The 170,471-nt window shown below is 70.0% G+C and carries 148 protein-coding genes and 9 pseudogenes (1 of these 157 running past the window's edge); 71 read left to right on the top strand and 86 right to left on the bottom strand.

Translation table 11 applies throughout. The annotated features are described in order from the left end of the window. Positions 1 to 917: 917 nt before the first annotated feature. On the bottom strand, positions 918 to 3,311 hold the full coding sequence (locus NQZ70_RS13665; RefSeq protein ID WP_129574602.1) for a glycoside hydrolase family 9 protein: 2,394 nt from the start codon (positions 3,309 to 3,311) through the stop codon (positions 918 to 920). Positions 3,312 to 3,631: 320 nt separating this feature from the next. Then, a complete protein-coding gene (locus NQZ70_RS13660) occupies positions 3,632 to 5,221 on the bottom strand; it encodes an IS1182 family transposase (RefSeq protein WP_129572542.1) in 1,590 nt (529 codons plus the stop codon). A 163-nt stretch (positions 5,222 to 5,384) separates the two neighbouring features. On the opposite strand from NQZ70_RS13660, the gene NQZ70_RS13655 reads away from it, so the two are divergent. Further along, positions 5,385 to 5,651, top strand: coding sequence for a hypothetical protein (locus NQZ70_RS13655; RefSeq protein ID WP_129574601.1), 267 nt, complete (start codon positions 5,385 to 5,387; stop codon positions 5,649 to 5,651). Between the two features lie 159 nt (positions 5,652 to 5,810). Here NQZ70_RS13655 and NQZ70_RS13650 read toward each other — a convergent pair whose 3' ends face one another. Then, on the bottom strand, positions 5,811 to 7,025 hold the full coding sequence (locus NQZ70_RS13650; protein ID WP_129574600.1) for a metallophosphoesterase: 1,215 nt from the start codon (positions 7,023 to 7,025) through the stop codon (positions 5,811 to 5,813). Between the two features lie 344 nt (positions 7,026 to 7,369). Here NQZ70_RS13650 and NQZ70_RS13645 point away from each other — a divergent pair, with 344 nt between their 5' ends. After that, entirely contained in the window at positions 7,370 to 9,169 is a 1,800-nt protein-coding gene (locus NQZ70_RS13645; RefSeq protein ID WP_165373945.1) for a DUF885 family protein, read from the top strand. Between the two features lie 30 nt (positions 9,170 to 9,199). On the opposite strand, the gene NQZ70_RS13640 is transcribed toward NQZ70_RS13645, so the two are convergent. Beyond that, positions 9,200 to 10,444, bottom strand: coding sequence for a DUF4157 domain-containing protein (locus NQZ70_RS13640; protein WP_207217834.1), 1,245 nt, complete (start codon positions 10,442 to 10,444; stop codon positions 9,200 to 9,202). A 580-nt stretch (positions 10,445 to 11,024) separates the two neighbouring features. Between NQZ70_RS13640 and NQZ70_RS13635 the strand changes: the two genes are divergently transcribed. Together NQZ70_RS13635 and NQZ70_RS13630 are read left to right on the top strand one after the other, a co-directional pair. Beyond that, on the top strand, positions 11,025 to 11,306 hold the full coding sequence (locus NQZ70_RS13635) for a hypothetical protein (protein ID WP_129574598.1): 282 nt from the start codon (positions 11,025 to 11,027) through the stop codon (positions 11,304 to 11,306). Positions 11,307 to 11,331: 25 nt separating this feature from the next. Beyond that, positions 11,332 to 12,102 carry a hypothetical protein gene (locus NQZ70_RS13630; RefSeq protein WP_129574597.1) on the top strand — a complete coding sequence of 257 codons (771 nt, stop codon included), beginning with the start codon at positions 11,332 to 11,334 and terminating at the stop codon, positions 12,100 to 12,102. Positions 12,103 to 12,304: 202 nt separating this feature from the next. Here the strand turns inward: NQZ70_RS13630 and NQZ70_RS13625 are convergent, their stop codons facing one another. Beyond that, positions 12,305 to 14,683, bottom strand: coding sequence for a beta-L-arabinofuranosidase domain-containing protein (locus NQZ70_RS13625; RefSeq protein ID WP_129574596.1), 2,379 nt, complete (start codon positions 14,681 to 14,683; stop codon positions 12,305 to 12,307). A 119-nt stretch (positions 14,684 to 14,802) separates the two neighbouring features. Beyond that, positions 14,803 to 14,988 (bottom strand): hypothetical protein, encoded by a 186-nt coding sequence (locus NQZ70_RS13620; protein WP_237245287.1) that lies wholly within the window; start codon positions 14,986 to 14,988, stop codon positions 14,803 to 14,805. Positions 14,989 to 16,058: 1,070 nt separating this feature from the next. Here NQZ70_RS13620 and NQZ70_RS13615 point away from each other — a divergent pair. Continuing rightward, a complete protein-coding gene (locus tag NQZ70_RS13615; RefSeq protein ID WP_129574595.1) occupies positions 16,059 to 16,367 on the top strand; it encodes a hypothetical protein in 309 nt (102 codons plus the stop codon). A gap of 28 nt (positions 16,368 to 16,395) precedes the next feature. On the opposite strand, the gene NQZ70_RS13610 is transcribed toward NQZ70_RS13615, so the two are convergent. Further along, positions 16,396 to 17,289 carry a LysR family transcriptional regulator gene (locus NQZ70_RS13610; RefSeq protein WP_129574594.1) on the bottom strand — a complete coding sequence of 298 codons (894 nt, stop codon included), beginning with the start codon at positions 17,287 to 17,289 and terminating at the stop codon, positions 16,396 to 16,398. A 102-nt stretch (positions 17,290 to 17,391) separates the two neighbouring features. On the opposite strand from NQZ70_RS13610, the gene NQZ70_RS13605 reads away from it, so the two are divergent. The 3 genes from NQZ70_RS13605 to NQZ70_RS13595 all read left to right on the top strand — a co-directional run bounded on the left by NQZ70_RS13605 (position 17,392) and on the right by NQZ70_RS13595 (position 19,512). Continuing rightward, positions 17,392 to 18,261, top strand: coding sequence for an SDR family oxidoreductase (locus tag NQZ70_RS13605; protein WP_129581332.1), 870 nt, complete (start codon positions 17,392 to 17,394; stop codon positions 18,259 to 18,261). Positions 18,262 to 18,302: 41 nt separating this feature from the next. Beyond that, positions 18,303 to 18,776: an SRPBCC family protein gene (locus NQZ70_RS13600; protein WP_129574593.1), complete on the top strand. Its 474-nt coding sequence runs from the start codon at positions 18,303 to 18,305 to the stop codon at positions 18,774 to 18,776. A gap of 67 nt (positions 18,777 to 18,843) precedes the next feature. Then, positions 18,844 to 19,512 (top strand): NAD(P)-dependent oxidoreductase, encoded by a 669-nt coding sequence (locus tag NQZ70_RS13595; RefSeq protein WP_129574592.1) that lies wholly within the window; start codon positions 18,844 to 18,846, stop codon positions 19,510 to 19,512. A 122-nt stretch (positions 19,513 to 19,634) separates the two neighbouring features. On the opposite strand, the gene NQZ70_RS13590 is transcribed toward NQZ70_RS13595, so the two are convergent. Continuing rightward, positions 19,635 to 20,102: a DUF4260 domain-containing protein gene (locus tag NQZ70_RS13590; protein ID WP_129574591.1), complete on the bottom strand. Its 468-nt coding sequence runs from the start codon at positions 20,100 to 20,102 to the stop codon at positions 19,635 to 19,637. Between the two features lie 113 nt (positions 20,103 to 20,215). Between NQZ70_RS13590 and NQZ70_RS13585 the strand changes: the two genes are divergently transcribed. Next, complete coding sequence (locus NQZ70_RS13585; protein ID WP_165373944.1) at positions 20,216 to 21,178, top strand: LysR family transcriptional regulator; 963 nt, start codon at positions 20,216 to 20,218, stop codon at positions 21,176 to 21,178. Positions 21,179 to 21,216: 38 nt separating this feature from the next. Continuing rightward, positions 21,217 to 21,843, top strand: coding sequence for a hypothetical protein (locus tag NQZ70_RS13580; RefSeq protein ID WP_129574589.1), 627 nt, complete (start codon positions 21,217 to 21,219; stop codon positions 21,841 to 21,843). Between the two features lie 179 nt (positions 21,844 to 22,022). On the opposite strand, the gene NQZ70_RS13575 is transcribed toward NQZ70_RS13580, so the two are convergent. Further along, on the bottom strand, positions 22,023 to 23,081 hold the full coding sequence (locus tag NQZ70_RS13575; protein WP_165373943.1) for an SDR family oxidoreductase: 1,059 nt from the start codon (positions 23,079 to 23,081) through the stop codon (positions 22,023 to 22,025). Positions 23,082 to 23,141: 60 nt separating this feature from the next. On the opposite strand from NQZ70_RS13575, the gene NQZ70_RS13570 reads away from it, so the two are divergent. After that, the gene (locus NQZ70_RS13570; protein ID WP_165373942.1) at positions 23,142 to 24,104 is read left to right on the top strand and encodes a LysR family transcriptional regulator; all 963 of its coding nucleotides are present in this window, start codon (positions 23,142 to 23,144) and stop codon (positions 24,102 to 24,104) included. 50 nt (positions 24,105 to 24,154) lie between these two features. On the opposite strand, the gene NQZ70_RS13565 is transcribed toward NQZ70_RS13570, so the two are convergent. Continuing rightward, positions 24,155 to 24,301: a DUF4260 family protein gene (locus tag NQZ70_RS13565; RefSeq protein ID WP_237245285.1), complete on the bottom strand. Its 147-nt coding sequence runs from the start codon at positions 24,299 to 24,301 to the stop codon at positions 24,155 to 24,157. A 35-nt stretch (positions 24,302 to 24,336) separates the two neighbouring features. Here NQZ70_RS13565 and NQZ70_RS13560 point away from each other — a divergent pair, with 35 nt between their 5' ends. Then, positions 24,337 to 24,507: a hypothetical protein gene (locus NQZ70_RS13560; RefSeq protein ID WP_207217832.1), complete on the top strand. Its 171-nt coding sequence runs from the start codon at positions 24,337 to 24,339 to the stop codon at positions 24,505 to 24,507. Between the two features lie 41 nt (positions 24,508 to 24,548). Here the strand turns inward: NQZ70_RS13560 and NQZ70_RS13555 are convergent, their stop codons facing one another. The 6 genes and pseudogenes from NQZ70_RS13555 to istA form a co-directional block, all read right to left on the bottom strand. Next, entirely contained in the window at positions 24,549 to 25,484 is a 936-nt protein-coding gene (locus tag NQZ70_RS13555) for a hypothetical protein (RefSeq protein ID WP_129574586.1), read from the bottom strand. Further along, entirely contained in the window at positions 25,481 to 25,930 is a 450-nt protein-coding gene (locus NQZ70_RS13550) for a hypothetical protein (RefSeq protein ID WP_207217831.1), read from the bottom strand. The genes NQZ70_RS13555 and NQZ70_RS13550 overlap by 4 nt, the downstream gene beginning before the upstream one ends. Before the next feature lie 317 nt (positions 25,931 to 26,247). After that, positions 26,248 to 26,430, bottom strand: a pseudogene (locus NQZ70_RS13545) (ATP-binding protein); the annotation flags it as partial. Positions 26,431 to 26,454: 24 nt separating this feature from the next. Then, on the bottom strand, positions 26,455 to 28,572 hold the full coding sequence (locus NQZ70_RS13540; protein WP_129574328.1) for a recombinase family protein: 2,118 nt from the start codon (positions 28,570 to 28,572) through the stop codon (positions 26,455 to 26,457). A 213-nt stretch (positions 28,573 to 28,785) separates the two neighbouring features. Further along, positions 28,786 to 29,460: an IS21-like element helper ATPase IstB gene (istB, locus tag NQZ70_RS13535; RefSeq protein ID WP_269467624.1), complete on the bottom strand. Its 675-nt coding sequence runs from the start codon at positions 29,458 to 29,460 to the stop codon at positions 28,786 to 28,788. Beyond that, on the bottom strand, positions 29,457 to 30,695 hold the full coding sequence (istA, locus tag NQZ70_RS13530) for an IS21 family transposase (protein WP_129581331.1): 1,239 nt from the start codon (positions 30,693 to 30,695) through the stop codon (positions 29,457 to 29,459). Before istA ends, istB begins: the two co-directional genes overlap by 4 nt. 843 nt (positions 30,696 to 31,538) lie before the next feature. On the opposite strand from istA, the gene NQZ70_RS13525 reads away from it, so the two are divergent. Beyond that, positions 31,539 to 32,501 (top strand): ATPase, encoded by a 963-nt coding sequence (locus tag NQZ70_RS13525; protein WP_129574584.1) that lies wholly within the window; start codon positions 31,539 to 31,541, stop codon positions 32,499 to 32,501. A 353-nt stretch (positions 32,502 to 32,854) separates the two neighbouring features. On the opposite strand, the gene NQZ70_RS13520 is transcribed toward NQZ70_RS13525, so the two are convergent. The 7 genes from NQZ70_RS13520 to NQZ70_RS13490 form a co-directional block, all read right to left on the bottom strand. Next, a complete protein-coding gene (locus NQZ70_RS13520) occupies positions 32,855 to 33,280 on the bottom strand; it encodes a hypothetical protein (RefSeq protein WP_129574583.1) in 426 nt (141 codons plus the stop codon). A 271-nt stretch (positions 33,281 to 33,551) separates the two neighbouring features. Continuing rightward, positions 33,552 to 33,752, bottom strand: a complete 201-nt coding sequence (locus tag NQZ70_RS13515) for a hypothetical protein (protein WP_165373941.1) — start codon at positions 33,750 to 33,752, stop codon at positions 33,552 to 33,554. Positions 33,753 to 33,991: 239 nt separating this feature from the next. Next, entirely contained in the window at positions 33,992 to 34,228 is a 237-nt protein-coding gene (locus NQZ70_RS13510) for a DUF433 domain-containing protein (RefSeq protein ID WP_129574582.1), read from the bottom strand. Then, entirely contained in the window at positions 34,225 to 34,458 is a 234-nt protein-coding gene (locus NQZ70_RS13505) for an addiction module protein (protein WP_061626031.1), read from the bottom strand. Before NQZ70_RS13505 ends, NQZ70_RS13510 begins: the two co-directional genes overlap by 4 nt. A 641-nt stretch (positions 34,459 to 35,099) precedes the next feature. After that, positions 35,100 to 35,279 (bottom strand): hypothetical protein, encoded by a 180-nt coding sequence (locus NQZ70_RS13500; RefSeq protein WP_061626030.1) that lies wholly within the window; start codon positions 35,277 to 35,279, stop codon positions 35,100 to 35,102. A gap of 4 nt (positions 35,280 to 35,283) precedes the next feature. Continuing rightward, positions 35,284 to 35,754 carry a type II toxin-antitoxin system VapC family toxin gene (locus tag NQZ70_RS13495; protein ID WP_020464953.1) on the bottom strand — a complete coding sequence of 157 codons (471 nt, stop codon included), beginning with the start codon at positions 35,752 to 35,754 and terminating at the stop codon, positions 35,284 to 35,286. Between the two features lie 136 nt (positions 35,755 to 35,890). Beyond that, positions 35,891 to 36,031: a DUF433 domain-containing protein gene (locus NQZ70_RS13490; protein WP_129574581.1), complete on the bottom strand. Its 141-nt coding sequence runs from the start codon at positions 36,029 to 36,031 to the stop codon at positions 35,891 to 35,893. Positions 36,032 to 36,131: 100 nt separating this feature from the next. Between NQZ70_RS13490 and NQZ70_RS13485 the strand changes: the two genes are divergently transcribed. Beyond that, positions 36,132 to 36,545 carry an LIC_13387 family protein gene (locus NQZ70_RS13485; RefSeq protein WP_129574580.1) on the top strand — a complete coding sequence of 138 codons (414 nt, stop codon included), beginning with the start codon at positions 36,132 to 36,134 and terminating at the stop codon, positions 36,543 to 36,545. Between the two features lie 79 nt (positions 36,546 to 36,624). Here the strand turns inward: NQZ70_RS13485 and NQZ70_RS13480 are convergent, their stop codons facing one another. The 3 genes from NQZ70_RS13480 to NQZ70_RS13470 form a co-directional block, all read right to left on the bottom strand. After that, positions 36,625 to 37,329 carry an endonuclease/exonuclease/phosphatase family protein gene (locus tag NQZ70_RS13480; RefSeq protein ID WP_165373940.1) on the bottom strand — a complete coding sequence of 235 codons (705 nt, stop codon included), beginning with the start codon at positions 37,327 to 37,329 and terminating at the stop codon, positions 36,625 to 36,627. A 128-nt stretch (positions 37,330 to 37,457) separates the two neighbouring features. Then, complete coding sequence (locus tag NQZ70_RS13475; RefSeq protein WP_129574578.1) at positions 37,458 to 37,898, bottom strand: SRPBCC domain-containing protein; 441 nt, start codon at positions 37,896 to 37,898, stop codon at positions 37,458 to 37,460. Between the two features lie 123 nt (positions 37,899 to 38,021). Beyond that, the gene (locus NQZ70_RS13470; RefSeq protein ID WP_129574577.1) at positions 38,022 to 38,549 is read right to left on the bottom strand and encodes a CPCC family cysteine-rich protein; all 528 of its coding nucleotides are present in this window, start codon (positions 38,547 to 38,549) and stop codon (positions 38,022 to 38,024) included. Positions 38,550 to 39,228: 679 nt separating this feature from the next. On the opposite strand from NQZ70_RS13470, the gene NQZ70_RS13465 reads away from it, so the two are divergent. Continuing rightward, entirely contained in the window at positions 39,229 to 40,179 is a 951-nt protein-coding gene (locus tag NQZ70_RS13465) for an integron integrase (RefSeq protein ID WP_129574576.1), read from the top strand. Between the two features lie 365 nt (positions 40,180 to 40,544). On the opposite strand, the gene NQZ70_RS13460 is transcribed toward NQZ70_RS13465, so the two are convergent. Beyond that, positions 40,545 to 40,823, bottom strand: a complete 279-nt coding sequence (locus NQZ70_RS13460) for a helix-turn-helix domain-containing protein (RefSeq protein WP_129574575.1) — start codon at positions 40,821 to 40,823, stop codon at positions 40,545 to 40,547. 161 nt (positions 40,824 to 40,984) lie between these two features. Here NQZ70_RS13460 and NQZ70_RS13455 point away from each other — a divergent pair, with 161 nt between their 5' ends. Beyond that, complete coding sequence (locus NQZ70_RS13455; protein ID WP_129574574.1) at positions 40,985 to 41,647, top strand: RNA polymerase sigma factor; 663 nt, start codon at positions 40,985 to 40,987, stop codon at positions 41,645 to 41,647. Next, positions 41,644 to 42,270, top strand: coding sequence for a JAB domain-containing protein (locus NQZ70_RS13450; RefSeq protein WP_207217990.1), 627 nt, complete (start codon positions 41,644 to 41,646; stop codon positions 42,268 to 42,270). Before NQZ70_RS13455 ends, NQZ70_RS13450 begins: the two co-directional genes overlap by 4 nt. Positions 42,271 to 42,734: 464 nt before the next feature. Here the strand turns inward: NQZ70_RS13450 and NQZ70_RS13445 are convergent, their stop codons facing one another. Beyond that, positions 42,735 to 43,046 (bottom strand): type II toxin-antitoxin system RelE/ParE family toxin, encoded by a 312-nt coding sequence (locus NQZ70_RS13445; protein ID WP_129574572.1) that lies wholly within the window; start codon positions 43,044 to 43,046, stop codon positions 42,735 to 42,737. Further along, the gene (locus NQZ70_RS13440) at positions 43,043 to 43,285 is read right to left on the bottom strand and encodes an addiction module protein (protein WP_129574571.1); all 243 of its coding nucleotides are present in this window, start codon (positions 43,283 to 43,285) and stop codon (positions 43,043 to 43,045) included. The genes NQZ70_RS13445 and NQZ70_RS13440 overlap by 4 nt, the downstream gene beginning before the upstream one ends. A 338-nt stretch (positions 43,286 to 43,623) precedes the next feature. Here NQZ70_RS13440 and NQZ70_RS13435 point away from each other — a divergent pair. The 4 genes and pseudogenes from NQZ70_RS13435 to NQZ70_RS13420 form a co-directional block, all read left to right on the top strand. Continuing rightward, positions 43,624 to 43,860, top strand: a pseudogene (locus NQZ70_RS13435) (JAB domain-containing protein); the annotation flags it as partial. A gap of 188 nt (positions 43,861 to 44,048) precedes the next feature. Further along, positions 44,049 to 44,453, top strand: a complete 405-nt coding sequence (locus tag NQZ70_RS13430) for a hypothetical protein (RefSeq protein WP_129574570.1) — start codon at positions 44,049 to 44,051, stop codon at positions 44,451 to 44,453. Positions 44,454 to 44,487: 34 nt separating this feature from the next. Further along, the gene (locus tag NQZ70_RS13425; protein WP_129574569.1) at positions 44,488 to 44,910 is read left to right on the top strand and encodes an HNH endonuclease; all 423 of its coding nucleotides are present in this window, start codon (positions 44,488 to 44,490) and stop codon (positions 44,908 to 44,910) included. Positions 44,911 to 44,932: 22 nt separating this feature from the next. Next, positions 44,933 to 45,168 (top strand): annotated as a pseudogene (locus NQZ70_RS13420) (DNA repair protein); the annotation flags it as partial. A gap of 16 nt (positions 45,169 to 45,184) precedes the next feature. Here the strand turns inward: NQZ70_RS13420 and NQZ70_RS13415 are convergent. After that, positions 45,185 to 46,792: a hypothetical protein gene (locus NQZ70_RS13415; RefSeq protein ID WP_129574568.1), complete on the bottom strand. Its 1,608-nt coding sequence runs from the start codon at positions 46,790 to 46,792 to the stop codon at positions 45,185 to 45,187. A gap of 2 nt (positions 46,793 to 46,794) precedes the next feature. Further along, positions 46,795 to 50,691, bottom strand: coding sequence for an RHS repeat-associated core domain-containing protein (locus NQZ70_RS13410; protein ID WP_129574567.1), 3,897 nt, complete (start codon positions 50,689 to 50,691; stop codon positions 46,795 to 46,797). Positions 50,692 to 51,172: 481 nt separating this feature from the next. On the opposite strand from NQZ70_RS13410, the pseudogene NQZ70_RS53125 reads away from it, so the two are divergent. Continuing rightward, positions 51,173 to 51,503 (top strand): annotated as a pseudogene (locus NQZ70_RS53125) (JAB domain-containing protein); the annotation flags it as partial. Positions 51,504 to 52,038: 535 nt separating this feature from the next. Here the strand turns inward: NQZ70_RS53125 and NQZ70_RS13400 are convergent. Beyond that, positions 52,039 to 52,392, bottom strand: coding sequence for an HNH endonuclease (locus NQZ70_RS13400; protein WP_129574566.1), 354 nt, complete (start codon positions 52,390 to 52,392; stop codon positions 52,039 to 52,041). Next, positions 52,393 to 52,746 carry a hypothetical protein gene (locus tag NQZ70_RS13395; protein WP_129574565.1) on the bottom strand — a complete coding sequence of 118 codons (354 nt, stop codon included), beginning with the start codon at positions 52,744 to 52,746 and terminating at the stop codon, positions 52,393 to 52,395. A gap of 174 nt (positions 52,747 to 52,920) precedes the next feature. Here NQZ70_RS13395 and NQZ70_RS13390 point away from each other — a divergent pair, with 174 nt between their 5' ends. Beyond that, on the top strand, positions 52,921 to 53,145 hold the full coding sequence (locus tag NQZ70_RS13390; RefSeq protein WP_129574564.1) for an addiction module protein: 225 nt from the start codon (positions 52,921 to 52,923) through the stop codon (positions 53,143 to 53,145). 310 nt (positions 53,146 to 53,455) lie between these two features. Here NQZ70_RS13390 and NQZ70_RS13385 read toward each other — a convergent pair whose 3' ends face one another. The 4 genes from NQZ70_RS13385 to NQZ70_RS13370 are packed head-to-tail and all read right to left on the bottom strand — an operon-like array spanning position 53,456 to position 55,482. Beyond that, on the bottom strand, positions 53,456 to 54,148 hold the full coding sequence (locus tag NQZ70_RS13385) for a hypothetical protein (protein ID WP_129574563.1): 693 nt from the start codon (positions 54,146 to 54,148) through the stop codon (positions 53,456 to 53,458). Positions 54,149 to 54,162: 14 nt separating this feature from the next. Next, entirely contained in the window at positions 54,163 to 54,312 is a 150-nt protein-coding gene (locus tag NQZ70_RS13380) for a hypothetical protein (protein WP_165373937.1), read from the bottom strand. A 58-nt stretch (positions 54,313 to 54,370) separates the two neighbouring features. Beyond that, entirely contained in the window at positions 54,371 to 55,153 is a 783-nt protein-coding gene (locus tag NQZ70_RS13375; RefSeq protein ID WP_129574562.1) for a DUF6531 domain-containing protein, read from the bottom strand. After that, complete coding sequence (locus NQZ70_RS13370; RefSeq protein WP_129574561.1) at positions 55,150 to 55,482, bottom strand: hypothetical protein; 333 nt, start codon at positions 55,480 to 55,482, stop codon at positions 55,150 to 55,152. Before NQZ70_RS13370 ends, NQZ70_RS13375 begins: the two co-directional genes overlap by 4 nt. Positions 55,483 to 56,072: 590 nt before the next feature. On the opposite strand from NQZ70_RS13370, the pseudogene NQZ70_RS13365 reads away from it, so the two are divergent. Beyond that, positions 56,073 to 56,423 (top strand): annotated as a pseudogene (locus tag NQZ70_RS13365) (JAB domain-containing protein); the annotation flags it as partial. Between the two features lie 360 nt (positions 56,424 to 56,783). Here the strand turns inward: NQZ70_RS13365 and NQZ70_RS13360 are convergent. Both NQZ70_RS13360 and NQZ70_RS13355 read right to left on the bottom strand, forming a co-directional pair. Then, positions 56,784 to 57,608, bottom strand: a complete 825-nt coding sequence (locus tag NQZ70_RS13360; protein ID WP_129574559.1) for a hypothetical protein — start codon at positions 57,606 to 57,608, stop codon at positions 56,784 to 56,786. 14 nt (positions 57,609 to 57,622) lie between these two features. Continuing rightward, positions 57,623 to 58,003: a hypothetical protein gene (locus NQZ70_RS13355; protein ID WP_129574558.1), complete on the bottom strand. Its 381-nt coding sequence runs from the start codon at positions 58,001 to 58,003 to the stop codon at positions 57,623 to 57,625. Between the two features lie 113 nt (positions 58,004 to 58,116). On the opposite strand from NQZ70_RS13355, the gene NQZ70_RS13350 reads away from it, so the two are divergent. The 5 genes and pseudogenes from NQZ70_RS13350 to NQZ70_RS13330 all read left to right on the top strand — a co-directional run bounded on the left by NQZ70_RS13350 (position 58,117) and on the right by NQZ70_RS13330 (position 62,525). Beyond that, a protein-coding gene (locus NQZ70_RS13350; RefSeq protein WP_129572590.1) for an IS3 family transposase occupies positions 58,117 to 59,285 on the top strand; the annotation gives its coding sequence in 2 pieces (ribosomal slippage) (positions 58,117 to 58,369 and positions 58,369 to 59,285; 1,170 coding nt in all). A gap of 521 nt (positions 59,286 to 59,806) precedes the next feature. Beyond that, positions 59,807 to 60,205, top strand: a pseudogene (locus NQZ70_RS53335) (DNA repair protein); the annotation flags it as partial. A gap of 677 nt (positions 60,206 to 60,882) precedes the next feature. Continuing rightward, positions 60,883 to 61,134: a hypothetical protein gene (locus NQZ70_RS13340; protein ID WP_129574557.1), complete on the top strand. Its 252-nt coding sequence runs from the start codon at positions 60,883 to 60,885 to the stop codon at positions 61,132 to 61,134. Between the two features lie 4 nt (positions 61,135 to 61,138). Beyond that, a complete protein-coding gene (locus NQZ70_RS13335; protein ID WP_165373936.1) occupies positions 61,139 to 61,303 on the top strand; it encodes a hypothetical protein in 165 nt (54 codons plus the stop codon). Positions 61,304 to 61,655: 352 nt separating this feature from the next. Next, positions 61,656 to 62,525 carry a formate/nitrite transporter family protein gene (locus NQZ70_RS13330; protein ID WP_129574556.1) on the top strand — a complete coding sequence of 290 codons (870 nt, stop codon included), beginning with the start codon at positions 61,656 to 61,658 and terminating at the stop codon, positions 62,523 to 62,525. Between the two features lie 330 nt (positions 62,526 to 62,855). Here the strand turns inward: NQZ70_RS13330 and NQZ70_RS13325 are convergent, their stop codons facing one another. Next, the gene (locus tag NQZ70_RS13325; RefSeq protein ID WP_129574555.1) at positions 62,856 to 63,062 is read right to left on the bottom strand and encodes a hypothetical protein; all 207 of its coding nucleotides are present in this window, start codon (positions 63,060 to 63,062) and stop codon (positions 62,856 to 62,858) included. Positions 63,063 to 63,355: 293 nt separating this feature from the next. Between NQZ70_RS13325 and NQZ70_RS13320 the strand changes: the two genes are divergently transcribed. After that, positions 63,356 to 63,955 carry a hypothetical protein gene (locus tag NQZ70_RS13320; RefSeq protein WP_129574554.1) on the top strand — a complete coding sequence of 200 codons (600 nt, stop codon included), beginning with the start codon at positions 63,356 to 63,358 and terminating at the stop codon, positions 63,953 to 63,955. A gap of 33 nt (positions 63,956 to 63,988) precedes the next feature. Here the strand turns inward: NQZ70_RS13320 and NQZ70_RS13315 are convergent, their stop codons facing one another. After that, the gene (locus NQZ70_RS13315; protein WP_129574553.1) at positions 63,989 to 64,171 is read right to left on the bottom strand and encodes a hypothetical protein; all 183 of its coding nucleotides are present in this window, start codon (positions 64,169 to 64,171) and stop codon (positions 63,989 to 63,991) included. A 216-nt stretch (positions 64,172 to 64,387) separates the two neighbouring features. On the opposite strand from NQZ70_RS13315, the pseudogene NQZ70_RS13310 reads away from it, so the two are divergent. From NQZ70_RS13310 to NQZ70_RS13295, 4 genes and pseudogenes are all read left to right on the top strand, one after another. Beyond that, positions 64,388 to 64,608: pseudogene (locus NQZ70_RS13310) on the top strand (JAB domain-containing protein); the annotation flags it as partial. A 77-nt stretch (positions 64,609 to 64,685) separates the two neighbouring features. Beyond that, positions 64,686 to 64,964 carry a MoaD/ThiS family protein gene (locus NQZ70_RS13305; RefSeq protein ID WP_207217829.1) on the top strand — a complete coding sequence of 93 codons (279 nt, stop codon included), beginning with the start codon at positions 64,686 to 64,688 and terminating at the stop codon, positions 64,962 to 64,964. Between the two features lies 1 nt (position 64,965). Beyond that, positions 64,966 to 66,141, top strand: coding sequence for a hypothetical protein (locus NQZ70_RS13300; protein ID WP_129574552.1), 1,176 nt, complete (start codon positions 64,966 to 64,968; stop codon positions 66,139 to 66,141). A gap of 114 nt (positions 66,142 to 66,255) precedes the next feature. Beyond that, a complete protein-coding gene (locus NQZ70_RS13295) occupies positions 66,256 to 66,543 on the top strand; it encodes a hypothetical protein (RefSeq protein ID WP_207217828.1) in 288 nt (95 codons plus the stop codon). Between the two features lie 7 nt (positions 66,544 to 66,550). On the opposite strand, the gene NQZ70_RS13290 is transcribed toward NQZ70_RS13295, so the two are convergent. Genes NQZ70_RS13290 through NQZ70_RS13275 form a run of 4 tightly spaced genes read right to left on the bottom strand, consistent with a single transcriptional unit; the run spans position 66,551 to position 69,872 of the window. Further along, on the bottom strand, positions 66,551 to 68,527 hold the full coding sequence (locus NQZ70_RS13290; protein WP_237245282.1) for an ATP-dependent DNA helicase RecQ: 1,977 nt from the start codon (positions 68,525 to 68,527) through the stop codon (positions 66,551 to 66,553). A gap of 1 nt (position 68,528) precedes the next feature. Beyond that, a complete protein-coding gene (locus tag NQZ70_RS13285) occupies positions 68,529 to 68,837 on the bottom strand; it encodes a hypothetical protein (RefSeq protein WP_129574550.1) in 309 nt (102 codons plus the stop codon). After that, entirely contained in the window at positions 68,834 to 69,151 is a 318-nt protein-coding gene (locus NQZ70_RS13280; protein ID WP_129574549.1) for a DUF1330 domain-containing protein, read from the bottom strand. Before NQZ70_RS13280 ends, NQZ70_RS13285 begins: the two co-directional genes overlap by 4 nt. Further along, on the bottom strand, positions 69,141 to 69,872 hold the full coding sequence (locus NQZ70_RS13275; RefSeq protein WP_129574548.1) for an SDR family NAD(P)-dependent oxidoreductase: 732 nt from the start codon (positions 69,870 to 69,872) through the stop codon (positions 69,141 to 69,143). Before NQZ70_RS13275 ends, NQZ70_RS13280 begins: the two co-directional genes overlap by 11 nt. Positions 69,873 to 69,980: 108 nt before the next feature. Here NQZ70_RS13275 and NQZ70_RS13270 point away from each other — a divergent pair, with 108 nt between their 5' ends. Further along, positions 69,981 to 70,916, top strand: coding sequence for a LysR family transcriptional regulator (locus NQZ70_RS13270; protein ID WP_129574547.1), 936 nt, complete (start codon positions 69,981 to 69,983; stop codon positions 70,914 to 70,916). A gap of 24 nt (positions 70,917 to 70,940) precedes the next feature. Here the strand turns inward: NQZ70_RS13270 and NQZ70_RS13265 are convergent, their stop codons facing one another. Then, positions 70,941 to 72,197 carry a VCBS repeat-containing protein gene (locus NQZ70_RS13265; protein WP_129574546.1) on the bottom strand — a complete coding sequence of 419 codons (1,257 nt, stop codon included), beginning with the start codon at positions 72,195 to 72,197 and terminating at the stop codon, positions 70,941 to 70,943. Between the two features lie 108 nt (positions 72,198 to 72,305). Further along, positions 72,306 to 73,208 carry a LysR family transcriptional regulator gene (locus NQZ70_RS13260; RefSeq protein ID WP_129574545.1) on the bottom strand — a complete coding sequence of 301 codons (903 nt, stop codon included), beginning with the start codon at positions 73,206 to 73,208 and terminating at the stop codon, positions 72,306 to 72,308. Between the two features lie 143 nt (positions 73,209 to 73,351). Between NQZ70_RS13260 and NQZ70_RS13255 the strand changes: the two genes are divergently transcribed. Further along, complete coding sequence (locus NQZ70_RS13255; RefSeq protein ID WP_129574544.1) at positions 73,352 to 74,131, top strand: NAD(P)H-dependent oxidoreductase; 780 nt, start codon at positions 73,352 to 73,354, stop codon at positions 74,129 to 74,131. A 34-nt stretch (positions 74,132 to 74,165) separates the two neighbouring features. On the opposite strand, the gene NQZ70_RS13250 is transcribed toward NQZ70_RS13255, so the two are convergent. From NQZ70_RS13250 to NQZ70_RS13235, 4 genes are all read right to left on the bottom strand, one after another. Then, positions 74,166 to 75,239: a cyclase family protein gene (locus NQZ70_RS13250; RefSeq protein WP_129574543.1), complete on the bottom strand. Its 1,074-nt coding sequence runs from the start codon at positions 75,237 to 75,239 to the stop codon at positions 74,166 to 74,168. Positions 75,240 to 75,441: 202 nt separating this feature from the next. Beyond that, positions 75,442 to 76,725, bottom strand: a complete 1,284-nt coding sequence (locus NQZ70_RS13245; RefSeq protein ID WP_129574542.1) for a PAS domain-containing protein — start codon at positions 76,723 to 76,725, stop codon at positions 75,442 to 75,444. A 198-nt stretch (positions 76,726 to 76,923) separates the two neighbouring features. Then, positions 76,924 to 78,801 (bottom strand): hypothetical protein, encoded by a 1,878-nt coding sequence (locus tag NQZ70_RS13240; protein WP_129574541.1) that lies wholly within the window; start codon positions 78,799 to 78,801, stop codon positions 76,924 to 76,926. Further along, positions 78,801 to 79,691 carry a hypothetical protein gene (locus tag NQZ70_RS13235; protein ID WP_129574540.1) on the bottom strand — a complete coding sequence of 297 codons (891 nt, stop codon included), beginning with the start codon at positions 79,689 to 79,691 and terminating at the stop codon, positions 78,801 to 78,803. Before NQZ70_RS13235 ends, NQZ70_RS13240 begins: the two co-directional genes overlap by 1 nt. A 456-nt stretch (positions 79,692 to 80,147) precedes the next feature. Here NQZ70_RS13235 and NQZ70_RS13230 point away from each other — a divergent pair, with 456 nt between their 5' ends. From NQZ70_RS13230 to NQZ70_RS13210, 5 genes are all read left to right on the top strand, one after another. Further along, the gene (locus tag NQZ70_RS13230; protein ID WP_129574539.1) at positions 80,148 to 80,837 is read left to right on the top strand and encodes a hypothetical protein; all 690 of its coding nucleotides are present in this window, start codon (positions 80,148 to 80,150) and stop codon (positions 80,835 to 80,837) included. A gap of 449 nt (positions 80,838 to 81,286) precedes the next feature. After that, positions 81,287 to 82,240 carry a LysR family transcriptional regulator gene (locus tag NQZ70_RS13225; RefSeq protein WP_237245281.1) on the top strand — a complete coding sequence of 318 codons (954 nt, stop codon included), beginning with the start codon at positions 81,287 to 81,289 and terminating at the stop codon, positions 82,238 to 82,240. Between the two features lie 529 nt (positions 82,241 to 82,769). Further along, positions 82,770 to 84,068 carry a trypsin-like serine protease gene (locus NQZ70_RS13220; protein WP_129574537.1) on the top strand — a complete coding sequence of 433 codons (1,299 nt, stop codon included), beginning with the start codon at positions 82,770 to 82,772 and terminating at the stop codon, positions 84,066 to 84,068. 137 nt (positions 84,069 to 84,205) lie between these two features. Continuing rightward, complete coding sequence (locus tag NQZ70_RS13215; RefSeq protein ID WP_129574536.1) at positions 84,206 to 84,703, top strand: VOC family protein; 498 nt, start codon at positions 84,206 to 84,208, stop codon at positions 84,701 to 84,703. 797 nt (positions 84,704 to 85,500) lie between these two features. Continuing rightward, entirely contained in the window at positions 85,501 to 86,514 is a 1,014-nt protein-coding gene (locus tag NQZ70_RS13210) for an alpha/beta hydrolase (protein ID WP_237245280.1), read from the top strand. 195 nt (positions 86,515 to 86,709) lie between these two features. Here the strand turns inward: NQZ70_RS13210 and NQZ70_RS13205 are convergent, their stop codons facing one another. Beyond that, positions 86,710 to 89,241 (bottom strand): U32 family peptidase, encoded by a 2,532-nt coding sequence (locus NQZ70_RS13205; protein ID WP_129574535.1) that lies wholly within the window; start codon positions 89,239 to 89,241, stop codon positions 86,710 to 86,712. Positions 89,242 to 89,724: 483 nt separating this feature from the next. On the opposite strand from NQZ70_RS13205, the gene NQZ70_RS13200 reads away from it, so the two are divergent. Further along, positions 89,725 to 92,466 carry an MXAN_6577-like cysteine-rich protein gene (locus NQZ70_RS13200; protein WP_237245279.1) on the top strand — a complete coding sequence of 914 codons (2,742 nt, stop codon included), beginning with the start codon at positions 89,725 to 89,727 and terminating at the stop codon, positions 92,464 to 92,466. Between the two features lie 34 nt (positions 92,467 to 92,500). Further along, positions 92,501 to 93,436, top strand: a complete 936-nt coding sequence (locus NQZ70_RS13195; RefSeq protein ID WP_129574533.1) for an NAD(P)-dependent alcohol dehydrogenase — start codon at positions 92,501 to 92,503, stop codon at positions 93,434 to 93,436. A gap of 173 nt (positions 93,437 to 93,609) precedes the next feature. Here the strand turns inward: NQZ70_RS13195 and NQZ70_RS13190 are convergent, their stop codons facing one another. From NQZ70_RS13190 to NQZ70_RS13155, 8 genes are all read right to left on the bottom strand, one after another. Continuing rightward, positions 93,610 to 95,688 (bottom strand): sulfatase-like hydrolase/transferase, encoded by a 2,079-nt coding sequence (locus tag NQZ70_RS13190; RefSeq protein WP_129574532.1) that lies wholly within the window; start codon positions 95,686 to 95,688, stop codon positions 93,610 to 93,612. 270 nt (positions 95,689 to 95,958) lie between these two features. Beyond that, positions 95,959 to 97,116: a CehA/McbA family metallohydrolase gene (locus tag NQZ70_RS13185; protein WP_237245278.1), complete on the bottom strand. Its 1,158-nt coding sequence runs from the start codon at positions 97,114 to 97,116 to the stop codon at positions 95,959 to 95,961. A gap of 30 nt (positions 97,117 to 97,146) precedes the next feature. Continuing rightward, complete coding sequence (locus NQZ70_RS13180; protein WP_129574531.1) at positions 97,147 to 98,826, bottom strand: CHASE3 domain-containing protein; 1,680 nt, start codon at positions 98,824 to 98,826, stop codon at positions 97,147 to 97,149. Further along, a complete protein-coding gene (locus tag NQZ70_RS13175) occupies positions 98,805 to 99,800 on the bottom strand; it encodes a protein-glutamate O-methyltransferase CheR (protein WP_129574530.1) in 996 nt (331 codons plus the stop codon). The genes NQZ70_RS13180 and NQZ70_RS13175 overlap by 22 nt, the downstream gene beginning before the upstream one ends. Beyond that, positions 99,797 to 100,351: a chemotaxis protein CheW gene (locus tag NQZ70_RS13170; RefSeq protein ID WP_129574529.1), complete on the bottom strand. Its 555-nt coding sequence runs from the start codon at positions 100,349 to 100,351 to the stop codon at positions 99,797 to 99,799. The genes NQZ70_RS13175 and NQZ70_RS13170 overlap by 4 nt, the downstream gene beginning before the upstream one ends. A gap of 55 nt (positions 100,352 to 100,406) precedes the next feature. Further along, complete coding sequence (locus tag NQZ70_RS13165) at positions 100,407 to 102,095, bottom strand: chemotaxis protein CheA (RefSeq protein WP_129574528.1); 1,689 nt, start codon at positions 102,093 to 102,095, stop codon at positions 100,407 to 100,409. A 23-nt stretch (positions 102,096 to 102,118) separates the two neighbouring features. Then, positions 102,119 to 102,550, bottom strand: a complete 432-nt coding sequence (locus tag NQZ70_RS13160; RefSeq protein WP_237245277.1) for a chemotaxis protein CheD — start codon at positions 102,548 to 102,550, stop codon at positions 102,119 to 102,121. 178 nt (positions 102,551 to 102,728) lie between these two features. After that, a complete protein-coding gene (locus NQZ70_RS13155) occupies positions 102,729 to 103,097 on the bottom strand; it encodes a PleD family two-component system response regulator (protein WP_129574527.1) in 369 nt (122 codons plus the stop codon). A 567-nt stretch (positions 103,098 to 103,664) separates the two neighbouring features. Between NQZ70_RS13155 and NQZ70_RS13150 the strand changes: the two genes are divergently transcribed. Then, positions 103,665 to 106,943, top strand: coding sequence for a DNA methyltransferase (locus NQZ70_RS13150; protein WP_129574526.1), 3,279 nt, complete (start codon positions 103,665 to 103,667; stop codon positions 106,941 to 106,943). Here NQZ70_RS13150 and NQZ70_RS13145 read toward each other — a convergent pair whose 3' ends face one another. The 3 genes from NQZ70_RS13145 to NQZ70_RS13135 form a co-directional block, all read right to left on the bottom strand. Further along, entirely contained in the window at positions 106,944 to 107,915 is a 972-nt protein-coding gene (locus tag NQZ70_RS13145; protein ID WP_129581321.1) for a glycoside hydrolase family 43 protein, read from the bottom strand. It abuts the gene before it with no gap. A 105-nt stretch (positions 107,916 to 108,020) separates the two neighbouring features. Beyond that, complete coding sequence (locus tag NQZ70_RS13140) at positions 108,021 to 108,242, bottom strand: hypothetical protein (RefSeq protein WP_237245276.1); 222 nt, start codon at positions 108,240 to 108,242, stop codon at positions 108,021 to 108,023. A gap of 17 nt (positions 108,243 to 108,259) precedes the next feature. After that, entirely contained in the window at positions 108,260 to 108,418 is a 159-nt protein-coding gene (locus NQZ70_RS13135) for a hypothetical protein (RefSeq protein ID WP_237245275.1), read from the bottom strand. 599 nt (positions 108,419 to 109,017) lie between these two features. Here NQZ70_RS13135 and NQZ70_RS13130 point away from each other — a divergent pair. The 6 genes from NQZ70_RS13130 to NQZ70_RS13105 are packed head-to-tail and all read left to right on the top strand — an operon-like array spanning position 109,018 to position 115,968. Continuing rightward, positions 109,018 to 110,316 (top strand): phenylacetate--CoA ligase family protein, encoded by a 1,299-nt coding sequence (locus NQZ70_RS13130; protein ID WP_237245274.1) that lies wholly within the window; start codon positions 109,018 to 109,020, stop codon positions 110,314 to 110,316. A 32-nt stretch (positions 110,317 to 110,348) separates the two neighbouring features. Further along, positions 110,349 to 111,107: an amidohydrolase family protein gene (locus tag NQZ70_RS13125; RefSeq protein WP_129574524.1), complete on the top strand. Its 759-nt coding sequence runs from the start codon at positions 110,349 to 110,351 to the stop codon at positions 111,105 to 111,107. 15 nt (positions 111,108 to 111,122) lie between these two features. Further along, a complete protein-coding gene (locus tag NQZ70_RS13120; RefSeq protein WP_129574523.1) occupies positions 111,123 to 112,349 on the top strand; it encodes a phenylacetate--CoA ligase family protein in 1,227 nt (408 codons plus the stop codon). A 37-nt stretch (positions 112,350 to 112,386) separates the two neighbouring features. Further along, positions 112,387 to 113,664, top strand: a complete 1,278-nt coding sequence (locus NQZ70_RS13115) for a 3-dehydroquinate synthase II (RefSeq protein ID WP_237245273.1) — start codon at positions 112,387 to 112,389, stop codon at positions 113,662 to 113,664. Positions 113,665 to 113,707: 43 nt separating this feature from the next. Beyond that, positions 113,708 to 114,583 carry a class I fructose-bisphosphate aldolase gene (locus tag NQZ70_RS13110; RefSeq protein ID WP_129574522.1) on the top strand — a complete coding sequence of 292 codons (876 nt, stop codon included), beginning with the start codon at positions 113,708 to 113,710 and terminating at the stop codon, positions 114,581 to 114,583. Continuing rightward, positions 114,580 to 115,968, top strand: coding sequence for an aspartate kinase (locus NQZ70_RS13105; RefSeq protein ID WP_129574521.1), 1,389 nt, complete (start codon positions 114,580 to 114,582; stop codon positions 115,966 to 115,968). The genes NQZ70_RS13110 and NQZ70_RS13105 overlap by 4 nt, the downstream gene beginning before the upstream one ends. Positions 115,969 to 116,255: 287 nt before the next feature. Here the strand turns inward: NQZ70_RS13105 and NQZ70_RS13100 are convergent, their stop codons facing one another. After that, positions 116,256 to 117,215 (bottom strand): class I SAM-dependent methyltransferase, encoded by a 960-nt coding sequence (locus NQZ70_RS13100; protein WP_207217827.1) that lies wholly within the window; start codon positions 117,213 to 117,215, stop codon positions 116,256 to 116,258. 182 nt (positions 117,216 to 117,397) lie between these two features. Continuing rightward, the gene (locus tag NQZ70_RS13095) at positions 117,398 to 118,366 is read right to left on the bottom strand and encodes a Rieske (2Fe-2S) protein (RefSeq protein ID WP_165373935.1); all 969 of its coding nucleotides are present in this window, start codon (positions 118,364 to 118,366) and stop codon (positions 117,398 to 117,400) included. A gap of 933 nt (positions 118,367 to 119,299) precedes the next feature. Between NQZ70_RS13095 and NQZ70_RS13090 the strand changes: the two genes are divergently transcribed. Both NQZ70_RS13090 and NQZ70_RS13085 read left to right on the top strand, forming a co-directional pair. Beyond that, positions 119,300 to 120,436: a hypothetical protein gene (locus tag NQZ70_RS13090; protein WP_207217826.1), complete on the top strand. Its 1,137-nt coding sequence runs from the start codon at positions 119,300 to 119,302 to the stop codon at positions 120,434 to 120,436. Between the two features lie 59 nt (positions 120,437 to 120,495). After that, positions 120,496 to 121,653 carry a hypothetical protein gene (locus tag NQZ70_RS13085; RefSeq protein WP_129574517.1) on the top strand — a complete coding sequence of 386 codons (1,158 nt, stop codon included), beginning with the start codon at positions 120,496 to 120,498 and terminating at the stop codon, positions 121,651 to 121,653. A 55-nt stretch (positions 121,654 to 121,708) separates the two neighbouring features. On the opposite strand, the gene NQZ70_RS13080 is transcribed toward NQZ70_RS13085, so the two are convergent. From NQZ70_RS13080 to NQZ70_RS13040, 9 genes are all read right to left on the bottom strand, one after another. Continuing rightward, entirely contained in the window at positions 121,709 to 122,932 is a 1,224-nt protein-coding gene (locus NQZ70_RS13080) for a TCR/Tet family MFS transporter (protein ID WP_129574516.1), read from the bottom strand. 224 nt (positions 122,933 to 123,156) lie between these two features. After that, positions 123,157 to 123,822 carry a hypothetical protein gene (locus NQZ70_RS13075; protein ID WP_129574515.1) on the bottom strand — a complete coding sequence of 222 codons (666 nt, stop codon included), beginning with the start codon at positions 123,820 to 123,822 and terminating at the stop codon, positions 123,157 to 123,159. 432 nt (positions 123,823 to 124,254) lie between these two features. Then, complete coding sequence (locus tag NQZ70_RS13070) at positions 124,255 to 125,973, bottom strand: ABC transporter substrate-binding protein (protein ID WP_129574514.1); 1,719 nt, start codon at positions 125,971 to 125,973, stop codon at positions 124,255 to 124,257. Beyond that, positions 125,966 to 126,640 carry an SCO family protein gene (locus NQZ70_RS13065; protein WP_129574513.1) on the bottom strand — a complete coding sequence of 225 codons (675 nt, stop codon included), beginning with the start codon at positions 126,638 to 126,640 and terminating at the stop codon, positions 125,966 to 125,968. The genes NQZ70_RS13070 and NQZ70_RS13065 overlap by 8 nt, the downstream gene beginning before the upstream one ends. 7 nt (positions 126,641 to 126,647) lie before the next feature. After that, positions 126,648 to 127,346, bottom strand: coding sequence for an SCO family protein (locus NQZ70_RS13060; RefSeq protein WP_129574512.1), 699 nt, complete (start codon positions 127,344 to 127,346; stop codon positions 126,648 to 126,650). Then, positions 127,343 to 129,466 (bottom strand): YncE family protein, encoded by a 2,124-nt coding sequence (locus NQZ70_RS13055; protein ID WP_129574511.1) that lies wholly within the window; start codon positions 129,464 to 129,466, stop codon positions 127,343 to 127,345. Before NQZ70_RS13055 ends, NQZ70_RS13060 begins: the two co-directional genes overlap by 4 nt. A 17-nt stretch (positions 129,467 to 129,483) precedes the next feature. After that, positions 129,484 to 134,178 carry a copper oxidase gene (locus tag NQZ70_RS13050; RefSeq protein ID WP_237245272.1) on the bottom strand — a complete coding sequence of 1,565 codons (4,695 nt, stop codon included), beginning with the start codon at positions 134,176 to 134,178 and terminating at the stop codon, positions 129,484 to 129,486. Between the two features lie 432 nt (positions 134,179 to 134,610). Further along, complete coding sequence (locus tag NQZ70_RS13045; RefSeq protein ID WP_129574510.1) at positions 134,611 to 135,051, bottom strand: DUF3574 domain-containing protein; 441 nt, start codon at positions 135,049 to 135,051, stop codon at positions 134,611 to 134,613. Positions 135,052 to 135,129: 78 nt separating this feature from the next. Further along, positions 135,130 to 135,501, bottom strand: coding sequence for a multidrug efflux SMR transporter (locus NQZ70_RS13040; RefSeq protein WP_129574509.1), 372 nt, complete (start codon positions 135,499 to 135,501; stop codon positions 135,130 to 135,132). Between the two features lie 184 nt (positions 135,502 to 135,685). Between NQZ70_RS13040 and NQZ70_RS13035 the strand changes: the two genes are divergently transcribed. The 3 genes from NQZ70_RS13035 to NQZ70_RS13025 are packed head-to-tail and all read left to right on the top strand — an operon-like array spanning position 135,686 to position 138,479. Continuing rightward, entirely contained in the window at positions 135,686 to 136,783 is a 1,098-nt protein-coding gene (locus NQZ70_RS13035; protein ID WP_129574508.1) for a type III polyketide synthase, read from the top strand. Then, the gene (locus NQZ70_RS13030) at positions 136,777 to 137,370 is read left to right on the top strand and encodes an isoprenylcysteine carboxyl methyltransferase family protein (protein WP_129574507.1); all 594 of its coding nucleotides are present in this window, start codon (positions 136,777 to 136,779) and stop codon (positions 137,368 to 137,370) included. Before NQZ70_RS13035 ends, NQZ70_RS13030 begins: the two co-directional genes overlap by 7 nt. Then, positions 137,367 to 138,479 (top strand): NAD(P)/FAD-dependent oxidoreductase, encoded by a 1,113-nt coding sequence (locus NQZ70_RS13025; protein WP_129574506.1) that lies wholly within the window; start codon positions 137,367 to 137,369, stop codon positions 138,477 to 138,479. Before NQZ70_RS13030 ends, NQZ70_RS13025 begins: the two co-directional genes overlap by 4 nt. Positions 138,480 to 138,569: 90 nt before the next feature. Here the strand turns inward: NQZ70_RS13025 and NQZ70_RS13020 are convergent, their stop codons facing one another. Both NQZ70_RS13020 and NQZ70_RS13015 read right to left on the bottom strand, forming a co-directional pair. After that, positions 138,570 to 139,262, bottom strand: coding sequence for an HNH endonuclease (locus NQZ70_RS13020; protein WP_129574505.1), 693 nt, complete (start codon positions 139,260 to 139,262; stop codon positions 138,570 to 138,572). Then, positions 139,259 to 140,464: an AAA family ATPase gene (locus NQZ70_RS13015; protein ID WP_129574504.1), complete on the bottom strand. Its 1,206-nt coding sequence runs from the start codon at positions 140,462 to 140,464 to the stop codon at positions 139,259 to 139,261. The genes NQZ70_RS13020 and NQZ70_RS13015 overlap by 4 nt, the downstream gene beginning before the upstream one ends. 219 nt (positions 140,465 to 140,683) lie before the next feature. Between NQZ70_RS13015 and NQZ70_RS13010 the strand changes: the two genes are divergently transcribed. Both NQZ70_RS13010 and NQZ70_RS13005 read left to right on the top strand, forming a co-directional pair. After that, positions 140,684 to 142,273, top strand: a complete 1,590-nt coding sequence (locus tag NQZ70_RS13010) for an IS1182 family transposase (RefSeq protein ID WP_129572542.1) — start codon at positions 140,684 to 140,686, stop codon at positions 142,271 to 142,273. A 347-nt stretch (positions 142,274 to 142,620) separates the two neighbouring features. Then, positions 142,621 to 143,616 (top strand): hypothetical protein, encoded by a 996-nt coding sequence (locus NQZ70_RS13005; protein ID WP_165373934.1) that lies wholly within the window; start codon positions 142,621 to 142,623, stop codon positions 143,614 to 143,616. A 45-nt stretch (positions 143,617 to 143,661) separates the two neighbouring features. Here NQZ70_RS13005 and NQZ70_RS13000 read toward each other — a convergent pair whose 3' ends face one another. Genes NQZ70_RS13000 through NQZ70_RS12990 form a run of 3 tightly spaced genes read right to left on the bottom strand, consistent with a single transcriptional unit; the run spans position 143,662 to position 147,005 of the window. Beyond that, positions 143,662 to 146,268 carry a VIT domain-containing protein gene (locus NQZ70_RS13000; RefSeq protein ID WP_129574503.1) on the bottom strand — a complete coding sequence of 869 codons (2,607 nt, stop codon included), beginning with the start codon at positions 146,266 to 146,268 and terminating at the stop codon, positions 143,662 to 143,664. Continuing rightward, a complete protein-coding gene (locus NQZ70_RS12995) occupies positions 146,265 to 146,744 on the bottom strand; it encodes a helix-turn-helix domain-containing protein (protein ID WP_129574502.1) in 480 nt (159 codons plus the stop codon). Before NQZ70_RS12995 ends, NQZ70_RS13000 begins: the two co-directional genes overlap by 4 nt. Before the next feature lie 6 nt (positions 146,745 to 146,750). After that, positions 146,751 to 147,005: a hypothetical protein gene (locus NQZ70_RS12990; RefSeq protein ID WP_129574501.1), complete on the bottom strand. Its 255-nt coding sequence runs from the start codon at positions 147,003 to 147,005 to the stop codon at positions 146,751 to 146,753. A gap of 42 nt (positions 147,006 to 147,047) precedes the next feature. On the opposite strand from NQZ70_RS12990, the gene NQZ70_RS12985 reads away from it, so the two are divergent. From NQZ70_RS12985 to NQZ70_RS12975, 3 genes are all read left to right on the top strand, one after another. Beyond that, entirely contained in the window at positions 147,048 to 148,553 is a 1,506-nt protein-coding gene (locus NQZ70_RS12985) for a lysyl oxidase family protein (RefSeq protein WP_165373933.1), read from the top strand. Between the two features lie 215 nt (positions 148,554 to 148,768). Further along, positions 148,769 to 151,303: a TonB-dependent receptor domain-containing protein gene (locus tag NQZ70_RS12980; protein ID WP_129574499.1), complete on the top strand. Its 2,535-nt coding sequence runs from the start codon at positions 148,769 to 148,771 to the stop codon at positions 151,301 to 151,303. A gap of 168 nt (positions 151,304 to 151,471) precedes the next feature. Then, positions 151,472 to 152,866, top strand: a complete 1,395-nt coding sequence (locus tag NQZ70_RS12975) for a phospholipase D family protein (RefSeq protein WP_129574498.1) — start codon at positions 151,472 to 151,474, stop codon at positions 152,864 to 152,866. 236 nt (positions 152,867 to 153,102) lie between these two features. On the opposite strand, the gene NQZ70_RS12970 is transcribed toward NQZ70_RS12975, so the two are convergent. The 5 genes and pseudogenes from NQZ70_RS12970 to NQZ70_RS12950 form a co-directional block, all read right to left on the bottom strand. Next, positions 153,103 to 154,131, bottom strand: a complete 1,029-nt coding sequence (locus NQZ70_RS12970; protein ID WP_207217822.1) for a hypothetical protein — start codon at positions 154,129 to 154,131, stop codon at positions 153,103 to 153,105. Between the two features lie 314 nt (positions 154,132 to 154,445). Next, positions 154,446 to 154,943, bottom strand: a complete 498-nt coding sequence (locus NQZ70_RS12965; RefSeq protein ID WP_237245645.1) for an IS3 family transposase — start codon at positions 154,941 to 154,943, stop codon at positions 154,446 to 154,448. Further along, complete coding sequence (locus NQZ70_RS12960) at positions 154,910 to 155,167, bottom strand: hypothetical protein (protein ID WP_237245734.1); 258 nt, start codon at positions 155,165 to 155,167, stop codon at positions 154,910 to 154,912. The genes NQZ70_RS12965 and NQZ70_RS12960 overlap by 34 nt, the downstream gene beginning before the upstream one ends. 43 nt (positions 155,168 to 155,210) lie before the next feature. Further along, positions 155,211 to 156,450 (bottom strand): annotated as a pseudogene (locus tag NQZ70_RS12955) (IS110 family transposase). Between the two features lie 130 nt (positions 156,451 to 156,580). Continuing rightward, entirely contained in the window at positions 156,581 to 157,360 is a 780-nt protein-coding gene (locus NQZ70_RS12950) for a transposase (RefSeq protein ID WP_129574495.1), read from the bottom strand. Positions 157,361 to 157,898: 538 nt separating this feature from the next. Between NQZ70_RS12950 and NQZ70_RS12945 the strand changes: the two genes are divergently transcribed. Both NQZ70_RS12945 and NQZ70_RS12940 read left to right on the top strand, forming a co-directional pair. Further along, a complete protein-coding gene (locus tag NQZ70_RS12945) occupies positions 157,899 to 158,123 on the top strand; it encodes a hypothetical protein (RefSeq protein WP_129574494.1) in 225 nt (74 codons plus the stop codon). Positions 158,124 to 158,331: 208 nt separating this feature from the next. Then, positions 158,332 to 158,712, top strand: a complete 381-nt coding sequence (locus tag NQZ70_RS12940; protein ID WP_207217821.1) for a nucleotidyl transferase AbiEii/AbiGii toxin family protein — start codon at positions 158,332 to 158,334, stop codon at positions 158,710 to 158,712. A 411-nt stretch (positions 158,713 to 159,123) separates the two neighbouring features. On the opposite strand, the pseudogene NQZ70_RS53330 reads toward NQZ70_RS12940, so the two are convergent. Continuing rightward, positions 159,124 to 159,240, bottom strand: a pseudogene (locus tag NQZ70_RS53330) (addiction module protein); the annotation flags it as partial. A 113-nt stretch (positions 159,241 to 159,353) separates the two neighbouring features. Here NQZ70_RS53330 and NQZ70_RS12935 point away from each other — a divergent pair. The 8 genes from NQZ70_RS12935 (at position 159,354) to NQZ70_RS53325 (ending at position 167,050) form a co-directional block, all read left to right on the top strand. Then, positions 159,354 to 159,767 carry a helix-turn-helix domain-containing protein gene (locus NQZ70_RS12935; protein WP_129572567.1) on the top strand — a complete coding sequence of 138 codons (414 nt, stop codon included), beginning with the start codon at positions 159,354 to 159,356 and terminating at the stop codon, positions 159,765 to 159,767. Beyond that, positions 159,764 to 160,108: an IS66 family insertion sequence element accessory protein TnpB gene (gene tnpB, locus NQZ70_RS12930; protein WP_165373740.1), complete on the top strand. Its 345-nt coding sequence runs from the start codon at positions 159,764 to 159,766 to the stop codon at positions 160,106 to 160,108. Before NQZ70_RS12935 ends, tnpB (NQZ70_RS12930) begins: the two co-directional genes overlap by 4 nt. 256 nt (positions 160,109 to 160,364) lie before the next feature. Beyond that, complete coding sequence (gene tnpC, locus NQZ70_RS12925) at positions 160,365 to 162,407, top strand: IS66 family transposase (RefSeq protein ID WP_165373741.1); 2,043 nt, start codon at positions 160,365 to 160,367, stop codon at positions 162,405 to 162,407. Positions 162,408 to 163,614: 1,207 nt separating this feature from the next. Next, positions 163,615 to 163,935, top strand: coding sequence for a hypothetical protein (locus tag NQZ70_RS12920; protein WP_129574492.1), 321 nt, complete (start codon positions 163,615 to 163,617; stop codon positions 163,933 to 163,935). A gap of 21 nt (positions 163,936 to 163,956) precedes the next feature. Next, complete coding sequence (gene tnpA, locus NQZ70_RS12915; RefSeq protein WP_129572539.1) at positions 163,957 to 164,298, top strand: IS66 family insertion sequence element accessory protein TnpA; 342 nt, start codon at positions 163,957 to 163,959, stop codon at positions 164,296 to 164,298. Further along, positions 164,295 to 164,666, top strand: coding sequence for an IS66 family insertion sequence element accessory protein TnpB (gene tnpB / locus NQZ70_RS12910; RefSeq protein ID WP_129572538.1), 372 nt, complete (start codon positions 164,295 to 164,297; stop codon positions 164,664 to 164,666). Before tnpA ends, tnpB (NQZ70_RS12910) begins: the two co-directional genes overlap by 4 nt. Before the next feature lie 126 nt (positions 164,667 to 164,792). Next, on the top strand, positions 164,793 to 166,388 hold the full coding sequence (tnpC, locus tag NQZ70_RS12905) for an IS66 family transposase (protein ID WP_237245644.1): 1,596 nt from the start codon (positions 164,793 to 164,795) through the stop codon (positions 166,386 to 166,388). A gap of 479 nt (positions 166,389 to 166,867) precedes the next feature. Further along, on the top strand, positions 166,868 to 167,050 hold the full coding sequence (locus NQZ70_RS53325) for a sigma factor-like helix-turn-helix DNA-binding protein (RefSeq protein WP_408022417.1): 183 nt from the start codon (positions 166,868 to 166,870) through the stop codon (positions 167,048 to 167,050). Positions 167,051 to 167,126: 76 nt separating this feature from the next. On the opposite strand, the gene NQZ70_RS12895 is transcribed toward NQZ70_RS53325, so the two are convergent. Beyond that, positions 167,127 to 168,644, bottom strand: coding sequence for an SIR2 family protein (locus NQZ70_RS12895; protein ID WP_129574491.1), 1,518 nt, complete (start codon positions 168,642 to 168,644; stop codon positions 167,127 to 167,129). A gap of 703 nt (positions 168,645 to 169,347) precedes the next feature. Between NQZ70_RS12895 and NQZ70_RS12890 the strand changes: the two genes are divergently transcribed. Then, positions 169,348 to 170,471: the 5' portion of an SIR2 family protein gene (locus NQZ70_RS12890; RefSeq protein WP_129574490.1), read on the top strand. The gene runs 304 nt beyond the window's last position; 1,124 of the gene's 1,428 nt are visible here — the first part of the coding sequence; it begins with the start codon at positions 169,348 to 169,350; the stop codon falls past the right edge of the window.

The raw sequence follows: 170,471 nt of genomic DNA, 5'->3' as shown, positions 1-170,471 counted from the left end.
CAAGGTTCGCTCGCCGGGCGAGCTGCTTGCCTTTCCACACGAACACCGATCTTCGACCAGGAGCCCGATCGCTCCGGCGACCTCCCTTGCGGGACGCGCCGCAGCAATGTTCACCTCGACGAGGATCCGTTCATCGAACGGCCAAGAGAGGCACGAGCTTTCGCTCGCCGACTCTCCGCGTCCGCCGATGCGCGGGGGGCCCTTTCTAGGGCCCCTTCGCGGGGTTGTCAACCCCCTCTTTCGATTTCTCTTTCGAGAGAGGCTGACTTCGAGAGACCTACCGCTCAGGTCGAGCAGTTTGGAAGGCTGCCAGCGGTCGCGGCTCCAGGATCTCCAGAGACCACCAGACGCGGCGTTCCTGCCTTCCGGCTCTGCCGAACCGCGAGAGCTCAATCTAGAGTCTCGTCGCGAGGCCGTCAACCTTCTTCGTGAAGATTGGCGGGACGGCCAGGCCTGTTACCACCCACGAGCTGTGCTCCAGCTCGGGAGAGCTGGACTGGGCTCGTCGGCTCGCCTCGCCGATTCGCGAGGGCGCACCCTATACCCGGGCCGCTCCCCTGTCAACGCTGTCGCGTCTGGTCCCCGTTTGCCCCCGTTTCGGAGCGGGAAGGCGCGCGAAAGAGCAACCGAGCGACCTGAAGAGCAGCCGGCTTGTTCTGTTCACCGGCCTCTTCAGGCTCTCAGCACCGCCGCGCGGCAGCGCCGCAGCGCGCCTCTCTCGGCGGCTCCGACCTTGTAACGCTTGACACGAGCGTGTCAACGACGGTGGTACGCCCGGCCGCTGGAGGCGCGGCGGAGCGACCGGCCTGGTCCGGTGCTGGCCCTCGGACGGCCTCGGCGTGGCGACGCGGCGCGGCGCGGCGGCGGGGCCGGGGCGCTCGCCTCCGGCCCGCGGGCCGCGCGCTCCCCCGCCCCGGCTACTTCCCGGCCTTCTCGTCGAGGAACGCGGTCACCCAGGCGAACGGCGCGTTCCAGTTGATCGTGATCTCGTTGACGCTCCAGGCCTCGATGTGGTCGACGAAGCACCGCTGCGCGACGCACCCCTTGAGGCCGGCGCTCTGGACGTGGGGGTCCTGGAGCGAGGAGTTCGGGCCGCCGGACACGGCGCCGGGCGGCGCCTTCGGGTACTTGCTGTTCGCCTGGTGGGCCCAGAACCGGTGGTGCGGGTTCTCGAGCGGCTTGTCGCCGTAGCCGGTCACGTACGACTGCCCGAGCGGGTTGCGCCCGAGCAGGTAGTCCATGCCGAGCGCCACCCCGTCGAGGTACTTGGGCTGCTTGGTGAAGTCGTGGGCGAGCGCGACCACGAGCATGTTGTTGAGCACGAAGGAGTTCGAGCCCCACTCGTACTTGCCGGCGGGCGTCCGCTGGACGAGCGTCCGGTAGCCCTCCTTCTCGGCGACCGCGAGGTACTGGTCGGCGGCCTTCGCGATGCGGCCGCGGATCTGCTGCTGCCACGCCGCGTCGACGTTGCCGGGCACGATCGCCATCGAGATCTGGCCGAGCGCGTCCGTCACCTTCCAGTTCATCGACGAGGCCACCCCGTCGACCTCCGTCGGGAACCGCGCGTTGAGCGGCGAGGCCTGGAGGTGCTGCTTGTACTCCGGCTTCCCGGTGGTGACGAAGAGCTCGGCCGCGGCCCAGTAGAAGTCGTCCTTGACGTCGGTGTCGTCGTACGGCCCGCCGCCCTTGTCGCCGCCGGGCGGCGCGTAGACGGCCGGGTTCTGCTTCGCCGCCGCCCACGCGCGCTCGGCGGCCTTGAGGCACCTCGCCGAGAACGCCGCGTCCACCGTCTTCCAGACGCGCGCGCACTGCGCCCCGACGGCAGCGACGTTGAGCGTCGCCGCCGTGCTCGGCTTGTGGAGCGAGCGCGTCATCTTGTCCTCGTGCGGCGCGAGGCCGAGGCCCGTCCACGCGTCGTCGTGCATCTTGTGGTGCACCATGCCGGCGAGCGGCTTGCCTTCGGGCACCTGCATCCCCAGCAGGAACTCGAGCTCCCAGCGCGCCTCGTCGAGGATGTCGGGCACGCCGTTCTTGCCCTCGGGGATGCTCAGCTTGCCGTCGCCGAAATCGGCGCTCGAGCTGCCGAGGTGCTTCGTCCGCTCGTACCAGTTGAGCAGCGTCCACACCGAGATGCCGCCGTTGACGACGTACTTGCCGTGATCGCCGGCGTCGTACCAGCCGCGGGACGCGTCGAGCGCATAGTCGCAGCCGCTGCCCTTGAGGCAGCGCGTGCTCTTGTCCTGGAGGTGCCCGGCCGGGCGCGCCAGCTCGGGCTTGCCGGCATAAGGCATCTTGATCTCGATGCCGCTCCGGTTGTGGTAGAAATACGCGAGCGCGTCGTACTTGAGCTTCTGGTAGATGTCGGCGCCGATGTCGAACGGGTAGCTCTTCTCCTCGCCGACCTTGAGCACGTAGCCCTGGCCCGGCGCCTTGTGCGCGGTGAAATCGACGAGGTGGACGTGATCGCCGGAGGCGGCGTCCTTCCCGAAGACCTTGGTCTGGCCGTGCGCGACCGGCTTGCCCGAGCCGTCGAGCAGCTCCCACGCGAGCGGCGCGGTCGCCGCGTTGCTCACGCTCGCGATCTTGATCGCGCCCGGCAGATACCCGACCTGGTTCACGGCGACCTTCGGCGCCGCCGCCGCCGCGTCGCCCGCGGGCGCAGCGGCCCTGAACTCCGGGTCGTCGAGGCGGATGTCGTCGATGCAGACCTCGAACGGCTCCTTGGCCGAGGCCATCGCGCCGCCGATGTGGAAGGCGAGCTCCGCCGTGGCGTCGTCGGCCTTCGCCATCGAGAACTTGCCGGAGAAGGTCTTGGGCTCGGTCCCGAGCTCGACGGTGTCGTACCAGTACTCGTCGTAAGGCGGCCCCGACATGCCGACCTTCGGGCGCGCCTTCGTGGGCGCGGACGCCCAGGCCTTGTACTGGATCGTGTAGCTGTGCCCCTTCTGGATCACCATCTCCCGGTGGCGAAACTGGGCGTCCCAGTTGTTCGACCCCTTGTTCGTCACCGTCACGCAATAAGCGCCGTTCTTCACCTCGGCGCTGCCCGCGCCCGGCGCGGTGAACGAGGTGGTCCAGGGCAGGCTCTTGTTGTCGTCGAAGTCGGAGGCCTTGAGCAGGTTTGTCTGCGCGGGCCCGGCGCTCGCCGCGGCGCCCGTGTCAGCGCCGGGGGCGGCGCCGGCGGAAGGGGCCTCCGCGGAAGGGCCCTGCGCGGTCGCGCATCCAGCGCTCGCCGCGAGCGCGCCGAGCACGAGCGCGGACGCCCGCCCCGCTCGGCGGAGGATCCACGGCTTGAGATGGGAGTCGTTCATAAGTCCTCGGTTCACGGATAGGGGCAATCAGCGGTTAAAAAGCGGCAATTACGTCCATCTTGTCAAGCGCAATCCTCGCCCGCGCGTCGAAATGGCGGGCCGCGCCGCCCTGCGGATCCCCGGCCGGCTCCCCCGCGGCTCGACCACGACGGAGCTGCGCTGGAGGCACACGGGAGCCGCGCCGGAGGTCGCGAGCGCTCCGGAGGCCGGGCCGGCGCGCGCTCCATCCTCGTGCTCCGGCGCCGGTCGATCGCGCTGGTACCCCCGGCGCGGCCGCACTAGAGCGCCGAACATGTTGAAAACCATCTAATTCCAATGGTTTACGCCGCCTCCTGCATCAGCCGCTGGGCCGCTTCGAGGTTTTGGATCGCCGCTGCGCGGCGGAGGTCGAACAGGTTTCTCCTGGCGCCGATGTAGCGCGCGCTGTGTCCTTTCCGCGCTGCGATGTGGGCGAGCGCATGCTCCACAGCTGTCCGCTGCCGGAGCACCTCGCGCCCCGGCCCGGTCTGCTGCAGCTTCCGGAACTTGCGCTGCAGGGCTTCGTCCTTGGCGATCGATACCGTCCGACCTCGTCCGGAAGCGGCCTGGGTGCACTTAGCTCGCAGAGGGCACGCGCCGCACTCCTCAGGATCAAACTCGACCGTGTCGCCCGGTTCGAATACCTCGACCTGTCCTGCCGGACACGTGATCGTCTTGGCGCGCAGGTCGATCTTGAAGTCGCGCTTGCTGAACAAACCGGGGCTGCGAGCCCGCTGGCCCCAAGGTTTCGAGAACACCTGGCCGCCCGCGCGGAGCACGTCGTCAACGACCGGGCTGTTCACGTAGGCGCGATCGATGTGAAGCTCGACCAGACGTAGCCCCTGATGCTGGACGTCCTCGGCGAGCGGCGCGGCGCCCTCTTCTTCAGGCCGATTCGCTGGTGTGACGGCGCAGGCGACGATGACGGGAAGGTCAAGGTCGCGTGCGATGTGTTCCTTGTAGCCGTCGAACCGCTTCGAGCGGCTTTTGCGGCCGTGGCGCATCTCGACATCCTCAATGGAGACACGGCGGTCGGGCGCAACGCCTTGCCGGATGCGAATCGTGCCATCCTCGGCTGTTTCCAGGTCCTGGTTTCGAACCTGTGTGAGCGCATCAAGATAGGTGCGAAGTGGCTGCTCGACGACGTCGTCCAGATGCCGGTCCACCCACTGCTGCAGCGACGAGACCTGCCGCTCCAGGATCTGGACCGCCGCCGCTTTCTGCTTCGGGTCGCTCCAGTCGAGGTCGAGCCCGGCCTTGATGCTGGGCGCCAGAAGCAGCGGGATGCCCGCCTTGCGGCAGATCTCCTCGGCAGGACGCCCGGTGATCTTCGACACGACGCCGACGATGCTGCGCGCAGCATGGCCGAGCAGGTTGATCGTGTCCTCAACCCGCCCGGCCCCCGCTAAAGGGCGGCTGTCGATGGCCACGCGCAGCGCTTTGGACACCGCACGCCTCTCGCCCTCCGTCATCGCGCCGGACCGAACGAGCGCCACGGTCCGCTCCAGCAGCACTCGGTCCATCTCGTGCGCTACCATCCGCTCCCGGAACGCCTGCAGCGCGCCCTGCGAGAACGGAGGCGTGGCCGCACCCAGACAGCCGAGCACCATCTGCCAGCGCAGGTCGACGACGGACAGCTCCACCGCCTCGGCATCGGATGCGCCGACGTAGCCCTGGAGCAGCGTGACCATGCACATCAGCGCCGGCGGATGCGGCGGCTCGCCTGCCCCCGTCATCCGGTACATGCCCTCCAGCTGCTCCTGGAACGTCTCATCAAACAGCTCGTGCCGGTGCAGCCTGAGAAAGCCGAACAGGGCTCTCACGCGTGTCAGCCGCTTCATCAGCGACTGCTCCTGCCGCGACAGCTCCACCGGCGGCGACCATCGTTCCATCCGTGAACCTCCGGCCGCGGACGAGATCATGGCCCGGCGAGACGGTCGAGCCTTCCATCGAAGCGCCGGGGATTGTCACAAAATCAACCTGATCGGTGCTCTAGGCTCTGCGGCGCCTCGTCGCGTCCGGATCGCGACCGAGCACCCTAAACGAGGAGACGACATGGCAAAGCACAGCTTCTCAGTCCCCTTCCCCGGTTCCGCTCAAGAGATCGTCGCGAAGGCCAAGACAGCGATCGAGAAGGCCGGTGGCCAGTTCAACGGCAACGAGGGCAACGGCACGTTCTCGGTGCCCACGCCGGCGGGGACGGTGAAGGGATCCTATGCCATCGCCGCCCAGAGCTTCTCGGTCGACATCACGGACAAGCCGTTCATCGTCCCCGGCAGCGCCATCGAGTCCCAGGTGCGCAAGTTCCTCGAAAAGGCCTGATCGGCCGCCCGCGCGCTCCGCGGTCGCCGCGCGAGGCGCGGAGTCGATCGCCGCGCCGCCTCGGCGCATCGGGCCTCCTCCGCGAAGCATCCAATCTGGAACGCGCCCCCTCGGGGCGCGGGGGAGCCGGCGCCGGCCCCGCGGGCGGGAGCGCGCCTGTCACGCGCCGTCGCCGGCGAGGTGCACCTTGAGCACGCTCTCCTCGGCGGGGACGCCGAGCCGGAGGGGGAAGCCGTAGTGCCCTGTCCCGCGGTGCACGTAGAGCCGGTCCGGGCCGCGGGCCCAGAGGCCGTGATCGGGCATGTTCACGAAGAGCCGTAGGGCCGTCCAGGAGCCGCCGAGGCTGACCAGGCCGAGCTGCCCGCCGTGGGTGTGGCCGGAGAGCACGAGATCGCCCTCGCCCTCGCCGAGGAGGCGGAACGCGCCCGGGTCGTGGAGCAGGACGAGCCGGAGCGCCCCGGGCGCGCGCGGGTGCCGGGCGCAGACCTCGGCCATGCGCTCCGCGCGATCGCGGTAGTGGAAGTCCATCCCGAGCACCTGGACCGGCCCCGCGGCCGTCTCGACGAGCGCCGCCTCGTCGACGAGCAGGCGCACCCCGGCCCGGGCGAGCGCGGTCGCGACGAGGCGGGGCGACTCGTGATCGTGGTTGCCGTGGCACGCGAACACGCGGCCCTCCAGGGCGCGGAGCGGGGACAGCGCCTCGGCGAGGTGCTCCGCGGTGTCCTGCGACTCCATGGTTAGGAAGTCGCCGGTGAGCACGACGAGATCCGGATCGCGGGCGACCGCGCGCTCGCAGATGCCGCGGAGCCGCGCGACGGACATGAACGGACCGAGGTGAGGGTCGGTGATCTGGACGATGCGGAGCGGGCGGCGCGCGGAGGGCGCGCCCTCGCGCGAGAGCGGGTGGCGCTTCAGCCCCTCGACGCGCGCGCGGTCGACCACGAGCTCGACCTCCTCGCGGCGGGCGGTGAGCGACTGGAGGATGCCGACGCCGGCGAGGGCGAAGGGCGCCCAGAGGCCGTACGGCGTCGCCCCGAGGCCGCTCGCGATGGCCCACGGGAACGACAGGAAGATCGCCGCCACGAAGTAGGACGCCGGGATGCTCACGAGCGCCCGGTAGGCGAGCGGGCGCATCCGCGGGCGCGAGAGCAGGAGGAAATGCAGGTAAACCGCGCCCTGGAGGTACGCGAACGCCGGCGCGAGCGGGCCGACGTGGCGGAAGAGCGCGCACGAGATCAGCGTGTGGATGCCGAGCAGCACGCCGACGAACCGGGCGTAGAGCCGGCCGCGACGGCGCCGCGCCGCCACGGCGACGAGGAGCCAGGCCAGGAGGGAGGCCACCCAGAACAGGACGACGGGGGTGAGGAACTTCAATCGACGGCTCCAGGCGACTCGGGCGCGCAGAGCCACCGCGGTCTGCCCTGCCCGGTCGGACGGGCGAGTTTCCCGCGTCCGGCGCGCCCGCGCCAGGCGTCCGGGTCCGGTCGTGCGACGGGCGAGCTTACCCCCTCGGGGCCGGCGGCGTTGCGGCACAGGCCCCCGGCTGGTACGGAGGCGCGATGCGCCGCAGGGAGCGCCGCCACGACCCGGCTGCGATCGAGTGACGGACCCCCCGAGATAACTGGCATTCCCCAGGCAATCGTGCGCGCGCCCTGACGGGAAAAGGCATCATCGCACCCGCGCCGGAGGGCTCCTTGTTGTTCCATTCATCACGGACCGTGCTGCTGTCGCTGGCGCTCTTCGCCCTGAGCCCGCTCGCGTGCAGCCCGCCCCCGTCGCCGGCGACGCCAGGGCGCACCGGAGCCGAAAGCTGCGCCGCCGCGGCGGCGCAGCTCGCGGCGCTCGCCGGCGAGCACTGGGACGGCCGGCTCGCGGCCGAGCCCGTCGAGGCGACGTTCCTCGGCTTCCACAGCCACGACGATCGCCTCCCCGACGTCACCGAGGCCGGCCGCGCGCGCGAGATCGCGCGCCTCGAGGCGCTGCTCGGGCGGGTGTGCGCGATCGACCCGGCGTCCCTCGCGCTCCCCGATCGCGTCACGCACGGGATGCTGGTGCATGAGATCGAGAGCGACCTCGCACGGCGCGAGTGTGACCTCTCGGCGTGGGCGGTCGACCAGCTCGGGGGACCTCAGGTCGAGCTCTTCCAGCTCGCGCGGGTCCAGACGGTGCGCACGGTGGAGGAGGGCCGCGCCCTCGTCGCGCGCTGGAGCGAGATCGGCGCGCACATGGACGCGCGCACCGACCGGCTCCGGCGAGCGCTCCAGCAGGGCAAGGTGGCCCCGCGCGCCACGGTGGAGCGCGTGATCGCCCAGCTCGACGAGCTGCTCGCGAAGCCCTCCGGCGCGTGGGCGCTCATGAGCCCCCGCGACGCCGCGCACCCCGACTGGCCGGACGCGGAGCAGAGATCGTTCGCGGCGGCGGTGGAGCAGGCGGTCGAGGGCGGCGCCCGCCCGGCCTTCTCGCGCTACCGGGAGGCGCTCGCCCGCGAGATCCTGCCGCGCGCCAGGGACGACGCGCGCGCGGGCCTGTCCCACGTGCCCGGCGGCGAGGCGTGCTACGCGCGCCTCATCAAGGCGAGCACATCGCTCGCGCTCTCGGCGGACGAGGTCCACGCGATCGGCCTCGAGCAGGTCGCGCGCATCCGGGACGAGATGAAGGCGCTCGGCGCGAAGGCGCTCGGCACCTCCGATTTCGCGGAGATCCAGCGCCGCCTCCGCGAGGACAAGGCGCTCACCTTCTCCACGCGCGACGAGGTCGAGGCGGCGGCGTCGGCGGCGGTCGCGCGGGCCAGGGCCGCGATCCCTGCCTGGATCGGCGCGCTGCCCCGGACCCCGCTCGACGTGAGGCGCATGGAGGCGTTCGAGGAGAAGCACTCCCCGCCCGCCCTCTACCGCGATCCCGCGCAGGACGGGAGCCGCCCCGGGACGTACTACGTCAACACGTATGCCCCCGAGACGCGCCGTCGCTTCGAGTCCGAGGTCGTCGCGTTCCACGAGGCGATCCCTGGCCACCACATCCAGGTCGCGCTGGCGCAAGAGCTCGGCGAGGTGCCCACGTTTCGCAAGCACGCGAACGTCATGGCGTTCACGGAGGGCTGGGGGCTCTACAGCGAGCGGCTGGCGGACGAGATGGGGCTCTACTCCAGCGATCTCGATCGGCTCGGGATGCTGAGCGCCGACGCCTGGCGCGCGTGCCGGCTCGTGGTCGACACGGGCATCCACGCGAAGGGCTGGAGCCGCGCGCAGGCCGTGACCTACATGATGGCGAACACGATCGTCGACGAGGGCGTCGTCGTGAACGAGGTCGATCGCTACATCGGCTGGCCCGCGCAGGCGCTCGCGTACAAGGTCGGCCAGCTCGAGATCCAGCGGCTGCGCGAGGACGCCGAGCGCAAGCTCGGGCCCCGGTTCGACATCAAGGGGTTCCACGACGCGCTGCTCGGGGCGGGCGCGGTCACCCTGCCGATCCTCGGCGACCAGATCGCGCGCTGGGTCGCGTCGCGCGCACGCCTCCCCTGAGCACTCGCCACCTCGACCGGCGTCCGGCGCTCACGCGGTTCTCACGACCACCGGGTAGGGGCCGGGCGCAACGTCGTCTTCGTCCACGTACATGCGATTGAACGCGCCGCTATATTCGTCGAGCTCAGCCTCGGACCACGCCTCGTCGAACGCATCCTGGTCTGCGTACTGCTTGTCGATCAGCTCCTTTGCTGTGCGAGCCAACGTGGGAGGCACACCCCACGCAACGAGCATTCCCTGGGTGATTTGCGTCGCGGGAAGATAATCACCGCCGGCAGCCTGGTTCGGGTCGGCCTGCTGCAGGGTGACGGTGCCGCCAAGCGAGGTCCAGGTGTTATTGGACCATTCCCCCCGCTCGGCCTTGATGGTCTTGGGGATACCGTCAGGGTACGTGGTGTCGTAGGTGAGGTGCACGTCGACATAGGTCCAGATGCCGTTCGAGGCGCTGTGCTTTGCGGCGTCCTCCAAGCCGCGCCATCCTGCGTTCAGGTTCAAGGTCTGGGTGGTCGGTACCAGGTTCAAGCGATCGTTGCCGGGACCCCCGAGCTTGGCGTTGATGATGTGGAAGCGAACCCATTGACCTTTCAGCTTGCCGAACTTTCTCTTCAGCCAATTCCAGCCGGGTGGATCGACGCTCGGTGTCCCGCCGTCGCTCGGATTCCGCATCACCGCGATGACCCGCTCGGGGACGGTCGCAGCGTTATGTGCGGTAGTCTTTTTGGTGTCCCAGTGGGTGCCGTCGGCGGTCGGGGTCGCGCTGGCATAAGTGCCTTGCGGCTTTCGCTGGATGGGGCCCGCGATGCTCCCGCCGGCGTGACCCCACGCAGCCGCCTCCCACGGACTGGCGGCCTCTCCCCGCGCTGCCAGCGCCCCCAGCCTATCTGCCTCGGCCTCCAGGGCCGGCTGGTCATTGACCCCGCGCCCCATGAGCTGCGTCGTCGCCCGCACGCGCCCCTGCTTCTGCTGCACCACGTGCCACGCCTCGTGCGGCACGTGCCGCTCCTGCCCGGGGGCCACGTGGATCTCCGGCCCCAGGGTGTACGCGAGCGCATCCAGCTCCGCGGGGCTCGTGGAGTTGTAGTGGACCCGGACGTCATCCATCGGCAGACCGGAGAGGTGCTCGATACCGGCCTTGAGCGGGTCGGGCAGCCCGGTGCGGTTCGGCGCCGGAGCCGCCTCGACACGCCTCGGCGCCGCGCCGCCGGCGGCGAGTTGCGCCACCTCTCGCGCCGTTCGCCGCTGCAGCGCGATGCCTGCGGCCTCCTTGGCGGTCATCCGCCCCGAGACAGAGGAGTCCCTCTCCTCGCCCGATGCCAGGCGGGGCCTGCGCCCGAAGAGCTGGTGCGCGCCCCCCTCGCCGCGCCTCGGCGTCGGCGCGGTCGACTGGGCCTTCTCTTCTTTCCCACGAAACCCTGAGGCCATGCGCATCCCCCCCGCGCTCGACCACGCAACGACCGCGCCGCCGCGGATCCTCGGCAGCGGCAGGGCTCGGGCTCGACGCCGTGTCGCAGCGTGCGACATGATACGTTGCGCTCTGCAACATCCGTCGCGCGCAGCGTCGGAGGATCTCCGCGTTTTCTATCCTGCTCGGCACCACGAGGCAGCCATTGGGATGTCACGTGCCGCGAGATGACCTGCACACGGTCGCCATGGTGCCCAATCCGTGATCGAGGCGCAGCGCCGTTACGCCCCAAGGGCGCTCGAGACGCCGGCGGTGCCCGCGACGAGCACGGGCTGCCCCACCTCGATGGCCCTCTCCCGAGAGCGACCCCTCAGGTGGCCTCGCCCGGCCAGGGCGACGCCCGTGCGCGCGAGGCGCGCCGACGGGAGCCGCGCCGGGGTATAGTCGCCGCCTATGCTCGATCGTCAGCAGGTGCTGCGCCAGACGCGGGCCCGGCTGCACCCGGAGCGCATCGCCCGGCGGGAGGACGCGCTCGCGCGAGCGCGCACGCTGATCGAGGGCTCCCTCGGGCAGTTCGACGAGGCCGGCCTCCGGCGGCTGCTCCAGCTCTTCAACGCCGACCACGTCGACGGCCGCGACGTGAACAATCGCTTCGCCACCGGCCTGATCGGCAACAACGCGAACCTGCTGGTCGCCGCGCTCGACGGCGTCAACGCGGCGGTGCCATCGTTATGAGCGCCCCAGGGACCTCGATCCGTACGTGCTCGCCCTCTCGCAGTGGCACGCCAACGCGCGCCTGCGCGACCACGTGTTCGACGCGCAGGACTCCCTCGGCTACCGCGAGCGCCTCGCGCAGATCTTCAGGCCCTACACCACGTGGGTCGATTCCTGCCGGTGGCACGTTCGCGACCGCCGGAGGCTCGGCCTCCTGCCGGGCGACAGCGCGTACTCGCTGTCGCTCCACGGCCTCGAGCTCGGCGTCACCGGCCTCAACTCGGCCTTCCTGCAGCTCACCGGCGGCGACTACCAGGAGCGCTTCGCCGTGGACCCGCGCCAGCTCCACGCCGTCTGCGACGAGTACGCCCCCGAGTGGTTGCAGCGCCACCACATCAACCTGCTGCTCACCCACCACCCGCCCGAGTGGCTCCACCCGCAGGCACGCCAGGAGTTCCGCCAGGAGGTCGATCCGGCCGGTCGCTTCGCCGCCCACTTCTTCGGCCACATGCACGAGGGCACCGCCACCTCGACCGCCCACGGCGGCGGCCACGCGCGTCACGCCCTGCAGGGCGCTTCCCTCTTCGGTCTCGAGGAGCACGACGGCCCCGGCGGCCGCGGCGTGACCCGCCTCCATGGCTTCAGCGCCGGCCGCTTCGAGCTGCTCCCCGGCGCGGCGCAGGCCCGCGTGCGCGTCTTTCCCCGGCGCATGTTCACGAGCGCCAGCGGGCGCAGGATCGACCGTGACGTCTCCGCCTACCACCTCGATGAGCGCGGCTCGTTCGCCTACGAGGTCCCGACCGCCCGCCGCGCATGACGCCCTTCACGCTGTTGCCGCCGGGCAAGGGCGGCAACAGCGGGGACCAGGAGGGCAAGAGGATCTCGGGCGAGGACGGCGTCGACGCCGCGCTTCCAAACGACACTCGCCACCTCTGTACAAATGAGCTGGTCGAGCGTCGAACCATGTTCATGCTTCCCGAGCGGCGAAAAGTTACTCGGGCGCAGGCAGATGTGGAGGCTTATCGCGCACCGAAGGTCCGCGACCCCTGTGGAGCCTCACGACGTCTCCCCCGGCGCCACGCGACCAGGCCAAGGCCGAACAGCGCGGCGAATGGCCAGCGTTCCGACGAAGCACGACTGAGCGTGCAGGAGCAACCCGCACTGCCCTGGTCCGTGGTGCCATCATCCGCGCCCCCCGAGCCACCGGAGCCGCCCTCGGACGCGCCGCCAGTGGATCCGTTGCCAGGCGACCCGCTACCAGTCGACCCGCTGCCTGTCGATCCGCTGCCTGTCGATCCGCTGCCTGTCGATCCGCTGTCAGCCGATCCGCTGCCAGTCGTTCCGCCGCTTTCCGAAGACGAGACGCTATCGCACAGCTTGCCAGTTCCAGGAGGGGGCGAGCACACGCCGTCGTCTGGGATGTTTTCACCCGACGTCCCAGTGAGACGGAAGTAGATGCCGTACCTATCTTCGTATCGCTGATAGTGCGGAGTGAACTTCAACGTGTTATTGGAGTCCGTGTTCCGCAGCGTGAATTCCACCGTACCCGGGGTTTGAACCAGGTTGTTCTCGATGTCGGCGATCCACTCGTTGATCGTGATACCGTTGTTGATGCCGATGGTGTCTTTGATGACGACACCAGGGGGGATAGTAGCCTTCTCGGATGCCCACTGGGGCTCCGACAGCATCCTCTCCGTCCCGAGACCAGCGCTCAAGACGACCGGTCCGTAGACGAACGCCACCGCATTGGGGTTGTCGGGAAGTCTCGACACCTTCACCTCCATCGGCAGCGTGAGCTCCACCTTGTCTCCGGGCTTCCAGGCGCGATTTACCGTAAGATAGCCGTTCGCCTCCGTTGCGTCGCATGCCTGACCGTTGACCGTGATCGTCACGGGCTGACACCGAGCAACCCAGGAGGGCTTTCTGAAGTTGATCGTGACCGCATCGGCCGGGGCAGCGGCAATCTCGAAAAGCGCCTTGTCGGAAACAGGAAAATTGGAGGTCTGCTTCAACGACAGCCCCCGCGCGGACCAATTCAACGTCGAGCTGAGGAACATGTTGACGTACAGATCCGTGTCGTCATGGAAGTACAAGCTGTCATTGAGCTTGGTGTAGTTCTCCATGCCGGTTCCGTTGCAACACCAGAAAGTGTCCTCCGGTTTGCCGAACAGCTTGAAGTACCCTGTCCCCATCGGTTTGAAGTAGGTCGTCATTCCGTTCGTCGGATTGACGGCAGACATGATCTCGTTGATATGGGTCTGCTCGTAGTAGTCGGCATACTTGACGTCCCCCGTGGCTTTGAAGAGCCCCCTCGACAGCTTCAGCATGTTGTACGAGTTGCACGTCTCGTTGTTCACGTTGTCCCTTTGCGCGTCCAGCTGTCTGGGCTCGTGAAAATGCTCGAGCTGGCTATTCCCACCGGTGACATACGTGTGATCCCTCAACACGATGGTCCAGAACTTTTCTGCCGCGGTGTAGTAGAAGTTCTCCGTTTGGCCCAGCGTCCGATAGCGGTTCAGGGCGCCGATGAACTTGGGGATTTGCGTATTGGCATGCTTGCCTGGCAGGACGTTGTTGCCTTGAGAAATCGGAGTGAAGAGCGAGTCCTCGTCGAAAATGTGGGCTGCCGCCAGGTGATTGGCCTTGTTCGTCAGCCTGTACAGATCGTACAGGCAGTCGTTCATGCCGCCGTACTCAACGCCCAGGACCTTCCTTCGAAGGTCCGCATTCCAGGTTGAGCTGCGATTGTAGGCCCAGTCCCCCAACCTGCTCGCGATCTCGAGGGCCGTTGCATTTCCTTCGAACTCGTAGACGTCGATGAGGCCTGCGATGATCTTGTGCATCGTGTACCATGGCGCCCAGCTGGAGCCGCTGGCCTTCCCCTCGATGACGTCGAAATGCGTCTCCGGCGACGCGAACAGGTATCCTTTGGGACTCGCGTCTTGGAATGATTTCAACTGGCCGATCGTGTAGTCGATCTTCTGCGCGATGGCGGCGCTCTGCCCCGCGTCGGAGCTACTGAGTTGTTTGTACGCTCGCGCCATGGCGGACAGATAGTGGCCTATCGTGTGCCCGCGCAGAAGGCTCCAGCCGCCCTCCCACCCACCGTAGAGATTGAGGCCCGGCGAATTCCCAGGGTCCTTTCCTTGCGACACCGCCTTGAAGCCCGCCAGAAGTCGGTTGGGATCGAGGCTCATGATGTACGCGATCTCTTTCGAAGAGATGTTCTGGTAGTACGCGTCGGTCACGCTCACCTCGTCCAGCGCGAACTCCTGCAGCTTCTCGACGGGGTCAGCGGCGGACGCCGCCCCTGGAGCGAGGGCTCCGAGCAGAAGCGAAACAGCCAACGCGGCGGCGCCCGAGAGCGAGCGCCGGGACTGCAGGATTCTCTTACTCATGACAGTTCCCTTCAGATCTCGAATGCGTTGTATCTAGGAAATTCGAGACGAGACTACGCCGCGCCAAACAGCGACGAGGCCTCCTCTCTATTCACTTGTCGACCGTCGCGCCATCGCGCTCAAGCACTGCCCAGACCGCTCTTCGACGTTGGCAAATCGACCATGTGATCGATGCCGATGGGCTGCATGCTGACGAGGAACGCCGCGCCGCGGGCGAAGAACATGCCCGCGAGCGTCACCAGGAGCGGGGGCAGAGAAAACCGATGGATCAGGTGCCCCGTCATCGCGCCGAACGAGACAGACACCGCGAGGCGTTGTGACCCGGCCACGAGGCCAGCACCGCCGCATCTTTGAAGGAATCATCTCCGGTGAACAGCAATCGATATTTCACGACAGCCGCCGAACGAGCGCGGTATGCCGTGTTCTCTGGTGGAGCCCCCTCGGCCCGATGCCCATCCCCATCGTTCAGCGATCGCTTCCGCGACGACCGAGCGAGCAGAGCCGATGCGAAAAAAAAAATCGATCAGACGACGAAGGCCTCGGTACGCGTGGCGACCCGAGCAATGCGCAGCAACAAGGACACCCGTGGACGACAATGTTAACGTTAACATTACCGCTGTCAATTCCAATCGACAGGTTTGTAAGTATCTCGATCCCGAGGGTTCACGAGGCTGGCGGGCTCCTCCGCAGCGCCGCGGCAAGAGGGGCGGGCGCCTTGCCGCGCTCGTCGCCGGCCCCGTCGACGAGCTCGAAGCCGATCAGCGCATCGGCGGCTGGCGCGCGACGCGGCGCGTGGCGACCGCATCGCCAGCACGAGGTCGCGCCGCCGCGCGCCGGCGGTGGCGGCGCTGCAATGCCTGCGTGACCGCGGCCCGATGCTCGCGCCATCCTGACGCGGCGCACCAAAAATTAACGCGACGCGCCGGGAGGTGACCTGTCTGCCATCGGGGCGTGAGGGCGGTCGCCGGCGGCCGTTCCGAATTGACATTCGATTTGTTAACGCTAACATTTCTCTCCGAGGCACCGCTTCAGCGCTGTTCGAGACCAGGGTCGTCATGCTGAGGCACGAGCAGCGGGAGGCCCGATCGAGCCCGTTTTTTCGTTTCCTATCAGCGGGGAGCGGGTGGAGGCGTTCATGAACGCGGGGGGCGCAAAGTATGGTTGGATCCTGTCGCGCGCGAGGGCGGCGCAGCGACCCCCCCGCACCACGCGGTAGCTCCCCTCGCCCCGCAGCCCGCGCGCGACCTCCGCCGGCGCCACCTCCCCGGCGAGCAGCCGCCCGTACGCCTCCACCACCCGCCGCGGTCTCGCAGGCGACCTCGAGCGCCGTCTGGATGAGCGTTCGATTCGCTTCGCCGCCCACATCTTCGGCCACATGCACGAGGGCACCGCCACCTCCACCGCCCACGGCGGCGGCCAGGCGCGTCACGCCCTGCAGGGCGCCTCCCTCTTCGGTCTCGAGGAGCACGACGGCCCCGGCGGCCGAGCCGTGACCCGCCTCCACGGCTTCAGCGCCGGCCGCTTCGAGCTGCTCCCCGGCGCCGCGCAGGCCCGCGTGCGCGTCTTTCCCCGGCGCATGTTCACGAGCGCCGGCGGGCGGCGGATCGACCGTGACGTCTCCGCCTACCACCTCGATGAGCGCGGATCGTTCGCCTACGAGGTCCCGATCGCCCGCCGCACATGACGCCTCGCCCGCGGCGGGATTAGCCGCCTCATGCCCCGATAAAGGCCGCCAGCTCGTCAGGCTTTCCCATGGGAAAGGCTTCCTTCAAATGGTCGAGGAAGGCGGAGACACGAGCGCTCAGCAGCCGCCGGGACGGATAGAGCGTCCACAGGGCGATGTCTGGGCCGTCCACATCGCCCCAATGCACCAGAGCTCCAGCGGCCAGATCGTGACTTACGAGTGAAATGGGGAGGCGTCCGGCGCCGACGCCCGCTCGGACAGCATCGCGGACCATGATGAGCGACGACAGGCGCAGGACTGGATCGACCACGATGCGGGTCCTTCCAGCTGGCGCCGTGACATCCCAGGCTGCAGTCCGGTCGCCTGCCCCCCGCACGACAGCCGGAACAGCGAGGTTGTCCGCCGGTCGAGCGAGGCCCGGGCTCGCGACGACGACCAGCCGATCGCGCAGCAAGATTCGTCCGACAAGGCTCTCATCCGGATCCGGATTGACCCGGATTACCAGGTCATAACCTTCCTCTACCATGTCGACGGTCCGATCTTCCGTCGTGACCTCGAGCCGGACCTCCGGATATTTCAGCGCGAACCCGGCCGCAATCTTACCCATCGCGATCTGCGAGAAGAGCAAAGGCGCGCTGATTCGCAGCTTGCCTCGCGGCCGGCCCCCACCCGAGGCGATCGCCGCCGCAGTCTCGTCGAGCTCGGTGAGCAATGCCCCCGTTCGCTCGAAGAGCGCCCGTCCTTCCTCGGTGAGCTTCAGTGTGCGCCCCCCGCGCTCGAAGAGACGCAGGTCGAGGGCGGCCTCCAGCTCCGCGACCCGGCGGGACAGGGTCGCCTTCGGGCGCCCCGCGGCGCGTGCGGCTCGTCCGAAGCCTCCGTGCCGGGCGACGAGGCTGAAATCGGCGAGAGCAAGCAGATCCATGCGTTCCACCAGCGAGACGGTCTGTCCCAAGTTAACGTCTATCGGCACGAATGTGAACCACTAATTTACAGGGTGTCTTTCGACCCAAGCGGAGCGATCCCCATGACCATCCTCATTACCGGCGCGACCGGCACAGTCGGCCGCCAAGTCGTCGAACAGCTCGCGAAGCGCGGCGCCGACGTGCGCGCGCTCGTCCGCGATCCCGCCAAAGCGAACTTCCCGGCGGGCGTCGCCGTCGCGCAGGGCGACCTGCTCGACGTCGACTCGCTGCGGAGCGCCTTCTCGGGCGTCTCCACGCTCTTCCTGCTCAACGCCGTGGTGCCTGACGAGCTCACCCAGGCCCTGATCGCCCTCAACGTCGCCCGCGAGGCCGGCGTCGAGCGGATCGTGTACCTGTCGGTGATCCACAGCGACCGCTACGTGAACGTGCCGCACTTCGCGGGCAAGTTCGCCGTCGAGCGCATGATCGAGCAGATGGGCCTCCGCGCCACCATCCTGCGTCCCGCGTACTTCATGAACAACGATCTCACGATCAAGGACGTGGTGACCGGATACGGCGTCTACCCGATGCCGATCGGCGGCAAGGGGCTCGCCATGGTCGACGCGCGCGACATCGGCGAGATCGCGGCCATCGAGCTGATCCGCCGCGAGCAGGCCGCCGCCCCGCTTCCCCTCGACCGGATCAACCTCGTCGGTCCCGACACGCTGACCGGCGCGGATGCCGCGGCCATCTGGACGGAGGTCCTGGGGCGCCCGATCGCCTATCCTGGCGATGACACCGCCGGGTTCGAGCGGAACCTCCGGCAGCTCATGCCGAGCTGGATGGCCTTCGACATGCGCCTGATGAGCGAGCGCTTCCTCAGCGAGGGCATGGTCCCCGAGGTCGGCGATGTGGCACGTCTCACCACGCTCCTGGGACGCCCCCTGCGCTCCTACCGCGATTTCGCCGCCGAGATCGCGACCTCGGCCTGACGGCCGAGCGAACCTCAACGCTCACGACAAGGAACATCATCATGATCTATTCGACCGCCACCGTCCCGGTGAACCCGGAAGGCGAGACCGAGCTGACCCGCGCGCAGGCATGGGAGGGCCTGGTCCTCAAGGCCCGCGACGCCCGCCTGTTCCTCCCGCCCGGCCTCTGCACCCGTTGCGACGTCGTCGAGGAGAGCGGTTCTCACATCGTGCGTGAAGCCACGATCGCGGGCGACGACCTCCGCGAGATCATCACGTTCGAGCCGCAGAGCAAGGTCACTTTCTTCCAGGCCACCGGTCCCCGCGAGGGCGCGATCATCAACGAGCTGTTCGAGGACGCCGACGGCGCGCTCCAGCTCCGCTTCTACTGCTACCTCGGCCTGCGCGGCAAAGCGCCGAACGGCCCCGAGGAGCAGGCCGAGCAGGCGTGGATGAACGGCGATAAGGGCTACAAGACCGCCTTGCTGTCGACGCTGAAGCGCACCCGCGAGCTGCTCGCGGAGGGCCGGCTCTGATCGCCGCGAGGGACATGAACGACGGGGCTGCCTCTCAGGAGGCGTCCCGCTCTCCGAGGTAGCTACCATGCAAGACTCCGTGACCGACGACACCCGGACTGCCGAGCCGAAGATACTGGTCCTGGGAGCGACCGGCGCCACCGGCCGCCTGATCGTCGGCCAGGCCGTGGCGCGAGGGTACGATGTCACCGTGCTGGTGCGTTCTGCCGAGAAGGCGAGTGACCTCAAGGGGGCGAAGCTCATCGTCGGAGACGCCCGCGACGAGAGGGTCCTGCGCCAAGCGCTCAAAGGCCGGGACGCCGTGGTCAGCGCGCTCGGCACGCCCGCTAGCCCATTCCGCGAGGTGACCCTCCTGTCGTCCGCGACGCGCGCGCTCGTGAGCGCCATGAAGAGCGAGCAAGTCTCACGCCTGGTCTGCATCACAGGGATTGGCGCCGGAGACAGCGCTGGGCACGGCGGCTTTCTCTTCGACAAGCTGATTTTCCCGCTCCTCTTGCGCAAGGTGTACGCCGACAAGGACCGGCAGGAGACTCTCGTCAGAGACAGCGGGCTCGACTGGGTTCTCGTTCGCCCTTCCGTCCTCAACGACAAGCAAAGCCGCAACACGATCCGCGCGCTCACGGATCTCTCCAGCTTCCACGGCGGAACCATATCGCGAGGAGATGTCGCGAGCTTCGTCTTGGACCAGGTGCGCGACGACACCTGGGTGCATCGTTCTCCGTTGATCACCTGGTGAGAGCAACTCAGCGCGCTCAGACCTGTGGTTCGGCGCTCGGCGTCGTGCGTCGGCCTCGCGACCGTTGAAACCATCGTTGCTTGAGAGAGCGCGAGAGCATCGCTCCAGGCAGCGCACGCCGCTCACGCCGCGCGCTTCGAGCCCACGCGGCCGAGGTGCGTGTCGCCGAACGCCGTCCCGTACTTGAGCCCATAGCCCAGCATCCGATCGAAGCCGATGTGCCCGACCCAGATCGCCGCGCCGAGCAGCAGCGCCGGCGAGCCGAGCGCGACCGACGCGCCCGCGAGCAGCGCCGGAGCCAGATGGCTGTGCCCCGCGTTGTAGGCCACCGCGCCCGCTCGCGGGCCCGCGAGGTAGCCGAGCAGCGACAGGTCGGGCAGGAAGAACAGCGCCGCGAACCATCCCCAGCTCCCGCCCAGGTGCGCGTAGGCGAGCAGCGATGCTCCGAGCACGAGCGCGCCCTCGAGGCGCAGGAGCGCGCGCGGCATGCCCTTGGCCCCGCCCGCCGAGACCTCGCAGGCGGGCTGCGGCGCGGGGCGGCGGGTGGAGGGAGCAAGGTCGAGCGCAGGGAGCGTCGCGGCGGTGGTCATGGTCGTTCTCCTCGTCGTGCGTACCGGCGCGGGTGCCGGCGACGTGGAGAGCATGGTCGCCGCGGGTGCTCATGAACATTGTACAAATGCGTCCATCCGCTCATCATCTTTTGATGAGCCCAGCCGAGCCCTCGTGGGACCTGTACGGCGCCTTCCTCGCCGTCATGCGCACCGGCAGCCTCTCCGCCGCCGCGCGCGCCCTCGACGTCGCGCAGCCCACCGTGCGCCGCCAGATCGAGCAGCTCGAGGCGCAGCTCGGCGTCGTGCTCTTCACCCGCGCGCCGAACGGCCTGGTGCCGACCGAGCTCGCGCTCGCCACGCTGCCCTACGCCGAGTCCATCGCCGCGAGCGCGCGCGCCCTCGTGCGCGCCGTGTCGAGCCCCACCGACGCCGACCGCGGCACCGTGCGCGTCACGTGCAGCGAGGTCGTCGGCGCCGAGGTGCTTCCCCCGATGCTCGCCGCGCTCCGCGTCGCTCATCCCCGCCTTCAGATCGAGCTCGTCGCCACGAATCGCACCGAGGATCTCCTGCGCCGCGACGCCGATGTCGCCGTGCGCATGGCGGAGCCGACGCAGGCCGGCCTGGTGAGGCGCTGCGCCGGGCGCGTCGAGCTCGGCCTCTTCGCCACCAAGGCGTACCTCGCCGCGCGCGCTGCCCCGACGTCGCTCGCGGGGCTCGTGCCGGACCACGCCCTCATCGGCGCCGACCGCTCCCGCGCCATCATCGACGGGCTCGCCGCCGCCGGGCTCGTCACCACGCCGCGCGATTATGCGTTCCGCAGCGACAGCGACATCGCGAAGCTCGCCGCGGTGCGCGCCGGCCTCGGCATCGGGGTGTGCCAGCTCCCGCTCAGCCGGCGGCCGGTGCCGCTCGTGCGCGTGCTGCCCGCGCTCACCTTCCACCTGGACGTCTGGGTCGTCATGCACGAGGATCTGCGCGCCGTGCGCCGCGTCCGCCTCGTCTTCGAGCACCTCGTCGCGCAGCTCGGTGCCTACGCGACCCAGGCACACGAAACACGGCCGGCGGCGGCGAAGGCCCGGCCGCCGGGCACGCGGCGAAGGCCCAGCTCGGGCTGAGCGGCGAGGACCCCTTCATCCAGAGGATCGGGACCGGCATGGATCGCAGCACCTACCTCCGTCAGGATTTGTGGCGGGGCTTTTACTTCGAGCTGGCGATCGAGATCGGGCCAGCAGGAGATGACAGTCGTGCCAAGCGCGCGCTCGAAACGCTGTGGCAACACCCAGCGCTGCGCGGACCATGGGAGCGCAAAGACGACTTCGGCTCTGATCCGATCGTGCCTGTGCTTCACCAGTCGCCTCTCGTGGGGTGCTTGAGGTTCAACGATGTCGAGCTCGGCTGCATGTCGTGGTTCATCCGGGAAGAAGCTGGCTCCGATTGGCTTGACCTCTCGATTCCCACCGGGATGCTCGAGGCTGCATATGGGGCTTCGTACCCTCTCGATGCGCAGACGGATCCCTGGCTCGTGCGACTGGAGCGTCTCCTCGCGACGATCGGTGCGCGTATCTTCGAGGTGGAGCCCTTCCAGCTAGGTCTCCTGGGGGAAGAGGCGTCTGGTGCGAGCAGCGCGTCCGAGCTGACCGTCGAGGAGTGTGAGCGGGGCGGGCTCTTGGTCCCGCTGCAGCTCTGGGAGTCATGTGGAGCCAGGCGGGCTCCGGAGCTGATTGCGCCCGGTCTGGCGTTCGTACCGTCCTTCGGCCCGCACATCACGTACGGCGGCTGACCAGCGCTTGCGGCGGACGATCTTGCGCTCGCCGCTGAAGCGTCGGTAGCTCGGGCTCACAGCGCGAACCCCTGCAGGAACCCGCTGGCAATCGGTCAACGGCGAACATGGTCCTCGGCTCCGCCGTCCTGCGCAGTCGCGGCGTCGTCTCGCGCGCCCTTTGCGGTTGCTGCGCAACGCTATCTCCCGAGTGCGGCGCCGAAGCGCGTCGCCGCGAGGTAGTCGCACCAGCGCTCGACGCTCGTCCGGATCGGCGGCATCGCCAGCCCGATCGCGCGGGCGTGGGCGTCGGCCGCTCGGGTGTCATAGGCATCCTCGGCGAGGAACGACAGGCTCTCTCGCGGCACTCCGGTGAGCGCCTCCGGCAGCAGGCGTACCAGGCCGACGGGCAGCACCCACCTCGGGGGGCGGCGCTCCAGGTGGGCGGCGATGCCGCGGACCAGCACGGGCAGCCGCGGCGTCGCCTGATCGAGGACGCAGAGGTCCTGTTCCGCGGTCTCGGGGCGCTCGGGCACGCTCGCCAGGAAGCGCGCCAGGTAGTCGACGGTCACCAGCGGCAGGAAGGTGCGCTCGCTGCCGACCAGGGCCGGCAAGCGGCCCTGCCAGAGCCGCTCGACGGTCTCGCCGAGGCCGGTGAGCTGCGTTGTCTCGCCGGTGCGCGAGTCGCCGATGACGCTGCTCGGATGCACGGCCGTCCAGCGCAGCCCGCGCTCGGCCGCGAAGCGGCGCACGGCGAGATACGACTCGTGCTTCGACGCCTCGTAGGCGCCGAACCGGCGGTAGAGCCGGCCCCGCGCGCGCTCGGTCAGCGCGCTCTCCGCGCCCGGCCGGGTGCTCGCGTGCAGCATGCGGTAGCCGCCGAGATAGACGAAGCGCCGCAGGCGGGGCCGCGAGAGCGCCCACCCGGCCGCGTGCAGCGAGCCCTCGACATTGCAGCGCCGCGCCTCCTGCACGCCGAGCCCGAAGGCGAAGCGCGCCGCCAGATGATAGACATCGCGCACCTGCTCGAAGCCGTCCGCCAGGCCGAGCGACGCCGCTTCCACATCGCCCTCGACCACCAGGAGCCGCCGCGAATCGCCGCCGTGCGCGTCGACGAACGCGGAGAGCGCTGCGGCCCGCTGCCGCGCGCGGCGCACCGGCGCCGCCACGACCTTGGTCCGGGTCAGCTCGGCCAGCAGCCAGCGCCCGATGAACCCCGTACCCCCCGTCACCAGAACCTCGACGTCGCTCACGTTCATAGGCCGCCCAGCATGCGTCGCTGGACCCATGATGAAAATTGGATGTATCTCATACCAGGTATGAGCGAGATCGATGTCCGCAGCATCAACCTGAACCTCCTTCCCGCCCTCGAGGCGCTGCTCATCGAGGGCAGCGTCAGCGCTGCGGCGCGCCGCGCCCACGTCAGCCAGTCGGCGATGAGCCACTCCCTGGCGCGCCTGCGCGAGCTCTTCGGCGATCCCCTGCTCACCCCCCTCGGCCGCGGCCTCGCCCCCACGCCGCGCGCCCTCCAGCTCCGGGCGGCCCTGCCCGCCGCCTTCGAGCATCTCCGCCGCGCCCTCGCTTCCCCCGAGCCCTTCGATCCGCGCACCTCGGCGCGCACCTTCCGTATCGCCACCGTCGACCACTTCGAGCTCACGACCCTCCCCGATGTGCTCGACCACCTGGGCAAACACGCCCCCTTCGTACGCCTGGAGATCGAGCGCTTCTCCCCCGATACCGTCCCCGCGCTGGTCCTCGGCGACGTCGATCTGGCCCTGATCGGCGCCTCCCAGCCCGTGCCCGCGGCTGGTCTCCGCCGCGCGCCGTTCTACGAGGAGCCCTTCGCCGTCGTGGTCCGCAAACGCCACCCGGCGATCACGCGCCGCCTCGACCTCGAGACCTACGTCTCCCTCGGCCACGTCCTCGTCAGCGTCGAGGGCCGCCGCGACGGCGCCGTCGACCGCGCCCTGGCCCGCCTCGGCAAGAGCAGGCGCGTTGCCCTGCGCGTGCCTCACTTCATGGCCGCGCCCCTCGCCGTTCGCAGCTCCGACCTCATCTGCACGATCGCGAGCAGCGTCGCCCAGCGCGCCCGCGAGCTGTTCGGGCTGCGGGTCGTCGCGCCCCCCTTCGAGCTGCCCGCCGCGCAGGTCGTGGCCCTGTGGTCGCAGCGCCACGACGACGACCCGGCGCAGCGCTGGTTCCGGGATCTCTTCTTCTCAGGCCGTGCCCTCTCGCCGCACCTGCGGGCCCTGGTCCGCCGGGGCGCGGGGGAGCCCGGCTGACGGTCTGGCGCAAAGAGCGCGAGAGCATCGCTTCATGCAGCGCACGCCGCTCACGCCGCGCGCTTCGAGCCCACGCGGCCGAGGTGCGTGTCGCCGAACGCCGTCGCGTACTTGAGCTCATAGCCCAGCATCCGATCGAAGCCGATGTGCCCGCCCCGGATCGCCGCGCCGAGCAGCAGCGCCGCGCGATGATGCATTCCGCAGCGACAGCGACATCGCGAAGCTCGCCGCGGTGCGCGCCGGCCTCGGCATCGGGGTCTGCCAGCTCCCGCTCAGCCGGCGGCCGGTGCCGCTCGTGCGCGCGCTGCCCGCGCTCGCCTTCCACCTGGACGTCTGGGTCGTCATGCACGAGGATCTGCGCGCCGCGCGCCGCGTCCGCCTCGTCTTCACGTACGGCGGCTGACCAGCGCTTGCGGCGGACGAGGTTCTACGGAGGAGGCAGAATCACTCGTCCTTGATGCCGACGCACGCGCCGTCGACGCACGCGGGGCGCCCGGTCATGGTTTGCTCGCTGCTGCATTGGTGCTCCGCCGGGAGGCAGTCCGGGCAGGTCTCCTCGGCCGCGAGGCGCAGCGTCTCGTAGGTCGTGCCGATGGCGTTGCCGGCGATGGGGACCGCACAGCTGGGGCCACAGCGCGTCCACAGCAGGGTGAACGTACAATCCAGGTCCGTCTGGCAGGCGCGCGCCAGCGCGAGCGTCGCGGCTCGCTCGGGCTCGAAGGCGTCGCGCTGCTCGAAGCAAGCTGCAGACTGCGTGATGCACTCGGCGCAGCACCCGGCGCCGGTGTAGACCAGCTCCTGCCCTTCCGGACAGGCGCTGGGACACACGACGTCGGCGCACGGGCCGACCGGCACCGGCGGCGGCTCGGCGCACACCGGGCAGCAAGCACCTGCCGCCGAGCGCGGCTCTTGGCCGTCCGGGCACGCGAGCGGGGCGCATTGGCGCAAGTCGCACTCGCCGCTGACGGGCGAAAGCTCGGCTTCGCACGCCAGGGTCGAGGACCGACTGCCACCTTTGCGGCCGACATAGCAGCTCAGTTTGTACGTGTCCTCGGCGTCCGCCTGCTTTATCGCGGTGCATCCGCGCTCGAAGCCGTCTGCCTCATCGGCCCGCAGGCTGAACCCCGAGCTCAAGCCGCTCCTGCTGTACCCTGAGCGAGGCAAGCCCGTCTGGTCCCCGCTCACGCTGACCGAGCACGACGCATCCTCCAGCTTGATGGTGACGACGCCCGCAGGACCACAATCGCCGGTCACATTGACGGTGATGCTCTCGGCGTCGTTCAAAACGCACGTCGGAATGTCCCCGCCGTGCGCCACCAGCGAGGCGCCCGTCGCGATCAGCGCCACCAGCTCGAGCTTCTGAGCTACCCACCTCTTCATCGTTTTCTCCCCTGATTGTTCGACCACCAGCACGCGAGCAGCACCATCGGCAACGCCAGCAGGTCGGTCGGATCCACGCGATTGGCTGGTGACCGCAGCGCCACGAGCGAGCCGAGCGCGGCGCAAAAGCCGTCGAGCACGGCCGACGCCGCTGCGCTCGTCTTCACCAGCGTGAATACAAGCGCCGTCGTGACGGCCCCGAGCGCCACCCGCCGCGCTCGCGACCAGCGCGTGACGCGAGCGAGCAGCGCCGCCACGAACAGCGGCAAGAAGAAGCAGGCGGCAAAGTCGCTGAGCTTGCCGGCGAGCACGACCGGCGCCCGCCCCTTGAGCCAGAAGTTGTTGAACGTGAACAGCGCGACGGCCGCCAGCGGCGCCCACGCCAAGAACTCGGGCGCGCGCCGCCCTTCCTGAAGGGTCCCTTCCATGTCGACCTCGGTTCCCACCCTGGCAAGCTTCGCTCGCGAGCCTGGCAAGCTGCGGACCAGCGGACTTTCCGCGGAATTTTCGGTGTGCGGCGTCCGATACGGCCTGACAGCTGCGCCCTACCTGCGTGAACGCGCCACCGGTGACGGTGACGTGTGCCTGCGGCCCCGAATCGCCCCGGCTCGCGCGCGTCGCACCCTGCCCGAAGGCGCTCCGGCCCGCCGTCTCCTTGCCCCGTCTCGCGCGCGCCGCGCCCTGCCCGAAGGCGCTTGTCAAGCGACAGTAACTTTTGACCCCCTGACGACACTAAAACTGACCCCCTCCCTGCGCCTCTGGATCACCTGGCCGGCGCGGCGTTCCCGCCGAGCAGCCCCGCCTTCTTTTTCTGCTTCAGCCTGTAGCTGTCTCCCGAGATCATCAGGGTGTGGCTGTGGTGGAGCAGACGGTCGAGGATGGCGGCGGCGAGGACGTCGTCCCCGAACACCGTGCCCCACTGCGTCACCACCTGGTTTGTCGTGATCGACCACGCATGATGCATCTCCTGTCACGTTTTCTTCGAGGGCTTCCTCGCCTGGTGCATGAGGTTCTTGCGGCGGAGTTGGCGCAGCCGCCGCAGCTCGGCCTTATCGGCGATCACCGCCCGCTGGCCGTCGATCCAGCGCGTTTGCACCAGCCCGCGGTTGACCCACCCGTACATCGTCACGACGGGCATCTTCAGCTCGCGAGCCAGATCTGCAAGCCACCAAGCGTTCTCTGCGTCCCTGGGGGGCGGCTTGGGGCCGCGAGGCACGTTACCGTAACGATGCAGCAGCATCCGCACGAGGCGCTCGTTGAAGTGGTTGTGCTGCGTCGGGGTGATCCAGCCGTCAGCATTGAGTTGCTCGGCGATGCGCCCTGCGGTGAAGCCTTTGCGGCGCAAGTCGTGGATCGTAGCCATGAGCGCGTCCTTGTCGCCCGTCTGGACAAGCTTGTGGACGGGGCGGCGGAGGCGTTGGTGCGTCAGACGGCCACCGGCCCAATGCACCACGAGATCCGTCCACGAGCTCTCGCGGTTGGCCGAGATATCGACATGGTCGATGAGGAGCCGCAACACCGTCCTGCGATCCGCGGGCGTCGTGGTGGGCGCGTTCCAGAGCGCCGGCAGGTCGGTCGCCAAGGCGCGGATGGCAGCGACGTCGTCGGGCGTCAGGGCCTGCGGCATCTGCTTCGAGTGCCGCTCGTACGACTCGCGCAGGTCGCGCTCCGCGCGGAGAGCGTCCTCCCAGGCGCGCTCGAGAGTGCGGGCGACGAGTCGATTCTCGGGCTCGACGCTCTTGAACTGGCGCGCGGCGCGCTCCGCCTCGTAGCGTGCCCGTTCGAGTCGCTGCTGCCAGAGAGCCTCCTGCTGGGCGCGCTGCTGCTCGAGATCGGCGCGGACCCGAAGGCTAATCTCCAATGCGGCCGGAGCCAGCGCCGCGATCGCCAATGCCGTAACAGCCTGATCGATGCAGCTACCCGAGATATTGATGCAGAGACGGCTGCCATGGTGGGCCGCCTCCTGACCGCAGACGTAATGCGGATAGATTCGGCCCTTGTATTTAGCGTACCGGACGAACATGCCCAGGTTGCAGCGACCGCACCTGATGAGCCCTTGAAGCAAGGCACTCCCGCTGCGTACCGCACCCGTGCTGTTTGACTTTCGGTTGGCCTTCAAGCGAGCCTGGTTACGCTCAAATTGCTCCCATGTGATGTAGGCGGGAAAGCGATCGCGGACGCAGGCTTGCCAGTCCTCCGGCTCGACCAGCGGTGTGCGCCCCGTGGCCGGGCGCCCGGGTTGTTGTCGCCGTGGATCCGTCTGTCGCCGTCCGTACACATACGCACCTGCGTAGATGGGATTGCGGAGCATGTTGATGACCATACCGCGGTGGGGACGGTGCCACTCGAGAGCTCCGCGGTCGCCTCCAGAGCGACGGCGCACGCCTATCTGAAGTCCCTGCTCGACCAGGGAACGGAGCACTCCGTGCGCGGTCCCGAGGCGGTCAAATTGCTCGAAGACGAAGCGCACGACCGCCTGGACCGACTCATCCGGATCGAGGACGACCTCGCCGGATGCCTGCAGGAGGTAGCCCGATGGCACCGGCTTGCTCAGTTCTCCACGGCGCGCCTTCTGCCGCTTGCCCTGGAGCAGCCGCTGCCGCAGGATGTGTAGCTCCGCTTCGGACATCGTCCCCTTCAGCCCCAGGAGCAGGCGATCGTTGTAGAGCGACGGGTCATAGAGTCCGTCCAGGTCGGCAATCAGGGTGCCGAAGCGAGCGCACAGCTCGAGCAATTGGTGCCAGTCCTTGTTCGAGCGCGCGAGCCGAGACATCTCCACACCCAAGATGATTCCAACGTGGTCGAGCGCGACCTCGGCCAAGAGCCGCTGGAAGTCCTGCCGCCCTGCCGCCGACGCCCCAGAGGTCCCGAGATCCTCGTCGAGCACCAGGATGCGCCCCGATTCCCAGCCGAGCTCGCGCGCCATGGTTTCGAGGCTGTATTGTAGGCGGGTCGACTCCTGGTGGTGCTGGACCTGATGCAGTGAGGACTGCCGGATGTACACGACCGCGAGGCGTTCAAGGTGGCGACCTCCGATCTTCGTCGGGCGCTCCTCGATTCGCACGTTCGGCGCCGCCGACGTCTTCATCGGCCGCCTCCTCGCGCGCCGCCAGGTGGCGGCTTATCATCAGACTCAGAACGCTTACGAGTTGTGTCTGACGCTCGGGCGTCAGTACCGTCCACAGATGATCCGCCGTGGTCCTCTGCGCGGACATGGGGCACCGTTCGTCCTGGATCGCGCCGCTCTTGCGGGGCTCCGTCGCACCGCATGTGCAGCCAGCGTGCCAGCGCCAGCAATGCCTCAGCGGCGACGATCGGCTGAGTGGGGTTCGAATCCTCTGTGACTCTCGCTGTACTGGGCTTGGTTGATCGTGATCATGGTGCTGCTCTTCTCGTATCTCCTGGCCACGAGCTGGAAGAACAGATGGGCGCTCTGCCGCTCGAAGGGCAGGTAGCCCAGCTCATCGACCACCAGCAACTTCGGCTTCGTGTAGAGCAGCAGCTTCTCCGCGAGCTGTCCCTCGGCTTCCGCCTTCGACAGCGCCGCCAGCAGCGCGGTCGCGCTCGTGAAGAGCACCGAGTGCCCCGCCTCGACCGCGGCCCGCCCCAGCGCGATGGCCAGATGCGTCTTGCCCACCCCGGGCGGGCCGAACACCAGCACGTTCTCGGCCTCGGCGATGAAGCGCCCGGTGGCGAGCTCGCGGACGAGCTTCTGGTCGATCGAGGGCTGGAACTTGAAGTCGAAGTCCTCGAGGGTCTTGATCGCGGGGAAGTGCGCGATCTGGATCCCCATCGCCACCCGCTTGCGCTGCTTGGACCCGATCTCCTCGCAGAGCATCTTGTCCAGGAAATCGAGGTAGGTCGGCTCGGTCCTGGCCGCCTCGGACAGTAGGGCGTCGAGCCGCTCGGCGATGGATCGCATCCTGAGCCGGCTCAGGCTCTCGACGACGCGTGCATGCACCAGCTCGCGGCTCACGAGGCCACCCCCTCGATGACGGCTGCGTAGTCCGACAGGCTTCGGCCCATGGCCTCCAGGGCGCTCAGGGGCGCCTCTGGCGGCGTCGGCGCGGCGGGCCTGCGCCACAGCCCGTCGAAGTGGCTGGGGTCGGTGACGCGAGCATGGGGCTCGAACGAGCGCTCATGCCGCGCCACCAGCTCCGTTCCTCGGTAGATGCGGACCTCGCGCTCGCCGACGACGACCTCCACGGTGTCGCGCACAAGCTGGTGCGGGACGCTGTAGCGGACCGTGTCGACGTCGACGAGGGCGTCGTCGGCCACGCGTCGGCGAAGCCGCTGCTCTCGGACCGGCAGGGGCCGTGACGGCAACGGCCGGAGCGCGTGCCGCTCATCGCGCTCGAAGCGCACAAGCGGCGCCTCGTGCGTCGTGCCATGGATGCGGTGGTCGGCCTCGGCCATCCACCGGACCAGGTGGGCTTCGAGCGCGGCGAAGGACTCGAACTCGCGCCCGGCCAGCCCGTTGCGCTTGACGTACTTGACGCCCGACTCCGTCTTGCCCTTGGTGCGCGCCCGGTAGGGCCCGCAGGCGCGCGGGGTGACGTCCCAGTCCCGGCAGAAGGCGAGATAAGCCGGGTGGAACGTCACGGAGCCTGTCTCGCGCTCGCGGCCGAGCACCAGCGAGCGCGCATTGTCCCCGAGCATGGTGCGAGGCACGCCGCCGAAGTGCCGGAAGGCTTCTGCGATGCCTTCGCGCCAGTCATCCTGTCGCTCGCTCAGAAAAGCCTTGACGAAGAGCCTCCGTGAGTGACTCAATACGGCGACCAGCAGGTGCACCCGCACGAACGTGCCGGCGATGCGGACCTGCTTCTGACCGAAGTCGATCTGCATCTGATAGCCAGGGTCGGTCTCGAACCGCACGCTGGCCACGTCGGCAGCCCTCTGCCCACGGCGAAGATCGGCAACGACGCGCTGCACGGTCCTCGGGCTCACCGTGATGCCACGGCTGACAAGCTCGCCTGCGACGACCACGGCGTTGCCCTCCGCCAAGCCGGTGAACAGCTGCTTGGCCTCAGCGCGGCCATCCTCGTCCAAGCAGCGACCACGAGGGCGCACCTGCACCTCGGCGGCAGCTCCACCGCGCAAATAACGGCGGACCGTATTGCGAGCCACGCCGAGCTCCGCGGCGATCCGTTTGGAGCCCCACCCTCGGGCCGTAAGCTCGCGAATCTGCCGGATAACGTCCGGCTCGATCATCTCTTGCACCTCCGAACCGAGAGGTGCCACGTCCAAGTCCCTGATTTCCATGCCGTTTCCTCCGCTCTGGCGCGAGGGAGGGGGGTCAGTTTTACTGTCGCGCGGGGGTCATTTTTACTGACGCTCTACAGCGCTCCGGCCCCCCTCTCGCTCGCCTATCGGACGATATAGCGCTACCGCGGCACGCCTGCGCAGCCCCGCCGCCCCTCCTGCGCAGCCCCGCCGGCCCTCCTGCGCAGCCCCGCCGGCCCTCCTGCGCAGCCCATTGGCCCTCCTGGACAAGCCCCGGCGACCTTCTGCGCAGCGCCGTCGGCCGGCCTGCGCAGCCCATCGGCCCTCCTGGACAAGCCCCGGCGCCCTCCTGCGCGGCCCCGGTGGGTCTCCTGCGCAGCCCCGCAGGCTCTCCTGCGCGGACTGGGCGCCCTCCTGCGCACCCCCAGTTGGTGTCCTGCGCTACACTGGCCCCCGTCCTGCGCGGCCCTCGCGACCCTCCTGCGCGCCCCCGCTGGGGTCCTTCGTCATCATCGTCGGGTTCCTGCGCAGGCCCGATCGGTCTCCTGCGCAGCCCCGGCGTCGTCTCGCGAGCCTTTTGTGGTTGCAGCGCAACTCTTTTTCTTTCGTGCACCACCTCCGCGGCCCGCTGCCCGCGGCGCCAGGCACGCCGCCCCCCTCGATTCGATGCGCGGCACCCCGCCTCTCCCAGCCTCGGCCCGAGCGCCTCCTTCGGGGCGCGACCGACTCGTGCTCTCCTCTGGCCAATGCCTTGTTCGCCGATACCCTCGCCGATCTTCCAGCCCCTCATTCCGAGGGGCGCTGGCCCCGACAAGGAGGCGTATTTTTACCATGGCAAAGGCATCCACCACCACGTTGTCCAGGACCGACAAGGTTGCAACGAAGCGCGCGTCGCGCGAGACACGGGGCGCGCCTCGCTCCTCGACCGGCGCAGCAGCGTACACGCTGAGCGCCGCCCGCGAGGCCGAGCTCCTGCGAGAGGCCGAGTCGCTGGGCGACAACACCATGATTTTCCCCGGCAAGCTCGCCCGGCGCGTCATCTGGTCGAGCCGCATCCAGCTCGCCGCCGAGCGCGACGCGGCCGATCTCGTCCGCACCCCCTTCCCCGAGGACGAGCCCGCGCTGACACGCGAGGAGATCCGCGCGCTCCGCGACAAGATCGAGCTCCTGCGCGTCACGCAATCGCGCTGGCAAGCCGTGCAGCAGCGCCAGGAGCAGGCCGTCGCGATGTTCAAGGGGCCGGCCGCCGAGGCCGCCCTGCACCGGCAAACGCTCCTCCGCTTCTTCGATCTCCGCTTCAAGAAGAGCCCCGAGGGGCAAAAGCGGCTCATGGCGATCCGCGCGGGCAGCGGCGACGCGGATCTGGTCCAGGACGTCTCCGACCTGCTCTTGCTCTGCTCCGAGCACGCGGAGGCGCTTCGCAAGGCGCCTCGCGGCGAGGCCGACGCGGCGGCCCGGCTCCGCGAGCTCTCGCCCGAGCTCGCGCGCATGCTCGCCGACAAGACGTTCTCTCCCGAGGCGCAGCGCTCGCGCAAGCTCCGCGACGCCGCCTACACGCTCGTCGTGCACGCCGAGCGGAGGCTGCGCGCCGCCGCGGAGTACTGGTATGCCGGCACGGACAAGATGAAGGATTATGCGCCCTTCCCCGTCTCCCGCGGCGCCGCGTCCACCGGAGATGAAGAGGAAAAGGAGGAAGGCGAGGCCGCCGCGGAGAACGGCGCGCCGGAAGGCGACGCGTCGGAGGTGGGCGCGACGGAAGACGGCGCGCCGGGCGAGGGCGAAGACGAGGGGTGATCGCCTCAGGCCGCGGCGGGCGCGTCAAGGAGGGGGGCGCCTGGCGCGTCGCGAGGGGTCGAGGCTCCCCAGCCAGCGCGCCGGCCCGGCCGGGCGCCACGCGGGGACGCTCGGGCGGGGCCGACGGCTGCGGTGGTCGAGGCGGCAAGGGGGCGAGAACGGCTCGCCGAGCGTCGGCATCGTCGCGCAGCACGCCAGGGTGACCGTGCGCGACAGCGAGCGCGACAGCGAGATCGAGACGTCCGACGGCGGCCCGGGCGGCGACGGAGGCGAGCCCCAGCGAGGCGGACGAGGCGTGACCGCCCAGCCAGGGGCATCGTGACCGTCCGCGCGGCGCCGGTCACCTATTCCCATCAGGGGCCTGGCTGCGGCGCGGCCTGGCACGTGCCGGCCACGCACGCGAGCTGCGGCGGTGGCGGGCACGGGGAGCACTGGAGGTTCCGGCACGCGGGGGGGCTACGGGCGTTGAGCTCACGGAAGAAGTCTCCGCTGCCGTCGTAGATCATCAGGTTGGACGCACTCGCGACCGCCCTCGACGAGATCGTGCCGCAAGAGCAGCAGCGGTCGCCCGCGGCCACGATCACGCAGTCCGACGCGGCAGCGCAGGTCGCCGGGCCGGGCGGCAGGGGCGACCCCGTCGGCCCGCCGGCGACGGTCGCCGTCGATGCCGCAGTCGGCGTCACGGCGGCTTCGGGCGGCTGCGCCGCGCCCCGCGGGGGCCCACCCGGAGGGTGTGCGTCGCCGCACGCGGCCAGCAGCAGCGCGGCGATCGCGATCACGAGACGACCAGCTCCTCGGCTCAAGCTCGTATGCATTCCGGGGGAACGGTCGAACCTCCTGCCCCCTTACAGTGCTTCACTGGGCACGTGCGGGCGGACCGCCTAGGGCAGGACGCTGACAGCAGCCCCCGTGTCGAGCAGGCCCAACGCTTGCACGCTGCGCCCTCCCACCAGCGTCAGCGGGAGCATCGGCGCAAGGCTTCCGGCGACATGCTCAGAGGCGCGCGCCAGGAAGGGGAACTGCTGACCCGTAACGGACACGTTGCGGTTCCTATTCGGTGCGCAAGGTCTGGAGGAGCGTCTCGGCCGCCTCAAACGCTTGGTCGGGCGACCACACGGAGTAAGACTGGCCCGCCCGGAGCGCAGGCGGCTCCTCCGCCTCCGCCAGCTCCTGTGCGAGGAACTGGATCAGCTTGAGCTTGTCAGCACGCGGCAAAGACTGGATATCCGGGAGCAACTCCACGAGCGACATGACGCGTCACCTCAATTGGTTCTCAGCGATGAACTCGTCGCCCAGCCCGGGGCGCCTCTCGTCGTACCGGCTGGCCGCCGCACGAAACTCAGCGCGCGCTTCAGGATGAAGCTCGACCCGCACGCCGGTCCTCGAGCTCCTTCAGGATCTCCGCTCGCGCCGTGCCCCAGCCGTCGTGGCCGAGCTGCACAAGCGCCTCGACCAGGGAAGTCGGCAGATCTCGTCCAGGTTGATGCGCATCAGAACCCGACGACCTTGGGCGCCGGTAGATCTTCGCGGACGGAATCCGCGGCGAACGCGATCACGGCGCGCACGTCGTCCGCGGTCAGGGTCGGGTAGTCGCTGAGGATGCCATCGATCGAGTCGCCGTCCGACAGGCTGGCGAGCAGCGTGCGGAGCATGACCCGCGTCCCCTTGATGACCGGCTCGCCCCCGCAGACGAGAGGATCTCGCACGATGCGATTGCGGTGGTTCATGACGTGAGCTCCAGGATACGGCGCCGGGCTTCCGGCCAGGGGACCGGCGTGACGACCCCGGCGTCGACGTCGGCGAGACGTTGCTGGATCTCCTCGGCCCACGCAGCCTCGACCTCCTCGGTCGTCTGCTCGGGCTCGTCGAGGCTCTGGATCAGCGCGGCCGCCACGGCCGCTCGGTCCTCCGCCGACAGACGCAGCGCTGCGACCAGGACATCCTCGACGTCGCTCATGGTGCAGGGAGCTTACCGCAGGCTCGGCCGGGTCACGAGCGGGACCCGCCTCGATGCGGGGCCTGGGCCGCGGGTCCTGGGCGAGGATCCGTGGCTCGCGGCGGCCCCGGCCCTTGGGCCGCTGCCGGCGACGCCCGGCCTGCAGGCTACGCAGAGCGGAGCCTGGCTCCTTCCCGACCAGACGGCGCTCGTACCTGAGGTGGAAGCGTTCCTCGCCGCCGGCGAGCCGCCCGCCTACGTCGGCTTCGGTACCATGCCTGTGGACCCGCAGACCGGCCGCAGGGTCGTCGAGGCCGTGCGGGCTGCGAGGCGCCGTGTCGCGCTGTTTCAGGGGTGGGCCAAGCTCGGTCGGGTCGACGACGCCGCCGACGCCGACCCCGACGCCGACCCCTGGCAACAACGGACGGCGAGGACGCGGGGACGTGGCCGACGTGGGCTGCACGGACGGGAGCTACGGGAGCTACGGCGCGCGAGGCCCCGTCGGCGCCCCCGGCCACGGCATCGGGCGCATCGGCGAGGCCGGCTGGGAAGCGGACTGGGCCGGGGCACGCCGGGCCAGGGCGGCGGCGGAGGCGGCGGCCGCAGGGGCGGGCTCGGCGTGTGCGGCGCGGCGTCCAAGGGGGGCGCCGGGCATCGCCTCGTCACGAGGCTTTGCGAACGACCGTTACCTCGCGCGGTGGCAGCCGTACGACTTTCCGCCCGCTATTGGCCTCACGCGCCTTGAGCGCCTCGGCGAGCTTATCAACATCATAGTCGTGCTCCTTGGCGATGGCGTCGCGGGTAGCACGGACCTCGTCGATGATGGAATCGGAATAGCGCATGATGTTACTCCTCCACGAGCTCCAGAGGCGTGCAGATAACCGGAGGCTCGAAGCCACCGGCTCGGCAGATCTCCTCGATCTTAGGGCGCATCGTGGCGTTGGCGATGTGCGCGCAGTTCCAGGTGAGCAGGTAGCGCATGCCGTGCGCCGCGGAGAGCGCGATATGAACTGCATCGCCGGCTGCCTTGGACGGGAGGGCGGCGGCGTGAAGGAGCTGCCGGGCGAGACCGACAGCCTCCGGCGTGAGCTCCAGCAGCGGCAGGTCGCCGAGCGCCTGGAGCCGCAGCGCTGCCGCGCCGGGGTCGCCCGCCGAAGCTTCGTCGACCACGAGCTGCGAGATGTACAAGTCGTAGGCGTCGCGCCCTGCCCACCACTCGCCGGTCACCTCTTGATGCGCCGCTCGCACCAGATCGCGGCTCGGCCTGGCAGTCAGGTAGCTGACGATGCTGGTTTCCACATCGACGCTCGGTTTCATGCACAGGCCTCGGAGATGAAGCTCGTGGATCGTACAGGCCCGCGGCAGACCAGGCAACGCTCATTCGGCCACCCCAACCGACGAGCGAGCAGGCGGTCTGCATCGCCGCGAGGACAGCGGCATCATGAGATTGCGTTCAGGCGCCGCCCTCGCCCGCGGTGAGGATGTGCTCGATCGAGTCGCCGTCCGACAGGCTGGCGAGCAGCGTGCTGAGCGTGACCCGCGTCCCCTTGATGACCGGCGCGCCCCCGCAGAGGAGAGGATCTCGGGAGCCCATTCGGTGCCGTATTGAAATCTCCAGGGCCGTGCTCCAGATCCAAACGGCAGCATGTGGAGCGCACCCGCCAGGGACCGGCGGCAAAGAAACGAGGGCTGTCATGAGTAGCCGTGCACAGGTGCTGTTTCAGATGGGCGCGTGGGCGTGGGTCGTCACCGGGATCGGGCACCTCGCGATCACTGCGCTGCTGCTCGGTCGCCCCGCGCCGCCCGCCGCGGAGACCGCGGTCCTGGACGCGATGCGGGCGCACCGGATGTCCATGATGGGGCTGTCGCGCGACCTGCTCGGCCTCTTCAGGGGGTTCAGCGTGGCCATGGGCCTGGCGCTCGCGCTGCACGGCGCCGTCTGCGTGCTCGCCGCGCCCGCCCTCGCCGCGCTCCCTGCTGTCGTGGCGCTGAACGCGGCGGTGTCGCTGGCGCTGCTGGCCATCGCCGTCCGCGCGTTTCCGCCGCCGCCGATCGTGACCATGCTGGTCGCGACGGCGTGCTTCGGCGCGGCGCTCGTGGTGCGCTGAGCGTGAACGTCAACTCGGCTGAACCCACTGGTCTGCCGCCGCGCGAAGCGCGGCCAGCAGCAGTGGCGCATTGGGTAGCTCAATCCAGTTCCAGGAACATCGCGGAGTGGTCCGAAACTCTGCGGATTCGCACCTCATGCGAGTAGGAGACGCAACGAACTGTCTTGGCCAACTGAGGTGATCCAAAAGCATGGTCGATTCGGAAGCCATTTCCGACGCCGCTGAACCAAGAGAACTCACGGGCTTCTGGATTCCTCTCCCTCCACAAGTCCACCCACCCCTGCTCCAGTAATCCGGCGAACCGGTCAGCGCAAAAGAAGGTCGCCCCGTGTTCGTCGAGATGATGGAGACCGGTGTTGAAGTCTCCGAAGAGTAGCGCCCGCCTGTTGAGGAGTTCGGTTCTGCCGAGGAGCCAGTCGAACAGCGGCGCCTTGCTCCTCTTGTTCGGGAAGTATAGGCCGCAAACGACCAGGTCATCGAACTCGGCGGTGACCAAGCGGTGCCCATAGCCTGGTGGGACTCCTTCTGCCGACCGCACTTGGAAGGGAAATCGCGCGGCGACGAGGACGGAGTTTTGTCGGTGGTTTGAAACCGATGATGCTTGATGGACGAGTCCAAGCTCACGAAGACCTGCCTGAAGCTTGTCCCCCGCCGAGCCCGTTCGGAACTCGGTGAGGACGGCAATGTCTGGAGCGCGTCCAAAGACCAACATCTTCAGGTCATCGAGAAGTTGCGGCACCCTCCTCCCGCCACCATGTCGCAGATTCCACGTGGCTAGCCTCACACAGCTCTTCCTAGTAGTCTGCCTAACGCTCAGCATCAGCGGCGGCGCGCAGCGCCGTCCGCTGCATGCTATTGTTATGCATCGCACAGTTTGCCGAAGCGACAATCATCGAATTGGCTATGAGAACATCAGGCTTTCGATTCGGACTCGACGATCTCTTTGATGGTCGAGAGAACACCCGGCCAAAACTCGTCGGAACGCGCTCGCTTGGCTTCGGTCGGAATGTTGTCCTCGGTCACGGAAAGGAGGACCCCAGTGCCCTCAGGAGCGATTCGGAACGTCCAGTTTCGGTAGTTCTCTGGGAGATCGGGCAACCCCTCAAGATCGCTCCAGTGGCTATATTGCAGCATCTTCTCGGGACTGCATCGCAGTATGGTTCCTTTCTCGCGATAGGCGTTCCCGCGGAACTCCCCTGTGAACGTAATGGGGCTTCCTTCAGCCCAGTCGGAATCAACCTTCGCGCCGAAGAAGTATCTCTTGGCAGCGGCCGCACTCACGAGCGCGCCCCATACTGCCGTACTGGACGCCTTGATGGCGACTGAAGCACTTGAAACGTGTTCTCTTTCCATTCTCGATTCTCCCTCTACGTGGACGCATAACGACTTGGCGCTCACCCGCGGGGTGCCGTGCCGGGCGCAGCCCGGCACAGGTGCACCGTCGGTGTGCAGCGCCTTGTTGGGCGGCACAGGCTTTCATCTGGGTCTCCGGGCGTACGCGCGCCGTTCCCCCTCTGGAAGAACGTAGGAGCGGCTTGCATCGTCACAGGCACCGAACGACCCGAAATTCGCGCGCGCTGCACGAAGCGTAATGTGGTTGGGCCCAGAAACGGTGTCGAGGTCATCGGCCTCGAGACCGTCATCCTCCCAAAAGCAAACTGGACAAATATCGTATTCGGCGCGCCGAGGAAGCGTGATGTAATCGCAGCAGGGGCACGCCTGCAGCGCTCCGACCTGTGCTTCCAGGAGAGCCTCGTGACGAATTACGTCGCGTCCGATCGCCGTCGGGCGCCAACCCGCTCGCAGGCCGTCCAGAATTGCGGCGCGAACAAGCCGGGGACTGATCGTGGTACCGTGTTTGACCCAGCTTACAAGCCTCTGCGCGGGCGCCTCGGCATGTTCAACGACGATCGCGAGACCGGGCTCGTCGTTGGGCGCGACCGTCCAGCGGTAGGCAACGCCCTCAACCACAATAGATCGCGTACCTTTACGACGAAGCGTCATACCCGTTTCCAAGTGCCAGCAGATACGCCTCAACCACCACCTTCACGTCGCGCGCCTGCCCGCGGACCGAGGCTCGCGAGCCACTCGGTAGCATGTTTCCGGCTCGGAAATTCCTTGCGCTTCTCGCCTGTGCAAACGACGCCCGCAGGGTCCGGGCCATCCAAGACGATGACGAAACGGCCTCCCGACGGGAGGATTCGCGGCGTGCATCCTGCATCGATTCGATCGCGCACAAGAGTCTGGTCGACAGCCATGGTCCCACTCCGGGCAGAAAGCCGACGCTCGCCCGCCCAACATCGCAATCATCTGTGCTGCGCGACATATCTTCGCATTTTTGCATGTAGGCTGCGAACCGCGGTGCCCGATCACCGTGTTCTCGCGGATGAGTCGCGGCACCCCGCAGCATATCTAGATATCCCCGCGGATAGGTCGCGATCTTCCGCAGGCTATCTGCGCATCTCCGGAGATAGGCCGCCGCTACACAACTACGTATCGCCGTTGATGGGCTTCGGACGGCGACGGTGTGCCGAGAAGCAAGATGCGTGCCTGTGATTGATTGCCTCGGGCGACTGATGTGCGGCCCAAATATCCGCTGGCCGCCGCAACTCGCGCCCGCCCTGCGCCGATAAGGGTCACTGCGGGTCCGACGAACCGGCCCCAACCAATCGGAACCACCCCCATGACCCTCATCGAAGCCGTGCGCGCCACCATCCGGCGCCTGCATTACTCGCCGCGTACCGAAGAGGCGTATGTCCACTGGATCCGGGCATTTATTCGCTTTCATCACGGCGAGCCCCCACGGCAGATGGGCGCGGAAGAGGTCACGGCCTTCCTCAACGATGTTGCGGTCGCGCGCCGCAGCGCGGCGTCCACGCAGAACCAAGCGCTGTGCGCGCTCCTCTTCCTTTACAAGCGGGTCCTCGACCTGCAGATACCCCGGCTCGAAGCGCTCGAGCGTGCCCGCCGGCCGGAGCACCTCCCCACGGTCCTCTCGCGAAAGGACGCTCTCACCTTGCTCGAGCACCTGATCCCACCTTTTCGACTCATCGGCGAGCTCCTCTACGGAAGCGGCCTCCGCCTCCTCGAAGCGCTTTCGATTCGCGTCAAAGACGTCGACCTTGATCGACGGCAAATCATGGTGCGCCGCGGGAAAGGACAGCACGACCGGCCGGCCTTGCTCCCCGCTCGGGCGCGCGACGAGCTGCAGGCCCAGCTCGACGCCGTGGCGCAACGGCACAAGAAGGAACTCGCGGCTGGCCGCGGCGAGGTCGACCTGCCCCACGCTCTGCGAGCGAAGATGCCAGGAGCAGCCACGAGCCTCCCCTGGCAGTACCTCTTCCCCGCCTCTCGCCCTTGCACCGATCCAGCGACGGGTCGACAGGTCCTCTACCACCTGCACGAATCGGCGGTGCAAAGGGCCGTGAACAATGCCGGACGGGCGTCGGGGCTCACCAAGCGCGCGACATGCCATACCCTCCGCCACAGCTTCGCGACCCACCTGCTCGAGGCGGGCACCGACATCCGGACGATCCAGACATTGCTCGGCCACAAGGATGTGCGGACCACGATGATCTACACCCACATCGTCGACCGCGGCCCTCTCGGCGTAATCAGTCCTCTCGACCGCTGACCGCCGCTTCCGCGTGGAGCGCCTTGAACTCCGCCCCCACCCCCTCGTGCCGCCCCCATGCATCGTGGAAAGGTAGCCTAGCCGACGGCTGGCCCACCTTGTCAAGGAGGCCAGCGCAGGACCGAGCGGGCTCTCCAACGGACGAAGGCGCGAGCGGTTCCTCGATGCCCTACCCCTCCGAAGCGAAGAAGTGGCCCTGCAATGGCCCGGCCAGTCATCGGCTGGGGCCCTCAAGCTGCTACGGCCTGTAGAGTTCGCCGCGGCGCGGTGCAGCGTCTGCGCAAAGCATGCGCCAGTTCTGCGTCACGGTGAGGAGCACCGGCGATAGCCGTAGGCGGTCGACTGCGGGCAGCGAGGGATGGCCGTCAAGGGCCGGCGGGACGCTTGCGCGGCCTCCCGCGCGTCGTCTCCGGCATCTCGGCTGGCCGGAACAGTGCTGCTGGTGTCACGCCGAGGGCGTTGGCGATCGCCACAAGCGCCGCGACGCTGACGTTGGTCTTGGCGCGTTCGAGGCGATGGAGAAGGCCAGGGCTCACGTCCGCCGCTGCCGCCAGCTCGTCTTGGGTCAGCCCTCGCCTGACCCGAAGCCGCTGGACGTTCGCCGCGATGTACCGAAAAATCGTATCAGTCTCGATGGGTTCCATCGCCACGGGCTGAACCTGGGCAGGCCAAAAGTAGTCGTGGATTGCGACTTTCCTTGACTCGGATCGTGCCTCGCACGTACCCTGAACAAAACAAAAAGTGCCCCCGCGACGGCTGGCACCGTCCGGAGGCGTGGCCGAACCCCGCGTTCACGAGGTCCGACATGGAAACCGTACGTCTACGCCCTGACCAGGGCCAAGAGATCGATCCGCCCTCCCGTCGCCGTCCCCGTCCCGCTGCTCTCAACGGGCTCGCCCGCCCGCCCCAACCCCTCCGTCAGCAGCCCCCGCCCCCCTCCGTCTACCTCGACCCCACCGCGCTCCTCGAACAGCGCCCGCTCATCCGCCGCACCCTCCGCGCCCGCGGCGTTCTCCCCGCCGATCTCGACGACCTCACCCAGGACACCCTCCTCGGCGCCTGGCGCAGCCTGCGCGCCGGCCGCTTCCGCCCGTCCCCCGCGCTTCCTCCCGCCGACGCCCTCCGCCGCTGGCTCGCCGGCATCGCCTCGCGGCAGGCCTCGCACTACCGCGACAAGGCCCACCGCCGCCACGAGCTCCCCGCGGTCGACCCTGACCGCCTCGCCGCCTTCGCCGCCCCCTCTCCCGAGGCCCGCCTCGTCGCCCGCGGCCTCCTCCGCGCCTTCCACCATCTCCGCCCCGAGCTGCGCGAGATCCTGTCGCTCGCCGCCACCGGCCTTTCCTCGCTCGAGATCGCCGCCTCCCTCTCGCTCCCGCGCCCCACGGTCGCCACCCGCCTCCGCCTCGCGCGCCGCCTCTTCGCCCGCGCCCTCACCCGCTCTCGGAGGTGGCCCCGATGCCCCCGATGAGCCGCGCCCCCGTCGACGCCCCCGCCGAGACGGCGGCCGAGCTGCCGACCGCGACCGAGGCCGCCCTCCTCGAGATGGTGCTCGGCCTGCCCGGCGTCGGCCCGCGCCTCCTCGGCACGGCCGCTCTCCCCTCGCTCGGCCGCCTCTCGCCCGCGGCGCTCGCCGAGCGCACCCAGATCGCCCTCTTCGACGCGACCCGGCTCGCCGCCGCCTTCGAGCTCGGCCGCCGCACCCACGCCGCCCGCGCGCGCCGGGGCGCGCTCCTCACCGACGCCGCCCGCGTGGCGCGCTACTTCGGCCCGAGGCTCGCCTCCCTCGTCCACGAGGAGCTCTGGATCGCGGCGCTCGATACCCACGGCCGCGTCCGCGAGACGCGCCTGCTCGCCCGCGGTTCCGACGACGCCCTCTACGTCGGCCGCTCCACCGTCCTGCGCACGGCGCTGGACATGGCCGCCCACAGCTTCGTCCTGGCCCACAACCACCCCAGCGGCGACCCCACGCCGACCCGCGAGGACGAAGCGATGACCCTGAAGCTGCGCCACCTCGGCTCGGAGCTGCACGTCCCGCTCACCGCCCACGTCATCGTCACGCCCAGCGGCCGCTACGCCGCCGTCCACGAGTAGGCCCTCGCGGGGCGCAGCGCCCCTGCGCCCATGCGGCAGCGCGCAGCGCCCCTGCGCATCGGGCCGAAAGCCTCCAGCGCACCGCCCCCGCCCGCATCTGCGTCGCCTCCGGCAGCCGCACGACGCGCTGGAGCACGCGGAGTCACCGGCTGTGGCTTGGTTTCCCCCAACCTCGGTCGGATCACGGCGCCTCGAGCGTGACGTCCTTCAGGTGGAGCGTGCCGGCGTCCTCCGCGAGCAGCGCCGCCACGTGGTCCAGGATGCCCCAACCCCGGGAAGCGCCGCTCTGCGCAGTCGCGCTGCCTGCTCGGGCCTCCGCGCGGCGAGAGCGCCACGCCCAGCATGTCGGCCACCTCGCGGGGGAGCGGCGGCCTGGCCGGCCTGGTGCTGCTCGACCTCGTAAGGGTGCTGCGAGCGCGCCGCACCCGCCGGCACCAGGGCCAGGTTAGCCCGTTGTACCTTCGTCATCGAACGCGTTTCTTCCAAACAGGCGGGCTACGCCGCTGATGGAGTACGGCGAGGATGACCGCCGCCCGCTCGTTTCCTTCACCACGGAGCAGGAAGTAGACCGCATAGGGGAACCGCTTGAGCAGCGCGCGCCGGACACCACCCCGACCGACATCGGGGAACTGCGACGGGAGGTCGCTGATCCGGCGTACGATGTGCCGTAGCTCATCGACGAACTGTCCGCCCAGCCCGTCCTCCTCGCCCTCGTACCAGTCCGCCGCCTCCCGGATGTCCAGCTCGGCAGACGGGAGAACGAGGAGCCGGCTCATCGACGCGTTGCGAGGCGCGTACGGAGGTCGGCCTCGACCTGTTCCCAGGAGCGGCCAGCATTCGGTGCGGCCTCGAGCTCGGCGAGCCGGCGATCGAGCTCGGCCTTGTGCCACTCGGGTACCGGCACCTCGTCTTCCCTCGCCGCGATCCGCTCCCAGAGCGCCTGGACGTACTCGATCTGCTCGTGCACGGTGAGGTCGTCGAAGCCGGGCGGCGGGCCCTGGATGGCTCGGTGCATGAGCCGCAAGATACCACGAGGTACCGCGACGGCGCAGCACACGGCCCTCGCGGTCGAGAACGAGCGGCGCCGACGGCGAACCACGCACTACCGCGCCGTCCGGCCGAGCCGGGGCCGGTGACCCCAAGCGCCCGCCTGTCAACGTCGGCCGTCGCCGTCGTCGCGGCAACTCCTCGCCGATGGGGAAAGGCGCCTCTGGACCGAGGAAGCGACGCTCCGGGACGCAGAGCTCGACGCAGATCCGTCCCGGGGGCGACCGGCCGAGGACGTCTTTCGTGACGCCCGCGCGCGGCTCCGGTGACGCTTCCGGTCATCTTTCACGATCTGGCTGAGGTCGAGCCCGCGGTTCCGACGACGCCCTCTACATCGGCCGCTCCACCGTCCTGCGCACGGCGCTGGACATGGCCGCCCACAGCTTCGTCCTGGCCCACAACCACCCGAGCGGCGACCCGACGCCGACCCGCGAGGACGAAGCGATGACCCTGGAGCTGCGCCACCTCGCCTCGGAGCTGCACGTCCCGCTCACGGCCCACGTCATCGTCACCCCCAGCGGTCGCCACGCCGCCGTCCACGAGCAGGCCCTCGCCGGGCGCAGCGCCCCGCCCCCGCGCATCCAGCCGAAAGCCTCCCGCGCACCGCCCCGGCCGGCAGCCCCGCCGCGCGTTCGCTCTCGTCATCGCGGCTGGCCGGGGAGGAGCCGGGGTGCGCCTCGTGCTAGGCTCGACGGCGAAGCGGGCTCGCCTCCCGCGTCCACCCCAGCGCGATGTCGACCGCCACCGTCACCCTCGCTCTCCCCGAAGCGCTCTACCAGCGACTGAAGGGGACTGCGCTCGCGACCCGACAGCCGCTCGAAGCCGTGATGCTGCGGGCGCTGAGCCTCGGCAGCCCTCCCGCCTGGGACGACGCGCCCCCGGAGTTCCAGGTCGACCTCGCCTGCCTGGACAAGATGGACGACCAGGCGCTCTGGCAGATCGCGAAGAGCCACAGGTCCGAAGCAGAGCTCGCGCGCTACGACGAGCTGCTCGACCGGAACACCCAGGGGCTCCTCACGCCGGCGGAGCGCATCGAGCTCGAGCGGCTTCGCCACGAGAGCGACCTGTTCATGCTCCGCAAGGCGCACGCTGCGGCGCTCCTGCGATGGCGCGGGCACGCCGTCGCGTCTCCGTAGCGCGCGCCCTCCACGAGCTGGAAGACGGACTGCGGTGTCAACCTACGTCTCCGAACTGCTCCGCTCTCGTATCGAGGAGGCCGATCGGCGCCGCTGTCAATACTGCCTGACAAGCGAGGCCAATAGCGGAATTCCCCTGACTTACGATCACATCACGCCGGTCTCGAAGGGCGGGCCGACCTCGTTCGAGAACGTATGCCTCGCATGCCGCCCATGCAACGAGTTCAAGGCAGGCGCCACGGAGTCGGTCGACCCGCTGACGGGAGAAGTCGTGCCGCTCTTCAATCCGCGCCTCCATCGCTGGAGCGATCACTTCACGTGGAGCGTCGACGCAACCAGGGTAGAGGGTGTGACGCCGTCCGGTAGAGCAACGGTCATCGCGCTCCGGATGAACCGCCCGACGATCGTCGCCGCACGTCGGCGCTGGGCCGAGGTGGGCTGGCACCCGCCAGCGTAGCGCTGGCTATCCCTTCATCGAGATGGTGCTCGGCCTGCCCGGCGTCGGGCCGCGCCTCCTCGGCACTGCCGCTCTCCCCTCGCTCGGCCGCCTCTCGCCCGCCGCCCTCGCCGAGCGCAGCGCACCCAGATCGCCCTCTTCGACGCGACCCGGCTCGCCGCCGCCTTCGAGCTCGGCCACCGCACCCACGCCGCCCGCGCGCGCCGGGGCGCGCTCCTCACCGATGCCGCCCGCGTGGCGCGGTTCCCCCGACCTCGGTCGGGTACCTGCGGTTTCAGTGATCGGAGATGACCACCCCTGCATGGGCGCATGCGGCGAGCTCCTCGTCGGTCGGGAAGGACTCGGTGTCCTGCAGGACGCGCACAGGGCGGCCCGCGGCGGCAAGCGGGCGCAGGAGCTCGCAGAAGCGCTTGGTCGAGGTGGCGATGAGCTGGAAGTAGGGGTCGAGTCCCAGGACCGCCTTGCGGTGCCGCAGCATGAAGCCGGGGCCGGCATGATAGGTGTGCCCGAAGGTGTCGAGCTTTCGCTCGACCGCGCCGTGCAATCCCTTGAGCACGCGCTCGGCGCCTTCGCGCTGGAGGAACCCGCCCATGCTGGCCTCGGTGCGCCAGCGCTGGAGCTTCCAGTCGAGCGCGAGGCGTAGCAAGGCCGACTCGATGTCGTCGCCGCCGGGCTCGAGGTCGTCGCCGAGGCTCCCTGTCACATAACAGCGCCCCTCCTCGTCGATGCAAAGCCAGCGCATCTTGTCGACCTTGCCTACCTGGCGCACCGGCTTGCCCTGGATCTCCCTGATCCGCTGGTCGCCCGCAACGGTCTCCGCGACGTACCCAGGCGCGATGAGGGGCGCCACGCCGAGCAGACTCCACGGCGCGAAGTCATCTTCCGCGATGACGCCGCCGTGGTCCCGCTCCACCGCGGAGAGGACGGGCCAGAGGTCGTCGCCGAAGAGCCTGCGCAGGTCCTCCTCGGAACGCCGGAAGCGATCCAGGCGGTGGATACGCCGGGCGAACAGGTATTCCTGCAGCTCGGGGATCGGAGCAAACAGCTCGGTCGCCGGGCGCGTGCGCTGGACGAGGAGCTCGCCGTCCTCCCACTCCGCTCGCTCGGTGGCGACGTCCCCGTAATGGAGGGCCTGCACGATCCGCCGCCCTTCGGCGATTTGAATGGATATCTCCGCGATGTAGGCCGCCTGGTGGAGCTGGGCGCCCCTGGGCACGCGCTGGAGATCCTCGACGAGCATCGCCTCGGCGCGGCCGTCGTGCAGGCCAAGCTCCGCGCCGGCAGCGCGGGCAGCCGCGAGCAGCGCGGGCAGGTCCTCGAAGCGGCGGGCGGCGGCGCGATCCCGGACGATGAACCAGCGGTCGTCCGACCAACACGTGTCGTGCGGCGCCGATGCGGCGCCATTCTCCGCGGCGCGGAGCCTGTTCGCGAGCTTCCTGGCCTCGTCCCCAGCGCGCCAGTGGATCGAGAAGCCAACCAGGGCGGGCGTGGGACAGAGCTCGGCGGCGAGGCGTTCCAGGAACGCGCGCAGATCGCTGCAGAGGCGCTTCTCGTACCGGCCGAGGTACACAGCGCCCTCTCGCTGCGTCAGGAGCACGCGCCGGCCCGAAGCGTGCCTTGCGATCACCAGGTCGGGCGGGCCCGAGCGGTGGCGGCGGAAGCTGCAGTCGAACTCGGCGAGGGCGCCGAAGTCGTAGTCGCCGAGGAGGGGCAGGCCTCGGTCCTGAGTCAGCGCGAGGAGCAGGTCCGCCGCCTCGGTCCAGCGGGGCGGGCAGCCGGGCGGCGCGAGCTTCGCGAGCGTGCGGCGGTCACAGGCGCGGCGGATGGGCGCGCGTTTGGCCAGCGCGCAGAGGGCCTCGGAGAATCCCTGGACAGCGCTCATGGTTATGTGACCCTCTGGAACCGATCGCCCACCACCCTCCAGGTGCCCACGTTCTGGATGCCTCCCGGGCGGTTCGGTCGTGTGAGGCGGTTACTTGGGTTATCGTGATAGGTGGGGTTCTGCGGGTTCATGGCCCCGCCGACCTCGCTCGGGCGCGGCGGCTTGCGGCCCGCCATGGTCCACAGCCGAGGGATGAGCTGGGAGCAGTTGGGGCAAGCCGGGATGTTGCTGGTCCCGGTCTCGGACTCCATGCCCTGCACCTCGCCGAGCGCTGCGCGAAGGTTGCGCCGCCACCCGGGCTGACCCGGCGTGCATGACCTGCCGGTCCGCTGCTCCCACTCCCGGAGGTGGTCGCTCAGCACGTGGGGCTCGGCGCACTGCTCCGCAGGCTGCGGCTCCATCGGGTGCCGGGCCGGCTGCCGCGGCAATGCCCTCTCGACGGCCGGATGGAGCCGGCTCGGGCTGCCGCCGCTGCTCCTCGTGATCGGATCCCCGACCGTGCGCGCGAGTGTGCAGCGAACGAGCGCGTCGATGTCGACGTGCTCGACCGGCATGTTGTCGACATAGGCGTAGGGCTTGAGGCTGCCCTCGATGCGCAGCGGCTCCGGGCTCAGGTAGCAGCCCGTCTCGGGATCGTAATAGCGATTCCGGTTGTAATGGAGCCCGGTCTCCTCGTCTGCGTACTGGCCCGGGAACCGGAGCGGGGTCCTGGGCTCGCCGTCGACCCGCCCGTACAGGGTAGGGGCGAGGGTCTCTAGCAGGGCCCCATCGTTCGCAACGAGCGCCTCGGGCGCGCCGTTCGGGCCTTCGACGTAGTACAGCAGCTCCGGCGGTTGCCCGACCCTGGTCTCGCGCTGTGCCAGTGGCAGCACCGTCCCTGGCAGCACGACATAGGTCCGCTCCTGGACGATGGGATCGCCCGCCGCGCGCGCAGTCTCATGGATCTCGCGCACGAGGGCGTCGCCGTACCAGGCGTAGCGGGTCACGCTCTCGACGCGTCCGGCGCGCTCGACGCGCTTCTCGGTCCGCCGCGCGAACGGATCGTACGCGAAACGGACCGTCCGCCCGTCGGGTAGGCGCACGGCCATGAGCTGGTCGTCGTCGCCCCAGATGAACGACCACGCTTTCCCGTCGGGCGCCCGCTTGTGCGACACGCGTCCCAGCGCATCGTAGGCGTACTCGACCTCGCCCCGCCGGACGAGGCGGCCTCCGGAAGCGTACTCGCGTGGGGCGGTTGGCTCGTAGAGATCGCCGCTCGCGCCGTAGCCGTACGACTCGGCGACCGCGTGCCGCGCTCCCTGAACACGACGCTTCTCGGCGACACGCCCATTCGCGTCGCGCCGGAGCTCGACGCGGACGCCGCTCGCGTCGTCGACGGCCGCGAGCAGGCTGGCCGGCGAGTAGTGGTAGCTACGCGCAAAGGTCTCGCCGAGGGGAATCTGGCCGACCCACGCCGGCTCGCCCGGCCCGACGCGCGGCGTTGCCCTGGGGCTCAGGACCTGCACGCGGGCGAGCATGCCGTCGGGCGTGAAGCCCTGAACGATGCGTCCGCCGCCGGGCAATACCTGTTCGAGGACGCGGCCAGTGGGGTCATATTGGAGCTGTATCGGCGCGATGTCGCCGTGGTGGATCCGTACCGGGCGGCCGGCGACGTCGCGCTCAATCGCGATCGCGCCGAACGGGCCCTCCGCGCGTACGGCCTTACCCATGACGTCGTACGCGGTTTCGACCGTGGTGGTGACGCCATGGTCGACGAGGCGCTCGCGCAAGATCCGGCCGCGGGCATCGTAGGTGTACTCGCAGGCGCTATCGCCGCTCTCGACGCGTACGATGCGGCCGAGCGCATCGTACTCGATCCGCTCGACGAGCCCATCGGAGAAGCTGCGCCCGACGAGGCGGCCGCAGGGGTCGTAATTGAGCTCCGTCAGACGCGCGTCCTCACGGATGGCCAGGATTTGTCCCATGGCGTCGAGCCGGTAGGAGATGGCGCGGCCGTCGAAGGTGCGCTCGCCAACGATGCGGCCCTCGGTGTCGCGCTCATAGACGTGTTCTTCACCTACTTCGTTGATGATGCGTGCGAGAGCCTGCTCGCGGTCGTAGCGATAACGGACGATCTGACCATCGGTGCGCACGACCTCCGTAACCACGCCGATGCCTCCCCAGCGGAGCAGGGTGGCACGGCCATCGGCGTCCAGGATGCGCGAGACGTTGCCGTCTGCGTCGTACTCGTAGACGACCTCAGCGCCCCCGGGGGTGCGCATGCCGCGGGTGCGACCGCAGGCGTCGTAGGTGAAGAACGTCTGAAGCCCGCGCTCGTCGGTGAAGCCCACCACGCGGCCCAGGTAGTCGTACCTGATGTGGCGTGTGGCGCCGTGCGGCTCGACGACGGAGGTCCGGTTGGCGAGGGTGTCGTACTCCATGCGGGTAACGCCGCCGTTCGGCAAGGTGGCAGCGACGAGGAGGCCGCGGGGGTCGTAAGCGAAGGCGACGACTAGCCCGAGCTCGTCATGCACGGAGAGCACGTCGCCCCAGGCGTCGCGCTCATACCGGGCGACGCCACCCAGCGCGTCCCGCATCTCCACGACGTCTCCGCGCTCGTCGTGCACGTAATCCGTCACCGCTCCGGTGGGATCGACGGATCGCAGCAGGCGGCCTTCGCTGTCCCGCTCGGCGCGTGTGACGTGGCCAAGCGCGTCGATGTACTGGGTGGGCTCGCCCGCGTCGTCGTACGTGTAGCTGTGTACGCCCCGTGACCAGGTGACCAGCGTGGGCAGGTCGAGCGCGTTGCCGTGTACGCGCCGGATGCCGCGCGAGGTGACGACTTCCGTGCTGTCGGGGCCGTACTCGAGGCGCACGTGGAGGAAGCCCTTGGCCCGCGTGGTGTGATCGGCGAGAAACTCGGGGATGGAGGCGTCGAGTCCGTCATTGCCTTCGCGGTGACACCAGCTCTCGTAGCATCGGCCTTCCTGGTCGTAGCGGAACTCGGCGACCAGCCCACCGGGCTCGGCACGCCGGAGGAGGCGGTGGTCGACGTCGTACTCGTAGCGCGTCGGCTGGCCCTCGCCGTCGACGGCCGCGACCAGGTCGCCTCGGTCGTTGTACAGGTACGTGCGGAAGGAGACGCGGCGGCCCTGGGCCTTCGCGTTCTTGACCTCGAAAGCGGCGAGGTGTCCGTCCGGGTGCCTGCGCACGGTGACCACCCTTCCCACGCTGTCGAGGACGGTCGCGAGCTTGCCGCATTCGTAATGGAGGCTGATCGCGTTGCCGCGCCGGTCGACGATGCGCGACAGCTTCCACCGCGAGCCCTCGACCTCGCCGAAGAGGTACGCGAGCCCATTTCGATCGATCACGTAGCCCCAGGGGTGTCGGGTGAGCTTGCCGCAGGGCAGGCGCACCGATGCCCCCTCGGCTGGGCGCGGCGTCTCTGTCGGGTTCGCTCCCGGCTCGATCACGAGGATCGAGCGGCGGCGCTCGTCGATCGTCCAGGCGAGCGCGTGGGTCCAGCCGAAGCCCAGGCCGAGATCCTCGTGGGCCAGGGAGCTGCTGTAGCTGCGGGTGATGATGAGCGGGATGGTGCCGGGCAGCGCGAGGTCGACCGCTGCCGTGGTGTAGACGCGCCCGGTGATCGGGTCGACGGGGTCCCCCGCCTGGGTGCCGCGGCCGCCGTGGCTCGGGTTCGGGCATCCGCCACCGCTGCCCTGCCCACAGGAGCCCGCGTCCTTGCCGCCGCCGCTCGCGCCGCTGCCGCCATTCCCGCCGCCGGCACCCTGTTTGCCGCCGCGTCCGCGACCGCCTCGCCCGTTGCCGCCGCCGCCACCACCACCTCCTCCCATGATCCAGGTGCCGGGGTTCATGCCTGGAATGGCGGGGATGTTGGGCACGGGAGCGGTGCGAGCCACGGCTCCATCTGTCGCCGAGCGGGTGCAGGTGTCAACCCGGTCTGGTCCGACCGGATCCTCTCCGCAGCTGGATCGTCGCCGGGCTTATGCGTCGCGGGACCGTGGGGGGGGTTCGGGCGTTCGGATCGTGTCACGGCGTCGCGTGAGCGCAGCCCGTGTCGCTGGACGCGGCGAACGCGGCGGCTAGCCCGACCCGAGTCGCCCCAACCTGGGTCGGGCTTCCGTCCGCGCCGGTCGCGCTACGCGACAGCGACCGGCTCGGCCGTGGTCGGCTCGGCGTCGACCGGCTCTGCCAGCTGATGCTTGCGGGCGCCGCCCTGGCGGAAGGTCCCGAGGAACATACTGGAACGGGCATCGTCGGAGCCTGCGGGATCAACCCCGGAGCATGGCTCGGCCAACGTCCAGCACGGATTCAGCAACATCGTGAACGGCCAGGCGTTCATCTGCGCGCGCCGGGAGGGCCCCCGCACGAGGCGTCCCCTCGGCCCGCGTGGCGCGGTACTTCGGCCCGAGGCCGGCGTCCCTGGTCCACGATCGACGCCCACGGCCGCGTCCGCGAGGCGCGCCTGCTCGCCCGCGGTGGCGCCGACGCTCTCTACATCGACCGCGCGACCGTCCTGCGCACGGCGCTGGACATGGCCGCCCACAGCTTCGTCCTGGCCCATAACCACCCCAGCGGCGACCCGATGCCGACCCGCGAGGACGAAGCGATGAACCTGGAGCTACGCCATCTCTCCGCGGAACTGCACGTCCCGCTCACGGCCCACGTCATCGTCACCCCCAGCGGCCGCTACGCCGCCGTCCACGAGTAGGCCCTCGCGGGGCGCAGCGCCCCGCCCCGTCGCCGGCGCGCAGCGACCCTGCGGCGAGGCGTCCCGCCCCCGCGCATCCAGCCGCCTGCCTCCCGCGCACCGCCCCAGCCGGCAGCCCCGCCGCGCGTTCGCTCTCGTCATCGCGGCTGGCCGGGAAGGAGCCGGGGGTGCTCCTCGTGCTAGGCTCGACGGCGAAGCGGGCTCGCCTCCGTCCACCCCAGCGCGATGTCGACCGCCACCGTCACCCTCGCTCTCCCCGGATGGAGCGGGCACGCGGTCGCTTCTCCGTAGCGCGCGCCCTCCACGAGATAGTTCCGACGACGCCCTCTACGTCGGCCGCTCCACCGTGCTGCGCATGGCGCCGGATTCAGCGTTCGCTTCCACCAAGCAAAGCGGCCACGGCTGCCCGAAGACGCGTAATCTCTCCTTGGAGCGCCTCGTTTTCGCGCCGCAGACGCGCCTCCGCCTCCCGTGAACGCGAGAGATCGGATCTCTGCGCCTGAAGGACGTGGAGCAGATGGCGCCTCTCGATGAGCTACGGGCGGTTGAGGTGCAGTCGCTGGATGTGAAACCAGCCACGAGGCGTGAGCCCGATGAGCCGGCCGTGGACCGTCTCCTCGACGTGCGCGCCGAAATCGTCACGCTGAGGGCGAAGGAGCCGCAAGCTCTCAGGTGCATCGTGTGCGGGCGCATAGTCGCCCTTGAACCGGTTGCACGCGGTGCAAGCGTAGACGAGGTTCTCGATGTCATCGGACCCACCCGCTGCCAGCGGGTGGAAGTGATCAACCTCCAGCTCGCCCCCCACGGACGTTTCGGAAACGCCGCAGTAACCACATCGGCCACCGAAGGCGACCCGGACGATGGCGCGCGTTTCCGTCGAGACGGCCATTCACGCGGCGTGCAGCGGGCCGCCGGCGATGCGGGCAAATCCGTCGAGGATGGAGGCGCGGCGCCGGTCGAACTCCTCGAGGAACCTGCGCGTGTCGGCCACGAGGGCCTGTTGCTGGGCCATGAGCTGGGCCAGCTGTTCGTTCTCGCTCTCGACCCGAGCCAGCTCGGCCGCCACGGCTCCGGCCTCGGCACGCAGCCGAGCCATTTCCGGGGCAAGCAGCGCCGCCTCCTCCGCCTCGATCCGCGCCATGAGCGCCGCTAGCTCCGCCTGCTCGGGCTCCGTAAACGTGCCGGAGAGCTCCTTGCCACGGAGATGGTCGAGCTTGCTCTGGTCATCCTTGGTCCAGCTCATGACAGCCACCCTAGCCATACCAGGCCAGGAGCACCGGGGCAACGGCCGGCCTCTCCTACCTTGCACGAGAGCATGGTCGTTGAGCATGACAGCTCGTCGCCGTCGTCGCGGCATCTCCTCGCCGCTGGGGAAGCGCGCCCGGGCAGCCTCCGAGCCGCGCGGTACAATCCCCCCGTGAACCTTCCCGAGCTGGAAACCGAAGCCCTGAAGCTGCCCGTCGCGGAGCGCGCGCGTCTCGCAGAGACGCTTCTGGAAAGCCTGGATGAGCTCTCCGAGGAGGAGCACAGGCGCCTCTGGACCGAGGAAGCGACGCGCCGGGACGCAGCGCTTGACGCAGATCCATCCCGGGGGCGACCGGCCGAGGACGTCTTTCGTGAGGCCCGCGCGCGGCTCCGGTGACGCTCCCGGTCATCGTTCACGACCTGGCTGAGGTCGAGCTGAACGAGGCCGCCGCGTACGACGCTCGGGCACGTCCTGGCCTTGGTGACGCCTTCGTCGCCGAGGTCCAAGGCGCAGTCGATGCCCTGGCTACGTCACCGCTCACGGGGAGAGCCGTGGAGAGCGATGTCCGCCGGTGGCTCGTGCGGCGGTTTCCCTACGATGTACTGTGCCCGCACCCAGATCGTGCTGTTCGACGCGACTCGGCTCGCCGCCTCCTTCGAGCTCGGCCGCCGCTACCACGCCGACCGCGTTGACGATGTCGTTTTCATCACGTGCTCTCCCACGCCACCGAATCCAGGACGTCGCCCTCTTCGTCACGCCCCTGACCACGCAAGAACCCGGTGGCTGCTGCGACGAGGGCTCGATGTTCGTCCTCCGACAGGAGCGGTGCGACGGCCTCGCGCCAGAACCTCGCGAACGTGTGCGCCTGCACGAGCTCCTGTACCGTGTCCATGGGGTCGATCTCGTCCTCAAGGTACCCCCTCTCATGGAGGACCCGATGGTCGAACTCGGACAGCTCGGCCGGGTCGAGGGACGGCACTCCCTCGCTCGCGCGCTCGGCCTCGTCGAACGCGCGCCACAGCGCCTCCCGCGCGCCATCGGCGAGCCCTAACAGACCCTCTGCGCGCGGCTGTACGCGCACGACGGACATCCATGTCAGCCAGTAGCCGGCACGGCCGACCACCGACGTCACCCAGCCGAGCAGCGCGCCCGCGAACTCCGGATCGCGCGCGCGCAGGCACCCAAGCGCGGCGACGGTGACCCGATACGGGGCCTCGCGCGTGTTGACGGACCAGTCACGGTCCGCCGTGCATGACCGCAGCGCCGCCTGGAATTGCTCCTTGCTCGTCACGCGCAGGCCCATCTTCTCGTAATGCGGCCGTACGCAGTCGAGCGACAGGAGGAAGAACGCACGCTCGATGCTCCCACCTTCGCGCTCGATCCTCGCTTCGTCGATCATGGCGTACCCCCTCCTCACGACCCGCCGCCGCCGGTGGGCGGCGGGGGCGTCGTCGGCCCCACCCAGTCCGACGCGGCGGGGGGCGGCTTGGTAGACCAGGGGCGCGCGTCGGGCCGCAGCGGCGGCATCGCCGTGCCGGCGGCGACGCCGCGGGCCATGTCCACGCAGACCCCTCGTCCCGGCAGGAGGTCGACGTGAATCGTTGTCCCGAGCTTGACACGTTCATAGGTGCTCGTACATCGCGGCGCGCACGACCCTCCCGGAGGCGCACACGATGTCGAGCGCCGCGATCCGCCCCTCGCGCGTTGTCAGGACACGAATTGTCCGGCCAACGGAGTCAACGATGCGCGAGAGCGATTTCCCCCCGTAGTGGAGCTGGATCCGGTTCCCGGCGCGGTCCAGGGCCGCCGCGAGGCGGAAGCGCCGGCGCGCCGGGTCGCCGAGGTCCGGCTCGAAGATTCGCCGCGTGCCGTCGGGCACGTCGAGCGCGAACCCCTCCTCGTGTCGGTGGAGCACCCATCCGTGCGGTCCGATGACGCCCGTGTCCCGCTCGACGACGCCGAAGGACACGTCAAGACCATCGTCCGTCCAGACCTTCGCGCCGCCGCCGCGGCGTAGCTCCACCTCCCAAGCGAAGCTGTGTATCCAGCCGTGGCCGAGGCCGATGTCCCGCTCCCGGCTGGTCGTGGAATACGAGCGCGCGAACTCGAGCGGTAAGGGCCCTGGCAGATCGAGATCCACGACGGGCGCGGTGAACACGCGGCCGGTGATCACGTCGATGGGATCTCCATGCGACGCCGCGCCGCTGCTGCTCCCGCCGTGGTGCTGGGGGCATCCGCCACCGTCCTTCCCGGGGGAACCGCAGGCGCTCTTGCCACCGCCGCCGGCGCCGCTGCCTCCGTTCTTTCCGTCGGAGCCTTGGCTGTTCTTCGACCCGTTGCCGCCGCGCGCCCCGCTCCCGCCGCCTCCGCCGCCTCCGCCCATCACGAAGACGCCAAGGTTCATGCCGGGGATGGCAGGGATGTTCGGGACCGGGGCGGTACGGGCCATACGCCGAGGATACGCCAGCGGACCGGGCGTGCGGAGCGGCTACGGCGGGAAGCGCTGGAGGAACCCGGGGCGGGTTGCTGGTCGCGCTTCGCGACGGCGGCGGGGTCGGCGGCGACCGGCTCGGCGGCGGCCGGCCCGGCGGGCTGCGGCTTGCTGGCGCCGCCCTGGCGGAAGGCGCCGAGGAAGTCGAGGAGCATCTTCCAGCGGGCCGGCAGATCGCGGTCGTCTTCCTTCACGGCGTTGACCCGCCGGGCGCGCCTCTCGAGCATCTTCATCGCGATCATCGACCTGCAGCCGTTGCTCGAACAGGCTGCGGTAGACGGCCTGCGCGACCGCCTCGCGCGCGGCGAGGTACTTCTGCTCGGCCTGCGCCTCGAGCAGCCCTCGGGGGTGACGTCCGGCAGGTTGAGCGCGACGGCGTCCTCGGCGAGCAGCGCCGCTACGTCGTCCAGCGTCCGTGGCGAGCAGCGCCGCCACGTCGTCCAGGATGCCCGCATAGCCGGGCAGCGCCTTGCGCAGCCGCGCGCTCTGCTCGGCGCCTCCGCGGCGGCGAGAGCGTCACGCCAAGCATGTCGGCTACCTCGCGGGGGTCGCCGGCCTGGTACTGCTCGGCTTCGTGGTGGGGCTCGTGCTCTTCTTCGTCGTCGTTCGGGGAGCCATGGACTCCCCCTGGCGGGCTCAAGGTCGACGATGGCCGTTCCAGCATGGAATGATGGGTCGGCCATCATTCCATGCTGGAACGGCCATCGTCGAAGCCTGCGGCGTCAACGCCGGAGCATCGCTCGGTCAACCTCCAGCATGGGTTCAGCAACATCGCCAACGGCCAGGCGTTGACATGCGCCGCCGGGGGAGAGCCCCCGCAGAAGGACTCCCCTCGGCCCGCGTGGCGCGAACCCTCGGCCCGAGGCTCGCTTCCCTGGTCCACGAGGAGCTCTGGATCGCCGCGCTCGACGCCCACGGCCGCGTCCGCGAGACGCGCCTGCTCGCCCGCGGTTCCGACGACGCCCTCTACGTCGGCCGCTCCACCGTCCTGCGCAGGGCGCTGGACATGGCCGCCCACAGCTTCGTCCTCGCCCATAACCATCCCAGCGGCGACCCCACGCCGACCCGCGAGGACGAAGCGATGACCCTGGAGCTGCGCCACGTCGGCTCGGAGCTGCAAGTCCCGCTCACCGCCCACGTCATCGTCACCCCCAGCGGCCGCTACGCCGCCGTCCACGAGTAGGCCCTCGCCACGCGCAGCGCCCCGCCCCCGCGCATCCAGCCGAAAGCCTCCCGCGCACCGCCCCGGCCGGCAGCCCCGCCGCGCATTCGCTCTCGTCGTCGCGGCTGGCCGGGGAGGAGCCCGGGTGCTCCTCGTACCAGGGGCTCCTCACGCCGGCGGAGCGCATCGAGCTCGAGCGGCTTCGCCACGAGAGCGACCTGTTCATGCTCCGCAAGGCAAGGCGCACGCTGCGGCGCTCCTGCGATGGCGCGGGCACGCCGTCGCGTCTCCGTAGCGCGCGCCCTCCACGCATCGTCACCGCACGCCGGCGCTGGGCCGAGGTGGGCTGGCACCCGCCCGCGCAGCGCCGGCTCGTAGAGCCTACGCGTCTCGTGGGCTGGGAGAGCGGAGGTAAAAAGGGTTTACGTCCTCATCGAGCGCTTCAAGCTCCTCCGAGCTCGACATGTGATTGAGTTGCATGAGGACCGCCCGCGCGGCAATTTGCAACCCGAGGGGCGGTGCTTCGGTGCCGTCCCATGCCTCGCAGAGCGCTCGGAAGCTCTCCAGGCGCTCGAGCAGCGCTCGCCACCATGCGCGCATCTCCGGGTGACTCCGGCGAACAGGCCGGAAGGTCGCGAGCAAGCTGTCGATGTGCGCGAGCGCCGGGCGCCGCAGATCCGCGGGAGGGATCTTCGCGACCATCTTGGGCGAAGCGAGATAGCCGCACCACACGATGGCTGCCGCGAAGGTGATCGTATCGGGCATCGCTGCCAGCTCCGCCGCGGTCGGCGGCAGGCCCGGGTCGGGGTCTTCCGGCCCAGGCGGCGCTTCAGGCGGTGCGCCTTCCCAGCCGTCCCACCCTCCGGGCGGCTCCGGGACCGCGAACACAGCGAGCATGTCACGCGCGGCACGCTGGATTTCGGCCGGGATCTCCGCCGATGGCGACCAGCCCTGGCATGACGCGAGGAGTCTCTCCACCTGTGGCGCTACGTCCAGCGGCCGCCCACCGGCGCTGAGCCCTGGTTCGGGGCCCTGGCCGATGACGGTCAGGAGCTCGCTCAGGAGCTCCAGGACGTGCTCGCGCGGCGGCATCGCGCCGGCTTTGCGCGCTGCGCGCGACGACGCGAGCAAGCCTGCCAGGTTCAGGGCTCTTGAGACAACGTGCGCCACCCGGGCAGCGCGCTTCGAGGCGTCATCAGCGTCCATGGCGAGTCCCTCGATCACTTCGGCCGACAGAGCTGAATCCAGGGGACCATGCTGCTTCCGATGGCGGGCTTCAGTGTGATGGCAGCGCCGACAACGTCAGCAGCGTCGTAGCAGGTATAAGTGCACCATCCATCGACAATCAGATTGCCAAGGTTCCAGACGTCGGGGCACGTCCTGCAACGACCATCGCCGCAGTCGTTCAGCACGCATATCTTGGCGAAGGAGCACCTCACGCTCGACTGACATCGAAGCGGCGGGTCCATACACTCGACCTTGATCGGGTCCCCGGTGGAAAGCAAGGTCGGGTCGATGGATGCGACCCATTCTTCGGCCAGCTGCCAGGCCAGCTCTGTGTTTTGATGAATGAACTGTTCAAGCGCCTGCTGGTCAACCACGGCTGGATCGATGAACTGTGACTCGGTGAGGCCAGAGAGCGCGTAGGCTGCATAAGCAGCCCTTGGTCCTCCCCCGCTTCCGTCGACACCCCCGACGGCACCAGGAGGCAGGGATGGGACGGAGAAAGAGGAGGGCGTTCACGCCCGAGTTCAAGGCGGAGGCGGTACGGCTGGCGAAGGCGAGCGACCGGAGCATCGGCCAGGTGGCGAAGGACCTCGACCTGACCGAGACGGCGCTGCGCGACTGGATCAAGCGCGCGGACACCGACGCGGGCCACGGCCCGCCGGGGGCGCTGACGACGCCGGAGCGTGAGGAACTGCAGCGGCTGCGCCGCGACGTGAAGCGGCTGGAGATGGAGCGCGAGATCTTAAAAAAAGCGGCGGCCTTCTTCGCGAAGGAAAACGAGTGAGGTTCGAGTTCATCGACGCGGAGAAGGCGCACTACCCGGTGCTGGTACTGTGCGCGGTGCTGCTCGTCTCGCGCAGCGGCTACTACGGGTGGGCCAAGCGCTCGGAGTCCGCGCGGGCCAAGTCCGACGCTCAACTGAGCGCACAGATCAGGGCCGTGCACCACAAGAGCCGTGGCCGCTACGGCAGTCCGCGCATCCACGCGGAACTTCGTGCTCGCGGCATGCGTGTCGGCAAGAAACGGGTCGAGCGGCTGATGCGAGCTCAACGACTCGCGGCTCGGAGGAAGCGGCGCTTCCGCCGCACCACCAACTCGCGGCACAACGGCCCGATCGCCCCGAATGTGATCGAGCGGCAATTCGATGCTCGAGCGCCCAACCAGGTCTGGGTGACGGACGTGACGTACATTCCCACCGGCGAGGGCTGGCTGTACTTGGCCGTGATCCTGGACCTGTTCTCGCGCCGCGTGGTCGGCTGGGCCGCGAGCGCGTTCAACGATCGCGCCCTGGCGCTCACCGCGCTCGCGTTCGCCTTGGGAACGCGGCGGCCGGCGCCTGGGCTGGTGCACCACTCGGATCGTGGCAGCCCCTACGCCAGCGACGACTACCGGCTCGTGCTCGGGACCCACGGGCTCATCCCGAGCATGAGCCGCGCCGGCGACTGCTGGGACAACGCCGTGGCCGAGAGCTTCTTCGCGACGCTGAAGGCGGAGCTGGTCGAGCACGAGCGCTACCCGACGCGAGCGGCCGCCATCGCATCGATCGGAGACTACATCGAGAACTTCTACAACCTGAAACGACGGCACTCACGGCTCGCCTACATGAGCCCGATCGAGTTCGAATTGAAGACCTACGTGACCGCGCGCGCGGCATAGTGAGACTGTCCGCGGAACCGGGGGAGGACCACCTTGCATTCACCAGGGCAAGTTCCCCTGGGTCTGCGCTGTATGCCGCATCGATCGCAGCCTCCTCTTCCGGAGTAAACGTCATGCCATCCTCTACGCCATCGTCCATCGGCGCGGGCTGCGCCTCGTCTGGCGCCGGCTGCGTCTCGTCAGGCGTGGGCCAGTTGTCCTCCCTTTCCCCGCCTTTCCCGATCCGGATCGTGCATGCCGGTATCATGATCGCGCTGACGGTGCCGAAGACAAGGAGAGCTCCGAGCCTGCCTGGAAGATTGCTCTTCGACATGAGTTGCCCCCGCGCCCTGATGCTAGGCGACGGTGGAATGTCTTTCTACGCGGAAAGTACGATGGAAAACCGCTCGGGGTTCCCCCAGCCGGCCGTAGGGGTATGCCGCAACCAGCTCTGGGCGGCCCGCTGCTCGCAGCCGGCTCGCGGCGCGCCGCCTCTTCGCCCGCGCCCTCACCCGCTCTCGGAGGTGGCCCCGATGCCCCCGATGAGCCGCGCCCCCGTCGACGCCCCCGCCGAGACGGCGGCCGAGCTGCCGACCGCGACCGAGGCCACCCTCCTCGAGATGGTGCTCGGCCTCCCCGGCGTCGGCCCGCGCATCCTCGGCACGCCGCTCTCCCCTCCCTCGGTCGCCTCTCGCCCGCGGCGCTCGCTCGCCGAGCGCACCCAGATCGCCCTCTTCGACGCGACCCGGCTCGCCGCCGCCTTCGAGCTCGGCCGCCGCTACCACGCCGCCCGCGCGCGCCGAGGCGCGCTCCACACCGACGCCGCCCGCGTGGCGCGTCACTTCGGCCCGAGGCTCGCCTCCCTGGTCCACGAGGAGCTCTGGATCGCGGCGCTCGACACCCACGGCCGCGTCCGTGAAACGCGCCTGCTCGCCCGCGGTGATGGCGCACGAGAAAGGCGCTCGCGAGGTCGGGCGGTGGGAGCCACCCAGCCGCTGCGACGTCCAAGGCGGGAGGACTGCGACGAGCGTACGCGCTCAGGGCGACGACAGCCGGCCGGCCTCGGGAGCGTTGCTCGCTCGCTATCGTCGGGGATCACCGCCGTGGTACAGTGGGTCAGGAGCCCGACGCCGATGCAGGATCGCCAAGCCGAACGAACAGCGGCTGAACCCTCCGACGCCGAGAAGAGCTGGGATCAGCGGATCCTCGAAAGAGTCCCCTCTGGCGTCGATGCATCGCTCATCGCCGAGAACCTGCGCTTGACTCCCACCGAGAGAGTCGAGCGGATGCGGAAGGCACTGGAGTTCATCGAGGAGGCGAAGGCAGCCCATGGCCACCGATTTTCGGCGCGTCGTTGAAGCGTTCATCGGTGAGCATGTCGATTTCGTGATTATCGGCGGGCTCGCGGGTAATCCAAGGCCGACTTCGAGCGACCCGTGCGCTCCTGCACGGCAGGAGGATGGGAGGTCGGCTCCGCTGGGTCTGGCAAGGAGCTCGGCTGTCGGCCGGGAGCGAACGTGGGGCGAGGGAGGGCCCCCTGCCGGAACGACACCCTGCCTCGCGAGGGACCGCCACCGAGCCCTTCCCGTGCGAGCGGTTTCTGCTAGACTCATGCTGTATGTCGATGGTCGACACCTCGCCGCAAGCGGACGCGCGCTACCATGAGCTGCTCCGGCGCATGCCTCCGGAAAAGCGGCTCGAGGCTGCGATGCGGCCGAGCCAGGCGGTCCGTGAGCTCGCCCTCGCGAGCATCCGCGCTCGCCACCCGGGAGCGGACGACCAGGAGCTTCGCGTTCGCCTTACGGTGAGGCTGTACGGGCACGACTGCGCGCGCCGGCTGTTCGGTCACGTGCCGGCCGACGCCACGTGACGTCATGAGCAGCTCGTCCAAGCAATGGCGTGACATCGTCGAGGTGCTTCGAGTCAGCGGAGCCGAAATCAACGAGCAATATCTCAGCATGTGGGCTGAGAAGCTTCGCGTCGATGACCTTCTCACTCGCGCGCAAGCTGAGACCGCTGCGAAGCTCGGCTCGCAATAGCTTGCTTGAGAGATGGGCTCTCCGGCCCCGCGCCCCCCGCGCGGTGCCCCTACGCGCGTCCGGTGCGGCTCGAGACCTCAGCAGCCGGCGCCTCGCTCGACCGCCTGCGCCGCCCTCAAGCTCGCCTCTCGATAAATCACACTTCGATCATCGACGGAAACATCGCCGAAACGCAGCCACGTCTACACTCCGCGGCACGTCGTAGAAGCTCGATCGCCCCGGCACACGCCAGGGCGATCCGTGCGCGCTGCCGCCAGGCCGCGCCGGCCAGCGCGGCGCGGCCAGCCAGGGGCGGGCGCGCCAAGCTCGAGTCCTCTCGCCAGTCACGTCTTCACGGAGGAAAGCCAAGCTTATGTCCTATTTGGCGCCGACAGAATTTGTCACCAAGATGGTCGACGCGGGCGAATCCAAGGTCTTCATGTCGACCCGGGACACGTTGATCCGAGCCTACATGGCCGGCGCGCTGCTCGCGCTCGCCGCCGTCTTCGCGGTGATGGTCACCCAGCAGACGGGCTATCCGATCATCGGCGCGATGCTGTTCCCGGTCGGCTTCTGCATGCTGTACCTGCTGGGCTTCGATCTGCTCACGGGTGTGTTCGTGCTGTCGCCGCTGGCGCTGATCGATCGCCGCAAGGGCGTCACCCTGGGCGGCGTCCTGCGCAACTGGGGCCTGGTCTTCACAGGCAACTTCGCCGGCGCCGTCACCGTCGCCGTGATGATGGCGGTCGTCTTCACCTTCGGCTTCTCCACGGAGCCCAGCGCCGTCGGCAAGGCCATCTCCGGCATCGGCGAGGCGCGCACGCTCGGCTACAAGGAGTATGGCGCCGCCGGCATGCTGACGCTCTTCGTGCGCGGCGTGCTCTGCAACTGGATGGTATCGACCGGCGTGGTCGGCGCGATGATCTCCAACACCGTCGGCGGCAAGGTGACGGCGATGTGGATGCCCATCATGCTGTTCTTCGCGATGACGTTCGAGCACTCCGTGGTGAACATGTTCCTGTTCCCGTCGGCCATGCTCATGGGCGGCAAATTCTCGATCATGGACTACATCGTGTGGAACGAGATCCCGACCGTCGTCGGCAACATGCTGGGCGGCATCACCTTCACGGGCCTCACCCTGTACGCCACCCACCTCAAGACCGCCCCCAAGCTCGTCCCCGCCGCCAGGGAGCGCGAGCTCCCCGCCGAGCCGCTCCGCGCCTCCGCCAGCTCCGCCTCCTGACGCGCCCGCGAGCAAGCGGCCCTCGCGCTCGGGGCCATCGCGGTGCGCACCGGCGGCGGCACGGGCTACACGCTGCGCATCCCGCACCGCGCCGAGCACGACGACGGCGCGAAGCTCGAGATCGAGAGCGGCAACGAGCCGCCGCCGCAGATCTGCTTTCGCTCGTACGCGCTACCAGCGCCGCTTCCTCGAGCTGACCCCGAAGCCGGCCAAGGCCGCGTAGATCCGCTTCCGCCCTCTCCGGATCGAACAGCAGCCCGAGCGTGGCGCCCGGCGCGACGAACAGCACCGGGGCGACCAGCGAACGTGTCGGGTTCTTCTGCGCGAACGTCAGGACTCCACCGCGAGCAGCGCGCCGCAGCGACCGGCCCGGTCGTCGGTGGTCGCCGCCGAGCTCGGCTGCAGCCGCCCACCCGGAGCAGAGCCGGCGGCCTTGGCGAGCGCCTGGTTGAAGGCCGCGTATTCGGCCCAGAGCTCCTTCTGCGCGGCCGCGGCGAGGGCGGGTTCGTCATGGTGGATCAGCATCATGAATCGCATGTCGTTGGCTCCTCCGGCGCACCATCTGCGCCTCATCGTGTATCGCGTCGGCCTCCGATCGTGCGACATGATCACACCTTGTCGGCAGAATCTCGTCTGCGTCCGCAACAGAGATCCCGGCACACGGAAGGGCGCATGTATCCCACCGTATTTCGTCTTTCCGCTGCGTATCGACGGTTGTCCGATCGCTGGTTGATCACTCGAAGCGGGCCCCCTTGACCTGGCGTGCGCCGCCGCGTAACCATCGCCTCCGGTGGCTCCCGAGTGGAGCGTGGGTTCTCCAGGAGATGGTCATGCAAATATATTACTTGATCCCGCTCGTGTTGATAGCGGCTGGTTTCGCGTACTCGATGTACGTCCGCAAGAAGGTCATGGCCGAGGCCGCCAACATGACCCCGGAGCAGATCGAGCAACGATTCAGCGACCTGTACGCTCCGCATTACGAGCTCCAGCCCGGCGAGCGCATCATCGGCAACTGGAGCGGAGTCGAGTACCAGGCGCCCACCGGCACGGCCCGCCGCGTCGCCGGCGGAGTCCTCAACGCCGCATCTGCCGCCGTGATCGGCGTCTCCACCTACGTTCCCAACGTCCACGTCGGCCTCACCAACACGGGCCGCGTCCTCGTCTCTCGCGAGTACAGCGACTTCGGCAAACGCGGCAACTACAGGCACCACGCCGCCCTCGATCAGGGCACCCGCGCCTTCAACCAAGACGCGACGTATCCCGGCCAAGACATCGGCTCCCGCCCCGGCAACCCCTTCAACCCTCTCGTGAGCCTCGAGTTCATCCAGCTCCGTTCGCCGAGCGGCGACATCTACGAAGCTTGGCTGTCCCCGCAGGGCAGCCGCCACGGCCAGCACGGGTTCTGCTCGATCTTGCAGTCGCTCGGTTGAGCGCAGCGAGCGGGGCGACGCTGACCAGACCACTCATCCCGTTTCACCTGGCCGGCCCCACTCGACTTCGTCGGTCCAGTTGACCCCAATCAGCCAGCGCTTGAGCGTCGGCCACCGCTCGATCAGCGACTCGTTCGTGCGCTCCAGCACCGCCCGCGCCAGCTTCGCCTGGTGCACGCTCCTCCGCGCGAGCAGCTTGCGCCGCCGATCACGCATCTCTCACAGGTTGGCCGCCGTGAACTGGAGCTTCCGCAGGCAGCGATCGACGATCGCGATCGATGCGAGAGCGCCGATCGCTCGGCGCCCTCGGGTAGTGCGCTTGGGGCCGGGGTAACGCGCTTGAGGCCGGGGTAAGAGGGATGTGGACGGTGGTGGCTACCGCCGCCACGAGCTCCCCACGGTCGACCCTCATCGCCTCTCCGCCCTCGCCGCCGCCAGGCGTGGTACTTCGGCCCGAGCCTGGCGTCCCTGGTCCACGAGGAGCTCTGGATCGCGGCGCTCGATATCCACGGCTGCGTCCGCGAGACGCGCCTGCTCGCCCGCGGTTCCGGCGACGCCCTCTACGTCGGCCGCTCCACCGTCCTGCGCACGGCGCTGGACATGGCCGCCCACGGCTCCGTCCTGGCCCATACCACCCCAGCGGCGACCCGACGTCGAAGGCGCCTTCTACGGCCCAGTCGCCGTGAAACCAATTGACGCGCGACAGCGCCGGGGGTACGGCAAGCCCACCATGCCGTCTGTCCACCTGACGCGCCATCTCTACACCTTCTTCCCGCACCTCGAAGGTCAAACCATCGTCGTCGCGGCGTCGACAGCGGGTGAGGTCGTCGCGGCGCTGGAGAGGCTCGCGCCCGGCATCGGCTTCTACATCTGCGACGAGCGCGGCCGCTTGCGGACGCACGTCAACATCTTCGTCGGCAAGCAGATGATCCGCGACCGTAAGGGGCTCACGGACGCAGTCGCTGCCGACGACGAGGTCCACATTCTGCAAGCATTGAGCGGAGGATGAGATGGCAAGTCGTATCCTGTTAGGCACGCGCAAAGGTACGTTTGTCGTCGAGAAGCAGAGCGGCTCGTGGAAGCCGCGCCTCGCGGGCCATGCCGGCGGCGGCGTCAACTATGTCGCGCGCGACCCCTATACGGGCAAGCTATGGGCGCTGCTCGGCTTCGGCCATTGGGGAGCCAAGCTGTCCGTCTCCACCGACGAGGGCGAGACCTGGAATGACAACCCCGCCCAGATCAAGTACCCCGAGGGCGCTCGCTACATCGGCCAGGACATGTACGAAGACGCAGGCAGCGAGTTCGGTGCCGGCTTCAAGCTCGTCACGCGCCCGGCCACGGTGCAGAAGCTCTGGATCATCGGCTTCGGCCCCGGCGGCGCGGTCTACGTGGGCACCATCCCTGGTGGCTTGTTCGTCAGCCGCGACGGCGGCGGCTCCTTCGAGCTCAACCGGCCGCTCTGGAACCACGAGTCACGCGGCGGCGATCTCTTCACCGGCGAGGGCAGAGGCGAGACGAAATGGTTCGGCACGCCGGCCTCCGAGGGGGGCGATTTCGCCCCGGGCATCCACTCCGTCGTGGTGGACCCGCGCAACCCGAAGCGAATGCTCGTGGCCGTGTCCACGGCCGGCGTCATCGAAACCGAGGACGGCGGAGAGAGCTGGCGACCGCGCAACAAGGGCATGCTGCTCGATCACACGCCCGAGCCAGACGCCGAGTGGGGCCACGATACGCATTACATCGAGCAATGCGAGGGCGATCCCGACCATGTCTGGCAGCAGAATCACGTGGGTATCTACTACAGCAGCGACGGCGCGAAGAGCTGGCGCAAGGTGAGCCGCCCAGAACAAGGCGTGCACTTCGGCTTCCCCATCACCGCGGACGCGAAGGACGGACGCACGGCGTGGGTCGTGCCCGGAAAGTCGGACATGCAGCGAATGACCGTCGACGGCGCGCTCTTCGTGGCCCGCACGACGGACGGCGGTGAGACCTGGGCGCAGCTCCGCCGCGGTCTGCCCCAGGAGCAGGCCTACGACGTCATCTACCGCCACGCGCTCGCCAACAAGGACGGCGCCGTGGCTTTCGGCACCACCACGGGCAACCTCTACGTGAGCGATGACGGCGGAGAGGGGTGGACGGCGGTCGCCAACAACCTGCCGCCCATCTATTCAGTACGCTTCGCCTGACAGGTTGGTTGCTCGGGGGAAGCGAAACGGTCTACCCTCGTTCCGCGACAGCATTCGGCGCGCGCTCCGGCGCCGGTGACGAGCGAGGCGATCCGCTGGCCGGAAGGCTGCAGCGTGTGCGCGAGGCCGGCGACTCGCGGCATCGAGGCGAAGGCGCACGACGGCCAAACCGGGACCAACGTGGCCGTCGCCGCGGCCGGGCTCGCGCTCGGAGGCATCGCGGTGCGCACCGGCGGCGGCACGAGCTACACGCTGCGCATCCCGCACTGCGCCGAGCACGACGACGGCGCGACGCTCGAGATCAAGAGCGGCAACGAGCCGCCGCTGCCGATCCGCTTTCGCTCGTACGCCTACCAGCGCCGCTTCCGCCAGCTGAACCCGAAGCCGGCGAAGGCCGCGTAGATCCGCTTCAGCCCTTCACGTTCGCGCCGGCGAGGACGGGGAGCCCGGCGCACCAGTCGAGCACCTCGGAGAACCGGCGAGCGACCAGGACGCCGAAGAGCGAATGGCGCGCGAGCTTGGCCTGGGTGGTCGCCGGGCTCGAGAGGCCGCAGAGGAAGCGCGCCGCCTGGCGAGGGTGACCCAGGGCGCCCCCGTGCGCCGCGCGCAGCGCCGTGAACGCGGTGACGTCGAGCCCCGCCGGCATCTGCGGCGCGCGCGGCGGCTCCGGCAGCCTCAGGGCGACCCGGGTGCGGCAGAAGGTGCAACGCCCGCACGCGGCGTCGAGGCGCTCGCCGAAGTACTCGGCCAGCGCGGCGGCGTGACAGCGCTCCGCGGTGAACAGCTCGATCACCTGCCGCACGCGCGCGATCTCCGCCTCCTCGCGCCTCGCGAACCGCGCGAGGAGCTCGCCGACGAGGGCGGGCGCGTCGTCCGGCGGCGCGACGCGCACGAAGCGGTGCCGCAGGTCCGACGCCTTCAGCTCCGCGAGCCCCTGCCGCTCGAGGTACTCGAGCGCGCGCACCACCCGCTCGCGCGGCTGGTCCAGCGCGGCGGCGGCGGCGGCCGGATCGATCGCATACAGGACTCGCCCCCTCTTCGCATGGCCGAAGAGCGCTTCGAGGAACCGCGCCGGCTCGCCCTTCACCGTCGCGACGACCTCCTCGAGCTTGCGGTGGAGCCGCACCTCGTAGCCGGCGTAGAACGGCGTGAGCTGCCGGACCGCGCCCATCAGCTCGAGGTAGGTCAGCGCGGTGCGGAGCACGAGCGGCCGGACGTCGTGGCGCGCCGACAGCGCGTGCAGGCCGATCTCCACCTGGGGCGCGTCGAGCACGGCGCCGACCACCCCGTGGAGCGCCTCCGCGGTCGGCGTATCGCCATAGGCGAAGTTCTCGAGGACCGGCAGATCGTCGCCGCACACGAAGAGCTCGACCGCCGAGGGCGCCTGATCCCTGCCCGCGCGACCGATCTCCTGGCTATAACTCTCCAGGCTCTTCGGGAGATTGTAATGGTCGACATAACGCACGTCGGCCTTGTCGATCCCCATCCCGAACGCGATGGTGGCGACCACGACGCCGCGGTCGCTCTGCATCCAGTCGTCCTGCACGCGCGCGCGCTCCGCCGCGTCCATCCCGGCGTGGTAGGCGCGCGCCGGCAGCCCCGCCGACGCGATCTGCTCGGCCACGTGCTCGGCGGTCTTCTGGAGCGTGACGTAGACGATGGTGGAGCCGGGCGGCCGGGATCTCAGGCGCTCGATCAGGATCCGGTCGCGCGCGGGCGCGCTCACCGCCGTCGCGCGGATCTCGAGGTTCGGCCGGTAGAAGCCGGTGACGACCGCGTGCTCCTCGCGGATGCCGAACGTGGCGCAGACGTCGCGCACGACCCCGGGCGTCGCGGTGGCCGTCAGCGCGAGCACGCGCGGCACGCCGAGCGCCCGGGCGGTGTCCGCGAGCCTCAAGTAGTCGGGGCGGAAGTTGTGCCCCCATTCCGAGATGCAGTGGGCCTCGTCCACCGCGAACAGGGCGATCTTGAGCTCTTTCAGCAGCGCCATGAAGCGCTCGCTCACGAACCGCTCGGGGGCGACATAGAGCAGCTTCGTCTTGCCCGAGCGCAGGTCCCTATGCGCCTCCGCCGCCTCGTCGGCCGACAGCGACGAGTCGAGCCGGACCGCGGCGATGCCGCGCGCCGTGAGGAAATCGATCTGATCCTTCATCAGCGCGATCAGCGGAGAGATGACGATCGTGACCCCGTCGAGGAGCAGCGCGGGGAGCTGATAGCAGAGCGATTTGCCGCCGCCGGTCGGGAAGACCGCGAGCGCGCTGTGGCCCGAGAGCAGGGCATCCATGACCGCGCGCTGGCCTGGGCGGAGATCGCGGAACCCGAACCGCGCCTCGAGCACGTCGAGCAGATCCGGGCGGGGGAGCGTCGGCTGGTCCAAGGGGCGCATCCTACACATCCTTCGCGCCGAGGGGGGTCCTGCCCCGCTTCCGTGGGCACCCCCGGAGGCACCGGCTCCTGAGCGGCCCCGCCGTGCGAGCTCGTCGAGGGTCGTCGAGGTGCAGCGCCGCCGCGCCGGCGCCGAGCTCCTCGAACACGACGAGATCGATGCCGTCGGCCCAGAGATCGAATACCTCGGGCAGCGCCTGGAGGCGCCGGGCTCCCGGCGGCGCGATGGATCGACGCGGCGCACCTCCGTAGGCTCGCCCGGCGCCGGTGGCGCGACGCTCAGCGCCCTCGCCTCGCGACGCGCGGCTCACGCCGCCGTCGCTTCGAACTCGCCGAGGATGAAGGTCGCCGCGACCGCCGGCTCGAAGAGCTCGGCGCGCACGGCGCGGTACCGCGCGTCGGCGAAGAACCGCTCGCGCGCCGCGCGGTCGGGGAACAGGAGGGTGAAGACGCGGTTGATGCCCGCTTCCCCCTTCAGCACCCGCGCCACGACGAAATCGTGGCCGAAGGCGCCGCCGTGGGACGACAGGATCGGCGTCATGCCGGCGCGGTAGCGGGCGTAGGACGCCTCGTCCGCGATCTGGAGCCCCACCAGGAGCACGTGCTGTCGGCCGTCAGCGCCCATGAGAGTAGCCTCCATCGACGTCGAGCGTCGTGCCTGTCACGAAGCCGGCCCTGGCCAGGAACAGCGCCGCTTCCGTCGTGTCCCGCACCTCGCCGACGCGCTGCAGCGGGTGGATCGAGGCCAGCGAATCCGCACCTTCGCCGATGAGCGGCGTGCGGATGACGCCGGGCGCCAGCGTGTTCACGCGGATGTTGTGGCCGGCGAGCTCGGCGGCCAGCGAGACGGTGAGCGCGTGGACGCCGCCTTTGCTGGCCATGGCGGCCGAGGCCGGCATCCGCGCCATGGCCTGCTGGACGAGCACCGTGCCGACATTGATGATCGAGCCCCCGCCGCCCTCGATCATCAGCGGCACCGCCGCCTGCGTCATCAGGAACGTCCCCTTCACGTTGGTGGCGAAGAACCGCTCCAGGTCGTCCTCCGTGCTCTCGAGGAACGGCTTCACGCCGAAGATCCCGGCGTTGTTGATCAGCACGTCGACGCCGCCGAAGCGCTCGCGCGCGGCGGCGGCGACGGCCCGCGCCGTGGCCCGATCGCCCACGTCGCCCGGCACGGCCACGACGCGCGCGCCGCCGTCGAGGCTCCGCCACGCCCGCTCGAGCTTCTCCGGGTCGCGCCCGTTCACGACGACGCTCGATCCCTCGGCCAGGAAGCGCCGCGCGAGGTCGAGGCCGATACCGCTGCTGGCGCCTGTGATGATGACGCGATCGATTCTGGTGGACATGGAGTGTCGCTCCTTTCGCGTCGACAACCTAGGACCGCCCCTCGAACCAAGAAAGTGGTATGTTTCTATGGTCTCCATAACTCCAGGTTCTGATCCTGCGGGGCCGCCATGACCTACGATCAGCTCGTCGCCTTCCTCGCCGTCGCGGGCGAGGGCACGTTCAGCGCCGCCTCCGCGCGGCTGCACAAGTCCCAGCCGGCCGTGAGCAAGCTGGTGCGCAACCTCGAGCGCGAGCTGGGGGTCGAGCTGTTCGATCGTCGGGAGTACCGCGCCACGCTCACCGACGCCGGCCGCCTGTTCCACGAGCGCGCCGCGGCCGTCATCGAGGGCACCGAGGCGCTGCGCAGCTTCGGCATGCGCCTCTCGGGCAAGGCGGAGCCGATCGTGCGGCTCGCCGTCGACGCGGTGACGCCGCTCGGCCCCATCATGGACATCTTCCGGCGAGCGCAGGCGCGTCATCCCCTGGTGCGCATCGAGCTCGGCACCGAGCGGCTGGCGGGCACCGCCGACGCGCTGCGCGAGGACCGCGCCGATCTCGCCGTCGCCACGAAGCTCGGGATCGACGCGTCCGCGGTGGAGATCGCGCGCTTCTGCGGCGTGCGGGTGATCCCGGTGGCGCGCTTCGATCACCCCCTGGCGACCTGCGGCGCGCCGATCCCGCCCGCGCTGCTGCGGGCGCACGCGCAGATCATCCTGCGCGACAGCGCCAGGGGGAGCGCCTCGCCGCCCCTGAACGTGCTGGGGGGCGGCCTGCGCTGGACGGTCACCGACGTCGCCGCGAAGAAGGAGATCCTCCTCGCGGGCATGGGCTGGGGCGGGCTGCCCGAGCACGTGGCCGCCGGCGCGCTGGCGACGGGCGAGCTCGTGGCGCTGCAGGTCCCCGAGTTCGAGGCCGACACCATGGAGCTGTTCGTGATACGCCGCCGAGACCGCCCGCACGGCGTCGTCGCGCAGGCGCTCTGGGAGGAGCTGCGGCGCTGCGGCCCCGGCGCAGGGGCGCCGGCGGCGGCGGGAAAGGCCCCGCGCCGCCGGAGGAAGGCTTGAGGGTCTATCACCGTGATCGGTGTCCTAGCGTTGTAGGAAGACGAAAGCGCCCTTCTTGTTCGAGATGACGATGTCCGGCCGACCGTCTCCGTTACCGTCCGCGACCGTGAGCTGGGTGCCTACCCCCGAATCGTCGTCGATGAGAACGGGCTGGAAGTCGATGCGTTCCGCCGCTCGCGCCTGCTCGAACCAGTAGAGCCGGGCCGGCGCGTCGAAGTCCGGCATGCCGGCAGGCACATGACCCCAAAAGCGCTCGCCGCTCACGAGGTCCTGGAGCCGGTCACCGTCGATGTCGGCGTGAGCGAGCGCGTGCGGCTCGTGCATGAACACGCTCGACGCGGCATCGGGCGAGGTCCCCGGAACGACGACGTGCTCCACGAACGCGGTGCCGGCCACGTTTGGAACCTGCTCGAACCAGGAGAGCCCGTAGCCGTGAGCGGCCAGCGTGGTCGCTATGTCCGCGTCCCCGTCGCCGTCCACGTCGATCACCAGCATCTGCGCTCCCCCGGCACCGAACGGCTGCTCGACGCGCGTGAACGGCAAGCCGTCGGGCGACTCCGGGCTCCGCGTGAAGTAGCCGCTCGCCTCGACCAAGTCGATTGCGCCGTCCCCGTTGACGTCGCCTGCACCGAGGCCGTGCGTGAACGCGCCGTACCCCCGATTCTCGGTGAGCGCCCGGAAGACCCACGGCTCGGTCGGGTCCACGCCGGGCGACGACGTTCCGAGCACGCCCCCCGACATATGAACGAGCTCGGGCACGCCGTCGCCGGTGATGTCGGCGAACAGGGGCGACTCGTTGTCGATCGGCCACGGCAGCGTGTCGTGACGAGCCCAGAGCGCGTCGCCGTCGCGCGGGTTCTGGTACCAAGCCGCGGGCGCCCCCGGAAAGCCGACGACGAGGACGTCGGTGAAGCCGTCGTGGTCGAAGTCGTAGGGGAACTCGAAAAAGCAATCCGAGTAGCCGTGCGGATCGAAGGCTTCCCTCGGCCATACGGGATGGCTCGTGCCATACCCCGGACCCTCGTACCAATCCGGGCCCGCGATGACATCCGTCACCCCGTCGCGATTGAAGTCCGCAAAGCTCGCCCCCTCGCAGTAGAACTCGCGGTGCAGCGTGATCTTCACGAAGCGCGCGTCGAGGGCGGCCTCACGCGGGAGCGGTGGGGGCGCGGTGACGGTGCCCGCGGGCGGCGCGTCGGTGCCCGCGTCGACGGGCGCGCGCGAGGATTCGGCCGCGCAGGCGATCATCAAGGCGAGCGGTGTGCAGCACAATAACCCCATTCCCGAAGCCATCTCCGAGCGCTTAGCACGTCGTGGCCTCCTCGAGAACGTGCTCGCCGCACGCAACGCCGGCGACGGGTCGGACGAGCCGAATTGGCGCCGCTCGCGTCAAACGCCCGCCGCGAACGATCGCACCCGGTCCCGGAACCAGGTGAGCGCCGGGTGCCTGGCCGTCCTGTCGTGCCAGACCATGGCGATCGCAAAGCCAGGTACCGGGACCGGGGGCGTGAGGATCTGGAGCCGGCCGGCGCGGTCGCGCGCGATGCGCTCGGGGACGAGCGCCGCCATGTCCGAGCGCGCCACGATCTCCGGCACCATCAGGAACGACGGCACGGACAGGACCACGCGCCGCTCGCGCCCGTGCGCGGCGAGCGCGGCGTCGGTCGCGCCCGCGAAGCCGCCGCCGCGCGGGCTCACCACCACATGGTCGAGCGCGCAGAGCTGGTCGAGGCTGATGGCGCGCGACACAAGCGGGTGCTTGCGGCGGACGATGACGACATAGCGCTCGTCGAGCACCTTCCTGCTTCGCAGGCGCTCGGGCGCGGTCTCGGGCGTCATGAAGGCGAGGTCCACCTCGCCGCGCTCCGCCTGATCCGCGAGCTGGGCGCCGTCGAGCGCCCGCCACGCGAGCCGCACCCCCGGCGCCTCGCGCCGGAGCTGGAACGCGAGCGGCATCAGCAGCGCATACTGCACATAATCGGACGCGGCGACCGCGACCGTGAGCGCGGCGGTCTCCGGGTCGAAGCCGGCGCCGGCGGCGAGCACGGCGCGCACGCCCTCCAGCGCCTCGTGCAGCGGGGCTTGCAGCTCCAGCGCGCGCCGCGTGGGCGTCATGCCGCGCTGCGCGGGGAGCAGCAGCGGATCGCCGACGATCTCGCGCAGCCGCTGGAGCTGGGCGGACAGCGCCGGCTGGCTGAGGTTGAGCCGCCTGGCGGCCCTCGTCACGTTGCGCTCGGCGAGCAGCACGTCGAGCGCGACGAGCAGGTTCAGGTCGAGGCGGCTGGTATCCACCGAAGCGATAGCAGCACAGAAGAACCGCGATTTCAATGATGCCTGGGAGAGGCGTAGTGTTCGATGCGTCGACCCGGCCGCGCCCGGGAGGCCCGGGGCCCCACCGCGCGCGCCGACGAACACGCCCTCGGAAAGGACATGCCATGAACATCCTCATCGTCTACGCGCATCCCGAGCCGCGCTCGTTGAACGGCGCGCTCCGCGACCGGATGGTCGCGACGCTCACCGCCGCCGGGCACGAGGTGCTCGTCTCCGATCTCTATGCGCAACGCTGGAAGGCGGCGCTCGACGGCGCCGATTTCCCGGCCGAGCCCGGAGGCGCCCGCCTGCGCCTCATCGACGCCTCCCACCGCGCGTTCGCCGAAGGGACGCAGACACCGGACGTGGTCGAGGAGCAGCGGCGCCTCCTCTGGGCGGACGCCGTTATCCTCCAGTTCCCGCTCTGGTGGTTCTCCATGCCGGCGATCCTGAAGGGCTGGGTCGAGCGCGTGTTCGCGCACGGCTTCGCCTACGGCGTCGGCGAGCACTCGGACCGGCGCTGGGGCGACCGCTACGGCGAGGGCGTGTTCGCCGGCAAGCGCGCCATGCTCGTGCTCACCGCCGGCGGCTGGGCCGACCACTACGCGGAGCGCGGCATCAACGGGCCGATCGACGACCTGCTGTTCCCGATCCAGCACGGGATCCTCTTCTACCCCGGCTTCTCGGTGCTGGATCCGTTCGTCGTCTACCGCGCCGAGCGGGTGGACGAGGCGCGCTTCCAAACGATCGCGGCCGACCTCGACCGCCGCCTCGCGGGGCTGTTCACCGAGCGGCCGATCGCCTACCGGCCGCAGAACCACGGCGACTATGAGATCCCGTCGATGAGGCTGAAGGACGGGCTCGGCGGGACGGGACAGCAGGGCTTGCGGCTGCACCGGGCCTGAGCAGGCCCGGCCTGGCTCCCGCGCGCCGCTCCGCTCACCGGATCGCGAGCGGAATCCCGGGCGAGCCGGACGCGCCCCGGAGGGGCAGCGGGCTGTAGACGTAGAAGAACTCGTACGGGCTCTTGTGGCCGTGCGGCCGCTCCTGGAGCTCTTCGGCCAGATCCGCGGCAAGCTCCGAGAGCACCATCGCCTCCTGCATGAAGATTCCGCTCTTCACCAGCAGGTGATGGTGCACCGGGAAGACCACCCCCGGCGCGACCGGAGGCTTCGGCGGGGTGACCTCGATGCCGAAGTTGTCCGACCCGACGCAGGCGATCCCCTTCGAGGAGAGCCACTTCGCGACCTCGAGCCCGATCCCCGGCTGGGCCATCCCCACGCCCGGCTGCGTGTAATACCCCTCGGTGCCGAGCTCCCAGTTCTCCTCCCAGCCCGTGAAGATCAGCACGACATCGCCGACGCCGATGTCGCCCGCGTCCATCTTCTGCGCGCGCAGCGTCTTCATCACCATGGCCAGCGTGATCTCCTGGCCCCACGCGAGCGTCTGCCCGCCGTTCGCGTGGCGCTTGACGTCGAGGAGCACGCCGCGCGTGACGAGGGGCTTCACGTTCTCGACGCCGAGGTGCGCGAGCCCGTCTTCGGTCATGACCTCGGCGCCCGTGAACTGGTTGTAGAACAGCGCGTCGGCGGGGTCCGAGCTCCCGGGCGGGATGTAGCCGAAGTGCCCAAGCGCGTCGAACTGCGTCCCCATCTGGCCGAACTCCCCGTGCATCACCTCGGAGTTCGTGACCTGCTGCGCTATCAGCGACATCGGCCCGGCCTCCAGGGAGAGCCCCTGGTTGCCGGGGAACGTCGCCATACCCGGCTCGTAGACGTGGCCGAGGCGATAGACCTTGCCCTTCTTGATCAGGCGCTTCCCATCGAGGACCTTGTCGGGCGTCTGCGTGTTGGAGGCGCCCGCCTCGTCGTCAGGGCCCCACGGCGAGGGGCCAGGCACCGGATCATACCCAACCAGCGTCGGCACGCCGCGAGCCAGCGCCGCGCCTCCGATAAGGCTGACGGCCATGGTCGCCACGATCGCGCCCCGTAACGGCATCACTCCAGGCTTCATCGACAACCTCCTGGGCTACATCGCACGTTGTACCGACAGCGCCCCGCGCTCCCATCACGGGCGCGGACGCGCGTCCTCCACATCGTACACCGTCAGGGGCGCTGGAGAACCGCTCTTCTGCGGTGCGCGCGCGCTCCGCCGGCGCCGTGGAGGCTTTGCGCGCACGCGCGACCACCCGGCCTCACGGTGGGAGCGCGCTCGGTCAGGAGCGGCGCCGGGCGCGGAGCGCGTAGGCGATGCCGCTCTCCAGGGTCCCTTTTGTCACGATGCCGCTCAGATCCGCGCCCGCCATCGTGAGCGTCTGCGCGATCTGCGGCTTGATCCCGGTGAGCACGACCCGGGTGCCGAGCAGCCCCGCGGCCCGGGCCGCGCCGACGAGCGACTGCGCCACGTGCGCGTCGACGCCCTTCACCCCGGTGATGTCGAGGATCGCGATCCTGGCCTTCCGGGCGGCGATCCCTTCGAGCAGCGTCGTCAGGATCTGCTCGGCGCGCGCGGGGTCGACGGTCCCGACGATCGGCATCGCGACGACGCCGCGCGCCAGGGGCAAGAGCGGCGTGATGAGCTCCTGGATCGTCGCCTGCTGCATCTCGATGAGCCGCCGCTGCATCTCCGCGCGCTCGGCCTCGGCCTGCTTGGTCCGGCTGATATCCACCGACACCGTCCCGACCGCGTAGAGCTTCCCCTCGGCGTCGCGGATGGGGAACTTCGTCGACAGGTAGTTGCGCGGACCGTCCGGATAGACGAGCACGTGCTCGGAGGCGCCCGGCTGCCCCGCGGCTGCGATCTCGTCATTGGCCTTTCGTATCGAGGCGGACGCCGCCGGCGGGAGGAGGTCGTAGACGACCTTTCCGAGCAGCTCCTCGCGGCTCATCCCGTAATAGGACTCGATCTCGCGGTTCACGAGGAGGAGCCGGCCCTCGACGTCCACCGCGACCATCATCGACGGTGTGTATTCGAGGAACGCATGGAGCAGGCTCTCGCTCCTCTCGAGCATCTGCTCCGTATGCTTGTGCGCGGTGATGTCGTGCGCCGACCCCAGCATCCGGCGCCCCGATCCCTCCGGATCGCGGCCGAGCGCGACGCCTCGCTCGAGGAACCAGCGAAAGCCCCCGTCACGGCCGCGCGCGCGGTACTCCACCGTCGCCTGCTCCCCGCTCTCCGAGGCGGCCACGCGAGCCCGGTACCCCTCGATACGGCCGATATCGTCCGGATGGAACATCGAGGACAGGCCGTCGCCGCGGAGCGGGCCCGCCGCCGCGCCGATGTTCCCTCCGGCGAGCTCGGCGAGCTCCCGGTTCCAGTAGACGTACCGCCGCTCCTCGAGATCGAGGACGTAAACGAGGCTGGGCAGCGCGTCGACCAAGCGCCCCGGGAAGCCGCGGTCGGCCTCCAGCTCGGCGTTGCGGGCGCGCAGGCGCTGCACTTCCCTCCGCAACGCATCCAGCTCCGCCTCCAGCGCCACGGTCTTCTGCTGCTCGCTCATCGCCTCCCGGGGGATTTTATCCCAGATCCGTACTGCGATGGATCACAATTTTCCTCGAAGCACAGAGTTTCGCGAGCAGCGCTGGCGCGCACGGCGCACAGTCTGGGGAAATTCAATCGTTGCTGAGACATCGATCCCATCGATCACATCAATCACATCGATTCCCAGCTGCGCGACCTGCCCGGGGCTGGCAGAGCCTCATTTCGGATCGAGGAAGTCGCACGCGGTGAGGTTGCGCCCGTGGGTCCAGCGAAAGCTCGCCATCCATCCGTCGAGCACGCCGCGCGCATAGGGATCGCCGTAGGCCTGGATGAACACGATCGACCCCGTACCGGCGCAGATGGGGATGAGCACGAGCCGGAGCTCCACCCACGTACCGCTGACCCGCCACGTCCGCTCGATACCCGCGCCGAGCGCCGTCGCCACCGGGCCGCCGCCGAGCGCCTCGACGCGCATGGAGAGCGCGGCGACCTCGCGGGCGAACGACTCCTGCACCTCGCCGAAGGTCTTCTCGTTCTCGACGTCGCTGGTGATGCGCGTGGACACCGACATTCCGCCGCGCACCAGCGTGTCGGGCCGCTCGATCACGAAGTCGACATCGCCGCCCAGGCGGCCGAGCATCCCCGGCGGCACGCGGCCGACGAGGTCGAGCCATTCGTTGCGGTACACGTCGCCGTCGAGGCGGCCCGGCTCCGGCTCGGGGAGGCGGACGCGCGGCGGGATCGGGAGATCGGCGAGCGGCGTGGGGACCGGCTCCGGTCCGGCGAGCGTGAAGAGGTGCGACGCGAGCGCGGCCTCGGCGCGCTCGGGAACGCCGCGCACGAAGGCGACGAGCTTGCCCCGACGGCGGACGGCGATGTTGGCGCCGATGGTGTAGTCGCCGCGCTCGAGGCCGAGCGCGTTCTCCCGCCAGCAGGCCGCGCTCCGGCCGAGCGTGGCCTCGATCTCCTCCGCGTCCTTCTCGGTGTCCCACGCGCTGATCCACGCCGTCGCGAGGCGCCGATCCGGCCCGACGAACACGCCGAAGCGATCGCCCGCCCAGCCCGCGGCCGCGCGCTCGGCGACGTCCGGGTCGACGCAGCGCTCGAGGAGGACGCGCGTGCTGAGCTCTCCGAGCGTGTCGGCGGTGGACAGCGCGTACCCCGGCGGCGGCCTCGGATCGGCGAACGGCCGCGGGGGCTCGCCCGCGAGGTATTTCTCGGGGTGCAGCACCTGCTCGGTGCTGCGCGGGAAGCGCGTGTACATCTTGTCGACGAGCGGGAACCCGCCGGCGCGGTACACGTCGGTGACCAGCAGCATCCCGTCGCGGTAGGGGAACTCGAGGCGCTTGCGCGTCAGGTCGAGCGCCCTGTCGAGCTTGGTGCTCGCCTCGCCGCGCGTGACGCTCGCGAGCGGGACGCGCTTCGTCACCTCCACGATCCGCCGCAGCGTGCGCCCCACCGGCGCGCCGGCCTCGGCGCCGAGCCACGCGCCCATGGCCACCATCGCGTCGCCCTCGATGAGCGCGAGCTGCGCGATGGCCTCGTCCGCGCTCGTCGCCTCGGGCGGGCGGGAAAAGCGCTGCGCCTGGAGCGCGTGCTGCACCTCGTGCGCGAGCACCGCGCGCTGCTCGAGCAGCTCGTCCTCGGACGCGAGGGGCACGTCGGGGATGAAGACCTTGTCGGTCGCGCGGCTGTAGAAGCCGACGACCTGCTCCTCCAGCACCTCGTCGACGGTGGAGAGCCCGCCGCGCTCTCCAGGCTGCGGGAGGAAGTCGAAGCCGAGCAGAAACGCGGCCTCGGAGCTGAGCGCGTCGCCCGGCGAGGGCTCCGCGTCGCGGCCGCCGAGCAGGCGCTCCACGAAGCGCGCGCGGTCGAGCCGCTCGACGGCGACCGGCCTCCGCGGCGCGAGCTGCCGCGCGGCGCTCACCGCGCGCACGACGTCCTCGATGGCGCCGTCGTCGAGCGTGAACGTCCTCCGCGGCGCCGACGCCGCGCGCTGCTCGGGCCCGCGCGGGGGGCCCGCGGGCGTCGCGCCGTGGCTGCAGCCCGCGCCGAGCGCGAGCGCGAGGAGCCCGCGGAGCCGGCGCGGGCGCATCAGAACTCGCCCAGCCAGTAGCGCGGCTCGACCCGCGCCGCCTTGCCGGCCGGCCTCGCGTCGCGCTGCTCGAGCGAGACCGACGTGCCCGACGTCGCCATGAGCACGATGCCGCCGATGAGCCCCACGCCGCCGCCGATGGCCATGCCGAGGCCCGGGGTCGAGATCCCGCTGTCCTCCGAGCCGGAGTCGTCGATGGATGAGCTCGTGGAGCTCACGAGCAGGAAGGTGCCTCCCAGGACCGCGGCGGTGGTGCCCAGGATGGTCAGCCAGAACCCGGCGGTGTGGCGCCCGTAGCTGCCGGGATCGACGTGGAGCGTGACGTCGCCCGTCATCTGCGCGAGCGTGAACGGCTCCGGCGGCGGCATGTCCTCCGGAGAGAGCGAGAACTTGCGCCCGTCGCTGCCGTCGATCACCTTGTCGCACGGCGAGACGCAGACGGGCCGGATCTTCTTGACGGCAAAGCCGTAGCCGCCGTAGGCGCCGTACGTCGTGGAGGCTTCCTCGAGCACCCGCACGGGCGTCGGGCTGTCGACATGCAGCCGCACCACGCCGGGCGCGCCGAGCGTCGGCTCAGGGGCCGGGACCGGCTGCGGCGGCGGTGCGGCGCCGTAGCCCGGCCCCGCAGCGCCGGGCTGCGCGGCGCTCTTCGGCGCGAACTTTCCGCGCTCCACGTCCGACACCTGGGACCAGGGGATGACGCGCACCTCCTTCTCGCCCAGCTCGATGATCTTCACGCTCTCCCCGGGCTCGGACGCGACGACGGTGCCCCGGACCGTGCCGCCGTTCTTGAGCGTGACTTCGTCCTCTCCGTCGGCAGCGCGGGCGCTCGCGCTGAGCAGCAGCGAAACAGCGGTCAACGTCGCGATGATCGGGAACCGATGGCGCATGAAGGCTCCTGTAGCGTAGGTCACGCAAAGGTCGCCGAATCCAGGATCCACCGTCAAGGGCGAAGGCGCGTCACGAACGTGCGCAGCGCGCGCGGCGCTCGCCGGCGCCGGCTGACGTGCGCGCGGACCGCACCCCGCGGACCGCGGGCGCGCGACACGGCGCCTTCCCTATGCAGGGCACTCCGCGCCGCTGGCACAGGAGCCGTAGTCACTCCCTATCGGGGCTATCGTGATCGCCATGAATCTCTCCGGAAGCGCCGATATCCAGCTCGTGCCGATGACCAGACGTGGACGGCGTTGCCCCAGTCGGCGCGCGCATCATAAAGATGCAGCTCGACGCGAACAGCGCGATGCTGCGTTGTTCCACGCTTCGAACGCGGCCGTTCCAGATCGCCGCCTGGCATCGCTCCGGGTGACGCGGCATGCTCCGGACGTGATTAATGATGTGGAGGCAGGATGAAGAAAAGGGAACTTGGCCATCAAATTGGTATCGTGGTCTGCGCGGGCGCCGCGCTCGGCCTCTCCTCGGCTTGCTCGATGGAAGGCGCGTCGGACGAGCCGCTCGAAGCGCTGGAGTCGCACGCGTCCGCGATCGTCGGCGACGAGGTCGTGCTCTACGAGCACTCGGACTTCTCCGGCGTCTCGCAGGGCTTCGGGGTCGGCCGCTACAACGTCGAGGACCTGACGATCATCGGCAACGACCGCACGAGCTCGATCAGGGTCCCCGCCGGGCTCCGGGCCACGGTCTTCTTCAACGCCAACTTCGAGGAGGGGGCGCACGTGTTCACCTCGGACACGGACCTCGTGGCCGCGGGCACGAACGGCGTGTCCGTGAGCGCGAACGACATCATCTCGAGCATCGTCGTCTCGCACGCCTCGGACCCGCAGCTGGACGTGGTGACCTTCTACGAGAACGCCAACTTCTCGGGCCAATCGTTCGTGTATAGCGTCGGCGGCAACTTCCTTTTCAACGGCCCATGGGACTTTCGGATCAGCTCCGTCCGCGTCCCCCCCGGCTTCAAGCTGACGCTCTACGACGGGTACTTCTGGACTTCGCCGGAGTCGCGCGTCCTCACGGCGGACGCGAACCTCGCTCCCCACGGCTTCGACGACAAGGCCCGAAGCTTCATCATCGAGCGCTTGTAGGCCAGCGCCAAGCTGCTGCCGCCCCCGCACGAGAACAACGCCCGGATGGCGGAGTGCGACAGCTTCTCCGCGTAGGCGTGGCCTCGCCGATTGCGGATGCGCGTCTCGACGCCCACGGCCCATTGTGAGTTGTCGACGTTGGACGCGCAACGCCACTTGCCCTGGATCACGTAGCGCGCTGGCTGCATCCGCCGAAAGAAGCCGGCGCGATGGAAGAATTGGCTCGCTGGCGCGATCGGATCGGTCCACTCGACACCATTTTCCGGATGGCCTCCGCTGGGGGCCATGAGCCACGTGTAGGGGGGCGGGGCCCAATGGCGCACGAGCTGCGCCTCCCGGATCGCCGGCGAGACCGGCGTCGTCGATGGCGGCCCACCGCGCGGATCGCTGTGAGGAGCGGCGCCACGCCGGCCCCGCCACGCTTAGGATCACGTCCGGAGTGTGCGAAGATGCCCGCGGCGGCGCCAGATGGCGTCCCGGAAAGGCCGCGTTCGAGGAGTGGTGCATTGAGGGAGCCCGATGATCTGTCAGGTCTGTCGATGTTCGTGCGCATCGTCGAGGAAGGCTCGCTCAGCGCAGCCGGCCGGGCGCTCGGCCTGCCCAAGGCGACCATCAGCCGCAACCTCGCGCTGCTCGAGAAGCGGCTCGGCGCGCCGCTCTTGATCCGCTCCACGCGCGCGCTCAGCCTGACGGATGCGGGCAGGCGCTTCTTCGACAGGGTCCAGCCCATCGTTCGAGACGCGCAGCAGGCGACCGCCGAGGTCAAGCGCCGCCATGCGGTCCCCTCCGGGCTGCTGCGCGTCACGGCGTCCGTCGCCTACGGCCAGGCGGCGATCGCGCCCCGCGTGTTCTCGTTCATGAGGCGTTATCCGGCGGTCCGCGTCGACCTGCACCTCGATGATGGGCGCGTCAACCTGGTCAACGACGGCTACGACCTGGCCGTCCGCATGGGGCCGATCGAGGACAGCGCGCTGATCAGCCACAAGCTGGCCGACATCGCGATGGTCATCGTCGCCTCGCCGAGCTGGCTGGAGCAGCACGGCGTGCCCCGGAGGCCCGCCGATCTCGCCCGGCACGCCGCCGTCGTCACGCGGCCCAACATCAGCCAGTGGAAGGTCGGCGGGGAGACCGTGCGCGTCCCCTGGCGCATGAGCACCAGCAACATGATCGTCACGCGGGACGCCGCGAGGGCCGGGCTGGGCATCGCTTTCGTACCCGAGTTCCTCGCGTCGCGCGACCTGGAGCGAGGATCGCTGGTACGCCTGCTCCCCGACGTCGAGCTGCCGGTGATGCAAGCGACCGCCCTGTATACCCGGGCCGCCCGCCAATCGGTCGCGCTGCGCACCTTGCTGGACGACCTCCTGGCCAGCCGGCCCATCGAGGTCGATGCCGCGCCGTCTTGACCCATTTCGCGACGGCCACGACCCGATGAGCGGATCACGACGACTCGGGGACGTACAAGGAAGGTCGGATCTGGATACCGCGATCGCCACGAATCTCGCCGGAATCACCCAACTCCAGCGTATGCCGACGGCCAGGCCGTGGCTGGCGCCGACCCATGCGGCGCGCCCATCATAAAGATGCAGCTCGATGCGAACAGCGGGATGCCGCCTCGTTCCACGCCTCGAACGCGGCCGTTCCAGATCGCCGCCTGGCATCGCTCCGGGTAACAAGGCATACTCTGGACGTGATTCTTGAGCGGTCGCGGGCGGATTTCGTACGCCCGCCTCCGGGCTTCCCGCTCCGGTGGTCCCTCCACCGCATTCGGCCCGGTGCGTCGTCGCTGAGCCGGGCATGCCGTCATCACTGGGCCTGTCGCGCTGATCGCTGACGAACGCTGGCTTGACCTCGACGGCGCTGGCAGCCGCCCGGCGGAGGCGGACTCCCTCGGAGCGAACGATCGTCTGAACAGAACCATGATGTAGAGGCAGAATGAAGAAGAGAGAACTTGGTCATCAGCTTTGTCTCGCGATGTGCGCGGGCGCCGCGCTCGGCCTCTCCACGGGCTGCTCGTTTGGAGGCGCGTCGGACGAGCCGCTCGAGGCGCTCGAGTCGCAGTCGTCCGAGATCGTCGGCGGCGAGGTCGCCGAGGCGAGCCCCTGGGCCGTCCAGGTCTTCGACGTGCGCGGGAGCACCGGCGACTTCTTCCAGTGCACCGGCACCCTCGTCGCGCCGCGCTGGGTGCTCACCGCGCAGCACTGCATCGCGGACGAGGGCGAGACGTCGGCGGTGCGCGTCGGCAGCAACACGTACCTCGCGGGCCAGCGCATCACGGTCGACGCCGTCGAGGTGCCCTCGGCCGTCGCCGACATCGTGCTGCTCCACCTGACCGAGGCCGCCAGCGGCCCGGTCGTCCAGCTGGCCGAGGCGACGTCGGTCGCGATCGGCAGCGACGCGACGGCTTACGGCTGGGGGAGCGAGGGCACGCCGCTGGTGATGGCGCCGTCGCTCAAGAAGGCGAGCATCCACATCGACAGCCGGTACTCCGACGAGGAGCTCCTGGCGACCGGCGTGACGGGCTCGGGCTGGAACGGCGACTCCGGCGGCCCGTGGTTCGTCGACGGGCGTCAGGTCGCCGTGTTCTCGGGCGTGAACGGGCAGGGCGGCACGAACCTGCACGCGAGGCAGCTCGGCGTCGACGTCGCGCGCCACCGCGCGTGGATCGACGCCACGATCGCCGGCGGCCCCACCGTCCACCCCAGCGGCCAGGTGGTGCTCTACGATCTCTCGAACTTCTCCGGCATCTCGCAGGGCTTCGGGATCGGCCGCCACGAGCTCTCGAATACGACGATCATCGGAGATGACCGCGCGAGCGCCATCAGGGTCCCCGCCGGGCTCCGGGTCACGGCCTTCATGCACCCCGACGCCGGGGGCGAGGCGCGCGTCTTCACCTCGGACACGGATCTCGTGGCCGCGGGCTTCGACAACACCATCTCGAGCATCGTCGTCGCGCACGCCACGGACCCGCAGCTGGACGTGGTCACCTTGTACGAGAACGCCAACTTCTCGGGCGCCTCGGTCGTGTACGGCATCGGCAACTCCCTCTTTTACAGCACCCCATGGGACCAGAGGGTCAGCTCCGTCCGCGTCCCCTCCGGCTTCAGCCTGACGCTCTACGACGGGCTCTGGCGATACTCGGCCGAGTCGCGCGTCTTCACGACGGACGTGACGAACCTCGCCACCCACAACTTCGACAACAAGACCCGGAGCTTCCTCATCGAGCGCTTGTAGGAGCGAGCGCGCGGAGCGGCCAGCGCGCCTCACCCCGGGCGCGCCGTCGCGCGCGCGGCCGAAGGCAGCCATGCCTTCGCCGCGGCGCGCGCGGCGGCATGCCCCCCGGCGGTCGGTTCTGGGCTACCGTGTTCGCCATGAACCTCGCCGGAATCGCCCATATCCAGCTCTCGGTCACCGACTTCCCGCGCAGCCGCGCGTTCTACCGCGCGCTGTGCGAGCACTTCGAGATGCAGTGCCAGTACGACGACCCGGGCAGCGAGGGCGAGCGGCCCATGCTGTATTACATCGGCGGAAAGACCGGCGTGCTGATCCGCCCCGTGAACCCGGAGCACGCGGGCGCCCGCTTTCACCAGTACAAGCCCGGCCTGCACCACCTGTGCTTCCGCGCCCGCAGCCGCGAGGACATCGACGCGTTCCACCGGTTCTTCGAGGGCACGCTGGCCGCGCTCGGCGGCACGCTCGTGCACGCGCCCGAGGAGGGCGCGTGGGCGTCCGGCTACTACTCGATCCTGTTCGAGGATCCGGACGGCATCCGGCTCGAGATCAACCACGTCCCCGGCAAGGGCAACCTGTCCGAGGGCGTCACGCTGCCGCTGCCTCCCGTCCGGGGAGGCGTGCCCGAGCAGGCGTGACGAGGCCCGCGACCTCGCTCCCCTCCCCCGCTCACGCCTGCAGCACCCGCAGCGATCCCCGCACGACTCCATAGCTGCCCTCGACCCGCTGACCGCACCCGCAGCCCGCGGGCCCGTGGCACGGCGCCTTCTCCGTGCAGGGCCCGAGGCCGGAGCTCCCTCACCAGCTCCGTTCCCCGCTCGACGCGGACCTCGCGCGCGCCGGCCGTCGTCGCGCGTCAGTTTTCGATTGACGCCCGCCATGTGAACGTTCACAAAAGCTGGGTTCGGCTTGGATGACATCAGGGCACGCTCCACGTGCGGAACGTCTGGCAACCACCTAGGCTCGATCGCCAGCCCCGCGAGCGAATGAGGCCATTCGCCCACGGGGTCAACCTACTCGGCGGCTGCCCGGAATGACGGCGTACGCGTGACGGCGATGAAGAGATCACGGATCATGTTCGTGCGCGCCGCTCCTGCGGCAGCAGTTTCGAAGCTGGCGCGGAGTTCCGGAGTCAGAAGAACGAGTCATCAAAGAACCGGATCGCCGAGGGCCTCCTGTCCATCAAGTACTGCGCTCGATAACAGCCGAGCTGACCGCGGTATGCAAGGTGGCGAGGATACTGCGGGCTCGGCGGGACCGGCGCGAGCTGCCCGGTAGGGGTGGTGAAGGGTTTATGGACCCCTACCGTAATTTTTCGATACGTGACACGGCCGGACATGGAGGGTAATGTATCCATATGAAGTCCATCAGTGCTTTCACGGGTGTGCGCCTTGCGTCGCTGTCGCTGATGTCATCGATAGCGATAGCAGTTTGTATGGCCATCGCGGCGTGCGGCGACCAGGCGAGCGGTCAAGGCGGCTCAGAGCAAGGCAGCGCCGGTTCGGCCGGCGCGGGCGGCGATCTCGGCGTTACCACCGGGAGCGGCGCGGGGAGCGGAAACGGCTCGGGGAGTGGCGGCGGCGCAGGAGGGATGAGCGGCGGCGCAGGAGGGATGGGCGGCGGCGCAGGAGGGATGGGCGGCGGCGCAGGAGGGATGAGCGGCGAGGCAGGAGGCGGCGGCGCAGGAGGGATGGGCGGTCCCACCCTGCCGCCGATCGCCGATTACTCGGACGAGGGCCCCTTCGATACAGTCGTGGAGCGGAACGTGGGGCCGAACGGAGCCTATACGGTGTTTAGGCCCGAACCCTTGGGTACGGACGGCTTCTTGCACGCTCCGATCATTTTCGGCCCCGGCATCGGCCAGCAGGTGGCGGTGCACACGACCATGCTGACGAACTTTGCTTCTCACGGTTTCGTGGTCGTCGGGTCCCCCGTCCTCAATGGCGGCCCCGGCGACGAGGGCAATCGCAAGAAGATGGAGGATGGTCTCAACTGGATCCTGGAGCAGAACGACGCGCCAGGCAAATACCAGGGCAAGCTCTACGTCGATCACGCGGTCTCGATGGGCTTCTCGGTCGGCGGCACCTCGGCCGTGCAACTCGGCGGTCACGAGGCGGTGGCCACTGTCGTCTCGATCCACGGCCACAGGGCCTCGGCCGACCTCCACGGCACGATGCTGCAGACGACTGGCACCCGGGATACTGTCGGCATGCCCCTCCAGCAGGCCACCTACGACATGTCCGAAGTGCCGACATTCCTGGCAACGCTGACGGGCGCGCCTCATCAATACATCGAGAGCGACGGCGGCGGCGAAGAGCGGCCCGCGATCGTCGCGTGGATGCGCTACTGGATCTACAACGACATGGGCGCGCGAGACTATTTCTTCGGCGATGATTGCGTGTTGTGCGAGCAGCCTTGGGAGAATCCCCAGCGCAAGAACTGGGAATGACCTCGCGTTGAAGGTGCTGGAGCGCCCGCTCCCCTCCGCGCCCCCGGCCCGGCTCCGGCCCGACCTTCGATCAGGGCTGCGACCTCGCTCACGCTGGCGCTGGCAACGTCGGCTCCGCCGACCCTCGAGGGCATCAAGCGTCCGCTGCCCGCGCGCGTCCCGGGGGGGCGCCATTCAAGTCACCCCCTCCCCCGCTCACGCCTGCAGCACCCGCAGCGACCCCCTCACCACTCCATAGCTGCCCTCGACCCGCAGCCCGCGCGCGACCTCCGCGGGCGCCACCTCCCCGGCGAGCAGCCGCCGGTACGCCTCCACCACCCGCCGCGCCCCCTCCGCGTCCTCGCGCACGAGCTCGATCCGGAACCGCCGCACGCCGCCCTTCGCGAGCTTCGGCACGAGGTGCGCCGCGCTCTGGGGCGCCGCGTGAAACACCGTGTTCCGACACCCCACGTCCGCCTCGAGCGGATGATCCATCCCCGCCCGATCCCGCAGCGACAGCGCGTGCTCCTCGCACGGCCGGCCGCAGGTGCGATGATCCTTCCCCTCCGAGAGCGCGGCCGCGATCACGCAGTGCTCCATGTGGAACAGCGGCATCGGGTGGTGCACCACCACCTCGGCGAACGGCGCGAACGGCGAGTCGAGCAGCGCCACGAGCTGCGCGGCGTCGAGGTCGAACGACGGCGTGAACGCGGCGAGCCCGCGCGAGAGGACCTCGCGCGCGGCCAGCTTGTTCGTGACGTTCAGGGAGAAATCGCCGATCCGCGGCACGCCCGCCGGGACATCGAGCAGCGCGCCGAGGCTGCGGACCAGGATCGCCGCCGGCCCGAGCGAGAGGAGGTACCGGTCGATCTTCTCCTCGCCCGGCTTGCGGATCCGCGGCGGCGCGACCGCCACCCAGGCCCCCGCCGCGACGAGCTCGCGCGCCGCGGCCCCGAGGCCGACCATCTCCAGGAAATCGAGGTAGACGCCGCTCGCGCCGGCGTCGAGCGCGGCGCGCGCCTGGAGCGCGTTGCGGCACAGCACGAACAGGCCGGGCGGCGGCGGCTCGAGCGCCGGGGGGACGGCGCCGGCGAGCAGCCCCTCGGCCGGCGGCGGAGCGCACGCGTGCGGGCGGTGCGACGCCTCGAGGAGCGCCGCGACGAGCGCCCGGCGGGCGCGGTTCAGCGCCGACGGCGACACGAGCGCCGGCCCGTCGAGCGACAGCGCGACGCCGCGCAGGACGAACGGCGTGTCGCCCAGCCGATCGAGCTGCCGGCGCAGCGTGGCCTCGTCGAGCGGCGACCGATCCGCGCGGCCGAGCGGGGCGTCGACCTCGACGGCGGCCGACGCGCCGCCCTCGGCCGCCGCCGAGAGCCGCGGGCGCTCGCCGAGGCGGCCCTCCAGGCGGACGTCGATCGCCACGCGGCGCGGGGCGCGCTCGAGGGCCTCGCGGACCGCGCGCGCGCCGGCAGGGTCGCTCGTGCGGAAGACCCGGCGCCCGCGCAGCGTCCGCGCGCCGCGCAGCACGTCGTCGGGCAGGCGCCGGTCCGGGCCGAGCCACACCTCGACGTCGCCGCCCGCCGGCGCGCGCTCGACCTCGCGGCCTTCGGCCCACAGGCCCCAGATGCGGCCGCCGATCTCGCCCTCGCCGGCGAACCCGCCCTCCACGAGGATCCCCTCGCCGCGCGCGAGCGGCCGGGCGGCGCGCACGACCACGACCTCGTGGCCGCGCCGGCGCGCGGCGCCGCGCGCCTCGCCGACCTCGATGCCGCGGTGATCGCAGGTGCGGCCGTCGACGAGGCGCTGGTGGTCGACGCCGCGCAGGAAGCCGGGCCCCGAGCCGCGCGAGAACGCCTGGAGCGCCGCCTCCCGGTCGAGCGCGCCGGGGCCGGCCCCCTCGCCGAGCGCGGCGTCGATGGCGGCGCGGTACAGCCGCGCGGTGGCGCCCACGTACTCGGGGCCCTTGAGGCGCCCCTCGATCTTCACCGAGGCGACGCCGAGCGCGACGAGGTCCGGGATGACGTCGGTGGCGTCGAGGTCCTCCGGCGAGAGGAGGTAGGCCGCGTCGCCGAGGTCGCGGAGCGCGCCGTCGACGACGAGGCGGTACGGCAGGCGGCAGGCCTGGGCGCAGGCGCCGCGGTTGGCGCTGCGGCCGCCGATGGCCTCGCTCGTCAGGCACTGCCCCGAGTAGGCGATGCAGAGCGCCCCGTGCACGAAGACCTCGAGCTCGACGTCGGTCGCCCGGCGGATGGCGGCGATGTCGTCGAGCGAGAGCTCCCGCGCCAGGATGACCCGCGCGGCGCCGAGCGATCGCGCGAGCTCGACGCCGGCCGCGTCGGTGCAGGTCATCTGCGTGGAGGCGTGCATCGGGAGCCCGGGCGCGAGCGCGCGCACGAGGCGCATCACGCCGAGGTCCTGCACGATGACCGCGTCGACGCCGGCCGCGGCGCACGCCTCGATCGCGCCGCGGACCGCCGGGAGCTCGTCGTCGAACACGAGCGTGTTCAGGGTGACGTAGCCCTTCACGCCGTGGGCGTGGAGGAAGCGCATCGTCTCCGCGAGCTCCGCCGCGTCGAAGTTCGCGGCGCGGGCGCGGGCGTTGAAGGGCGAGGCCGCCGCCGCGCCGCTGCCCGCGGCGCCCCCCCGGAGGCCGAAGTAGACGGCATCGGCCCCGCCGCGCACGGCGGCTTCCAGGGCGGCGCGATCGCCGGCCGGGGCGAGGACTTCAGGGCGCGCAGGCCGCATCATCCGCGCCGTTCTAGCAAGGGGTGGCGCGGTTGTCCCCCTCTCGCGCGAGCGACCGCCCGATGAGCCGGCTCGCCGGCGCGCGCCGGCGGGCCGCGCTCCGGCCGGCTGCGCGTGCCGCGACCTCCGCGCGACGTCGGCGGCACGATCGCGTGTCCGCGATGCCCCGCGAGCGCCTGCGCCGCTGCGCTCGCGGCGACGGCGAAGCAGCGAGCAGGAAAGCGCCTTTTCCGGCGGGCTCCGCGCGCCGGAGCGCCTTGACCTGCCTTCCCGAGGTGGGGCACGATCGGCTAGCAGCCCACCCGACCGATATGTCATCCGATCCTCGCCGGCCGGCGCGGCGAGGCCCCGGCGGCAGGGTCGGATGCGCGGAGCGACGACAGCCATCAACCACCAGCGCGGAACTCGGGAGCTGAACGTCGGAGAGGCGCTTGCATTTCCCGCCCGCCCATGCGCCAGGGCGGCGCATGCCGCAGAGGGATGCCGATGAACAGAGACGGATTTCGCTTCGGGTACGCGCTCTCGCCGGCCGTGCTCTGGCTGCCAGCCGCGCTCCTCGCGGCGACCTCCGCGTGCGCCGGCGACGTGAGCCCGCCGGCGGCGCTCTGCGATCCCCCCTATTCGGCCTGCGACGGGGTCTGCGTGGCGCTGCGGTCCGACCGCGCGAACTGCGGCGCGTGCGGCGTGGCGTGCTCGGCCGATGAGGCCTGCGTGGCCGGCGCGTGCGAGGTCCGGGGCGGCGAGGGCGGCGGCGGCGAGGGCGGCGGCTCCGCGGGCGTGGGCGGCAGCGGGCCGGAGTGCGGCGGCGACCGCACCATGCAGCGCTGCGACGGGGAATGCGTCGACACGCGCACCGACCCGCGCCATTGCGGCCAATGCGGCTCGGCCTGCGAGCCGGGCCGGGCGTGCGTCGGCGCCCTGTGCCGGCGGACCTGCCTGGAGGGCCTCACCGAATGCGCCGGCGCCTGCGTCGACCTCACCGCGGATCCGCTGCATTGCGGCCAGTGCGGTCGCGCCTGTGACCCCGGGAGCCCGTGCGAGGGCGGCGCCTGCGGGTGCAGCGCCGAGGCGTCCCGGGACATCGGCTCCGAAGTCCCCCAGCGGGTGAGCGGCACCACGGTCGGCGCCGACGACAGCCGCTCGCTGAGCTGCGCGGGGTCGGGCGCGGCCGATCAGACGTTCCTGTTCACCGCGCCGCGCGCGGGGACCTACCTGTTCGACACCTTCGAGGCCTCGCACGACACCGCGCTCGGGGCGCTGCGGGCGGACACGTGCGCCGAGCTGGCCTGCAACGACGACGCGGGGAGCCGCCAGTCGCAGATCGCCGTCGATCTCTCCGCGGGCGAGCCCATCCTCGTGGTGGTGAGCGGCGCGGAGGGCGACTTCACGCTGCGCGTGGCCGAGCCGGGGCCGGTCCAGTGCACGCCGACCGCGCTCGAGCCGGTCGTCCCGCAGACGGTGGTGGGCTCGACGGTGGGGCTCGAGGACTCGGTGTCCGCCACCTGCGACTACACCTCGAGCCTGGACGCCACCTACACCTTCACGGCCCCCGAGACGGGCCTGTACGCCTTCAGCGCGCGCTCCGCCGTGTCCGAGCTGCTCGTGGAGGTCCTCGCCGGCGGCACGTGCACCGGCGATTCGCTCGACTGCAAGTTCGGCCTCGGCGAGGCGACCGCGGTCGCGGAGATCGAGGCCGGGCAGACGGTGCTCGTCGCCGTGGCGAGCCCGGTCACCGCCATGCGCGAGTTCACGCTGGACGTGTTCGAGGCCCCGGCGTGCCCGGGGGTGAATCTCGGCTCGACGGTCCCGCAGACGGTGACCGGGAACAACGAGGAGCTCCCCGACGTGCGCGCGGCGTGCTTCTCGTCCACGAGCGGCGGCGAGGCGACCTTCGGCTTCACCGCGCCGCGCGACGGCCTGTACCTGTTCGACGCGACGGGCTCGAGCTTCCCCGTCCTCCTGGAGGTGCGCCGCGACGGGTGCGCGGGCGAGGTCGTCACGTGCCTCGACGGCACGTTCCAGCCCGCGCGGGCCGCGGTCCCGCTCGCGGCCGGCGACACCGCGGCCATCATCCTCGACAGCTATGGAGATGCGGGCGACTACGCGCTCGAGATCACCGAGGTCGCGTGCCCCATCATCGATCTCGGCTCGACGCCGCAGACGGTGACCGGCACGACCGCCGACTTCAGCGATGTCCTCGCGCCCGAATGCGGCTACTTCGGGGGCCCCGAGGCGACCTACCTGTTCACCGCCCCGGCCGACGCTCTCTACACCTTCGACACGGAGGGCTCGACCTTCGATACGATCCTCGACGTGCGGGACGGCTCGTGCTCCGGCCGCTCGCTCAAGTGCAACGACAACGCCGATCCCACGGGGGCCCTCACCCACTCGCGGCTGAGCGTGCTCCTCACCGCCGGTCAGTCGGTGGTCGTGTCCGTGGACAGCTACGAGGCGAGCGGGGAGTACACGCTGAACGTCACCCAGCGGGACGCGCCGCCCTGCCCGCTCTTCGATCTCGGCGACTCGGTCCCTCAGACGGTCACGGGCAACAACGAGGGCTATGCCGATATCCTGACGCCCGAGTGCGGCGCCGGCCCCGGCGGCGAGGCGACGTACGCCTTCACCGCGCCAGCGGACGGATATTACGACATCGACACCGCCGGCTCCACGGTCGAGACGGTCCTGTCCGTGCGCGACGGCGGGTGCCGGGGCGACGAGATCGCCTGCGAGAGCGACGGGCGGAGCTCGCGCGCTTTCGTGTGGCTCGACGCCGGCCAGACGGTCCTGATCAGCGTGGAGGCGAGCGGTGAGGGCGGCGACTTCACGCTCAACGTGAGCCGGTTCGACGCCCCCGGCACGTGCGCGGCGCCCGTCGCGCTGGAGCCCTCCGTCCCCCTGAGCACGGCGGGGACGACCGCGGAGGGCCGCAACGTCGCGGAGTCGAGCTGCGGCGGCGAGGACGCGCCCGACGCGGCCTATTCGTTCACCGCGCCGGAGGCGGGGACCTACACGATCGACACCTACGGCTCCGAGTTCGACACGGTCCTCGCCGTCTTCGACGGGAGCTGCGAGGGCGAGGAGCTCGCCTGCAACGACGACGTGGTGCTCGACGACTGGTTCGACGCCGCGTCGGAGCTCACGGTGTCGCTCGAAGCAGGGCAGACCGTCGTCATCGTGGTCGACGGCTACTTGGAGTCCGGCCATTTCGAGCTCAACATCCACCGTTGATCCGCGCTGCGCCGCGCGACCGGGCTGCGTTGGCATGAAGGCCGCGATCTGTCCGAGCTACGGCCCTCCCGAGGTCCTCTTCATCGGCGATGTCCCGAAGCCCACTCCAAAAGCCGACGAGATCCTCGTCAAGGTCCGCGCCTCCTCTGTCAACTCGAGCGACTGGTTCATTCGCAGCGGCCTTCCCACGGCACCCTTCTACATGCGGTGGATGATGAAGGTCGCGCTCGGCTTTCGAGGACCCCGCCGTCGCATCCTCGGGCTCATCGTCGTCGGGGAAGTCGCCGAGGTCGGGAAGGCCGTGACCCGATTCCGTGCCGGCGACCGAATCTGGGCATTTACCAGGCTCCGCTTTGGTGCCTATGCCCAGTTTACCTGTCTCCGCGAGTCGAGCGCCGCAGCGCTCTCCCCGCGAAACCTCGCCGATGAAGAGGCCGCCGCCATTCCCTACGGCGGCCTGCTGGCGCTCCACTGCCTCCGCCGCGCGGCGCTCGAGCCGGGCCACGCTATCGTGATCTACGGGGCTTCGGGCGGCGTAGGGACTTCGGCCGTCCAGCTCGCGCGCCACATGGGGGCCGAAGTCACGGCGGTGTGTGGCGCGGCCAATGCGGAGCTCGTCCGCTCTCTCGGCGCGGCGCACGTGATGGACTACACGACGGAGACGTCACCTCCCGAAGGAGCTCGCTACCATGCCGTGCTCGACGCGGTCGGTAAGCGAAAGACCTCGCCGCTCCGCTCCGCGTGCGAGGACGCGCTCGCCCCCGGTGGCCGTTCGATCTCGGTCGATGATGGGACACCGGAGTTCGTGGCGCGCGATCTCGAGGAGCTGGGCGAGCTCGTCGACAACGGGTTCCTGCGGCCCGTCATCGATCGGCGCTATCCACTCGATCAGATCGCCGAAGCCCACCGGTACGTCGAGCAAGATCACAAGAAAGGCGCCGTCGTCATCACCGTCGCGCACGACGACTGAGCGGGGCTACGCAGGGCATCCGGCCCTTTCGCCTGCGGCAGGCCTGGGAGGCGCGCGCTCCGCACGGACGCTCGAACGCTATCCTCTCACGCGCGATCGGTTGGCGATCAGGGGGTCGGCATAGATCCCGCGGATCTTCGACGGAGGCGCCGCCTCCCGGTGCGCCGCGGCGCTCACCTCCTCGCCGACTCCAGCTCGGCCTCTGCGGCCAGGAACACCGGGGATCGCAGGAGCGCGCCCATCAGCTGCAGCGCCTCGCGGGGGTGAGCCGCGGAGACGTCCACCTCGTCCGGATCCGGCGCGCTCAGATCGTACAGCTCGGGGGCGCCCCACTCGAACGGCAAGACGAGCTTGTAGCGCCCATCGAGGATGCCCACGCGCGCGATCTGCTGGTCCGACACCGCCGTCGCGAGCAAGGGCAGCCGGCGCGGGGGCGGCTCGGGATCGAGGAGACCGAGCAGATCCTCGCCGTGGTATCCGTTCATGGGCGGATCGGGGGTGAGCAGCCGGGCGATGGTCGGCGCCACGTCGATGAGCGAGACGCGCTCCTCGACGACCATGGGTGGGATGCCCGGGACGCGCAGGACCAGCGGCACCCGCAAGAGCGACTCCCACAGGAAGGTCGAGTGCGGCCAGAACCCGCGGTAACCGAGCGCCTCGCCGTGGTCCGACACGAAGAGCACGAGGGTGCGGTCGGCGAGATCGAGCTCCTCCAGGCCGCGGAGCAGCCGCCCGAGGTGCTCGTCCAGGCTCCGCGCCACCACCCGGTAGCGCCAGTTCCATCGGCCCTCGGCGGGCACGTGGTAGCGCTCGGCGGCGCCCTCGACGTACGTGCCGTCGAGCTCGTGCCAGTTGTGGACATCGAAGTTGAAGAGCCACGCGAAGAACCGCTGCGAGCCGCGCTGGGCGAGCCAGGACAGGACTTGGTCCACCATCGGCCCCGCCGTCGGCTGGTCGGCGCCGTAGCCCCAGACCCCCCCGCGGGCGTGGTCGGGCAGGCGATACGTCTCATCGAACGCGAACGTCGGCAGGAGCAGGGAGATGAAGTCGGCCGCCGAGGCGGGGATGAACAGGGTGGTGGGGATCTCCAGGCGCTTGGCCAGGTCCAGCAGGCTGCCCGGGCTGCGCGCCAGGCCGTCGTAGCTGCCGCCGAGCAGCCCGGGCAGCGCGCGCAGCGTGTCGGAGCCCGTCGAGTACGCGCGCTCGAATCGGACCGCCTGGCGCGACAGCGCGGCGGCGTTCGGCATCACCTCCTCGTCGTAGGCGACGTCGCCGCGGAGGCTGTCCACGTAGAAGACGAGGACGTTGAAGTCGGCCGCGAGCGCGCGCCCCCCCGAGCCGGTCGCGCCCGCGCCCGGCCGATCGCTCCAGCCCGCATCCCAGCGGGGGTCGCGCGTCGGCTGGTCGACGTCGTACCGCTCGCGCAGCGCCTCCACACGGCTGGCGCGCATCCCGGCGACATCCTCGCCGCGCAGGATGGCCTGCGCCAGCTCGATGCGGCGCAGCATCCTCCCGACGTAGACGGGGTCTCGGCCCGTGTGCGCCAGCGCCTCCTGATGCCAGCCTCGCAGCCTGGGCGACGACGCGAGGAAGAGCACCCACACCGCGGCGGCCACGGCGGTCGCCCGGATCGCGGCCCGCGCCCGCGCGCGCCGCGCGGCGAGCGTCAGCCCGGAGAAGCAGGCGCACCCGAGCAGCGCCGCCCCGCAAAGCTCGAGGGCCGTGTGCACGCGCCTGTAGATGGCCACGAGCACGGTGAGGTCCACGATCACGAGCGCGCCCCCGAGGATCGCGAGCGCGGCCGCCGTCGCCGTCGCCACTCCGGAGCCGCCCGCGCGCCCGGCGTCCGCCCCGCGCAGGGCGCGGCTGTGGACGAGCGCGACCGTGGACGCGGCCAGGCCGACGGCGGTCAGCGCGAGGTAGGGGCCGAGGGTACCCAGCGCGCCGGCGTGCGCGAGGCGCCCGGAGAACACCCAGAAGGTGGTGCTCGAGAGCGCCGCGACCGCGATCGACCCGTAGGCCGCCGCCCGCGCGACCTCGGCGGCCCGCGGCGCCCGCCGCTCGAGCGGCGTCGCGAGCAGGCGCACGAGGGTGACGAGCGCCCAGGCGGCCAGCCCCAGGCCCGCGCCGACGGCGACGTAGAGGCCCACGGCGGCCCTGAGGTGCCCAGCCAGCGCGACGCTGGCAATGTCGTGGCGCACGGCGGTATCGGCCGCCACGGCGCCGAGCCCGACCGCGACGCCCGCGGACACGCACCGCGCGAGCTCGTCGCCCGATCGCCCGCGCCGCGCGGGAAGCCGGGCGAGCCGCAGAATCCAGCGCAGGGCGGCGTGTAGTGATGTCCGAGGCACGCCGTCGCGAGCCTAGGAAACGGCGCCGGGTTCATCAAGCGGGCTTCGCCTCCTCGGGCGGCGCGCGCTCCCCCTGCTCTGCACGGTGCCGCCCGGTCGCCCGGCGGTCGCGCGCGCCGCGCTGCGCTGTTCGGCGCTCGGCGCGCTCCCTGTGGCCGCCGCGCGCCGAGGTCAGCGCGCGACCCAGTAAGCCTGCGTCCAGGCGCGGGACCCGTCCGGCGCCGTCAGGCGCGCGCGCACGTACTGTTCGGGGCCGCGGAGCCGATAGCTCGCGCGGTAGGCCGCGCCTGACATCTCGGCCTCGGCCGTCGCCGGCGCGGCCTCGAGCAGCACGCCCCACCGATCGATGAACTCGACCATCACGTCGGGGGGCTCGACCCAGAGCGTGAACGTGTCCGACGTGACGGCGAGGCGCGTGAGCCTGGGCCCCGACGAGGCGTAGAGCCGACCCGCGCCCAGGGCAGCGCAGATCGCCGCCTGCGACGTCTCCTCGGCGAACACCTCGACCCACCCGGTGCCAGGTCCCACCTGAGGCACCTGCTTGTCCGCGCCGGCGAGCGAGTGCATGTCGTCGACCGCGACCGCGGCGATGGGCTGGCCAGACGACAGCGCCTGCTCCCACTTCTCTTCCGCGGAGGTGTGGGTGGCGTCGCCGTCGCTCCGCACGTGCGGATGACCGCTGAATATCTCGACGAGCTGGGCGCCCTCGGCGTCCGCGATGTCTTCGGCCTCGATGGCCCAGTGGAAGTTCGGGTGATTCACGAGCGCCACGCCCCCCTGCGCCAGGATCTCCGACGTCGCCCAGGCGAGCGCGGCCCGCGCGGTGCGGAAGGTCCCGCCGCCGATCCGCCGCTTCGTGCAGAGCGCGTTGACGTGCACCGGCTGCCCCGCGGCGGCCATCGTCACCTCCTCGCCGGGGATGACCAGGAAATCCTGCACCTGTGAGGCAGGAGGGCGCGTCACGTCGAGGTAGTTGTTGTGATCCGTCAGCGCGAGGAACTGGTAGCCGTGGTCGCGATACCAGGCGAACACGAGCTGCGCCGGGCTGTCACCGTCGGAACGGGCGGAGTGCGCATGGAGGTTGCCGCGCTGGAAGACGCTGACGTCCAGCTGCTCGACGAAGCGCGGCGACCGCGAGGGCAAGGGCTCCCGCGAGATGTCGAGCGCTCCCGTCGGAGCCACGTCCTGGCTCGTCCCCGCGCGCCCGAGCACCGCCGCGAGCGCGGCCGCGACCGTCGCCACCGCGGCCCATCGCGCGCATCGCTGCGCCATGGCGGGCTTCACCACCACGTCGGCCATCCTCGGCGTCGGGTCGGAGCCGCGCGACATTGGGCCTCATTGTAGCACGGGTCGTGCAGGCTAGAACGGAACGAAGTCGTGATCGCCCGAGGCGTGCGGGGCGCGCCCGTTGCTCGATGCGCCGCCGCTCGGGCGGCCCTTCTGCGGCGGCCTCCACAGCGCCTTGATGCCGTGGCGGTCCGGGAGACGCCCCGGCGCCGCAGGCCTGTGGCCCAGGTCGCCGTCGCCCTCCTGCGAGAGCCGGAACGACGCCATCACGTTCTGGAGCTGCTCTGCCTGCGCCGAGAGCTCGGCGGCCGTGCTGGCGAGCTCCTCGGCGATCGCCGCGTTGCGCTGCGTGGCCTGCTCTATCAGCTCCACCGCCCCGCTGATCTGGCCCACGCCGTTCGACTGCTCCTTGGAGGCCACGGCGACGCCCTGCACCAGCTCCGCGGTCTCCCGGATCGACGGGACGAGCTCCGCGATGAGCTGTCCCGAGCGCTCCGCGACCAGGATGCTCGACGCGGCGAACGAACCGATCTCCTTCGCCGCGTCCCGGCTTCGCTCGGCGAGCCGCCGCACCTCCGTGGCGACCACGGCGAAGCCCTTGCCGTGCTCGCCCGCGCGAGCCGCCTCGATCGCGGCGTTCAGGGCGAGCAGGTTCGTCTGGTACGCGATCTCCTCGATGATCACGATCCGCTGGGTGATCGCCTTCATCGCCTCGACCGTCTCCCGGACCGCCTGACCGCTCTGCTCCGCGTCCCTCGTCCTCCGGTGCGCCGTCTCCTCGACCTGCTTGCAGTTGGCGGCGTTCTTCGCGATCGTGCCGCTCAGCTGCTGCAGGCTGGTCATCGTCTCCTCCACGGACGCCGCCTGCTCGCTGGTGCCCTGCGACAGGCTCTGCGCTGTCGCCGAGAGCTGCACCGAGACCGAGGAGACCGAGACCGCGCCGCTCCGGACCTCGCCGATGAGGCCCGCCAGGCGCTCGGACATGGCCTTCACGGCGCCGAGCATCTGGCCGAACTCGTCGGAGCTCTTCACCGTGACGTCGCCCGTGAAGTCGCCGCCGGCGATGCGCTGGTGGAGCGACACCGCCTGGTTGAGCGGCAGCAGGACCATCCTGCTGAAGACGATGGCGAGCACGACGGCGACGACGAGCGCGAGCAGACCTCCTATCTGCAGCGTCACGTACATCGTCGCGACGAGCGCGTTCGTCGCCGCCTGCCGCTGGCCGAGGAGGGCGATCTCCTCGTCGTCGATCTCCTTGAGCGTCGCGCGCATCTGGTCCATGAGGCCCTTCCCGCGCCCCTGCCTGACGTCCTCGGCGGCGCGATCCGCCGGCACCTTCGCCTCGTCTGCGCTGCGGCGGTGCCGGATGGCCGGCTCCAGCACGGAGGAGAGCCACTCGTCGTGTTCCTTGTCGACCTTGTCGAGGCGCAGCTGCTGGCGCGGATTGTCCTTGGTGAGCTCCCGGGCACGGCTCAGGCCCTTCTCGAACCGGTCGCGCCCGCTGCGGTACGGCTCCAGGAAGGACTCCACCCCGGTGATGATGAAGCCGCGCCCCCCTGTCTCGGTGTCGAGCAGCGACTCCGTCATATCGCTCACCACGAGCATCACCTCGTAGGTGTGCTGGTCCCATGAGCGGGCCTCGTCGAGCTCCGCGAACCTCTTGTAGGCGATGCCCGCCAGTCCGACGACGATGACGACCATGGCGGCGAAGCCGAGGTAGAGCTTCCGGCCTACTCCGATATGCGCAAGCATGATGCATGCTCCGGGCTAGATGTGGTGCGGCTCCCGTCGAGCCCCGCCGGGGGCTGGAGCCGATAAACGGATGGCGCGACGCATCGCACGCGGTGGTCCGCCCCGTGGAGGCCCTCGGCGTGTCCGAGAAACAGGTATCCTCCAGGCGCGAGGCTGGCGATGAGCCTCGCCACGATCGACGCCTTCGTCGCGGCGTCGAAGTAGATGAGGACGTTCCGGCAGAAGATCAGATCGAACAGACCGAATCGCTTGGGTGCCGCGTCGAGCAGGTTGAAACGACGGAAGGTGATGAGCCTGCGCAGCTCCGGCCGGGCCTTCATGAGGCCCGCGCTCGCGCCCGTCCCGCGGAGCATATACGTGCGCAGGCGCTCCTCCGGGATCTCGGAGGCCCGCTCGAGCGGCCACACCGCGCGTTGCGCCTGATCGAGCGCGCGGACGGACAGGTCGGTCGCGAGGATGCAGATCCCCGGAGCGCTCGCCGACGCGGCGCCTGCCCATGGCGGCGCCTCTCCCGCCGCGGCGCCGCGATCCGGGGAGGGCAGGCTGTCGAGCAGCGTCATCGCGATCGAGTAGGGCTCTTCCCCGGTCGAGCAGGCTGCGCTCCAGGCGCGCAGCGGACGGCCGCCGCGCCCCGAGGGCGCTCCGTGGTCCGCGCTCTCGTGCCACGCCGGGAGGATCTCGCGCTCGAGGAGCTCGAACTGCTCGCGCTCCCGGAAGAAGTGCGTCTCGTTCGTGCAGATGCAGTCGAGCATGTGCACGAGCTCTCCGTCGTCGCCCGCCGCGGTCACACGGCGGTAGTACTCGCCGAAGCTGCGGAGCCCGAGCGCGCGGAGCCGGGGCCCGAGGCGGCAGAGCAGGAGCGGCTTCTTCTGCGGGCCCAGCGCGATGCCCGAGAGGCGCTTGACGAGCTTCTGGAACAGCGCGAACTCCTCGTCGCTGAGGGTGCGCGGGCTCAGCTCGGCGAGCGAGATCATCGCGTGTCCCCTTCACCGGCCGGCGCGCCGTGGCTGCCCGGGAGCGCGGGCGGGGCCCCCGCGGCCGAGGGGCTGAGCGTCGTCGAGGCCAGGAGCTCCGCCGGCGAGAGGATGCGGTCGATGTTGAGCAGCAGCACGAGCTTCTCACCCACCTTCGCCAGCCCCAGCAGCTGCTCCGCGCGCACCTGCATGCCGAACGCCGGCGCGGGCTCGATCTCGTCCTCGGAGAGCGTGAGCACATCGCCCACGCCGTCGATGAGCAGGCCGAGGCGGGTGTTCTCGCCGTCGAGCTCGGTCTCGACGATGAGGACGCAGGTCCACCGGCTCACCCTCGTCGGCGGCAGCCCGAGCTTCACCGCGAGATCCACGACCGGCACGACGCGGCCCCGGAGGTTCATGACGCCGACGATGCACGCCGGCATCATCGGGACCCGCGACGTGACGCTGCGCTCGACGATCTCCCGCGCCCGGAGGATGTTCACCGCGTACTCGTCCCCCGCGATGATGAAGGAGATGTATTGCGACACGGGGCTCGACGCGTCCGAGATCATGACGCCTCCATGGAGAGAGATGGGGAACGCGCGCGCTGCGCGCCGGGGCGCCGGCTCATCCCGGGCTGCCTCCGGCGGCCGATGGCGCTGACCTGCGCTCGTCGAGGGCGTCGGCCGGGACCGCGTCCCTGACGACGCCGCCGAGCAGCGCGTCGACGTCGAGGATCATCGCCACGCTGCCGTCGCCGAGGATGGTCGAGCCGGAGATGCCCGGAACGCGGCGAAAGAGCTGGCCGAGCGGCTTGACCACCGTGCGCCCCTCGCCGTCGAGGGAGTCGACCACGAGGCCAGCCTCGAAGCCGTCGAGCGCGACGATGACGACGCGCTCGTCGGGCGGGGGAGATCCGCCGAGCCCGAAGAGCGCCCGGAGGCGGACGCACGGCAGCGCGCGCCCACGCCGGACCATGAGCCCCTGGACGCCGCCGTGCGCGAGCGAGCCGCGGGGCAGATCGCAGCAGGCGAGCACCGCGCGGAGCGGGATCACGTACCGCTCGTCGCCGATCCCGACCGAGAGCCCTTCGATGGTGGCCAGGGTGAGCGGGAGCTGGATCAGCAGCGACGTGCCGTGCCCTTCGCGGCTCTCGATCCGGATCGTGCCCTGGATCGACTCCACGCGGCGCCGCACGACGTCCATGCCCATGCCGCGCCCCGCGAGGTGGGACGACTCCGTCGCCGTGGAGAACCCGGGCTCGAACACGAGGCCGAAGAGCTCATGATCGGGGAGCGCGTCGGGCGCGGGGTGCCTCCCCATCGCCCGGACCCGGGCGGCGATGCGCTCGCGGCGCATGCCGGCGCCGTCGTCGGAGATCCGGAGCGCGATGCCGCCCCGCTCGTGCGCGGCGTGCAGGGTGATCGTGCCGCAGGGGTCCTTGCCCGCGGCGCGCCGCGCCTCGGGCGCCTCGATGCCGTGGCAGATGGCATTGCGCAGGAGGTGCGTGAGGGCGTCCCGGAACCGCTCGACCACGGCCGTGTCCACCTCGACGTCGCCGTGCACGACGACGAGGCGCGCCAGCCTGCCGTGCGCGTGGGCGAGGTCGCGCACCGTGCGCTCGTAGTGCCGGAACCAGGGGCCGACCGGCACCATGCGCGCGGCGCGCACCGCCTCCTCCAGCTCCCTGCAGAGCCGATCTTGCTCCTCCATCTCGTCGCGCAGCGCAGCGCCGGCCTCCCCGCGCACCGCGCGGAGCGTCCGCACGATCCTGTTCCGGCCGAGGGTGAGCTCTCCGATGAGATCCGCCATCCGATCCAGCTTCTCGACGGCGACACGGATGCTCTTGATGCTGGTCGCTCCCTCCGCGTCGTCCTCGGTCGCGCGGCGCGCGCTCGTCGCCCACGCGCCCTGCGGCTCTGCTGGCCCTCCGCGCCGCGCCTCCTGGAGGCGCGCGATGACCTCCTGGTGAGAGGTGCTGCGCTCGACCTGCCCCCGCTCGACCTCGGCGACGAGCCGGCGGGCGGCGTCCACCGTCTCGAGCAGCAGCGAGACCACAGGCGTCGTGAGAGGGAGATCTCCGCGGCAGAGCGCCTCGATGACGTCCTCCGCGGCGTGCCCGAGATCGCTGAGGCCGCCGAGGCCCACCGAGCCGGCGCTCCCCTTGAGCGTATGGGTGGCGCGGAAGACGCGCTGGAGCACGTCGTAGACGTCGCGTCCGGTCTCGAGCTGCAGCAGCGCGCGCTCGATCTCGTCGAGGATCTCGTGCGCCTCTGCCACGAACGTGTGGAGCAGCTCGTCGCGCTCGCTATCCATGCGGCTCACAGGGGCCATGCGGCTCACAGAGGCTGGATGGAGATGGCGCCGTCGTGGGTCCGGAAGACGATCTTGCGCCCTCGGTTGCCGCCGGTGTCCAGCTGGGCGATGCGTATCCCCTCCGCGCGTAGGAACGCGAGCCCGGCATCGACGTTCTGGGCGCCGAGGTGGGTGCCGCGCTCCCGGAACGCGGAGATGAGGCAGGCGCCCCCGACGACGCGCGCTTGCAGCGCGCGGCTGGTGGCCCCGAGCTCCATGAGCTGCTCGAGCAGATGCTGGCATGCGATATCGGCGAAGCGGACCGAGGCCACCGCCGGACTCGGACATTCCGGAAGCACGTAATGGTTCATCCCGCCGACGCCGGTGGTGGCGTCCCAGAGGCAGATCGCCACACATGATCCAACGATGGTGGTCACCGAGGTCGGCTCGGACGAGGCGAACAGCTGGCCCGGCATGACGTGGAGCGACCTGGTCGGCAGCGAGCGCCAGCTGGGCGGTCCGACAGATAAGGACCGTGGCGTGGGGTCGGACGGCCTGGCCCTGTCCTCTCCACCACCATCGTCGTGCGCAGGCCCGGCTCGATCGCCGCTGAGAGGCGCGCGATGTCCGTCCTCGGATGCCCTGGCCGCTGTGTCAGTCGCCAAGGCAGTTCCTTACCTTTTCCAGCAGCTCCATGGTGTCGATGGGCTTCGTGACGAAATCGGAGCAGCCGCACAGGAACCCCTGTTCCATGTGCGCGACGTCGCTCCGACTGGTGACGAGCAGGATCGGCGTGCTGCGCGTCGCCTCATCCTCTCGCAGCCGCCGGCAGGCGTCGAATCCGTTCATGTGCGGCATGACGACGTCGAGGAGAATGAGATCGGGTCGCTGCTCCATGGCCACGGCGACCCCCTGACCGCCGTCGTTCGCCGTGATGATGTCGTAGTGCTCGCGCAGCGCCATCTGCTCGATGCGCAGGATGGTTTGAGAATCGTCGACCAGCAGAATCTTCTTCCGCGACACCGTTTCACCCCCTCCACCCGACGCAGCGAACACGGCCGCGACCGTACCCTCACCCGTGGCAGGCTAGACGCCCTCCTCGTCCACCTACGTACAGGGCGTTTCCTCCTGGGCCAAATCACCTTACCACGGGAGTGCGCGAAACCTCACGTAGAAATTTGCGGCACGTACACACTTCCTCTCCCTCGGCACCGCTCCCTGTCGGACACGGCCGTTTGCCGGCGCACCCGGAGCGTCGGTGAGGTCGAGAGGGCACGACTCCGGCGGCTCGCAGGCGGGCAGGCGCTGACGCTGGGATGGTCGCGCCTCCTGCGGCGATGGCTCGATGCGCCCCGGGGAGTGCGGTCACTCCGCAGATCGTCCTCCCCTGTAGACAATGTTCCCAAGGGTGGTGCCCCGAACGCACGCACCGATCGAGGGGGCTGCTTCACGCTGCCGGGGAGATGCGACCTCGAGGCTGACCAGCGCCGGACGCCGTCCGCTTTCGGCCGCGCCGCGCGGGTTGCGCGGCTCGTCCGGCAGAACCTGCAGCGGATCGCCGAGCGCTCGCGTACACTCCCGGCGCTCGGCATGGATCAGCCCGCCCACGGGGACAGCAGGGCGCAGCAGGCAGACGTCGCGGGCGCGCTCGCGGATCGGGCCTTCGGCGCGCTCGGCGTCCTGCTCCGCGGCTTCGAGGAGGCGGCCGAGCGCGACGGGTCCGACGCGCTCGCGGGCGCCCTCGCCCGCGGCCCGGAGCACCTCTACGGTGGGCTCCTCACCGCGCTCCTCCGGCTCGTGTTCCTGCTCCACGCCGAGGCGCGCGGGCTCCTGCCGGTCGATGACCCGCGCTACGCGGCGCACCTCGGCGTGCACTCGCTGTTCCGGGAGCTCGCCGCGGAGCACGCCGCGCGCCCGGCCGCGATGCGGCGGCGCTCCGGCGCGTGGGCGCGGCTCGTCGCGCTGTTCCGCGCCGTCTTTGACGGGCTCAGCCGCCCCGAGCTGACCCTGCCGGCGCGGCGCGGCCAGCTCTTCGACCCCGAGCGTTACCCGTTCCTGGAGCGGGCGGGGGCCGGCGCGCCGCCTTTGGACGACGCCGCGGTGCACGCGGTGCTCGAGCGGCTCCTCGTCCTGGACGGGCGGCCGCTGTCGTACCGGGCGCTCGACGTCGAGCAGCTCGGCGGCCTCTACGAGGCGCTCATGGGCTATCGGGTCGAGCGCGCCGCCGGGCCGACGGTGTGCCTCCGGCCCGAGCGGGTCTGGGTGGGCGCGGCCGACGCGCTCGCGCAGCCGAGGGCGCGGCGGGCGGCGTGGCTCGCCGAGCGGGCGGGGCTCTCGCGGCGCGAGGCGAAGCGGTTCGGCGAGGCGCTCGCCGCCGCCAGGACGGAGGCCGAGCTCCTCGCGGCGCTCGGGCCGCTGCGCGCCAGGGACACCGAGGTGCTCGCGGCGGGGCGGCTCTTCCTCCAGCCGGGCGCCGAGCGGCGGCGGACGAGCTCCCATTACACCCCGAGGAGCCTGTCCGCGCCCATCGTCGCCCGGACGCTCGAGCCCCTGCTCCGGCAGCTGGGCGAGGAGCCGCCGTCGGCGCGGCTCCTCGGGCTCGCGATCTGCGACCCGGCGATGGGGTCGGGCGCCTTTCTCCTGGAGGCGTGCCGGTACCTGGCCGACCAGGTGGTGGCCGCCTGGGCCCGCGAGGCGGCGGCCGGCGACGCGGCCGCGGCGGAGCGGCTCGCCCGGGGGCGCGAGGACGCCGTGGGCGAGGCGCGGCGGCGCGTGGCGCGGCGCTGCCTGTACGGCGCCGACAAGAACCCCTTCGCCGTGGGCCTCGCGAGGCTGTCGCTCTGGCTCGTGACGCGCGCGCGGGACGAGCCGTTCACGTTCGTCGATCACGCCCTCCGGCACGGCGACTCGCTGGTCGGGCTCGATCTCGACCAGCTGCGCGGCTTCCACTGGAAGCCCGCCGCGCCGGCGCCGCCGCTCTGCGACGCGATCGACGCCGCGCTGGCGCGGGCGCTCGCGCTGCGGCGAGCGCTCGCCGCGGCGCCGGCGGGCGGGGACGGCGGCGCCGCGGGCGGGCGGGAGCGGCTCGCGCGGGAGGCGGACGAGGCGATCGGCCGGGCGCGGCTCCTCGGCGACCTCGTGGTGGGGGCGTTCTTCGCGCACGAGAAGGACCGGGACCGCCTGAGGGAGCGCGACCGGCGGGCGCGGCTCGCGATCGCGTGGCTGCGCGGCGGGGGGCCGCCCCCGGAGGAGCTCCTCGCCATGCAGCGGGCGCTCCGGGAGGGCGCGCCGGGCGGGACGCCGCCGCTGCCGGCGTTCCACTGGCCGCTGGAGTTCCCGGAGGTGTTCCAGGAGGCGCGCCCGGGCGGGCCGCCGGGCGGCGATCGCGCGCCGGGGCCGGCCCGGCTCGACGCGTTCGTGGGGAACCCGCCGTTCCTCGGGGGAAAGCGGATCTCGACGGATCACGGGGACGTCTACGCCGCGTGGCTCGAGCAGCTGCACGGCGCCACGAAGAACACCGATCTCGCCGCCCACTTCTTCCGCCGCGCGGCCGCGCTGCTCGGGGGCCGCGGCACGGTGGGGCTCATCGCCACGAACACGATCGCCCAGGGCGACACCCGGCGATCCGGCCTGAAGCCGCTCGTCGAGGCGGGGCGGGCGGTCATCTACCACGCGGTGCGCAGCGTCCCGTGGCCCGGGGACGCGGCCGTCCACGTCGCCGTCGTCCACCTCGCCGTGGGCATGTCGCCGGCCGACGGGGTGCCGCCGCCCCGGCTCGACGGCGTCCCTGTCCGCCACATCAACTCCCACCTTCGCGCGATGCCCGAGCGGCCCGATCCGAGGCCGCTCCAGGCCAGCCGGGATCTCTGCTTCATCGGCTGCTTCCTCCGCGGCGACGGCTTCGTCCTCACCGACGGCGAGGCGCGGTCGCTCTCCGCGGGCGACCCGGCGGCCGGCGAGGTGCTCCGCCCCTTCCTCGGCGGCGAGGAGGTCAACTCGTCGCCTTCGCACAGCCCGCACCGCCACGTCATCGACTTCGGCGAGCGCGGGCTCGAGGACGCGGCGCGGTGGCCGGCGCTCCTGTCGATCGTGCGGAGTCGGGTCAAGCCGGCGCGGGATCGCCTGAAGCTCACCGGGATCGACGCGGGCCACCGGGCGCGATGGTGGCAGTTCGCCAACCCGCGGCCGGAGCTCCGGCGCAGGGTCGCGCCGCTCGCGCGGTGCCTCGTCGCGGCGCGGGTGACGAAGCACCTGTGCTTCGCGTTCCAGCCAGCGGGGCGGACGTTCTCGGACCAGCTGTGCGTGTTCCCCATCGACGACCACGCGCGCTTCGCGGTCCTCCAGTCGCGAGCGCACGAGTCGTGGGCGCGCCTGCTCTCCTCGACGATGGGAGAGGGCCTGCGGTACGCGCCGTCGGACTGCGTGGAGACGTTCCCCTTCCCTCGCCCGGAGCACCTCGCGGCGGGCGGGCCCCTCGAGGCCGCCGGCGAGCGCCTTTACGCGGCGCGCGCCCGGCTGATGGTCGAGCTGGGAGAGGGCCTGACGGCGATGTACAACCTCCTCAAGGACCCTGCCTGCGCGCGGCCGGGCGTCGTCGAGCTCCGCCGGCTCCACGAGGAGATGGACCGCGCCGTGCTCGCCGCGTACGGATTCGACGACATCGAGGTCCCGCCGTACGCCGCGCCGGTCACGCCCGGCGAGCGGAGCGCGGCGGGCGCCTTCGAAGATCGGGTGATCGACCGGCTCTTCGCGCTGAACGAGGCGCGGGCCGACGAGGAGGAGCGGCGGCGCGGAGAGGCCGAGCGGCGCGGCCCGGGGCCCGGCAAGCGGCCGCGGGCGGCGGGGCAGAAGGCCCCCGATGGCGGGTAGTTACACGCGGCCGTCGATCGTCACGATCGAGCCGTCCGGCCGATGGGTGAGCTCCGCGACCTTCAGGTTGCGCAGGTTCGTCTTGCCGCCGGAGAGCTCGCAGTCGTGATAGAAGAGCCACCACTTGCCGCCGAAATTCACGATGGAGTGGTGCGTCGTCCACCCCAGCACGGGGGTGAGCACGACGCCCTGGTAGGTGAAGGGGCCGTACGGGTTGTCGCCCGTGGCGTACACGAGGAGGTGCGTGTCGCCGGTGGAGTACGACAGATAGTATTTGCCGGCGTGCTTGTGCACCCACGGCGCCTCGAAGAAGCGGCGCGCGTGGTCCGTTTGCAGGAGGGGCTCGCCCTTCTTGTCCAGGATGCGGATCTCGCGCGGCGTCTCGCCGTACTGGAGCATGTCGTCGCCGAGGCGCGCCACGCGCGGGCCGATGGCGGGCTTCGCCTCCGTGGGCTCGGGCGGCACGGTCGGGTCGTACTTCCCGCTCTGCCAGCGTTGCAGCTGCCCGCCCCAGATGCCGCCGAAGTACATGTAGTGCGCGCCGTCGTCGTCCTGGAACGTGGAGCAGTCGATGCTGTAGCTGCCCCTCATGGGCTCAGGCTCCGGCTTGAACGGCCCCCCCGGCCGCTCGCTGGTGGCCACCCCGATGCGGAAGACGCCGCTCCGGTCCTTGACCGGGAAGTACAGATAGTAAGTGCCGTCCTTGTACGCCGCGTCGCCGGACCACAGCTGTCCCCCCGCCCAGGGAATGTCCTTGATGTCGAGCGCCACCCCGTGGTCCGTCACCTCGCCGGGGATGCTCGCCATGGAGAGGACGTGGTAGTCCCGCATATCGAAGTGATCCCCGTTGTCGTTCTCGGGGATGCCGCTCTCGACGTCGTGCGACGGGTAGATGTACACGCGGCCCTCGAAGACGTGGGCGCGCGGGTCCGCGGTGTAGATGTGGGAGACTAGAGGCTTCGCTCGCGACATGCTGCTCCGTGGGGGTGTCAGCTCGGCCCGCAACCGCGCGTCGTCCTCCGAGGACGAGATCAGCGGCGCGGCGTCGAGCGACATCGCTCGGCCTCTACCATCGCGTCAAAAATTCCGCCAGGGATCATCGACCCGGCGCCCGCCCGCGCCCGGCGCCGCCAGGCCTCGCGACAGGTAGGCCCGGACCTCCTCGGCGAGGCGCGCGGGCGGCGCGATACCGTCGACGCGCGTCCAGCGCCCCTCGGCCGCGCGGCCGATGAGCGTGACCGGGGTGTGCTGCTCCGCGATAGGCGCGCGCCCGCCCAGCGCGTCGAGCGCCCGGCCCACGCGCGCGCGGTCGCCGGTCAGGCCCCCCCACCCCGGCCGCCGGCGGGGCCTGTCCGCATCGACGTTCCGCCGCTCCGGCGTGTCCGTGGCAGCTCCACCGAGCTGGAGACGAGCCGCACGTCGCGCTCCGGCGCGTCGCCGAGCTCGGCCTGGAGGCGGCCGAAGATGGCCGTCATCGGCGGAGCAGAGCGCGGCGCAGGTGGTGCGATCCGCGGCGGACGCCGACAGGGCCGCGTGGGACACAACGTACAATGACGAGCTCTGGCGATCGATCGTCGGGGCTCGTCTGCGCTGGCCCCCGCGCGCGCCGCGGAGGAGCGGCGACACGAGCGGGCTCCGCCGCTGCACCCCTGACGAGCCGCCTCTCGCGTTGCCCGGCGCCGGGATAGGCGGGAAAGACGGCGCGTCAGGCAGGACGCTCCTTGCGCGCTCGAGGACGCCTTTAGCTCGAAAACGCCTTTAACAGACGTGAAGACCCGCGCACGAGAGGCGGCGCAGCATCGCCCTGGGCGCAACGATATCAATGATCAGAAAACCAGCAAAGCAGACAACAACCAAATATTTCGCACTGTAAACAAATCCACACAAAACATAAACTCATGGCGCGGGCCGAAGCCACATGTCAGGAATTCGGCCAATCGGGGGATCGCGCGCCGCGCGCGCTTTGGTCGGAAGCGGGGAGACAATTCGCGCTTTACCAGAGCGGCGAGGGGTCCACCCCCGGGAAAGAGGTGCCGCGAACATGAGCTCTCTTCTCGAACAAAGATTGTTGTCCATGACGACGCCGCCTGCGATCTCTCGCTATCTTTCCGGGGCAGATCAGGCGGACAGCCTCTCAGCTGACACCCTGGCGCGATACCACGCCGAGTCGCTCAGGACGATCGTCCAGCGAGCCTACCGCAAGTCATCGTTCTACCGGACCAAGATGGGCGAGGCGGGGATCGCGCCCGGCGACATCCAGAAGGCGTCTGACCTGGCCAAGCTCCCGTTCCTGACGAAGGACGAGCTCCGAGGGCACCCCTTCCGCCTCTTGACGTGCGACCGGAGGGACATCGCGCTCATCCAGGTCTCCACCGGGACGACCGGCGGCGAAGAGATCTACATGGCATACACGTGGAACGACTACCTGCTTTACGATCTGGCGCCCCGGTACTCCAGGCTGTTTCCCGTCGGCCCCGGCGACATCTGCCTGAACGCGCTCCCGTACGAGATGAGCACCGCGGGGCTCGCCTTTCACAAGACGTTCATGGATGGCTACCAGGCCACCGTCGTCCCGGCCGGCAAGGGCGGGGCCTATTCGACGCCGCAGAAGACGGTCAAGACGATGAAGGACCTCAGCCCGAGCATCGTCGTCACGAGCCCCTCCTGGGCCATCGCGCTGGCCGAGGAGGCCCAGAGGAGCTCGTTCGATCTGACCAGCCTGCGCCTGAAGAAGATGTGGCTCACGGGAGAGGGGTGCTCCCCCGCCCTCCGCCAGCGCATCCAGAAGATCTGGGGCACCACCGCCAATTTCTTCTACGGGTCGCTCGAGTGTGGTGCGCTCGGGATCGAGTGCGATCACCACGACGGCTATCACGTGCCAGCGGCGCACGTCATCATGGAGATCGTCGACCCCAAGACGGGCCGCGTCCTCGATCCGGGCGAGACGGGCGAGATCGTCGTAACAGCGCTGCTCCGCTACGACAGCCCGATCCTCCGCTTCCGGACCGGAGACCTCGGCTGCCTGAACCCGGCCCCGTGCCCGTGCGGGGTCGCGATGCCCCGGTTCCACATGAAGGGCCGCGCCTTCGATCAGATGCGGTTCCGTGGCAAGGAGATCTCGCCCATCCACCTGGAAGAGCACTTGATGCGGATGCCGGAGGTCGGGAACTGGTTCCAGTTCGTCGTGCCGGCTTCGGACCAGGGGCGCATCAAGATCCGCTGCGAGCTCGCGAGCGGCGTGGAGCCCGGCGCGCCGCTGGCCGAGGCGCTCGCCACCAGGATGCAAGCCGCGACCTCCCTGCCCATCGAGTTCGAGTTCGTGGATGAGCTCCCGCGCACCGGCGTCAAGGCGGTGCGGGTCGTCCGGGAGTGACAGACAACCAGGTTAGAGATGGAGGCTATCCGATGATCATCGATGCGCACGCGCACGTCTCTCCGACCAGCTACGGCTCCGCCGAGAACTACCTGGAGCAGCTCGCGCAGGGCGGCATCCAGAGGGGCATCGTCTGCCCCGGCGGGATGCTGGATGTTCGGCAGTTCAACGCGTATATCACCGGCAAGAACAAGCCGGACGCGGTCCCGAAGAACGACTACGTCGCCGAGTCCGTGAAGGCGAACCCCGCGCTGCGCGGGCTCGCCTGCGTCGACCCGTGCGATCCGAAGGCCGTGGATGTCGCGGAGCGGTATCTCGACAAGGGGCTCCGCGGGCTGATGGTCACGCCGCTGGTGCACAGGTTCTCGTTCTGCGATGACGTCATGAGCCCTCTGGCCCGCCTCTGCGGCGAGCGTGAGGTGCCCATCTATTCGCATGTAGCGTTCAGGCCGGGGGCGAACACGTCCGACTACGTGGAGCTCGCGCGGCGCTTCCCGAGGACGAACTTCATCCTGGAGCACATGGGGGCCGGTCACGTCGACAACGACGCATCGACCGCCGCCGCCAAGCTGGACAACCTGTTCCTGGAGACCTCTCTCAGCAGCTATCTGCAGATCCTCCTGTCGGTGCAGCAGGCCGGGGCGAGCAAGGTGATCTTCGGCTCCGAATACCCGCTGTCCCACCCGGCCGCAGAGGTCCAGAAGGTGCTCCTCTTGCCGATCCCCTCTGGCGAGCGCGAGAAGATCCTGGGCGGCAACATCCGCGAGCTGCTCCATCTGGCGAGCGCCTGAGCGAGGGAGAGGACCATGGTACTTCCGGATCGACTGGCGGCCGTCAATCAGGTGCTGGCGCACGCGCGGAGCTCCGACTTCCATCGGCAGCGCCTCCCCAGCGCCCCGCTCCGGACGTGGGAGGAGTGGGGGAGGATCCCGCTGATGACGAAGGGCGATATGCTCCAGCGGTCGCCGCACGGCGTGGCGTGCGTCCCGAACCGCGAGCTGCTCCAGTACCACGAGTCCTCCGCGACGACTGGCGCTCCAGTGTCGGTGTGGTACAGCAGCCGGGACCTCGCGGAGATCCGGGAGCGGTTCGCCCGGTGGGGGGTCGGGTTCACGGACGAGGATCGGGTGCTCATCCGGTTCCCTTATGCGCTCTCCACCATCGGGCCCTTCGTCCAGATGGCGGTCCAGCAAAAGGGCGCGTGCGCGATCGCCGCCGACAGCCGCACCACGATCACCCCGCTCCCGCGCGTGGTGGATCTGATGCGGAGGCTCGACGTCACCGTCCTCGCCACGATCTCGCTCTCGGCGGTGATGATCGCCGAGGCGGCCGAGATGACGGGCCTCGATCCGCGCCGAGATTTCCCCCGGCTACGCGCCGTCTGCTGCGCCGGAGAGCCCCTCAGCCCGCACCGGCGGAGGCTCGTCGAGGAGATCTGGGGAGTCCCCGTGTACGACAACTTCGGGATGACCGAGACGGGGCCCCAGGCGATGGATTGCGCGGAGCGCAGGCTGCACCCGTGGCAGGACTGCTTTCTCATGGAGGTCCTCGACGACCGGCTGGAGAGGAGCGTGGCGCCGGGGGAGATAGGGCAGCTCGTCGTCACGTCGCTCACGCGGCGGGCCACTCCGATGGTCCGGTACGTGACGGGGGACAGGGTGAGGTGCGTCGGGGAGCCCTGCGCGTGCGGTGAGAGCACGACGCTCGAGATCCGCGGCCGTGCGGACGACACCCTGTGGGTCGGCGGCAAGCCGTTCGATCTCTGGGAGCTCGACGCCATCGTCTCCAGGCTGCCCAGCCGCCGGTTCTGGAGGGCCTCGCCGCGAGGTGACGGGCTCCACTTCATCGTGGAGCGCGAGCGGGAGGAGGACCGCATCGAGCCGGGCCTCCTCGATGAGCTATCGCGGGCGCACGGCGCCCGCGTGGGGGTGGAGCTGGTCTCCAAGGGGACGCTCTATGACAGGAGCGAACCGGTCTCGTTCGGGATGATGGGCAAACCGGTCTATGTGAGCAAATCCGTCGCGCGCACGTGAGCGCGATACGTACCAGAAGCGAAGGGGAGGATCGATCATGAGCATGGCACCTACGAGCAACGGCAGCGGCGTCACCGCCAACGGCAACAACAAGAGCATCGCTGTCACCATGGAGAAGCGCGAGCGCATCCGGCTCGAGCGCGTCGAGGGAGATCGCAACCGGATGGCGGAGTCCGACGCCCTCGTCGTCTGGTTCGACTCGGCGAAGATCGCGACGCCGAGCGACTGCGACGGCATGATCGAGCGGGTCGTCAACCTCGCCTATACCGGCGTCGTCCTCTACCCGGAGAACCTGCATGCGCTCTCGCCTGCCGTCCCGTCGCGCATGCTCAAGGTCCTTCACGCCGAGCGCGCCGAGGATCTGGCGCGCCTCGCGCCGCTGCCGGGCGGCGGTAAGGACGTGGTGATCGCCAGCCCGGACGTGGAGCTCCTCGGGAAGGCCGCGGAGATGGGGCACAAGACCTGCTTCCGCGCCTACGTGGACGACGGTGAGAGCCTGCACAAGTCCATCGCGGAGGGGCAGCGCCACGCCTACCTGATGATCCGCTTCCGCGACCCCACCAACATCCCCCTCGAGCTCGTGATCGCCACGCTGCAGGCCACGAAGACGGTGCTCATCAAGGAGATCAACTCTCCCGCCGACGTCGACGACGCCATCGTCACGCTGGGAGTGATGGAGGTCGGAGCGGACGGGGTGATGTTCTCGCCGCGCTCCCACGAGGCGCTGAGCGAGTTCGTCTCGCGGCTCGGCCGGCTGGAGCGCGCGGCGGTGAAGCTCGAGGTCGCCACGATCGTGAAGTGCACCCCAATCGGCATGGGCGAGCGGAGCTGCATCGACACCACCACGCTCTTCTCGCCCACCGAGGGCATCATCGTGGGGTCGACCTCGCAGGGCGGGATCCTGTGCTGCCCCGAGGTCTTCTTCCTGCCTTACATGGAGCTCAGGCCCTTCCGGGTCAACGCGGGCGCCGTCCACAGCTACGTCTACAACTTCGGAAACCGCACGGACTACATGAGCGAGCTCAGGGCGGGCTCCCCCGTGATGATCGTCGACCGCACCGGCACCGCGCGCCGGGCGAGCGTCGGGCGCATGAAGACGGAGGTCCGGCCGCTGCGCCTCATCGAGGCGGAGTTCCAGACGGGCGAGCGCATCAACGTCATCATGCAGGACGACTGGCACGTGCGCATCTTCTCGGAGGACGCAAAGCCGCTCAACATCACCGAGCTCCGGCAAGGCGACAAGGTGCTCGGACACCCGGCCAAGCCCGGCCGCCACGTGGGCATCAAGGTCGACGAGCACATCATCGAAACGTGAGCGCTCCAGCGAGCGCGATGTCAATACCCGAGAGGCTTGCGCCATGAATGGATTTCCCAAGAAGATTCGTTGGTCTCGATTCCTGGATCGGCGGTGCGGCCGCGGCATCATCGTCCCCATCGATCACGGGCTCACGATCGGGCCGGTGGAAGGGCTGGACAGCATCGCGCAGGTGGCGCGCTGGATAGGGCACCCCGGGATCACGGGCATCATCGCCCACAAGGGCATGGTGGAGCGGCTCGCGAGCCACGGGCTGCTCCGGGGCGCGGGCGTCATGATCCACCTCAACGGCATGACGTCGCTCGCCCCGAATCCGAACACAAAGGAGCGGCTGACGTCCGTGGAGGCCGCGCTGAGGCTCGGCGCGGACGCGGTCTCGCTGCAGCTCAACTTCGACGGGACCAATGACGCCCACAACCTGAGCCAGCTGGGCGAAGTCGTGGACGAGGCCCAGCGCTGCGGGGTGCCCGTGCTCACCATGCTCTATGACAAGGTCCCGTCCGAGGGAGACCAGCAGCGGCTGACGCGGCTGCGCCACCTGATGCGCGCGTGCGTGGAGCTCGGGACGGACGCCCTCAAGCTCGAGGCGCCCACCCAGTTCTCGCACATGAGCCAGCTGCTCGCGGGCGTCGTGGAGCACACCGCCGTGTTCGTCGCGGGCGGGGCGGTGCGCTCGGAGGACGAGGTGCTCCAGCTGGCCCAGGAGGTGGTGGCCCGCGGCGCGACCGGGCTGTGCGTCGGGCGCAACATCTTCCAACGCGAGTCGGCGTCCGCCGTCCTGACCCAGCTGCAGAGGGTGGTCCTCGGCGGCGGCGAGGCGCCGCCGTCCGAGCCCCCCCGGTCGTCCGCGCGCGCCGGCGCCAACGGCTCCGGTGCTCACGGCAAGCAGCCGCACGCCGCAGGGGGGGCAGCGAAGTGAGACCTTCATCCGATCGGCTTCCGAGCAGCGGCGTCCAGCGCCCGCTGCTCGTCAAGAAGTTCGGAGGGACGTCGGTGGCGAGCATCGAGCGGATGCGCAACGTCGCGCGCATCTCGCTCGAGAGCCAGCGCGCGGGCAACGACGTGGTGGTGGTGGTCAGCGCCATGAGCGGGGAGACAGACCGCCTCTTGTCGCTGGCGCAAGGGGTCCTCCCGCTCCCGGACGGCCGGGAGCTCGACGTCCTCGTCTCGACGGGAGAGCAAGTGTCGGTCGCGTTGACCGCCCTCGCCATCCACGCCGAGGGGGGACAGGCCTGCTCGTTCCTGGGGCATCAGCTGCCCGTGCTCACGGACAGCGCCTTCACCAAGGCGCGGATCCAGGCGGTGAACGACGGCCCGATCCGGAGGGCGCTCAAGCGCGGGCAGATCGCGGTGGTGGCCGGGTTCCAGGGCGTCGACGGCTCGCAGAACATCACCACCCTGGGCCGCGGCGGCTCCGACACCACGGCGGTGGCGCTGGCGGCGGCGCTCGGCGCGCACGTCTGCGAGATCTATACCGACGTGGACGGCATCTACACGGCCGACCCCCGCATCTGCCCGGCCGGCCGGAAGCTGCAGTCCGTTCCTTATGAAGAGATGCTCGAGCTCGCGTCCCTCGGGGCGAAGGTCCTGCAGGTGCGCAGCGTGGAGATAGCCATGAAGTACCAGGTTCCAGTACATCTACGCAGCTCGTTCACGGACGAAGAAGGGACATGGGTGGTCGAGCGCGAGCGCGCGCTCGAGGGCAAGGCGCTGATGGGCCTGGCCTGCGCTGCGGATCAGGTGCGGGTCGAGCTCGTCGGCGTGGCGTGCCGCCCCGAGCTCATCGCGGAGGTGACAGGCATCCTGGCAGAGCTGAACGTCTGCGTGGACATGCTCTGCCACCCCACCGGCGTCCCCGAGGAGCCGCGCGTGGACGTCGCCTTCACGCTGCCCGCGGTGGAGCTGCGCCGCGCCCGGAGATTCCTGGAGCAGTTCGTCGCGAGCGCGGGGAAAGGCGAGCTGCGGGTGTCGGGCAGCCTGGCCAAGGTGTCGCTGGTGGGCATCGGCATCCGTTCGCATCCGGGGATCGCCGCCCACCTGTGCCGCAGCCTGGTCCAGCACGGCATCGCGGTGTCGGGCCTGACCGTGAACGAGCTGCGGATCAGCTGCCTCGTGGAGGAGCGCGCGGCGGAGCAGGCCATCAACGTCCTGCATGAGGCGTTCGGGCTCGCGCCGACGAAGGAGCTCCCCAGGGCGCTCGGCCCGGAGGCGGCCCAACCGCCCTCCACCGCGAGCAGGTCCCGCCTGGGCGCGGCGCGCGGGCTCAACGGCAAGCACGCCGGCACCGACACGTCGGACCAGTAAGCGAGACCGAGCCCGCGTCCCGCTCAGCTGATCTCCAGGGAGCGTCACGCCGATGCCCGGCGCATCGAGGAGCACGGTCACCGGGATGAATGCGACCTGGGCGCCGGGCTCTCGGCTCATCGGGCGCGCCCGCCGCGCGACGTCTCCAGCGTCGATTCGAGCTCGCGAAGCCTCACGCTCGGTGAAGGCCAACACGGTCTCCGGGGCACGCTCGAGGCCGCACTGCGCGGGCGCGCCCTCATCGCGGCGGGACTGGCGTCGTCCCCCGCGCACGCCCACGGCTCACGTCACGTCGCGAAGATCAGCGTCGCGGGCGTCTGCGTCGGCTCGATCACCACGTCCTTGAAGCCCGCCTGCTCCAGCCAGCTCCGGTAGTCGGCACGGCGCCACGCCCCGCCGGAAGCTGTGTAGAGGAGCATCTTGGCATGGAACATCAACGCGAGCGGGCTCCCCGTCCGATCGTCGTTGAGGATCAGGTCGCTGACGACGAGCGTGCCTCCCGGACGCAGCGCCGCGCGCAGCTTGCGGAACGTAGCCACGTTGCTCTCCGGAGAGTCATGGTGCGCGACGTGAGAGAAGATCGCGATATCGAACCTCGCCTCACCGAAGCTCGTCTCGTGGAGGTTGCCGTCGATCGTCTTGAAGCGGTCCGCGACGCCGAACCGCGCGACGAACGCCCGCGCCACGCGGTTCACGTTGGCCCAGTCCACCTGCGTCGCCGTGGCCTCGCGGTTCGCGCCGAGCAGCACGGCGGAATAGATGCCTGAGCCTCCGCCCACGTCCAGGATGGCGAGCGGCCCCCGGCGGGCGGCGTCGAGCCGCTCGACCACCCGCCGCGCGAGAGGAGCAGACGTCGGCGCGATCGCCGTGACGAGCTCCTCCCAGAACGGATGGTCCGGTGTCTCGACCCGCTCCGTTGTCGGAGGAATACCCGTCTTCACCGCCTCCGGCAGCTTCGACCACAGGCGCATGCCGTCCGCGATCGTCCTCCCGATCCCGACGAGCGACATCGGCTTTCCGTCGACGAGATGCTGGGACGCCGCGGCGGAGTTCGCGTATCGCCCGTCGTTCACCGTGAGCAGCCCGAGGCCAACCAGCCCGTCCAGGAGCGCCTGCGCGCCGCGCATGGAGAGGCCCGCCGCCTCGGCGATCGACTCCACGGTTTGCATGCCCCGGTCGATGTGCGTGAAGAGGCTGTGCGTCGTCCCGGCGGCAAGCAGCGCCGACGCCCAGTAACCGTTTGCCAACTGAAAGATTGCATTCTCAGGAGAAAGACGAGCACCATCGGTATCCATGGATAGCCCTCCCAGATCAAGCGCCGGTGAATCCAGCGACAATCGGCCGCTCTACATTGCCTGAGCAGCGGCGCCCACGGCTGCGCGAGCCGCGGGCGGCCTCCCACGCCCCGCGCGGCGCGGACGGGTGAAGCTCAGCAGGCCTCGATGAAGCTCGCGCGCGGAAACTCGCGCACGTACTTCAGGTACCTGGCCAGGTGCTTGTCGGCAGCGACCAGCACGCCCTGCCGGAAGCGCATCGTGGTGAGGACCCTGTCGTCCTCCTCCAGCAGCCTCGCGGTGTACGCGGCGATCGCGTCCAGCTTCCGCTCGAGGGCGGCGCGGTCCTCCTCGGACCGCGGGTGCGTGTTGCGCAGGCCGACCACCGAGAAGACCATGGTCTCGCCGGGCCGGAGCGGCGTCCCGCTGAACAGCGTGCCCGTCTCGTGGCCGCTGTCGTCGCGGTAGAGCGAGAACGTGTTCGTGCCCGTGACGAGGCCGTGCCGCTTCTTGTGCTGCTCGGTGATGGTGTATTCTATGCTGTACTCCTTCACGTCGATCCTGTCGGGCTCCGTGATCGCGATGCCGTGGAGCGCGCCGAGGTGCTGAAAGTCGAGCCCGTTGGACACCGGCAGCCACGGCTCGTAGGACACGATGCCGTTCATCTGGGTCCGATAGACCATATCGGCCTCCTTCATCCTGGGGATGTACGGCAGCTCGAAGAGCGGCTTCTCGCCGGTGAACGCCCAGACGAGCCCCCACGCCTCGGCGCTGGGGTACGTGAAGATCCTGGCCCCGGGCGGGATCTTCCCCTCCGTGGGGATCCAGACGCATGTCCCCGTCGCGTCGAAGCTCCAGTGGTGGAACGCGCACCGGACCTGCCCGTCGCAGAGATCACCGACGGACAGATCGGCGCCCAGGTGCGGGCAGTAAGCGCTCTGGACGACGGGCTTACCCGAAGGGTCGCGGTAAAGGACGACGCGGCCCCCGAGGAAGTCCCGGCCGATCAGCGCCCCGACGCCCAGCTCGCTCGACATGGCCAGCGGATACCAGCCCTGATGATAGACGTGCTCCTCACCGCGGGCATGCCCGCGCCTGTTCAGATTCGCGCTGATGATGGTCATTCGTCCTCCCCCTGCAGGGACAGGCGCGCTCGTCACCGCCAGCGCGCGCCCGCGATCGCTGGCAGCCCGAGCGCGCGGCACCTGTCCTCGATTCCCCGGAAACAACCCGACCAGCGACGTCGACGTAATAACTGGTGAACGCCGCTCCCGCAAGACATTCATGACGGCTATCGGGCAAGCACGACGAGCTCGCAGAGAATGTCCCGCACGGGCAGATCGGCATATCGCTCGACTTACCGGCCTGGACGCGCAACAGGATGCAGGCTGGCGGGTGCGGCGCGCACGCCTGCGACGTGAAGGCGATCGCGCCGCAAAGAGAAAGGTCTTGCAGCCCCGCATTGCGTTGCTAAACCGGCATATCGACATGACATGAAACACCCGTGGAGCGCGCTCGCCTGAAGGCGCTCGGCTGATCTCCGCGCAGCACGGCGCCTTCCGGACGCCGCGCCTCGCGACCCGGCCATCATGCGCCGGTGCCGGGAGGGCGCCGTCGACGCAGCGTCGCTCCGCCGCTCTCGCGACGAGACAGACGCTCATCCTCCGATCCGACGGACAGGAGCGCGCCAGGTACGCCGCGCGGCGCCGGACGAGCGACGCTGCGCGGCGCTCGCGCGGCGCTCGCGCGGCTGTCCAGGCCGGAGACGCGATCCCGCGCCGGCGCGCGGCGCCGCCTCCGACTTGGCCCCGACAGCTCCTGGACGCGCGTCGCGCGTACATCACGCCGCGGACACAGGCAACTTCCCTAGAGCCGCTCTGGCACGACGACTCTTCGCATGAGAAGTGAGCACATGGCATGCGACAGCACGTCGCGGCCCGCTACAGCGCCCCGAGCTGCGCGCGTCCTGCGTTCGCTCCTGCCCGCTGTCCCCTCCGGACGAGCGCGGCTCCACGGCTCGGATGCACGAGATCATGTCTTCGAGAAAGGTTGCGATTATGAATCGTTTCATAAGCCGAATCGTCCTGATGGTACTCGTCCTCGGGCTCCTCATCGGCGTCTCTGCCCGGGCTCCGGCCATGCCGCACGCGAGCCCGTTCGGCCTGCGGGGCGTGATTCAGCCCTTTCTCTTGGCGTTGCATCGATACGATCATCACGCGATCGTCTTCCTCGCCGATCACCCCGACTACCGGGCCATAGAGGCCATGATAACCTATCGGGCAGACCGACCGCCGCTCATCCGAGCGTTCATCACCCTGCACGACGGGACCCAGATCGATCACTCCAGCGACCCCGAGTTCGTGCGCGATCGGGCCGCGATCCTCACGGATCGGCAGATAATCTACCGGCCCATCCGCTTCGAGGTGAGCGAGGTCGGTGGCGTTCCCAGGGAAGAGGCCCAATTCATCTCCTACCGGGGTGAGAATATCCACCTTGTGGTCGAGGGGAGCGCCCCGCCGTCGCCGGCGCTAGGTGGGTTGATCAATCCCGGGGGCGACGCAGGCGACCTGGCTATCCTGTGGGCGGATGCCAGCTCGCTCGCCAGCGACGCGAGCGTGCTGACCATCGACGAGGCGCCCGTCGCGCTCAGCAGCCCGGTGCCCGGCGTCTACACGGCGGGCCTCCATATCGGCGTCTTCTATGACGGACACCTCGAGCTGCGGCCGATCAGGACGCCGAGCCGCATCGCCGTGGGCGAGTCCTGGCTCTACCGGGATAACCTCAGGAACTGGCATGTCTACGAGATCGTCGCCGTCGCCGGGGATCAGCTCACCCTGCGCAAGACCACCACGTCGCCTGCCTTGACGGAGGAGATCCTGGAGGCGGAGGTCGTGCATGGCCGGATCGAGCTGCGCTCGGTCCGGGCCACGGGGCTCCCGGGCGATGAGGAGCCGATCCCCCCGGCCCCCACGGGCCTCACCCTGGATCTATCCACCCCGGGCAGCTTCTCGATATCCCTCGACGAGCACGAGGACCTCGTGACAGGCACGGCCTCCCGAACGGAGCACCCCGCACGGACGGTATGGACCCTCCAGCCCGTCGAGCCGCCCTGGATGGCGAACCTGGTCGTGACGGCCACCGTGACCCTGAGGCGGAATATCTACTCGATCGACGGCGAAGCCAGCGAGCCCTGACCTGAGCATGGGATCTCTTGGTGAACCACGAGAAGTGCCTTCGAGAAAGGGTGCGATGTATGGCTTCCTCCAGAAACCGAACCATCCTGCTGATGCTCGCCCTCGGGCTGCTCATCGGTGTTCCTGCCTGGGCTCCGGTCCTGATCTCCACACGTCCGGTCGACCCGCTGGAGCTCGTTCAGCCGTTCCTCATCACCTACGATCGGCATGAGCACCACGTGGTCGCCTTCCTCGCCGATCACCCCGACTACAGCGCCATCGAGGCGATGGTCACCCTGCGCCGCGGCCAGCCGCCGCTGATCCGGGTGAACATCAGCCTGCGCGGCGGCTCCCAGATCGATCACTTCAACGACGCGGAGCTCGCCCGCGACTGGGCGGGGTTCTTCACTGGCCGGCAGACGGTGGTTCGCCCTATCCATTTCGAGGCCAGGACGGTCCACGGGCTCCCGAGGGTGCGGCTGCGTCTCACGTCCTACCGCGGCGAGGACATCGACCTCTACTTCGAGGGGGCCGCGCCGCCGAGCCCCGAGCTGGGCGGGTTCATCAATCCTGGCGGCAGCTCGCAGAGCGCCTCCCTGCCCGTCATGTGGGCCAACGAGAGCTCTGCTCCCAGCGACGCGACGGCGCTGACCATCGACGATGTGCCCTTCACGCTCGGCGGCCCGGCGCCGGGGGTTCCGGGGGGCTTCTATACGAGAGACTTCCGCATCGGCGTCTTCCGCGCCGGCCACCTCGAGCTCGAGCTGCTCAGCGCCCCGAGCCGCCTCGAAGCAGGGGAATACTGGGTGTACCAGGATCAGCTCGGGAATTTGCACCTCTACGAGATCCTCACCGTGGAAGGGGATGCGCTCACGATCCGCAAGACCACGACATCGCCCGCCTTGACCGAGGAGGTCGTGACCGCCGCGCGGGTGGGAGGGCGGCTCGAGCTCCGCTCGGTCCGGGCCACGGGTCGTCGGGGTTATGAAGTTTCGGCGCCTCCCGCGCCCCCCGCGGGGCTCACGCTCGACCTGTCCACCGCAGGCCGATTCTCGGTGTCGTTCGACGAGCACGCCGACCTCGTGACGGGCACGCCCTCTCGAGACGAGCACGCCCCCACGGAGGTTCGGACGCTCGAGCCCGTCGAGCCGTCCTGGGCCACGAGCCGCCAGGTGACCGCGGCGGCGACCCGACGCAGGGACGCCTATCTCATCGACAACGAGATCGGCCAGCGCTGATCCGCTCGACGCGCCGACGCTGCCCGGTCGCCCTTATGACGGGGAGCGGCCGCGCTCACGCCACGACAGGAGGCCTGCGCGCGGACAGCCGGAGCGCGAGCAGGAGCCCGGCGGCGTTGATGCAGGCGCCGACGAAGAACGGCGCGCCGGGAACGTGGAAGTCGGCCGTGGCCGGGGAGAAGCGCGCGAGCAGGCCGGTGCCGAGCAGCGGACCGGCGATGGCGGTCAGGCTCGCCAGGCTGGCCAGCGCGCCCTGAAGCTCGCCCTGCCCGGAGGGGCCCACCTCGCGGGAGATGAGGGCCTGCGTGGCCGGCACGGCCATGCCCCCGAGCGCGCTCGGCAAGATGAGCGCGACCATGGCCAGCCCGCTCTCGGCCAGGCCGAAGCCCACGCAGCTCACGGCGGCGGCCGCGAGCCCGAGCACCAGGCAGCGGCGCTCGCCGAGGCGCGGCATCAGGAGGCGGACCAGCCCTCCCTGCACGAGGGCCATGCCGACGCCCGCCACCGCGAGCGATATGCCGATATCGAACGGCCGCCAGCCGAAGCGCTGCTCCGTGAACAGCGCCCATACGCCCTGCACGACCTGCTGCGCCAGGTAGCTGCACACCAGCGCGCCCGTGAGCCCGAGGACGACGGGAGACCGCCCGAGGCTCGCGAGCGACGCGAGCGGGTTGGCGCGGCGCAGGGAGAAGGGACGGCGGCGCTCGCGCGGGAGCGACTCGGGGAGCACGAGCGCTCCGTAGGCGAAATTGAGCAGGTTGAGCCCGGCCGCGACGGCGAACGGCAGGCGCAGGTGCACGTTGCCGAGGAGCCCGCCGAGCGCCGGTCCGATGATGAAGCCGAGCCCGAACGCGGCGCCGATGAGGCCGAAGCCCTGCGCGCGCCGGCCCGGCGGCGTGACGTCGACCATGTACGCGCTCGCCGCCGAGAAGCTCGCGCCGGTGATCCCCGCGACGACCCGCCCGAAATAGAGCCAGCCGAGCCCCGGCGCGACCGCAAGGAGCGCGTAGTTGAGCGCGGCGCCGAGCAGAGAGCTCAAGATCACGACGCGCCGGCCGAAGCGGTCGCTCAGCCCGCCGAGGACGGGCGCGAAGACGAACTGCATCGCCGAATACACGGCGACGAAGGCGCCGTAATACCGCGACGCGGCGCCGAGATCGCTCCCGAAGAAGCTGCTCACGAGCTTGGGCAGCACCGGGAGCATCACGCCGACGCCCAGCGTGTCGAGCAGGAGGGTGATCAGGATGAAAGCGACGCTGGCGTTGCGGTCTCGGCTCATGGGGTGTGCTCGCAGCGACGCCGAGGACCGCGTCCTCGGCCTTGTCTCGAGGAGAAAAAAGAGACCTCGGCCCCGGAGGGAGCCCGCCAGGGCGCCGGGGGCGTCCAGGAGCTCACCGTCGCTCTACCGACGTCGCGGCGTCGCCGCCGGGACGCTCCTCGCCGTCCGCAGGGCCGCGGCGAGGCGCCGGTCACCGCGCAAGACAGGAGATCTGGGCGGCAGCGCTAGAAGCCGCCCGGATAGTCGGCCTCCGTCGGGTACCTGAAGGTGCCGCGCATGAAGCCGTTCGGGCACGTGTCGGTGCGCAGATCGATGTAGTGCTTGTCCGGCTCATACTTGACCTGTGTGGCCAGGGCTTTCAGGCTCATGGTGGCGGCCTCCGTCATGCTGTATCCGAAGCCTATCCGCCCGTCGCCTGCGGCGTCGGCGATGAAGGTCCCCGGCGGCTCCCCGACCGCCGGCCCGTCCGTCGCCTCGGAGAGCGAGCCGACGAGCATCGGCGGCTCGGTGGGGCTGGCCTCGCCAGGCGTCCCCTTGCGGATGTCCCCCTTCGTGAACGTGAGCCTCATGTTCGGCAGCACGTGGAGATCGTTGAGGGTGACCAATTGGGCGAAGTTACGCCTCGAGGTGTCCGTGATGAACCGGAAGGTGGCTTTGCCCGTGGGCGGCGTCGCCCCTGGCCAGGTGGCCAGACATTCATCAGGCATCGTGAGCTCCGCCTTGAGCTCGCTCGTCCTGCGCGCGGCGCCCTCCGCCGTGCCGACGAGCTCCTCGCCTTCTTCCAGCTGCTCCGGTCGCTCCGCGGCACACCCGCTCATCGTCGCGGAGATGCCGATACCCACCAGCGCGGCGAGCATATCGATACGAACGCTGTCCATGAAACCGCTCATGATGTTCCTCCTGACCGGTCAGAGACGGAACCGACGAGGGGCAATCTGCCCCGACTCGACCTCTCCCCCGCTCCCAACCCGGCTCACAGGAGCTCGCTGCCCGGACACGGGCGCGAGGCCGCGGGCGGACGACCAGTGAAGACCGGAAGCCAGCCGGAGGCTCGCGCCCCGTCTGATGACCGGGCCGCGGACTCCCCGTGAGTTGAGCTCAACGCCCCCCTTGTCGTCCCCGTGTCGTGAGCCCGTTCGGCTCGCCTCCGGGCTGCTGCCCGACCGGCGGCAGACAAAGGTCTAGTCTCGTGTACCGTGAAGTCAAGATAACGAAGAGGAGCTCACCGCATCTACCGCCGGAGCGGATGCCCCTTCGCGGCTCGTCGATCCACCACACCATCACGAGCCGTCCATGTGCCTGGAGCTGTCGCGGGACGGGCGTTATGGGACGACATCGATCCACCCGGACGCGCGCACAGCGTCGCCCGACGCCGGGTCCAGGTGGACGAGGCTCGCTCCGAGCACGCCTGTCCGCCGGTTCCGGGCGAAGGTCACGGGCGGAGCCGGGCCTGCGTCGAAGTCGCGCAGCCGCTCGAGCGCCGCGATCAACCCCTCCCGCGTGGCGTGGGCGCCGGTGCGCTTCAGCGCCTCGATCAGGATCCGCGCCGCGACATAGGCGCTCGCCTGTGCCCCGAGCGGCCCCGGCGCCACGCCGGCCCGGCGCAGGAAGGCCCGCAGCGCGTCGCCCGACGCCCGCGCTCGCTCGCCGAGCGGGCCGGAGTACAGGAACAGGACGCGGCCGGAGAGGAGGCGCGGGAGGGACCCGGCGTGGTCGGCGATCGATCCCAGCGGGGCGTAGAGCGGCGCGGCGGAGCCGGCGGCGTCCAGCGCCGCCCGGGCGCTCGCGAGGTCCGCGCCGGAGCCCCAGAAGAGGATCGCCTGCGCCCCGTGCGCCTGCGCTGCGTCGGCGACGTCGCGCGGGGAGAGGCGGCCGGGATCGAAGGACAGCGCTGGCGGCGCGGGGAGGTCGCGGCTCGCGGCCTCGGCGCGCGCCCCCGACGCCCATGCCTCGCCGGCGCGGTCGCGGGTGTGCACGATCAGGGCGGCGGCCGCCGCGCTCGGTGGAGCGTTGGCGAGGTGTTTGATCGCCACGCGGGCCAGCACGTCAGGCCCCGGTAGCACCTGGAACACCACGCCGCCGTCGCGCGCCGCGCCGGCCCCCGCGGCGTCCCGCGCTGGGTCAGGGGGTCCGCCGCCCAACCCGGGTGCGCCCCCCAACCCGGGTCCGCCGCCCAACCCGGGTCCGCCGCCCAACCCGGGTGCGCCGGCCGTCGGCCCCACGAGCGGCGCCCGCTCCTCCTCCAGTCGCGCCTTCAGCGCCGGATCCCCGCTCCAGACGCTCCCCACGAGCGCCAGCACGCCCCGGTCCAGCAGGCGCGCCGTCGCCCCGCCCTCGCCCGCCGGCCCAGCGCTGTCCTCCACGCGGAGCGCGAGCCGCCGCCGGTAGATCCCGCCCTGAGCGTTGACGTCGGCGAACGCCGCCGCGAGCACGTCGCGCACGGCGGCGCCCACCGCCGCGTCCGGCCCCGTCAGCGGCAGCGCCGCGCCCAGCGCCACCGAGTCCGCCGTGACGCCCGCGTCCAGATCGCGCCCGACGCAGCCCAAATACGCAATGAGATCCGATAGATCCGCGTCCGTCAGCCGGAACCGCGGCATCGCCGGATTCAGCCGCCGGCCCGCGGGCCCACGCCCCTCGCGGATCGCGGCCGCGAGCGCCCGCGCGGTGGTGGCGCCCCGCTCGCGGCCGGTCCCGGCGAGCCGCTCGGGCGTGAGCGCCGGCGCCGCGATGCCCCCCTCGTTCGTCCCCTGCCCGCTCGGACCGTGGCAGCCGGCGCAGGCCGCATCGCGGCCCGACAGCGTGACGGTCCCGTCGGCGATCGCCCCCTCGATGACGCGGCCGTCCGCGGTCGCGCCTCGCTGGTAGATGCGCTTGCCGCGCAGCGCGGACGGCGCGAGCTCGGCGCACGACGCCTCTTGTTCGCCACGCGCGCGGGGCGCGGGCGCGCGCTCGTCGCGGCCGCGCGCCTGCAGCGCGAGCGCGCAGAGCCCGATCGCCGACGCCGAGGCCAGCACGGTGAACCGCCGCCGCGGCTCACCCATCGTCCGCGCTCCCCGCCGGCCCCCGTGGAAGGAAGGCCCGCACCTCCTCCGCCAGGCGTCGCGGCGGCGCGATGCCGTCGATGCGCGTCCAGCGCCCCTCCGCCTCGCGGCCGATGAGCGAGATCGGCGTGTGCCGCTCCTTGATCGGCGCGCGCCCCCCGAGCGCACCCAGCACCCGGTTCACGCGCTCGCGGCTGCCCGTCAGGAAGACCCAGCCCCGCCGCCGGCCGAACCTCTCGGCGTATTCCTTCAGCCGCTCCGGCGTGTCCATCGCCGGATCCAGCGAGATGGAGACGAGCCGCACGTCCCGCTCCAGCGCGTCGCCGAGCTCGTCCTGGAGCCGGCTGAAGATGGCCGTCATCGGCGAGCAGATCGTGGTGCAGGTGGTGAAGATGAAGTTGACCACGAGCACGCGGCCCTTCGAGAGCTCGCGGAGGCGGACGGGCGCGCCGTCCTGATCGACGAGCTCCTCGTCGGGCACCACGACCCCCTGCGCCGGCGCCGAGCGCACCACCGCCGCGCCGTCCACGGTCGGGGGCGGCGGCGCCGCGGTGGCCTCCCCGGCGCGCTCGTCGCCGGCGCGCTCGCCCCGGCGGCCGCACGAGGCGGCCGCGAGCGCGCCGGCGAGGAGCAGGGCCTTCGACGCATGCAGCGAGAGAACGCTCATATCCACCTCACTCCGGATCGTTGATGTGCTGGGCGAGATGCGCGAGGACCTCCGGCCGCTCGGTGGCGAGCGTCTTCAGCCAGGAGCCGGTCGACGTGTCGCCGACGAGCAGCGTCATCGTGTGCTCGTCCGGTCTTCGCACCTGGCCGCCGAGGCGCCCCAGCACCGCGGCGACGTTCGCGGCGGTGCCGGTCAGGAAATACCAGCCTTCGCCCACGTTGAACTTCGCCGCATACTGCTTCAGCACGGCCGGCGTGTCGTTCTCCGGGTCGACCGTGATCGTCAGGATGGTCACCCGCTCTCCGCGGGCCCGGAGCAGCGCCTGCACGCGCGCGAGGTTCGCCGTCATCGTGGGGCAGGCCCCCTTGCACGAGGTGAAGGCGAAGTTGATGAGCACCTTCCGGCCCCGCAGCAATCCCTCGTAGAAGCGGTGCGCGCGGCCGTGCTGATCGACGAGCTCGACGTTGGTGAAGTACTTCTCCGCGGCGGCGTCGTCCTCCCGGGACACGCCCCCGACCCTCATCCGCTCGGGGCGAGGTGCCTTGTCCTGCGCGGGCGCCGACCGAGGTGCCTTGTCCTGCGCGGGCGCCGACCGAGGTGCCTTGTCCTGCGCGGGCGCCGACCGAGGTGCCTTGTCCTGCGCGGGCGCGAGGCCCGCGAGCGAGAGCGCGAGGGCGCCCGCGACGACGGCCGCGCCGGGCCTCATCGCGCACCTCCCGCGGGAGCGCCGCCGCCCACGCCGCGCGCGGACACGCGCAGCGGGACGAAGGGGAGCGCGCCGAAGGGCACGCCGCGCTGCGGCGCGGCGGCGAGGAAGCGGTACTGGCCCGACGCGGGCGGGGTGAACGCGACCGAGAAGATGCCGTCTCCCTCCGGCCGCGGCGCGCCGCTCCACCGATACCCAGCTGGGAACCGAACGATCATGATCTCCATCTCCTTCGCGTCGAGAGCAGCGGCCGTATCCTTCGCGGTCGCCCTGAAGCGGAGCGTCGCCGGCTCGCCCGCCGAAAGCTGCAGGTCGGGCCCGAAGAGCGGCGAGAGCGCGATGCCCGGCGCTGGCCCCTCACCGCAGCCTCCCTGGTCGGCGTAGCCCCCGCCCTCGGCGCAGCGCGCGGGCGCCACCGTGGCCTCGAGGCACACCGCCGCGCGGGGTCGGTCGAGGAGGAGCTCGACGTCGTAAAGCCCCTCGGCGCCGAGCCGCACCGTCGTCGCGTACACGCCCTTCCGCACCTCCTTGAGCGCTCGATCCTCGACGAGGATCGAGCTCGGCTCGCGGCCGTAGGTCGAGAAGGTGCCGATCGGCGCCATCATGCCCTCCACGTAGAAGTAGAGGGCCTTGTCCGCCGGGCTCGCGATGAGGGCGCCGTTGCCCTCGGGCATCGGGACGATGGGCGCGGCGAGCCCGCTCGGCCCCGTCGCTGGACCTCGGCCCGCGGCGGCCGGCGCGTCCTGGCCGACCGCGACGTGGACGACCGGCGGGGCCGCGGGGCCGCCGAGGCCCGCCCGATCGATGAGCGAGATCTTCCCCGCGCCGAGGTTGCGGACGTAGGCGAAGGCGCCGGTGAAGGTCACCGCGTCCGGCGCCGCGAACCCGGTGAGCGCGTGCGCCACCGCGCCCGTCGAGGCGTCGAGGATGGCGACCTCGTCCGCGGCCGGGTTGAGCGCGAACGCGAAGCGCCCGCCCGGCTCGAACTGCAGCGCGCCGAGCCCCGGCTTCAGGGCGACGCGCCCGGCGACGGCGCGGCGCGCGGCGTCGAGGATCACGACCTCGCCGCGCGCGCCGTTCGCGACGTAGACCACCCCCGCCTCGTCGCTCGCCGCGATCGACACGGCCCCTTCGCCGACGGGGATCGCTCCGAGCGGCTCCAGCGCGGCGACGTCCACCACGGTCACCGCGTCGCCGCGCTGGCTCGTGATCCAGGCGGCGCGACCGCCGCCGGTGAAGGTGATCTCGTGGTGGCCCGGGCCCACCTGCAGCGTCTTCATCACGTCGGTCGAGCGCGCGTCGATCACGCTCACGGTGCCGTCGCCGTCGTTGCCCACCCAGACCGTACGCCCGTCGGGCGCGACCGCGACGCGGGCCGGGTCCTGGCCGACAGGGACGTTCGACCGGACGAACCCCCGCCGCGTATCCACGACGGCGAGGCCTCGGCCGCCCCGGAGCGAGACATAGAGGGTGTCGCGGTCGGGGTGGAGGGCGAGCGCGACGCCGGGGCCCGCGAGGCTGACGATGCTCCGGAGCTTCGTCCTGCCGAGGGCGACCTGCGGGTTGATGGCCGACAGGGTGCTGTCCTGGTTGAGCGTCCAGAGGAGATAGGCGTTCATGTCCACCTCCGGGCGCGCCGACAGGAGGCCCCCCATGAAGCGCTTGATCCTCTCCCGGCAGCCCGCCTCGTCCGGCGCAGCGCCCGCCGCGCTCGCGGCGGCCCCGCCGGGCAGGCCATCGGCTGCCCCGGCGTCCCCGGCGCGCCTCGACATCCACCCGAGCGGCGAGAGGCCGCCCAGCGGCGCGCCGGTCTTCGCGTCGGTGATCGTGAACTCGGCCACCACGTCGGCGAACGCCGCCGCCGCGGTCGACTCCGCGGCGGCGGCCGCGCCGCGGCCCCTCTCGATCGGGCGCAGGGCGAACGCGATGGAGAGCCCATCGCGCTCGACCCGGCTCGCCTGCAGGGCAGGCGCCTCCGGCTGCGCAGGCGCAGGCGCCGCGCTGTCTCCCTGCGAGACCGCGACGGACGCCCTTCGCCCGCAGCCGAGCGCCAGACAGACGCCGAGACAGGCCAGCGAGAGGCAGAGCCCGTGCGCGCGAGGGAAGGTCCGTCTCATCATCGATCTCCTGCTTTCGCTCACTCCGTGACGCGAACGATGCCCCAGAGCCCGCCGGCGAGCTGGAAGCTCGCCTGATCGAGGTACAGGCGGTCACCGGGGACCTCGTGCAACCCTCCTGCCCGGAAGAAGGGGTTCACGTTCCAGGCGGTCATGGGGCCGATGCCGCTCTGCGCGGCGATCGCGAAGGACGCCGGGTTCGGGCCCATGACCCGGGAGGACGAGCCCTGCGCCCACGGGTTGTGCGCCCACTCCGCGCCCCAGAGGCCGAACGAGTGCTGGCGCCGGTGCCCCGAGGGCTGCAGCACGCGGACGCGAAGGGTGTCGTAGCGCCCCACCGTGAAGAGCGGCGTCGCTGGATCGCCGTGCTCCATCGAGCTGAAGATGCCGCTGATATCGAGGTCCGGCAGCTCGCCGATCCGCCGCTCCGGGCGCACCCCGAGGCGCGCCCACAGCGGCTCGGCGAGGTAGTTGAAGGCCTTGTGGCCGGTGCCGTCCGCGTCGGTCTCGCCCACGATGTTCCGGAGCGCGGTGCCGCAGTTCAGGGGCGCGTCCGCGCACTGGAACCGCGGATCGTCGGAGTGCAGGGCCACCTCGTCCTGATAGAAGAGCACGACCTCGCGGAACCACCGCTCGGCGCCGGCCTGGTCCGGGTACGACACGAACAACGACGCCCGCGTGTTCGGCTTCGGATACCAGGTGGCGTTCGCGGGCTCGACGATCAGCGCGCCGATCGCGCCGTGCATGCCGTGGTTCACCACGTCCGCCATGTCCTTCAGGTTGATCGCGCCGAGCTCCACGGGTCGCCACGTGACCTCGCCGAGGGGCGAGACGGAGACGTCGCCCGCGTACCACGTGTATGTCCGCCGCCCGCCCGGCGCGACCGTCTGATCGGGGTTCTGGCCGACGTTGGCGCCGTCGCTCGCGTTCACGTCGTAGGTCACGAGCTGCGGGTGCAGCGAGACGCGGTTCGAGGTCTTCACCTGGTTGACGTTGAAGCCCTCGACGATGGGAGGGTTGTAGTTCCAGTGAGGCGTCTTCGGCGGATTGTCGGGCAGGTCGTTGACGAGCGTGACCTTGACGCACTCGCCGGCGGCCGCGCGCAGGATGAGCGGCTCCGGCGCGAGGTTGCCCGCCCGGATGCCGCTCAGGTCGGCCTCGTGGACGAACAGGATGGCGTCGGGATCGTAGAGCCCGTATTCCTTGTTGTAGGTGAGGCGATCGCCGGGCAGGTTGCCTGCCGCGGCGATCGCATGAACGACGTACTGCCTCACCTTCGCGTTCGGCGGACACGCCGTGAGCGGAGAGCTCGGGAGGCTCCGCGATGGAGCGCGCGGGAGCGGCAGGAGGTCGGGGACCGGCTCGCCGTGGACGCGCATGAGCCCCCACATCCCTTCCCACAGGTCGTCCGTCGTGGCGCTCTGGTACAGGTAGTCGGCGCCGCCTGCGCTGTTCTTCACGAACAGGGGATTCTCGACGAGCTCGATATCCATCGCCTCCGAGACGCCGATCGGCTGCCCGTTCGAGAAGCCGCTGTCCGGATCCGAGCCGTCTCGGAGCCACTTCTTCCCGTGCAGGGAGAAGATGTGCTGCTCCGACTGCGCGCCCTGCGTGAGGCGGATCACCGCGCGGTCGCCCTGGTAGGCGCGGAGCAGCGGCGTGAAGGGATCGCCGTGCACCTTCGAGCTGAAGACGTTGTGCATCTCCCCGGCGTCGCCGTCCTTCGGGGTGGCCGCGCCCGTCGCGCAATCGCGGTCCGCTATGCGCATCGGGATGGGCTCGTGCCGGTAATTGATGAGCCCCGCCCCGGGATCGCGCCAGGAGACGGGCTCGCGGAAGAGCCCTCCGTGGGCGATCGCCTGCGGCAGCGGCGCCGCGACCGTGGCCGGCGAGTTCACCGGACGGCCGCACTCGTCGTAGACGATGGCATAGTCGGCGAAGCTCAGGTTGTACTCGCGGAACGGCGTCCGCTTGTCCCCGGGCGGAAACAGGATGTCGGCGCGGTAGCTCGTCGGCCCGCCGTCCGAACGCGCGCCGAAGAGATCCCCCGTCGTGGGGTCGCGCCAGGTCGATCCGGCGGGCTCGACCACGAGGGCTGCGTACAGGCCATGGTGCTGGTGGGAAGAGGCGGAGAAGTGATCGTGGGTAAAGGCCGTGCCGAGGGGGCGCTCCTTGCCCGACGCGGTCACGACCGGATCGGCCCACCAGCGCTGCGTCGTGGTCTGCGCCCCGAGCGGCGCGCCGGCGAGGTGCGGGTGCCGCGTCGCCGCGAGCGTCACGCGCGCGCCCGACTCGAGCACCGTGCCGTCGGCGGCCAGCGCGCCGCCGAGGGCGTTGGCCGCGCTGATGCGCGCCACGACCTCCTGCGCGGCGAACGTCCCATCCTCGTAATTGAACCCGTTGGCCCCTCCGTCCGACGAGGTGATATCGTACTTCACGAGATGGATGTGCTGACCGAGGATGTCGGTGGGTATGAACATCTGGAAATCGTCCTCCTGGAGCGCGTCCGGGATGGCGTTCGTGGCGTGGAAGACGACGCACTCGCCGGAGCCGGCGCGGATGAAGAGCGGCTCCGGCGGCCTCGTGCCTCCGACCGTGGCCTCGTAGTCCTTCTCGAGGACGATCATGCGCGCTTGGGGATCGTGCCAGCCGGCGCGGTTCACCGTGGCGTCGATCTGGACGTAGGCCGCGCGGTAGGTGCGCACCGGCGCGCCGGGCGGGCAGGGATCGGCGTAGGGCGCGCCGGCTGCAGGGGGCTGGCCGTTCACGAGGAAGAGCGCCGGCTCGCCGCCAGGGGTGAAGGCCGGATAGCCCTTGACCGGGAGGCCGTAGCGCGCCGTGGTCGAGACGGCGCCCGGGAACCACCCTGCGTGGAACTCGGCGGCTGCGACCTCCGCCTCGGTGCCGTCGGGCGGCAGGAGCTTCACGTTGGCGCGGTGGATCTGCACATCGAAGGTGCCGCGGACACCGCGCTCGTCGCCGTCCGGCGGGACGCTCGTGATGAGGTGGCGCGGCAGCCCGCCGTCATGCTCGATGTCGCGCGGCGGCTGCGGCGGCCGGTGCCCGGCCAGCCCGGCGACATAGTAGGGATAACCGGGCATGGCTTTGCGCACCACCTTGCGTCCGTCGGGCAGCGAGACCGACGTCGGCTCGTAGGTCGGCATCGGCGCCATCGCCAGCTCCGGGATGGGCACGACCGCGGGCGTGGGCGTCCCGATCGCGAGCTCACCGTCGGGCAGGTTCCGGTCTGGCGTGCCCGCCTCGAAGACATCGTGGTTGCGCCAGAGCCCCCACATCCCTTGCACGAAGTGGGGATACAGGTGGCAGTGGTAGATGGCGTCTCCCGCGGTGAGGTTGCGGTTGCCGCCCCCGCCGTAGCTCATGTCGTAGGTGAAGGCCGCCCTGGGGCCGATGGTCTGGGAGTCGATGTAAGCGCTGTCGTCGTTGTTCGGCGAGCGCAGCCACTGGTGGCCGTGGGCGTGGAAGACGTGCGTCTCGGTCGGGCCAGCGTGCAGGTTTCGGATGCGGACAGGGTCGCCGACGTAGGAGTGGGAGACGTTGGCGGGGTCGTCCGGGTAGAGGGCGCGAACCGCGTTGCCTTCCTCGTCTCGCTCGATATTCAGCGCCGGGTCTCCGTTCGCCCATGAGCTCAGGAAGAACTCCTCGAACTTGCACTCCGCGCAGCCTCTGGTGGGGCCGATCTTCCTCCGGTTGGCGAGGGCGGCCCCGCCGAGGCTGGCCGCGCCGTAGTTGATGCCGAAGCCGCTGCGCACGCTGTGGTATATCGGGTCTCTCTGGAGCTCAGGGAAGGCCTGGACGGAGCCCAGATCGTCGTGGAACATCACGGTGAACTCGCGGAAGTAACCGTGGCTGGCGGACGTCCCGGCCCGGACCTCGGTCTCGTCGAAGCCGGTGATGATCGCGTTGAGATCGCCGTGCACGATCTCGCCTCCATCGTTGATCATCCGCAGGATCGGCTCGCCCGACGCGTCGCGCGCGTCGTAGTCGATGAGCGGCGTGCCGTCCGGGTTCCGGGGCCCGACCGAGGCGGCCTCGAGCTCTTCGGCCGTGATCTGGGAGCGGTACGCGACGGCGCCCTTCGGCTCGACGATGACGGCGCCGAACAGCGACTGGGCGATCTGCCGCAGCGGCCTCCCGGTGCCGTCGGCGCCGGCCATGGCGCCACCGCTGTGCATGAGGAACGCGCCCTCGCGGCCGCCGACGAGCTCGTAGGTGCGCGTCTCGCCTGGCGCCGCCAGCGAGCTCTCGTTCTGCCCGACGTTCCCTCCGAGCGCGGCGATGTTCTGGATCTGGAGCCCGACCACGTGGATGGACGCGTCACGCGTCGTCGGGGAGAGGGCCGGGAGCGCCGCGCCGCTCGGCGTCAGCCAGTTCGTGAACGAGATGACGAGCTTGTCGCCCGCATTCATGCGCAGGACGAGCGGCCTCGGGCGCTTGCCTGGCCGCAGCGCGGCGTTGCCCGGGCCGACGGGCCTCGACGGGTCGGCGGCCTCGACGTCCCTCCGGAGCGCGTAGACCATCCCCCCCGGGTTGAACGCGTCATAGCGATCATAGACAATCAGCTGGTCTATCGCGACGACGTCGGCGTGAACGGTCCTCCCCGAAGCTGTCGCATACGACGCGTCGACGACCGCCTGCTCGCCTTGCTCCACCTCCTCGTCGACGAACGGAGCGTCCTGGTCCGCGCATCCCATGGCGACGCTCATCGCTGCGGCCAACTTGAGCCCTCGCAAACGCCTCATCAACACGTAAACCTCCCTATTCCAAATCGAACTAGAGGGGATCGCCCGCGTCGAACGTGCACCGTCCCGGCGCCGCGAGTGGGTTGCAGCATGCCCGAGATGAAACACGGTATGATGCGTCGCGATGTGCTGAGCCCACCAGCACCGTGCTGGTTTGACCCCACGACTTTGCTCGGTCAAGAATTTTCCCAGCTTACGGGATTGCACAAGATCCAAGCCGTGTTCCAGGCGAACACGAGTGTGCCCGACATACGCGTTCTGCGCTCGCCGCCGCCGGAGCGCCCGGCGAGCGACGGGAGAAGACAACGCATCTACCGGGCGATGCAGTCCGGAGGCGGAGCGCCGTCGTGCGGGCGCGGCGGGAGGCGCGCGGGCGGTCCGCCGTCAGAAATCGACGCAGACGGGCTCGTCGATCCGCAGCACGGACTCCTGATCGAAGCGCGCCTTGTAGTCCTCGCGGATGGCCTCGATGCTGTCCGAGGCGGCCTGGCTGCCGTCGTGGAGGAGCATGATCAGCCGGCTGTCCTCGCGGATCAGCTCCTCCGTCGTCGCGAGGTACTGGCCGTCGACGTCGAACTGCGTCAGCCCGTCGCGGAAGCGCGGGGTCACCACCGTGTCGACGAACTCCTGCCACTCCTCCTGCGTGACGTCGGGCTCGTCGAACCGATCCATCCCGAAGAAGAGCTCGGTGCGGATCATCGGCGCCCCGCTGTCGCAGGTCGCCTCGCGCGCCGGCGCTTGGCTGTCGTCCGCCGCGGCGCTGCCGCAGCCGGCGGCCGCGAGGAGCACGGCGAGGAGGGCGCGCGGGATCGATCGGTCGGGCATGGATGCTTCCTCCGCGGTGGGGGCGTTCGGTCGCACGATGGCGTGCGACCCGCACGCTATCACAGCCGCCGCGGCGGATTAGCTGAGGTTGTACGCGACCATCGCGATGCCCGCCGCGATGAGGACGATGCCGCCGATCTGCACCGCCGTGAGGGTCTCGCGCAGGTAGTAGACGGAGAAGACCGAGATGATCAGGAAGCCGCCCGAGGACATGATCGGATAGGCGACCGACAGGTTGATGCGCTTCAGCGCCAGCACGTAGAACAGGATGTTCGACGCGAAGAGCACGAGCCCGAGCACGAGGTGATAGTTCGTCGCGAGCGCGAGCCCCTTCTGGACGAGCGACAGGCCCTCCATCGGGGGGACGCGCCGCGCGGCGAGCTTCATGAGGATGTTCGCGGTCGCGTTGAAGACGAGGGCGATGATGAGGAAGAGGTAACCTTGAGCCATGTCTCGTGTGCGGCGCGCGCCGGCGGCGCGCCATTCCCGGGAGACGTCTGGCGCAGCGGGCTGCATGGATCAACCGTGAAGCGCGGGAGCCTTCGACGCGCGAGGTTCGGTGAGCTTCAGGCGGCTCCTGACGGCGAAATCGACGTGGTCGGTCGCCTGCCTCGGTGCGAGACTGCCGCCCGCCATGAGCTCCGAACGCCTCGAGGCGCCGTTCGCGCCGACGATCGCCGCGGTGGGGACGGCGCTGCCGCCCCACTACGCAACGCAGGACGAGACGTGCGCGGGGCTGCGCCGGCTCTGGGCGGGCAAGGGCGACGCGCTCGCGCTCGTCGAGCGGGTCCGGCGGTCGATCGAGGTGCGGGGGCGGCACCTCGCGCTGCCGATCGACGCCTACTACGCGCCCTCGACGTTCGCCGCGCAGAACGGCCGGTGGAGCGCGTGCGCGATGGAGCTCGGCGAGCGCGCCTGTCGCGCCGCGCTCGATCGGGCGGGCCTCGGGCCCGAGGACGTCGATCACATCATGTTCGTCTCGGTCACCGGCATCTCGGCGCCCAGCCTCGACGCGCGGCTCGTCAACCGGCTCGGCTTCCGGCGCGACATCAAGCGCACGCCCGTCTTCGGCCTCGGGTGCGTGGCCGGCGTGGCCGGCGTCGGGCGCGTCACCGACACGCTGCGCGCCTTCCCGGGGCAGACGTCGCTGCTCCTGTCCGTCGAGCTCTGCTCGCTCACGCTGCAGCGCGACGACACCTCGGCGGCGAACGTCATCGCCGCGCAGCTCTTCGCCGACGGCGCCGCCGCCGTCGTGGCGCGCGGCGCGCAGGCGGCCCGCAAGAGCGGCCGGCCCGGCGGCGCCGCGGTGCTCGACGCGCAGGCCGTCTTCTACCCGGAGACCGAGCACATCATGGGGTGGGACGTCGTGGACACCGGCTTCCGGGTCGTCCTCTCCGCCGGCGTCCCGGCGCTCGTGCGCGAGCACGTGCGGCGCGACGTCGACGCGTTCCTCGCGCGGCACCGCCTGTCGCGGGGCGACGTCCGCCACTGGATCGTCCACACCGGCGGGCCGAAGGTGCTCGAGGCCATCACCGAGACGCTCGAGCTGTCCGAGGACGCGCTCGCCCGCTCGTGGCGCTCGCTGCGCGAGATCGGCAACGTCTCCTCCGCCTCGGTGCTGTTCGTGCTGCGCGACGTCCTCGACGAGGCGAGCGCCCGGCCCGGCGACTACGGCGTGATGATGGCCTTCGGCCCCGGCTTCTGCTCGGAGATCGCGCTGCTGCGATGGTGACCTCGGCCCAGCTCTACCTCGCCTTCCTCGGCGCCGTGTCGATCGAGCGGCTGGCCGAGCTCGTCATCTCGCGCCGCAACGCGCGGCGCGCCTTCGCCAAGGGCGGCGTCGAGGTCGGCCAGGCGCACTTCCGGGCGATGGCGCTGATGCACACCGCCTTCCTCGCGGCGTGCGCGCTCGAGGTCGCGCTGCTCGACCGGCCGTTCCCGGGGCTCGTCGGGCTCGCGGCGCTCGCGGCCGCGCTGCTCGCGCAGGCGATGCGGTACTGGGTCATCGCCACGCTGGGCGAGCAGTGGAACGTCCGGATCATCGTCGTGCCCGGCGCGGCGCCGGTCTCCGGCGGCCCGTACCGCTACCTGCGCCACCCGAACTACGCCGCCGTGATCGTCGAGATGGTCGCGATCCCGATGATCCACGGCGCGTGGCTGACCGCGCTCGTCTTCAGCGCCCTCAACGCGCTCGTGCTCTCGGTGCGCATCCGCGCCGAGGAGGCGGCGCTCGGGCCCTCGTACGCGGCGGAGATGGGCGGCCTGCCCCGGCTCGTGCCGGGCCGCCGCCCCGCGCCGGAGCGCCCCTCGGCGCCGTGAGCGCGCGGTCCGACATCGCCGACATCGCCGTGGTCGGCGGGGGGCCGGCGGGCCTCGCCGTCGCCATCGGCTGCGCGCGGCGGGGGCACGACGTGCTCGTCCTGGATCAGGCCGCGTGGCCGATCGACAAGGCGTGCGGCGAGGGCGTGATGCCCGAGGGCTGCCGCGCGCTCGAGGAGCTCGGCGTCCTGTCCGAGCTCGATCCCGCCGAGCGTGCGCCGATCGAGGGCATCCGGTACCTGCGGCCGGACGGGCTGCGCGTCGAGGCGCCGCTGCCGGCGCCCGGGGGGCTCGGCGTGCGCCGCACCGCGCTGTCCGCGGCCCTCTCGGCGCGGGCGCGCGCGGCCGGCGCGCGGCTCGCGGCGGGCGAGCCGCTGGTCGCGGTCGAGCGGACGCGCGCCGGCGCGCGGCTCGTCACGCGGCGGCGCGCCGTCGAGGCGCGGTACGTGGTCGGCGCCGACGGGCTCGGCTCGCGCGTGCGCCGCGCGCTCGGCTGGGACGCGCCGCCCGCGGGGCCGCGCCGGCTCGGCCTGCGCCAGCATTTCCGGTGCGCGCCGTGGTCGTCGTTCGTCGAGGTACACCTCGGCGACGGGGTCGAGGCGTACGTGACGCCCGCGGGCGCGCAGCGCGTCGGCGTCGCGTTCCTGTGGGACGGCGACCGCCTCGAGGGGCGCGCGTCGACCGAGCGCCTCGTGCGCCGCTTTCCGGCGCTGGCCGAGCGGGTCGCGGGCGCGCCGGTCGACTCGACGGCGCGGGGCAGCGGCCCGCTCGAGCGCGCGTCGTCGCGGCTCCACGACGACCGCTTCGTGCTGGTCGGCGACGCGGCGGGCTACATCGACGCCATTACCGGCGAGGGGATCTCGCTCGCGCTCGTCGGCGCGGCCGCGCTGTCGACCGCGCTCGACGCGGCCCTGCGCGGCGGCGGCGCGGCCCCGCTCGCGGCCTATGCCCGCGTGTTCCGGCAGGCCTTCCTGCGCTACGCGGTGGCGACGCGCGCGGTGCTCTTCATCGCGCGGCGCCCGCGCCTCCGGGACGGGCTCCTGTCCGCGCTCGCGCTCGCGCCGGGGCTCTTCCGGCACGCGGTCGGCGCGGTGCTGCGCCCGCGCTGAGTCCGGCCCATGCCTTGTCGGATCAGGGCCGCTCGGAGAGGCTCCCGCTGCCTCGGTGCACCAGCGCGAGGAACTTCCATTCGGGACACTTCAGTCGAAGAGCGCGCGTACGAGATCGAGGGAGGCGAAGACGCTGCGCACGAGCATGGCGTAAGGAGCGCGCCTACTGACGAGCGCCTGCACGCGGCGTCGCTGCTCGTCGAGGACGGCTGGATCCGCCGTAGGGCTCGCAGACACGCTCACCAGCCGGTAGACTTCCATGTTCACGGAGCTGACGTGCTCGAGGATCGCGCGCCGTAGAGCATTGACCTTGTGAATCGCGGAGCTGCGGGTGCCGTTGTGGATCCGATCGAGCTCCTCCGCCGTATTCACGGCGGCCAGGTCGTTCGGGTCAGCGGCCCGGAACACAATATCGACAGTCCCGGATTTACGCAGCGAGACTGATACCACCCCGTCGATACGCTGGAGGATTCGAAGCTCGACACCTTGCCCTGGGTCGAGCAGCCCGCCATTTGGATAGCTCTTGCGCCGGCGCTGGTTGCAGTCGAACGTCGCGCATGTCGGAAAGAGGTTGTCCCACGCGCATATCAGGTGTGCAAACCGTTCGTCTGCTCTCGGACGGCGATGGTCTACCTCGAAGGTCCCGAGAGCTACTGGAGTCTCGCAGAGATAGCACTTACCGAGGAACACACAGTGTAACGCTTCCAGCACGTCAGCGCCCGTGTGGCTCTTACCCTCGCGGAGGCTCGCCGGCGCCTCGGTAGGACGCTCGACGTCGATCATCGTGTCTGCTCCGCAGCCGACAGGCCCCGCGTTCCGAGCTGCTCCTTCGCCATCCACACCTCGACCGCAAGCGTGGGCGAGCGTGCCGAGAGAAGAGCTGCGAGATCGACGAACACGCGCTCCTCTTCCGGTGTTCGAGGCGAGCGGCGGGCGAGCTCCCGCAGGCGGAGCAGCTTTTCCGTCGAATCGAGATCGATCTCGCTGGAGATGCCAAAATGCTCTGTCATCAACGCACCATAACGAACACCGCGAAAACCGTCACTGAGCGCCTGTTCGCGCTTCTTGAGATCGTAGACCACCGCGTTCGGAATACTGGCAATCACGGCGGGAGAGTGGGTAGCAACCAGGAACTGAAAGCGAGGGAATAGATCCGTCAAGAAAGGAAGTATTTGTTCCTGTAGACTCAGGTGCAGGTGCGTCTCGATCTCGTCAACGATCACGATGCCGTCAGGCTCGAGCGTGAAGTCGTTGCGGCTCTGCTGGGCGGCGTCCACTCGGATCAGCAGCTCGGCCAGGAGGGCCAGAACTGCCGCGTGCCCATCTGCGAGCGTATTGAAACCGAAGACGTATCCATCGCTTTTCCGAAAATGAAAGCTGTACGCACGCCGGTCGAATTCGATGGTAAGACCTTCATCCTCCATCAACTGGCGCAGCCGGCGTTCGAAGCTCTCGAACCACCTGCTGATGCGCGATGCCGTTTCATGATCGCCTTCCTCAGCGGCGTACGCCATGTCGGTGCGCTTATTGACAAGGAACTGGAGAAACTTGTTCGCCACATGCTGTTCAGGCCGCAAATCCGCAGGTTTCCACCGCATCCTCCTTGGGCCTGGGACCTCGTGACGTTGCAGGCGGCGCGTAGCTGCGAGATATACGGCTATGATATCGCCACGCTGGAACATCTTGCCGAGCTCGTCGGCGTCGCAACTCCAGGTCAGTTCATTAGGAGCGCTCCCGATCAGCGGGAGCGAGAGCTGCTGTCCCTGAGGAGGGACCAGACCGGCTGAAACATCGTTCCGAATCGCTTCAAGCACGCCGCTCTTTCCGGAGCCGTTCGGTCCCGTAAGGATGAGATGACGGAACTTAGGCCGTCTCGCGGAAGCAGGTCCGCCCGCGTCGTCCGCGGGGAGCGGCACAGACAAATCGATGTCCAGCTGCCGGACGTTGCGGCACTGCTCGACATGGATGCGCGTGATGTAGGCCATCGGGAGGCAGCCTAGCACCCGGCCGGATCCGGAGAAATCCGTGCCGCACCGGCTGCATGTGGAGGCTGGAGGTGCCGCGAGCGAGCAAGCGCCGCGCAGCACCGCGAGGACTTTGCTAGAGCACCGATCAGGTTGATTTTGTGACAATCCCCGGCGCTTCGATGGAAGGCTCGACCGTCTCGCCGGGCCATGATCTCGTCCGCGGCCGGAGGTTCACGGATGGAACGATGGTCGCCGCCGGTGGAGCTGTCGCGGCAGGAGCAGTCGCTGATGAAGCGGCTGACACGCGTGAGAGCCCTGTTCGGCTTTCTCAGGCTGCACCGGCACGAGCTGTTTGATGAGACGTTCCAGGAGCAGCTGGAGGGCATGTACCGGATGACGGGGGCAGGCGAGCCGCCGCATCCGCCGGCGCTGATGTGCATGGTCACGCTGCTCCAGGGCTACGTCGGCGCATCCGATGCCGAGGCGGTGGAGCTGTCCGTCGTCGACCTGCGCTGGCAGATGGTGCTCGGCTGTCTGGGTGCGGCCACGCCTCCGTTCTCGCAGGGCGCGCTGCAGGCGTTCCGGGAGCGGATGGTAGCGCACGAGATGGACCGAGTGCTGCTGGAGCGGACCGTGGCGCTCGTTCGGTCCGGCGCGATGACGGAGGGCGAGAGGCGTGCGGTGTCCAAAGCGCTGCGCGTGGCCATCGACAGCCGCCCTTTAGCGGGGGCCGGGCGGGTTGAGGACACGATCAACCTGCTCGGCCATGCTGCGCGCAGCATCGTCGGCGTCGTGTCGAAGATCACCGGGCGTCCTGCCGAGGAGATCTGCCGCAAGGCGGGCATCCCGCTGCTTCTGGCGCCCAGCATCAAGGCCGGGCTCGACCTCGACTGGAGCGACCCGAAGCAGAAAGCGGCGGCGGTCCAGATCCTGGAGCGGCAGGTCTCGTCGCTGCAGCAGTGGGTGGACCGGCATCTGGACGACGTCGTCGAGCAGCCACTTCGCACCTATCTTGATGCGCTCACACAGGTTCGAAACCAGGACCTGGAAACAGCCGAGGATGGCACGATTCGCATCCGGCAAGGCGTTGCGCCCGACCGCCGTGTCTCCATTGAGGATGTCGAGATGCGCCACGGCCGCAAAAGCCGCTCGAAGCGGTTCGACGGCTACAAGGAACACATCGCACGCGACCTTGACCTTCCCGTCATCGTCGCCTGCGCCGTCACACCAGCGAATCGGCCTGAAGAAGAGGGCGCCGCGCCGCTCGCCGAGGACGTCCAGCATCAGGGGCTACGTCTGGTCGAGCTTCACATCGATCGCGCCTACGTGAACAGCCCGGTCGTTGACGACGTGCTCCGCGCGGGCGGCCAGGTGTTCTCGAAACCTTGGGGCCAGCGGGCTCGCAGCCCCGGTTTGTTCAGCAAGCGCGACTTCAAGATCGACCTGCGCGCCAAGACGATCACGTGTCCGGCAGGACAGGTCGAGGTATTCGAACCGGGCGACACGGTCGAGTTTGATCCTGAGGAGTGCGGCGCGTGCCCTCTGCGAGCTAAGTGCACCCAGGCCGCTTCCGGACGAGGTCGGACGGTATCGATCGCCAAGGACGAAGCCCTGCAGCGCAAGTTCCGGAAGCTGCAGCAGACCGGGCCGGGGCGCGAGGTGCTCCGGCAGCGGACAGCTGTGGAGCATGCGCTCGCCCACATCGCAGCGCGGAAAGGACACAGCGCGCGCTACATCGGCGCCAGGAGAAACCTGTTCGACCTCCGCCGCGCAGCGGCGATCCAAAACCTCGAAGCGGCCCAGCGGCTGATGCAGGAGGCGGCGTAAACCATTGGAATTAGATGGTTTTCAACATGTTCGGCGCTCTAGGGGCTGCGCGCCTGCGCTCCGTGCTGCCGGTGTGCAGCCCGCTGCGGGCGAGCCGCTGCCTCGGACCGAGCGGGCGGAGCGGGGCCCACGGATCATCACGAGGGCGGCACGTCATGGACGCGCGGCTCGGCGGGGCGCCGCCGCCCTCGGTGCCGCACCGAGCTGGAGCGCGCCCGCACGTTCGGTGCACACCTTGCCCGGCGCGCGCCTTGTGGGACCAGGACCGCTCGGATAGGCTCCCGCCGCTCAGCGCACCGGCGCGAGGAGGATGGATCCGGATGATCCGGCGAAAAGGAGCCTGCCAAGTGCAATTGCCTGCTTTGGGTATCGCAGCGGTGAGCGCGGAGGGGAGCGCCTGGGTCGCCCGTCCCCTCCTCTTCCGGGCCGGCGGCATCGGACGCCGCCTCGTCGCGCTGCTCGCGCCCGCGCTCCTCGTCGGGTGCGGTTACACCGAGTTCGAGATGCAGGCCCAGCTCGACCGGTCCGAGCGCCTCCAGCGCGAGCTGCAGACCAGCCAGCAGCGCGTCCGCCAGCTGGAGCAGGACGTCGCGCGCGGGGGCGCCGCGGCGCCGCCGCGGGAAGATCCGCTCTCCGCGGAGGGCATCGATCTCGGCACCGGGCCGGGCGCTGGGGCGCATCGCGGCGAGGCGGCCGGGGCTCGCCCGCCGTCCGATCGCGACAATGGCGTCCTAAGGGCGTTCCTCCCGGTCGCCGCCGGGGACGTCACGGTCGCGCCGCGCGACGGCCGCGTGGTGATCTCGATCCCGACCCGGGTGCTGTTCAAGGGGAACCGCGACGCGCTCTCCCCGGCGGGCGAGAAGATCCTGCGGGACGTCGCCGCGATCATCCGCAGCCATGAGCCGCTCAAGGGCCTCGACTACAAGGTCGTCGGCCACACGGCGGGCGGCGCGCCGGGCGTCGCGCCGGGCGTGGCGTGGCGCAACGGCTGGGACGTGACGGTCGCCCAGGCGCGCGCCGTGCTGCTCTTCCTCGCGCAGCCCAAGGAGGCTGGGCTGCCCGTCGCGCGCTTGAGCCTGGCGAGCTTCGCCGACCTGCCGCCTGCCGACGCGGGCGGCGGCGCCCCGGCGCAGGCGCCGGAGCCGCGCCTGGAGATCGTGGTGGAGGGGACGGCGCAGATCGCCGAGAGCCCGGCCGGCGAGGCCCGGCCCGCCGGCGAGGCGCCTCGCCCGGCCGGCGAGGCCCACCCCGCCGGCGAGGCCCGCCCCGCCGGCGAGGCCCGCCCCGCCGGCGAGGCCCGTCCGGGCGCCGGCGTGAAGGGCGGGGACGACACGTATCCCTGAGACCGAGCCGCGCGCGGCCGAGGGCATGCGGCCGCGGCGAGCCCCTCATGCGCCGCGCAGCACCTCGACCCTCCTCCTGAGCGCCCCGGCGTCGCCGAGCTCGCCCAGCACCGCGCGCACCGCCTCCGGCGCGGCGGCCGCCACCGCGTCGTGGACCCGCGCCCGCAGCCGCCGCCCGCTCGCGGCGAGGTACGCGGCCGCGAGCGCCGCGGCGACCTCGCCATCGGCGCCGCCGCGCTGGAGGAGCGACCCGGCCAGCGCGCAGAGCGCCTCGATCGCCTTGGCCACCTGCGCGCCGTAGATCGGGTGGGCCGAGTCGACGCCCTGCTCACTGCACGCCGCCAGACACCGCGCCGTGCTGGTGAGCCGGCCGAGATCGGTCGGCTCTCCGCGCTCCCAGAGCCCGGACGCGAGCTGCTCCTCGAACATGCGCCCGAGGCCGGCGCCCTGGGGCTCGGTCCCTCCGGGAGCAGCGCCCGGCGCCGGCGCGGGGGGCGCGCCCGGCCCGGACCCGTGCTGCTGCCCCGCGGGTCCGCACCGCGCCACCGCGCCGGCAGGGGCCGCGGCGCTCGGCTGGAAGAGCTGCTTCGCGCGCGACAGCAGGCCGCGGGCGGCCGGCGCCGAGCTGCCCTCTGCAGCCCTGGGCGCCGGCGCCGACATCGCCACGGGCGCGGGCGCCGAGGCCCTGGCCTTCATGAAGGGGCTGGCCTTCATGGAGGGAGGCATCATCATCGGACCGCCCATCGCGGCGAACGCGGCGGCCGGCGCCGCCGGGCCGCGGCGGCTCATACCCCACCCCGCCGGAGCGCTCACCGGCACCGGCCTCGCCTCGGGCTGCCCGTGGGCCCGCCGGTCCCCCGTGCGCCGCTCGATCACCACGAACGACGCGTGCTTCGAGGCGACCCGGTGCCGGACCGCGAGGTCCACGATGCGCTTCCGCATCGCCTCCGCGCGCTTGCCCGACATCCCGCGCTCCGACGCCTCGAGCTCCCGCACGCGCGCGCCCGCCCACAGCGCCTCGAGCCCGGGCCGCGACGCCTCCGCCTCGAGCTCGACCGGCACCGCGAGGTGGAAGCGCTCCCCGCCCAGGCTCCCGCGCAGCTCCACGCGCCCCACCCCCGGTCGCTCGTAGCGGCCGTAGAGCACCCACGGCTCGCCGTCGACCAGCGCCGGGAGCTCGGCCGGCGAGAGCTCGCCGACGTCGACGCCCTCGAAGCGCGCCTCGAGCCCGGTCACCCGGATCGCCGTCGCCCGCGCGAACTGCGCCGTCACCTTCTCGTCGATGCGCTCGCCCGGGTGGATGAGCTCCGCGGCCCCCTGCGTCCGGCGCGCGAGATCGTTCACGAGCAGATCGCTCACGTTCGTCCCGATCCCGAACGTGTAGACCCGCACCCCCTCGCTCTGCTCGGCGACCCGGTCGACGATCTCGGCCTCGTTGCCCACCTGGCCGTCGGTCAGCAGCACGACCACGCGGTCCCGATCCTTCAGGACCACGCGGTCCCGCCCCTTGTCGCGGAGCATGCCCGCGGCCGCGAGCAGCGGTTGCAGCATCTCGGTGCCGCCGGACGCCACGAGGCCCTCGACGAACGCGTCCGCGGCCTCGAGGGTCCGCTGCGTGAACGGGGCGAGCGACGGCTCCATCGCCCGGAACGTGTTGGAGAAGGCGATCACCCCGAACCGGTCCCCCTCGGCGAGGTGGCGGAGGCACAGCCGGAGCGCGCGCTTCGCCTGGTCGATCGACTCGCCCTGCATCGAGCCCGACACGTCGACCACGAACACGACGTCGCGCCGGGCGGGCGACCGCTTCGCGTCGAACAGATCCGGCACGACGGTGAGCGCGAAGGTCCCCTCCTTGCCGGCGGCCCGGTCGCAGACGATCCCCGCCTGAACGCCCGGCGCGCCCGTGGCGATGAGCACGATGTCCCGATCGAGCGCGGCCTCGTCGCCCCGGAGCGACACGCGCTGCCGCCCCCCTCCCTCGCGGCGCACGGCGAGCGCGTGCGAGGGGCTCTCGATCGCGACGTCGCGCCCCAGATCGAAGACGATATCCACGGTGATGCCGTAGTCGACCCGCGCGATCTCGGGCGAGATGCGGTCGGCGTCGGGCACCTGATCGGTGGGCTCGTGGGCGCCGTGCGCGGTCCGCTCGCCCCCGGCCTTGCCGGGGATGTAGCGGGGCGCGACAAGGGTCGGGATCATGAGCCGCAGCGCCCCCTCGTCGGCCTGGAGCGGCTGCACGAACGCGACCTCGACGACCGTCTCCTCCCCGGGCAGGAGGTTGCCCACGCTGGCCGTGAACACGTTGCGGCGCTCCTCGTCGAGCAGCGCCGCGCCGTGGCCGGCGGCGACCGCCTCGTCGTAGGCCTGGAACGCCTCCTCGCGCTCCTTGACCTCCCCCTCGAGCCTCCGGCCGGCGCACTCCATGGCGAAGCCCGCGATGCTCGCCTCGCTCGGCAGCGGGAAGGTGTAGATCGCCTCGATCGGCCGGCGCTCCTCGTTCCTGTAGCGCTGCCGCACCACGAGCCGCGCCGCGCCGCCGAAGACCTCCCCCGAGAGGGAGACGCCGAGCAGCGGGACCGGGTGCCCCTCGGAGGAGCGTAGACACGAGCGCGGCGTCGCCGCCGGAAGCGAGGGATCGATGGACGGGATCATCGCGAGCCTTTCGGGGCAAGGGTTGCGTAACGAGACTCGATATCGAGGGCGATGCGCCGCGATCGCTCCGGCGCGTCGCTCCGCACGTGGAGCTCGACGCCGTCGGCGATCTCGACCCGCTCCCAGCGCTCGCCGCGCGGCGCTCCGGCGGCGGGCGTCGACGCCGCGGCCGCCTCCGCCGGACCGGCGCAGCCGCCCGCCTTGGTGGGGGGCGGCGCCCCCGCGGCGATGCGCTCGATCTCCTCCAGGCCGGCGCCCGCGAGGCGCGCCTGGATCTCCTCGAGCGGCAGGTGCGCCTGCTGGAGGACCTTGATGGCGCGGAGCCGGACGAGGTGCTCGCGCCCGTAGGAGGTGTCCTTCCCGCGGAACTCGGGCGCCGGCAGGAGGCCGCGCTGCACGTAATACCGCACCGTGCGCGGCGCCACGCCCGCCTCGCCCGCGAGCTCGTCGAGCTTGTACGTCATCACGACGAGCATCCTGATTCACGACACTTCTACTGTCAAGTAGACACCCACGACCGCCGCGCGCCTCGGGCCGAAGGGCGCGCCGCCGGTGTGGACCGGGGCGCCGGTCTCCGCCGCAAAGCTGCTCCCGTGGGCGGCCCAGGGAGGATCGGTGAGCTGCGCGTCGTACTCGCCGACGGCGTCGGTCGATGGACGGCGTCGGAAACGTGTGATGTCCTGACACATTCGGCGCACCTCGGCCTTCACGTGAAGGACCTGGTGCGGTGAGGGCATCAAGCGTTTCGTGTTGGAGAGATGAGGAGGTCCGCGGCTCACATGAAGCTTTCGAAATTCGCGCTCTTTGGGATGATCGCTCTCGCCGGGTGTTCAGCAGGAGAGGGAGGAACGCAGGACGAGGACACGGGGCAGATCGAGCTGAACCTGATCGGCGCTGCGGCGTCGGGCAACGTGTACCGTCTGCGCGACGGGATCGTGATGGTCCAGGGCCCTCAGAACACGATCTTCTTCAACACCGAGGACGACCCGAACCGCTTTCGCCTGAGCGCGGACGTCCCGGCGGGCAGTTATTACACGTTCCTTCAGGAGGGCTGGCGGCTCGAGCGCCTGAACCTGGACAACACGATCGAGCCGGTGGAGGCGCAGTTCCTCTCGCCGAACCCCCAGTGGTTCAACGTCTACGCCGACCAGAACACGCTGGTCCCGCTGCGCTTCCGGGTCGGCGGGGACGACGTGGTGCTCGACCGGGGCTCGTTCGACATCGTGATCGAGGTCGAGGAGGCGCCCTCCGCGTCGACGCTGTGCACCGACGACAGCCAGTGCGGGCCGGGCGAGACGTGCTGCGTGGCGGGCTTCGTCGGCACCTGCACGCAGCTCGGGGCGGGCGAGTCGTGCCCGCTGCCCGACCTGACCGTCTCCGCGGACGTGGCGCGGTTCAGCCTGAGCATCGGCCACGAGAGCTTCCCGGCGGACAGCTGCGCGATCGTGGAGGGCTGCGTGGGCGGGGCGGGCGACCGCCGCCTGATGCGCTTCTCGACCGAGACGCCGAACGTCGGCGAGGCGGACATGATCCTCGGCGATCCGACGGCCGTCGACGGCTTCGAGTACTCGGCGTGCCACGGCCACTACCATTTCGAGGGGTATGCCCGGTACGAGCTCCTCGACGGGACCGGCGCGGTCGTCGCGACCGGCCACAAGCAGGCGTTCTGCCTGCTCGACAGCTCGCCGGTGGGCATCCCGGGGGCGCCGTCGACGCCGCGCTTCCACTGCGGCTTCCAGGGCATCCAGCGCGGCTGGAGCGACGTCTACAGCTCCGGCCTCGACTGCCAGTGGGTCGACATCACCGGCGTGAGCCCGGGCGACTATCTCCTCCGCATCACGATCAACGCCGATCGCACGCTGCCGGAGAGCGATTACGGCAACAACACGATCGAGGTCCCCGTGAGCATCCCGGAGGACGGCCCGACGGTGCCCGGGGATCCGCTCTCGGCCTGCTCCAACCCGGTGGGCGGCGAGCAGCGCGACTGCGGCTGGTCGATCGCGCCCGGCTACGAGGCCGTGGCGTGCGACCCGAACACGGTGATCACCGTGGGCTGCGGCTGCCCTGGCGGCACCTGCATGAACGATCCGATGATGCGGGTGTGCGACGGCGCCTCGGCGTGCACCGCCGCGGCGGCCCTGTCCTCGGTGGATGACGCGTGCGGCTACTGCCCGCAGACGCAGTTCGTCTGCCCGGAGAGCGGCGTCTACACGGTGCTCGTCGCCTCGTACGACGCGATGGCCCCGTTCACCTGCGACGTCTCCGCCACCGTCGCGACCCCGTAATCCGCGGCCTCGCGCCCGGTCCATCTCCTCCTCACGGTCCGCCCGCGCGCGTGCTACGAGAGCGCCGCGCGGGCGGCGGCGCGCTCGCGGGGCGGCGGAGGGCCGTCCCACAGGGCGCGCCCCGCGTCGGGCCGCAGGAGACGCGATGCGCCCTATTCGAGACAGCGATCCGGCGAAGGGGAAGTGAGCGTGTCGTTCGGCGTAGACCGTGGTTGATGTCGGCGGCTGCCCTCTTCGATATCCATGGCGTGGCGATGAGCTTTCTCCGGAGATCCACGGCGGCCGCGGCGCTGCTCGCGAGCGCGCTCGCGCCGAGCCTCGCCGCTGCCGCGCCCGACGCGCCGCTGCCCCATGCGAAGCCGCCGGCCGAGCCGTCCGCCGCGGCGCCGCCGGCTGGGCGCGAGGCGCCGCCGGCTGGGCGCGAGGCGCCGCCGGCCGGGCGCGAGGCGCCGCCGGCTGGGCGCGAGGCGCCGCCGGCCGAGTCGCCACGGGATGCACCGCCGCCGGACGCGCTTGTCCCGCCGACGCCGCTCACGCCGCTCGGCGCCGACTACCCTGCTGGCGCGCACGGCGACGCGCTGGTCCGCCTCGTCCTCACCGTCAACGCGGATGGGACGGTCCGCTCCGCGGTCGCCGAGGGGGGACAGGAGCCGTTCGCCTCGGCCGCCGTCGCGGCCGCGACGTCGTTCCGCTTCGCGCCGGCCACCCGGAACGGCGCGCCGGTCGCCGCGAAGATCCGCGTCGAGGTCCGCTTCACCGAGGCCGCGCCGCCCGCGCCGCCGGACGCGTCCGCGCCTGCAGCGGCGCCTCCGCCCACGCCCGGCGGCGGACCGGCCCGGGCGCCCGAGCCGCCGCCGGGCGCGCCGCGATCGCTCGAGGTCACCGTGCATGGGGAGCAGCAGGCGCCCGGCGTCTCCAGCTTGAGCCGCGGCGAGGTCAGGATCGTCCCCGGCGCGTTCGGCGACCCCTTCCGCGCGATCGAGATGCTCCCCGGGGTAACCCCGCTCGTCACGGGTCTACCGTTCTTCTACGTCCGCGGCTCGCCGCCGGGCAACGTCGGTTATTTCCTCGATGGCGTCCGCGTCCCCTACCTCTATCACCTCGGGCTCGGGCCCTCCGTGGTCCATCCCGGCATCGTCGATCGCGTCGACCTTTATCCGGGCGGCTATCCCGCGCGTCACGGTCGGTACGCGGGCGGGATCGTCGCTGGCGAGACGACGCCGCCGCTCCCGTACTGGCACGGTGAGGGCATGCTCCGGCTCGTCGACGTGGGCGGGCTCGTCGAGGGTCCGTTCGCCGGCGGCCGCGGGGTCGCGCTCGTGGGCGGCCGCTACTCCTACACGGCGCTGCTCCTCTCGCTGGCCGCGCCCGAGGCGGCGCTCGACTACTGGGATTATCAGGCCCGCCTGTCGTACGAGGTCGCCCCGCAAGGTCGGGTGAGCCTCTTCGCGTTCGGCGCGCACGACTACCTCGGAGACGAATCGGCCGGCGAGACGACGACCCTCTTCGACACGACATTTCACCGGATCGATCTCCGGTACGACCATGCCTATGGCCAGGGCAGCGCGCTGCGCGGCGCGGTGACGCTCGGCCACGACGAGACGGGGATCGAGGGCGGCCAGAAGGCGCTGACGCGGAGCATCGGCGCGCGCCTCACGCTCGCTCACCGGCTGCGCGACGAGACCGTGATCCGGGCTGGCATCGACGCCGTGGTCGACGACAACGAGCTCGACCTCGGGACCGACGTCGGCGACTCCCCGGGCGGCGTCGCGCCGGACGATGACGATGATGACGTCTCCGTCGGCGATCTCCTGTTGAGCCGCGTCGACTTCACGGCGGGCGGTTACATCGAAGCCGACATTGCGATCACCCCGCGCCTGCGCATCACCCCGGGGCTCCGGCTCGATCTCTACCATTCGGACGGCGCGGTCGCGCTCGGCGTCGATCCGCGGCTCTCGGCGCGGCTCTCTCTGGGGCGCGGCGTCACGTTCGTGCAGGCGCACGGCCTCGCGTCCCAGCTGCCGAGCTTCGTCGTTCCGATCCCTGGCGTCCGCCCGCGCCTCGACGACGGGCTCCAGCGGAGCTTCCAGTCGAGCGCCGGCCTCGAGTTCGCGCTGCCGGCGGACATCGACGCGACGGTCTCGGTGTTCCACAACGCGTTCTTCAACATGACCGACGCGCTCGGCGCCGCCGGCTTCCAGTCGATCGACAAAGCCTTCACGCTCCGCGCGCTCGGCGCCGCGACCGGCGTGGAGCTGTCCGCGCATCGGCGGCTCACGAAGCGCATCGGAGGATTCGCGTCGTACACGCTGTCCCGCTCCACGCGGAGCATCGGCCGCAGCCGGCAGGTGACCTCGGTCGATCGGACCCACGTGGCGAACGCCGCGTTGACCTACGATTTCGGCCGCGGCTACAGGGCTGGCGGGCGCTTCGTGTTCTACTCCGGGCTCCCCCAGCGCGTCGGCGGCGTGGCGCTCCCGCCGGGCAGCGGCGTCCCCGGCGGGTTTGGGTCGGCTGCGGGCGCGGAGCCCCGGTGGGAGCGGCTGCCGCCGTTCTTCCGCCTCGATGTCCGCCTGGAGAAGCGCTGGTCGATCGGGAAGTCGGGCTGGCTGGCGGTGGTGCTCGACGTGCTCAACGCGACGATGTCGAAGGAGAACATGCCGCGGATGTGCGATGGGTTCGGGCCGTGCGAGCCGACGGAGTTCGGGCCGGTCACGGTGCCGAGCCTCGGGCTGGAGGGCGGGTTTTGAAGGCGTGGGGCGAGGTGAGCTTGAAGGGTGCGCCCGGCGGCGGGCGTGTCGGCGGGGCGCGATGCGCCGGCGACCGCACCTCAAGGTCCATGAGGCCGGTCTCTGGCACCCGGCTCATCTACAGCCGGTCTTGCCGCCGCGGGCGCGTTCGATGATCATTTCATCGCCATGCAGACCATTCTGGGCAAGATCAACGGCACGTTTCTCGTGAACCTGCTCACCCAGTCGTACCCGGTCTCGAAGTCGATCCGAGCCGCGGTCGCGTACGCCGAGCTGCACGAGCCGCTGATCGATCACCTTCGCCGGCATCCCGAGGTTCGCCTGAAATTCTATGGACGGATGGATGAGACCGGCGCCGTCGCGGTCCAGCTCCTAGACTGGTTCCTCAAGAAGGCTCCTCCGACGGTCGAGTGTTTCCTGGTGAACGGCGCCTACCACCCCAAGGTCATCTGGTGGCACGGGTACGGAGCGTACATCGGCTCGGCCAATCTCACGCGTAACGGGTGGGAGAAGAACATCGAGGCCGGCCTCTTTCTCACAGAGGATGAGTTGGAAGACTGCGGAGTCGCCGAGCAGCTCGACAACCTGTTCGAGGAGCTGGACCGGATCTCGCTCCGTTTGACTAACGAGCTGTACGCGAAGCTCGATGATATCGAGAAGGAACGCCGCCGCATCCGGCTGCACATCGACAGCCTCAAGCGAAAGTACGACGATATACTGGGCAAGGAGAAGCCATACGCCGGGCAGACGTTCGTGTTCCGGCCCAGCGAGCGCCCGTCGAAAGCACGTCAGGAGTTCGTGGATGAGTGGCGTGAGACGCTTCAGCTCATGCGGACGCTGTGCCGTGACTTCGATACCATGAAGAAGAGGCCCGTCTGGGTGCCCGCGACGGCGAACCCCACGGTCCACTTCGACCAGTTCCTGCACGGCTACTACTACCACATCGTACTAAAGTCGTTTGACGAGGGCGACAGCGGCGCGAAGGTCGGGTGGCTCTACGAACGCCATAAGGCGTCCCCGGAGCGGGCGCTCGCCACTGCGGCTGACTGGTGGGCCAGCCTCAGCGAGCCTCCCTCGAAGGGCGCCTATGATAAGGCATACTTCATCCGCGAGCGTGCGCCTCGCATGCAAGAGCTACTCACGAGAGCCACGCTCGAAAGCATGACCGAGGAGACGTTCGTGGAGGCCATGATCAACGTATACGCCTTCCGCGACCATGCCCGTCGTATCGAGAACTCAACCTACGGGCTCCCAGCCGATCACCATGAATCTGAGGATGAACGGGTCGAGCGATTTGCGAAGTGGATCTGGACCAGGCACTCCGACACCGGCAAGAGCGTCGTCGATCTCCTCCGGTTCGTCATCTACGCTAGCGATCCCGTCGACGCCGTGGATCGACTGTGGATCGCGACAAGAGATAAACGGTGGAGGCTTCCGCGCCTTGGCAAGAGCTCCCTCGGCGAGGTTCTCGGTTGGGCCAGGCCTAACGACTATCCGCCTCGCAACGACCGCACCAACAAGGCTCTCCGAGCGCTCGGCTACGACGTACAGGTCTTCAAGTAGGTGAGCGCCTCTCCGGATCCGTCGGCACAAGCGGCTTTCGTAGAAGCTGGGCACGCCACCGTTCGACAGCCAGCGCGAGCGTCCCGACCCTCGGTGCTGCTCATCCTAAAGGCGCCCGTGACGAGCAGCGCTTCGAAGCGCGCGAGGTCTACCAGCCGACCGTATGGCGAATTTGTGCGGCATACCGCCTGCCCGCCGCAGCGGCTCGCGACGAGGACGATAGGGCAGTGCCCTCGTCAGGCCCCCTCAACAAGGGTGAGCGGGACGATGACCGAGAACCCTTTCGTCTTCTTGAACGACATCCGATGCACGAAGTTCGTCATGGCATTGGATGGGTCGAGCCTGTCCAAGTTCAGCCGCTCGAACGTGGGGCGGACGAAGTTGACGCCGAGGATCGTCATCGGCCCCTTGTGCCCGGTGCTAACGTCGAGGAGCTCCGTCGAGACATTCACGACGACCCGCTCAACTGGTAGCAGCGCGAAGATCTCACGGGCCACGCGCAATGCACAGCTACATACGTGATCCTGGTAGAGCTCCCAGTAGCGCCCAGCAGGTATGGTCTTCACGGAGAGCTTGCCTGCCGCGGTCAGCCGCCGCTCCTCGGTGGGAACGATCTCCTGGTCGCGCACGGCACAGGTGACGACAATCCCGCCCGGCTGAACCTCGTCGAGCGATACGACGATCCCGAGCTCGCTCAGCTCGTCGAAGGGCGCAAGGTAATCCAGCACTGCCCTGTAGGCTTCGAGATCGTGCGAGAGGACGCCGTGGGCCACGCGGCTGTACCACTGCCACTGGGCCATGGCCTGCTGGTGCTGCTGTAACGCCATGTGATGCTCGGCCTGGTCTCCCTGTCGCGCCCGCTCGATGTCCTCGGTCAGCGCTTGTCTTCGCCTGACCTCCTGCTTGAACAGCTTCTCTGTGAGCGACGGCTCGTAGGTCTGGAGCGCATGCTGTGCCGCCGCTTCTTGGCGCCCGCTGAACACAGGCGGCTGCGGCGGCGCTGCCGCAGCGATCTGTCGCCAATCCCAAGGATTCCAGCACTCTTTGTGGACGGAGACGATGACCTGGAGGTAGTTCTCAAAGAGCGCCACTTCATAGGCCGCCCGTTGTTGCTCTTGCATCCGCTCGGCTGCCGCCATCTGGGCCATCAGTTCGCGACGACGACGGAGCGCGTCGCGCTCCGTACGGCGCCTGGCAGCGGCTTCGGCCCTCTCGATACGACGCGCGGTCGCCACGGTGCTTCGAACGAATCCACGCCAGCCCATGATGGATAGCAGGCTACAACGAACTGGATTCGGCGGTCAACCTGTACGATGACCTACACGGTGGAACCAGCTACGCCGCGTTGGTCTAGCCGCGCCAAGGCTTCGCTCTTCCCGAACCGCTGTCGGCGAGCGCGACCCGACCACGGTTGTGGGCTGAGCGTCAGGGGGAGCTCCCAGCCGACGAACAGGAACCTCCGGCTGACCCGGCTCAACACCGAAAGGGGAGATGCGGTGTCCTCCCCCTGCGCCGAGCGCTGAGACCATTAGCACATGCCCAGAGGGTTGGTCCTCCCCCGCTTCCGCGGACAGTGCCACTATCCCGCGAACGCGGTCACGTAGGTCCTCAATTCGAGCTCGATCGGGCTCATGTAGCAGTCGCCGGCGCGGCTCATGCTCGGGATGAGCCCATGCGCTCCGAGCACCGCACGGTAGTCGTCGCTGGCGTAGGGACTACCGCGGTCCGAGTGGTGCACCAGCCCAGTCGCCGGTCGGCGTGCAGCCAAGGCGAGCGTCAGCGCGGCGAGCGCCAGAGCGCGGTCGTTGATCGCGTTCGCGGCCCAGCCGACCACGCGTCGCGAGAACAGGTCGAGGATCACGGCCAGGTATAGCCAGCCCTCGCCGGTTGGGACGTACGTCACGTCCGTCACCCAGACTTCGTTGGGGGCTTGGGCATCGAACTGCCGCTCGATCACGTTCGGCGCGATCGGGCCCTTGTGCCGCGAGTCGGTGGTGCGGCGGAAGCGCCGCTTCCTGCGTGCCGCGAGGCGTTGAGCGCGCATCAGCCGTGCGATCCGCTTCTTGCCGACACGTATGCCGCGAGCACGCAGCTCTGCGTGAACGCGCGGACTGCCGTACCTTCCCGGCTCTTGTGGTGCACGGCCCGGATCTGCACGCCAAGTTGCGCATCGGCCTTGGCCCGCGCCGACTCCGATCGCTTGGCCCATCCGTAGTAGCCGCTGCGCGAGACCAGCAGCACCGCGCACAATACCAGCACCGGGTAGTGCGCCTTCTCCGCGTCGATGAACTCGAACCTCACTCGTTTTCCTTCGCGAAGAAGGCCGCCGCTTTACCTAGAAAGCCTACGCTCCGGGCTGGGCACGAGGCTGGGGCAGCTCGTACCCCAGCTCGGCCAGGCGCCGGAGGTGGTACTTGGTGAGCTTGGCCGCATTGGCGCGGTCGAAATAGTCTGGCCCGAGATCCCGGTACTCCACGCCGTCGCGCAGAACGTAAAACGCGATGACCAGGATGCTGTGCGCCACCGCGGTCGCCGCTCGTTTGGGCCCACGGCGGCGCGCGATCCGGCGGTACTGCGCGCCGAGGTACGTCTTGCGTGATCGTGAGGCAGCCCACGCCGACTCCAGCAGCGTGGTGCGCAGCCGGTTGTTGCCGGTGCCGGTCGCGCCACTGCGTCGTTTCCCCGCGCTCTCGTTGTTGCCTGGGCACATCCGCGCCCAGGAGGCGAGGTGACCTGCGGTCGGGAAGCGCGTCATGTCGAGCCCGATCTCCGACAGCAGGACCTCGGCCGTCCGTTGCGCGACGCCGGGGATGGTCCGGAGCCGTTGCAGCGGCTCGCGGTGCGCTTGGCACAGGTCGACGACCCTGGCGTCGCATGCGGCGATCAGCTCGGCGAGATGGTCGATCTGCTTCAAGAGCTGCTCCAGCAAGAACGCGTGATGGCTCGAGAATCCACCGCGCAGCGCCTCGGCAAGCTGCTCGGCCTTGGGGATGAGCCGGCCCCGGGCGAGCGCCGCAAGCTTCTTCGGATCGCGCTCGCCGACGATGAGCGCCGCGAGCATCGCGCGGCCGGACACGCTAAGCACGTCGGAGACGACGTTGCTCAGCTTGATGTTGGCGGTCTCCAGCAGCTTGCCCACGCGGTTGGCCAGGGTGGCCTTGTCACGGATCAGGCATCTTGCGATGCCGTGTGATGTCCCGCAGCTCCCGGATCGGGGCGGGCGGGATGAAGCTCGCCCGGATGAGTCCGTGCGCGAGCAGGTCGGCGATCCACTCGCAGTCCTTGACGTCGGTCTTCCGGCCCGGGACGGCCTTGATGTGCCGCGCGTTGGCGAGCAGCACCTCGAAGCTGCCCTCGAGCAGGTTGAAGACCGGCTTCCAGTAGACGCTCGTCGACTCCATCGCCACGTGCGTGCAGCCCTGCTCGGTGAGCCACTGGTGTAGCTCGAGGAGTTCGGCCGTGGTCGCGCCGAACGAACGCACCGTCGTCTTTGCGCGGCCTCGGGGCTCCTGGATCCGGACGCATGCAACGACGGTCTCCTTGTGCACGTCGAGCCCGCAGCAGCGGGCGTACAGGACCTCCATCTTGACCTCCAGCGCGAAAGGCGCCGGGGAGCGTCGCGAAGGGCGATTTTACCTGGCGTGCTCGCTCCTTGCGGAGACGGCAACAATTCGGGGTGCCTGATGCGACGCTCGGGTCCGTTTTTTTTCGGGCTCACGACACCAGTAAGCGTCGACCTTGGCCCGACGCGATCCGCGCCCGCAGTCTACCGGCTTTCATGCTTCGCGGGTGCGCCCCTGCGCATGCCCGTTTTTTTAAGATCTCGCGCTCCATCTCCAGCCGCTTCACGTCGCGGCGCAGCCGCTGCAGTTCCTCACGCTCCGGCGTCGTCAGCGCCCCCGGCGGGCCGTGGCCCGCGTCGGTGTCCGCGCGCTTGATCCAGTCGCGCAGCGCCGTCTCGGTCAGGTCGAGGTCCTTCGCCACCTGGCCGATGCTCCGGTCGCTCGCCTTCGCCAGCCGTACCGCCTCCGCCTTGAACTCGGGCGTGAACGCCCTCCTCTTTCTCCGTCCCATCCCTGCCTCCTGGTGCCGTCGGGGGTGTCGACGGAAGCGGGGGAGGACCACTCCTCGGAAACCGCGTGAATTCGGACAGGCCGACCTCAGGATTCCCTGGCTGCGCGGGGCGCGAGCCGGCGAGGCCCCGCCGGTCACGTGGGGGTAGGTCAACGCGGCCGAGCGCAGTGGCGTAGGCAGCCCGGTCGGGTGCTGCTTGTTCGGCGCGCTGCTCGCCGTGGCCACGAACAGACGCGCGCCGCCCGCCGCCTCGGCCGCGTAGTCCACGAGCGACCCGAGCGGCGCCGCGAGCGCGTGCGCGCGGTCGATCCACGCCGTCGTGTAGGTCGCGTCCGCGAGCACCACGGCCGCGACCTCGGCCCGATTGCGCGGGTCGGCGAGCAGGCGCTTGACGATGTGCCCCGGCCGAGAAGGCCGCAAGCACGAGCGGACCCGCCGGCAGCCCGAGCGCGCGCCGGCAGCCCGGAAGGCGCCTCCAGTCGCCGTCGAGCCAGCTGTCCGCGATCTGGCTGCACGAGGGCGACCCGTCGCCCGCGCACGTCCGGTGCACCATGGGCACGCCCGCAAGCTCCGCGCCCTAGACCTGCACTGCGCTCACGGATCCGAGGCACGCGACGGCAATCGGCCGCGGCCGCACAAGCACACGGCGAGGGATGCGAGCACCACCCGCCGCGCCGAGAGGCGCGCATCGCAGATCGCGCATCTCGCCTTCTCGCCGGATACGTGTGGCACCGGCAGAGCGCGAGCACCTCGCGGAAAACATGCTTTCCCGCACAGCGCGTCCGTCGCCCTGCGCCCCCGTCGAGGTCCGGCCTCTCGCTCGGAGATCGGTACACTTTGTCCGTGAACTCTTCCTTCCAGCCTTCCACGGCCTCTACTCACGGTCTTGGGGCGCAGAGTGCGGCACGGCGTACGCCGCCCGCTCGCCTGCGCCCCGGGAACGGGGTAGGCTTGGCAAGTGGCTGCCACAGACCCGACGCGATTGGCGGAGAACCTACGCCTGGCCTTCGACCTGCACGACGCAGGCGTGGCACTGATGCGGCAGAATCTCAGGCGCCGGCTGCCCGAGGCGAACGAGGAGGACATCGACGAGCGCCTTGCCGACTGGCTGATGGAGCGTCCCGGCGCCGAGTTTGGCGATGCAGAGGGGCGGCCGGTTCCCTGGCCGCGACGTGCCCCGTGAGCACACTTCAGGACGCCCTCGGCCGCGTGGTCGTGGACTTGGAGGGGCTCAACAGACGACTCGCGCTCGTGGGAGGCCTTGCGGTGTGTCCGTGCGGGCGGAGCCGCGGTTCACAAGGGATGTTGATCTCGCCGTGGTGGTCACCGACGATGACGACGCGGAGGCGCTCTCGCGCGAGCTGCAGGCGCTGGGCTAGCAGGTGCTCGCTGTGGTCGAGCAGACGGCACAGGGACACCTGGCGACGGTTCGGCTCCAGACGCCGAGCCGTCCTCCACGGGGCGTGGTGGCCGACCTGCTGTTCGCCTCCTCGGGCATCGGGGCCGAGATCGTCGGTGCTGCCGAGCGTATCCAGATCTTTCCAGACGTCACGGTCCCCGTGGCACAAATCGGGCACCTGCTCGCGTTGAAGGTGCTGGCCCGTGATGATCGTCGCCGCCCTCAGGATCTCGTGGACATCCGGACCCTCTTGGCGATCGCGCGGGATACGGACATCGCGATGGCGCGATCCGCCGTTGAGCTCATCGAGCAAAGGGGGTTCGCGCGGGGCCGGGATCTTCGCCGGCTGCTGGAGCAGGAGCTGACCGCCTGACGGGCAGTGCACTGGATCAGATGGTGAGGTCGCGCGCTACCGCCCGCTGAATTGAAATTCAACCCGGAGCCTGTCGAGAGCCCTCCGGCTGAATTGAAATTCAACCCGGAGCCTGTCGAGAGCCCTCCGGCTGAATTGAAATTCAACCCGGAGCCTGTCGAGAGCCCTCCGGCTGAATTGAAATTCAACCCGGAGCCTGTCGAAACCTGTCGCCCTGACAGCGCGGCGCGGCCTGACAGCGCCTCGCCCGCCGCCGATGGCCCGCCGACGCAGCGGGCAGCGCGGGCATGAGGGCTGCGAGCACCGGAGCCTCGAAGCGATCGGCGACGCACCGATCGCACGCCTCGTACCAGAGGAACGCCTTGCACGTCTCGCTCTCTGCTTCGTTCACGAGGACGATGGGACGGCGCGTTATCTCAGCCGCGCGAAGATGCGGCGCCGTGCCTCCTCCCAGGGGATGGGCTGGGAGCGCCCCGCCCGGATGTCGTCGAGGCGCCTCCGGGCCTCCTCGACCCACGCGCGCTCGACCTCTTCCCGCGTAGCCGCTCCGCTGACCGCGTCTTTCCCCTGGCCAGATTCGGTTGCACGCTACGCGACGCCAGATGAGGGCCGTGCCCTCGCCGAGCGAAGAGGAGCGAGCGATGCCAGGAAGCAGGGAGCTGGTACAGCTGCGTGCAGAGCTGTCGAGGTATCGAGAGCAGAAGAGCCGTGGGAAATTCCCGAGCGAGCTGCGGGAGCGAGCCGAGGCCTACGCCAAGGCGCGCTCCCGCTCGGGGGCAACACCGACCGAGATCGCCACGGAGCTCGGTGTCCACAAGATGACTGCCGACCGATGGGTGGCTGACGGTGAGCGCGCAGACGAGGGTGCGTCGCCAAGAGCCCCCAAGGCGGCTCAGCAGATTCCGTTCCTACCCGTCGTGGTGCGCCCGGAGCGCCGCGAGGCGCCGCCTTTGCGGCTCAACGTCGCGTTTGCCGACGGGACGCGGATGCAGGTATGTGGGATAGGCGCGCGCGAGCTCGTGGAAGCACTCGAAGCGTTGCGGAGGGGACGGTGACCCCCGCGACTATAGCCGTCTATCTGGCGGTCGGTCCAGTGGACTTGCGTGGTGCGTTCGACCGGCTCGCCGCGATCACCCGGCAAGTGCTGTGCCTGGACCCGGCCAGCGGCGCGCTGTTCTTGTTCCTCAACAGGAGGCGTAACCGGCTCAAAGCCCTTTGGTGGGATCGCAATGGATACACGATCTTGTATAAGCGTCTCTCGAAGGGTGCATTTGCTCTGCCTTCGTTCACCGAGGCCGACGGCAGGTGTATCGAGCTGTCAGCACAGGACTTCGCGCAGCTGCTCGCCGGTCTGCCTGTAGAAGAGCTGGCAAGCCGCCGCCGGCTGGTCCACTGAGGCGTCTGCGCCGGCGCTCGTTCACCGCGCTGCCGGCGCCAGCGCGGCCCGATGGCGGCCGGCGCAGCCGGATGCGGAGATGGAGCAGGGCGCGCGCTGCATCGCGCCCGAAGACCTCGCGAGAGCGCGCCGCCGATGGCGCACCATGGCGGCCCTGCATTCCCGCCTTCGACGAGAAATTCTCATCGAAAACAGCGAATTTTCGCTGCATAAGGTACTTGTCAAGAGCAAGCGCAGGGGGCATCCATGGCGCGCCTTGACCTCGACGACACGCCCCGGTGAGACCGCGCTGCCGCAGTCGACGGAGGCAGAGCGCCTTGACGGCGCGGCGCTCGTGCTCGGCTATCTCCAGGCCAGGGGACAAGGACAGGGGAGCCCCGCCGGCCCCGCGTCGGTGGTCGACGCGCTGCTCCGGCGGGTGCAGGAGCTCGAGGCGAGGCTGGCCGAGCTCTCGACGGCGGAGCAGCAGGCCCAAGAGCTCGCTCGCACCGTCGCGTCGCTCAAGGCGTACAATCAACAGCTGCAGGAGACGATTCGGACCCTGGAGATCGGATTCCGGCGCCACGTCTCCGAGCAGGTCTCGCCTGACCAGCTGCGGCTTTCGCTGGCCGGAGAGCCAGATGCCTGTCCGGCTCCGACTTCGTCGCAGGCCGAGAGCGTCGACGCCGCGCCCGAAGTGGACCCGGGCGAGGCCAGCGGCCCGCCGCCGGGCTCCGCGAGCCCACCGGAGCACGCGGGGACGGCAGAATCCTCCTCCGGCTCCGATCCCGGAGGTGGCAAGCCAGTCAAGCGCCACGAGCACGGGCGCCGCCGCATCGGTGTCATTCCGAGGGTGATCATCGAGTCGCTGCCGCAGGAGGTGCTGCTCAAAGGCCTCGAGCGCTTCGAGCGTGTGGGCGCCGAAGACAGCTCGAGCATCGGCTACCGGCGTGGCGGCCTCCTCGAGCTCGTCACGCGTCGCCTCAAGTACGTGGCCAAGGCGGAGGCACCGGCGGCGAGCAGCGCAGCTGAAGAGGCGCCGGCTCCTTCGCCAGCCGCCGGGCCGGCCTTGAATCACGAGCGCGGCGAGCCGCTCGTCGTGCGGGAGCACGAGCTCCTGGGGATCCCCGCGGACACGTCCTTCAAGCAAAGCCCCTTCGTCGACGGCGTCCTTGTACGCTACACGCCCGAGTCGGACGCTGCGGAGGACAGCGGACCGGTGAAGATCGCGTCGCTGCCGGAGCGCCCGATCGACAGGTGCCTTGCCGATCCGAGCCTCTTGGCCCACCTGTTCGTCCACAAGCTCGACTACCACACGCCCTACTACCGGCAAGAGGTGGAGTCGGATCGCCACGGCTTCCGCATCGGCCGCGGCAACATGACCCGCTGGCAGTACGATTGTGGTGGCATCGCGATGCGCATCGCCGATGCTATCTGGAGCGACGCGCTCTCGAGGTCGTGGTTCGCCATGGATGCGACGGGCACCGCCATCCGGGCCAAGGACAAGCACCGCTATGGGCATGTCTTCGTCCTGGTCGCGCCGGGCGATGGGGTGCTGTTCCGCTATACACCGACGTACGACGGGCCCACCGTCGCGAAGCTCTTCGGCGGCTACCAGGGGACGCTCGTCGCCGACGCCTCGGCCAACCACAACGTGCTGTTCGGGCCGGGCAAGGCGCGTGAGGCCGGCTGCTGGAGCCATGCACGAAGGCGCTTCTTCAAGGCGTTCAAGGCCGGGGCGGGCAAGGAGGCGGCGTTCGCGCTCCAGACCCTCCAGGCGCTCTTCCGCGTCGAGCAGGAATGCGCCCTGTGCAGCCCGGACGAGCGCCTCGAGATCCGGCAGCGCAAGTCCGCACCGCTGATTGAGAAGCTCTTCGCCTGGGTCGAGGCGCAGCGGCAGGTCGTCCCCGAGCATTCGCCGTTGCGCGAAGGGCTGGTCTATCTGCACAACCAGAGGGAGGCGCTCTGCGAGTTCCTCTCCAACGGGGAGATCCCCATCCACAACAATGCCTCCGAGAGGGCTCTGCGCCGCGTCGTCAAGGGACGGCGCAACTGGCTCTTCCACGGCAGCGACGAGCACGCTGTCCGGTCTTGTGCCATCACGTCGCTCATCGCGACTTGCCAGATGCACGGGTTCGACCCCGAGCTCTACTTGCAGGAGATCCTGACCGTGGCTCCGAGCTATCCGCTCAGTCGCATCCTCGACCTGAGTCCCAAGAACTGGGTCGCGACGCGACAACGCCTCATCGCCGAAGGGCGGCTCAAGTACCTGGACCTGGCTCGGATCACCGGCTCGCGGCTCGCCTTCCGCGACCGCTGATCGCGCCGCGTCGCCCGCATCCGCCGCGCCCACAGCGCTCGTCGCGTCCGGAGCGGTCGAGGCCGGCGCGCGTCCTTTCCGCGCCGAGGTGCGTCGGCTCGTCGAGCCGGTGCTGTCGTCGCTTCGCCCGGCCGCCGTCGAGCTCGTCGTGGCGGGGCGCCTCCGGGTCGCTTCGCTTCGGCGCTGCTTGTCCGCGCCTCGGGTCGGCCGCCGTCCGCCCTCCTGCTCCGCGGACGGCTGGGCGGCGCTCTTGCGGCGCCCCACGCCTGCGGGCTCGGCTGCTCCCGCGCGCTCTTCCTGGCCGGCCGCGCGACGCGGGCGCCCCTTCGCGCGGGCGGGGACGTCCTCGCGGCCTTGCCACGCGACATGCGGCGCGGACAGCTTCAGCACCGCCGTCATCAGGCTCGGGACTTCGACGCCTGCGTCCCCGCTCCGTCGCTCCGTCATCGCACCGCGACTCTACGCACGGGGCCGCCTTCCACAAGCTCGCTTCAGAACGCGCTCTGCGGAGCGGCTACCTTCCCGCGACTCGTCGCCCACGCTTTCCAGGAGCCGCAGGGCAAAGACGCGCAGTTCGCTCTCGGGAAGCTTCATCGCCTGATCGAGGAGTTCCTCGGTCGGGAGGCCGTCCGGGACGAGGGCGGCGGCTCGGGCGAGACCACCTAATCCCGCGAAATCATTCGCACCCCCGGCAAGAATTGAACTTGCGACCTTCGGTTTAGGAAGGCCAAGCATTTCTGAGGAGATTCAAGAAGTTAACCGGCTTCGTGGGCTGATCTTGGGCTTATCTCGGCGCGGTGTAGAGGCACTCGAGGCGATCGCCGCCGGCGGGCCGGGCGCGTGGCGCGTCGTGCAAGAGCTGCTCGTCGACCTGATCCGGATGGGCGAGGCGTTGGGGGACGCCAACGCGACTGAGGGCGAGCAGGTTACGTCTGTTCGAAAATGAACAGCTCGACTTGAGCCAGGTTGAGATCTCGTAATGGCACTGTACAGTTGGCCAAAGTAGTGCAGCCCGCGGGTGCGCCAACACCCCGGGCTGCGTGGCCGAACCCCGCGCTAACGAGGTCCGACAAGTGGAACGTGTATCTCGACGCCCCGAACGGGGCCAAGGAACCCGTCTGCCTGCTGATCGCCCGTCGCCTCCAGCCGAGGGCGACGGGTCGCCCGCGCCCGGCTGCGCGTACCCGCCGAACCGCGGGAGGAGTGGGTGAAGAAGCGGCGGAGGGGGGCCAAACGGCCGCCCGCCGCACCGACAACACCGCCGACCGAGGTCAAGCCGGAGGCGATCCTCGCCGAGAGCAGGAGGCTACGCGCCTTCCTGGCGCGGTGCGGGGTGCCCGCTTGCGACCTCGACGACGTGCTGCAGGAGTGCCTCATCGGCGCCGTGGTGGCGGCGCGCGAGGGCCGGTACAGGCCAGCGCCCTCGTCGGCCCAGGCGAGCGCGCTCCAGCGGTGGCTCATGGGCATCGCGGTCCACCGTACGCGTTCTGCGGACCCCATCCTGTCTTCGAGCCTCTGCGCCGCTTAGAAACCGGCGCTGGAGGTGTCGATGGACGAGAGCACACGCACCTGGCGCGACCGCGTGGCGCGCTGGCACAAGAGCGGGCACTCCGCCCGCGTGTTCGCGGAGCAGGAGGGGGTCAACGCCGGCACGCTGTACTCCTGGAGCCGCCGGCTGGGCATGAAGCGGAGCGAGTACCGGCAGCGCTCGGAGAAGGCGGCGCTGCCCGCGCTGCTGCCCGTGGTCGTCGCCCCGGCAGGAGCCAGGACGCCCTCGTCGAGCGCGGCGCTGGAGATCGTCTTTCCGGATGGTGCGGTCATCCGAGTCCCGCCGTCGTTTGACGAGGACACGCTGGCACGCGTTGTTCGTGCGCTCGGGGGGGCACGATGATCCCGGGCCGCGTCGCAATCTACGTGGCCACCGAGCCGCTCGACTTGCGCCGGTCCTTCGATGGTCTTGCTGCCGTCGTGCGCGAGGTGCTGCGGCAGGACCCGCTCTCCGGAGCGTTGTTCCTCTTTTTCAACCGGGCAGCCGACCGTGTGAAGGCCCTGTGGTGGGACCGCAGCGGATACTGCCTTCTCTACAAAAGGCTGGAGCGCGGGACGTTTCGCGCTCCGCGTGCGGTCACGCCGGGAGCCACGAGCGTCGTCATCGACGCGGCGGAGCTGGCGAAGATCCTCGAAGGCATCGCCCTTCCACCTTCGAAGCTGCGGCGAGAGGTTCGCCTCGCCGCGGCTTCATCGCCTCCGGCCCCCTGATCGGACACGACAGCCTCGCGCTCTCACGCGCAGCGCCCATCGCCGCATTCCCGCCAGAGCCCATCATTTTCCTGCAACAACCCCTTCAAAAAGCGGCGATCCACAAGGTATCACCGCGTCGTGAGCATGTCGGTCGAAGAGCAGATCCACGAGCTGAAGGACAAGCTCGCGCGCGCCGCCCACGAGCGGGACGAGTACCGTAAGCTCTACGAGCTCGCCAGTATCGAGCTGGAGCGGCTTCGCCGACACATCTTCGGCCAGAAGGCCGAGCACGTCGACCCCGGGCAGATGCAGCTCGCCTTCGACGCGATCCTACAGATGCTCGCGGGCGCAGGTGCGCCGCCCGACGCGGGCCCAGCCAGCTCGCCGCAGGGCGGTGGCGCAGCACCAAGCGGCTCATCCGGAGGCGGCGACAAGGGGCGCATCGTCCGCCCGCACGGACGGCAAAAGCTGCCCGAGCATCTGCCGGTCGAGCGCATCGAGCTGTTGCCGCCGGAGGTGCAGGATGAGCGCGCAACCGCACTTGTCCGCATCGGCGAGGAGGTGTCGGAGACGCTGGAGTGGCGGCCCGCGAGCTTCGTACGGCTGCAGATCGTCAGGCCGAAGTTCGCGGTCAAGGGCGAGCCCGAGCAAGGCATCACCATCGCAGACGTTCCCGACAGCCCTATCCCACGCTGTCTCGCCGGCCCGGGCTTGCTCGCCCACGTGCTCGTGAGCAAGTACGCCGACCACCTGCCGCTTCACCGGCTGGAGAAGATGTTCGAGCGGTGGGGCCTTCACCTCTCGCGCTCGACGCTGTGCGGCTGGGTCGCCTCGTGCGCCGACAAGCTCAAGCTCATCGTCGCGGCCATGGCCGACGACGCCCTGAGCGCGCATTGCATCGCCATCGATGCCACGGGCGTGCTCGTTCAGGCGAAGGACAAGTGCCGGCGGGGCCACTTCTGGGTCCTGGTGGCGGACCGAGATCACGTCCTGTTCCGCTTCACGCCGCACCACAATCAGGGTGGTCCCAAAGCGTTCCTGCGCGGCTACAAGGGCTATGTCCAGGCGGACGCATCGAATGTGTACGATTTGCTCTTCCGCACCGAGCAGGTGACCGAGGTCGGTTGCTGGGCTCATTGCCGCAGGCACTTCTTCGAGGCGATGAGCTCCGACCGGGAGCGGGCGACGACGGCCATCGGCTTCATTCACCAGCTCTACACCATCGACAAGGCGACCAAGGAACAGCCTCCGAGCCGTCGAACGGAGCAGCGTCGGAAGGCCGCCGAGCCCGTGCTCGATGCGTTCCGCGGGTGGCTGCAGGCGCAGGACCTGCTCGTGCTGCCGAAGAGCCCCATCGCCATCGCCGTCGGCTACGCGCTCAACCAGTGGGCCGCGCTCACCCGCTTCCTCGACGATGGTCGGCTCCGTCTGGACAACAACCGGAGCGAGCTCGAGCTTCGCAGAGAGGCCGTCGGCAGAAAGAACTGGATTTTCGTCGGCAGCAACGACGGCGCCGAGTGGAACGCCACCATCGTCTCGCTCATCGCCTCCTGTGCGCTGCACGGCATCGAGCCCTGGGCTTACTTGCGCGACGTGCTCATCCTGCTGCCCACTTGGCCGCCCGAGCGTTTCATTGAGCTCGCTCCCAAGTCCTGGAAGCAGACCCTCGAGCACGCCGATGCTCGGCAGCGGCTCGCGGCCAGTCCGTGGCCCCGCGCGCCGGCTGCGACGCCCAGCTGATCGCGGCTCCCCCTCGTCGGCCACCGCCGCCTCCTTGCCGGCCGCCGGGCGTGCTGCTCGCCGGCCTGGGCGTGCTGGCGCGACCTCGTCGACGACGCTCGCCCTGTCGGCGCGTGGCGTCCGGCACCTTCTCGGCAACGCCGGCTCCGGAGCAGCATCGGCCGCTCTCGGCTTCGTCGTGCGCCGGCGGACGACCACGCTGGCCGCGGCGCCGGGGGCCATCGGGCCTTCCGCTCGCTGCCGGTCACCGCCACGCTTTTCCGTAGGCCGCTCTCGCTCTCGCATCGCACCGCGAATCTACGGCGCCTGCCCGCACCCCGCGAGAATGGGGTCTACAGCACGGATACGTCCACCAGGCCGCGAAGTACCACGAGAAGGCGTACCGCCGCAGGGAGTTCGCCGTCGCGGATCCGCTGCCGCTCGTCACGGGCGAGGAGCCTTCCCCTCACGGCCCCGTCGAGGCTCGCTCCGTTCTGGAGGTGCTGCGACTGGTGGACCCCCGGGAGCGCGCGGTGCTCGTCCTCGTCGGGACCGGCGAGGACGTGACGGAGGTTGCCCGCGTCCTGCGGGTGCCCGTCGGCACCGCCTTCACCCGGCTTCGCCGTGGCCGCAGGCGCCTCGCCGCCATGCTGGCGCGCTGGCCCCCGAGACGTCGCTCGTAACCGCGCGCCAATCGCCGCGATCTCTATCTCCACACCCAGTGCCTTGCGCTCCGGGGCAGAGAGCTGACCAGGAGGATCATCGACTCCGGCGCAACATGACGCGCCTGAGTTTAGACATCTCTCTTGTCATCTCCCCCTCCCAACCCTCGGGCAAGTCGAGCGTCAACACAATCTTCACAGTGGACCCTACTGGAAGCTCTCTAGCGACCATCCTCTGAACTGCACTCCGCAGCTCTTCGCTCCACGACTCAAAACACGCCGCGAGCCTGTTCGCCGCACTTCGACTTAACGCTACAATTCTCGACAGTTCCGGCTGATTTGACAAGCGACGCCACTGAACATCCCACTCAATAACTTTTCTATACTCACCCGCCACCCGCTTAGCCACGTATGCAATCTTCTCGGGATCGCCCGGAACCCCTGGGGGCCCCATCGCCTCCTCGAAAGCGGTACCAAATAGGACAGAAATATTCGCTGGGATGCGCCGAGCCGTGTCATACTGGTCCTGAATCCACTGCAAAACATCAATACCTTCGAGCCTCAAAGGCGGCCCTTCAGCAAACCCGAACCTCATATCACTGCGCTTCTCAAAGAGAGCCCGAAACTCATCATCAATCACTTTACTAAGAAGGCGAATCTCCCATAAATCCGGCCGCTCAATCGCGATCCTCTGTGCATCAACACCAAATCCGATCAAATTGGAGCCTCTTAACTCCGGAGCTCCTGCAGATCCCGCCACCAAACCTCTTGAATCCGCTACCAAGCAGCCGTGGAGCCAAGCGAGCAAGCACGTCAAATTCTGGTGCCGACCATCCGGGTTTGGATACGGCATCAGGCGAACTCCGGCCGACTCCAACTGCCGACGCTGATACGGGCCGACTGCATCCGAAGCAACAAGCGCGAAGTGCTTAGCAGGCTGAGAATCAGCGAATGCACGAACGCGCATCAGCAGCAAATTAAATTCATCGTCTGCCAGATCATACCCAACAAACAGCACCAACTGCGCACGAAGCATTGCCGCAAAAACATCACGAAACTTGTGATCTTCGTAGGCTACGCGGTTATAATCTCCACGAGTAAGCACCCACGTCGAATGATCCCAGAGCGTACCGTGAAGCTTAAGGATGTACTTGCTTCGCTGTAGAAGGTCACCCGTAACAGTGTACACAACAGGCCACTGACCCATCAAAGCACGCTCGAGCACATGATCAATGTTCGTTGTAACTATAGCTCGAGCCCATGGAGACAGACAATTGATTAACCTGGCCACCTCAGGAACGTCGACACCTCTGTCATCAATTTGACCCTCGACAAAAGCGCAAAAACCAGAATCACCAAGGAGATGCTTTGCAGCCGACAGAGCATCAACAAAATGATTCCTCGACGCAAGCTCTTCAACTTCAGAAAGGTCTCCGATTTTCGCACCACGCGCCTTGGCATACTCAACAACGCGACCAACCAGCTGCTTGCGCGACGGCAGGCCAGCAGCGACCGGAATGCCAGGTCCAACGAACAAAACAACACCGCCTGCTGCGAAACTCTCTCGGAGCTCAGCAAGAACGGGATCCTGTGGTGAGAGCGGGAGGGCACCCATGCACCTCGGATTCTACTCTCTGACCGCGGCGCAGTCGATGAACAGCCGACGCCTAGCGGCGGGAGCGGGCGCTCCGGTGCGCCGCGACGGCGCCGCGCTGCGCGCGTTCGACCTGGGGCTCGTCGTTCCGGACCTCAGCGCGGACCGACACGTGGAGGTGGCGCGTGTGCGGGTTCGTCCCGTCGTACGTTGCGGGGCGCGCGGATCGCGCTCCGCTCAAATTTTAGAAGTTCCGCCGAGCGGCTTCTTCGTGGAAGTGTGCATCGCAACCACCTCCTCGCAGGATGCAGACAGGGCTGGGCCGCGATCCGACCCCGCCGGCCCGGACGCGATCCAAGTTGGTGGGTCCCTGACACCTGGGGGCGCCGAGCTGCGCCCGCTCGACCCGGGAGCGCCGAGCTACGCCCGCTCGACCTAGGGGCGCCGAGCTACGCCCGCTCGACCCGGGGGCGCCGAGCTGCGCCCGCTCGACCCGGGGGCGCCGAGCTGCGCCCGCTCGACCCGGGGGCGCCGAGCTGCGCCCGCTCGACCCGGGGGCGCCGAGCTGCGCCCGCTCGACCTGGGGGCGCCGAGCTGCGCCCGCTCGACCTGGGGGCGCCGAGCTGCGCCCGCTCGACCCGGGGGGCGCCGAGCTACGCCCGCTCGACCCGGGGGCGCCGAGCTGCGCCCGCTCGACCTGGAGGGTGTGGTACTCTGTGCCGTGATGACCACGAGACGTCTGCCTCAAGAAGACCCGGCGTTCTCTGAGTTGCGCGAGGCGTTCGGGAGCGGGAACTTGTTACTGTTCGTCGGTGCTGGTGTTTCGGCGGCGGCTGGACTGCCTAGCTGGGAGCGCCTCATAGCGGAGCTTGTCGATCGCGCTCGTGCTCGCGGCGCAAAAGAAGAAGACGTTGACGAAATTACGGAGCTAATACGAAAGCACCAGTTTATTGACGCACTCTCGGCTGCAAAGGATTCCTTGGGGAAAACAGAGTTTCACGCCGTGATATCTCGGCTACTGGACGACCGCGCAATCAAGAGCCTTCCAGAAATTGCTACAACTATCGCATCACTACAGACGAAGCTGCGCGCGGTGCTCACAACAAATGTTGACGGTCTCCTCGAGCGCGCCTTCGGTGGATCTTGGCCGGCGATCAGCCGCGCAACCGGCGACCTCGCGAGGCAGCAGCGCGTTATCTTTAAACTCCACGGGACGATATTGGACAGCTCGACGTGGGTCTTTACGCGCGACGAGTACGATCGTGCCCTCTACGCCGACTTACGCCTTCGCGACACGTTTACTGCGCTGTTTCTCACATGCCCCATTCTGTTTGTGGGCTACGGTCTTGCAGACGACGACTTCGACCAACTCCTCGCCCGAGTAAGGGCTCTCTCGGGTGACCAGCCCCCGCGCCACTTTGCTCTTGTTCCGTCGAAAACAGTAACAACGTATCGCCGCAAGCGTTTAGAGAGCGCTGGAGTGAGGCTGATTGCGTATCCCAACGAAGACGGCACGCACGCTGAGTTAGTCTCTGCTCTACGGTCGCTCAGCGCGCCTCACCTCAACGCACCTTCACCTTCTTCGAAGCACAGCGCCCAGGCGCCCCCGGCTAGTGACGTTTCTTCGCTCATTGTCAAGGTTCATTCCGCAGCCCCAGTCGCCGAGTGCGTCGCCGAAGCGCTTCGAATTGCAATTGCTCACGGGGCCAACGATCTGCGGAAGTTCTGCGAACTTGAGCTCGCTGGTTACCAAGCCAGTGTGGGAAAAATCGATAAATCGAGCCCACTGGCTCCGAAGCATCGCGTAGTAAATGGCTACATATCCTTCGTCGAAGTGAACCCAGATTA

Source organism: Sorangium sp. So ce836 (assembly GCF_028553905.1).
Taxonomy (GTDB): Bacteria; Myxococcota_A; Polyangia; order Polyangiales; family Polyangiaceae; genus Sorangium; species Sorangium cellulosum_D.
The sequence above is the reverse complement of the archived record's forward strand: the minus strand, read 5'-3'. Positions and strand labels throughout refer to the sequence as shown.

Excerpts from the sequence above, each read along its gene's own strand:
- NQZ70_RS13130 (WP_237245274.1), top strand. The coding sequence starts at position 109,018 with ATGACGACGCCGCCTGCGATCTCTCGCTATCTTTCCGGGGCAGATCAG.
- NQZ70_RS12980 (WP_129574499.1), top strand. The coding sequence starts at position 148,769 with ATGTCGGCGGCTGCCCTCTTCGATATCCATGGCGTGGCGATGAGCTTT.
- NQZ70_RS13640 (WP_207217834.1), bottom strand. The coding sequence starts at position 10,444 with ATGACCGCCAAGGAGGCCGCAGGCATCGCGCTGCAGCGGCGAACGGCG.
- NQZ70_RS13335 (WP_165373936.1), top strand. The coding sequence starts at position 61,139 with ATGAGCAGCTCGTCCAAGCAATGGCGTGACATCGTCGAGGTGCTTCGA.
- NQZ70_RS13180 (WP_129574531.1), bottom strand. The coding sequence starts at position 98,826 with ATGCTTGCGCATATCGGAGTAGGCCGGAAGCTCTACCTCGGCTTCGCC.
- NQZ70_RS13060 (WP_129574512.1), bottom strand. The coding sequence starts at position 127,346 with ATGAGGCCCGGCGCGGCCGTCGTCGCGGGCGCCCTCGCGCTCTCGCTC.
- NQZ70_RS13565 (WP_237245285.1), bottom strand. The coding sequence starts at position 24,301 with ATGCATCATCGCGCGGCGCTGCTGCTCGGCGCGGCGATCCGGGGCGGG.
- NQZ70_RS13300 (WP_129574552.1), top strand. The coding sequence starts at position 64,966 with ATGGCAAGTCGTATCCTGTTAGGCACGCGCAAAGGTACGTTTGTCGTC.
- NQZ70_RS13320 (WP_129574554.1), top strand. The coding sequence starts at position 63,356 with ATGCAAATATATTACTTGATCCCGCTCGTGTTGATAGCGGCTGGTTTC.
- NQZ70_RS13175 (WP_129574530.1), bottom strand. The coding sequence starts at position 99,800 with ATGATCTCGCTCGCCGAGCTGAGCCCGCGCACCCTCAGCGACGAGGAG.
- NQZ70_RS13115 (WP_237245273.1), top strand. The coding sequence starts at position 112,387 with ATGAGCATGGCACCTACGAGCAACGGCAGCGGCGTCACCGCCAACGGC.
- NQZ70_RS13220 (WP_129574537.1), top strand. The coding sequence starts at position 82,770 with ATGAAGAAGAGAGAACTTGGTCATCAGCTTTGTCTCGCGATGTGCGCG.
- NQZ70_RS13020 (WP_129574505.1), bottom strand. The coding sequence starts at position 139,262 with ATGATCGACGTCGAGCGTCCTACCGAGGCGCCGGCGAGCCTCCGCGAG.
- NQZ70_RS13150 (WP_129574526.1), top strand. The coding sequence starts at position 103,665 with ATGGATCAGCCCGCCCACGGGGACAGCAGGGCGCAGCAGGCAGACGTC.
- NQZ70_RS13525 (WP_129574584.1), top strand. The coding sequence starts at position 31,539 with ATGGCAAAGGCATCCACCACCACGTTGTCCAGGACCGACAAGGTTGCA.
- NQZ70_RS13085 (WP_129574517.1), top strand. The coding sequence starts at position 120,496 with ATGGCTTCCTCCAGAAACCGAACCATCCTGCTGATGCTCGCCCTCGGG.
- NQZ70_RS13625 (WP_129574596.1), bottom strand. The coding sequence starts at position 14,683 with ATGAGTAAGAGAATCCTGCAGTCCCGGCGCTCGCTCTCGGGCGCCGCC.
- NQZ70_RS13095 (WP_165373935.1), bottom strand. The coding sequence starts at position 118,366 with ATGACCATCATCAGCGCGAATCTGAACAGGCGCGGGCATGCCCGCGGT.
- NQZ70_RS13665 (WP_129574602.1), bottom strand. The coding sequence starts at position 3,311 with ATGAACGACTCCCATCTCAAGCCGTGGATCCTCCGCCGAGCGGGGCGG.
- NQZ70_RS13575 (WP_165373943.1), bottom strand. The coding sequence starts at position 23,081 with ATGAACGTGAGCGACGTCGAGGTTCTGGTGACGGGGGGTACGGGGTTC.
- NQZ70_RS13360 (WP_129574559.1), bottom strand. The coding sequence starts at position 57,608 with ATGGACGCTGATGACGCCTCGAAGCGCGCTGCCCGGGTGGCGCACGTT.
- NQZ70_RS13230 (WP_129574539.1), top strand. The coding sequence starts at position 80,148 with ATGAAGAAAAGGGAACTTGGCCATCAAATTGGTATCGTGGTCTGCGCG.
- NQZ70_RS13065 (WP_129574513.1), bottom strand. The coding sequence starts at position 126,640 with ATGAGCGTTCTCTCGCTGCATGCGTCGAAGGCCCTGCTCCTCGCCGGC.
- NQZ70_RS13035 (WP_129574508.1), top strand. The coding sequence starts at position 135,686 with ATGAGCTCCGAACGCCTCGAGGCGCCGTTCGCGCCGACGATCGCCGCG.
- NQZ70_RS13010 (WP_129572542.1), top strand. The coding sequence starts at position 140,684 with ATGGAACGATGGTCGCCGCCGGTGGAGCTGTCGCGGCAGGAGCAGTCG.
- NQZ70_RS13490 (WP_129574581.1), bottom strand. The coding sequence starts at position 36,031 with ATGGGCTCCCGAGATCCTCTCCTCTGCGGGGGCGCGCCGGTCATCAAG.
- NQZ70_RS13430 (WP_129574570.1), top strand. The coding sequence starts at position 44,049 with ATGTCGACCGCCACCGTCACCCTCGCTCTCCCCGAAGCGCTCTACCAG.
- NQZ70_RS13280 (WP_129574549.1), bottom strand. The coding sequence starts at position 69,151 with ATGGGCGCTGACGGCCGACAGCACGTGCTCCTGGTGGGGCTCCAGATC.
- NQZ70_RS13590 (WP_129574591.1), bottom strand. The coding sequence starts at position 20,102 with ATGACCACCGCCGCGACGCTCCCTGCGCTCGACCTTGCTCCCTCCACC.
- NQZ70_RS13475 (WP_129574578.1), bottom strand. The coding sequence starts at position 37,898 with ATGGAAAGAGAACACGTTTCAAGTGCTTCAGTCGCCATCAAGGCGTCC.
- NQZ70_RS13055 (WP_129574511.1), bottom strand. The coding sequence starts at position 129,466 with ATGATGAGACGGACCTTCCCTCGCGCGCACGGGCTCTGCCTCTCGCTG.
- NQZ70_RS12995 (WP_129574502.1), bottom strand. The coding sequence starts at position 146,744 with ATGCTCGTCGTGATGACGTACAAGCTCGACGAGCTCGCGGGCGAGGCG.
- NQZ70_RS13045 (WP_129574510.1), bottom strand. The coding sequence starts at position 135,051 with ATGCCCGACCGATCGATCCCGCGCGCCCTCCTCGCCGTGCTCCTCGCG.
- NQZ70_RS13305 (WP_207217829.1), top strand. The coding sequence starts at position 64,686 with ATGCCGTCTGTCCACCTGACGCGCCATCTCTACACCTTCTTCCCGCAC.
- NQZ70_RS13450 (WP_207217990.1), top strand. The coding sequence starts at position 41,644 with ATGAGCCGCGCCCCCGTCGACGCCCCCGCCGAGACGGCGGCCGAGCTG.
- NQZ70_RS13470 (WP_129574577.1), bottom strand. The coding sequence starts at position 38,549 with ATGACGCTTCGTCGTAAAGGTACGCGATCTATTGTGGTTGAGGGCGTT.
- NQZ70_RS13210 (WP_237245280.1), top strand. The coding sequence starts at position 85,501 with ATGGCCATCGCGGCGTGCGGCGACCAGGCGAGCGGTCAAGGCGGCTCA.
- NQZ70_RS12990 (WP_129574501.1), bottom strand. The coding sequence starts at position 147,005 with ATGCCCTCACCGCACCAGGTCCTTCACGTGAAGGCCGAGGTGCGCCGA.
- NQZ70_RS13500 (WP_061626030.1), bottom strand. The coding sequence starts at position 35,279 with ATGCGCTATTCCGATTCCATCATCGACGAGGTCCGTGCTACCCGCGAC.
- NQZ70_RS13635 (WP_129574598.1), top strand. The coding sequence starts at position 11,025 with ATGCTCGATCGTCAGCAGGTGCTGCGCCAGACGCGGGCCCGGCTGCAC.
- NQZ70_RS13610 (WP_129574594.1), bottom strand. The coding sequence starts at position 17,289 with ATGGATCTGCTTGCTCTCGCCGATTTCAGCCTCGTCGCCCGGCACGGA.
- NQZ70_RS13165 (WP_129574528.1), bottom strand. The coding sequence starts at position 102,095 with ATGGATAGCGAGCGCGACGAGCTGCTCCACACGTTCGTGGCAGAGGCG.
- NQZ70_RS13255 (WP_129574544.1), top strand. The coding sequence starts at position 73,352 with ATGAACATCCTCATCGTCTACGCGCATCCCGAGCCGCGCTCGTTGAAC.
- NQZ70_RS13170 (WP_129574529.1), bottom strand. The coding sequence starts at position 100,351 with ATGATCTCGGACGCGTCGAGCCCCGTGTCGCAATACATCTCCTTCATC.
- NQZ70_RS13615 (WP_129574595.1), top strand. The coding sequence starts at position 16,059 with ATGCACGAGGGCACCGCCACCTCCACCGCCCACGGCGGCGGCCAGGCG.
- NQZ70_RS13000 (WP_129574503.1), bottom strand. The coding sequence starts at position 146,268 with ATGATCCCGTCCATCGATCCCTCGCTTCCGGCGGCGACGCCGCGCTCG.
- NQZ70_RS13555 (WP_129574586.1), bottom strand. The coding sequence starts at position 25,484 with ATGAAGAGGTGGGTAGCTCAGAAGCTCGAGCTGGTGGCGCTGATCGCG.
- tnpA (WP_129572539.1), top strand. The coding sequence starts at position 163,957 with ATGGACGAGAGCACACGCACCTGGCGCGACCGCGTGGCGCGCTGGCAC.
- NQZ70_RS13185 (WP_237245278.1), bottom strand. The coding sequence starts at position 97,116 with ATGTCGCGCGGCTCCGACCCGACGCCGAGGATGGCCGACGTGGTGGTG.
- NQZ70_RS13270 (WP_129574547.1), top strand. The coding sequence starts at position 69,981 with ATGACCTACGATCAGCTCGTCGCCTTCCTCGCCGTCGCGGGCGAGGGC.
- NQZ70_RS13235 (WP_129574540.1), bottom strand. The coding sequence starts at position 79,691 with ATGCGCCATCGGTTCCCGATCATCGCGACGTTGACCGCTGTTTCGCTG.
- NQZ70_RS13080 (WP_129574516.1), bottom strand. The coding sequence starts at position 122,932 with ATGAGCCGAGACCGCAACGCCAGCGTCGCTTTCATCCTGATCACCCTC.
- NQZ70_RS13265 (WP_129574546.1), bottom strand. The coding sequence starts at position 72,197 with ATGGGGTTATTGTGCTGCACACCGCTCGCCTTGATGATCGCCTGCGCG.
- NQZ70_RS13075 (WP_129574515.1), bottom strand. The coding sequence starts at position 123,822 with ATGAGCGGTTTCATGGACAGCGTTCGTATCGATATGCTCGCCGCGCTG.
- NQZ70_RS13245 (WP_129574542.1), bottom strand. The coding sequence starts at position 76,725 with ATGAGCGAGCAGCAGAAGACCGTGGCGCTGGAGGCGGAGCTGGATGCG.
- NQZ70_RS13460 (WP_129574575.1), bottom strand. The coding sequence starts at position 40,823 with ATGGAACCCATCGAGACTGATACGATTTTTCGGTACATCGCGGCGAAC.
- NQZ70_RS13515 (WP_165373941.1), bottom strand. The coding sequence starts at position 33,752 with ATGTCGCTCGTGGAGTTGCTCCCGGATATCCAGTCTTTGCCGCGTGCT.
- NQZ70_RS13090 (WP_207217826.1), top strand. The coding sequence starts at position 119,300 with ATGAATCGTTTCATAAGCCGAATCGTCCTGATGGTACTCGTCCTCGGG.
- NQZ70_RS12985 (WP_165373933.1), top strand. The coding sequence starts at position 147,048 with ATGAAGCTTTCGAAATTCGCGCTCTTTGGGATGATCGCTCTCGCCGGG.
- NQZ70_RS13505 (WP_061626031.1), bottom strand. The coding sequence starts at position 34,458 with ATGAGCGACGTCGAGGATGTCCTGGTCGCAGCGCTGCGTCTGTCGGCG.
- NQZ70_RS13600 (WP_129574593.1), top strand. The coding sequence starts at position 18,303 with ATGATCTATTCGACCGCCACCGTCCCGGTGAACCCGGAAGGCGAGACC.
- NQZ70_RS13370 (WP_129574561.1), bottom strand. The coding sequence starts at position 55,482 with ATGATCGCGATGAAGATGCTCGAGAGGCGCGCCCGGCGGGTCAACGCC.
- NQZ70_RS13290 (WP_237245282.1), bottom strand. The coding sequence starts at position 68,527 with ATGCGCCCCTTGGACCAGCCGACGCTCCCCCGCCCGGATCTGCTCGAC.
- NQZ70_RS13200 (WP_237245279.1), top strand. The coding sequence starts at position 89,725 with ATGAACAGAGACGGATTTCGCTTCGGGTACGCGCTCTCGCCGGCCGTG.
- NQZ70_RS13030 (WP_129574507.1), top strand. The coding sequence starts at position 136,777 with ATGGTGACCTCGGCCCAGCTCTACCTCGCCTTCCTCGGCGCCGTGTCG.
- NQZ70_RS13215 (WP_129574536.1), top strand. The coding sequence starts at position 84,206 with ATGAACCTCGCCGGAATCGCCCATATCCAGCTCTCGGTCACCGACTTC.
- NQZ70_RS13485 (WP_129574580.1), top strand. The coding sequence starts at position 36,132 with ATGAGTAGCCGTGCACAGGTGCTGTTTCAGATGGGCGCGTGGGCGTGG.
- NQZ70_RS13440 (WP_129574571.1), bottom strand. The coding sequence starts at position 43,285 with ATGCACCGAGCCATCCAGGGCCCGCCGCCCGGCTTCGACGACCTCACC.
- NQZ70_RS13135 (WP_237245275.1), bottom strand. The coding sequence starts at position 108,418 with ATGACGGCCATCTTCGGCCGCCTCCAGGCCGAGCTCGGCGACGCGCCG.
- NQZ70_RS13195 (WP_129574533.1), top strand. The coding sequence starts at position 92,501 with ATGAAGGCCGCGATCTGTCCGAGCTACGGCCCTCCCGAGGTCCTCTTC.
- NQZ70_RS13510 (WP_129574582.1), bottom strand. The coding sequence starts at position 34,228 with ATGAACCACCGCAATCGCATCGTGCGAGATCCTCTCGTCTGCGGGGGC.
- NQZ70_RS13040 (WP_129574509.1), bottom strand. The coding sequence starts at position 135,501 with ATGGCTCAAGGTTACCTCTTCCTCATCATCGCCCTCGTCTTCAACGCG.
- NQZ70_RS13595 (WP_129574592.1), top strand. The coding sequence starts at position 18,844 with ATGCAAGACTCCGTGACCGACGACACCCGGACTGCCGAGCCGAAGATA.
- NQZ70_RS13070 (WP_129574514.1), bottom strand. The coding sequence starts at position 125,973 with ATGGGTGAGCCGCGGCGGCGGTTCACCGTGCTGGCCTCGGCGTCGGCG.
- NQZ70_RS12895 (WP_129574491.1), bottom strand. The coding sequence starts at position 168,644 with ATGGGTGCCCTCCCGCTCTCACCACAGGATCCCGTTCTTGCTGAGCTC.
- NQZ70_RS13275 (WP_129574548.1), bottom strand. The coding sequence starts at position 69,872 with ATGTCCACCAGAATCGATCGCGTCATCATCACAGGCGCCAGCAGCGGT.
- NQZ70_RS13250 (WP_129574543.1), bottom strand. The coding sequence starts at position 75,239 with ATGAAGCCTGGAGTGATGCCGTTACGGGGCGCGATCGTGGCGACCATG.
- NQZ70_RS13225 (WP_237245281.1), top strand. The coding sequence starts at position 81,287 with ATGCCCGCGGCGGCGCCAGATGGCGTCCCGGAAAGGCCGCGTTCGAGG.
- NQZ70_RS13570 (WP_165373942.1), top strand. The coding sequence starts at position 23,142 with ATGAGCGAGATCGATGTCCGCAGCATCAACCTGAACCTCCTTCCCGCC.
- NQZ70_RS13400 (WP_129574566.1), bottom strand. The coding sequence starts at position 52,392 with ATGGCCGTCTCGACGGAAACGCGCGCCATCGTCCGGGTCGCCTTCGGT.
- NQZ70_RS13605 (WP_129581332.1), top strand. The coding sequence starts at position 17,392 with ATGACCATCCTCATTACCGGCGCGACCGGCACAGTCGGCCGCCAAGTC.
- NQZ70_RS13415 (WP_129574568.1), bottom strand. The coding sequence starts at position 46,792 with ATGAGCGCTGTCCAGGGATTCTCCGAGGCCCTCTGCGCGCTGGCCAAA.
- NQZ70_RS13325 (WP_129574555.1), bottom strand. The coding sequence starts at position 63,062 with ATGCGATTCATGATGCTGATCCACCATGACGAACCCGCCCTCGCCGCG.
- NQZ70_RS13445 (WP_129574572.1), bottom strand. The coding sequence starts at position 43,046 with ATGAGCCGGCTCCTCGTTCTCCCGTCTGCCGAGCTGGACATCCGGGAG.
- tnpB (WP_129572538.1), top strand. The coding sequence starts at position 164,295 with ATGATCCCGGGCCGCGTCGCAATCTACGTGGCCACCGAGCCGCTCGAC.
- NQZ70_RS13455 (WP_129574574.1), top strand. The coding sequence starts at position 40,985 with ATGGAAACCGTACGTCTACGCCCTGACCAGGGCCAAGAGATCGATCCG.
- NQZ70_RS13465 (WP_129574576.1), top strand. The coding sequence starts at position 39,229 with ATGACCCTCATCGAAGCCGTGCGCGCCACCATCCGGCGCCTGCATTAC.
- NQZ70_RS13120 (WP_129574523.1), top strand. The coding sequence starts at position 111,123 with ATGGTACTTCCGGATCGACTGGCGGCCGTCAATCAGGTGCTGGCGCAC.
- NQZ70_RS13385 (WP_129574563.1), bottom strand. The coding sequence starts at position 54,148 with ATGATCGACGAAGCGAGGATCGAGCGCGAAGGTGGGAGCATCGAGCGT.
- NQZ70_RS13050 (WP_237245272.1), bottom strand. The coding sequence starts at position 134,178 with ATGGGATGCGCGGACCAGGACGCTCCGTTCGTCGACGAGGAGGTGGAG.
- NQZ70_RS13375 (WP_129574562.1), bottom strand. The coding sequence starts at position 55,153 with ATGAACCTTGGCGTCTTCGTGATGGGCGGAGGCGGCGGAGGCGGCGGG.
- NQZ70_RS13340 (WP_129574557.1), top strand. The coding sequence starts at position 60,883 with ATGTCGATGGTCGACACCTCGCCGCAAGCGGACGCGCGCTACCATGAG.
- NQZ70_RS13145 (WP_129581321.1), bottom strand. The coding sequence starts at position 107,915 with ATGTCGCGAGCGAAGCCTCTAGTCTCCCACATCTACACCGCGGACCCG.
- NQZ70_RS13315 (WP_129574553.1), bottom strand. The coding sequence starts at position 64,171 with ATGCGTGATCGGCGGCGCAAGCTGCTCGCGCGGAGGAGCGTGCACCAG.
- tnpC (WP_237245644.1), top strand. The coding sequence starts at position 164,793 with ATGTCGGTCGAAGAGCAGATCCACGAGCTGAAGGACAAGCTCGCGCGC.
- NQZ70_RS13655 (WP_129574601.1), top strand. The coding sequence starts at position 5,385 with ATGGCAAAGCACAGCTTCTCAGTCCCCTTCCCCGGTTCCGCTCAAGAG.
- NQZ70_RS13240 (WP_129574541.1), bottom strand. The coding sequence starts at position 78,801 with ATGCGCCCGCGCCGGCTCCGCGGGCTCCTCGCGCTCGCGCTCGGCGCG.
- NQZ70_RS13540 (WP_129574328.1), bottom strand. The coding sequence starts at position 28,572 with ATGAAGACGTCGGCGGCGCCGAACGTGCGAATCGAGGAGCGCCCGACG.
- istA (WP_129581331.1), bottom strand. The coding sequence starts at position 30,695 with ATGATCGAGCCGGACGTTATCCGGCAGATTCGCGAGCTTACGGCCCGA.
- NQZ70_RS13125 (WP_129574524.1), top strand. The coding sequence starts at position 110,349 with ATGATCATCGATGCGCACGCGCACGTCTCTCCGACCAGCTACGGCTCC.
- NQZ70_RS13585 (WP_165373944.1), top strand. The coding sequence starts at position 20,216 with ATGAGCCCAGCCGAGCCCTCGTGGGACCTGTACGGCGCCTTCCTCGCC.
- NQZ70_RS12970 (WP_207217822.1), bottom strand. The coding sequence starts at position 154,131 with ATGGGCTGGCGTGGATTCGTTCGAAGCACCGTGGCGACCGCGCGTCGT.
- NQZ70_RS13660 (WP_129572542.1), bottom strand. The coding sequence starts at position 5,221 with ATGGAACGATGGTCGCCGCCGGTGGAGCTGTCGCGGCAGGAGCAGTCG.
- NQZ70_RS12935 (WP_129572567.1), top strand. The coding sequence starts at position 159,354 with ATGCCAGGAAGCAGGGAGCTGGTACAGCTGCGTGCAGAGCTGTCGAGG.
- NQZ70_RS13580 (WP_129574589.1), top strand. The coding sequence starts at position 21,217 with ATGGATCGCAGCACCTACCTCCGTCAGGATTTGTGGCGGGGCTTTTAC.
- NQZ70_RS13015 (WP_129574504.1), bottom strand. The coding sequence starts at position 140,464 with ATGGCCTACATCACGCGCATCCATGTCGAGCAGTGCCGCAACGTCCGG.
- NQZ70_RS12975 (WP_129574498.1), top strand. The coding sequence starts at position 151,472 with ATGCAGACCATTCTGGGCAAGATCAACGGCACGTTTCTCGTGAACCTG.
- NQZ70_RS13110 (WP_129574522.1), top strand. The coding sequence starts at position 113,708 with ATGAATGGATTTCCCAAGAAGATTCGTTGGTCTCGATTCCTGGATCGG.
- NQZ70_RS13205 (WP_129574535.1), bottom strand. The coding sequence starts at position 89,241 with ATGATGCGGCCTGCGCGCCCTGAAGTCCTCGCCCCGGCCGGCGATCGC.
- NQZ70_RS13495 (WP_020464953.1), bottom strand. The coding sequence starts at position 35,754 with ATGAAACCGAGCGTCGATGTGGAAACCAGCATCGTCAGCTACCTGACT.
- NQZ70_RS13395 (WP_129574565.1), bottom strand. The coding sequence starts at position 52,746 with ATGAGCTGGACCAAGGATGACCAGAGCAAGCTCGACCATCTCCGTGGC.
- NQZ70_RS13330 (WP_129574556.1), top strand. The coding sequence starts at position 61,656 with ATGTCCTATTTGGCGCCGACAGAATTTGTCACCAAGATGGTCGACGCG.
- NQZ70_RS13160 (WP_237245277.1), bottom strand. The coding sequence starts at position 102,550 with ATGCCGGGCCAGCTGTTCGCCTCGTCCGAGCCGACCTCGGTGACCACC.